This window comes from Pseudomonas sp. URMO17WK12:I7, assembly GCF_003269045.1.
Lineage (GTDB): Bacteria > Pseudomonadota > Gammaproteobacteria > Pseudomonadales > Pseudomonadaceae > Aquipseudomonas > Aquipseudomonas putida_J.
Genome location: NZ_QLTL01000013.1, coordinates 56,277 through 231,306 on the forward strand (window position 1 = coordinate 56,277; position 175,030 = coordinate 231,306).

Below are 175,030 nucleotides of genomic sequence, written 5' to 3' on the forward strand. Positions count from 1 at the left end.
GTCGTTCACCCTGTTCCAGGAGCTGCTCGATTCGATCAAGCGCGACACCATCCGCGTGCTGTCGCACGTTCAGGTGCGCCGCGAAGACCCAGCCGAAGAAGAAGCCCGTCTGCGCCGCGAAGCCGAGGAACTGGCCAGCCGCATGCAGTTCCAGCATGCCCCGGCACCAGGCCTTGAAAGCGAGCAGCTGAGCGAGGAGGGCGCCGAAGTGGCCGTGGCCGCTGCCCCGGTGCGCAACGACCAGAAGCTTGGCCGCAACGAACCGTGCTGGTGTGGTTCGGGCAAGAAATTCAAGCATTGCCACGGGCAGATCGAGTGATCTGACCTGCATGGGGCCGCCTTGCGGCCCTATCGCGACACAAGGCCGCTCCCACAGGGACAGCGCACAGCCTAACGCTGCGCAGTCCTATGTGGGAGCGGCCTTGTGTCGCGAAAGGGCCGCGAAGCGGCCCCGCTTTTTGACATCAACCGAATTTTTCTAGGAGCGCTCTAATGGCTGTTGGTCTTGGTCCTTTGCCCACCCTGCACCCGGTTCCGGGTTTTGAACTCGGCATCGCTTCTGCCGGCATCAAGCGCCCCGGGCGCAAGGATGTGGTGGTCATGCGCTGCGCCGAAGGTTCCAGCGTGGCTGGCGTGTTCACCCTCAACGCCTTTTGCGCCGCGCCGGTGATCCTGTCCAAGCAGCGCGTGCAAGGCACTGTGCGCTACCTGCTGACCAACACCGGCAATGCCAACGCCGGTACCGGCGCGCCAGGCCTGGCCGCCGCCGAGCGCACCTGCGCCAAGCTGGCCGAACTGACCGGTGTTCCGGCCGAGTCGGTACTGCCGTTCTCCACCGGTGTGATCGGTGAGCCACTGCCGGTCGAGAAGATCGAAGGCGCGCTGCAGGCCGCCCTGGACAACCTGTCGGAAAACCACTGGGCTGAAGCCGCCACCGGCATCATGACCACCGATACCCTGCCAAAAGGCGCCAGCCGTCAGTTCCAGCACGATGGCGTGACCGTCACCGTGACCGGTATCAGCAAAGGCGCCGGCATGATTCGCCCGAACATGGCCACGATGCTCGGCTACATTGCCACCGACGCCAAGGTCGCCCCGGCGGTGCTCAAGGACCTGATGCTCGACGGCGCCAACAAGTCGTTCAACCGCATCACCATCGACGGCGACACCTCGACCAACGACTGCTGCATGCTGATCGCCACCGGCAAGGCCAATTTGCCGGAAGTGACCGAAGCCAGTGGTGCGCTGTTCGAAGCGCTGAAGAAGGCCGTATTCGAAGTGTGCATGGAAGTGGCCCAGGCCATCGTCCGTGACGGCGAAGGCGCCACCAAGTTCGTCACCGTTCAGGTCAACGGGGGTGGCAACCACCAGGAGTGCCTGGATGTCGGTTACGCCGTGGCCCATTCGCCGCTGATCAAGACCGCGCTGTTCGCCTCCGACCCGAACTGGGGCCGCATTCTGGCTGCTGTGGGCCGTGCAGGTGTGCCGGAGCTGGATGTCAGCCTGATCGACGTGTACCTGGACAGCGTGTGCATCGCCAGCCAGGGCGGCCGCAGCCCGAGCTACACCGAAGCGCAGGGTTCGGCAGTGATGGCGCAGGAAGAGATCACCATCCGTATCGAGCTTGGTCGTGGCCAGTGCAGCGAAACCATCTGGACCACGGACCTGTCCCACGAATACGTGAAGATCAACGCCGAATACCGCACCTGATTCAAAGGGGTGCCGCCTTGCGGCCCATCGCGGATAAATCCGCTCCTACAACGGTTTTGTGGTCCTTGTAGGGGCGGACTTATCCGCGATGGGCCGTAAGGCAGCCCCGATATTCCTAATACATGGAGCCGAACCATGAGCTATCAACTGATCATCGGCGACAAGCTGTATTCCTCCTGGTCACTGCGTGGCGCCCTGGCCCTAGAGCTGGCCGGCGTGCCTTACGAAGAAACGCTGATCAGGCTGAACCAGCCCGACACCCGCAGGCGCATCCTCGCATTCTCCTCCACCGGCAAGGTGCCGCTGCTCAAGACCGAGCATGGGGTGATCGCCGATTCCCTGGCCATTGCCGAATACCTCAACGAACGCCACCCCGAGGCCCAGCTGTGGCCGGCCGACGTGGCCGCCCGTGCCCATGCCCGTTCGGCCTGCGCGCAGATGCACAGTGGCTTCTTCGCCCTGCGCGGTGCCATGCCGTTCGACCTGTCCCGTGACCAGGCGCTGGAAAGCATGCCGTTGGAAGTGCAGGTAGACATCGACCGCATCGTCGCGTTGTGGTCCGAGTGCCGCCTGCTGGCCAAGGACTCTGGCCCGTTCCTGTTCGGCAAGCCGACCCTGGCCGATGCCTTCTTCGCCCCGGTGGCGGTGCGCCTGCGTACCTACCGCGTGGAAGTGCCTGCAGAGGCCGCCACCTATATCGAGACCATTTACCAGTGGCCGGCCTTCAAGGCCTGGCAGCAAGCTGGCCTGGCGGAGCGTGAAGGTTGAAACGGATACAGGTTGTAGCCGCGGTGATCCGCGGTGGTGACGGGCGCATTCTGATTGCCCGCCGCGCTGATACGCAGCACCAGGGTGGCCTTTGGGAATTCCCCGGTGGCAAGGTGGAAGAGGGTGAAGGCGTCGAAGCGGCACTGGCCCGTGAGCTGCGCGAAGAACTGGGCATTGAAGTGACTGCTTCACGCGCACTGATCAAGGTCAGCCACGACTACCCGGACAAGCAGGTGCTGCTGGACGTTCGCGAGGTCGATGCGTTCACCGGTGAGCCCCACGGTGCCGAAGGCCAGCCACTGGCCTGGGTAGCGCCGCGTGACCTGGCGCAATACGAATTCCCTGAGGCCAACAAGCCGATCGTGGCGGCCGCGCGCTTGCCGGATCAGTACTTGATCACGCCGGATGGCCTGGAAGTGCCGGAGATGCTCAAGGGTATCCAGAAGGCCGTAGCCAGTGGTATCCGCCTGATCCAGCTGCGCGCCCCCGACATGTACGACCCCAAGTACCGCGATGTGGCGGTGGACGCGGTGGGGCTGTGCGCCGGCAAGGCGCAGTTGATGCTCAAGGGGCCGCTGGAGTGGCTGGGGGACTTCCCGTCCGCCGGTTGGCACCTGACCGCTGCGCAGCTGCGCAAATATGCAGCCAAAGGCCGCCCGTTCCCCAAGGAGCGTTGGCTGGCAGCGTCGTGCCACAGTGCCGAAGAGTTGGCCTTGGCCGAGCAGATGGGCGTGGACTTCGTCACCCTGTCGCCGGTGCAGGCGACCCAGACCCATCCCGAGGCGGAGCCGCTGGGGTGGGACGAGGCGCAGCGGCTGATCGCGGGCTTCACTCAACCGGTGTTCCTGTTGGGTGGCGTGGGGCCGGGTGAGCGGGAGAAGGCCTGGGAGGCCGGTGCCCAAGGTGTTGCCGGGATACGCGCGTTCTGGCCTGAGGCCTGAGTAGTTGGGGCCGCTTTGCGGCCCATTCGCGACGCAAGGCCGCTCCTACAGGAGATCGCGTTCCGTTGTAGGAGCGGCCTTGCCGGGGCGCCGGACCGGTCGGAATGGGCTGCAAAGCAGCCCCGGCAATATCAGCCTTCAGGTTTGAGTGCAGGCTGCCACAAGACCTCCGCAACCCCCTGCCGCCGCCCGATGATCCGCGCCGCCACGAACAGCAGATCCGATAGCCGGTTGATATACGCCAACCCCACCCCCTCCAACGGCTCCAGCGCATTCAACTGCTGGCAGCGCCGCTCCGCACTGCGCGCCAGGCTACGGCACACATGGGCCTGCGCCACCAGCGCCGAGCCACTGGGCAGGATGAAGTTCTTCAACGGCCCCAGCTCTTCGTTCCACACATCGATCGCCCCTTCCAGCCGCTCTACCTCGGCTTGGTTCAAGGCCTGATAGCTGGGCATCGCCAACTCGCCGCCAAGGTCGAACAAACGATGCTGGCAAGGCGCCAGAACGTTGCTCACTTCATCCAGCCCCAGCTCGGCCAGGCCGGCCAGCAACAGCCCGAGCTGGCTGTTGAGGCTGTCCACTTCACCGATCGCTTCGACCCGCGGGTGGTCCTTGGGCACCCGCCGCCCGTCGCCGAGGCCGGTTTCGCCCTTGTCGCCAGTGCGGGTGTAGATCTTCGACAGGCGATAGCCCATGTCATGCCTCCGTGTGGGTTGCCAGCGCCGCTGGCGGCTGGGCGAGGGGCAGGCGCAGGGTGAAGCAGGTGCCCTGGCCGGGCGTGGACTGCACTTCCATCTGCCCCTTATGGTTGTTGGTGATGATGAAGTATGAAACCGACAGCCCGAGCCCGGTGCCCTGGCCGATTTCCTTGGTGGTGAAGAACGGCTCGAAAGTGCGTTTGCGCACGGTTTCGGGCATGCCGACGCCGTTGTCCTCGACCTGGATCTCCGCCCAAGGTGGGTTGAGCCTGGTGCGCAAGGTGATACGCCCAGGCTCGCTCGGCTGCGGGCGCTGGTGAATGGCCTGGGCGGCGTTTTTCAGCAGGTTCAGCAGTACCTGCTCCAGTTCGTTGGCAGTGCAGGGCACCGGCCCCAGGTTGGGGTCGAACTGGCGGACGATGGCCTGCCCCTTGAAGTCGAAGCCGATGGTCAGGTCGAAGTCGTTACTGGCGATTTCCACGGCCTGGTCGATCAGCGCCGGCAGCTCGCACGGTGCCAGCTGGCGGTTGCTGCGGCGGCTGAAACTGAGCATGTGGGTGACGATCTTCGCCGCACGGGCGCCAGCCTGCTGAATGCCGTCGAGCAGTTGCGGCACTTCGCGGTTCTCCAGGTAGCGGTTGACGCTGGCCAGGTCGATGCCCAGCTCGTCGGCCTGTTCCTGGTTGCGCGGCAGCTCCGGCGACAGGCGCCGGCGGATGTTCTGCACGTTGTGCAGGATCGCGCCCAGCGGGTTGTTGATTTCGTGGGCCATACCGGCCGCCAGGCCTCCCACCGAGAGCATCTTCTCCGACTGCACCATCATCTCTTCCAGCGACAGGCGCTGGGTGATGTCGTCGATACGGATGACCACGCCGCGGCCGCCACCGCCCATCAGCGGGTAGAAGGTCAGGGCGTAGTGGCGCAGGTCCTCGTCCTTGGGCCAGGTGACCCGCTCGATCTTTGCCACCCGGTGCTTTTCAACGCTTTCCTTGAGCTGCGGGAGGAACGGCTTGAGCGGCTCGAAGGCGATGAAGATCGGCTGGTTCAGCGCTTCGTCCAGCGGTGTGCCGGAGAGCACCGTGGCCTCATGGTTCCATTGGGTGACGTAGAGCTGCTCATCGAGGGCAATCAGTGCCGAGGGCATGGAGTCGATGATGCTGTTCAGGTAGTTCTGGAAACCGGTGAGCTTCTTTTCGATCTTGCTGCGTACCTGGACTTCCAGCTCCAGCTTGCGATTGGTGTGGCGGGTTTCTTCGGCCAGGCCCTGGGCCTGATCGTAGGCCGTCTGAAATTCGTCGCGGGCGCGCTTGAGCTGGTGCTCGCGGGCTTCAATGCGCGAAAGCATGGTGTTGAAGGCTTCGGCGAGGCTGCCGATCTCGTCGTCGTTGCCACGGGTGGCGCGCAAGGCATAGCTTTCCTCGCGGGTGACCTGGCGGCTGAGTTCTTCGAGCTGGTTGATTGGCTGGGTGATCAGGCGCTTGATCTGCCGGGCGATGACCATCCACAGCAGGATGCTGAACACGAGAATTGCCAGGCTGGCGCTGAGCGTACCGGTGTAGAACGCCGTGGGCAGTTCGCTGCTGGCCACCAGCAGCAGGTGCGCCGGTGGGCTGGCATCGCGGGGGATGCGGATCAGCTGGGTGCTGCGGAATTCCATCAAGCGCCAGCCGTCGATGTTGCGGTAGCGCTTGGGCAGGGCCAGTGGCTCGCCGTGCTGCAGCTGGGCCAGCATGCTGCCGTCGCCGCCATAGATGGCGGCGGCGCGCAGCGGGGTATAGCTGTTCAGCTCCTTGAGCAGGGCGGTGGCTGTTTCGGTCGAATCGCCAGCACGGGCCGACAGTTGCGGGTTGGCCACCAGCTTGCCGATGGTCTGCAACGCCTGCGGCGCCATGCTCTCCTGGGTGATCCAGTAGGCGGCGCTGATGAAGGTCAGGTTGGCCACCAGCAGGATGGTCACCAGCAGTACCAGCAGGGCCGCCAGCAGTTTCTGCCCGACCGGGAGGTTTTCCAGGCGTTGGCGCAGGCTCATGGGTAAGGCAATGTCCGTATTGGGTTGAGGTCAGGCGCTGGGCAAGCCACGCGCTCGCAGGTTATCGACCAGCCGGTGGTGCAGGTGTTCCAGTTGAGGCAGCAGCATGCCGTGGCGTTCGGCCACCCGGCAGGCGTGGCCCAGCAGGTAGTGCACCTCGGTACGCCGGCCAGCACGCACGTCCTGGTACATGGAAGAGTAGTTGGCGGCAGTGGCCAGGATCACCCGTTGCACTTCTTCATCCAGATCGGTGGCTGCTTCGGGCTGACCGCAGCGGCGCAGCAGCTCGGCCAGTTCCGTGCTCAGCGCCTCGACCTCGCCCAAGTGCCCGAGCAGCCCGCCGTTCTGGCAGTCGTGGAGTACGGTCAGCGGGTTGATGGCGCAGTTCAGCGCCAGCTTGCGCCACAGGCGGGTGAGGATGTCGACGGTCCATTCGCCCGGAATGCCGGCGTCGCTCAGGTCAGCGAACCATTCGGGGGTGGCGGGGTTGGCGGGGTCTCCCAGCCAGTTGAAACCATGGCCGGCGAAACGCACCCGCCAGTCGTCCTCGCGGAACGCGCCTTCGGTACTGGAGGCAAAGATGCAGCGGGCGAGGGGGACCTGGTCGGCGACTTCGTCCTGGCTGCCGAGGCCGTTCTGCAACAGCACGATTTCTGCGCCATCGGCCAGGCGCGGTGCCAGGCGAGCGATGGCGGGGGCCGCATCGTAGGCCTTGCAGGCCACCAGCAGGCGATGAATGGGGCCGCCGGATTCGGCCGTTTCGGCCGGGATGGCGTAGAGGCTGGCCTGGTCCTGCTCGACCAAGGTCAGGCCGCCGGCCAGCTGGTAGGCCTGCAGGCGCTGCACATCACGCAGGATCAGGCGTACCGCCTTGCCGGCGCGAGCCAGGCGGCAGGCCCAGAGGCTGCCGAGGCTACCGGCGCCGAGAATATGCCAGGTGCTGCTCATCTGCGTTTCGCAACCCGTTATAATGAGCCCGCATTTTAACCCTCTAACACCGACACGCTCCATGTTCAGACTGAGCGTGCTTTTATTTTATGGAGAATACCCATGCCTTCGTTCGACGTGGTATCGGAACTGGACAAGCACGAAGTGCAGAATGCGGTCGACAATGCCATCAAGGACCTCGACCGCCGCTATGACCTCAAGGGCAAAGGCAGCTTCGAGTTCAAGGACAAGGAGCAGACCGTGGTGCTGACCGCCGAGGAAGAGTTCCAGCTCGAAGCCATGCTGGAAATCCTGCGCCTGGCGCTGGTCAAGCGCAAGATCGACGTAAAGTGCCTGGAAACCAAAGACCCGTACGCCTCGGGCAAGGAAAAGAAACAGGAAGCCAAGTTCCGCGAAGGCATCGACAAGGACCTGGCCAAGAAGATCGTCGCCACCATCAAGGACGGCAAGCTCAAGGTCCAGGCCGCCATCCAGGGCGAGCAGGTACGTGTCACCGGCAAGAAGCGTGACGACCTGCAGGAAGCCATTGCCTTGCTGCGCACCAAGGAATTTGAAATGCCGCTGCAGTTCAACAACTTCCGCGACTGATCGCAGGGTTGTCCGGAACCCCGATGGCCTAATGATGTCCATGGGGGTTCATGGCCGCTGAATAGCTTGCGGCCTGCTTTATTGTGCACGTGCCGTTCGGCATCAGGAGATGAACATGGATTTGAACGCTGAAGTCGATCAGCTGGTCCGCCAATCCCAGACCTGGCTCCCCTTGATCATGGAGTACGGCAGCCGCCTGCTGCTGGCACTGCTGACCCTGGCGGTCGGCTGGTGGATCATCAACAAGGTCAGCGCCCGCCTGGGCAAGCTGGTAGGCCTGCGCAACGCCGACCTGGCACTGCAAGGCTTCATCAGCACCTTGTCGAACATCGTGCTGAAGGTGCTGCTGTTCGTCAGCGTGGCGTCGATGATCGGCATCGAGACCACCTCGTTCGTCGCAGCCATCGGTGCCGCTGGCCTGGCCATCGGCCTGGCCTTGCAGGGTAGCCTGGCGAACTTCGCCGGTGGCGTGCTGATCCTGATGTTCCGCCCGTTCCGCATTGGCGACTGGATCGAAGCGCAAGGCGTGTCAGGTACCGTCGACAGCATCCAGATCTTCCACACCGTGCTGCGTACCGGTGACAACAAGACGGTAATCATGCCTAACGGTGCCCTGTCCAACGGCATCATCACCAACACCAACCGCCAGCCGACGCGCAAGGTGGTATTCGACGTGGGCGTGGACTACGAGGCCGATCTGCAGCAGGCACGCCAGGTGCTGCTGGAGCTGGCGAAGGACCCACGCGTGCTGCCCGACCCGGCGCCGCAGGCTGTGGTTTCGACCTTGGGCGATAGCTCGATCACCGTGTCGCTGCGCCTGTGGACCAAGACCTCCGACTACTGGGACGTGATGTTCATGCTGAACGAGCACGCCCGTGATCGCTTGCGCGACCAAGGGATCGACATTCCGTTTCCGCAGCGGGTGATCCGCGTGGTGCAGGAGACTGCAGCGCAGTAACCTGATGTGAAGACCGGGGCCGCAAAGCGGCCCCGATTTTTTCTGACCTTACACTTGTTCACAGCAATTCCCCGCTATTTCTGGCATATAGCCTGACTCTTCCTGCCTGCACCCGATACGCCATCATGAAACCACTGCTCTACATCACTCCTCTTCGGGCCCTGCTGTTCGGCCTGACCCTGGCCCTGTTCGAGCTGCTCACCTACCTGGCCAGCGACGCCGTGATGCCAGCCATGCCGGTGGTGGTCGAGCACCTGAACGCCAGCCCGGAATACATCCCCCATGCGCTCAACCTGTACCTGCTCGGTGGCGTGGTGCTGCAATGGCTGATCGGCCCGCTGGCCGACCGCTATGGCCGCCGCCCGTTGCTGCTGGCCGGCTGCGCATTCTTTGGCGTTGCCTGCCTGGCCACCTACTGGGTGCAGGATATCGGCCTGTTCAACCTGCTGCGTCTGCTGCAGGGCATTGGCCTGGGCTTTGTGGTAACCGTCAGCTACCCGGCGCTGAACGAGTCGTTCAGCGAAGCGGACGCGGTGCGCATGATGGCGTTGCTGGCCAATATTGCCTTGCTGTCGCCGCTGCTCGGGCCGCTGGTCGGTACGCTCATGCTGCAGTGGCTGGACTGGCGCTGGCTGTTCGTGGCCTTCGCCTTTGGTGCTGTGTTGTGCTGGCTGCTGCTGCATCGCTTGATGCCGGAAACCCTTGGTGTGGAGCGCCGCGACGGCTCGCGCCTGCCATTCACGCCTATTCAGCTGCTGCCACTGCTCGCCGGTTACGGCCAGTTGCTGGCCAATCGCAAGTTCGTCGCTGGCAGTGCCGCGCTGGGCTTGGTGGGCCTGCCGCTGATCGGCTGGATCGGCCTGTCGCCGGTGCTGCTCATCCACGATGAGGGGCTGAGCACGATGGAATATGCACTGTGGCAGTTGCCGGTGTTCGGTGGGTTGATCCTGGGTAACCTGATCATCAACCGCATCGCCGACCGTTACCCGCTGCCGGCTCTGGTGCGCGGTGCGCTGGGGCCGTATCTGGCCGGGCTGTGCCTGATGGTGCTGGCGACCTGGTGCTGGCCGACGGTGACCAGCGTGGTCGCGGGCATGTCGCTGTATGCACTGGGGCTGGGGGTGGCCAATGCGGTGCTGTACCGCATGACGCTGTTTGCCAGCGAGCAGAGCAAGGGGCTGGTGTCGGCGATGCTGGGGATGATCACCATTGCCTTGCTCGGGTTGGGTGGCGCGGTGTTGGCGATGATCGGCGCAGGGGCGAGCCTGCTGCACTTTGCCCTGGCGGCAGGTGTGGCAGGGGCTTTGGCACTGTGGCCATTGTGGTTTGTCGTGGGTGGGCGGCCCGGCGAAGGGGCTGTCGCTCAATAATCTTCATTGCCTGCACTGGCCTGTTCGCGGGTAAACCCGCTCCCACAGGGTTCTCGCGTGCCTTGATGGCAGTGGTTTACCTGTAGGAGCGGGTTTACCCGCGAACAGGCCAGTGCAGGCTGAAGAGAGCTATCAGGGCTGCTCGGCCGCCGAGTTATCCACCGGCACCTGCTTTCCCCGGCTCACTTCCTGGCGCCAGTGCAGCGCGATCAGGATCAGCGTAGGCACGCCGAGCAGCGCAGTGATCAGGAAGAAGTCGTGATAGCCGTACTTCTCCACCATCACCCCTGAATAGCCGCCTATCAGGCGCGGCAGCAGCAGCATGATCGAGCTGAGCAGCGCATATTGCGTGGCCGAGAACTTCAGGTTGGTCAGGCTCGACAGGTAGGCGACGAATGCCGAGGTGGCCAGGCCGGAGCTGAAGTTGTCCAGCGAAATGGTCACCACCAGCATTTCCAGGTTCGGCCCCATATCGGCCAGCATCAGGAACAGGATATTGGTGGCCGCGGAGGCTGCGCCGCCGATGAACAGGATCGGCAGAATGCCGAAACGCACGATCAGCAAACCACCGACGCCGGCACCGACCAGGGTCATGATCAGGCCGAAGACCTTGCTGACACTGGCGATCTGGTCTTTGGTGAAGCCCATGTCGATGTAGAACACGTTGGCCATCACACCCATGACCGTGTCGGACATGCGATAGGTCGCGATCAAGCCGAGCAGCAACAGGGCCTGCCAACGGTAACGGGCGATGAAGTCGTGCACCGGTGTGAGTACCGGGGCCAGTCCACGACGACCCAGGCTCGACAGGCAAGCCCAGGTAAGCAGCACGTAGAGGATCAGGCGCAGGAAGGCACGGTCTTCGAGCAGCAGGTCGAGTGGCGTCGCATCGCCGGAAATGACGCTCGACCAGCCGGTGTTGAACATCTGGGTAAAGCTGGCCGGTACCGACACCAGCAGGATGATCAGCACGAATACCGAGGCCATCTGGTGCATCAGGCCATAGCGCGCAGCCGACAGCTGGGTGCGCATCGGTACTGCAGGTTCACGCATCACCAGGGTGGTGAACAGTGCCGGCAGCATCATCACGCCAAACAGCACGTAGGTACCGGCCCAGGCTTTGTGCAGGTAGCTGAAGCCGGTGGAACCGAACCATTCGGCGAAGAACAGTGCGCCGGCGGTGGCGAGCAGGGCGGCAACCCGGTAACCGGCCATGTAGCTGGCGGCGAGGGCTGCCTGGCGCTGATCGTCAGCGATCTCCAGGCGATAGGCATCGACCGCGATGTCCTGGGTGGCCGAGGCGAATGCCACCAGCACTGCCAGGGCAATCAGCCAGGAAAGGTGTTGTTGCGGGTCGCACAAGCTCATGCCGACCAGGCCGACCACCACCAGCGCCTGCGACAGCAACAGCCACGAACGCCGACGGCCCAGGCCGCCAAGCAGCGGCAGGCGCCATTGGTCGAGCAGTGGCGACCAGACCCATTTGAAGGCATAGGCCAGGCCGATCAGGCTGGCGTAGCCAATGGTTTCGCGGGCCACGCCCGCTTCGCGCAGCCACACCGACAGGGTCGAAAACACCAGCATGTAGGGCAGACCGGCAGCAAAGCCGAGCAGCAGAAGTACCAAGGTTGACGGGCTGGCATAGGCAGCGAGCGCAGCGCGCCAGGTTTTACGGGGCATGGGCCAACATCTGCCTCAAATTTGCGAAAACAAAGCGCGCACTCTAACCGCTGTGCTCCATCGGGCGCCAGCCATGGCGCATCATATCCACACGATTATTGGTCACATTCACGCCTTCTGCGCGCAGTCTGGCTCGCTGTTCATCGCCAGACGGCGTGCGCTGCGCGAGGCTCAGTCGCCCGCTTGCGCCCAATACGCGGTGCCAGGGCAGGCGGCTATCGGCGGGCAACTGGCCCAAGGTGCGCCCGACCCAGCGAGCCGCCTTCCCGAGCCCTGCCAGCTCGGCGAGCTGGCCATAGCTGACCACCTTGCCTTCAGGTACTTGGCCAAGCACCGAATACAGCGCCGTTCGTCGGCCCTCAGGCGACGCCAACGTGTGCTCATATCCCTCAGACATCAGGGCAGCCTTGGCCTGGAATGAAACCGGACGAATGGTCACGGCAAATGAGTGTTGAACTCAACGGCATACTCCTGGGTCTGTCCTTGCTCTGGTCGTCGGTATCTGGATAATGCCCGGCTTTTTTCGTCAAATCGAACCTGTAGCGCGCTTATGTATTCTAGATCCTTGCTTTGCCTGTTGACCGCTTCCCTGTGCGCCGCCCCGGCGTTCGCCGACACCGTGTGGATGAAGAACGGTGACCGCCTGTCCGGGAAGATCAAGGTATTCGACGGTGGCAAGCTGCTGCTCGAAACGCCCTATGGCGGCTCTATTGCTCTGGACTGGAAGCAGGTCAAGACGCTGGAAAGCGACCAGGAGATGCTGGTCAAGCAGGATGCCTACAACGGCGAAAGGGCCAAGTCTCTCAAGGCGGCCGAGCCCGGCAAGGTGACCCTTGCCAATGGCGATGCGCCCAGGACGGTCGACCTGGCCAGTGTCCAGCAGATCATGAAGCCCAAGCCGCTGGTCGAGGACTTCGTCTGGAAGGGTAACGTCGATGTGGCGTTGGACTACAAGCGTGCCGAGAATGATACCGATGACTATGACGTCGGCTTCAAGACTACCGCCCGCCATGGTCGCTGGCGCCACAACGCTGAAGGCGAGTACAACCGCGAGACCAAGGACGACGTCACCACCACCGATAACTGGAGTGCCGAATACGCGCTCGACCGCTTCATCACCGAGAAGTGGTTCTGGCAGGGACGCATGGAATACAAGCGTGACCATGTCGAAGACCTGGCCCGTCAGCGTACGGTCGGTACCGGCCCTGGCTACCAGTTCTGGGACGACGAGCTCGGAGCCTTCTCGCTGGGTTCGTTGATCAACCGTACCGACTTCGAATACCAGGACGGCGCCAAGGACAACTTCTACTCCGCGGCGGTCAAGTGGGACTACACCCGCTACCTGATCGGCAAGAACGTTCAGCTGTTCACCAATGGCGAGTTCGCCAAGCCGCTGGGCGGTGTGGCCGACTACTCGCTGGATGCCGAGGTGGGGCTGCGCTACAAGGTCACCGAGTGGGCCTCGCTCAACCTCAAGGCGGAGAAGGACATCATTACCGGTACGCGAGAAAGCGACCTGGACAAGACCCGCTACACCGCTGGATTCGGTGTGACCTGGTAGATCGCCGGGGCCGCGGGGCGGCCCCCATTGGCACTGGATGTGATAATGCTTATCTTGTCACTCATTCAGCCCGCACCCAGGAGCCGCCCTTCGTGAGTAACAACGCCATCCGCCCCGCCCGGGAACTGCTGCTCAAGGAATACCGCGGCGTGCTCTCGACCCATTCCAAGTCCATGCCGGGCTTCCCGTTCGGCTCGGTGGTGCCTTACTGCCTGGATGCCGAGGGCAATCCGCTGATCCTTATCAGTCGCATCGCCCAGCACACCCACAACCTGCTCAAGGACCCCAAGTGCTCGCTGCTGGTGGGTGAGCGTGAGGCCGAGGACGTGCAGGCGGTAGGCCGCCTGACGGTCATGGCCCAAGCGCACAAGCTGGTCGATGAGGCCGCCATCGAAGCGGCGGCCGAGCGCTACTACCGCTATTTCCCCGATGCCGCCAACTACCACAAGGCCCACGATTTCGACTTCTGGGCCCTGCAGCCGGTGCGTCATCGCTACATCGGCGGCTTCGGTGCCATTCACTGGCTCGACCAGGTGACCCTGGCCAACCCGTTCGCGGGCAAGGCAGAGGCGAGCATGATCGAGCACATGAACAGCGACCATGCCAATGCCATCGCCCATTACGTCGAGCTGAGCGACCTGCCGCGCAGCGTAGCGGCGCAGATGGTCGGCATCGACAGCGAAGGCATGCACCTGCGCATCGGCCAAGGTATCCACTGGTTGGCGTTCCCTGCTCCTTGCAACACGCCGACACAAGTCCGAGAAGCCTTGGTTTTGCTGGCGCGCGCTGACCAATGGCCAGTTGCGACTGAAGTCGAGGCTTGAAAAGCCGAGCGTTCGCATCCATCTGTAGGTCTTACTGGAAGGGTTTCTTCCGACGAGGAATGCTTTGATGCGTGCTTTTCTATTGCTGTTTCTGTTGTTCCCAGTGCTGGAGCTGTTCGTATTCGTCAAGGTCAGTGCGGCCATCGGTTTCTTTCCGGCGCTGCTGCTGATCATCGCCGGCTCTGCCCTGGGGGTGCTGGTGATGCGCGTGGCGGGTCTCGCCACTGCCCTGCGTGCACGTGAAAGCCTGCAGCGTGGCGAACTGCCCGCCGAGGACATGTTCCAGGGCCTGATGCTGGCCGTAGGCGGTGGTCTGCTGCTGCTGCCAGGCTTCATCAGCGACGTGCTGGGCCTGCTGTGCCTGCTGCCGTTCACCCGCCACCTGGCGGCCCGCAAGATGCGCGAGCGTGCCGAAGCCCAGGCCATGCGCCAGCGCGCGTTCCAGGACGACCCATTCCAGGCACAGCCGCGTGATGGCGGCCATCGCCCGAACGTGATCGAAGGCGAGTACGAGCGCCGCGACAAATAGGCAAACCCATAATCCCCCGGGGCCGCACAAGCGGCCCCGGTGTTTTTCAAGTGTCTGAAAATTTTTGCATCTCAAGCCTTGTAATTGAATATGGCGGCCTCATGTATGTGGTCACCGTAAGGTTCTGGTGGTAACACCAGTCATGACACAGGTGGTTTGCTCTTTGCGGACCACCCCCGGCAACGCCGGATTGCATTAACCCGCCGGTTTCGATACCGGCCGACAAAAACCACTATTTGGGAGAGATCGACAATGAAGCTTCGTCCTCTGCATGACCGTGTAGTCATCCGTCGCAGCGAAGAAGAATCGAAAACCGCTGGCGGTATCGTCCTGCCGGGTTCGGCCGCAGAAAAACCAAACCGCGGCGAAGTCGTTGCTGTTGGCACCGGTCGCGTCCTGGAAAACGGCGAAGTACGTGCGCTGGCCGTCAAAGTCGGTGACAAAGTGGTATTCGGCCCTTACTCGGGCAGCAACACCGTGAAAGTCGATGGCGAAGACCTGCTGGTCATGGCCGAGAACGAAATCCTCGCCGTCATCGAAGGCTGATTTTCACCCGACTTCCCGTTACTCCAAAGAATTCCAAGGATTAAACGATCATGGCTGCTAAAGACGTAAAATTCGGCGATTCCGCTCGTAAGAAAATGCTGGTTGGTGTCAACGTTCTGGCTGACGCGGTAAAAGCGACCCTCGGCCCGAAAGGCCGTAACGTAGTGCTTGCCAAGAGCTTCGGCGCTCCGACCATCACCAAGGACGGCGTTTCCGTCGCCAAAGAAATCGAGCTGAAAGACGCTTTCGAAAACATGGGCGCCCAGCTGGTCAAGGAAGTTGCTTCCAAGGCCAACGACGCTGCCGGTGACGGCACCACCACCGCTACCGTTCTGGCTCAGGCCATCGTCAACGAAGGCCTGAAAGCCGTCGCTGCCGGCATGAACCCGATGGACCTGAAGCGCGGCATCGACAAGGCCACCGCCGCCGTTGTCGCCGAGCTGAAGAACCTGTCCAAGCCATGCGCCGACTCCAAGGCCATCGCCCAGGTAGGTACCATCTCCGCCAACTCCGACAACTCCATCGGTGAAATCATCGCCGAAGCCATGGAAAAAGTCGGTAAAGAAGGCGTGATCACCGTTGAAGAAGGCTCGGGCCTGGAAAACGAACTGTCCGTCGTAGAAGGCATGCAGTTCGACCGCGGCTACCTGTCGCCGTACTTCATCAACAAGCCGGACACCATGGTTGCCGAGCTGGAAAGCCCGCTGCTGCTGCTGGTCGACAAGAAGATCTCCAACATCCGTGAGCTGCTGCCAGTTCTGGAAGCCGTTGCCAAGGCCGGCCGCCCACTGCTGATCGTTGCTGAGGACGTTGAAGGCGAAGCCCTGGCTACCCTGGTAGTGAACAACATGCGCGGCATCGTCAAGGTTGCTGCGGTCAAGGCTCCGGGCTTCGGTGATCGCCGCAAGGCCATGCTGCAGGACATCGCTGTCCTGACCGGCGGCCAGGTCATCTCCGAAGAAATCGGCCTGACCCTGGAAACCACCACCCTGGAGCACCTGGGTAACGCCAAGCGCGTCATCCTGTCCAAGGAAAACACCACCATCATCGATGGTGCTGGCGTTGACGCCGACATCGAAGCACGCGTCAAGCAGATCCGTGCCCAGATCGAAGAGACTTCCTCCGACTACGACCGTGAGAAGCTGCAAGAGCGTCTGGCCAAGCTGGCAGGCGGTGTTGCCGTGATCAAGGTCGGTGCCGGCACCGAAGTTGAAATGAAAGAGAAGAAAGCCCGCGTTGAAGACGCCCTGCACGCTACCCGTGCAGCCGTTGAAGAAGGCGTGGTGCCTGGCGGTGGTGTAGCCCTGGTTCGCGCCCTGGCTGCCATCGTTGAACTCAAAGGCGACAACGAAGACCAGAACGTCGGTATCGCCCTGCTGCGTCGCGCTGTAGAAGCTCCGCTGCGCCAGATCACTGCCAACGCCGGCGACGAGCCAAGCGTTGTTGCTGACAAGGTCAAGCAAGGTTCGGGCAACTACGGCTACAACGCCGCTACCGGCGAATACGGCGACATGATCGAGATGGGTATCCTCGACCCAGCCAAGGTCACCCGTTCGGCTCTGCAAGCCGCAGCTTCGATCGGCGGTCTGATGATCACCACCGAAGCCATGGTTGCCGACCTGCCAGAAGACAAGCCAGCTGCTGGCATGCCTGACATGGGCGGCATGGGTGGCATGGGCGGCATGATGTAAGCCAGCCTTACCCCCTGCACCAAGAAAAAGCCCCGCCTAGTGCGGGGCTTTTTCGTTTTCCTGTGCCGGCCACCGGGGCTGCGAAGCAGCCCCTCTGTCAGGCAACGCCATGTTCCACAGCTGGCGCCTCAGCCATGCCCCTGCGATACAGCACCAGGTAATACGACCCCAGGCCGATCAACCAGCAGAACACCGCCGTCCACACGTTATGCGACAGGAAGTGCGCGCCCTGCAGCATCCGCCCCAGCCCCAGCGCCGAGCCGGCCACCAGGGCCACCCCGAACGCCACCCGCGCCAGCTTCGGGCGGCGGTCGCGCAGCATGAAGAACAGGCCGAACAGGCAGAAACCGGTGGCGGCATGCCCACCCGGCCAGCACAGCCCCGGCTTGTCGGTTGCCGGCCGGTGTTCCAGCAGCTTGCTGTAGGTTTCCTTGCCGCCAAACTGGGTCAGGCTCCACGGGCATTGCACCTGGGTCACCTTCTTCAGCGGCGTGACGAATGCCGTCGACAGGCCCAATGCCAAGACCAGGCAACCCAGCTCACGACGCCAGCTGAACAGAGGCTTCCAGACGAAGCTCGAGGCGAACGCGCCTAGCGAGATCAGCCCCAGCAGGATCACGCCTTGCTTGACCCGGTCATGCATGACCGTTTCCAGCAGGTAACTGTGACGGCCGATGAACTGCCCAGCGGCGGGGTCGAAGAACAGGTTGGCGACGTCCATGTCGACCGAGGTCAGCTCCAGCAGGAGCAGGGCCGCGGCAATAGCCATTGGTATGCCCAGGTACAGCCAGAGATTGATCGGACGCGGACGAGTGCGGTGTTGCATGACGACTCCAGGGGGTAAAAAGACCGGGCATTGTCGTGCGCCCGCTATCCTCTGTCCGTGAAGGATCAGTGAAAAAACTGTCAAGTTCGCTGAATTTGCCCCGGGGCTGGCACAGTACCGGCTATGGCCTTAAGCTGCGCCTGCCGCGCACCTCAGCGAAGCGCCGCACAGGAGAACCCGATGCGTATTCTATTGGTTGAAGACAACCGCGATATTCTTGCCAACCTTGCCGATTACCTGGGCATGAAAGGCTACACCGTCGACTGTGCCCAGGACGGCCTTTCAGGCCTGCATCTGGCCGCCACCGAGCACTACGACCTGATCGTGCTCGACATCATGCTGCCCGGTATCGATGGCTATACCCTGTGCAAGCGCCTGCGCGAGGATGCCCGCCGAGACACCCCGGTGATCATGCTGACGGCCCGCGACCAGCTGGACGATCGTTTGCAGGGCTTCCGCTCCGGTGCCGACGATTACCTGCTCAAACCCTTTGCCCTGTCCGAGCTGGCCGCGCGCATCGAAGCGGTGCTGCGCCGGGCCCAGGGTGGCGGGCGTCGAACCTTGCAGGTCGCGGACTTGAGCTATGACCTCGATACGCTCGAAGTGACCCGCCAGGGCCGCCTGCTCAAACTCAACCCGGTCGGCCTCAAGCTGCTTGCCGTGTTGATGCAGAAGAGCCCGCACGTGCTGCGCCGCGAGGTGCTGGAAGAAGCCCTGTGGGGCGATGACTGCCCGGACAGCGACAGCCTGCGCAGCCATGTGCACCAACTGCGCCAGGTCATCGATAAACCGTTCGAAAAACCCCTGCTGCATACCGTCCATGGCGTCGGCTATCGCCTCGCCGAGGGCCGCGATGGAGTTTAAGCAAAGCCTTGCCCAGCGCATCATCATCGCCTTTGCCTTGATGAGCGCGCTGGTGGCCGGCGCCTTCGCCTTCGGTATCGTGGCCACCGTGCACCTGGTCGAGGAGCGCCTGATTTCATCGGTGCTCGGCGGCGACCTGCAGCGGTTGCTGCGCATGGACAGCGTCAGCGACTGGAGCCACCGGCCACGGCCTGACCAGCTGTTCTATTTCAGTGGCGGGCGCGATGATTTCGAGCTGCCCAAGGACCTGCGTCACCTCGATGCCGGCTTCCACGAGGTGTTTCGCGACCAGCTGTCCTACCACGCAATGGTCGAGATCGTTGATGGTCGCCGCTATGTATTGCTGCAGGACCAGAGTGATTTCGAAGAGCGCGAGCGCGTGCTGTTCGCCGTCGTGGTGGTGGGTTTCGTGCTCAGCCTGGTGCTGGCGGTGGTGCTTGGCTGGCTGCTGGCGCGCAGGGTGATGGCACCGGTCATCCGCCTGGCGCGACAGGTTCGCCATCGTGATCAGCTGCTTGGCCTGGCGCCGCCGCTGGCACCGGACTATGCGGCCGATGAAGTCGGCCAGCTGGCAGTGGCGTTCGACGATACCCTGGGCCGGCTACGCGATGCGCTGACCCGCGAGCGTTTATTCACCAGTGATGTCAGCCATGAGCTGCGCACGCCGCTGATGGTGCTGGCCACCTCGTGCGAATTGCTGATGGAAAACCCCAATCTGGATACGCGAGCGCGCAGCCAGGTGGAACGCATCGCCCGAGCCACGGAAGAGATGCGCGAGCTGGTCAAGACCTTCCTGATGCTCGCCCGTGCCCAGCGTGACCAGGGTGCTGTGGCATCCCAGGCAACCTTGCGCGAAGTCGCCGACGACCTGACCGGGGTTTGGCGCGATACCATCGAGCAGAAGGGCCTGGCGCTCCATTACGATGGCCAGGTCAGTGCAGGCCCATTGCTGTACAACGCCACGTTCCTGCAATCGGTGATGGGCAACTTGCTGCGCAATGCCGCCCATTACACCGATAGCGGTTACATTCGCCTGAGCCTGGAGCCCAACGGCTTCAGTGTCGAGGACAGTGGCGTGGGTATCCCGGAGGAGCAGCGCGAGGCGATGTTCCAGCCGTTCGTGCGCGGCGAGGAGCGGCGCGGCGAAGGCCTGGGTCTGGGCCTGTCGCTGGTGCAGCGTATCTGCGATGACCAAGGCTGGCGGGTGACGCTGACCTCGACGGCACCCCATGGCTGCCGTTTCCAGGTAGACCTGAGCCAAAGCGCGGAAAAGACCGATCCCACGCAGTAATAAGATGAAACATTCCTGCAGGTTGATGACACTATTTTCACATTGGCATGACCTGTTTCCAACGATTCGTTACCTAAGGTAAGCGCATTGGAAACAGGAGCCATGCGATGCGCAGTCCGATCAAACTCGAATTTTCCGAGAAGTACGACCAGCAACATGCCAAGGAGTACTTCCTCAAGCACCAGGACGGACTGGCTCGGCGCCTGTCCCACCAGCGTGACGAGCAACTGGCCCGTCGTGCCTTGGCGCTGGCCGGAGAACCGGGCCTGGTTCTTGACCTGCCATGTGGCGCGGGCCGTTTCTGGCCGCTGCTGGCGGAAAAGCCTAACCGGGTGATCATCGGTGCCGACAATTCTGAGGCGATGATCCAGACGGCCTGTGCCGCACAACCGCCAGAGGTGGTGGCGCGGGTACGCCCTTTGCAAACATCGGCATTTGCGATTGACTTGCCGGACAACTCGGTCGACAGCATCTTCTGCATGCGGCTGTTTCACCACATTGGCGAGGCGGCTCACCGCAAGACCATTCTTGACGAATTTCAAAGAGTTAGCCGTGACAGTGTAATCCTGTCATTGTGGGTGGATGGTAACTTCAAGGCCTGGCGCCGCCAGAAGCTCGAGCAGAAGCGTAGTGCCAAGGCCGAGCAGGGCAGCTACCAGAACCGTTTCGTGTTACCGGCAGAAACGGTTGAGGCAGAATTCAAGGCCGCCGGCTTCAGAATCCAGGAACACCTCGACTTCCTGCCGTTCTATGCCATGTGGCGGGTATATGTATTGCGTAAGGGGTAGTGTTTGATGGCTGTAGCCCAAAATGGGGAGTCGCGGTTCGATTATTACTGGCGCCAGCAGGGCGAATGGGTCGAGGAACCCAACCAGCGGCGCGGTGGTGAGAGTGGTGTACAACGGCTGAACGATGGCAACGGCAAGGTGCTGTATGCCAAGCGTCAAGTCGGCCATATCTATCGCAGCCTGCTGCACCCGTTTGGCAGGCCGACCGTGTTGCGCGAACTCGATGCACTGAACAGCTTCGAGCAACTGGGTGTGCGCGTGCCGCGCATCGTGTTTTGTGGTGCCGAGCGTGATCCCGAGCACCAGTGGCGCGCGCTGCTGGTCAGCGAGGCGCTGGACGGTTTCGTCGAGCTCGACACGTGGCACGCCGAAGGTGCGCGCGAGCGCTATCCTCAAGTAGTGCATGAACGCATGCTCAAGGACCTGGCCGACAACCTGGCGCGCATGCACCTGGGTCATTGGCAGCATGGCTGCCTGTACGGCAAGCACGTCTTCATCAAGGTTATCGGCGAGGGTGAGCAGGCCCGCGTCGAGGTAGCACTCCTGGACCTGGAAAAGTGCCGACGACGCATCAGCTGTCAGCGAGCTGCGGGTAACGACCTGCGTCAGCTGCGCCGCCACTCGTCGCTAAATGACACGGAATGGCAAACGCTGCTCTATTTTTACCAGATGGCGTTTGGCAGCGCTGTCAAAGGGTTAGGGCAATGAAACTAGAAATCGCTCGAGCTTTGTTCCTGGTGGCTGGGTTGGCTGTGACCACGGCGGCGGTAGCTGCCTGGGAAGAGCCGCGGCCTGTGGTATTCAGCAAGGCAGACCAGTGCGCGGCGCCGCGCGTGGTCAAGGCACAGCAGAGCCCGTCCGAACCGGACCAGGACCTGCTGTTGTTCCTATTCGGAATGCGCCAGGGGCTGCGGCCGTTTGGCTGATACCGTTCGAGCAAGACAAAGGCCTCGCAATCGCGAGGCCTTTGTTTTTGATTTAGAAACATGCGCGGACTCTTGTAGGAGCGGCCTTGTGTCGCGATAGGGCTGCGAAGCAGCCCCAGATTTACGCCTGTCGCGGAAACTGCTGGGGCTGCTTCGCAGCCCTATCGCGACACAAGGCCGCTCCTACAGGGATCGCGGTCATGCAGTTACCGGCTGCTGGGCAGCTGACTTGTGCGCCAGCAAGGTGTAGATGCAAGGCAGCACAAACAGGGTGAACAAGGTACCGATCGACATCCCGGTGGCGATCACCGTACCGATATCGAACCGGCTCACCGCACCAGCGCCGGTGGCCAGGATCAGCGGTACCATGCCGAACACCATCGCCGCCGTGGTCATCAGCACCGGCCGCAAGCGAATGGCGGCAGCTTGCTCGATGGCTTCCCGAATGCTCAGGCCCTTTTCCTCACGCAACTGGTTGGCGAACTCGACGATCAGGATGCCGTGCTTGCTGATCAGGCCGATCAGCGTCACCAGCCCCACCTGGGTGTAAATGTTCATGCTGGAAATGCCCAGGAACAGCGGTAGCAGCGCCCCACAGATCGACAGCGGCACCGTCACCAGAATCACCAGCGGGTCGCGGAAACTCTCGAACTGCGCGGCCAGCACGAGGAAGATGATCGCCAGGGCGAGACCGAAGGTTACCCACAGGGCACTGCCTTCCTGCACGTACTGCCGCGCTGTCCCGGCATAGTCGAAGGAGAAACCCTCCGGTGCCTCTTCCCGGGCGATGTCGCGCACCGTTTGCAACGCCTCGCCGATACTGACTATCGGCACACCTTGGATGATCGCCGAGTTCAGTTGCTGGAACTGGTTGAGCTGACGGGGGCGGGCGCGGTCACTGAGGGTGATCAGTGTCGACAAGGGCAGCAGCTGCCCTTGCTCGTTCTTCACGTAGTAGTTGTTCAGCCAGCCGGCGTTGTCCCGATAAGGCCGCTCGACCTGGGCGATCACCTTGTAGCTGCGGCCTTCGAGGGTAAAACGGTTGATTTCCGCCTCGCCCAGCAGAGTGGCCAGGGTGCTCCCCAGCGTATCCATGGAGACACCCATTTGCGCCGCCTTGGCCCGGTCTATGTCGACCACCACCTCGGGTTTGTCGAACGCCAGGTCGATATCGAGGAAGGCGAAATTGCCCGATTGCTGGGCCCGTTGCTTGACCCGCTGGGCGACTTCCAGCAGGGCAGGGTAGTCACCGGCTGTATTGATCACGAACTGGAACGGCAGGCCCTCACCAGTACCCGGCAGCGACGGCAGGTTGAACCCGAAGATCTGCAGCCCGCCAATCTGCTCCAGCTTGGCCTGCACCAGCGGCAGCAACTCCATCTGTGTGCGGTTGCGTTCGTTCCAGGGCCTGAGCAGGAAACCGCCGATGCCGCTCTGCACGCCGTTGAAGCCGTTGATCTGGAACGACGAGTAGTACTCGGGGAAGGCCTTGAACAGCGGCGTGAACTGATCGGTGTAGGCGTTCAGGTAGTCGAGGTTGGCCGGTTGCGGCGAGCTGCTGATCATGAAGATCACGCCCTGGTCCTCGTTGGGCGCCAGCTCGTTCTGGGTGAACTTGAGCAGCACCGGGATCAGGCACAGGATGATCACGGCAAACACCAGCACTACCGGGCGGCTGTCGAGGGTCGCGTGCAGCAGGCGCTGGTAGCGCACCTTGAGGCCTTCGAACAGCACATCGAGACGATGGGCCAGGCCGCTGGTGTTCTGCTCCTGGCGTAACAGCAGGGCGCACATCATCGGCGACAAGGTCAGGGCGACGATGCCAGAGATGACCACCGCGCCGGCCAGGGTCAGGGCGAACTCCTTGAACAGCGCACCCGTGAGCCCGGTGAGGAAGCCGATGGGGGCATAGACCGCCGCCAGGGTGATGGTCATCGATACCACCGGCATGGCGATTTCCCGCGCGCCCTCCAGGGCAGCATCGAAGGGCGACTTGCCTTCCTCCATGTGCCGGTGAATGTTCTCCACCACCACGATGGCATCGTCCACCACCAGGCCGATGGCCAGCACCATCGCCAGCAGCGTCAGCAGGTTCAGCGAGTAGCCCATCATCTGCATGAAGAACAGCACGCCGATCATCGAAAGCGGAATGGTCACCACCGGGATCAGCACCGAGCGCAGGGCGCCGAGGAACAGGAACACCACCACGATGACGATCAGCACCGCTTCGCCGAGGGTCTTGATCACTTCGTCGATGGAGGCCTGGATGAACAGCGTGGCGTCGTAGGCGATCGATACCTTCAGCGCCGACGGCAGCTGGTTTTCAAGCTCCGGCATGATGCGCCGCACTTCCTTGATCACGTCCAGCGGGTTGGCTGCCGGGGTGGCCTTGATGCCGATGTAGACCGACGGCGTGCCATCGAACGAACTCACCGTGTCGTAGTTCTCCGCGCCCATCTCCACACGCGCCACGTCGCCCAGCAGTACCCGGCTGTCACCGGACACCTTGAGCGGCAGCGCGGCAAAGGCTTCGGCCGATTTCAGCTCGGTACTGGCATTGATGCTGGTGACCACGTATTCGCCCTTCACCTCACCGGCTGCGGAGAGGAAGTTGTAGCGGCGCACGGCATTGGTCACGTCGGTTGCCGACAGGCCGAAACCCGCCAGCTTCACCGGGTCGATCCAGATGCGCATGGCGAACACCTGGTTGCCGAGGATTTGTGCCTCGGCCATGCCCGGCAGGGTCGCAAGCTTGGGCTGGATCACCCGTGACAGGTAGTCGGTGATCTGCGGGTTGCTCATCTCCTTGCTGTAGAAGCTGATATACATCAGCGCCGAGGCGTCGGCGGCTTCCTTGCTAAGCACCGGGTCTTCGGCGTTCTGCGGCAGCTGGTTGCGCACCTCGTTGGCCTTGGCCAGCAGTTCGGTAAACAGGCGGTCGCTGTCGGCGCCAATGCGTGCGTAGATGGAAATCACCGAGAAGTTCTGCCGGCTGACCGAGGTCATGTAGTCGATGCCTTCGGCGCTGGCCAGGCTCTGCTGCAGTGGCTGGGTGATATAACCCTGGATCGTCTCGGCGTTGGCCCCGGGGTAGGCGGTGGTCACCGTGATCAGGGCGTTTTCCATTTTCGGGTACTGGCGGATCTGCAGTTTGTTCCAGGCCTGGAAGCCAAGCAGCAGGATCAGCAGGCTGACCACGCTGGCCAGTACCGGGCGGCGAATGAACGGGTCGGTGAACGCCATGCCTGCCTCCTGCTCAGTCGGTGCGCGGGGCGCCCTGTTCGGGCTTGAGCGCGCTGTCCTGGCCAATGCGGATGGCCGCGCCTGGGGTCAGCTTGAGCTGCCCGGCAGTGACCACCTGTTCGCCGGCCTTGAGGCCCTTGCTGACCACCACCACGCCATCGCGGCGCTCGCCGGTCTGCACCGATCGCTGTTCGGCGCTGAGCTGTGGCTGGCCCTGGTCGTCGTTCTCCGGGTTGCCGTCCTTGTCCTTCTTTGGCGTGGCGACGTACACAGAGTTGCCGTACAGGGTGTAGGTGATGGCGCTTTCCGGGACGACCACCTGGGGCTGTGGGTCGGGTAGCAGGATCAGCAGGTTGGCGAACATGCCGGGTAGCAGCTTGCCGTCCGGGTTGGCCAGGGACGCGCGCACCAGCAGGTTACGGGTGTTTTCATCGACCTTGGGGTTGATCGCGCTGAGGCTGGCCGGGAACGTCTGGCCCGGGTAGGCCGCCACCTGCACCAGCACCTGCTGGCCCAGGCTCAGGTGCGGCAACGCCTGCTCCGGTACGTTGAAGTCGACGTACAGGCTGGACAGGTCTTGCAGGGTAGCAATCACCGTACCGGCGGCCAGGTACTGGCCGATGTCCACCTGGCGAATGCCGATGGTGCCACTGAACGGCGCGTTGATGCCCTTCTTGATCTTCTGCGCCTTGAGTTGCTCGACCACCGCCTGGTTACGCCGGTACTGGGACGCCAGGCGATCGAACTCGCCGCGGGAGATAGCGGCATCACCGACCAGCTGGCTGCCGCGGCCGAAGTCTACCTTGGCCAGCCCCAGGTCGGCCTGGGCGGTGCCGAGCAAGGCGGTTTCCTGGTCGTCATTGAGCTGCAGCAGCGGTTGCCCGGCCTTGACCTTCTGCCCGGAGTCGAAGTACAGGGCCTTGACGATGCCTTCCACTTCCAGGCTCAGCTCTACGCCCTGCAAGGCCTTCAGGCTGCCTACGGCAGGCAGGCGCTGCTGCCACAGGCGCTGTTCGGCCGGGGCTGCGGCAACAGTGATGGGCGGCCGGGGCGCGGAGAACATCTGGATCTGTTGGTAGATCGAGAAGCCTTTGTAGCCCCCCAGGGCCAGCACGATCAGCAGAACGACGGCCAACATGATGAGCATGCGGCGGCGTAGCATAGGTCCGGTTCCTTGGATGTGTGGTTGTTATGCGTTTTGACACGACAACGGGCGATCCTGCCCACGTGCGTATGAGGGAAGTATTGCAGAAGGGGAGGGGATTGCCTGTGCCGGCCTCTTCGCGGGTAAACCCGCTCCTGCAGGTTCGGTGTATTCCCTGGGAATGTGAGTTACCTGTAGGAGCGGCTTTAGCCGCGAAGAGGCCAGTGCAGGCAGCAGAAGATTCAGACCAGGTGCAGGTGGTTGTCCCAGAAGCCGGAAGGCAGGTCCATCGGCTGCCCGACCAGTTCAGCCTTGCGGCAGTTGTAGAAGCGACAACGGCCCTGACCGGAAGTCACGACGAACCCATCCTTGACCGCGCCGACTCCGGCGCAATCGGGCATCGGTGCATCGAGCTTCACCGCACCGCTGTCCAGGTCCCAGACGAACAGGCGGTTGGCCCGCGGCGCCGTCAGGGCCACCAGGCGCAGGTCGCTGTGGATGGCGACGCTCGCGGTGTACTGTGCCATCGACTGCAGCTGGCGCTCAGGCACCGGGAAGGCCTTGAACGGCTCGCCCGGGCGCTTGATCGCCAGCAGCTCGGCGGTCTCGTCGGCAGCGCCCATGAACTGCTGGCAGGCAGCGATGGTGCCATCGTCGCCCACCGCCAGGTGGCGCACACTGTTCATCTGCTGGGCCAGGGTTTCCTTGCTCAGCAGTGTGCCGTCGCGCTGCATCAGCACCAGGCTCGGTTCCATGGCATCGAGGTTCATCTCGACCCGGCTCTCGGCCTCGGTGCGGATGCCACCGTTGGCCACGATCAGGGTTTCGCCATCCGGCAGCCAGGCCACTTCATGGGGGCCGATGCCGTGGGTAGGGATCTCGCCGCTGTGCACCAGGCGCTCACCCTCGAAGCGGTACACGCCGAGCACGCCACGCCCAGGGTCGCGCGTGTCGTTCTCGGTGGCATACAGCCATTCGCCACCCTTGTGAATCACCGCATGGCCATAGAAGTGCCGGTTCGGTTGCGAGGTGACGGTCTGCAGCAGGCGCCCGTCGCGCAGGTCGACCAGGTAGCTTTCGGTACCGGGGCGGCGGGCGACGAACAGGGCGATCGGCAGCTCGGGGTGGTTGATGATGGCATGGCAACGTTGGGCGACTTGGGTGCTGAACACCTGGGTGCCGTCCAGGCGGAACCCGACCGCATAGTGCTTGCCGTCGCCATCGTCACGCGCCGACAGCAGCAAAGGTTCGCTGCCTTTGCTGCGGAACAGGCTCCAGCCGCCCAGGGTCAGGGCGCTGAGCAATACGCTACCGAGTTTGAGGGCCTGGCGTCGCAGCATGATCAGTCACCGTCGTTGGCATTGAAGCCCAGCTGGATGTTCAGCGCCTTGGCCAGGTCACCTTCGTGCAGGCGGTGGACGGCGTTGAGGGCATCGTAGATCTGGTTGAGGGTCTGCTGCCCGGCGTCGTCGGCCAGCAGCTCGCCGAGGGTCTTCTGGTTGTCGGCCAGCAATTTGAGCGCCGTAGCGTAGGCGTCGTCGATCTTCTGCGCCAGGGCTTTCTGATCGCCGGGCAGCAGGCCGCGCAGGCCCTGGTTGTCGATCCCGACCCACACCGTCTGGGCGGCCTTGAGGGTGGCTTCCAGGCTCTTGAGCGAGGAGTGGCTGCGCCAGGCTTCGGCTTGCAGCGGCTGTGGGATGCCCTTGCTCTGGCGGCCCATTGGCGCACCCAGCTTCTTCTTCAGGGTATCCAGGGCGGTGACCTGGGAGCGCAGCAGGTCGGCGATCGCCTCGTGGGAATCGGCGTAGCGCTGGTTGGGGAACTTGGTCATCTGCGACAGCATGCCGTCGGTGCTGTTCCAGCTCTTGAGGATGTCCTCGGCCAGGACCTTCTGGTGCTCGCCGATGGCGACCAGCAGCGGGCAGTAGCGGGCTTTCTGCTCGGCGGTGGCAACGTCCGGCTTGCTGTCGAAGAGGATGTACTCGTAGGCCGACAGGCCGCGAACCACGACGCTCGCCTTGCCCAGGGCGGCGGCATCGACCGGCTTGTCGCCGTTGACCAGTTGCTCGACCTGGCGGCCGACCAGGTTCTTCTTGTCGGGCCAGAACTGCACCTGCCAGGCGCGGTTGCCTTCGGCCAGCGGGCCGACCAGCAGCGGCTGCAGTTCCGCCCAGGCTTTTTGCGCATTGAGGAAGTCGGCGCGTGCGGTGTCCAGGCTTTCCTTGCCTTCACAGTAGGCCAGGGCGCTGACGGCCAGCTGGCGGTCGGCTTCGACCCAGCGGCTGTAGGTCGGCAGGATCACCTGTTTGGCGATGGCGGCGGAAGTCACTGCCTGCGGGTCCTGCGGCGAGCAGGCACCCAGGGCGAGTGCGGCGAGGCTGGTGAACAACAGTTTGGGTCGGAACATGCCCGGCTCCTTGCGCGTTTTAAAGTGAGTTCAGGAAGGCCAGCAACGCGGCGCGCTGCTCGGCATTGAAGGTCAAAACATGGTCGCGTGCCGGCTGGGCTTCGCCGCCATGCCAGAGCACGGCTTCGAGCAGGTTGCGGGCGCGGCCGTCGTGCAGATATTGGGTGTGGCCACTGACCGCTTCGGTCAGGCCGATGCCCCACAACGGCGGGGTACGCCAGTCCTGGCCGTTGGCGGCGAATTCGGTGCGCTCGTCGGCCAGGCCCGGGCCCATGTCGTGCAGCAGCAGGTCGCTGTAGGGGCGGATCACCTGGTTGGCCAGTTCCGCTTCGGCGGCGTTGGCGGCGGTGGTGAACTGCGGCACATGGCAGGCCTGGCATCCGGCCTGGAAGAACAGGTTCTTGCCGGCCAGCACCTGCGGTGCGTTGACGTCACGACGGGCAGGCACGCCGAGGTTGCGGGTGTAGAAGGTGACCAGGCGCAGGATGTTGTCGCTGACTTCCTTCTCGTCGCCTTCACCGTCGCCATTGGGCGCGGCCAGGCAATCGACCTGGGCCGGGGTGCAGTCGTCCTTTGGTTGCAAGGTGCTGGTCAGGCCCATGTCACCGTTGAAGGCGTGCACGTTCTGCTGATTGACGTTGGGCTGCCCGGCCTTCCAGCCGAAGCGGCCAATCACGGTCTTGCCCTGTGCGTCGTCCCAGACCCGGTTGGCGCGGCCGCGGATCCCGTCGTGGTTGCGGTCGTCCGGGTCTTCGTTGGCCAGGATGGCGTCCTCGGGGATGGCTTCGAGCAGGCCGAGGCCGATCATTGGCGGGGCCACCCGTGCCGAGAAGCGCGTGTCGGGGTGCATCGGGCCGTAGCCAAGCTGGGTGATCTGCAGGGTCGGGCGGCGCAGTTCGACCGAGTGGCCGTCCTTGAAGCTGACGGTCTGGGTGGTGTAGCTCACCCGCACCTTGCCTTCCGGCGCCACGCCGGGGATGGCCATGTCTTGCAACTGGGTGCCGTAGACGGGTTCGGGGACCACGCCCAGGCGCTCGATCTCCTTGGCCAGGTAAGGCTGGTCGGGGATCGACAGGCGTACCAGCATGCCCACGGCATTGCTGTCGCCGGGCTCCGGCGGGTGCCCACGGCCGTCACGCACGTGGCAGTTCTGGCAGGCCGTGGTGTTGAACAACGGGCCCAGGCCGTCGCGCGCGGTGGTGGTGGACGGGGCGATTACCCAAGGGCTGCGGAAGAAGCTGTTACCCACGGCGAAGTCCAGACGGCGCTCGGCCGAAAGGTTGGCCGAGGGCAGGGAAAACGCCTTGCGGTCGTCGCGCTGAACCGTTGCCTGGCCACCAGACAGCGCTTCGCCGGGCTCGGCCTGGGTGAAGCGCGGGGCGTCGTCACAGGCGGCAAGGGCGAGGGCTAGCAGCAGAGGGGAGAGTCGGGACAGCGACGAGGACATGCAAAATCCTGGGCGTGGACGAAAAACCGGCGTGCAAGCTTAGCAGGACGGCGTTGTTTGAATAAGAGCAATTTGCAATTACCCGGGTGAAAAGGATGTGAAATGCCAGCATTTTCATGAACCTGTATCGGCCTCTTCGCGGGCAAGCCCGCTCCCACGGGGACCCCACAGTCTTCAGGTACAGCGCAGTTCCTGTAGGAGCGGTTTTAGCCGCGAAGAGGCCGGCACAAAAAAGGCGGCCCGAAGGCCGCCTCTTGGTGAACCGCAACTGCTGATCAGAATTCGTGATCGGCGGTGTCCGGGTTCAGGTTGGCAATACCCAGCTTGCCTGCAGCCTGCTCGATCGAACCGGTCTGCTTGACCAGCGAGGCGATGGCATCGCGCACGATCTGGTTGCCGGCAGCGTTGTCGGCGGCGATCAGCTGGTCGTAGTGCTCGCCCTTCAGCGCGTGGTCGACCATTACCTGGATCTTCGCTTCGGTGGCTTCGAGGTCGGCCTTGAGGGTAGCGTCGGCTGCCGGGTCGGCCTTGGCCACCAGCGAGGACAGGCTCGGGCCGGTCATCTTGGTACCGTCGGTGCGGGTGTACTCGCCCAGGTAGACGTTGCGGATGCCCTTGGCGTCGTAGAAGTGTGAGTAGTGGGTGTTGTCGCTGAAGCAGTCCTGCTCGTCTTCCGGCGAGTTGGCTTCCAGCGAAACCTTCATGCGCTCACCGGCCAGTTCGCCCAGCGACAGGCTGCCCATGCCGAACAGCATCTTGCGCAGGCCATCGGCCACAGGCTCTGCTTCAAGCGTGGCGCGGTAGTTGTCGGCGACGTTCGGCGCCCAGTTGCCGACCATCTCTTCGAGGTCCTTGACCAGCAGCTCGGTGACCGCCTTCAGGTAGGCACGACGACGGTCGTTGTGGCCGCCAGTGGCGCCTTTGCCTTCCAGGTAGTCGGACGCCGGGCGGGCACCGGCGCCTGGGCCGGTGCCGTTGAGGTCCTGGCCCCAGAGCAGGAATTCGATGGCGTGGTAGCCGGTGGCGACGTTGGCTTCGGAACCTGCCAGTTCGTTCAGGCTGGCCAGCTTCTCAGGGGTGATGTCCTTGACGTCGACCTTCTCTTCGCCGACCTGGATCTCGGTGTTGGCGATGATGTTGGCGCTGGCCGCCGGGTTGCCCAGGGCATGCTCGTAGCTCTTGTCGACGTAGTCGATCAGGCCTTCGTCCAGCGGCCAGGCATTCACCTGGCCTTCCCAGTCGTCGATGATGGTGTTGCCGAAGCGGAACGCCTCGCTCTGCAGGTACGGAACGCGCGCGGCGGCCCAGGCCTCTTTGGCGGCCTTCAGGGTTTCGTCGTTGGGCTTGGCGAGGAACGCGTCGACGGCGGTCTGCAGGGTCTTGGCGGTGCTCAGCGAGTCGCTGTACACGGCGTAGACCATTTCAGCGTAATGCTTGACCACAGCTTTGCCGGCCGCTTCGTCGAAAGCCCCGGGCGCCGCAGCGGTGGTGCTGGCAGCAGCAGGTGCCTGAGCTTGCGGAGCGGCGGCCTTTTCATCCTTGCCTTCGCCGCAGCCGGCGAGAGCGATGGCGATGGCCAGCAGACTGGCGGAGGCCAGAGGCATTCGAATCATTGTGGGTTTCCTGCGTCGTGTGGTTGGACCATGGGGTTGGGCCGTGCGCCGTGGCACGCGAAACGGCAACATCATGCGAAAGATTTGCATTTGCTGTAAAGGGGCGGGCGCGCAATTCATGTAAATGCGCGTCACGGCCTGTAATCGCAGGGGCAGGCGTTACAGCGCGGAGACCTGATTGCGCTGCGCCTGTTTGAGGAAACTGGTCAGCTCGCGCGCCGACAGCGGCTTGCTGTAGTGGTAGCCCTGACCCTCATGGCAACCCTGGGCAATGATGTAGGTTTCCTGCTCGGCGGTTTCCACGCCTTCGGCGATGACCTGCATCCCCAAGCTCTTGCCCAGCTGAATGATGGCGCGAACGATGGTGGCGTCGTCATCGTCGTCGAGCAGGTCCTGGACGAAGCTCTTGTCGATCTTGATCTTGTCCAGCGGCAGCGACTTCAGGTAGCTGAGCGACGAGTAACCGGTGCCGAAGTCGTCGATGGCAATCATCGCTCCGGAGCGGCGCAGGCTCAGCAGGTGCTGGGCAGCGGTGCTGATGTCTTCCATCAGGCCGGTCTCGGTCACTTCCAGCTCCAGGCTGCGCGGTGGCAGGCGGTAGGCCTGCAGCAGGTTGTTGACCACCCGTGGCAGCTCGTTGTGGTGCAGCTGCACGGTGGACAGGTTGACCGCCATGCGCAGTTCGCTGAAGCCCATGTCGTGCCATTCGCGCAGTTGCCGGCAGGCCTGGTCAAGTACCCATTCGCCAATGCTGATGATGCTGCCGTTCTGCTCAGCAAGCGGGATGAACTGGTCGGGCGGGACCATGCCCAGCTGCGGGTGCTGCCAGCGCAGCAGGGCCTCGACGCCGACCACGCGGTGGTCGCGGTAGCTGATCTGCGGCTGGTAGACCAGGTACAGCTGGTTGCGCGGCAGGGCTTCGCGCAGGTCCTTTTCCAGCTCGCGGCGGCGGCGCATTTCGCTGTCGACGCTGGCGATATAGAACTGGTAGCGGTTGCGCGAGCGGGCCTTGGCCAGGGTCATGGTCTGCTCGGCTTTTTGCAGCAGCTTCTCGGTGCTGTCACCGTCCTCGGGGAACAGGGTGATGCCGATGGTGGCACGCAGGCGAATCTGCTGGTGGTCGAGGCCGAATGGCAGCTCCAGGTCGTCAAGGATGCTCTGGGCCAGCTCCGCGGCCTCATAGGGCTGCTCGATATTGGCCTGGACCAGGGCGAACTGGTCGCCACCCAGGCGCGCCAAGGCACCCAGGCGGCCACTGTGGGCGCGCAGGCGGTCGGCCAGGGCCAGCAGCAGCTGGTCGCCGGTCTGGTAGCTGAACTGCTCGTTGATGCCCTTGAAGTCGTCCAGGCCTACGCACAGCACGGCCACGCGATGCTGCAGGCGGCCGGCGTCGGCGAGAATCTTGTCGAGCTGCTCCTGCAGTTGCTGGCGGTTGGGCAAGCCGGTGAGGAAGTCGTATTGGGCCATGCGCTGCAGGCTGTTCTCGGCTTCGTGGCGCAGGTGGGTATTGCGCTCGATCGAGGCCAGCAGCTGGTTCGCGGTGTTGACCCAGATGCCCAGCTCGTTTTTCTCGTGGCCCTTGAGCAGCGGGATCTGGTGCTGGCTGGGGCGATCAGGGTTGATCTGGGTAAGGTGTTCGATGATCTTCGACAGCGGCTTGGTCAGCAACCAGTGGTAGACCAGGTACAGCACCAGGCCCATGGCCAGGGCGCGCAGCACCCCGGAAATGAAGATGATCACCGCATTGACCAGGAAGTCTTCGCCATAGGACGAGGTATCGAGGGTGATGCTCAGGTCGCCGTAATACTCACTGTACGGTCCGCGGCCGACCAGTTGGGTGGTGTAGGTGCGTTCCCGGCCGAGGATCAGGTCGGTCAGCCAGCGCATCGACATGTCCTGCAGCGGGCGGGACTTTTCTGCCAGCATGGTTTCGTTGGGGTGGCCGATCGAGGCCATGCGCACCGATTCGTCCTGGAACAGGCCTTCCATGACCTGCATGCCCATTTCCCGGTCGAGGCTGTACACCGCCTGGGTGGAGGGGTCACGGAACATGTCGAGAATGCGTTGGGCGTCGTTGTTGACCGCCTGGCGGGTCTTGTAGGTGTCGTAGACGATTTGCGCGCAACTGAGGACGACGCCGACCGCCAGCGCCGAAAGGAGCACGACCCTGAGCAACTTGACCGATAAGCTGTTCCGCAATTCCAGCTTCAATGGGGTTTCCTTAATCCATGCGCATGGCATCATTTTGCCATTAACGTTGGCAATACACTATCGGCCGACCTTGGGTAGTGTATCGGTTGCCCGACCCTGCAACTTGAGCGCGCGCCATCAAACTTCCAGACGTTTGATGTTAGCGCGCTATGCGCGCTGATCAAGACCCTGCGGGAAAACTGTCAGGCACAAAAAAGCCCGGCACAGGGCCGGGCTTTTCGTTCAGGGCTGAGTGACTCAGGCCTTGAAGGTGTTGCCTTCGAACTGCTCGGCAACGAACTTCCAGTTCACCAGGTTCCAGAACGCCTCGACGTACTTCGGACGCAGGTTGCGGTAGTCGATGTAGTAGGCGTGTTCCCAGACGTCGCAGGTCAGCAGCGGGGTGTCGCCGCTGGTCAGCGGGCAGCCGGCGCCGATGGTGCTGGCCAGAGCCAGGGAACCGTCAGCTTTCTTCACCAGCCAGCCCCAGCCGGAACCGAAGGTGCCAACCGAAGTCTTGGTGAACTCTTCCTTGAACTTGTCGAAGGAACCGAAAGCGGCGTTGATGGCGTCAGCCAGGGCACCGGTCGGCTGGCCACCGGCGTTTGGTGCCAGGCAGTTCCAGTAGAAGGTGTGGTTCCAGACTTGAGCGGCGTTGTTGAAGATGCCGCCCGAAGAGCTCTTGACGATCTCTTCCAGGGTCTTGCCTTCGAATTCGGTGCCTGGGACCAGGTTGTTCAGGTTCACGACATAGGTGTTGTGGTGCTTGTCGTGGTGAAACTCCAGGGTTTCCTTGGAGATGTGCGGCTGCAGGGCATCGTGGGCGTATGGCAGCGGCGGCAATTCAAAAGCCATGGTGGATCTCCTGATTCAGGTCTGTTTGCGGTTTGCGCAAGGCCGATCACGGGCGGCCCGATGTACGTCGGCGAGTTTGTACTCTTTGCGACGCAAGGGCTGGATCATAGCACCGGGCCCGGCGCATAACCACGCAACAAAGATAGGGAATAGAGGTTCCAGAGCGGTTGGCGGCCGCCGACCGGCGGTGTTTGTCTGGGGGCCTGCCTTGATGCTTGTGTTGCCTTTGAGATCGAGCGCCGCCCGCGCGGCGCATCGCGGATGAATCCGCTCCTACATCTGTTTCGGGCCAGTCTGTCCTGCGCCATATGGGCTGCCCGCCTTGCCACCCACCTCGAAATTGTAGGGAAAAAACAAGGCTGACAAAGGTGATCTCACAGGCGGAACTGGCCCGAAACAGATGTAGGAGCGGATTCATCCGCGATGCGCCGCGCGGGCGGCGCTCGATCTCACAGGCGCTGTAAATGTTGTGACAAGCCCCAGGTCAGTTGAAGATCAACTGCGCCGCCACCGCGAACATCATCACCGCCACCATCAGGTCGAGCATCCGCCAGGTCGCTGGCCGTGCCAGCCACGGTGCCAGCCACGCAGCACCGATCGCCAAGGTCGAGAACCACAGCAGCGAGGCGCTGGCCGCCCCAGCCACGTAGGCGCCTGGAGCCGTCTGCTGGGCACCGAGCGAGCCGATCAGCAGCACCGTGTCGAGATACACATGCGGGTTGAGCAGGGTGACCGCCAGTGCGCTCAGCAATACTGCCCGGCGCGAACGCATGCCCTGGCCTTCCTGCTGCTGCAGGCTCTGCTTGGAAAACGCGCTGCGCAGCGCCTTGGCGCCATACCAGATGAGGAAAACCGCGCCGCCCCAGCGGGCTATGGCCAGCAGCGTCGGGTTGTGCGCCAGCACCGTGGCCAGGCCGAACACCCCGGCTGCCACCAGGATGGCGTCGCAGACGATGCACAGCGCAGCCACCGGCAAGTGGTGCTCGCGGCGCAGGCTCTGGGCGAGGACGAAGGCGTTTTGTGCACCGATGGCCATGATCAGGCCGAAGGCCACCAGCATGCCGTTGAGATAGCTTTGCCACATGGCGCGTGCTCCAGGAATGAACTGCCGTAAAAGATGCTGGCCATTGTGGCAATCAGCGCTGTATAAGAAAAACAAATAGCGCTGATCCGTCATTAGGAAAATCGATGTTCGACTACAAGCTGCTGGCTGCCCTCGCGGCGGTGATCGAGCAAGGCGGTTTCGAGCGTGCTGCACAGGTGCTGGGGCTTTCGCAGTCGGCCATTTCGCAGCGCATCAAGCTGCTCGAAGCGCGGGTTGGCCAGCCGGTACTGGTGCGTGCCACGCCGCCGAGCCCGACCGAGGTCGGCCGCCAGTTGCTCAACCATGTGCAGCAGGTACGCCTTCTTGAGCGCGACCTGCAGCGCCAGGTGCCAGCGCTGGACGAAGAAGGCATGCCCGAGCGCCTGCGTATCGCCCTCAATGCTGACAGCCTGGCGACCTGGTGGGCCGGCGCGGTAGGGGTGTTCTGCGCTGAGCATCAGTTGCTCACCGATCTGGTGGTAGAAGACCAGGAAGTCGGCCTCAAGCGCATGCGCGCCGGTGAAGTGGCAGCCTGCCTGTGTGGCAGCGAGCGGCCAGTGGCCGGGGCGCGCAGCTTGCCGCTGGGGGCGATGCGCTATCGAGCGCTGGCCAGCCCAGGGTTCATGGCGCGCTATTTCCCGCAGGGGTTCGAGGCGCAGCGCCTGGCGCGCACGCCGGCCATTGTCTATGGGCCGGACGATTTCCTGCAGCACCGTTACTTGGCGTCGCTGGGGATTCAGGACGGTTTCCTGCACCACCTGTGCCCTTCGTCCGAAGGTTTTCTGCGCATGACCGAGGCCGGTCTGGGCTGGGGCCTGGTGCCCGAACTGCAGGCCCGTGAACAGTTGGCGAATGGCCAGTTGGTGGAAATCTGCAGCGATACCCCCATCGATGTGCCCTTGTACTGGCATCATTGGCGCAACGGCGGGCACCTGCTCGCGCAACTGACCGAACATCTGCGGCATACGGCACAGCACTGGCTGGTGCCGTTGTAGCGGCGGCTGGCGTCTGTTGCATCTGAAATCAAGGCGGAGTCATACATGCAAATTCTGGTCACCGGCGCGAGCGGCTTCATTGGCGGGCGCTTCGCGCGCTTTGCCCTTGAACAGGGCCTGGCTGTGCGGGTCAGCGGCCGGCGTGCCGAAGGCGTGGAGCACCTGGTCAAGCGAGGCGCACAGTTCATTCCTGGCGACCTGGGTGACCCTGAACTGGCCCGTCGCCTTTGCCAGGGGGTCGAGGCCGTGGTGCATTGCGCGGGCGCCGTGGGTAGCTGGGGGCGTTACCAGGACTTCCACCAGGGCAACGTGGTGGTCACGGAAAATGTCGTCGAAGGCTGCCTCAAGGAGCATGTGCGGCGGCTGGTGCACCTGTCGTCGCCGTCGATCTATTTCAATGGCCGCTCGCGCCTGGGGATCCGTGAAGATCAGGTGCCGCGCCGCTTCCACGATCACTATGCGCAGACCAAACACATCGCTGAACAGAAAGTGTTCGGTGCCCAGGAGTTCGGCCTGGAAGTGCTTGCGCTGCGCCCACGTTTCGTCACCGGGGCCGGGGATGCGAGCATTTTCCCGCGCTTGATGCAGATGCAGCGCAAGGGCCGTGTGGCCATCATCGGCAACGGCCTGAACAAGGTCGACTTTACCAGCGTGCACAACCTCAACGAGGCACTGCTCAGCGCGTTGTTCGCCGAAGACCGCGCGCTTGGCCAGGCTTACAACATCAGCAACGGCCAGCCGCTGCCGCTGTGGGACGTGGTCAACTACGTGATGCGCCAGATGCAGCTGCCGCAGGTTACCCGCTACCGTTCATATGGCCTGGCCTACAGCCTTGCCGCCCTTAACGAAGCCGCCTGCATGCTCTGGCCCGGGCGCCCGCAGCCGACATTGTCGCGCCTGGGCATGCAGGTGATGAGCCGTGATTTCACCCTGGATATCAGCCGCGCCCGCCAATACCTGGATTACCAGCCCAAGGTCAGCCTGTGGACCGCGCTGGATGAATTCTGCGCCTGGTGGAAGCATCAACCGCTGGGGCAGTGAACCAGATCTGCAGATGATGGTCATCAGTGCGCCGTGCGAGCGGTTTATACTCATGTCTCTTTGCTACCACCGCGGTTGATGCCACCTATGCGTAACGATGCCCACGATGATTTTGATGACGTGCCCACCTTGCGGGCAGGTACCCCCGATGACGACGAGCTGCTGCCCGCGCACGTCTCGCGCAGCCGCAAGAAGGCGGCAAGGCCAGCCAGCAGCGGGGCACTGTGGGCGTTGCTGGGGGCATCGTTCATCGCCTTGGCGGGGCTGGGCTGGTGGAGCTTCCAGCAGATCTCGCTGATGGAGCAGCAACTGGTGGCCACCCAGGAAAGCTTTGCGCGGATCAGCGAAGAAGCTGCCGGGCGTTTGCAGGCAATCAGCGGCAAGGTTGATGCCAGCGAGACGTCGAGTACCACGGGCAGCGAAGCACTGAAGCTGCAGATCCGTCAGTTGCAGGCCAGCCTGGCCGAGCAGGGCAAGCAGCAGCAAGGCGTGGCGGGGCAGGCCGGGGACCTGGGCAAGCGTCTGGAACAGGTGCTGGCAGATACCCGTGAGCAGCAGAAGGCAGTGACCGAGTTGCAGACCCAGCTGCAGGCGCAACTGAAGGCCGTGAATGCAGAGCTGACGGCGCTGAAGGCGGGGCAGGTCGATGGCGGCAAGCTCGATGGCCAGCTGAAGACCCTGAACGATGAAGTGGCTGCGCTGAAGAAGCAGGGTAATCAGAAAGCTGCTGTCGAAAGCCTGGAGCAGGATGTGCTGGTGCTCAAGACCCAGATGGAAAACCGCTCAGCGTCGTCGAGCGGGGCGACGGTGCAGGAATTCGATGCGTTCCGCGGGCAGACCACGCGTAACCTCAATACCCTGCAGAGCCAGATTCAGAACCTGCAGCAGCAGATCAATTCCCGGCCTTGAGGCCGCAGGGGAGGGTTTCGCCCTCTTTTCGCGACACAAGGCCGCTCCTACAAAGGATCGCGTCTTTCCTGTAGGAGCGACCTTGTGTCGCGATGGGCCGCAAAGCGACCCCGGCGATCTCGATTACAGGCGCGGATAGTCGATGTACCCCACCGGCCCCTTGCCATAGAAGGTCTCCGGATGCGCCTCGTTCAACGGCGCATCGGCCGCCAGCCGCGCCGGCAGGTCCGGGTTGGCAATAAATGGCACACCAAACGCCACCGCATCCGCCTTGCCCGCCGCCAATGCCGCATTGGCAGTGGCCTTGTCAAAGCGCTCGTTGACGATATACGGCCCACCAAATGCCGCCTTGATCTGCGGGCCGATGCTGTCGTCGGCTTCCTTCTCCCGCGAGCAGATGAAGGCAATGCCGCGCTTGCCCAGCTCACGTGCCACATAGGTGAAGGTTTCGGCTCGGTCTGCATCGCCCATGTCATGGGCATCGGCGCGCGGCGCCAGGTGCACGCCGACGCGGCCAGCGCCCCACACTTCGATGGCGGCATCGGTCACTTCCAGCAGCAGCCGCGCACGGTTTTCCAGCGAGCCGCCGTAACGGTCGCTGCGCTGGTTGGTGCTGCTCTGCAGGAACTGGTCGAGCAGGTAACCGTTGGCGCCGTGGATCTCCACGCCGTCGAAGCCAGCGGCCTTGGCGTTCTCGGCACCGCTGCGGTAAGCCTCGACGATGTCGGCGATTTCTTCGGTTTCCAGTGCGCGCGGGGTCGGGTAGTCGCTCAGCGGGCGTACCAAACTGACGTGGCCCTTGGCCTGGATGGCGCTGGGCGCCACCGGCAGCTCGCCATTGAGGTAGCTGGGGTGGGAAATACGGCCAACGTGCCACAGTTGCAGGAAAATACGCCCGCCAGCGCCATGCACGGCCTGGGTGACGTTGTGCCAGCCACGCACCTGCTGGTCGTTCCAGATGCCTGGGGTGTCGGGGTAGCCGACACCCATGGCGCTGACCGATGTCGCCTCGCTGAGGATCAGGCCGGCACTGGCACGTTGCACGTAGTACTCGGCCATCAACGCATTGGGCACGCGGCCTTCATCGGCGCGGCAGCGGGTCAGCGGGGCCATGATGATACGGTTGGGCAATTGCACATCGCCCAGTTGGATCGGATCGAAAAGCGTGGTCATAACGGTTACCTGCCTTGTCAAAGCGCTTGGCGCAGTTGGTCGAGGAACGCCTCGATGGTGGCTTCGTTGCGTTTGAAGAAGTGCCACTGGCCGACCTTCTGGCTGCTGATCAGACCGGCCCGCTGCAAAGTGGCCAGGTGGGCCGACACGGTCGACTGCGACAGCCCGCAGCGTTGGTCGATCTGCCCGGCACAGACACCGTTTTCGGTGCTGTGGTACTGGTCGGGGAAATGCGTTGCCGGGTCTTTCAGCCAGCTGAGGATTTCTCGCCTGACCGGGTGGGCCAGTGCTTTTATGATTTCGTCGAGATCGAGTGGCATGGGGTTATGGCTCGTGCTGTAGCGGTATATCGCGATAGGGCGAAACGTACATCGGTATTTCGCGATATACAAATATGAAGAGGTTCTGAGCTGAGCGCGAATCGCTATATCGCGTTATAACGATATACGGGGTGGCGGTGCTAGACTGCGCTCATGAACTACCTCGCACACCTGCACCTGGGCGGCCCGGCGCCGCAACAACTGCTTGGCAGCCTGTATGGCGACTTCGTCAAAGGCTCGCTGGAGGGCCGCTTCCCGCCTGCGCTGGAAGCGGCGATCCGGCTGCATCGGCATATCGACAGCTACACCGACCGTCATCCCCTGGTACTGGCGGCGCTGGCGCGTTTCCCGCGGGAGCGGCGACGCTTTGCCGGGATCGTCCTGGATGTGTTTTTCGACCATTGCCTGGCGCGGCATTGGGGCGATTACGCCGAGCAGCCACTGGTGCAGTTCACCGGGGATTTTTATCAGGTGCTGCTGGCCGAACCCGAGCTGCCGGGGCGGCTGGCGCGGATTGCGCCATTCATGGCGGCGGATGACTGGCTGGGGGCGTATGGCGATTTTGCCACGCTGGAGCAGGTGTTCAATGGCATTGCCCGGCGCTTGTCGCGGCCGGAAGGGATGGTCGGGGTGATGGCCGAGCTGGAGCGGCTGTATGAGCCGTTGCTGGCGGATTTTCGCGAGTTCTATCCGCAGCTGCAGGCGTTTGCGGCGGTGGGCCGGGGGAGGGGTTTGACGAGGGGGGGTCAGCACCTCTGAGATCGAGCGCCGCCCGCGCGGCGCATCGCGGATAAATCCGCTCCTACATTTGTTGCAACGTGCCGAACCTGCCAGGCCACGGTCGCCTGCCTCGCGCACGACTTGAGCCTTGCAAACAAAGCTGACAACCATGGCCTCACAGGCATGGCCACGTTGCAACAAATGTAGGAGCGGATTTATCCGCGATGCGCCGCGCGGGCGGCGCTCGATCTCACAAGCACCACAACTTTCAAGACACACTCATGCAGCACGTGCCTGACGGACCACCGCCACTTCCTCCACCCCGAACAGCGCCATGTGAATCGCCTGTTGCGCCTGAAACGCCAGCGCCGCTCGTTCCTTCTCGACACTGCCAATCGGCTTCAACAAGTGGATGCACACCTCACCCCGGGGCTCGGCAAACAGTCGCATCAGGTGCGAAACCAGGTCATCGTCGCCTATGAACGGTGCAATCGGGTCCGCTTCGCCATTGCGCAGGTACTGGATGGCCACCGGCTGCACTGCCACGCCCTGGTCGATGGCACCGGCCAGCAGGCGGCCGTGGAAGGTGCGCAGCTGACGACCGTCGGTGGTGGTGCCTTCGGGGAAGATCAGCAGCGGCCGGGCTTGGCCCAGCTGCTCGCTGATCTGCGCGCGCAGGCGCTGGCCATCACCACCACCGCGGCGAATGAACAACGTGCCGGCCTTTTCTGCCAGCCAGCCGGCCACCGGCCAGTGGCGAACTTCGGCCTTGGACAGGAACGACAGCGGCAGCAACATGCCGAGCAGGGGAATGTCGGTCCAGGAAACGTGGTTGCTGACCCACAGCATTGGCTGTTGTGGCCGCTCGCCGATCACCCGTACCTCGAAGGGCAGGGCGCCGACCAGGCGCTTCATGAACCAGCACGACCAGCGCTGGCGAAGCTCGATCGATGCCTTGATGCCCAGGCGCTCGCCCACGGCGATGACGCCAGCCATGAGCATGCCGAGCACCAGCACCAGCAGCAGCCGCGAGAGGCGGGCGAGCACCCGCACGCCCGGCATCAGACCGCTGCCTTGAAGTGGCGGGCGTAGCGCGGACAAAGGTCGTCACGCTTGAGCAGGATGAACACATCGGCCACCTGGAAGTCCTCGTCCCAGCACGGCTCGCCGCAGATCTTTGCGCCCAGGCGCATGTAGGCCTTGAGCAGCGGCGGCATTTCGGCGATGACGTTGTTCGGCAGGGCCAGGCTGGGCAACGGGTTCTTCGGTTCGGCGCGCAGGTGCTCGGTGCACAGGTAGCGCTCGCGAAGGCGCTGCATGACCGCGTGGGCCTGCACGCCGCCGTCCTGCATGGGGATGCTGGCGCAGCCCATCAGGTAGCTGTAGCGGCCTTCGTTGAGCACTTCGGCCAGCTCGCCCCAGAGCACGGCGATGGTGCCGCCGTTGCGGTAGTCGGGGGCGACGCAGGTGCGGCCCAGTTCGAGTATTGGGCCCTGCAGTTGCAGCAGGCCGTGCAGGCTGAATTCTTCTTCACTGTAGAAGCGCCCCAGGCTGCTGGCGGCCTGGTGGTCGAGCAGGCGGGTGGTAGCTACCAGTTCGCCGGTGCTCAGGTCGCGCACGCCGATGTGGCGGCAGTGTACGTCGTAGTCATCCATGTCCAGGCCCAGTTCGGCGCCTTTGAGCTTGGCCTTGAATTCTGCGCTGAACACTTTGTAGCGCAGGGCCTGGGCTTCCTGTAGGGCCGTGGCGCCGACCAGGCGTTCGGCTTGCAGACGGCGTTCAGTGCTGTTGTCGCCAGAGTGAGCGATCCGAGTCATTACGAGTCTCCATAAGCCAGCCATGAAGGGTTGCGGCCGGTCGGCTTTGTTGTGCAAAGTCAGCCTAGGTAGGCGCGGTGTCACCCCTGTGAATCTTTGGTGATGCTTGCATGACACCCCCCAGAACAGCCCCTTGAAGGAGCGCCCGATGGCCTGGTTGCAACGACTCAACGACCCCCTCCGCCAGCCTTTGGCCGGCACCTTGGGCGAGACCTATGCCGCGCAGCTCGAGCGCCTTGGCCCGGTTGCCCCGTTCGAACTGGCGGTGCTGGGCGGCCGCGCCATGGCCACGCCCGGTCTGGCGTTTCTCATCGGTTACCAGGCCGCCTTGCGCGTGCTCTGGCCCAGTGCACCCGCCAGCCTCGGCGCGCTGTGCGCCACCGAGCGGCGTAGCGTGCGCCCGGCGGACATGCATACCCGGCTGGTCGGTTTGCGCCTGAATGGCAACAAGGACTTCGTCACCGCCGGCCTCGACGCAGAATGGTTATTGGTGGCCGCGCGCAGCGAAGCGTTGGGTGAAACACCACGGCTGAACCTGGCGGTGGTCTACCCGGGGGAGGCAGGGGTGACGCTGGAAGCATTGCCGACCCTGCCGCTGATGCCCGAGGTGGGGCATGGCCGATTGCACTTGCAGGATGCGGCCTGCGAGCTGCTCGCGGGCGATGGTTGGGATGCCTACGTCAAACCGTTCCGCTCGCTGGAGGACCTCTACGTGCTCGCGTCGCTGACCGCCTGGTTGTATGGGGTGGGGCAGGAGTGCGACTGGCCGCAGGAGCTGCGCCTGCGTTTGCTGGGGCTGTTGGCGGGGTGTGCCGAGGGTAGTCGGCAATGCGCTGACAGCGTCGGTTGTCACCTGTTGCTGGGGGGGCTGTTCTCGCAGTTTCAGGAGCTGCGTGGGGCGATCGACAAGGCGCTGCTGGCGGGGCCGGAGCAGTGGGCGCAGCTGTGGCAGCGGGATCAGGGGGTGCTGGCACTGGCCACTGCGGCGCGGGAAAAGAGGTTGGCCAAGGCTTGGCTGGCAGCAGGGTTGTCATGAAGGCCTGAGAGACTGTGGGATCATTTAGATCCTGGGCTGCACAGCAGCCCCAACAAGGCCTTCCAATGATAAAGACCCTGTTGGCAATCATCGGCCTCACCATCATGCCCGCCTGGGCCGAAGTCTGGCCCGAGCCTGACTGGCCAATCGACAGTGCTGCCATCGATTGGCAAGCCGTCGACGCGTACGCCTTCCCCGAACGCAGCGCCAGTGAACGCAGCGGCATCCGCAGCGACGCTTTGCTGATCATCCGCGATGGTCGCATCCTCCACGAACGCTATAGCGCTCCCACCACCGCAAATACTGCCCACCTGACCTGGTCGGTCAGCAAGAGCGTCCTGGCCACCGTGCTGGGCGTTGCGCAGGGGCAAGGGCGCTTCCAGTTGCAGGACCCCGCGGCGCGCTATTACCCGCCCATGCAGGCCCATCCCGACGTGCGCCTGGCTGACTTGCTGCATTGGGCCAGCGGCCTGGACTGGCAGGAAGACTATGAATACGCGCCATTGAAGTCCTCGGTGGTGGCGATGCTCTATACCCGCGGGCGCAACGACATGGCGGCCTACACCGCAGCTCGAACGCGCAGCGAAAACCCTGGCCAGCGTTTTCTCTACTCCAGCGGGGACAGCAACGTGTTGGCTGCAGCGCTGCGCGGCATGCTCGACGCCAGTGGCTATGCCGACTACCCCTGGCAGGCATTGTTCACCCCGCTGGGCATCGACAGCGCGGTCTGGGAGCGTGATGGCGCGGGCACCTTTGTCGGCTCGTCCTACCTCTATCTCAGTGCCCGCGACCTGGCGCGCATCGGCTTGCTGATGCAGCGCGATGGCCGCTGGCAGGGACGCCAGTTGCTGCCCGCGAGCTGGGTTGCTTTCAACCGAACGCTGTTTACCCAGGCTGCTGCCATCCCCGGCGAAGCCAACCCGGGTGGCCATTGGTGGCTCAATCTGCCATTACCAGGTAGCCCGGTGCCCTGGCCCGATGCCCCGACGGATACCTACGCCGCGCTCGGCCACTGGGGCCAGGCGCTGTATATCGTGCCGTCGCAGAAACTGCTGATCGTGCGCTACGCCGATGACCGCGACGGCAGCTACAGCCACAACGAAATGCTGAAGCGGGTGCTGGCGGCGCTGGCCAAGGAGGGCGCATGAAGCGCGTGCTGGTGCTGCTGACCGTCGCCTCTCTCGGCTGGGCCTGGCTGGAGCGCCAGGCGTTGGCGGACTTCCCCGGTATCCTTTCGGCCTATTCGGCCAAGGAGTACTGCTCGTGCCGCTTCGTCATGGGCTTCGATGAGGCCTATTGCCGGGGGTATGTGAAGCAGTGGTTACCCCTGAGCCGGCTGGAGGAACACAGCCCGCAACGGCGGGTCAGCGCCGAGGGCCTGGGCCAGCGCAACGAGGCGGCCTGGCAGGGTGCGCAGGCAGGCTGCCGCTTGCTGCCATGAAGGCGGGCGGGTAAGGTTGGCGGTCAAGTTTCACGAGACCTGTCATGTTCAAGCTGCCCCGTCTTCTGCCTGCCCTGCTGCTGGCTTTGTGCCTGCCCGCCCACGCCAACTGGCACCTTGATGGCGAGTCGTCACGCCTGTCCTTCGTCACCGGCAAAAACGGCGATACCGCCGAGGTGCATCGCTTTTTGGTGTTGCACGGCAACGTCGACCGCAACGGTAGGGCCGCGCTGAGTATCGAGATGGACTCGGTAAGCAGCGGCATCCCGCTGCGTGACGAGCAGATGCGCGACAACCTGTTCGAGGTGGGGCGCTTCGCCGAGGCGAGCGTCAAGGCGCAGATCGACCTGCGGCCAATCAACGACCTGGCCGATGGCGCGCAGATCGAACTGCGCCTGCCGCTGACCGTTACCCTGCATGGCCAGTCGCACAGCTACAACGCGCTGCTGCTGGCGACCCGCCTGGATCAGCGGCGCTTCCAGGTGGTGACCCTCGAACCGCTGGTGCTGCGGGCTTCGGACTTTGGCCTGCTGCCCGGGTTGGAAAGCCTGCGCAAGTTCGCCAAGCTGAAATCCATCAACCCTTCGGTACCGGTCAATGCGGTGCTGATCTTCAACGCCCGCTGACATGTCGGGGCCGGTCTTCCCCTGGCGGGATGGCAATGAGTTCGAACTGCTGATCGATGGGCCCGAATTCTTTCCGCGCATGATTCAGGCGATCGTGCGCGCCGAATTCCAGGTCGACCTGGAGTTGTACCTGGTCGAGGCTGGTGCCTGTGCCGAGGCGGTGGTCGAGGCGCTGGAGCAGGCTGCGCGGCGCGGCGTGCGGGTGCGTTGCCTGTTCGATGACTATGGCTCGCTGGCGTTTACCGCGGCGTTGCGCCAGCGCCTGGTGGAGGCCGGGGTGTACTTGCGCTGGTACAACCGCCTGCGCTGGAAGCGTGGTTTGCGCAACCTGTATCGCGACCATCGCAAGCTGTTGCTGGTGGACGAGCGCTGGGCCGTGGTGGGAGGCACGGGCGTCACCGACGAGTTCTGGACGCCTGGTGAGGCGACCAGCGCCTGGCACGAGGTGATGGTGCAGTTGCAAGGGCCCGTGGTGAACGACTGGCAGTTGCTGTTCGACCGCCAGTGGCAAGCCAACAACCGCCGCACCGCCTGGCGCCCGGCCGAGGGCTTTGGCCTGCCGCGCTTGCCCAAGGTACCGGCGCAAGGCCAGGGCATGGGCCGGGTGGCCTACGCCGACGCCCGCCAGCATCAGGACATCCTGCATTCGCTGGTGCGGGCGATCAACAGCGGCAAGCAGCGGGTGTGGCTGGCCACGCCGTACTTCCTGCCAACCTGGAGCGTGCGCCGGTCGTTGCGCCGGGCTGCCGGCAAAGGCGTCGACGTGCGCTTGCTGCTGACCGGGCCGCGCACCGACCACCCTTCGGTGCGCTATGCCGGGCACCGCTACTACCCCCGATTGCTACGTGCCGGGGTGCGTATCTACGAGTATCAGCCGTGTTTCCTGCACCTGAAGATGGTGCTGATCGACGACTGGGTCAGTGTCGGTTCGTGCAATTTCGATCACTGGAACCTGCGCTTCAATCTGGAGGCCAACATCGAGGCACTCGACCCGCCGTTGACGGCCGCCGTGCAGGCCAGCTTCGAGCGTGATTTTGCCTTGAGCCAGGTGGTCGACCTTGACCACTGGCATGCCCGGCCGCTGTGGCGTCGGGTCAAGCAGCGCGTGTGGGGCTGGCTGGACCGGCTGGTGGTCAACTTCCTCGACCGGCGCGACTGAGAGCGGCTATCGTGCAGTGACTGTCCCTTGGCAAGCGAAGGAGTGGGTGCGATGACGGCGAAAAAAATTCTCATGCTGGTTGGCGACTACGTCGAAGATTACGAGGCCATGGTGCCGTTTCAGGCACTGAGCATGGTCGGCCACACGGTTCACGCGGTGTGCCCGGAGAAGGTCGCCGGGCAGACCGTACGCACGGCCATTCATGATTTCGAGGGTGAGCAGACCTACAGCGAAAAGCCAGGGCACAATTTTGCCCTGAACTACGATTTCGTGCGGGTGCGGCCCGAGGGGTACGACGCGTTGCTGATCCCCGGGGGCCGTGCGCCGGAGTACCTGCGCCTGGATGAGCGGGTACTGGAGCTGGTGCGGGCATTCAACCAGGCCGGCAAGCCGATCGCGGCGGTGTGCCATGGCGCGCAGTTGCTGGCAGCGGCGGGTGTGCTGGAAGGGCGTGAGTGCAGTGCGTATCCGGCCTGTGCGCCAGAGGTGCGCCTGGCCGGTGGCACGTTCATCGATATCGCGGTGGACCAGGCGCATGTGAATGGCAACCTGGTAACCGCGCCAGCCTGGCCGGCGCACCCGGCCTGGCTGGCGGCCTTCCTGAAAGTGCTGGGGACCCGTATCACCTGATTAACGTGGCTTTTGTAGGAGCGGCCTTGGGTCGCGAATGGGCCGCAACGCGGCCCCAGGGCTTAGCATCAATGCGAAGATCGCTGGGGCCGCGTTGCGGCCCTTTCGCGACATAGGGGCCGCTCCTACAGGGCTGCGACGCTCAACCGACCTGCTCGACCCAGTCATTGAGGTTGTAGTAGTTGGTGACCCGGGCAATCTTGCCGCAGTGAATGTAGAAGAATGCCCCCGCCGGCAGCACATAGGTCTGCCCTTTGGCCGCCGGCAATCCTTCGTCGTCGGCCAGGTATTGGCCATGCACGGTGAACTCCGCCGCCGCCCGGCTGCCGTCGGCATTCTGCATCACCACGATGTCGGCCAGGCGCTCGCGGTAGCAACGGTTCATCTTGTCCATGAAGGCGGCAAATTTCGCTTTGCCCATGTGCCGCTCGCCCTGGTTGATGTCGTGGATCACGTCTTCACTGAGCAGTGCCAGGAACGCTGGCATGTCGCCGGCGTTGAAGGCTGCGTAGTAAGCATTTACCAGTTCGGTAGCGGTCATGGAACAATACCTGTCGTGTAGGGAAAAGGCGGTGTGTTGGCTTGGATGATAGGGTTTCCCCTCAAGCCCGGCTTAGCCGAGCGCGTCATCCACCTCGACAAAACGACCGCCAAGCATGGAAATACGCCTGTTGCACGGCGCCGCTATCGCGCCTTACATCGATGACCTCGCTCGCCTGCGCCTGACCGTGTTTCGCGAGTTTCCCTACCTCTACGACGGTACTGCGGAGTACGAGGCAGACTACCTGGCCAGCTACACCCGCTCCGGGCGCAGCCTGGTGGTGCTGGCGATTGACGACGGCGAGGTGGTGGGTGCTTCGACCGGCCTGCCGCTGGTAGATGTGGCCCCGGAGTTCCAGCAGCCGTTTCTGGCGCTGGGGCGCGACCCGGCCAGCGTCTACTACTTCGCTGAATCGCTGGTACTGCCGGCCTACCGTGGCCGTGGGCTGGGCGTGCGCTTTTTCATAGAACGCGAGTCTTATGCCCACAAACTGGCCGAATTCGACTTCTGCGCGTTCTGTGCCGTGGAGCGCCCAGGTGTGCATCCGCGCCGGCCTGCGGACTACAAGCCGCTGCACGGGTTCTGGCGCAACCGCGGCTTCCTGCATGACCCCTCCCTGCGTACCCGCTACGCCTGGCGCGACCTGGACGAGGCGCAAAGCTCGGAAAAGATCATGTCGTTCTGGACCAAGGAGCTGCCGATTTGATCCGCCTCGCGGCCTGCCAGTACGCCATCGAGCTGCATGAAACCTGGGATGCCTATGCCGACCACTTGCAGGTCTTGTGTGCCGAGGCCGTAGAGGCGGGCGCCCAGCTGCTGTTGCTGCCCGAATACGCCGGCCTGGTGCTCAGCGGCCAGTTGCCGGCCGAACAGCGTGGCGACCTCAAGGCTTCGATCGCCGGCATTCAGCCGCTGATCGAGCCCTGGTTGGCGTTGTGCGAAGGGATTGCCCGGCGCTGGGGCATCTACCTGCAGCCGGGCAGCCTGCCAGTGCTCGACCTCGATGGGCAGTACCGCAACCGTGCCTGGCTGTTCGGCCCCAAGGGCATGCTCGGCTATCAGGACAAACTGATCATGACCCGCTTCGAGCGGGAGCAGTGGGGCATTGCCGCAGGTGATGGGCTGCAGGTGTTCGACACCGATCTTGGCCGCCTGGGCATCCTGATCTGCTATGACAATGAGTTCCCAATGCTGGCGCGGCGCCTGGCCGAGGGGGGTGCCGACCTGATTCTGGCGCCGAGCTGCACCGACACTGAAGCGGGTTACCATCGGGTGCGCATTGGCGCGCAGGCACGAGCGCTGGAGAACCAGATAGCCGTGTTGCAGAGCCCGACAGCCGGCGTGGCAGCGTGGTCGCCGGCACTGGACGAGAACATCGGCCGGGCTGGGCTGTTCGTGCCGCCAGATCACGGCATGCCGGGGGACGGGGTGGTTGCGCTGAGTGAGGCGTTGAGCCCGGTGAGCAGCCAGTGGCTGGTGTGTGAAGTGGATCTTGAGGAAGTGAGGCGGGTGAGGCAGGAAGGGCAGGTGTTTACCCGCAGGGACTGGCCGGAGCAGTTCGAGAGAATCCTGTGAGGGCGGTGGCGCCTGCTTCGCGGACGAGCACGCTCCCCCAGGTTTCGCATAGCCCTCAAGCTTGCGCGATATCTGTGGGAGCGGGCTTGCCCGCGAAGCAGGCGCCGCATTTACATCAGGTTTACTTCACTTCGACTGCCAGGCTCTCGGCAATCTTGCTCTGCCACAGGGCAGGGCCAGTGATGTGCACCGACTCACCGTTGCTGTCGACAGCGACGGTCACCGGCATGTCCTTGACCTCGAACTCGTAGATCGCTTCCATGCCCAGCTCGGCGAAGGCCAGGACCTTCGACTTGCGGATGGCCTGGGCCACCAGGTAGGCAGCGCCACCTACGGCCATCAGGTACACGGCCTTGTTGTCCTTGATCGCTTCGATGGCGGTCGGGCCACGCTCGGACTTGCCGATCATGCCCAGCAGGCCGGTCTGCTCGAGGATCTGGCGGGTGAACTTGTCCATGCGGGTGGCAGTGGTCGGGCCGGCTGGGCCTACCACTTCGTCACCGACCGGGTCGACCGGGCCGACGTAGTAGATGAAGCGGCCTTTGAGGTCGACCGGCAGTTCTTCACCGCGGTTGAGCATCTCGACCATGCGCTTGTGCGCAGCGTCGCGGCCGGTGAGCATCTTGCCGTTGAGCAGGATGGTCTCGCCCGGCTTCCAGCTGGCGACTTCTTCCGGGGTGATGTCGTCGAGGTTGACGCGACGGGCGCTCGGACCAGCTTCCCAGACGATTTCCGGGTAGGCGTCCAGCGACGGCGCTTCCAGCTCGGCCGGGCCGTTGCCGTCGAGCACGAAGTGGGCGTGACGGGTGGCGGCGCAGTTCGGGATCATGCACACCGGCAGCGAGGCGGCGTGAGTCGGGTAGTCCATGATCTTGACGTCGAGCACGGTGGTCAGGCCACCCAGGCCCTGGGCGCCGATGCCCAGCTGGTTGACCTTGTCGAACAGCTCCAGGCGGATCTCTTCGAGGCGGTTCTGCGGGCCACGGGCTTTCAGTTCGTGGATGTCGATGGACTCCATCAACACTTCCTTGGCCATTACCGCAGCCTTCTCGGCAGTACCACCGATGCCGATGCCGAGCATGCCAGGCGGGCACCAGCCAGCGCCCATGGTCGGGACGGTCTTCAGTACCCAGTCGACGATCGAGTCGGACGGGTTGAGCATGGCCATCTTCGACTTGTTCTCCGAGCCGCCGCCTTTGGCTGCGACGTCGACTTCGACCTTGTCGCCCGGGACGATGGAGTAGTGGATGACGGCCGGGGTGTTGTCCTTGGTGTTCTTGCGGGCACCGGCCGGGTCGGCCAGGATCGAGGCGCGCAGGACGTTTTCAGGCAGGTTGTAGGCGCGACGCACACCTTCGTTGATCATGTCGTCGACGCTCATGGTGGCGCCGTCCCAGCGCACGTCCATGCCCACGCGGATGAACACGGTGACGATACCAGTGTCCTGGCAGATCGGGCGGTGGCCGGTGGCGCACATGCGCGAGTTGATCAGGATCTGGGCGATCGAGTCGCGTGCGGCAGGCGACTCTTCACGCAGGTAGGCTTCGTGCATCGCCTGGATGAAATCGACGGGGTGGTAGTACGAGATGAATTGCAGGGCGTCGGCGACGCTCTGAATCAGGTCGTCTTGCTTGATCACGGTCATGCAGCGCGCTCCTCTTAAAGACGGGAACATTCAAAAAGACGCTCGACGGTGCCGACCAGCGTGTCGAAGCGCCTTGCAAGGCGCGCCGGCAGGCTGGCCGACGCAAAAGGGCGCGGCAGTATAGCGCGCCTCACCGCGCGAAACACCTGCGCGTGGTCTGGACCATGGTCGGCAGGTAGCAGGCATCCTTTTTGCTGCCAATGCGCGCTTGGCATACAGTGACCCGGTGCTCGATGGAGAAAGACTTACCATGCCTGAACTTTGCGTGGGCGCGCGCCGCTGGACGGTGCCGGCTGGCAGCAACCTGCTCGATGCCCTGAACGAGGCAGGGCTGAATGTGCCCTACAGCTGCCGTGCGGGCAGTTGCCACGCCTGCCTGGTGCATTGCCTGGCAGGTCAGCCGGCTGATGCCTTGCCCGAGGCCCTGGCGCTGGACAAGCATGCCCTGGGCTGGCGCCTGGCCTGCCAGTGCCGGGTGGTCGAGGACCTGCGCGTGGCGGTATTCGACCCGCAGCAGGACGGGGTGCCGACGCGGGTATGTGCAGTGGACACGTTCGGCGATGTGCTGCGCGTACGGCTGCGACCGGAGCGGGCGTTGCGTTATCAGGCGGGGCAGCATGTGGTGCTGTGGAGCGGTGCTGTGGCAAGGCCCTACTCGATTGCCAGCCTGCCGGGCGAAGAAGACTTTCTTGAGTTTCATATCGACTGCCAGCGGCCGGGTGCCTTCTGCGACAAGGCCCGGGGGCTGCAGGTGGGCGACCAGTTGCGCCTTGGTGAGTTCAGGGGGGGGGCGCTGCATTACGACCCGGACTGGCACGCACGGCCGCTCTGGCTATTGGCGGCGGGCACCGGGTTGGCGCCGTTGTGGGGCATCTTGCGCGAAGCATTGCGCCAGGGGCATCAAGGGGAGATTCGGGTGGTGCATGTGGCGCGGGACAGCGTTGCGCACTATCTGGCGGAGCCATTGCTGCGGCTGGAAGGTGTGAAGGTGGAGCTGGTATTGGCAGAGCAGATGGATGAAGCGCTGGTGGGGTTGCGGCCTTCATCGCGGCAAACGGTGGCGTTGGTGTGCGGGGCGCCTGGGAGTGTCGAGCGGTTTGCCCGGCGGTTGTTCATTGCCGGGGTGCCGCGGGGGCAGGTGTTTACTGATGTGTTCTTGGAACATGCCTGAAGTATTTTAGTGAAAGTGCTGGCCCTTTCGCGGGCAAGCCCGCTCCCACAGGTACCGCATAAGCCTCAAGGCGGGTGCAGAACTGTGGGAGCGGGCTTGCCCGCGAATGGGGCCGCCAAGCGGCCCCCTTGGGAGCGGCAGATCAGCCGACCAGTGGATCACCGACGTGCAGGATCTTCATGCCGTTGGTGCCGCCGATGGTGTGGTAGCTGTCACCCTTGGTCAGGATCACCCAGTCACCTTGCTCCACCAGGCCGCGCTTGAGCAGCTCGTCGACGGCCGCCTGGCTGACCTTGTCGGCCGGCAGCGAAGCCGGGTCGAAGGCAATCGGGTAGACGCCGCGGAACATGTTGGCCCGTGCCTGGGTGGCGCGGTGCGGCGACAGTGCGAAGATCGGCACGTGCGAGCGAAGGCGCGACATGATCAGCGGGGTGTAGCCACTTTCGGTCAGGGCGATGATCGCTTTCACGCCTGGGAAGTGGTTGGCGGTGTACATGGCCGCCAGGGCGATGCTTTCGTCGCAACGCTCGAAGGTGGTGTGCAGGCGGTGGCTGGACTTCTGGCTGGTCGGGTGCTTCTCGGCGCCCAGGCAGATACGGGCCATGGCCTGTACGGCTTCGATCGGGTAGGAGCCCGCGGCGCTTTCGGCCGACAGCATCACCGCATCGGTGTTGTCCAGCACGGCGTTGGCCACGTCGGACACTTCGGCGCGGGTCGGCATCGGGTTCTGGATCATCGACTCCATCATCTGGGTCGCGACGATCACTGCCTTGTTGTTGCGGCGGGCGTGCTGGATGATCTTTTTCTGGATGGCGATCAGCTCGGCGTCGCCGATTTCCACACCCAGGTCGCCACGGGCAACCATCACCGCGTCCGAGGCTGCGATCAGTTTGTCCAGGGTCTCGTCGTCAGCTACGGCCTCGGCACGTTCGATCTTGGCCACCAGCCAGGCGCTGCCGCCGGCTTCGTCACGCAGTTTGCGCGCGTATTCCATGTCGCTGGCGTCACGCGGGAAGGAGACGGCCAGGTAGTCCAGGTCCATTTCCGCGGCCAGCTTGATGTCGGCCTTGTCTTTTTCGGTCAGGGCCGGTGCGGTCAGGCCGCCACCTTTACGGTTGATGCCTTTGTGGTCCGACAGCGGGCCACCGATGATCACCACGCAGTGCAGGGCGTCTGCGGTGGCGGTCTCGACGCGCATGACCACACGGCCGTCGTCGAGCAGCAGTTCGTCACCGACGCCGCAGTCCTTGACCAGGTCGGGATAGTCGATACCGACGATGTCCTGGTTGCCTTCGGTCAGCGGGTGGGCGGTGGAGAAGGTGAACTTGTCACCGATCTTCAGTTCGATGCGCTTGTTGGCGAACTTGGCGATGCGGATCTTCGGACCCTGCAGGTCACCCAGCAGTGCGACATGGCGGCCGTTCTTGGCGGCGATGTCACGGATCAGGCGGGCGCGCGCCTTGTGCTCGTCCGGAGTGCCGTGGGAGAAGTTCAGGCGTGCCACGTCCAGGCCGGCAAGGATCAGCTGTTCGATCACTTCCGGCGAGTTGCTGGCGGGGCCAAGGGTGGCGACGATTTTGGTACGGCGGATGCTCATGCACAGACTCCTATAGTGAAGCGCAGCGAAAGGCTACTCCTCAATTGCGCTGTAGTCATTGTTCCGTTGCACTACCTGCGACCATCGCAGGGTGGCATTTGAACGGGCGGGGGTATCCTTGCAAAAGGCTGTGAAGATTTGCCGGCAATGGCCGATACACTGGCATCAAAGGAGATACCCCATGCGCGCCCTGATCGTAATTGCCCTGGCGGCCAGCACCGTCGGCTGCACCCGCTGGTCCATGGACCACCACCTGAACAACGCCTACCGTGCCTATGACCGTGGCGATTGTTCGAAGGTCATGCTGGAGTTGTCGCAGGTCGACCGCACCAGCCGTGCGCGGCCGTTCATCCACCCGGAAGTGTCGTTGCTGCGTGGCCAGTGCCTGGAGCGTGACAGGCTTTATGTGGATGCTGCGCAGACCTACGAGTACCTGATCCAGCAGTACCCAGGCAATGAATACGCCTATCGGGCCAAGGCGCGCCTGGAAACCTTGCAGAAGCTCGGGCACTACCGGGGTACAGAGGCGGCGGTGGTCAACCCGGTGAATACCCCCACTTGGCGTTAACACCAAGGTGTCTTTAATTTCACGGGATTTGCCTGTCACGCTGCGCTAATCTGTAACTCAGTTGTTACAACAACCGCCAGTACCTAGCATTCCTGGCACCTGGTACGGGATTGCACTTTCGATCATGTTCAACCAGCGCCATATCGAACGCCATCAGCTGCCTTGTGTGCTCAAGGTCTACAACCGCTTTACCGATCAGCCGATCGGTCAGCTGGGCAATGCCTCCGAAGACGGGATCATGTTGATCAGCTCGCTGCCGGTGCTGGTCGGCCCGGACTTCGAGCTGCAATTGCGTCTGCCGCTGGCCGGTGGCGGGTATCAGTTCATCAACCTGACCGCCAGTTGCCTGTGGTGCCGCGAAGACCAGACCCCGGGCCACTACGATTCCGGTTTCATGTTGCTGCAGGCGCCGCGCGAATACGAAGAATTCGTCCGCTCGCTGCGCGACTATTTCAGTTTCCGCCCCGCCAACGCTTCCGCCTGAGCCTGGCTCCGCTAAAATCGGGTCGACCTTGAAACAGGACGACCCCGTGACTACCAGCATCTTCTGGCACGACTACGAAACCACTGGCATCAACCCGCGCTGCGACCGGCCGCTGCAGGTCGCTGGTGTGCGCACCGATCTCGACCTCAACGAGATCGAAGACCCGATCAGCCTTTACTGCCACCCCTCGGACGATATTCTGCCGCACCCGGCCGCCTGCCTGGTCACCGGCATCACCCCCGAGCAACTTGCTCACCAGGGCCTGTGCGAAGCCGAGTTCATGACCCGGGTCCACCAGCAGCTGGCGCGCCCCGGCACATGCGGTGCCGGCTACAACACCCTGCGCTTCGACGACGAAGTGACCCGATACAGCCTCTACCGTAACTTCTTCGACCCCTACGCCCGCGAATGGCAGGGTGGCAACAGCCGCTGGGACCTGATCGACGTGGTGCGCACCGCTTACGCCTTGCGCCCGGAAGGCATCGTCTGGCCGCAGCAGGATGGCCGCACCAGCCTGCGTCTGGAGTTGCTCAGCAAGGCCAATGGCATCGACCATGGGCATGCTCATGAAGCGCTTTCCGACGTACGGGCCACGATCGCTTTGGCGCGCCTGATAAGGCAGAAGCAGCCCAAGTTGTACGAGTGGCTGTTCCAGTTGCGCAGCAAGCACAAAGTGATGGAGCAGATTCGTCTATTGCAGCCGTTGGTGCATATATCCGGGCGGTTTTCTTCGTCGCGTAATTATCTGGGTGTGGTCTTGCCATTGGCCTGGCACCCGCGTAATCGCAATGCACTGATTGTGTGCGACCTGCATCAGGAAACCCTACCGTTAATAAGGGAAAGTGCCGAGGTACTGCGCGAGCGTTTGTACACGCGGCATGAGGAATTATCGGAAGGACAATTACCCGTCCCGCTCAAGTTGGTGCAGATCAATCGCTGCCCGGTAGTCGCTCCGCTCTCGGTATTGCGCCCTGCGGATCAGCAACGGCTGGGCATCGATCTGAAAGTGATTCAAACACGCGCTGAAGAGTTGGCTAATCAACAGCCGGCCTGGCAAGACAAGCTAGCGCATATCTACGGCAAGGAGGATTTCGCTGCGGTTGAAGACCCGGAACAACAGTTGTATGACGGTTTCATCGGTGACCGCGACCGCCGCCTGTGCGAGCAAGTTCGCACGCTGGACCCTGCCCAGTTAGGGCACGGCCACTGGATGTTCGATGATCCGCGCCTGCCGGAGTTGTTGTTCCGTTATCGCGCCCGGAACTTCCCTGAAACCTTGAACAGTGAAGAGCGCCAGCGCTGGTATGGTTTCTGCCAGCAGCGTCTGAGCGACCCGCAGTGGGGGGCACCCAATACGCTGGGTGATTTCGAGCAGGCCAGGCGGGGGGCCTGGGCCAATGCTGACGAGGCTGGGCGGCGGGTGTTGGACGCCTGGGAGGTGCATGCCCGCAACTTGCGTGAGCAGTTTGCTATCAGCCTTTGACAGAGCAAACAAAAACGCCGGCAGCAGGCCGGCGTTTTTGTTTGTATATGCAGCGCGAGGCTGTGGACAATCAGTCCAGCAGAGTCGCCCAGCTTTCAACCACATCGCCACCCCATTTGGCTTTCCATTCTTTCAGGGTCTTGTGGTTGCCGCCTTTGGTTTCGATGACTTCACCGTTGTGCGGGTTTTTGTATTGCTTGACCTTGCGCGCACGCTTGGTGGCGACAGGTTTCGCTGCACCGCGCGGGGCTTTGCTCAGTTTCGATTCTGGGTCGAGCAGGGCGATGACGTCGCGCAGCGACTTGGAGTATTCACCCATCAGCGTACGCAGTTTGCCTTCGAACTCCAGTTCTTTCTTCAGCTTGTCATCCTGAGACAGGTTGGCCAGGCGGGCCTGAAGTTCCTTGATGGCTTCTTCGGTAGCGCGGTACTCGTTGATCAGGGACATGGAGTGTTCCTTAATGCGTGTTCAGAAATGTGTAGGTCAATAATAGACAGGCGATACTCTCAAGTAAACATATTATTCGGGCGTTAACTGTTATTAACGCTGTGACAAAATATCTCAAGATTAAGAAAAATTTACATATGCCCTGCAATTGGCCCTGATTGTCATCAGGCTGTAGTCAGCCAAGCTCGCACGTAGCCTTTGCGGGCATGGCGCTACCGGCGGGCGCAATGATTACTGCGTTTTTCTGGTCGGGCCGCTAGAATGAGCGCCTTTGCGAAGTTCTGGAGTCTTAATTCATGCGCACCTATCGTCTGGTGATCGCCTGCCCCGACCGTGTTGGCATCGTGGCGAAAGTCAGTAATTTCCTGGCCTTGTACAATGGCTGGATCAACGAAGCCAGCCACCACTCCGATGAGCAGAGCGGCTGGTTCTTCATGCGCCATGAAATCCGTGCAGAATCGCTGCCATTTGGTATCGAGGCGTTCCGCGAAGCCTTCGCGCCTATCGCCGAAGAGTTCTCCATGACCTGGCGTATCACCGACTCGGCGCAGAAGAAGCGCGTGGTGCTGATGGCCAGCCGCGAATCACACTGCCTGGCCGACCTGCTGCACCGCTGGCACACCGATGAGCTGGATTGCGAGATCCCTTGTGTGATTTCCAACCACAACGACCTGCGCAGCATGGTCGAGTGGCACGGCATTCCGTTCTTCCACGTTCCGGTCGACCCCAAGGACAAGGCCCCGGCTTTTGCCGAAGTGTCGCGCCTGGTACAGGAGCACGCGGCTGACGTGGTGGTGCTGGCGCGCTACATGCAGATCCTGCCGCCGCAGCTGTGCCAGGACTATGCCGAGAAGGTCATCAACATCCACCACAGCTTCCTGCCGTCGTTCGTCGGTGCCAAGCCGTACCACCAGGCCGCCCTGCGAGGTGTGAAGCTGATCGGTGCGACCTGCCACTATGTGACTGAAGAGCTGGATGCCGGCCCCATCATCGAGCAGGACGTGGTGCGCGTGAGCCACGCCGACAGCATCGAAGACATGGTCCGCTTCGGCCGTGACGTCGAGAAGATGGTGCTGGCCCGCGGCCTGCGCTATCACCTGGAAGACCGCGTGCTGGTGCATGGCAACAAGACCGTGGTGTTCGACTGATCCATGTATGGGGCTGCTTTGCAGCCCTTTCGCTACACAAGGCCGCTCCTACAGGAAATCGCCTTCTGCTGTAGGAGCGGCCTTGTGTCGCGAAAGGGGCGCAAAGCGCCCCCGACAATCGGGAGCGATACAGCAATGGCAAGTTCACGTAACAAACCCACTGCCTCACCCCCGCCCACCCTCGGCGAAGGCTGCCTGGCCCGCTACGACCCCGAAGCCCTGGGCGACGAAGACGGCACCGACTTCCCGGATGCCGCCGAGCTCTGGCGCCAGCTCAACCCGCCTGACGCCGCCAGCGCTCCAGCAGCGGACGCGCCAGCAGGCAGACAAACACCGGCCCACCCGCCAGCAGATAAAAGTAGTAAGTGATCGCTCGCCAGATCAGGATCGCGGCTGCGGCCGTCGAACTGCCAACCAGCGGAGTCAGCAGACTTGCCGAGGTCAACTCGGCGGCACCAGCGCCACCGGGCAGCAGGCTGAATTGCCCGGCGCTGAGCGACAGCATCTGCACCAGAAAGCTCGGGATCCACGACAGTTCCACCCCCAGACCTTGCAGCACCAGGTAAAGCACGCTGTAGCGCAGGCTCCAGTGCAAGCAGGTGAGGGCGAACACCATTGCCAAGGTTCGCTTGGGCAACTGCCAGGTCTGCGCCAGGGCGTCGATGAAATGCAGAACCTTGCGTGCCCAGCGGCGCCTGCGTTTGCCAGGCATCCCCAACCGCTGCAGCACCCTCCCGTTGAAGCGCATCAGTGCACGCCGGTAACGCAGCAGCAGCACGATCGTGGCCAGGGCGGCGCACAGCAGCAGCGCGCTGCCCAGCAGCATGCTTTGCTGGCTGCGTCCAAGGCTGTGGAACAGCGCATAACCGGCAATTGCCAGCATCGCGCAGAAGAAGAACAGCAGGTCGTTCAACTGATCCATGGCAAACACCGCACCGCTGCGGGCCGGCCCGATGCGGTCACGGGCGAGCAAGGCCATGAGGGTGACCGGCCCGCCGCTGCCTCCAGGGGTGGTGCAGATGGCGAACTCGGTTGCCATTACCACGCCCAGGCTACGTACATGGCCAAGCTGCGCAGCTTGCTGGCCCAGTAGCAAGCGCAGGCGAATGGCATTGATCACCCAGCACAGCAGGATCATGCCCAGCAGGGCCAGCAACAGCCTGGTATCGAAGGCCATCAGCCTGGGCATCAGCTCGTTGCCGCCCAACAGTGTTGGCACCAGCAGGGCGCCTACCAACGCCAGGGCCAGCCAGCCGACGCGGTTCATGCGATCACCTGGCGCTCCAGCCAGGTCGACTTGGTCAACGGCTCACGGCCTTGCAGCAGCAGGTTGTCGAGGGTGCGCAGCCAGTAGTTGCGCGACGAGCTGTGGCGCATGTCGACCGGGTGGAGGCCCAGGCGCAGGGTTTCGGCTGTGCGCAAGCGCCGACACTGCCAGTCGCAGACCACCCTCGACAGCCCACGGCGCCAGGCGCTGCGTGCGCTCCATACCAGGCCTGGCGCTTCATAGGCGGTGAAGTCAGGTAAACGATAAAGGTGCTGGGGCGTGCTGGTGTAGCGCAGCGGCAACTGGCTCAGCGCCTGTCGAGTGCCTTGGCTCATCAGCCAGGCCGGGGCGACGAAACCGGCCACCGGCCAGCCTTGCCGATCGAACACGGCCAGACCTTGTTCCAGGCGCTGCAGGGCTTGCGCCTGATCGAGGGCGTAGAACTCGCCTTCGTGGGTGTAGATACGCCGCATGAAGTATTCGCCGAGGTTGCGCGGTGGGGGGCCATCGTCGGCGTGGTAGAGGCCGTGCAGCGCCAGTTCGTCCCCCCGTGCCAGGCGCCGTTCGAGCAGGCGGCAGAAGGTCGGTGAGCGGGTCAACGGGTTGCGATGGTGGAAATCCGGCACCACCAGCCAGGTCATTGGCACATTGCCCATCTCGTCCACGGCCTGCACGAACGGCTGGTAGTCAGGCCAGGTTTCGGGCGCGATATCGTGCAGCACCAGCATCAGGCTGCCCGAGGCACTGCCGGGCTCATCCATGGGCGCGCACCTGCGGTTGGTGGCCGAGCACGGACTGGTAGTGTTGCAGCAGGCCAGCCACCACGTTGTCCCATGAATAGTGTTGCTCCACGTGCTGGCGGGCCTGGGCGCCGAGCTTGCGCACCCCGGCCTCGAACGCTTCGCGCACGGCCAGTGCCATGGCTTGGCCATCGTTGGCCCGGCACAGCCGCCCGCACTGTTCGTTGACGATTTCGCCAAATGCCCCGGCGCGTACGGCGACCACCGGGGTGGCGCTGGCCATGGCCTCGAGGATGACCAGGCCGAAAGTCTCCTGGTCGCCGGCGTGCACCAGCAGGTCGGCGCTGGCGACCAGGCGTGCGACCTCCTGCGGTGGGCGGAACTGGTCGATGACGCTGACGTTCTCGGGCACATTGGCGGGCATGTTCGAGCCGACCAGCAACAGGTGGTAGGGGCGCCCCAGGTGTTGCATGCATTCGAGCAGCACCGGCAGGTTCTTCTCGCGTGAACCGCGCCCGGCGTAGATGAGCAGGCGGCTGGTATCGGCTATACCCAGCTGGGCCCGCAGCTGCGGGTCGCGATGGTCGGGGTGGAAGGTGTTCAGGTCGACACCCAGGCGCTGCACGTGCACGTCACGCACGCCAAGCCGGCGCAGCTTGTCGGCCATCACCAGGCTCGGCGCCAGTACCCGGTCGAAATTGCCATACAGCTTGCTGACATAGGCCTCGACATTGGGCGTGAACCAGTTGCCCATACGGTTGCTCACCAGCAGCGGCAGGTCGGAATGGTAGAAACCGATCACCGGCACGTCGAGCTGGCGCCGGGCTTCCAGTGCGGCCCAGGCAGTGAGGTACGGGTCGCCGACTTCGATCAGGTCGGGCTTGAGCCGGCGCAGCACATTGCACCACGGCGCCAGGCGTACCGGGAAACGGTAGCCTTTGCCGAACGGCAAGGGCGGTGCGGGGACCTGGTAGATGCCATCGGCATCGCTGGCGCTGGCGCCGGGGATCAGGAGGCTGTGGTGTACGCCCGGAAGGGCGTCGAGGCGGTGGTGTTTGGCATCCAGATACGTCCGCACGCCGCCGCTGGCCGGGGCGTAGAACATGGTGATGTCGGCGATGTGCACGATCAGCATCCCTCCGGGATCGTCTTCGGGTCTGTCATCTGGTAATGACGCGCCTAAAAGTTGACCTTCCTGAAGGATAGTTTGTTCGATCGGGGTTGGGCGTGAGTGCAGTGCTGGATTCTTCGCGGCTAAAGCCGCTCCCAGAGCGATCACCTCGGCCTGGAGGGCAAGGGAGATCCTGTGGGAGCGGCTTTAGCCGCGAAGCAGGCGACGCGGTTTGACGGTCAGATGCGGAAGCTGCCGACCAGGTGTTTCAGGCGGGTGGCTTGCTGCTCAAGGTCCGAGCAGGCGCGCAGGGTGGCCTGCAGGTTCTCGACGCCTTCCTGGTTGAGCATGTTGATCTCGTTGATGTCCATGTTGATCGAGTCGACCACCGCGGTCTGCTCTTCAGTGGCGGTGGCCACCGACTGGTTCATGCCGTCGATCTCGCCGATGCGCACGGTCACGCTGTCCAGGCGTTCGCCGGCCTGGTTGGCAATCTGCATGCTGTCCTGGCTGTGGCGCTGGCTCTGGCCCATGGTGTCGACCGACTCGCGGGCACCGACCTGCAGCTCTTCGATCATGGTCTGCACCTGCTGTGCCGACTCCTGGGTGCGGTGCGCCAGGTTGCGTACCTCGTCGGCGACCACGGCAAAACCACGCCCTGCTTCACCGGCGCGCGCCGCTTCGATCGCTGCGTTGAGCGCCAGCAGGTTGGTCTGCTGGGAAATGCTGGTGATCACTTCGAGGATTTGGCCGATGTTCACGGTCTTGCTGTTGAGCGTCTCGATGTGCGCGCTCGAGGTGACGATCAGGTCGGACAGGCGGTTCATCGCTGCGATGTTGCGCTCTACCACCTGCTGGCCTTCTTCGGCCAGCAGGCGCGCGGAACTGGCGTGCTGAGAGGCCTGGGCGGCATTGCCGGCGATTTCCTGGGCGGCGGCGCCCAGTTCGTTGATGGCTGCGGCGACGCTGTTGGTGCGGTTGGACTGCTCGTCGGAATTGGCCATGGACGAATTCGAGGCGCTGATGACGCGCAGGGCCACTTCATTGACCTGCTCGGTCGCCGACGAGACTTCACGAATCGAACCGTGGATACGTTCGACGAAGCGGTTGAAGGCTTTGCCGAGGATGCCAAATTCATCGTGATTGTGGATGTTCAGGCGTTTGGTGAGGTCGCCTTCACCTTCGGCGATGTCCTCCATGGCGCGGGTCATGGTGTGCAGTGGCTGCATCAGCACGCGGATTAGCAGGCCGAGCAAGCCAATGATGATCACCACGGCCACCAATGTGGCGATCACTGCCGAGGTGCGGAAGGTGCTGAGCATGGCAAAGGCCTTGTCCTTGTCTACCGACAGGCCGATGTACCAGTTGGCCGATGGCAGGCCCTTGATCGGGGTGAAGGTCAGCAGGCGGGGCTGGCCATTGGCGTCGACTTCGGTCAGCTCACCGGACAGTTTCGGCGTGTGCTGCGGGAACAGGTCCGACAGCGACTTCATCACCAGCTCCTTGTCCGGGTGGACCAGGATCTTGCCCTGGTCGTTGACCAGGAACGCATAACCCATGCCGCCGAAGTTCAGCGAATTGATGATCTGCACCAGGCCATCGAGGGCAAGGTCGCCACCGACCACGCCGACGCTGCCGGAAACCTTGCTGAGGATGCCGATGACCATCTTGTTGGTGGTCAGGTCGATGTAGGGTTCGGTGAGAATCGCACCTTGGGCATTCATGCCGTCCTTGTACCAGGGGCGGGTGCGCGGGTCGTAGCCCTCGGGCATCTTGGCGTCCGGGCGCACGCTGAAACCACCATCGACCTTGCCCAGGTAAACAGTGAGGAAGCTCGAGATCAGGGCATTCTGGCCCATCAGTGTTTCGGCATTGGACGGTTGCTGGGCAATGTTCTGCGCCAGGTTTTCCACCAGCTTGATACGGCCATCGAACAGGTTGCGGATGTTGGTCGAAGTGGATTCGCCCATTTCAGCCAGATAATTCTCCAGATTCTCGCGGATCGCATTACGCTGGAGGTAATCGTTGTAAAGGGTGAACAGGCTGAAGGCGAGTATCACGATCAATGATGCAGCCAAAAGGATCTTGTGGCTGAAACGCAGGTTTTTGTTCATGGCGTAATCGGTTCCGCTAAGGTTTTTATCGGGCGTTCGCACGGTATCGCTGCAAACAGTGCACCATCCCGAAAAGTCCTTTTTCGGTTGCTCCTGTCTATTAAGGCGAATATCACCCAAAGGTATCGGCCGAATTAAGCTAAAGCTTGAGCGGGGGAATAAAGAGATGTCGGAAACTTCGACCATAGTTGTAGGCGCTGACCCGAGCGGTCAGCCAGTGCAGCAAGCCATGCGCCTGGCCAATCGCCACGGCCTGGTCGCCGGGGCTACCGGTACTGGCAAGACCGTGACTCTGCAGCACCTGGCGGAAGTGTTCAGCGATGCCGGCGTGGCGGTGTTCGCCGCAGATGTCAAAGGCGACCTGTGTGGCCTGGGGGCGGCAGGCGCGCCACAAGGCAAGGTGGCTGAGCGAATCGCTGGCATGCCTTGGCTGGGGCATGTGCCACGGGCCTATCCGGTGTCGCTCTGGGAGGTGGCCGGGCAGCTTGGCCACCCTTTGCGCACAACCCTCAGCGAAATGGGCCCGTTATTGCTCGGTAATCTGCTGGAGTTGACCGACAGTCAGCAGGCAGCGCTGTATGCGGCGTTCAAGGTGGCGGATCGTGAAGGCTTGCTGCTGCTCGACCTGAAAGACCTCAAGGCCTTGTTGGCGCATCTGAAGGACAACCCGCAGCTGCTCGGCGAAGACAGCGCATTGATGACCACTGGCTCGACCCAGGCCTTGCTGCGCCGGCTGGCAACCCTGGAGCAGCAAGGTGCCGAGGCGTTGTTTGGTGAACCGGCGCTGCAACTGGAAGATCTGCTGCGGCCAGATGCCGATGGCCGTGGGCGCATTCACCTGCTTGATGCCAGCCGGCTGGTGCATGAAGCGCCGAAGGTTTACGCCACCTTCCTGCTATGGCTACTGGCTGAACTGTTCGAGCAGCTGCCGGAGCGCGGTGATGCCGACAAGCCTGTGCTGGCGCTGTTTTTCGATGAGGCGCACCTGTTGTTCAACGGCACGCCGAAAGCGTTGCAGGACCGGCTGGAGCAGGTGGTGCGGCTGATTCGTTCCAAGGGGGTTGGGGTGTATTTCGTCACCCAATCGCCGAGCGATCTGCCCGATAGCGTCCTGGCCCAGTTGGGTTTGCGCATTCAGCATGGCCTGCGTGCCTTTACCGCCAAAGAACAGAAGTCGCTCAAGGCTGTGGCTGATGGCTTCCGCCCCAACCCGGCGTTCGACAGCCTTGCGGTGTTGACCGAGCTGGGGATTGGCGAGGCGCTGGTCGGCACTTTGGAAGAGAAGGGGACGCCGGCGATGGTCCAACGGGTACTGATCGCGCCACCGCAATCGCGGATCGGCCCATTGAGTGCGGCCGAACGCAGTGCATTGATCGCGGCTTCACCTCTGCTGGGGCGGTACGACAAGGCGATCGACCGGGAGTCGGCGTATGAAATGCTGACCCAGCGTAAAGGTGAGCCAGTGGAGCCGGCGCCAGTGCCGAAGGCGGATGAAGAGAGTTTCGCTGACAAGGCGGGCGATTTTTTGCAGAGCGCGGCGGGGCAGGCGATCAAGTCGGCGGTGCGCCAGGCGGCCAATCAGTTTGGGAGGCAACTGGTGCGAGGGTTGATGGGGTCGTTGCTGGGCGGCAAGAAAAAGTGATTGGCATGGCTGTGCGGTCTTTGTAGGAGCGGCCTTGCGTCGCGAAAGGGCCGCAAAGCGGCCCCGACAATCTGTGCTGTTGCATAAATCCCGGGGCCGCTACGCAGCCCTTTCCGACCGGTCCGGCGCCCCGGCAAGGCCGCTCCTGCAGCGCACGCGTCACGGCAGGAATGATGGCCACGAAAAAGGCGCCCTGGGGCGCCTTTTTCAGTGCAGCGCAATCGCTCAGGCCAGTGCCTTGGATGCGAGCCAGAACAGGCCGGCCGCCAGGCCCATCGAGGCCGGCAGGGTCAGAACCCAAGCCAGCAGGATGGTTTTCACGGTGCCGCCTTGCAGGCCGCTCTTGTTGGCGACCATGGTGCCGGCAACGCCGGACGACAGCACATGGGTGGTCGACACCGGCAGGGCGAACACGTTGGCCATGCCGATGGCACAGGCCGCGGTGATTTGTGCCGACATGCCCTGGGCATAGGTCATGCCCTGCTTGCCGATCTTCTCGCCGACGGTCAGTACCACACGCTTCCAGCCCACCATGGTGCCCAGGCCCAAGGCCAGGGCAACGGCCACGATCACCCAGAACGGGGCGTATTCGGTGGTGGCGGTCAGGTCCTTGCGCAGTTTCTCGAGGTCGGCCTTTTCACGGGCTTCCAGGCCAGGCAGCTTGCCTACCTTCTTCGCGGTGTCATCCAGGCACAGCAGGTAGCGGCGCACTTCAACACGCTTTTCGGCATCCAGCGCGTGGTAGTCAGTCACCCCTTGCAGCGAGGACTGCAGGGCGGCGATGGTCGGTTCGGTTTGCTGCGGGTTGCAGCTGAACTGCTCAGGCAGGTCGGTCGACTTGGCCTTGCCCAGTGCCAGGAACTCGCCGAGGGTGGCGGCGTTGCGCTGGTAGAACTGGCTCATGTGCAAGGTGGCGTCGCGGGTGCGCTCGATCTGGTAGGTGGTGCTGTTCAGGTCGAGAACGAACTTGGCCGGGACGATACCGATCAGCACCAGCATGATCAGGCCGATGCCTTTCTGGCCATCGTTGGAACCGTGCACGAAGCTCACGCCCATGGCCGAAATCACCAGTACCAGGCGGTTCCAGAACGGCGGGTGTTTCTTGTCGTCGAGTTTGCGGCGTTGTTCCGGCGTCTTGTGCATCTTCGACAGCGGGCGCCACCACTTCAGGCCGATCAGCACCAGCGCGGCGACAGCGAAGCCGGCGATCGGCGAGACCACAAGCGACATGGCGATGTCGATCGCCTTCTGCCAGTTGACGCCATCGCCCAGCGGGATGTCGTTGATCAGGGCGTTGGCCAGGCCCACGCCGAGGATCGAGCCGATCAGGGTGTGCGAGCTGGAAGCGGGGATGCCGAAGTACCAGGTTCCGAGGTTCCAGGTGATGGCGGCGGCCAGCAACGAGAAGACCATGGCCAGGCCATGCCCGGTATTCACATTGATCAGCAGTTCGACCGGCAGCAGGTGCACGATGGCGTAGGCCACCCCGACACCGCCGAGCAGAACGCCGAGGAAGTTGAACACCCCGGAGAAGAACACGGCCAGGTGTGGTGGCATGGCTTTGGTATAGATGACGGTGGCTACCGCGTTCGCGGTGTCATGAAAGCCATTGATGAACTCGAATGCGAGCACGAAGGTCAGGGCGAGCAGCAGGCTCACCAATACCCAGGCATCCAGTCCGCTGAATAAATCGATCATGAAGGTTGTCTGGCGGTCATAGGGGGGCGGGATTATGCCAGAAAACCTTGGCAATCGATGCACCCACAGCTGACCGATGGCAGCATTGTGAGCGTCCTCTCAGCCAGGAAGATGAAGTGATCTGGCAGAAAAAGTTCCGTAAAAAAGCCTGAAATTTACGAAAAATCGTCAAATCTCTGAAAAAATCTCGGCGTCATATCGCTTCAAACGAGTGTATGAAATTTGTGTAATTCCATTTCATCCTCGGCCTTTCGGTAAAGATCCTCCGCGTCGTGGGCGCCAGGCCCGCGACGTGATGGCGGTACAGAAGGCAACTCAGGGCTGCTCGCTGCGCAGTTCCTTTTCCATCTTTTCCAGTTCCTGGCTGAATGCCTGGTCCTGAACGGTTGCACGTTTGCGCCAGGGTTTGCGTTCTGGCTCTGGTTGTGCGGCATAGGTGGTGACTTCACCACCGTAAACTTCCTTGTAACGTTCTGCCTGGCGCTCGAGTTCCGCGCGCAGTTCATCTTTCGTCACAGTAATACCTGAATAAGTAGTAATGGCTGGTGTTGTGCGCAGGTGCAAGTTGCCCATGCACATGACGTGCTGGTTGGCGGATGAAAGCCGGGCCAGTGTTCCATTGCCGGAGTGTCGATCCGGGCCAGCGGAATCGATTATAGCAATCGGTAAATCGCCAAAGCGGGTTATTTATGCAACGGCGTACAAAGTTTCCAGGCCAGCGGCGGCCTGTACACACTTTGAGCACGCAGTGCCTGCAATAGTTCGCTGGGGTTACGCCGCAAATTAGAAATAAAACGGCCCCGCACGAGGCGAGGCCGTTGCCTGGGGACTTCTACGGTGGGTACCTGACCAGTCTCTCCAAAGAAGCCACATGTGGCAGGAGAAAGGTATAAGTAAATTTGTCGGCGGTCAATTGCGATTATCGGCCGTTCGTTCGATAATCGCACGAGCCAGCGATTTTTTTGAGGTGAGCGATGAGTGACGAAACCACGGCCAACGAATCTGCCAATCCAGAGGCGTCCCGCCCGAGCGCACCTGCGCTGGCGCCTCCGATCGTGGCTTCACCGGCCAAGCGCATCCAGGCATTTACCGGTGACCCGGACTTCATGACCTCCCTGGCGCGTGGCCTGGCAGTGATCCAGGCCTTCCAGGAGCGCAAGCGCCACCTGACCATCGCGCAGATCAGCCACCGCACCGAGATTCCCCGGGCCGCCGTGCGCCGCTGCCTGCATACACTGATCAAGCTTGGTTACGCCACCACCGATGGGCGTACCTATTCGCTGTTGCCGAAAGTGCTGACCCTGGGCCATGCCTATCTGTCGTCAACGCCTCTAGCGGTGTCGGCCCAGCCCTATCTGGACCGCATCAGCGACCAGTTGCACGAAGCTGCCAACATGGCCACTCTCGAGGGCGATGACATCCTTTATATAGCCCGTTCGGCCACGGTGGAGCGGCTGATATCGGTCGACCTGTCGGTCGGTGGGCGGTTGCCGGCCTATTGCACATCCATGGGGCGCATCCTGCTGGCGGCGATGGACGACACCAGCTTGCGCGAATACCTCGACCGTGCCGACCTCAAGGCTCGGACCAGCCGTACCCTGAATGACCCCGAGTCGTTGTTCGCCTGCATCCAGCAAGTGCGGGAGCAGGGCTGGTGTGTGGTTGACCAGGAGCTGGAGCAGGGGCTGCGGTCGATCGCGGTGCCTATCTATGATGCGTCCGGGCAGGTGTTGGCGGCGCTGAACGTGAGCACCCATGTCGGGCGGGTGACGCGTAGCGAACTGGAGCAGCGCTTCCTGCCGATCCTGCTGGCGGCCAGCCGCGACCTTTGCCATCAATTGTTCGGTTGACGGTGTGAACGACACTGTTTCCTGTTCGATAAACGCACAGTGTCGCTCCGGGTGAATTGCGCCACCCTCAATCGCTGATTAATGTCTCTCGCAACGGTCGGCACTGCCGACCGATACAAGAAAAACATAAGAGGCGCATCCCATGACCACTGTCACTCGACTGCTACGGCCGCACCCGTTTGCAGTGCCGTTGTATCCAGGCTGATTCAGGCCGCACTTCATCGATATTCAAGCCCTGTACTGTTGACTCAAGTGCAGTGGCGCGACCGTGCTCCCTTTCTGGATAACAACAATGAACCAACCACATTCTGTCGGGAACAATCTCGACGTCCAGTCGTTCATCAATGAACAACCGCTGTCGCGCTATCAGTGGCGCGTGGTGATCCTCTGTTTTCTGATCGTCTTCCTCGATGGCCTCGATACCGCGGCCATGGGCTTCATCGCGCCTGCCTTGTCGCAGGAGTGGGGCATCGACCGCGCCAGCCTCGGCCCGGTGATGAGTGCCGCGTTGATCGGCATGGTATTCGGGGCCTTGGGCTCCGGGCCGCTGGCCGACCGTTTCGGGCGCAAGGGCGTGCTGGTCGGTGCGGTGCTTGTGTTCGGTGGTTTCAGCCTGGCTTCGGCCTATGCCGGCAACGTCGATCAGTTGCTGGTGCTGCGCTTTCTGACTGGCCTGGGTTTAGGGGCCGGTATGCCCAATGCCACCACGCTGCTGTCCGAATACACCCCTGAGCGCCTCAAGTCGCTGCTGGTGACCAGCATGTTCTGCGGCTTCAACCTCGGCATGGCCGGTGGCGGTTTCATCTCTGCGAAGATGATCCCGGCTTACGGCTGGCACAGCCTGCTGGTGATCGGTGGCGTGTTGCCGCTGCTGCTGGCCGTGGTGCTGATGGTCTGGCTGCCAGAGTCGGCGCGCTTCCTGGTGGTGCGCAACCGGGGTAACGACAAGGTGCGCAAGACCCTGGCGCCGATCGCGCCGGCAGTGGTGGCGCAGGCGGCAAGCTTCAGCGTGCCAGAGCAGAAGGCCGTGGCTGCACGCAACGTGTTTGCGGTGATCTTCTCCGGGACTTACGGCCTGGGCACGGTATTGCTGTGGCTGACCTACTTCATGGGCCTGGTTATCGTCTATCTGCTGACCAGCTGGTTGCCAACGCTGATGCGCGACAGTGGCGCAAGCATGGAGCAGGCAGCCTTCATTGGTGCGCTGTTCCAGTTTGGCGGTGTACTCAGCGCGGTGGCGGTAGGTTGGGCCATGGACCGCTTCAATCCGCACAAGGTCATCGGCATCTTCTACTTGCTGGCCGGGGTGTTTGCCTACGCCGTGGGCCAGAGCCTGGGCAACATCACCGTACTTGCCACTTTGGTGCTGGTCGCCGGCATGTGCGTGAACGGCGCACAGTCGGCCATGCCGTCGCTGGCCGCGCGTTTCTACCCGACCCAAGCGCGCGCCACAGGCGTATCGTGGATGCTGGGTATCGGCCGCTTCGGCGCCATCCTCGGGGCCTGGAGCGGCGCGACGCTGCTGGGCTTGGGCTGGAATTTCGAGCAGGTATTGACCGCACTCTTGGTGCCGGCGGCGTTGGCGACGGTGGGCGTGATCGTCAAAGGGCTGGTGAGCCACGCCGACGCGACCTGACAAGCGTGGGGCTGCGCAGCAGCCCCAGAGCCGAAGGCGGGTGTAACATTTTGTTCGATAATCGCACGAATAGTCGATTATCGAATTGTAAGCCACCCCTCTGTCTCCTTAATCTGGGCTCAACGTAGCACCCCTGGCAGGAGAAGCCTGATGCGTGAAGTATTTATCTGTGACGCCATCCGCACCCCGATCGGCCGCTTCGGCGGCTCCCTGGCAGGCGTGCGGGCCGACGACCTGGCGGCCGTGCCGCTGAAGGCGCTGATCGAACGTAATCCGTCGGTTCAGTGGGACCAGCTGGACGAAGTGTTTTTCGGCTGCGCCAACCAGGCCGGTGAAGACAACCGCAACGTCGCACGCATGGCCCTGCTGCTGGCCGGGCTGCCGGAGAGCATCCCGGGCGTGACCCTGAACCGCCTGTGCGCTTCGGGCATGGACGCTATCGGCACTGCCTTCCGCGCGATTGCCAGTGGCGAGATGGAGTTTGTGATTGCCGGCGGCGTCGAGTCGATGTCCCGTGCACCGTTCGTCATGGGCAAGGCCGAAAGCGGTTACTCGCGCAACATGAAGCTCGAAGACACCACCATCGGCTGGCGTTTCATCAACCCGTTGATGAAGAGCCAGTACGGCGTCGACGCCATGCCGGAAACTGCCGACAACGTGGCTGACGACTACAAGGTTTCCCGCGCTGACCAGGACGCTTTCGCCCTGCGCAGCCAGCAGAAGGCCGCTGCCGCCCAGGCTGCCGGTTTCTTCGCCGAAGAGATCGTGCCGGTGCGCATCGCGCACAAGAAGGGCGAAACCGTCGTCGAGCGTGACGAGCACCTGCGCCCAGAGACCACGCTGGAAGCGCTGACCAAGCTCAAGCCAGTCAACGGCCCGGACAAGACGGTTACCGCTGGCAACGCCTCGGGTGTCAACGACGGCGCTGCGGCATTGATCCTGGCTTCGGCCGAAGCGGTGAAGAAGCATGGCCTGACTCCACGTGCTCGCGTACTGGGCATGGCCAGCGCCGGTGTTGCCCCGCGTGTCATGGGCATCGGCCCGGTGCCAGCGGTGCGCAAGCTCACCGAGCGCCTGGGTGTGGCAGTGAACGATTTCGACGTCATCGAGCTTAACGAAGCCTTCGCCAGCCAAGGCTTGGCGGTGCTGCGTGAGCTGGGTGTGGCCGACGATGCGCCGCAGGTGAACCCTAACGGTGGCGCAATCGCCCTGGGCCACCCGCTGGGCATGAGCGGTGCGCGCCTGGTGCTGACGGCGCTTCACCAGCTGGAGAAGAGCGGTGGCCGCAAGGGCCTGGCAACCATGTGTGTGGGTGTTGGCCAAGGTCTGGCGTTGGCGATCGAGCGGGTTTGATCGGTTTCGGCCTCTTCGCGGGTGAACCCGCTCCCACAGGGGGAACCACGCCTCCCTTTGTGGGAGCGGGCTCACCCGCGAAGAGGTCGGCACTTACGACACAAGGCCAATTGCCAGCCCGCAAGCGGAACGAGTGTGTTACTAGGTATGTCTAGACTTACCTAGGACCCTCCAGGAGTAAACCGTCATGACCTCAAGCTATTACACCGGTGAGGAGCGCAGCAAGCGCATCTTCGCTATCGTCGGTGCCTCTTCGGGCAACTTGGTGGAATGGTTCGACTTCTACGTCTATGCCTTCAGCGCGATCTACTTCGCGGCCTCTTTCTTCCCCTCCGACGACCCCACCGTGCAGTTGCTCAACACGGCCGGTGTATTTGCTGCAGGCTTCCTGATGCGCCCGATCGGTGGCTGGATCTTCGGCCGCCTGGCCGACCGCCACGGCCGCAAGAATTCCCTGATGATCTCGGTGCTGATGATGTGCTTCGGCTCCTTGATGATCGCCTGCCTGCCGACCTATTCGAGCATTGGTGCCTGGGCTCCGGCGCTGCTGTTGCTCGCGCGGCTGATCCAGGGCCTGTCGGTGGGGGGTGAATATGGCACCACCGCGACCTACATGAGTGAAGTGGCCCTGCGCGGCCAGCGCGGCTTCTACGCGTCGTTCCAGTATGTGACCCTGATCGGCGGCCAGTTGCTGGCAGTGCTGGTGGTGGTGATCATGCAGCAACTGCTGAGCGAGGAAGAGCTGCGCGCCTGGGGCTGGCGCATTCCGTTTGTGGTCGGTGCCATCGCGGCGCTGATCTCGCTGATGCTGCGCCGCTCGCTGCACGAGACCAGCAGCGCCGAAACCCGCAAGGACAAGGACGCCGGCACCATCAAGGGGCTGTTCCGCAACCACACCGCAGCATTCATCACCGTGCTTGGCTACACGGCCGGTGGCTCGCTGATCTTCTACACCTTCACCACCTACATGCAGAAGTACCTGGTCAACACGGCCGGCATGCATGCGAAGACCGCCAGTTACGTGATGACCGGGGCGCTGTTCCTGTACATGGTGATGCAGCCGTTCTTCGGCATGCTTTCCGACCGCATCGGCCGTCGCAACTCGATGCTGCTGTTCGGTGCGCTGGGCACCCTCTGCACGGTACCGCTGCTGATGGCGCTTAAGACCGTGAGCAACCCATTCATGGCCTTCGTGCTGATTACCCTGGCCCTGTGCATCGTCAGTTTCTACACCTCGATCAGTGGCCTGGTGAAAGCCGAGATGTTCCCGCCGCAGGTCCGTGCGCTGGGCGTGGGCCTGGCTTACGCGGTGGCTAACGCGGCGTTTGGTGGGTCGGCCGAGTACGTGGCCCTGGGCCTGAAGAGCATGGGCATGGAAAACACCTTCTACTGGTACGTGACGGCCATGATGGCAATCGCCTTCCTGTTCAGCCTGCGCCTGCCGAAGCAGGCGGAATACCTGCACCATGATGATTAAGGACGTTGCATGAGCAACCAACTGTTCGACGCCTACTTCACTGCCCCGGCCATGCGCGAAGTGTTCTCCGACCGTGGCCGCCTGCAGGGCATGCTCGACTTCGAAGCCGCGCTGGCCCGTGCTGAGGCCGCGGCCGGCCTGGTGCCACACACTGCCGTGGCGGCTATCGAGGCAGCCTGCCAGGCTGAACGCTACGACGTGCGCGCCCTGGCCGATGCCATTGCCACCGCTGGCAACTCGGCGATCCCGCTGGTCAAGGCGCTGGGCAAGGTGATCGCCAGTGGTGTGCCCGAAGCCGAGCGCTACGTGCACTTGGGCGCCACCAGCCAGGATGCGATGGATACCGGGCTGGTGCTGCAGTTGCGTGATGCATTGGCGCTGATCGAAACCGACCTCGGCAAGCTGGCCGACACCCTGGCCCGCCAGGCCCTGCAGCATGCCGATACGCCCCTGGTTGGGCGTACCTGGCTGCAGCATGCCACCCCAGTAACCCTGGGCATGAAGCTGGCAGGTGTGCTCGGTGCCTTGACGCGCCACCGCCAGCGCCTGCAGGAACTGCGCCCGCGCCTGTTGGTGCTGCAGTTCGGCGGAGCCTCCGGCAGCCTGGCGGCGCTGGGAAGCAAAGCCATACCGGTTGCTGAGGGCCTGGCCGAACAACTCAAGCTGACCTTGCCTGAGCAGCCGTGGCATACCCAGCGTGACCGCCTGGTGGAGTTCGCTTCGGTGCTGGGCCTGATAGCCGGCAGCCTGGGCAAGTTCGGCCGCGATGTCAGCCTGCTGATGCAGACAGAAGCCGGTGAGGTGTTCGAGCCTTCCGCGCCAGGCAAGGGTGGTTCATCGACCATGCCGCACAAGCGCAACCCGGTCGGTGCTGCGGTGCTGATCGGCGCCGCCACCCGCGTGCCGGGGCTGCTGTCGACACTGTTTGCGGCCATGCCCCAGGAGCACGAGCGCAGCCTCGGCCTGTGGCATGCCGAATGGGAAACCTTGCCAGACATCTGCTGCCTTGTCTCTGGCGCCCTGCGCCAGGCCCAGGTGATCGCCGAAGGCATGGAGGTGGATGCCGAGCGCATGCGCCGCAACCTAGACCTGACCCAGGGCCTGGTGCTGGCCGAAGCGGTGAGTATCGTGCTCGCCCAGCGCCTGGGCCGAGACCGTGCCCACCACTTGCTGGAGCAGTGCTGCCAGCGTGCCGTGGCCGAACAGCGCCACCTGCGCGCCGTACTGGGTGACGAGCCGCAGGTCAGTGACGAACTGAGCGCCGAAGAACTCGACCGCCTGCTCGACCCTGCCCATTATCTTGGCCAGGCCCGCGTCTGGGTGGCGCGCGCCGTGGCTGAACATCAACGTTTGACTGCCTGAAGGAGATCGCTGTGGCGCACTTGCAACTGGCCGATGGCGTACTGAACTACCAACTCGATGGCCCGGCCGATGCTCCGGTGCTGGTTCTGTCCAACTCGCTGGGTACCGACCTAGGCATGTGGGACAGCCAGATTCCGCTGTGGAGCGAACATTTCCGCGTGCTGCGCTACGACACTCGTGGCCACGGTGCTTCGCTGGTCAGTGAAGGCCCGTACAGCATCGAACAACTGGGCCAGGATGTACTGGCGCTGCTTGACGCCCTGGACATCCAGCACGCGCACTTCGTCGGCCTGTCCATGGGCGGCCTGATCGGCCAGTGGCTGGGCATCAATGCCGGCGCGCGCCTGCACAGCCTGACCCTGTGCAACACCGCCGCCAAGATCGCCAACGACGAGGTGTGGAACACCCGTATCGACACCGTGCTCAAAGGCGGCCAGCAAGCCATGGTCAACCTGCGCGATGCCTCCATCGCCCGCTGGTTCACCCCAGCATTTGCCGAGCAACAGCCGCAAGAGGCCCAGCGCATCTGCCAGATGTTGGCGCAGACCCGTCCCGAGGGCTATGCCGCCAACTGCGCGGCCGTGCGTGACGCCGACTTCCGCGAGCAACTGGGCCGCATCCAGGTAGCGACGCTGATCGTCGCCGGTAGCGAAGATGTGGTCACCACACCGGAGCATGGCCGTTTCATGCAGGCCGGTATCATCGGTGCCACTTACGCCGAGTTCCCGGCGGCGCACCTGTCCAACGTCGAGATTGGCGAGCCGTTCAGCCGCCGCGTGCTCGACTTCCTGCTGGCTCGCTGAGGACTTGGCCATGGATGAGAAACAACGTTACGACGCCGGCATGCAGGTTCGCCGCGCTGTGCTGGGCGATGCCCATGTGGACCGCAGCCTGGAGAAGCTCAACGACTTCAACGGCGAGTTCCAGGAAATGATCACCCGGCACGCCTGGGGCGACATCTGGACCCGCCCCGGCCTGCCACGGCACACCCGCAGCCTGATCACCATTGCCATGCTGATCGGCATGAACCGCAACGATGAACTGAAGCTGCACCTGCGCGCGGCGGCTAACAACGGCGTGACCCGCGACGAGATCAAGGAAGTGCTGATGCAGAGCGCGATCTACTGCGGCATTCCGGCGGCCAATGCCACTTTCCACATGGCCGAGTCCGTGTGGGATGAGCTCGGGGTTGAATCGAGGTCCTGAGCCTGCTCATGCCCTGTAGGAGCGCCCCGGCAAGGCCGCTCCTACAATGCGCGAACGGCCACAGGGCCGGCATTGGCTTCCACAGCCCGCTTCAACTCAGGGCACAGGCCCAGCATGAACGCCGCTTCAGCGACCACGAACAGCGGGCCGATGATCAGCCCGCTGATGTCGTCGACGAACGCCGGCTTGCGGCCCTCGTAATGATGCCCGACGAACTGGATGATCCAGCCCACCACGAACGCACCCAGCCCGGCGCTGAGCCACAGGCTGGTCGACTGCGTGGCCAGTGCCTGGCCAATCCACAGGCACAACCCCAGCAGCAGGCCCATGACCAGGCCGAAGCGCAGGTCCAGGCGCAGGTAGAACCGCACTGCAGCGGCTGCGGCGAGCAGGGCGGGGGATAGCCAGATGCCGGCCACGTCCCAGCCGGGGCGCGACAGCAGCACAGTGACGGCCACCACGATCAGCGGAATACCGACAAAGTGGGTGGCGATGTTGCGTGGGTCGCGGTGGTAGTTGGCGTATTGGCTCAGGTGTTCGACGAGGTTTTTCATTGTTGTTCCTCCCTGGGTGGCCTGTTCAGCTTTGTGTCGCCTGCGCCGGCCCTTTCGCGGGTAAACCCGCTCCCACAGGTACAGCGCCTGTCTCAAGAGCAGCGGTGATCCTGTGGGAGCGGGTTTACCCGCGAAAGGGCCGGGACAGGCTACCGATATAGCTGAGGATAGCCCGCAGCGACCACCATCATCAGTTCAGCGAATGGCAGCAGCGCGCATTGGCGCATCCAGCCCCACCAAGGTCTCGATCATCGCCCGTGCCGCCGGGGACAGCCGGTAACCGCTGCGGCTGACCACGCCACACCTCACGCTCAGGACTTCCAGCGCCGGCGGCAGGTTGCGCCAGTGCAGGCGCACCAGGCGCCCGGCGGCGAGATCGTCAGCCACGGCTTCTTCGCTGGCAGTGCCCACGGCATCGCTGGCCAGCACCACACTGCGCAACACCGCCAGGTGCTCGGTCTGCAGGTGCGGGATGAAATCGCTGCGCCCGCTGAGGTTGGCCAGCCGCTTGCGCACACCGGGGGCGAGCAGGGCACTGGCCAGGGGATAGGTGAACAGGTCGTTGGTCGACAGGCTGTCCTTGGCCAGCAGCGGGTGGCCGGGGCGACAGAAGAACAGCCCGGGGCGCGGGGTGAGCGGTTCGGTATGGAAGTTGGGGTCCGCTTCGAACGGGCGGATGTCGTCGACGAAGAACTCGATCTGCTCCCGACGCAAGGCCTGGCCCAGTCGTTCGGCGTTGTCCACCAAGAGCGCCGTGCGGATGCCTGGGTGGCTGGCGATGAAATGCTGCAGTGCTTGTGGCACCAGGCGCACGGCCAGGGCTGGTCCGCTGCCGAAATGCAGTTCGCCAGCGTCGAGCTTGGTCATCTGCAGCACTTCGTTGCTCAGTTGGTTGGCACCCTGTACCAGGCGTCGGGCATGTTGCAGTACCACCTGGCCCTCGGGGGTGGGGGGCAGGGCTTTGCTGGCGCGGTCGACCAAGGGGCAGCCGAAGGTTTGCTCAAGGCTCTGGATGGCCCGGCTGAAGGCAGGTTGAGTGATGCCCATGGCTTCGGCGGCGCGGACGAAACTGCGGTATTCGGTAAGGGCGATGAAGTAGCGCAGTTGGCGAAGGTCCATGTCGAGGCTCTGCGGCGGAAACAGGGCTCGATTTAAGCTGTTACTTCATATGTCGTCAAAGAAGGTTTGTGGATGTGTTTATTTCTTTTGGTTATTTAACAAGGCATCTGGCCTCTTCGCGGCTAAAGCCGCTCCTACAGGTGTGCCGGAGAGCCTGTAGGAGCGGCTTTAGCCGCGAAGAGGCCAGTCGATTTAGAGGAGATTCAGTGGGTAGCTCACGATCAACCGGTTTTCATCAAAAGCGTTGGTGCTGAAATCCCGGCGCATCGTGGAATTGCGCCACTTCACCGACAGGTCCTTGAAGGTGCCCGACTGGATCACATAGGCCAGCTCGCTCTCCCGCGCCCATTCCTTGCCGTCGGTCACGCCGCCGGCGGTGACATTGTCGCCCTTGATGTAGCGGTTCATCAGGGTCAGACCGGGGATGCCGACGGTGACGAAGTTGAAGTCGTGGCGTACCTGCCAGGAGCGCTCCTTGGCATTGTCGAAGCTTGAGTTGTAGCTGTCGTTGGCCAGGGTGCCGCCGCTGGTGCCGTTGACCCGCAGCCACGCGTTGTCACCGCTGACCTTCTGCAGGCCGACGTAGAAGGTGTTGCCCTTGTAGCGCGCCGACAGCATTGCCGAAGCCGTGCGGTTGTCCAGCTGGCCTGCGCGTTCCGCGCCATCTTCCTTGCCCCAGAAGTAGCCCAGGTTGGCGCCCAGGGTCCATTCGCCCAGCGGCTGGCTGTGCATCAGGTTCAGGTATTGCTGGCGGTAGATGTCCTTGAGCTGGGCGTCCCACAGGCCGATCATGGTGCGCTTGTCGTTGAAGGTGTATTCACCGCCGCCGAAATTGAAGCGGTCCGAAGTGAAGGCCGCGCGGCCGTTTAGCGACATGTCTTCCATGCTGGCATCGTTGCGCGGGCTGTTGCCGCGGAACTGGCCGGCGTACAGGGTCAGCCCTTCGATTTCCTTCGAAGTGACCTGGCCACCACGGAAGGTCTGCGGCAGCGAGCGGCCGTCGTCCGAGCGCAAAATCGGCAGTACCGGCATCCATTCGCCGACTTTCAGTTCGGTCTCGGACAGCTTGGCTTTCAATGCCACACCCAGGCGGCCAAAGTCGTCAGCCGGGCGGCCGTCGTCATGCACCGGTAGTAACTGGGTGTTGGTGGTGCCTTTACCGCCATCGAGCTTGACCGAATACAGGCCCAGCACGTCCACGCCGAAGCCGACGGTCCCTTGGGTGAAACCGGAGCGGGCATCGAGGATGAAGCTCTGGGTCCATTCTTCGCCCTTGCCCTGCGGGTAGGCCGGGTCGACAAAGTTGCGGTTGATATAGAAGTTGCGCAGGTTGAGGCTGGCCTTGGCGTCCTCTATGAACCCGCCATTGTCGGCGGCGCATACAGGCAGGGCGCAGGAAATGGCCAACAGGCCGGGCAGCAGCTGGCGTGCGGGTTGCGAAGTGCTCATCTGTCGTGGATCTCTTGTTTTTATGGGCGAGCCGCTGCTCGGCAGGATGCGGCCTGCTGGCGCGGGTCTTTTGATCAACTTGTGCAGCGTTGCGTGGGAGATGGTGCGGGGCCGGGCGAGGGTGAGGCAATTCGCCGCAAACGGAATTGGGCGATAATCGAACGCTATGTTCCGGTTGGTTAATTTTGCCTAACAAAAAGCCCAGCGCGAGGCTGGGCTTGATGTTGTTGCCGATTAATCAGCTTTTCGGTGTGTCTACCGAGGCTTGCTGATTGGCTTGGCCAGTCTGCTCGTACCAGCCACCGCCGAGCGCCTTGTACAGGTTGACCTCGCTGGTCAGCTGCGAGAGGCGGTCGGTGATCAGCGACTGCTGCGACGAGTACAGGTTGCGCTGGGCATCGAGGAAGGTCAGGTTGCTGTCGATACCGATGCGGTAGCGGCGCTCGGCCAGGCGGTAGTAGTCCTTGTTCGCCTGCACAAGGTCGCGTTGCGCTTGCAGCTGCTCTTCGAAGGTCTTGCGCGCCGCGAGGCCATCGGAGACTTCCTGGAATGCGGTCTGGATGGTCTTTTCGTACTTGGCGACGTTGATGTCCTTCTGGATCTTCGAGTAGTCCAGGCTGGCCTTCAGGCTGCCGGCGTTGAAGATCGGCAGGTTGATCTGCGGCTGGAACAGCCAGGTGCCCTGGCCGCCCGCGAACAGGTGACCCATGTCGGGGCTCAGGCTGCCGGCATTGGCGGTCAGGCTGATGCTCGGGAAGAACGCTGCACGGGCCGCGCCGATGTTGGCGTTGGCGGCCTTGAGCAGGTGCTCGGCTTCCTGGATGTCCGGGCGCCGCTGAAGGATATCGGACGGCAGGCCGGCTGGCACTTCGGCCAGCTGGTCGGCATTGAGCTCCAGCGGCTTGGCCAGGTCGGCCGGAATGCCGGTGCCCAGCAGCACGGTCAGGCTGTTGACGTCCTGGGCGAGCAGGCGCTGGTACTGCGAGTACTTGACCCGTGCACCTTCCACGGCGGTACGCGACTGGCTGACGTCGAGCGCTGAAGCCACACCGACTTCATTGCTGCGGCGGGTCAGGTTGTAGCTTTCCTCGTAGGTCTTGAGCGTCTCTTCAGTCAGCTTGAACAGGGCTTGGTCGGCCTGCCAGGTGTAGTAGGCGTTCGCCACGCTGGCCACCAGGGCGATCTGCGTGGAGCGGCGCGCCTGCTCGCTGGACAGGTAGGTTTCCAGGGCCTGCTCGGTCAGGCTGCGTACGCGGCCGAACAGGTCCAGTTCATAGGCACTGACGCCCAGGGTGGCCGAATACTGGCTGGTGATGCCTGACTCGCCGGTTTGCGACATGTTCGCTGGCACGCGCTGGCGGCTGCCGCTGCCGGTGGCCGAAACTGCCGGGAACAGGTCGGCACGCTGGATGCGGTACTGGGCACGGTAGGCGTCGATGTTCAACGCTGCCACACGCAGGTCGCGGTTGTTGACCAGCGAGGTCTGGATCAGCTGCTGCAGTGCCGGGTCGTGGAAGAACTGGCGCCAGCCCTGTTCGGCAGCGGCGACGTCGGCCGACTGGGTGGGCGAGTACGCAGGGCCTTGCGGCCACTGCGCAGCCACCGGCGATTCCGGGGTCTGGTAGTCAGGGATCAGCGAGCAGCCGCCGAGAATGAAAGCGGTTACCGCCAGGGACAACAAAGACTTGGTCATTGCCCAGCCTCATAACGTGGAGTTTCAGGGGAGTCGTGTTTTTCCGGCTCTTTGCTGCCGAACAGCGACGACACTGCGACGAAGAATAGCGGTACCCAGAAGATTGCCAGGATGGTTGCACTGATCATGCCGCCGATCACGCCGGTGCCGATGGCGTGCTGGCTGCCCGCGCCGGCGCCGCTGGCGATGGTCAACGGTACCACGCCGAGGATGAACGCCAGCGAGGTCATGATGATCGGGCGCAGACGCATGCGGCACGCTTCGATGGCCGAGTCATAAAGGCTGCGGCCCTGCTCGTGCAGTTCCTTGGCGAATTCGACGATCAGGATCGCGTTCTTCGCCGCCAGGCCGATGGTGGTCAACAGGCCGACCAGGAAGTACACGTCGTTGGACAACCCGCGCAGGCTGGTGGCGATCAGCGCACCGATGATACCCAGTGGGACTACCAGTACGACGGCGATCGGGATCGACCAGCTCTCGTACAAGGCTGCCAGGCAGAGGAACACGAACAGTACCGAGAGGGCGAACAGCGCCGGCATTTGCGAGCCGGAGAGTTTTTCCTCGTAGGACATGCCGGTCCAGGAGAAGCCGACACCGCTTGGCAGTTCGCCGGCGATACGCTCGACTTCGGCCATGGCCTCACCGGTACTGTAGCCCGGCGCTGGCGCACCCAGGATTTCCATCGCCTCGACGCCGTTGTAGCGCGACAGTTTCGGCGAGCCGTAGGTCCATTCGCCCTTGGCGAAGGAGGAGAACGGCACCATCTCGCCCGCGCCGTTGCGCACGTACCACTTCTGCAGGTCTTCCGGGCTCATCCGCGAGTTGGGTTCACCCTGGATGTACACCTTCTTGACCCGGCCACGGTCGATGAAGTCGTTGACGTAGCTGGCACCCAAGGCAATCGACAGGGTGTTGTTGATGTCGGCGATGGTCACGCCCAGGGCGCTGGCACGTTCGTCATCAATGGTCAGCTGGTATTGCGGTTCATCGTTCAGGCCGTTCGGGCGCACGGCGCTGAGGATCTTGCTCTGCGCGGCCTTGGCCAGGAACTGGTTGCGTGCTTCCATCAGCTTGGCGTGGCCGACACCGCCGCGGTCCTGCAGGAACACGTCGAAGCCGGTGGCGTTACCCAGTTCGAGTACCGCAGGCGGGGCAAAGGCGAACACCATCGCGTCACGGAACGTGAAGAAGTGCTGCTGGGCACGCTGGGCCAGGGCGAACACGCTGTTTTCCTTGGCGCGTTCATCCCAGGGCTTGAGCATGATGAACGCCATGCCCGAACTCTGCCCGCGACCGGCGAAGTTGAAACCGTTGACGGTGAACACCGACGCTACGGTGTCGGATTCTTCCTTGAGCAGGTACTCACGCATCTGGTCAACCACCACCTGGGTGCGCTCGGCACTGGAACCGGCCGGCGTTTGTACCTGGGCGAACAGTACACCCTGGTCTTCTTCAGGCAGGAACGCAGTAGGGATGCGGGCGAACAGCCAGATCATGCCGACCACGATCAGCGCATAGGCCAACAGGAATGGAACCTTGTTGCGCAGGATTGCGCCAACGCTACGCTCGTAACCATTGACGCTGCGGTCGAAGTTGCGGTTGAACCAGCCGAAGAAGCCACCTTTGGCGGTGTGGTGCTCGCCTTTCTTCAGCGGCTTGAGCATGGTTGCACACAGGGCCGGGGTGAAGATCAGCGCCACCAGTACCGAAAGGCCCATGGCCGAAACGATGGTGATGGAGAACTGCCGGTAGATCACGCCGGTGGAACCACCAAAGAACGCCATGGGCAGCAGTACCGCCGACAGCACCAGGGCGATACCCACCAGGGCACCCTGGATCTGTTCCATCGAGCGCTTGGTCGCCTCTTTGGGCGGCAGGCCCTCTTCGGACATCACCCGCTCGACGTTCTCCACCACGACGATGGCGTCGTCCACCAGCAAGCCGATGGCCAGGACCATGGCGAACATGGTCAGGGTGTTGATGCTGAAGCCCGCAGCGGCAAGGATACCGAAGGTACCCAGCAACACCACCGGGACGGTCATGGTGGTGATGATGGTGGCGCGGAAGTTCTGCAGGAACAGGTACATCACCAGGAACACCAGGACCACGGCTTCGATCAAGGTGTGGATCACACCGCTGATCGATTCGGTGACCACCGGGGTGGTGTCATACGGGAATACCGCTTTCACCCCGGGCGGGAAGAACGGTTCCAGGTCGGAAATGGTCTTGCGCAGGGCCTTGGCAGTGTCCAGGGCGTTGGCACCAGTGGCCAGTTTTACCGCAAGGCCGGAAGCCGGCTTGCCGTTGAACTGGGCGCTCACCGCGTAGTTTTCGCCGCCCAGGCCGACCTGGGCAACATCACCCAGACGCACCTGCGAACCGTCGGTGTTGACCTTGAGCAGGATCTTCTCGAACTGCTCGGCGGTCTGCAGACGGGTCTTGCCGATGATGGTGGCGTTCAGCTGGGTGCCAGGCATGGCGGGCAAGCCGCCGAGCTGGCCGGAGGACACCTGCACGTTCTGCGCGGCAACGGCGGTCTTGACGTCGACCGGGGTCAGCTGGAATTTGTTCAGCTTGGCCGGATCGAGCCAGATACGCATGGCGTACTGCGCACCGAACACCTGGAAGTCACCCACACCGGCAGTCCGCGAAATCGGGTCCTGCATGTTCGAGACGATGTAGTTGGCCAGGTCGTCCTTGGTCATGCTGCCGTCTTCGGACACCAGGCCGATCACCAGCAGGAAGTTCTTCACGGCCTTGGTGACGCGGATACCTTGCTGCTGCACTTCCTGCGGCAGCAGCGGGGTGGCCAGGTTCAGCTTGTTCTGCACCTGGACCTGGGCGGTGTCAGGGTTGGTGCCCTGCTCGAAGGTAGCGGTAATGGTCATGCTGCCGTCGGAGTTACTTTCCGACGACACATAACGCAGGTTGTCGATACCGTTGAGCTGCTGCTCGATGACCTGCACCACGGTGTCCTGCACGGTCTGCGCCGAGGCGCCCGGGTAGGTCACGGCGATGGCGATGGCCGGCGGCGCGATGCTCGGGTACTGGTTGATCGGCAGCTTCAGGATCGACAAGGCGCCGACCAGCATGATCACCAAGGCAATCACCCAGGCGAAGATCGGGCGATCGATAAAGAACTTCGACATGGTTTACTCCGCTTTGGCGTCTGCTTTGGCCGCGTTGGCCTGATCAGGGCTGCCTGGCTTCTTGACGTTGGTGGCGTCGCTGACCTTGACCTCGACCCCAGGGCGTACGTACTGCAGGCCTTCGGTGATCAGGCGGTCGCCCGGGTTCAAGCCTTCCTCGATCAGCCAGTCGCTGCCCAGGGTACGGCTGGCCTTGAGCTGGCGCAGTTCGACCTTGTTCTCCTGGTTGACCACCAGCGCGGTGGGCGCGCCCTTGAGGTCGCGGGTCACGCCTTGTTGCGGCGCCAGGATGGCATTGGCGTTGACCCCGGCCTTGAGCCGCGCATGCACGAACATGCCAGGCAGCAGGGTGTGATCGGGGTTGGGGAAGAGCGCGCGCAGGGTCACGGAGCCGGTGGTCTCGTCGACCGACACTTCGGAGAACTCCAGGCGCCCGTCCTGCTTGAACAGGCTGCCGTCTTCCAGCACCAGCTGCACCGAAGCGGCGTTGTCGCCGGCCTTCTGCAACTGGCCGCTTTCCAGGTCACGGCGCAGCTTGAGCAGCTCGGCAGTGGACTGGGTGACGTCGACGTAGATCGGGTCGAGCTGCTGGATGGTGGCCATGGCGTTGGTCTGGCCATTGCTCACCAGGGCGCCTTCGGTAAACGAGGAGCGGCCAATACGGCCGCTGATCGGGGCGAGGACCTTGGTGTAACGCAAATCGATTTGCGCGCTTTTCAGCGAAGCTTCGGCCTGCAATCGTTTGGCACTGGCGTCGTCGTATTCCTGTTTCGAGACCGCCTGTTCGTTGACCAGCTGCTTGTAGCGCTCGGCCAGCGACTTGGTCGCCTGCAGGTTGGCCTGGGCGTTGGCCAGGGTGGCTTCGTACACGGCTGGGTCGATCTGGTACAGCTGCTGGCCTTCCTTGACCTCGCTGCCTTCCTTGAACAGGCGCTTGAGGATGATGCCATTGACCTGCGGGCGCACTTCGGCGACGCGGAAGGCGCTGGTGCGCCCTGGCAGTTCCGAGGTCAGGGTGAAGGATTGCGGCTGAATGGTCACGACGCCGACCTGAGGAGCCTGCGCTGCGGGCGCGGCTTCTTCTTTCTTACAGCCACTTAGCAGGGTTGCCAGGGCGACGGCGGAAACCAGAGCGGTAACGGCTGGCTTGAATTGCATGAGGATCCTCGGGTCGCAAGAGCAGGGAGACGCTCAAGAGTAATGGAAGAGTCTTGTCAGAAAAAAACTATCCGGTGGATAAATAGCTTACTAACGAATATACTTACATTCACGGTTGTTTGTAAATACCGCTGGGTAGTACTTGGCTACTACCACAGCCCTTGATTAGCCCATCCGGGAGGCACCCTGCAGAGGTGACCCCGGCGATTCTCCCCGGCTGCGCAGCGCAGCGGGCCCAGATGAGGTTGCACTGCCATGGTCCGTCGAACCAAAGAAGAAGCCCAGGAGACTCGCGCCCAGATCATCGAGGCCGCGGAAAAGGCCTTCTACAAGCGCGGGGTTGCGCGAACCACACTGGCTGACATCGCCGAGCTGGCGGGCGTTACCCGGGGGGCCATCTACTGGCACTTCAGCAACAAGGCGGAACTGGTGCAGGCCCTGCTCGACAGCTTGCATGAAACCCATGACCACCTGGCGCGGGCCAGTGAAAGCGAAGACGAACTGGACCCGCTCGGCTGCATGCGCAAGCTTTTGCTGCAGGTGCTCAACGAGCTGGTGCTGGACGCCCGTACCCGGCGTATCAATGAAATCCTGCATCACAAGTGCGAGTTCACCGATGACATGTGTGAAATTCGCCAGCAGCGCCAAGGTGCGGTGCTGGATTGCCATGTGGGCATCAAGCTGGCCTTCGCCAATGCCGTGCGCCGCGGCCAGCTACCTGCGGATTTGGATATAGACCGAGCGGCCGTGGCTCTGTTCGCCTATGTCGATGGCCTGATCGGGCGCTGGTTGCTGCTGCCGGACAGTTTCGATCTGCGGCGCGATGCTGAAAAATGGGTCGACACAGGGCTGGATATGCTGCGCTTGAGCCCAGCGCTACGCAAATGACACTTTGTTAAGGATTGTGAGGAAGTGTTTTCCTTGTGTATTAAGCGAGCATTAATACCTTTCGGCAATCGAGCTTAGTGGAAGCTCCACAGCTTTCAACGGCCGCGCAGTTGCCGGTCTGGCAATGCCAGGGCCGCCAACAGCCCCAGCAGCGCAATCCCCGCACTGCCCAGCAGCAAGAGGCGGAACGTTTCCAGCAGCCGCATCTGCGTGGCTGGGTCTGCCTCGCCAGCCTTGAGGCTCCCCAACAGCGGGTTGCCCAGCAACTCGAAACCACCCTGTTGCAGCAGCGCCAGCAGCAGGCTGGACATGCATGCCACACCCATGGCCCCACCTAGCGAGCGGAACAGGTTGGTGGTGCTGGTGGCCACGCCGATGTCCTTGCTTTCCACTGCGCTCTGCGTACCCACCAGCGAGGTCGGGAACTGCAGGCCACAGGCGATACCCGTCAGCAGCATGAACACGGCACTGAGCAAACCTGACTGCGGTGGGGTGATGGCCATGGCGAAGATCGCCACGGGCATCAGTACGGCGCCTGCCAGAATCTGTGGTTTGAAGCGCCCGGTGAGGCTGGTCATGCGCCCGCCGGTGAAGGCGCCGATGGGCAGGCCCATGGCCAGCGGCAGCAGGTGCAGCGCGGCGCTGTCGGCACCGGCGCCCGTGATGCCCTGGTAGCGTAGGGGCATCAACATGGTCAGTGAGATCGACTGGAAGCTGGCGAAGAAGATTACCCCCCAGCACAGCACGGCAACCCGGTTGCCAAACAGGCCCATGGGTAGCAGCGGTTCCTGGCAGCGCCGCTCATGGCCGACGAACAAGCTCAGGCCAAGCAATGCGCAGGCGAACAGTGCCAGCACGGCGGCTGAGCGCCACGCATGGCCCTGGCCGACCAGGGTAATGCCCAGCAGCAAACTGCCCAGGCCGAGGATCATCAGTATCGCGCCGAGGTAATCGACCCGGGCCTGGCGACGTTGCACCGGCATGCCGGCCAAGGCGCGGCGGATCGCCCACAGTGCAACCAGGCCCAGCGGCAGGTTGATCCAGAATACCCAACGCCAGGACAGGTACTCGGTCAGCCAGCCGCCGAGCACTGGCCCGGCCACGCTGGCCACGGCGTACATGCTGCTGAAGTAGCCCTGGTAACGGCCACGTTCGCGCGGCGGTACGAAGTCGCCGATGATTGCCTGGCTCACCGACACCATGCCGCCGGCACCGATACCTTGCAGCACGCGCGCCATGACCAGTTGCTGCATGTCCTGGGCCATGGCACAGGCGATCGAGGCCAGGGTGAACAGGCTGATGCCGGTGAGGATCATGCGCCGGCGGCCATACAGGTCGCCAAGCTTGCCGTAGATCGGCACCGCCACGGTCATCGCCACCATGTAGCCGGAAATCACCCAGGCCAGCAGGCCGACGTCGTTGAACTGGGCCGAGATGGCCGGCAGGGAAACCGCGACGATGGTCTGGTCGAGGGCGCCAAGGAAGATCGCCAGCATCAGGGCGGTCAACACGTTGCGCAGGACGGTCGGGGGCAGGGCGGCGGTCACGGGGGGTACCTTGTCTGGGAGGTGACGCGAATAGCGCAATTGTAACCCGAGTTAGGTAGCTTCCTATGTACTATCTGCATCGCCTATGCAAGATCGGCATTGGCGCATTCATTCAGAGCTGCATGGCCGCGTGATATCGTGAGTCTGCCACAGAGGCTGAAAGCCGCGGCCCGCACCAGCTTGGTGCAGCATTTTGCCGCAGGCCTGCACGCCGCTGTCTCCCACACCTTTTATTCCTCTGCCTGCATATCGAGCATGACCGCCCAGATGGCGACGGTTGGAACAGGTCAGGTAGACCCGATTCAGGGGTCGGTAGCACCGTTCAATTTCTACCTATATAAGCGGAGTGATCATGCCCAAGGCTTCCCATCAAGATCTGCGTTTTGCCTTCCGCGAGCTGCTCGCTTCAGGTTCCTGCTATCACACCGCCTCCGTGTTTGACCCGATGTCGGCACGCATCGCTGCCGACCTGGGCTTCGAAGTCGGCATCCTCGGCGGTTCGGTGGCTTCGTTGCAGGTGCTGGCCGCACCCGACTTCGCCCTGATCACCTTGAGTGAGTTCGTCGAGCAGGCCACCCGAATTGGCCGCGTGGCGCAACTGCCGGTACTCGCCGATGCCGACCACGGTTATGGCAACGCACTCAATGTCATGCGCACGGTCATCGAACTGGAGCGCGCCGGCGTGGCTGCACTGACCATCGAGGACACGCTGTTGCCCGCCCAGTTCGGGCGTAAGTCCACCGACCTGATCTCGGTGGAGGAGGGCGTTGGCAAGATCCGCGCGGCCCTGGAAGCGCGCGTCGACTCGTCGCTGTCGATCATCGCCCGGACCAACGCCGGCGTACTCACCACCGAGGAAATCATCGTTCGCACCCAGAGCTACCAGAAGGCCGGTGCCGACGGTATCTGCATGGTCGGGGTGAAGGATTTCGAGCAGCTGGAGCAGATTGCCGAGCACCTGACCGTGCCGCTGATGCTGGTGACCTACGCCAACCCGAACCTGCGTGACGATGAACGCCTCGCTCGGCTGGGCGTGCGTATCGTGGTCGATGGCCATGCCGCCTACTTTGCCGCGATCAAGGCCACCTATGACTGCCTGCGCCTGCAGCGCGGCCAGCAGAACAAGTCCGAGAACCTCAGCGCCACCGAACTCTCGCACACCTATACCCAGCCAGAGGACTACATCCGCTGGGCCAAGGAGTACATGAGCGTCGAGGAGTGATCGGCGCGGCGCCGCTTCACTAACGAACGGCGCTCAAGGTTGCGGTGTGGGGCACGCAGTGTTCCTGCTCGCAACGGTTGGCCGCACTGGGCTGGCTGCGAAGCAGCTCGGCGCGCCAGCAGGCCGAGCCGTACAGCGCCGCGACCGCGGTCAGGGCCATGACCATGGCGACTCTTCTGGACGTAATGCCCATGGTGCTCACCTCCTGTTAATCGCGACAGGTGACACCTCTAAGCATAGTCAATACAGATCGCGGTCCCACTCCGGTTCGTCCTTGAACCGCTGCACGAGAAAATCCAGCATGCTGCGCAAGGTCGCCGGCATATGCTTGCGCGAGGTGTATACCGCGTTCAGGTTCAGCGCCCGTGGCCGCGCCTCAGGCAGCAGGCGCAGCAGGGCGCCACTGCGCAGGGCCGTGGCTGCCTGGTAGGTCGGCAACATGGCGATGCCGGCGCCTGCCAGCGTTGCATTCTGCAGTGTCATGACCTCGTTGGCGCTGATGTTGCCTCGCACCGGCACGGCGATCTGCTGGCCGTCTACCTCGAAATGCCAAAGGCTGTGGCCGAAATAGGCATGGGTCAGGCAGTTGTGCTGGCTCAGTTCCTCGACCCGTTGCGGTGTGCCGTGCTCGCGCAGGTAGGCGGGCGTTGCGCAGATCACCGAGCGGCACACGGTCAGGCGCCTGGCGATCAGGTTCGGGTCCAGATCGTTGCTGGTGCGGATCGCAAGGTCGATGCGCTCATCTACCAGGTTGACCGTGCGATCGAGCATCTGCAGTTCAACGTTCACGCCTGGGTAGCGCCGTACATAATCGGCTACCGCACTCACCAGCTGCGCTTGGCCAAACGACGTACTGACACTGATGCGCAGGGCACCCTTTGGCGCATCTTCCGGTTGCTGCACGGCGGCCTGCAGGTCGCCGGCCAAGTCCAGCAACTGGCGGCAGCGGGGCAGGGTTTCCTGGCCGGCGGCTGTCAGGCTCAGCTTGCGTGTGGTGCGCTGCATCAACCGTGCACCGACCCAGTCCTCCAGTTCAGCCAGGTAACGCGATACTACAGGCCGCGACAGTTGCAGGTGGTCTGCCGCTGCAGACTGGCTGCCCAGGTCGACGACGGTGACGAAAACGCGCATGGCGTTGAGACGGTCCATGATTTGCCCGATTTCAGAAACAAACTATGTCTGAGCATCGCATTTTTTGTCATGGATCGGGCAACTAAGCTGTTGTGCATTCGTTGTTCAACTGCTGGAGAATCTACCCATGAGCAAGATCGCAATCATTGGTGCCACCGGCCGTGCCGGCAGCCAATTGCTGGAAGAAGCCCTGCGCCGCGGGCACAGTGTCGTGGCCATCGCCCGCGACCCCTCGAAGCTTCAGGGGCGCGATGGTGTCACCACCCAAGCGCTGGATGCCAAGGACAGTGCGGCCCTGCAGCAGGCGCTTGCAGGTGTCGACGCGGTATTGAGTGCAGCGCATTTCTCGACCATCGAACCCCACGCCGTCATCGAGCCTGTCAAGCGTGCCGGGGTCAAGCGCCTGCTGGTAGTGGGCGGTGCGGGCAGCCTGCTGCTGCCTTCCGGGCATCGCGTGATCGACAGCCCGGACTTCCCCGAAGCCTACAAGGCTGAGGCCACTGCGGGTGTGCGTTTTCTCGACGTGCTGCGTCAGGAGCCGACGCTGGACTGGACCTTTCTGTCGCCGTCGGCGGAGTTTGTCGAAGGTGAGCGCAGCGGGCACTACACGCTGGGCAAGGACCACCTGCTGATCGGTGCGGATGGCAAAAGCTGGATCACCTTTGCCGACTTTGCCATTGCCATGCTTGATGAACTTGAGAAACCAGCGCATTCGCGGCAGCGTTTCACCGTCGGTTACTGAGCCGCCTGCGCTTTTCTGTAGGAGCGCCCCGGCAAGGCCGCTCCTACCTTCGAGAATTGGCGCGATCTTCAAGCCAATCCAGCAACTCCACCAGCCCCGGCGGCAGGCTCTTGGCCTGGCTCACCAGGTAATACCCTTTGCCGGTTTGCACCTTCAGTGCAAATGGCATGCACAGCCGCCCACCGCGCAAGTCATCAGCGATCAACGCCCAATCACCAATCGCCACCCCGGTTCCCTGGGAGGCCATTGCCATCGCCATGTCCAGGGTTTCGAAATGCTGCTTTGGCCCTTGTGCCTCCAGTACTACGCCTGCTGCTTGAAGCCACAGTCGCCAGTCATGCTCATCCCGTGACGGGTGCAACAGCATATGGCGCGCCAGGTCCTGGAGCTGTTGCAGCGCAACCGGCCCATTCAACAGCGAAGGCGCGCACACCGGCGTCAGCTGCTCGTCGAACAGCTTGCGCACCCGCAGCCCATGGTTGGGCACATCGCCATAGACGACGGCGGCATCGAACCCTTCACGGCGAAAGTCCACCCCATGCTGCACTGTGGTGGTCAGCTCTACTGGCACATCGGGCCGCAGCGCCTGCCACTCCATCAGCCGCGGCAGCAGCCAGCGCATCACGCAGGTCGGTGCCTTGAGCTGCAAGGTGGCGCTGCGCCCGCCCACTTCGCGCACGCCTTGTTCGATAAGGCCGAAGATCTGCTGTACCCGTGGCAGCCAGTCCTGGCCCTCGCGGGTCAGGCTCAGGCCGCGGGCCTGGCGCTGGAACAAGGCGTAGCCCAGGTGCTCTTCGAGCCCGGCGATCTGCCGGCTCACGGCACCCTGCGTGATGTGTAGCTGCTGCGCGGCGCGGGTGAAATTGCAGTGCTGCGCGGTGACCAGAAATGTGTGCAGCGCGGGCAGGGGCGGTAGGCGTTTCATTGTGCTGAGCCATGATTACAGGACATGGCTAGTATGTGTTTTTTTGCATTGTGGCGGTAGCGGTGCCTTGGGTCCAATGGGGGGCAGATTCCAACACGTTTATCTCAAACAAAATCCTAGGTGAAACCCGATGGCAACCTGCGGCGAAGTGCTGGTCAAACTCCTTGAAGGCTATGGCGTGGACCATGTCTTCGGCATTCCCGGCGTACATACCGTGGAGCTCTACCGTGGCCTGGCGGGCTCGTCGATCCGCCACATCACCCCGCGCCACGAGCAGGGCGCCGGGTTCATGGCTGATGGCTACGCGCGTACCCGGGGCAAGCCAGGCGTGTGCTTCATCATCACCGGCCCGGGGATGACCAACATCACCACCGCCATGGGCCAGGCCTATGCCGATTCGATCCCGATGCTGGTGATCTCCAGCGTGCAGTCGCGCGACCAACTGGGTGGTGGCCGCGGCAAGCTGCACGAGCTGCCCAACCAGGCAGCGCTGGTGTCGGGCGTGGCGGCGTTCTCGCAGACGCTGATGAGCGCTGATGACCTGCCACAGGTGCTGGCGCGCGCCTTTGCCGTGTTTGACGGCGCCCGCCCGCGCCCGGTGCATATCGAGATCCCGTTGGATGTGCTGGTCGAGCCTGCCGACCACCTGCTGCCTGGCCGCCCTGTGCGCAGTGCCCGCGCGGGCGCCGCACCCCAGGCAGTGGCCGCCATGGCCGAGCGCCTGGCCAAGGCCCGTCGGCCACTGATGCTGGCCGGTGGTGGTGCGCTGGCTGCGGGGGCGCCGCTGGCGCTGCTGGCCGAGCATTTGCAGGCACCGGTGGCACTGACTATCAATGCCAAAGGCCTGCTCCCGGCCAGCCACCCTTTGCAGATCGGATCGACCCAATCGCTGGTTGCCACCCGTGAGCTGGTAGAAGAGGCCGACGTGGTGCTGGCGATAGGCACCGAACTGGCCGAGACCGACTATGACGTGACCTTCAAGGGTGGCTTCAAGATCCCGGGCAGCTTGCTGCGCATCGACATCGACCCGGACCAGACCGTGCGCAACTATCTGCCGGAGCTGGCGCTGGTGGCCGATGCCGAGCTTGCCGCCCAGGCCGTGCTCGAGGCTTTGCGGCAGCTGCCAACACCGGTGCCTGCCGAGGGTTGGGGCGTTGCCCGCGCGCAGCGTTTGCGCGAGTCGTTGGCGGCGAGTTGGGACCAGCCGACGCTGAGCCAGACCCGCTTGCTGACAGGCATCCTGGAGCGGTTGCCCAATGCCATCCTGGTCGGTGATTCGACGCAGCCGGTGTACACCGGCAACCTGACCCTGGACATGCAGGCGCCACGCCGTTGGTTCAACGCTTCAACCGGTTACGGCACCTTGGGTTATGCGTTGCCCGCAGCGATGGGTGCCTGGTTGGGCTGCGCCGAAAACACCAGCGAGCGAGTACCTGCGGTCTGCCTGATTGGCGATGGTGGCATGCAGTTCACCCTGCCGGAACTGGCCAGCGCGGTTGAGGCCCAGGTGCCGTTGATCGTATTGCTGTGGAATAACCAAGGCTACGAGGAGATCAAGAAGTACATGGTCAACCGGGCCATCGAGCCGGTCGGCGTGGATATTCATACCCCGGACTTCATCGGCGTGGCGCGGGCGTTGGGCGCCGATGCCGAGCATGTGGCCGATGTCGAGCAACTGCAGGCTGCGCTGGGAAGGGCGGTGGAGCGCAAGGGGCCGACGCTGATCCAGGTTGACCAGAACCAGTGGCAGGCAGCAGTCGCGGGCTGATTTCAACCTGCGCTGGCACGCAACCTCGCCACATCCCGAATCGGCGGAGCACCATACAGCCGGCTGTACTCGCGGCTGAACTGCGACGGGCTTTCGTATCCCACCCGATAGCCCGCCACCGCCGCTTCCAGGCCATCGTTGAGCATCAGCCGCCGCGCCTCCTGCAGGCGCAGTTGTTTCTGGTACTGCAGCGGGCTCATGGACGTCACGGCCTTGAAGCGGTGATGCAAGGTCGAGGTGCTGAGGTTGACCTCGCGGGCCAGGTCTTCGATGCGCAGCGGTTGCTGGAAGTTCTGGTTGAGCCAGGTGATGGCCTGGCACACCCGATGGGTCTGGCTATTGGCCAGGGCGATTTCGTACAGGCGATAGCCCTGCGGCCCACGCAGCAGGCGGTACAGAATCTCGCGACGAATCAGCGGCGCCAGCATGCCGATGTCGCGCGGTGAATCCAGCAAGCGGACCAGCCTCAGCAGCGCGTCGAGCAGCTGCGGATCGGTGCGCTCCACATACAGGCCGCGGCCAGAGGGCAGGTTGGGCACCAGCATTGGCCCGCTCTCTGCGATCAGTTGGCTGATTTCGGCGGGGTCGAGGTCCATGCGGATGCCCAGGCTTGGGTTCTGCGGGCTGGCGTCCAGCTTCACGCCACTCAGTGGCAAGGTCACCGATACCACCATGTAGTGCAACGGGTCGTACGCGTATTGCTCGTCGCCGAGGAAGAGGCTTTTGCTGCCTTGCGCCAAGATGCACAAAGCAGGTTGGGCCAGGGTCGGTACCGAACGAACGTTCTCGGTGTAGCGCACCAGATACAGGTCGTCGATGGCCGAGGCTGGGCCATAAGGCTCGCCGGCGTGCTTGCGAATCAGCTCGGCCAGTTCCTGGCGTTGCACTTCCAGAGTCGGGTCGATGGACGGGGCGGTGGTCATGATGGCTTTCCTCTGCTGACCGACGCAGCATAGGTTTGGGCAATGGCGGGCGCTAGTCGAAAGCTGCACGTCGATTGCCTGATCCTGCACCGCTGCAGGATCAGGCAATCGGTGAGCAGTAATGGCCTAACGCGCCTCGCGCGCCGGCCCCTAACCTTGGCAGCCTGGTTTTTCCGCCCGCCTGCTTCAAGGAGATCGTGCTATGACCCTACGACAACCGGTCACCCATCTGGCATTCATCCGTGCCAGCAGCGGTCGTTCCGCAGAGCTCGGCGCCCGCCTGCGCGACCTGCTGGAGCCGTCCTTGCGCTCCCCGGGCTGCCTCAGCTTCACCGTGCAGCGCTCCCAGGCCGACGCTGACCTGTGGCTGCTTAGCGGCAGCTGGCAGGATCAGCAGGCAATGAGTGGCTACTTTGCTTCGCCCACGCTCGATGTGTTCGGCGAGCTGGTCCAGGCGCAGGTCGTCAGCAGCCTCGACTTGCATACCTTCGATTGAAACACGGTTAGAATGCCGCCCCTCGATCAACAGGCGGATGGCAACATGGCACGTAGAGTATTCCCGCATTTCGAAGCGGTTTCGGCGATGGTCCCGGTGGAAGGCGGTGGCTATAACGCCGCCATCGCGGTCAAGGCCCTGGGCATGGGCGGTGCACCGCGCTTTCACAAGGTACTCGACGAGCAGGTGTTCAAAAGCGCCATGGCGGCCGACGAGGCCGCGTGCGCCGAGCTCGCTCGCCTGCAGGGCGTGGGCGAGGAAGGCGAACTGATCTGGTGATCAGGCCTGTGGGCGAGCCATCTTGAACAGGTTGCCCAACTCGAAGTAATCCGCCGGGCCACCGCCACGCAAGATCGGTTCGGCGGCAGCGGTATCGTAGATACCGTTCTTGAGCAGGTGCTCGGCAATGTGCACCGCCACCACTTCACCCAGAATCAGCCAGCTCGGTACCAATGCCTGGTCGGCGCGCTTGAGCTGGACGATCTGGCTCACCTTGCACTCGAAAGCTACCGGCGTTTCGCCCACGCGTGGCACCTTGACGATAGACGATGGCACCGCAGTCAGGCCGCTCAGTTCGAACTCGTTGACATCGGCGGCAACGGCCGCGCAGCTCTGGTTCATCTGCTCGGCCAGCGGGCGGGTAGCCAGGTTCCAGACGAATTCGCCGGTCTGCTCGATGTTGTTCAGGCTGTCTTTGCGCCCGACGCTGCAGAAACCGATGATCGGTGGAATGTAATTGAAGGCGTTGAAGAAGCTGTACGGCGCGAGGTTAAGCTGGCCGTCCTGGCTCTGCGAGGAGATCCAGCCGATCGGGCGAGGGCCGACGATTGCGTTGAACGGGTCGTGGGGCAGGCCGTGGCCTTTGGCGGGTTCGTAGTAGTACATCTGCCAGTATCCTGGGAACGAAGTGCCTAGTGTGCCAAGCCTTTGTCCGCCTGGGAATGATCAAGCCCGGCCAAGGCCGGGCTGGTAGCACGCAACAGGGATCAGCTGATGCGGTGGGCGTTGGTGCGGTCGAAGCCATCTTCGGCGAAGCGTTGTGCGCCAGTGTGGTCGAAGCCATCTTCGGCGAAGCGTTGGCCGCCAGTGCGGTCGAAGCCGTCTTCGGCGAAGCGTTGGGCGCCAGTGTGGTCGAAACCGTCTTCAGCGAAGCGTTGTGCGCCAGTGTGATCGAAACCGTCTTCGGCATAGCTGGCCGATTGAGCCTGGGCGGCGGTGAAGGTGTGGGCGTTGGTACGGTCGAAACCATCTTCGGCGAATGCGCCAGCGGCAAAAACCGACAGGGCCAGGGTGAGGATCAGTTTGCTTTTCATGGTCGTTGCTCCTTTGGGTGCGAGAGGTTGTTTGTTTCTATGGGTGTAATGCTACGCCGATTAATTTGATTGAAAGGCGCAAAAAATAGCGTCTAAAAATCGAATTAATAGATGTGTGTGGCCGCAAGCGATGTCAATAAAAGGCTGCGTATGCCTTATTTGATGGGGTTCAAAATCCAGGGCGAGTGCAATGCTTCGCCAGCCATTGCAGATTGAAGGGGGGTGATTAATCGGAGGTTAAGAACTAAAAACCTTAATTTGTAACAGCGTATGAACGCTTTTTTCATATATCGCCAACCGATTTTTCAGGCCCCGCTCAGCACCATCGCCACACCTATTTCCGGAGCGGCGAACAATGAACAAACTTCCGCAAATCACCTTGGCCTTCTGGGTCATGAAGATCTGCGCCACCACCCTTGGCGAAACCGCCGGTGATCTGCTGTCGATGACCCTCAACGTTGGCTATGCGGTCAGCTCGCTGCTGCTGATCAGCGTGTTCCTGGTGACCTTGTTCGGTCAGCTGTATTCACGGCGCTATCACCCGATGCTGTACTGGCTGGTGATCCTCTCGACCAGCACGGCCGGCACCACCATGTCCGACTTCATGGACCGCACCCTGGGGTTGGGTTATGCCTCGGGCTCTGCAATCCTCATTGGTATCCTGTTGCTGACCTTCCTGGTCTGGCGCCTGAGTGGCAACCCGCTCGACGTCACCCGCATCAAGAACCGCACCGGTGAAATCTTCTACTGGGTGGCCATCCTGTTCTCCAACACCCTGGGTACCGCGTTGGGTGACTACCTGGCGGATGACTCGGGCCTGGGCTTTGCCGGTGGTGCATTGCTGGTCGGCAGCGCCATCGCCCTGGTGGTGCTGGCGCGCTACTGGACGCGCATCCCGGGTGTGGTGCTGTTCTGGGTAGCCTTCGTGCTGACCCGCCCGTTTGGCGCCACCCTTGGCGACGTCCTGACCAAACCGCACGAGAAGGGTGGCCTGGACTTCGGCACCATCGGCTCTTCCGCTGTGCTGGGTAGCGTACTGCTGGTGCTGGTGCTGATGGCGAGCTGGTACCAGCGCCGTGAGCCGCGTCAGGTAATGGAGATGTCCTGAAGCAAAAAGGGCGCCCTTGAACGGGCGCCCTTTTTCAATGCGGTATCACAATCAGTCCGTTGTAATCCGCGAATGTTGCTTGGTGTCTTTCATGGTCGCATACACCAGCAGCGAGCAGGCGATGCACGCCGTGACGTACCAGTAGAAGCCGCTTTCCATGCCGGCGCTCTTGAACCACAGGGCCACGTACTCGGCGGTGCCGCCGAAGATCGACACGGTCAGTGCGTACGGCAGGCCGACGCCCAGGGCGCGGATTTCGGTAGGGAACAGCTCGGCCTTCACCACGGCGTTGATCGAGGTATAGCCGCTGACGATGATCAGCGCCGCCATGATCAGGAAGAACGCGCCCCACCAGGTCTGGATGGTATGCAGGGTGCTGAGGATCGGCACGGTAAACAGGGTGCCGAGCACGCCGAAAGCGATCAGGATCGGGCGACGGCCGATCTTGTCGGACAGGCCACCAATCACTGGCTGCAGGCACATGAACAGGAACAGCGTGGCCGCCGAGATGGTGGTCGAGTCGCTGATGCTCATACCCACGGTATTGACCAGGTACTTCTGCATGTAGGTGGTGTAGGTGTAGAAGGCCAGGGTGCCGCCCATGGTCAGGCCAACCACGGTCATCAGTTCCTTGGGGTGGCGCATGAGGGTGCGCATCAGGCTTTCCTTGGCCTTTTCCTTCTTGGTGAAGGAGGCGGTTTCTTCCATGCCACGGCGCAGGTACAGGGCGACTACCGCGCACAGCGCGCCAATCACGAAGGGTACGCGCCAGCCCCAGGCATACAGCTGCTCGGTGGTCAGGGTCTGCTGCAGGATGATCAGTACTGCCAGGGCGATGAGCTGGCCGGAAATCAGTGTCACGTACTGGAAGCTGGAGAAGAAACCACGGCGGTCCTTGCTGGCCATCTCGCTCAGGTAGGTGGCCGAGGTGCCGTACTCGCCGCCCACAGACAAACCCTGCATCAGGCGTGCAATGACCAGCAGGACCGGCGCCGCGACGCCGATGGTTTCATAGCCCGGAGTCAGGGCGATCACCAGGGAGCCGGCGCACATCAGCAGCACCGAAGCCATCAGTGCGGCCTTGCGGCCCTTGCGGTCGGCGTACAGGCCCATCAGCCAGCCACCGATCGGGCGCATCAGGAAGCCCACGGCGAAGATCGCGGCGGTGTTGAGCAGTTGTGCAGTGGAGTCGCCGGCGGGGAAGAATGCCTTGGCGAAGTACAGCGAGAATGCGGCGTAGACGTACCAGTCGTACCATTCGACCATGTTGCCGATGGAGCCACTGAAGATCGACTTGAGGCGGCTGGCGGTGGTTTTTTCAGCGGCGGGCGCGGCGGCCGCCCCGGCTGGCAGGGAGGTGGCGTTATCCATCAGGGATACCTTCTCGTTGTTTTTGTGGAGCGCGCCTAAGCGCAGCTTGCCAAGGCAATTGCAGAAGGTGTGCCAAATGGGTGCATGGAGATCCAAATGGGGGCGCTTCGAGGGCGGACGGCCCTCCAGATGCCGCGTCCTACCTGAGCCGGTAGAATTCTTTGCGGGCGTGGGCCTGCCCGTGAAGGGCTGCAAATCCAACCCCGCGACCAGATAGAAATAAGCGGATATCCGCCTATTGAAATCAGTTAATAAGCGGATTTCCGCCTACTGTCGCGAGACAAAGTCCTCACGTACCAAGCCATGCCGCTGCATCTTTTCGTTCAACGTGCGCCGAGGCAACTGCAAGGCTTCCATCACTGCTTTGATCTCCCCGCCATGCTGACGCAACGCCGCCCGCAAGCACTGGGCCTCGAAGGCCTCCATCTGCTCGACCAGCGATTGCTCCGGTGGGACCGTCTCGATGTCCGGCGAGCCCAGCCCCAACGCATGCCGTTCCGCCGCATTGGCCAGCTCCCGCACATTGCCCGGCCAGTCATGCGACAGCAACTGCGCCAGTTGCGCGCCGGCCAGCGGTGGCGCCGCGCGCCCCAGCCTGGAGGCGGCTGCACGGGCGAAATGCTCGAACAGCAGCGGGATGTCTTCCCGCCGGTCACGCAACGGCGCCAGGCGCAGTTCCGCCACGTTCAGGCGATAGGCCAGGTCCTCGCGAAACCGCCCGGCGCGGGCCTCTTCGAGCAGGTCAGGCTTGGTTGCGGCAATGATTCGCAGGTCGACGCTGATGCTCTGGTTGGCCCCCAGCCGCTCCAGCTTCTGCTCCTGGATTACCCGCAGCAGCTTGGCCTGCTGGGCCAATGGCATGCTCTCGATTTCGTCGAGGAATACCGTACCGCCATTGGCATACTCCAGTTTGCCGATGCGTTTGCCCTGGGCGCCGGTGAATGCACCGCTTTCGTGACCAAACAGTTCGGCTTCGAACAGCGATTCGGGGATGGCCGCGCAGTTGAGTGCAACGAAGGGTTTGTCGGCACGTGGGCCGAAGTCGTGCAGGCAACGCGCCACGCGCTCCTTGCCGCTGCCGGTTTCGCCGCGTATCAGCACATTGACCGGCAGGCTGGCCAGATCCAGCACTTGCCGGCGTAGCTGCTGCAAGCCTTGCGACATGCCCAGCAGGGTCATTTCCAGGCGCGACTTGAGGTCGGCCTGCTCATGCAGGCGACGGTTCTCCAGAACCAGCTGGCGTTTTTCCAGGGCGCGGCGCAGGCTGCCCAGCAGGTGCTGGGGGGTAAAGGGCTTTTCGAGAAAATCGTAGGCGCCGTTGCGCATCGCTTCGACCGCCATCGGCACATCGCCATGGCCGGTCAGCAGGATCACCGGCAGGTCCGGGTCATCCGCCTGCAGGCGTTCGAGCAGTTGCAGGCCACCCATGCCCGGCATGCGGACGTCGCTGATGATCACCCCGGCAAAGTGCGCGGGCAGGTGGGCCAGGCAGTCTTCTGCGCGGGCGAACAGCTGCACGCTGAAGCCAGACAGGCTCAGCCATTGCTCGACCGCAGTGCGGATGCTGGCTTCATCATCGACGACGATCACCGAATTCAACATACAGGCTCCAGGTCACGGGGCAGTGTCAGGCTCAACCGGGCGCCGCCCGGCAGGTTCTCGGCGTGCAACTGGCCGCCGGCTTCGACGATGATGCCATAGGAAATTGCCAGGCCCAGGCCCAGGCCTTCACCCACCGGCTTGGTGGTGAAGAACGGGTCGAATACTCTCGCCAGGTCCGCTTCAGCAATGCCGCCGCCGGAATCCAGCACGCTCAGGCGCCATTGCTCGTGGTCCGGTTCGATACGGACTTCCAGGCGCTTGTAACGTTTGTCGGCCATGGCATCGAGCGCGTTGCGCAGCAGATTGATCAATACCTGTTCGAGGCGGATTGCATCGCCCCGGACCCAGGCCGGGCGTGCCAGGTAAAGGGCTACCTCGACTTCCTCACTGCGAATGCGGGTGTCCAGCAGGTGCAGGGCCTGGTCCACCACGTTGGCCAGGTCGAGGCGTTCGCGCAGGCCTACCGGGCTGTTGCGGGCAAAGGTCTTGAGGTGGCTGGTCAGCGCGGCCATGCGCGTGAGCATCTGTTCAAGCGGTTCAAGGGCCCTGCGCGCATCGTCGTAGCGGCCGTGGTCGAGCAGCAGCCGGAGGGTCTCCAGCTGCATGCGCTGGGTGGTCAGCGGCTGGTTGATTTCGTGGGCCAAGGCTGCGGACATTTGCCCCAGCGCGGCCAATTTGGCTGACTGCACCAGGCCTTCCTGGGCGGTGCGCAGCTCGCGGGTGCGTTCTTCGACCTGGCGCTTGAGCGCTTCGCGGCTACGCTGGCGCAGGCGGGCCAGGCGCAGGCGCTGGCTGACGAACAGCGCGGCGAACACCAGGCTCAGCCACACGGCGGCCGCGCCCAGGGCAGCATTGCGGCCAGCGGCTTCGACCTGTGGTGTGCGCAGCAGGTGCAAGGTCCAGTTCTCACCTTCCAGCGGCAGGCTTTCCCAGAGGTATTCGGCGGAGCCATCGGGGCCCTGCACGCGGCTCAAGTGGCTGTTGTCGGCGAAGCGGGTCAGCACCTGATGCTGAAGCGGCACCAATGGCTGCTTGTCGTACTGGCGGGTTTCGCCGAGCTCGGCGCGATCAGCGCCGCTCAGCGGTTTGAGTTCGCGGTATCGCCAGCCATCCTGGTTGGCGATGAAGGTAATGCCGCGGGCGTCACTGACCAGCAGGATGTCGCTGCCCTGGCGCCATTCGCGCTCGAGTTCCGGGAACTCCAGCTTGACCACCATGGCGCCGAGGAAACGCCCCTGTTCGTCGCTGACTGCACTGGACAGGAAGTAGCCCGGCACGCCACTGGTCACGCCCACCGCGTAGAAGCGGCCGCTGCCCTGGCTGCGGGTCTGTTTGAAGTAGGGGCGAAAGCCGTAGTTGGAGCCCACATAAGTGGTCGGCAGGCGCCAGTTGCTGGCGGCCACGGCCAGCCCGGTGCGGTCGAGCAGCTCCAGGGTGGAAGAGTTGGCGGCACCATTGATGCGTTCGAGTTTGAGGTTGAGCGCCTGCTGCACCTGCTCGCTGACAGGCCCGCGCAGGGCCTCGATCAGCTCTGGGTCCAGCGCCAGCACAGCGGGCAGGGCGCGGTAGCGGTCGATCAGGGTGTGCAAGGCGTTGGCGTACAGCACAAGCTGCTGGCTGGCGCGGCGGGCGTCGTCTTCCATTGCCTGGCGTTTGGCCTGCTGCATGGCCCAGCCAGCGCTGAGGGCGGTGCCAAGCACGATCAGCAGGGTGAACAGCCCCAGACGCAGGGCGCGAAAGGAAAAGGGCATGGGGCGGATCCAGCTAAAGGGATATCGGGTCTGGACCATTGACGGGCAAGCCCGCTCCCACAAGTGGTGTGCAATACCTGTGGGAGCGGGCTTGCCCGCGAAAGGGCCAGTGCAGGCAACAAACCGCTAGAGCAGTTCGAAGCTCTGCTGTTGCACCGCCTCGGAATCCAGCCCGATCTGGACATTGAACTCGCCAGGCTCGGCCACCCGCTGCAACTGACCATTGTAGAACGTCAGGTCGTCCTCGCTGATGCGGAAGGTCAGGGTCCGCGACTCACCAGCCTTGAGCATCAGTTTCTGGAAGTTCTTCAGCGCCTTGACCGGGCGGCTCATCGACGCCGACACATCCTGCAGGTAGAGCTGCACCACAGTCTCGCCCTCAAGCTTGCCAGTGTTCTTCACCGTCACCTTGGCTTCCAGGGTGTCGCCACGCTTGAGGTTCTTGTTCGACAGGGTCAGGCCCGACAGCTCGAAGCTGCTGTAGCTCAGGCCATAGCCGAACGGGTACAGCGGGCCGTTGGGCTCTTCGAAGTACTGTGAGGTGTAGTTACCCGGCTTGCCTGGGGTGAACGGCCGGCCGATGCGCGTATGGTTGTAGTACATCGGGATCTGCCCGACCGAACGCGGGAAGGTGATGGCCAGCTTGCCCGACGGGTTGTAGTCGCCGAACAGCACGTCGGCAATCGCGTTGCCGCCTTCGGTGCCGGAGAACCAGGTTTCGAGGATGGCATCTGCCTGGTCACGCTCCCAGCTGATCGACAGCGGGCGGCCGTTCATCAGGACCAGCACCAGCGGCTTGCCGGTGGCCTTCAGGGCCTTGATCAGCTCGCGCTGGCTGGCCGGGATTTCCAGGGTGGTGCGGCTCGACGACTCGTGGGACATGCCACGCGACTCACCGACCACGGCCACCACCACATCGGACTGCTTGGCAGCCTTGACCGCCTCATCGATCAACAACGCCGCAGGGCGGGGGTCATCGACGATTTCCGGGGCATCGAAGTTGAGGAAGTTCAGGTAGTCGAGGATCGCCTTGTCGCCAGTGACATTGGAGCCTTTGGCATACACCAGCTTGGCCTTGCCCTCGACAGCGCGGCGCAGGCCTTCGCGCACGGTTACCGAGTGCATCGGCTTACCGTCGGCGGCCCAGCTGCCCATCATGTCGATCGGGGCATCCGCCAATGGGCCGACCAGGGCAATGGTGCCGGCTTTTTTCAGCGGCAGGGTCTGGTTGCGGTTTTCCAACAGCACCAGGCTGCGGCGCGCCACGTCACGGGCGGCGTCGCGGTGCAGGCGGTTGTCGGCGTAGTAGTCTTTCAGGTCGGTTTCGGCCTTGCCGATGCGCACGTACGGGTCCTTGAACAGGCCCATGTCGTACTTGGCGCCGAGTACCTCGCGTACTGCCTGGTTCAGCTCGTGCTCGGTCACTTCGCCGGACTTCAGCAACCCTGGCAGCTCTTCACCGTACAGGGTGTCGTTCATGCTCATGTCGATGCCGGCCTTGATCGCCAGCTTGGCGGCTTCGCGGCCGTCGCGGGCAACACCGTGGCGGATCAGCTCCTGGATGGCGCCGTGGTCGCTGATGGTCACGCCCTTGAAGCCCCACTCCTTGCGCAGCAGGTCGTTCATCAGCCAGGTGTTGGAGGTGGCTGGCACGCCGTTGATCGAGTTGAGCGCCACCATCACCCCGCCAGCACCGGCGTCGAGCGCGGCGCGGTAAGGCGGCAGGTAATCGTTGTACATTTTCGGCAGGCTCATATCGACTGTGTTGTAGTCGCGCCCGCCTTCCACCGCGCCATACAGGGCGAAGTGCTTGACGATGGCCATGATGCTGTCGGGGTTGGCCGGGCTGCTGCCCTGGAACGAGCGGACCATGACCTGGCCAATCTTCGAGGTCAGGTAGGTGTCTTCGCCGAAGCCTTCACTGGTGCGGCCCCAGCGTGGGTCGCGGGCGATGTCGACCATCGGCGCGAAGGTCATGTCCAGCGCGTCTGCCGAGGCTTCGATGGCCGAGGTGCGGCCGACCTTGGCGATGGCGTCCATGTCCCAGCTGGCGGCCAGGCCCAGGCCGATCGGGAAGATGGTGCGTTCGCCGTGGATGGTGTCGTAGGCAAAGAACATCGGGATCTTCAGGCGGCTGCGCATGGCGGCATCCTGCATTGGCCGGTTCTCGGGGGCGGTGCGCGAGTTGAATGTGCCGCCAATGCGCCCGGCGGCGATTTCTTCGCGGATCTTGTCGCGGGGCATTTCCGGACCGATGCTGATCAGGCGCAGTTGGCCGATCTTTTCGGCTTCGGTCATCTGGCTGATCAGATGGTCGATGAAAGCCTGCTTGTCCTGCAGGGGCGGTGCGGTAGGGGCGGCAAGGGCCGCCTGACTGGCAAGGCCCATGGCCAGGCCCAGCAAAGACAGTTTCATCATCAATTCCATTGTCGAGGCGTGTGCCGTATTCACAGTGATACGCGCGTGGCCGAAGTTTTCAGGCGGCTATTGTTGTACGATTCGCCGGTAATTCATCCAGCGGCGGATTATGCCTGAATATGTCGGCCGCGGAGGAAGACCCGTATGCCGGGAAAACAACTATAAAAACGCTGACGAGACCGAAGGCATGACTCCCCTCGACGAATACCAACGCCGCCAGGTGGCCGAGGCCATCGCTCGCGTGGAACGGCGCACCGATGCGCAGCTGGTGACCGTGCTGGCGCGCCGCGCCGATGACTACGCTTACCTGCCACTGTTCTGGGCCGCCATACTGGCGCTGGCCGCGCCTGGCCTGCTGCAGTGGTTGCTGGGGTGGCCAGGAGTGCGTGGGCTGCTGATTGCCAACGTATTGCTGTTCATCGGCCTGTGCCTGTTGCTTCGCAGCCCGCGCGTGGCCGCCTGGCTGATCCCGAGCGCCTTGCGCCGCTGGCGTGCTTCGAGCCTGGCGCGTCAGCAGTTTCGCGAACAGAACCTGCAGGGCACGGAGGGTGCCACCGGCGTGCTGATCTTTGTCGCCGAGGCTGAGCGGCATGTGGAAATCCTTGTCGACCAAGGCATCGATCAGCATTTCGATGCCAAGGCACGCGCCGTAATGGTTGCGCGTTTCACCGAACAGGTCCGTCAAGGGCGGACCTTGCAGGGCTTCGTCGATTGCATAGAGGCGTGCGGCGAGCTGCTAGGCGAGCACGTGCCTCGCACCCATGCTCGCAACGAACTGCCCAACCGTCTGGTGATTCTCGACTGAACCAGCTGTTGCAGGGTGTAGAATGCGCGGCATTGCGCAACGCGCCCCCTGCTTCCGAGGCACCTGTTTTCCATGTCCGCCAGTACTTCCGCTTCCCCTGCGCCGGATGCGCGCGCCCAGTTTCTCGACCTGCTGGGTGCTGCCCTGCACGGCAACACCTTGGTCAAGCTGGTGCTGGCGCGCCATGTTGGTGCCGACCAGACCTTGCAGCGCATCATCGCCAAGCCGCTGCTGGTGAAGGGGCAGGCCCAGCTGTCGCTGGTCTACCGCCACCAGACCCGCGACATCACTCGCAACCTGCCGCTGGACCAGGCCCAGGCGCTGGTGGCCGAGCTGCTGCCGGAGAGCTTCCGCAATGCCCACCTGTTCGACGCCGAAGGCGAAGTGCAGCTGACCTTCAGCAAGAAGGGCAAGCCGATGCTCCAGCGCCACGGCGCGCAGGCGCCACGCGAGGCGGTTGCCAATACCGGCCATGACCGCGAGAAAAAACGCTACCTGGAGCTGACGCGGCCGTTCCTGCGTGACCTGGGGGTGACCGATGCCCAGGGTGCGCTGATCCCGTCGATGTCGCGCAAGTGGAAGCAGATCAACAAATTCATCGAAGTCTTCGATCACGCCCTGGCCAATGCCCCGGTGCCAGCGGAGCAACCGCTGCGTGTGGCCGACTTTGGTTCCGGCAAGGGCTATCTGACGTTTGCCATGCACGACTACCTGCGCAACACCCTGGCCCGCGAGGCACAGGTGACCGGGGTTGAGCTGCGCCAGGACATGGTCGACCTGTGCAACGCCGCCGCTCAGCGCCTGGAGCATTCCGGCCTGGAATTCCAGTGCGGCGATGTGCGCAGCGTGGTACCCGAGGCCATCGAGGTGATGATCGCCCTGCATGCCTGCGACATCGCCACCGACTACGCCATCCACACCGGCATCCGCTGCAGCGCAGCGATCATCATGTGCTCACCGTGTTGCCACAAACAGATCCGCCCGCAATTGCACAGCCCAGGGCTGCTGCAGCCGATGCTGCAGTACGGGCTGCACCTGGGGCAGCAGGCCGAGATGCTTACCGACAGCCTGCGCGCGCTGTATCTGGAAGCCTGTGGGTATGAGACCAAGGTGTTCGAGTTCATCTCCCTGGAGCACACCAACAAGAACAAGATGATTCTTGCGGTGAAGCGCCGGCAGGTGGGAGATAACGCGGCATTGCTGGAGAAGATCGGGCAGCTCAAGGCGTTTTACGGAGTGCAGGAGCATTGCCTGGAGACGTTGTTGCGGGCGGACAAGCTGATCTGATTGCAGCAAGATGAGATGCATTGGAGCACCTGTCCTGTATTCCTGTCCCCCGACTTGGCGGGGCTGACTGACGTAGCTGAAATCATCGGTGTTTCACGGCAAAACATGCGCACGTTGATGCTTTCGCATATGTACAGTTTGCCGAGACCAAACCATGAGAGCAGTACATCGCGTTCGCATCTTTCGTTCTGATGTGGCTGCAGGTGCGGGGGCGTTACGCTATTGGTCAGGACATTGTAGAACTGGCCCGGGTTGCAATGAGTCAATGTGTCCCGCGCGCATCAGCGCATTTTGGGTTGAGCGGCTAACGCGTATCGAGCCCGTCATCTAGCGACGCGCTGACGGCACCTCGATCGCCAACCCCTCAAGCCCCAACGGGTGCGTGCTGGCATCGAAGAAGTGCAGTGCCGTGCCCGTCATGTCCCCGAACCGCTCGACAAAATGCTGCTTCTGGTTCAGCACCGACGCTTCGCTCAACGGCCGGATGGCAATCGACAGATGCGCCGGCCGCGCCTGGCGTATGGCTTCGACCAGATGCTGGTCAGTGCTGTCCAGATGCTGCCCGAACAGGCACATGCCTTGGCTTTCCTGTGCCAGTTGCCCCAACCCCCAGGCCAGGTAGTCCGAGTTGCGGATGGCGCGCAGTTTCTCGTCGCTGCGCTCTTCGTTGACGAACAATGGCACCTCACCGGGAATGTTCACGGCAAAGCCGTCCAGCAACTCGGCGCTTTCGGCGCTGCGCTGGCGGGTGCTGCCGTCGGGCAGCTTGAGCAGGTGCAGGCCACCGTGCAGGTGGAGTACGCGGGTGCCTTCGCTACGGGTGCGGCGTACGTCGAAGAAACCTTGCTCGTCGAACAGTGCGGCAAAGCCCTGCGGGTCCTGTTGCAGGGCCCAGGGCAGTATCAGGTCGTAGTTGCTGGTGTAGACAGTGCGGTACTCACGCAGGGCCTGGTTGATCGACGCCAGGGTGGCGGCGGGCATCAGCGGCCAGGGCAGGTGCAGGGTGCGGATGGCGTGGATCAGGCCTTCCTTGATCGAGTAGTAGCGGTTCAACGGCGCGGTGGAGTTGATGGCCAGGGCGGCATTGGCGCGCACTGTGTGGTTGAGGGTGCTCAACACCGGCTCGAACAGCTCGGTTCCCAGCGACTTGAACAGGGCCTGGTCGCTGATCGCCAGGCCTTTCTTGCGCCCGGCGCGCTGGGCCTCTTCGTACAGCGAGAAGTAGCCGAACGGTTTCCACAGCGCGCGACTGGCGCCGTTGCCCAGCAGCAATGCGTTGCAGGGATGGCGCTGGTTGAGGTCTGGCCAAGAGGCGAGGCTGGCGTCGTGAGCTGGCATGTGCGATCCGTTCGGTGGTGCGGGAAACGGCGTGGACTTTAGCATGTCATGCAAGGTGTGCGAGGGTTGCTGTTTACATTGCCGTCTTGTCTTGCCTGCGCCGGCCTCTTCGCGGGTAAACCCGCTCCTACAGGATTACCACTTGCTTCAGGGCGGTGCGGTAGCGGTGGGAGCAACTGCCTTCTTGTGGAAGCTGGCCTTGCCAGCGATGGGGCGCGTAGCGCCCCAAGCCCGACTCTGTCAGGCATCGCAGCGGCATCCGGGCAGGATTTCGCCCAGTCGGGCGAGCAGGACAAAGCCGCTTTCTATGCTCGCCAGCAGCCCAAGGACAGGGAGGCGTTCCTGCGCTGGCTCGACTATGCAAAGCAGGCGGGCGCCATTGGCACGGGCCCGTCAGCCACGCGCATTCACTTGGGTGAGCGGCGTTACAGCGACCTGATCCAGCCGTGGATGAACCAGGCCAATCACGAACGCGGACTGTTGGTTCACGTCTGTACCCTCGATGACAGAGTCGATTTCGACAAGGCCATGAAGTCCGGTGTCGACGGGATATTTACTAGTCGGGCGGGAGAACTGTTGCGTTTCCAGCAGCGACCAGTGAAACGCTCCGAACCCGAACAGCTGGAAGCCTTGGGTTACTGATTATCCTGGCTTGCCAGTGGCTTCTGTTCGGCCACAGGTTCCTTGCGACGCCTGTTCCGCCAGACCCGATAAGCCCGTATCCCCGCCCGCACCGAGCCGAACAGCAATTTGTCTTCCATCTCCCGTGCCATCCCCGAGCGCACCAGCATGCGCAGGAAGGTGCCGCGGGCGCGGGCGATGGCGAAGTGGATACCCTGTGCGCAGAGGGTGTCGCGCACTTCGCGCAGGGCGGCGATGCCGCTGACGTCGATGCTGGTGACCGCTTCCGCATCGAACAGTACCGCCTGGGGCTGGGCCTGGCTCTGTACAGCTTCGAGCAGGCGCATCTTGAAGTAGTCGGCGTTGAAGAACAGGATCGCGTCGTCGAAACGGTACACCACCAGGCCTGGCACGGTGCGAGCGTCCTTGTTCTTGCGGATGTCGACCTGGCCTTCGGTACCCGGCAGCCAGCCGAGCACGGCATCGGTGGGTTGGTAGATGGTGTAGAGCAGGCGCAGGATCGCCAGGGTCACGGCAAACACGATGCCCGGCAGCACGCCCAGACCGAGCACGCCGACCGTGGTCAGCAGGCACAGCCAGAACTCGAAGCGGCTCAGGCGCCTGATGCTGCCCAGCGACTTGATGTCGATCAGGCCCCAGCCGGCCATCAGCAGCACTGCACCCAGCACCGCCTGCGGGATCCACGCCATTGGTGCGGTGAAGAACAACAGAATCAGGGCTATGACCAATGCCGCGATGATGCCGACCAGCTGGCTCTTGCCTCCGACCATGTCATTGACCGCCGTGCGTGAGTCGGCGCCGCTGATGGCAAAGCCCTGGGAAATGCCGGCAGCCAGGTTGCTAACACCCAGGGCGACGAACTCATGGTTGGCGTTGATCGCATAGCCGTGCCGTGCGGCGAAACTGCGGGCGGTAAGCATGGCACTGCAGAAACTCACGGTGGCGATACCCAGGGCATCGCGCAGCAGGCTCTTGGTTTCATCCAGGTTGCTGTGCGGCCAGGCAAGCTTGGGGATGCCGGACGGCACCGGCCCGAGAATGGCGACGCCGAAACGGTCCAGGCCGAGCAGGCCGGCGAGCAGGGTGAAGACTGCTACGGTCACCAGGGCCGCTGGCAGGCGAGGGTAGCGGCGCGGCAGCCAGATCAGCAGCGCCAGCCCGGCCAGGCCAATGGCCAGGGTCAACCAGTGGATCTCGTTCAGGCGCTGGAAGAAATTCACCACGCTGAGGATGAACCCGTCACCCTCGATCTTGAACCCCACCACCTTGGACAGTTGCCCGGCAATCAGGCTAAGGCCGATGCCGTTCAGGTAGCCGATCAGGATCGGGCGCGAGAAGAAGCTGGCGATGAAGCCGGCGCGTGCCAGGCCGGCGACAATCAGCATCACCCCGACCAGCACGGTGACGATCACCGACAGCTCGGCGATGCGATGCGGGTCGCCCATGGCCAGCGGCGCCACGGCACCGGCGATCATCGCGCAGGTTGCTGCATCCGGGCCGACCATCAGCTGGCGCGAGCTGCCGATCAGGGCATAGACCATCATGGGCAGCACGCACGCGTACAGGCCGTATTGCGGCGGCAGGCCGACGATCTGGGCATAGGCGATGGCGATGGGGATCTGGATTGCTGCCACCGAAAGCCCTGCCTGCAGGTCGGCATGGAACCATTCGCGGCGGTAATGCAGCAGGTTGGCAAGGCCGGGGAGCCAGCGGGAGAGAAACATACGCCGTCCTTTCGAAATGTTTCACGATTCATGAAGCATAAGCGCCCCAAGCCGTTTCGCTTGCAAGCGAATTAAAGCGAAAGACGCTGAATGCGGCCATGGCCCCGGTCAATGAAAGGAGCAGAAACGAAAAAAGGAGCCCTGGGCTCCTTTTGACAGCGATGACGTTGCTGGAACGCCATGCGGGGAATGCAATGTGTGGAGCGGGTAGAGGGAATCGAACCCTCAACTAAAGCTTGGGAAGCTTTCGTTTTACCACTAAACTATACCCGCGTCTGTGCTGGACTTTTTACCAGAACCCTCCCTGAAATAGAAGCCCACGTTATAAAAAAGCTTGTCGGCGACCCATAACCTGCGGGTGTGGCTACAGGACGCCGATGCGCTCAGATGGCCAATGCATGCTGCCCCTGGGTGTATGAGTTAGCGCGTTGACGGGACTCGCGCACGGTCGGCTTGAGGAAGCCAAGCATGACGTTGCGGGTGTCTTCACAGGCTGACTTGTTTTCCATGTCGAGGAAGTGGCCAGCGTCGCGGATCACGCTGAACTGGCTGTTGCCTACGTGCTTGCCGAACTCACGTGCATCTTCGACAGTGGTGTATTCGTCGCGTTCGCCGTTGATGAACAGCACCGGAATATCGATGTTGCGCGCACCATTCAATGCCCGTTGCAAGTCACGCTGCAGCACTTCGTTGATGTGGAAGTGCATCTGCGCATACTCGTGGCTGTCCAGGCTGCTGACATGACGGTAGTTGAAGCGCTTGAACAGTGATGGCAAGTGCTTGCCGATGGTGTCGTTGACCAGGTTGCCGACCTGGTAGCGATCGCAGGCGGCCAGGTACTGGCAGCCACGCTCCAGGTAGTCGCGCATCGGCTCGTTGATCACCGGCGAGAACGAACTGACCACTGCCTTCTTCACCTGCCGCGGCTGGTGCGCCAGCGCCAGCAAGGTGCAGGCACCGCCCCAGGAGAAGGACATGACGTGGTCGCACTGGAAGCGCTCGATCAGCTCGAGGAGGATATGCGCCTCGTCTTCCTTGCTGATGAGCCGTTCCTGACGGTTGTGCGGCTTGGACTTGCCGGCATACGGCTGGTCGTACAGCACAACGTTGAATTGCGGGTGCAGGTTACGCACCGTCTGGGCGAACGAGGCCGTGGTGGCCAGCGAACCATTGATCAGGATGATCGTCTTCTCGGCCGCATCCGCGCGATAGAACTCCGTGTAAACCCGATACTGACCTTGGATATCAAGTACAGCGATTTCTGGCCTCATGTCATCGACTCCTGGCGCAAAAAGGGTAATCGCGTCACCTAGGGTGCACGTTCTTTATGACAGGTAGGCATTTGCCTGGAATAAATCGGGGGGCCCTGTGTCGATCCTTCGCACACGTGTCGACGATATTGTTCTGGCGGGCAAATTGCCGTGCCCCAACGCATCAAGGCTTTGGGTGGCCGGCAAAAAGTGTCATGATCTGCGGGCGTGACTGGCTGGTCACTCGCGGACTGACGAGTTAGGAGTCAAGCAGCGGGTCGGAGATCCCGCAAGTGCCGTTTGCGCAAATTTGTGACTTGGGGCGCTCAGCGGTCGTATGCCTGTATCACGGCATTCACACCGAGGCGATTTCTTCTGCCGTCAGGTCCCTGAATTCCCCGGGTTGCAGGCATGGATCGAGGCTGATCGAACCCATGCTTTCGCGATGCAGGGCGACCACCTTGTTGTCGAAATGGCCGAACATGCGTTTGACCTGGTGATAGCGCCCTTCGACGATTGCCAGCCGCGCCTGATGCGGGCCGAGGATGTCGAGCCGGGCGGGCTGGGTGGTCAGGTCTTCGAAGGCGAAATAAAAGCCTTCGTGGAACTTGGCGACATAGTGCGCGCCGATCTCGTCTTCGGTTTCCACAAGGTAGTGCTTGGGCAACTTGGTGGTCGGCTGGGTCAGGCGCCGCGACCACTGGCCGTCGTTGGTGAGGATCATCAGGCCAGTGGTATTGAAGTCCAGGCGCCCGGCGATGTGCAGGTCGTCGCGCAATGCGCCTGGCAGCAAGTCGAGCACGGTGCGGTGCTGCGGGTCTTGCGTGGCACTGACGCAACCGGTGGGTTTGTGCAGCATCAGGTAGCGGGCGGGGCGGCCAACCTGCAGCAGTTGATCGTCGACTTCGACGCGGCTGAACTCTCGAACCTCTGCTTTAGGGTCGTTGACCACTTCGCCGTTAAGGCGCACACGGCGCTGCACCAGCAGCAGTCGCACTTGCTGACGGTTGTAGCACGGCAGGTTGGCGAGGAAACGATCGAGGCGCATGGCAGAGAGCAAGCAGAAAGGGGAGGCAGTTTAGCGGTTTTTCACCTTAGCGAGTTGCCGGCTACTTCGCGGGCAAGCCCCCGTCCACAGTATGCTGCTCTGCAGCTAAAAGCTGGTCTTGCACAGCCGCGCAGCGCGGGCACAGGCACGCCTTGTTGCGCAGTTCGGCAGGCAGGGCCTGGAGCACGGCGGGGTCGATGTTCACGCTGTAGCACCAACAGGCCAGGGTGGCACTGCGTGGGTCGGCCAGGCTGCACTGGTTGAGGGCGCCACAGGCGGGGCAGTGCTGGGTGTCATTCATGTTCGGGTCCGGGTGTTTCACTGCAGACGCGGTTGCGGCCGGCCTGCTTGGCACGATAGAGCGCACGGTCGGCGCGGGTCAGCAGGGCGTGCAGGGTGTCGCCAGGCTGCAGGGCGCTGAGGCCGATACTGGTGGTCAGGCGCAAAGGTTGATCTTCGTAGTTGAAGGTCAGTTGCTCGGTGCGACGGCGGATCTTTTCCGCCACTTCGATGGCCTGCCGACCTTCGGCTTCACGCAGCAGCACGATGAACTCCTCACCGCCCCAGCGGCAGAGTATATCCGACTGCCGCAGGCTGCCCTCCAGCACGTTGGCGAACTGGCGCAGCACTTCGTCGCCTGCCAGATGGCCATGGGTATCGTTGAGCACCTTGAAATGATCGAGGTCGATCAGCAAGGCGACCAGTGCTGCGCAATCGCGCTGAGCCTCCTGCAGAGCCTGGGCGGCCAGCAGGTCGAAGCTGCGCCGGTTGGGCAGGCCGGTAAGGCTGTCGAGGGTCGCCAGCGCCTCGGTGCTGGCCTGGTGGCGCCTGAGCATGCCATTTAACAGTGACAGCACCACCAGGGTGATCATCGCGCAGATCGCCAGGTTCAGGTACAGCGAGTGACGGATGCGGTCGAGGGCGCCGGTCTCGCGTTTGTCGACCAGCAGGTACCAGCCCAGTTCCGGCAGTTGCCGCACGTTGAGGAAGTGGCTGTGGCCTTGGCCGTCCTTGTACTCATGGCTGCCCTCGGTCGGGGTCGGGCGCTGCGCCAGCAAATCGCTGAGGTCGGTATTGTCGGTCAAAGGCTGGCCGACCTTCAGGCCGTGGGGGCCACCCTCCGATCCGGTCAGAATGACCTTGCCCTTGGCGTCGGTGAAGAACACCGAGCGCTGGTAGCGGCGCTGATAGGTGTCGATCAGCTTGATCACCGCGTCCACGCTGAGGCCAACCCCGGCGGCGCCGATGAAGCGCTGCTGGAAGTCCAGCACCCGGTAGTTGATGAACACCGTCAGGCTGTCCTGGTTGGCCATGTCCAGGTCGACGTTGATCTCATACGGCGCTTTCATCTCGCGCAGCCGGAAGTACCAGGCATCACGCCAGGTGTTCGGTACCACGCGTTTGAGCACGCCCTTGGCCTGGTAGTAGGTGAGGCTGCGGTCGGAGACGAAAAATGATGTGAATGTGTCCTGCTTGCCCATCACCTCGCCGAGGAAGCGGGTGATGCGTTGGGTGTCCTGTTCACCCGCCAGCACCCAGTCGCGCAGAAAGGTGTCCTGGGCCATCATCGAGGCGATCAGCACCGGGCGGATCAGGTCTTTCTGGATCTCCGAATAGACGGTGTCGGAGGTCAGCGGCAGTTCGGTATTGACGATGCCGTCACGGATCGTACTGCGCGAGGCGAAGTAGCTGATCAGCGATGTGGCAAGGAAGCCGCAGGCCAGCAACAGCAGCAGGGCAAGGATCAGCGAGCGCTGTGAAAACAGGGCGGAGCGTGAAGGCATGATCTTCCCGTGATGTGTGCCAAGGCGCTCATTCTAGTGAGATGACAGGCAAATGACTGCATCTTTTTCAGGGTTATTTCGACCTGTATCAATTTATTGCTGAAATGGCACTGCACCTCGGCGCAGTTGTCTTATTCATTGTCGATGAACACTTTTTCGTCGACGCTCGCCAGCGCCGCTGTTCGGGCACCTTAGCGGTCCAGGAGGCCGCCATGTCCTATCGAATTCTGTTGATCGCCCTGTTGGGTCTGATGACGTCCGCCTGCGCCCCCTACTACGAGGGGGGCGGTTATTCCCGTTCTGAATACTATTCGACCGACCGCTACGTTACGCCGGGCTACTACGGCTATGACCGCTACTATGTGACGCCGCAGCCGCGTTACTACTACCAGCCGGCGCCTCGTTACTACCGCCCGGCACCCGCACCTTACTACCGGCCCAATCCACAGCCGGGCATGAACCAGTGGCACGGCAACCCGCGTTACGACTATGGCAATCGTCAGCGCAATAACTATGGTCGTGACCGCGACCGCAATGACTATCGCAATGGCAGCCAGCGCTACCAGCATGATCGCTGGCACTCCAACAACCGCGGGGACAACGACCGTCGGCCGGACGGTCGGCGCGGAGGGGACCACAACTGGCAGCACTGAAGGCGTCATGACTCCAGGTCGGCCAACGGATGCCGGCCTTCCCACACCTTGGCGAAATGCGCCTCGACCACGGCTGCTGGCACTTGCGCCACATCCGGCCAGTGCCAGCGCGGCTGGTTGTCTTTGTCCAGCAGGCGGGCGCGTACACCTTCACTGAATTCAGGGTGCCGGCAGCAATTGAGGCTCATGCTGTATTCCATCTGGAACACCTGGGCCAGTGACAAGTGCCGGGCACGCCGGATCTGCTCCCAGACCAGGTGCGCTGTCAGCGGGCAACCTTCATGCAGGCGTTGGCCAGCTGCGGCCAGCAGTGGATCAGCGTGATGCTTGAGGCCTTCAAGTGCCCGCCAGGCCGCAGCCGGGTCGGCCACATCAAGCAGTTGGTCGATCACCTGGCGCCGCGGCAACCACTGCGCTGTAGGCAGCTCGGCCCAGGCGCGATGCTGTTCGGCCTTGAGCAGGCTGTTCAACTGCAGGTTGGTCTGTTCCTGCCAGTTCAGTTGCAACAGCTCTTCGATCAACGCCTCTTGCTGTTCTTCCCCGAAAAACCGATCCGCCAAGTCCAGGTCAAGTGCATCACGGGCATTGATCGGTGCCCCGGTCAGCCCGAGGAACAAGCCGAGCTTGCCGGGCAGGCGTGCGAGAAACCAGCTGGCGCCCACGTCCGGATAAAGGCCGATGCTGATTTCCGGCATGGCCAGGCGGCTACTTGGCGTGACGATGCGTACCCCGGCGCCTTGCAGCAGCCCCATGCCGCCGCCCAGCACATGCCCATGGCCCCAGCACAGCAACGGCTTGGGGTAGGTGTGCAAGAGGTAATCGAGGCGGTATTCGGCAGCAAAGAAGGTGGCGGCCAGCGGTGGCACGTTGCCAGGGTGGGCAAGGCAGGCCTGGGCCAGTGCCCGCACATCGCCGCCGGCGCAGAAGGCCTTGGCACCGTTGCCGCGCAACAGTACGCAGACCACCCCTGGGTCTCTGGCCCAGCTGTGCAGGTGTTCGCCGAGCACTTCGATCATCGGCAGGTTGAGGGCATTGAGCGCCTTGGGGGCATCGAGCGTGGCGATGCCGATTCGGGCGCCATCGACGCCGGTGAGTACCTCGCAATGAATGGTCATGGACTACCTCGCGCAAGTCATCCCCCAAGTATGGCCCGCATGGCCGATCATGCCGGTCGTCGGTCGGATCGATTGACAAGGGCAGGTGGCTTACCTAGTGTCGCGCCATTGTTTACGGATGGCCCCATGACTGAAGACGATCGCATCAAACTCGAACCCGGCTGGAAGGCTGCATTGCGCGCCGAGTTCGACCAGCCTTACATGCATCAGTTGCGTGAGTTCCTGCGCCAGGAGTACGCGGCCGGGAAGGAAATCTACCCGCCGGGGCCGCTGATCTTCAATGCGCTCAATTCCACACCGCTGGAGCAGGTCAAGGTGGTGATCCTCGGCCAGGACCCGTACCACGGCCCGGGCCAGGCCCATGGCCTTTGCTTCTCGGTGCAGCCAGGCGTGCCGACGCCACCGTCGCTGGTCAATATCTACAAAGAGTTGCAGCGCGACCTCAACATCCCGATCGCCAGCCACGGTTACCTGCAAAGCTGGGCCGAGCAGGGCGTGCTGCTGCTCAACACGACCATGACGGTCGAGCGCGCCAATGCCGCTTCACATGCGAAGAAGGGGTGGGAGTTCTTTACCGACCGGATCATCCAGGTGGTCAGCGAGCAGTGCCCGAACGTGGTGTTCCTGCTGTGGGGGGCGCACGCCCAGAGCAAGCAGAAGCTGATCGATGGTACCAAGCACCTGGTGCTCAAGTCGGTGCACCCGTCGCCGCTGTCGGCGTATCGCGGGTTCCTGGGTTGCGGGCACTTCAGCCGCACCAACAGCTTCCTCGAACAGCGTGGCATGGCGCCCATCAACTGGGCATTGCCACCACTGTGAGACCGGTAGGGGCTGCCTGGCAGCCCCTATTCCTGAGCCTTGGCCCAATACCTGAACAATGGCTCCGCCAGAAACAGCACCAGGATCAACCGCACCACTTGCAGTGCCGTCACCAGTGGCACCGACAGTTGAAGGGTTTCGGCCGTAAGGCTCATCTCGGCGATGCCGCCAGGCATCATCCCCAGCGTCAGCGAACGCAGGTCCAGCTCGGTCATCACGCTCAACCCCCACGCAGCACTGCCGGCAATCGCCATGCACAGCGCCGTGGCCAGCAGCGTGCGCCCGAGAAATGACGGCGCGCGGCGGAAGAACGCGCGGTTGAAATGGCAGGCCAGGCCGCTGCCGATCAGCCATTGGCCGATCTGGCTGGCACCGTTGGGCAAGGTGATTTGCAGGTGGCCTGCCAGGCTCACCGAGGCGGCCACCAGCAACGGCCCGAACAGCCAAGGATTAGGCTGGCGCAAGCGCTGCCAGATTAACCCCACTGCCACACCCAGCGGCACGATCAGTGCCAGCCAGCTCCAGCTGACGCTGCCATTGTGATTCAGCGGTACCCCGTCACCGAGCAGGAACTTGAACATTGCCGGTACGCACAGCACCACGGCCAGCACGCGCAGGCTCTGCGCTGCGGCCACCTGGCTGAGTACCGCGCCGTTGCGTGCGCCAAGGTTGACCATCTCGCCCGAGCCACCGGGCATGCTGGCGAAGAATGCCGTGGCACGGTCTTCACCGGTGCGTCGCAGCAGCCACACACCGATCACGCTGGAAAGCGTGGTGAACAGCGCGCCGAAGCAGATCAGCGCGAAGTGGCTGGCAACCTGCTCGATCACCGCCGGGGTGAAGTGCAGGCCGATACCGATACCGATGATGCATTGCCCGCATTTGCGGCCATTGGGTATTTCCGACAGCTGCCAGGGCGTCAGGCAGCGCACCATGATGATCGACAGCAACGCGCCGACCATCCAGGGCAAAGGCCAGCCGACCTTGCTGGCGGCGAAACCGCCAGCAAGGCCGACCAGCCCGGTCGCGACAAACAGTGGCAGTGGCCGATCAGGCATCGGCCATGGCCCGACGCTGCAGGCTGCGCTTGCGCCAGATACGCAGCAGCGGCAGGGTCAGCATGCAGAACACCAGCACCCACACGCCCATGCTGATCGGGCTCGACCAGAGGATGCCCAGTTCACCGTTGGAAATCGACAGCGCCCGGCGCAGGTTCTGCTCCATCAGCCCGCCGAGGATGAAGCCGAGCAGGATTGGCGACAGTGGGAAGTCCAGCTTGCGCAGGATGTAACCCATGATGCCGATGCCGACCATCAGGAACAGGTCGAAGGTGGTGGCATGCACGGCGTAGACACCGATCGCGGTGATGATCGCGATCACCGGCACCAGCGCCCAGTTCGGTACGGCCAGGATGCGGGTGAAGATGCGGATCATCGGGATGTTCAGGATCACCAGCATGATGTTGGCGATGAACAGCGAGGCGATCAGGCCCCAGACGATGTCTGGCTGCTGTTCGAACAGCAGTGGGCCCGGGGTGATGTTGTACAGGGTCAGCGCGCCGATCATCACCGCCGTGGTGCCCGAACCGGGTACGCCAAGCGTCAGCATCGGCACCAGGGCGCCACAGCAGGAAGCACCGATGGCGGTTTCCGGGGCCGCCAGGCCGCGGGCGTCACCTTTGCCGAACTTACCCTTTTCGCCGGCGATGCGCTTTTCGGTCATGTAGGCCACGGCGCTGGCCAGGGTCGCGCCGGCACCTGGCAGTACGCCCATGATGAAGCCCAGCAGGCCGCAGCGAATGTTGACCACGAATACCGACGCTGCTTCCTTGAGGTTGAACAGCATGCGCCCGGTGGCCTTGACCGCTTCGTGGCCATGGTGGGTTTTCTCCAGCAACAGCAGGATTTCGCTGACAGAGAACAGGCCCAGTACCAGCACCACGAACTGGATGCCATCGGCCAGGTGCACGCTATCGCCGGTGAAGCGGTACACGCCGCTGTTGGCATCGATACCGACAGCCGACAGGAACAGGCCGATCAATGCGGCGATGAAGGTTTTAAGTGGCTTGTCACCGGCCATGCCGCCGAGGGCGACGATGGCGAACACCATCAGCACGAAGTATTCCGCCGGGCCGAAGGCAATCGCCCATTTCGCCAGCAGCGGAGCGAACAGCACCATGCCGCAGGTGGCGATGAACGCGCCGATGAACGAGCTCCACGCCGACAGCGACAGGGCCACGCCGGCCAGGCCCTGGCGGGCCATCGGGTAACCGTCGAGGGTGGTCATCACGGTCGAGGCTTCGCCCGGGATGTTCAGCAGGATCGAGCTGATCCGGCCGCCGTATTCGCAGCCCAGGTACACCGCAGCCAGCAGGATCAGCGCCGACTCCGGCGGCAGGCCGAGGGCGAAGGCGATCGGAATCAGCAGGGCCACGCCGTTGATCGGGCCCAGGCCCGGCAGCAGGCCGACCACGGTGCCGATCAGCGTGCCCGACAGGGCAGTGACCAGGTTGTAAGGGGACAGGGCGACGCCGAAGCCCTGGCCCAGGTAGCTCAAGGTATCCATGTGTCAGTTCTCCAGTACGCTCAGCAGGCCAAGGGGCAGGGGTACGTCCATGACGCGGTCGAACAGCCAGTAGAGCAGCACGCTCATGCCCACCACCACGAGGGTGCTGTGCCGCCAGCGGCCGCCATACAGACGGGCCATGGGGATGCCGACCAGGATGGCGCTGAGAATGAACCCCAAGGCTTCGAATGTGCCGGCGAAGACGATCAGCAGGCCGACGCAAGCGGCGATCTTGATCAAGCTTTCGCGGTCGAGCTCCGGCTCGTCGTCCTTGCGCACGATGGGCGTGGGGCGGATGGCCAGGTACAGCAGGCCCAGGCTCATCAGGCCGAGCATCAGCAACGGGTAGGCACGCGGCCCCACCGGTTCGTAGGAAAATGCGGCCTGATAGGGCCAGGCCATCACGGCCAGGGCGGCGCACACCGCCAGCAGGGCCAGGGCGAAGATGCGTTGCAGGATCATGAAGGAATCCTCGTTGTATACGGCACGACGCGGACCCTTTGTAGGAGCGGCCTTGTGTCGCGAAAGGGGCGCGCAGCGGCCCAGGATTTCAGTCGCGCTGCACATGTTGCCGGGGCTGCTGCGCAGCCCTTTCGCGACACAAGGCCGCTCCTACAAAGAGCGATTGGCTAGGGGCTTACTGAATCAGGCCGAATTCCTTGGCCAGTGCCTTGTAGTCAGCCACCTGCTTCTTCACATAGCCGTCCAGCTCCGCGCCGGTCATGGCGAACGGGAACAGCTCGCGCTGGTCACGCAGCTTGGCGAAGTCTTCCGAGGCCAGCATCTTGTCGAACGATTCTTTCCACCAGGCGTAGTCTTCGTCGCTCACCTTCGGCCCGAGGTAGAAACCGCGCACCACCGGCCAGACGATGTCGTAGCCCTGCTCCTTGGCGGTGGGGATGTCTTTCATTTCCGGCTCGTCCAGGCGGTTCGGCGAGAACACCGCGAGGATGCGCATGTTGCCGCTCTGGATGTGCGGCATGGAGTCGGAGATGTCGGTGGAACCGACCTGGATGTGCCCGCCCAGCAACGCGGTGGCGATCTCGCCGCCGCCTTCCAGGGCCACGTAGCGCAGGTCACGCGGGTTGATGCCGGCGGCCTTGGCGATCAGCGCGGTCTGCATCCAGTCCTGGCTGCCGACGGTGCCGCCGGAGCCGATCACGACTTTGCTCGGGTCCTTCTTCAGTGCCGCGACCAGGTCGTCGAGGGTCTTGTAGGGCGAGTCACTCTTCACCGCGATGGCGCCGTAGCTGGTGCCGACCGCAGCCAGCCACTTCACCGCGTTCTCGTCGAAGCGGCCGAACTTGCCTTGGGCCAGGTTCAGCAGCGAACCGCTGGACCAGGCTACCAGGGTGCCGGCATCGGCCGGACGCTGGGCGACCACGGCGTTGTACGCCACGGCGCCGACACCGCCTGGCATGTAGGTCACGCGCATCGGCTTGCTGAGGATCTTCTCCTGCACCAGGGCGCTTTGCACCAGTTTGCAGGTCAGGTCGAAGCCACCGCCGGGCGAGGCGGGGGCGATGCATTCAGGGCGTTTCGGTTCGGCAGCGAGGGCGTTGCCGGCCAGCAGCAGGCAGCCGGTGGCGAGGACGAGGCGGCGCAGTGAAAAGGTCATCGAATGTCTCCGTGAGCGTTGTTGTTATGGGTTACCGCATTGGGTTACCACAGCGCGACGCTGTAGCTCACCAGCAACCGCACTTCGTCCGCGTCGCGGGCGAAGTTGGAGCGGAAGGTGGCGTTGCGCAGGCGCACGGCGACGTTCTTCAACGGGCCGCTTTGTACCACGTACTTCAGTTCGGTGTTGCGTTCCCACTCCTTGCCCTCGCCACCGGCGGCGCGGCTGACGTTGTCGCCATTGATGTAGCGGGTCATGAAGGTCAGGCCGGGGACGCCGAGGGCGGCGAAGTTGTAGTCGTAGCGTGCTTGCCACGAGCGTTCGTCGGCTCCGGCGAAGTCGTTGATCTGGACGAAGTTGACCAGGTACGGGTCGGCGCCATCGATGTAGGGGAATGCACTGTCGCCCGACAGTTGCTGCCAGGCGGCGCTGACCTTGTGCCCGCCCAGGCTGTAGCTGAGCATCGTGTTGAAGGTGGTGTTGTCGATCCGCCCGGCCTTGGCCGCGCCGGCATCGTCGCTGATCGCAAGGCGCACGTCGGCGCCGAAGGTGCCCGGGCCCCACGGTTGGGTGGCGAGCATGCCGATGAAGTGCTGGCGGTAGATGTCGTCGAGCTGGGCGAAGTGGTAGCTGCCGGTGATGCGGTCGGTGAACGTGTAGTCCAGGCCGGCCAGGTCGAGGTTGTCGGCGCTGAAGGTGCCACCGAAGCGGCCGTTCTTGTTGTTGAGGGCCAGGTCTTCCCAGTTGGTGTCGTTACGGTCCTTGGCCTTGTCCAGGCGCCCGCCGTTGAAGGTAAGGCCCTTGATTTCCTGGGAGGTCAGCAGGCCGCCCTCGAAGGTTTGCGGCAGGATGCGGCCGTCGTTGGGCTGCAAGGTCGGAAGTTCTGGGATCAGGGTGCCGATCTTCAGTTCGGTCTTCGACACTTTCACCTTGCCGGTCAGGCCGAGCTTGGAATACTCGTCGGCGGCCTTGCCGTCATCGTGCGTCGGCAGCAGGCCGGTGTCGGTGCGGTCGGGGCTGGAGTCGAGCTTGATGCCCAGCATGCCCAGCGCATCCAGGCCGAAACCCACCGGGCCATCGGTGTAGCCGGACTCGAAGTTGAGCATGAAACCCTGGGCCCATTCGTCGCGCTTGGATTGTTGCGCACTGGTGCCGTCGCGGAAGTCGCGGTTGAAGTACATGTTGCGGGTTTCGAAGGTGGCCGTGCTGTCTTCGAAGAAGGCGGCCTGGCTCAGCGGGGCAACACCGGCAAGTGCAAGGGCGCAGGCGATGGCAGAAGGGCGTGCGGACAGGGAACGGCGAGGCGCGAACGCCTGAGGCTGCGATGACAGCATCGGGATGACTCCGTTTTTTTGTTCTTATTCGTTGCACCTTGCTGGTGCTTTTTTCGGCGCGTGGAGCGACCGTGGTGCGATGCTAGGAAATGAACCTTTCGCTAACCTTTCAGCGAGAAAGGTTTGTTACAAGGGGCTTCACAGGCTTGATGACGGCGGTACACTCCGCGCCACCGCCCCACCCGAGCAGGGAGAATCCGATGCGTGTGCTGCTGGTCGAAGACCATCTGCAACTGGCCGAAAGCGTGGCCCAGGCCCTGAAAAGCCAAGGGCTGACCGTAGATGTGTTGCATGACGGCGTGGCTGCCGACCTGGCCCTGGCCAGCGAGGAATATGCCGTCGCCGTGCTCGATGTGGGCCTGCCGCGCATGGACGGCTTCGAGGTGCTGGCGCGCCTGCGCGGCCGGGGCAAGACCCTGCCGGTGCTGATGCTCACGGCACGCAGCGATGTGAAGGACCGCGTGCATGGCCTGAACCTTGGCGCCGACGATTATCTGGCCAAGCCTTTCGAGCTCACCGAACTGGAAGCACGGGTAAAGGCCCTGCTCAGGCGCAGCGTGCTCGGTGGCGAACGCCAGCAGCGTTGCGGGCCGCTGGTCTACGACCTGGACACCCGTCGCTTCAGTCTCGGCGAGAACAACCTGACCCTGACCTCGCGCGAACAGAGCGTGCTCGAGGCCTTGATCGCCCGCCCCGGTCGGGTGATGAGCAAGGAACAGCTGGCCGCCCAGGTTTTCGGCCTGGATGAAGAAGCCAGCCCCGACGCCATCGAAATCTACATCCACCGCTTGCGCAAGAAGCTCGATGCCTATCCGGTCGCCATCGTCACTTTCCGCGGCCTGGGTTACCTGCTCGAGCACCGTGATGCGTGATAACGGCAGCTTGCGCGGGCGGCTGCTGGGCAACCTGGCGCTGTTGCTGGTGGTGTTGATGCTGGCCAGCGGCCTGAGTGCCTACTGGAATGGTCGCGAAGCCGCCGATACCGCCTACGACCGCACCTTGCTGGCTTCGGCGCGGACCATCGCCGCCGGGCTGTCGCAGCGGGATGGCAGCCTCAGTGCCGATGTGCCCTACGTGGCGCTGGACACCTTCGCCTACGACAGCGCCGGGCGTATCTACTACCAGGTGCTGGACATCAATCAGAAGCTGATTTCCGGCTACGAGCACCTGCCACCACCGCCCCCCGGCACACCGCGCACCGACGACTATCCGGCACTGGCGCGCTTCTACGACGCCACCTACCTCGGCCAGGATGTGCGTGTGGTCAGCCTGCTGAAGGCAGTGAGCGAGCCGAACATGAACGGCATGGCGGAAATCCGCGTGGCCGAGACCGAAGAGGCGCGGGTGCGCATGGCCCGCGGGCTGATGGCCGACACCTTGCTGCGCCTGGGCATGCTGGCGCTGGGCGCGCTGGTGATGGTGTGGTTTGCGGTGAGCGCGGCGTTGCGCCCGCTGGAGCGCCTGCGCACGGCGGTTGAGGAGCGTCAGCCGGATGATTTGCGGGCGCTGCCCGTGGTGCAGGTGCAGCGCGAGCTGAGCCCACTGGTGCGTGCCTTGAACCACTTCACCGAGCGTTTGCGCGGGCAGTTCGAGCGCCAGGCGCAGTTCATCGCCGAGGCTGCCCACGAACTGCGCACGCCGCTGGCGGCGCTGAAGGCGCGGGTCGAGCTGGGGTTGCGATCGCAGCAGCCTGAAGAGTGGCGGCAGACTCTGGAGTCGGCCGCACAGGGTACCGACCGCCTGACGCATCTGGCCAATCAGTTGTTGTCGCTGGCGCGGGTTGAAAACGGTGCCCGGGCGATTGCCGAAGGCGGTGCCCAGCGCCTGGACCTGAGCCAGCTGGCCCGTGAACTGGGCATGGCCATGGCGCCGTTGGCGTACAACCGGGGCGTAGCCTTGGCGCTGGAGGCCGAGGCGCCAGTGTGGTTGAAAGGCGAGCCGACGTTGCTAAACGAGCTGCTCAGCAACCTGGTGGACAATGCGCTGGCGCACACTCCGGCGGGCGGCAACGTGATTCTGCGGGTGTTGGCGCCGGCGGTGCTGGAGGTCGAAGACGATGGACCCGGGATTCCCGAAGATGAGCGCGAACGTGTGTTCGAGCGTTTCTATCGGCGGGGAGTGCAGGGCAGCGGGCTGGGCTTGGCCATTGTCGGTGAGATCTGCAGGGCGCACCTGGCGCAGATCAGCCTGCATGATGGTGAAAAGGGCGGGTTGAAGGTGAGGGTGAGTTTCATCGCCGACTGATCTTTATCCTGCACGGGCCTCTTCGCGGGTAAACCCGCTCCCACAGAGACACCGCAGGCCATAGGCGTGCGCTGTACCTGTGGGAGCGGTTTACCCGCGAAGAGGCCCGTGCAGGCAGCAAAAGTCAGCGCAACATGCTCCGAGCTTCCAGCAACTCGGCAATCTCCAGTTCCGTCCCGTACGGCAATCCAAGGTGCCGATAGGCCGGCAGTGCCGGCAAGGGTCGGCTGCGCCCGCGCTGGCTAAGGCACTTGGCGATCTGTACCACATCGATGTAATCGACCTTGTCGGTGCGCCGGTCCAGGTCTTGCACCTGGCTTGGCAGGTTGACCAATTGCTCGGGAAACTCCCACGAAGACAGAATCTTGTCTCCCAGCACCGGCTGGATCTGCTCGATCACATAGTGCAGGCAGACCGGGTCGGAAAGCAGCTCGTTGTGCTCTTCGGCGTAGATCAGCACCGGCAGCGCGCCGATCTGGTTGACCAGCCCGCCGAGGGTCGCCTGGTCAGGTTTCAGCTGCGTGAAGCGGCGGCACAGTTCATAACTGATACCTGCCACTTCAAGGCTGTTCGACCAGATATCCCGTAGCTTCTGCTCAACCGCAGACGAGCGGGCATGGAAGATCTGTTCGATCACCAGGCCGATGGCCAGGTTGCAGCTGTAGTTGATGCCCAGGCGCGTGATGGCCGTGTGCAAGTCGGTGACTTCGACCGCTGCGCGCAACAGCGGGCTGTTGACCACCTTGATCAGGCGCGCCGACAGGGCAGCGTCGCGCCCGATCACCTTGCTCAGAGCGGCAACGCTGATTTCACTGTCTTCAGCCGCCTCGCGAATGCTCAGGGCAACCTCGGGCAGGGTTGGCAGGACCAGGTCATCGTTGTCGATGGCAGCCAGCAACTGCGCTTGAACCATCTCGGCCAGCTTGTTCATGAACGTCTCAACGGCAAGGGTGGTGCACTGTTCAGCGCTGGATTTCCCGGTCGCGGTCCAGCTCGTACGGCAGGGTCAGTACCTGCAGGCGCGGGCCTTCCAGGCTGCCCAGGTGCAGGTTGTCGTCCTCTACCGATTCAGCGCTCAGCACTGCCAGCAGCTCGCAACCCTGGCCGGTGCTCGCGGCGATTACCACCTCGCCAACCGACGAGCCGTGGGTCGGCGAGAAGATTTCCGTACCGGGTGCCGGAATACCCTGCTGCTCGAGCGCCAGGCGGTACTGGCGGCGCTTGAGCTTGCCCAGGTACTGCATGCGCGCGACGATTTCCTGGCCGGTGTAGCAGCCCTTCTTGAAGCTCACGCCATCGACAGCCTGCAGGTTGATCATCTGCGGGATGAACAGCTCACGGGTCGGGCCCATGACCTGGCCGATACCGGCGCGCACCTGCCCAAGCATCCAGTCGTTGAGGTTGCCTTCCGGCAACGTGGCTGCCAGCTGTTGGCGAACGCTGCCGGCCTGATCTGCCGGTACCCAGAGCTCCACGCGGCCTGCGCTGACGGCAATGGCGATCAGGCCATCATGGCGTACGGTGCTCCCTGCTGCAGCCGGAACCTCCAGCCCCAATGCCTGCCGCGCGGCGGCGCCACCTTGCAGGCCGAAGCGTGCCCAGGCCTCGCTCTCGTCAGTGAGCGTGGCCTTGGAAAACACGGCGTACTTCTTCAGGTCGGCCAGTTGCAGCTCCAGCAGCTCGCTGGCCATGGCCAGCAGGTAGCCATTGCCCTCGGGCAGGATGCGGAAGCTGGACTGCATGCGCCCCTTGACCATGCAGCGGGCGCCGAGGCTGGCGTGCTCGGGGCTGAGGTAGTTGATGTTGCAGGTCAGCTGGCCCTGCAGGAACTTGCCGGCGTCGGAGCCGCGGACGGCGAGGATGCCCTCGTGGGACAGGGGGCTGAAGAAAGCGGAATCGGCCATGGGTCATCGCGGTGGCTAAAGACTGGCGGCCATCATAGAACGCCAGTAACAAAATAGGTAGGTGACTAGACCAACGCCCTGTGCCGCTTCGTTCACTGCGCGGTATACTGCGCGACCATTCGAGGAGGGCCCCATGGTCGAACAAACTGAACTCAACCGGCTTTTCTGGCACAGCCGCCGCGGCATGCTGGAACTGGACGTACTGCTGGTGCCATTCACCCAGGAGGTCTACCCGACCCTGAGCGAAGCCGACCGCGAACTTTATGTCCGCCTGTTGAGCTGTGAAGACCAGGACATGTTCGGCTGGTTCATGGAGCGTACCGAGTCGGAAGACCCGGAGCTGCAGCGCATGGTCCGCATCATTCTGGACCGTGTCCAGCCCAAGTGAGTTTTTCGAGTGCCGTTGGCAGGGCTCGCGCCTGTTGCTGGCGGCCTACCTGGGTTGCCAGGTGCTGGCGCTACTGGTCTTGTGGCTGAGCGCGCTGCCCTGGTGGCTTGGCCTTTGTGTTCTTTGCGCTTGTATTGCCCACGCCTGCTGGGCCATTCCCCGCCGCATTCTGCTGACTGACGCCCATGCCGTTACCGGCCTGCGCCGTGACCCTTCGGGCTGGCGCGTGTTCAACCGGGCGCAAGGCTGGCAGCCGGTTCGTTTGTGCCGCGACAGTGTGGCGCTGCCGGGGTTGGTGGTGTTGCGGTTCGTCAGGGCAGGGCACTGGCTTGGCGAGAGCCAGTGCATACCTCGAGATGCCCTGGGGCCTGACCTGCACCGGCGTTTGCGGGTGAGGCTGAAGTACAGCCGGCGCCGGTTCGACAGCTGTATCAAATCGGGCTGAGGATGGTGTCCTTGGCCTCGGGCAGCATCCCTGGGTAATCCAGCGTGTAATGCAGCCCGCGGCTCTCCTTGCGCTGCATTGCCGAACGGATCATCAGCTCCGCCACCTGGGCCAGGTTGCGCAGTTCGATCAGGTCGCGGCTGACCTTGTAGTTGCTGTAGAACTCGTCGATCTCGTCGAGCAGCAGGCGAACGCGGTGTTCGGCGCGCTGCAGGCGTTTGCTGGTGCGCACGATACCCACGTAGTCCCACATGAAGCGCCGCAGCTCGTCCCAGTTGTGCGCGATGATCACGTCTTCGTCCGAGTCGGTCACCTGGCTGGCATCCCAGCAGGGCAGGGCCCGGGGCATGGTGATCTGGTCCAGGTGCGCTTCGATGTCCGCTGCTGCGGCGCGGCCATAGACAAAGCACTCCAGCAGTGAGTTGCTGGCCATGCGGTTGGCGCCATGCAAGCCGGTGAAACTGGTTTCGCCGATAGCGTACAGGCCGGGTACATCGGTATGGCCGCGGTCGTCGACCATCACACCGCCACAGGTGTAATGCGCCGCCGGAACCACCGGGATCGGCTGGCGAGTGATGTCGATGCCAAAAGCCAGGCAACGCTCGTAGACGGTCGGGAAATGGCTCTTGATGAAGTCGGCCGGCTTGTGAGTGATGTCCAGGTAGACACAATCGACGCCCAGACGCTTCATTTCATGGTCGATGGCGCGGGCGACGATGTCGCGAGGGGCCAGCTCTTCTCGCGGGTCGAAGCGCGGCATGAAGCGCTCGCCATTGGGCAGGCGCAATAACGCACCTTCGCCACGCAAGGCCTCGGTGACCAGGAAGCTCTTGGCCTGCGGGTGATACAGGCAGGTCGGGTGGAACTGGTTGAATTCCAGGTTGGCTACCCGGCAGCCTGCGCGCCAGGCCATGGCGATGCCATCACCGCAGGCGCCGTCGGGGTTGCTGGTATAGAGGTACACCTTGGCCGCGCCGCCGGTGGCCAGCACGGTGAAGCGTGCGCCGAAGGTATCGACTTGGCCACTGTTACGGTTCAGTACATAGGCACCCAGGCAACGATCCCCCGCCAGGCCCAGGCGGCGTTCGGTGATCAGGTCGACCGCCACGCGCTGCTCCAGCAACTCGATGTTCGGGCGCTTGCGGGCTTGTTCCAGCAAGGTGGTGAAAATCGCCGCACCGGTGGCGTCGGCAGCATGGATGATGCGCCGGTGGCTGTGGCCACCCTCGCGGGTGAGGTGAAATTCGAAACCGCCATCATCGACGCTGTAGTGTTCATCGCGGGTAAAAGGTACGCCTTGCTCGATGAGCCATTCGATGGCTTCACGGCTGTGCTCGACGGTAAAGCGCACCGCCTCTTCGTGGCACAGGCCGCCACCGGCATTGAGGGTGTCCTCGACATGCGACTGCACGGTGTCGGTATTGTCCAGCACGGCTGCGACCCCACCTTGGGCCCAGAAGGTCGAACCGTTGGCCAGGTCGCCCTTGCTCAGCACGGCAATGCGCAAGTGGCCAGGAAGGTTAAGTGCCAGGCTCAGACCGGCTGCGCCGCTGCCGATCACCAGGACATCATGTTGGAATTGTTGGCTCATGTCGGGACACTAGTAATCTTTGGAAAGGGCGCGGCACAATAGTCACGTGCAGATGGCAATGTGAAACTATCGTGATTGCTGGCCGGGTTGCCTTTATAGCAGCCTGCGGCAGCCAATTTCCATGCCAGTTGGGACGTTGCGTCAATCTTTGCGGGAACTTTCCGACACGGCCGGAAATCCTATGAAGGCTGTCCGCACGCCACAATTTGCCGCGGCGACGCGGGGCGGCAGCTCTATCCGGGCTGACACCTGCGTATTCGAAACCTGATTATCGACGCAGCGGGCCGTGACCGCGCCGCGTCTTTCGTGCGAGCCGACCAAGGGCCGCAGGAAACTTGCTTGGAGGGGAGAACTTTTGCGCAAAGCCCGAGTCTATGGTTGCAAGCCCGAACAAAGGCTGTTGCCACGCTCCTTCGAGTTCACTGAGGAGTGTTCATGCTAACCCAGGAAGAGGATCAGCAGCTTGTCGAGCGTGTGCAACGCGGGGACAGGCGAGCGTTCGATCTGTTGGTGCTGAAGTATCAGCACAAGATTCTAGGGTTGATCGTGCGGTTCGTTCACGACACCCACGAGGCCCAGGATGTGGCGCAGGAAGCCTTTATCAAGGCCTACCGTGCGCTTGGCAATTTTCGCGGTGACAGTGCGTTTTATACGTGGCTGTACCGCATCGCCATCAACACGGCGAAGAACTACCTGGTGTCCCGTGGAAGACGGCCACCAGACAGTGATGTGAGCTCCGAGGATGCGGAGTTTTACGACGGCGATCATGGTCTCAAGGATCTCGAGTCCCCAGAGCGCTCGTTGTTGCGGGATGAAATCGAAGGCACTGTCCATCGCACCATCCAGCAACTGCCCGAAGATCTGCGCACGGCTTTGACCCTGCGTGAATTTGACGGATTGAGTTACGAAGACATTGCCAGCGTCATGCAATGTCCGGTGGGTACCGTGCGCTCTCGAATCTTCCGCGCTCGGGAGGCCATAGACAAAGCCCTGCAGCCGTTGTTGCAGGAAACCTGAGACAGCGGCGACAGCCAAGAGAGGAACCGCCATGAGTCGTGAAGCTTTGCAGGAATCGCTGTCCGCGGTGATGGATAACGAAGCGGACGAACTGGAATTGCGTCGGGTGTTGAATGCCGTCGACGATGCCGAAACCCGTGCCACCTGGTCGCGTTACCAGGTAGCCCGCGCAGCGATGCACAAGGAACTGCTGCTGCCCAAACTGGATATCGCCTCGGCGGTCTCCGCCGCGCTGGCTGATGAAGCCGTGCCGGCCAAGGTCAAGCAGGGCCCGTGGCGCAGCATTGGCCGCCTGGCCGTCGCTGCCTCGGTCACCGTAGCGGTGCTGGCTGGTGTGCGTATGTACAACCAGGACGAAATCACCGGTGCCGAGCTGGCTGCCCAGCAGCCTGCACAACAAGGCCTGAGCATGCCACAAAGTCAGGGGCCGGCGGTTTTGGCAGGCTATAGTGAAAGCAGTGAGCAACCGACCGGGCCGATGGCCAACGGCGTGCTGCAGAACCAGGCCGGCTGGGATCAGCGTCTGCCAGGTTACCTGCGCCAGCACGCGCAGGAATCCGCGCTCAAGGGCACTGAAACCGCCCTGCCGTATGCCCGCGCCGCCAGCCTGGAAAACCGCTAAGTAAGGAGGATCATGCGCGCGCTACCTCTCCTGTCGCTGCTGATAGGCAGCTGCATGACGGTGCCAGCGTTGGCGGCCAACTCATCGCCTGAGGCGAACGAATGGCTGAACAAGCTGGCACAGGCCGAGCAAAAGCAAAGTTACCAGGGCTCCTTCGTCTACGAACGTAACGGCAGCTTCTCTTCCCACGATATCTGGCATCGCGTTCAGGACGGCAAGGTCAGCGAGCGGCTTTTGCAGCTCGATGGTGCCGCCCAGGAAATCGTGCGCGTGGATGGCAAGGTGCAGTGCGTGAGTGGTGCCCTGGCAGGTGGGGCTGATGGGGTCACCAACCCGCCTGACGCCGCGCAGCGCTCGCTCGATCCCCTCAAACTGATGAGCTGGTACGACCTGAGCGTGGCGGGCAGGTCACGGGTCGCTGACCGCGACGCCGTGATTGTCACGCTGACGCCCCGCGACCAGCATCGCTACGCTTTCGAACTCCATCTGGACCGCCGCACCGGCCTGCCACTGCGTTCATTGATGCTCAATGACAAGGGGCAGTTGCTCGAGCGCTTCCAGATGACCCGTCTGGATACCGACCACCTGCCCAGTGATCATGACCTGCAAGCCAGTTCCGCCTGCAAGCCGATCGAGCGTGCGGCCAGCAGCGCAAGTGAGGCCGTTGCCGGTTGGCGTTCAGACTGGCTGCCGCCCGGGTTTGAACTGATCAACAGTACGGTGCGGCGTGACCCTGAGCGCAACAGTTCGATCAGCAGCCTGATGTATGACGATGGCCTGGCACGTTTCTCGGTGTTCCTCGAGCCCGTGAAGGATGATGCCGGTGCCGATGTGCGTACCCAGCTTGGCCCGACGTCGGCCGTTTCGCGCCGGCTGAACACGCCCAAGGGCAAGGTGCAGGTCACCGTGGTCGGCGAGATTCCGCTGGGTACGGCAGAACGTGTCGCGTTGTCGATGCGGCCTCAGGACGCCCAGGCGCGCCAGTAATGGCGCGCTCTTGCGGGCCGGCTCAAGGGCAATGCACAGTCGATCGGGCATGCGGCTGAAATGAAATTAAAGCATTGTCATTTGCAATCCTTCGGCAAATTTTCTATAGGTCAGGCTTCTAGGAGTCTGGCCTTTCCTGCTTTGGGCAGGGCTATTTCCAACTACCGCTCGTTGTGACGGGAGCCGTATGTCAATACCACGCTTGAAATCCTACCTAACGATGTTCGCCGCCGTGCTGATGCTCGGCCAGGTGCTCAGCGCCCAGGCCGAGGAAGCCCTGCCGGACTTCACTACCCTGGTCGAGCAGGCCTCGCCTGCGGTCGTCAACATCAGTACCAAGCAGAAGCTGCCAGACCGCGTCGCCGCTGGGCAGATGCCGGACCTTGAAGGCCTGCCACCGATGTTCCGCGAATTCTTCGAACGCAACATGCCGCAGCAGCCCCGTTCGCCACGTGGTGATCGCCAGCGCGAGGCCATGTCGCTGGGTTCGGGCTTCATCATTTCCAGCGATGGCTATGTACTGACCAACAACCACGTGGTTGCCGATGCCGACGAGATCATTGTCCGCCTGTCGGATCGCAGTGAGTTGCAGGCCAAGCTGATCGGCACCGACCCGCGCACCGACGTGGCCCTGCTGAAGGTCGAGGGCAAGAACCTGCCGACCGTCAAGCTGGGTGATTCCGAGAAGCTCAAGGTCGGTGAATGGGTGTTGGCCATCGGCTCGCCGTTCGGCTTCGACCATTCGGTGACCAAAGGTATCGTCAGTGCCAAGGGTCGGACCCTGCCAAACGACACCTATGTACCGTTCATCCAGACCGACGTGGCCATCAACCCGGGTAACTCCGGCGGCCCGCTGTTCAACATGAAGGGCGAAGTTGTCGGTATCAACTCGCAGATCTTCACCCGTTCCGGCGGCTTCATGGGCCTGTCCTTCGCCATCCCGATCGACGTGGCCATCGATGTGTCCAACCAGCTGAAGAAGGACGGCAAGGTCAGCCGCGGCTGGCTGGGCGTGGTGATTCAGGAGGTCAACAAGGACCTGGCTGAATCGTTCGGTCTCGACAAGCCGGCTGGCGCCCTGGTGGCGCAGGTGCTGGAAAACGGTCCGGCAGCCAAAGGTGGCCTGCAGGTGGGTGACGTGATCCTGAGCATGAACGGCCAACCGATCGTCATGTCGGCTGACCTGCCACATCTGGTCGGCAGCCTGAAGGACGGCGAGAAGGCCAAGCTCGAGATCATCCGCAACGGCAAGCGCCAGACCCTGGACGTCGCCGTTGGCCCGATGCCGGATGACGATGCCGACATCGCTGCAGGCAGCGGCGCTGAAGGCGGCGCCGAGCGCAACAGCAACCGCTTGGGTGTGTCGGTCTCGGACCTCACCGCCGAGCAGAAGAAAACCCTGGAGCTGAAGGGCGGTGTGGTCATCAAGGAAGTCCAGGATGGCCCGGCTGCGATGATCGGGCTGCGCCCGGGTGACGTCATCAGCCACCTGAACAACCAGGCGGTCGTTTCGGCCAAGCAGTTCACCGAAATCGCCAAGGACCTGCCGAAGAACCGTTCGGTGTCGATGCGCGTGCTGCGTCAGGGCCGTGCCAGCTTCATCACCTTCAAACTCGCTGAATAAGCGGGCTCAAGGGTAGGAAAGGGCAGCTTCGGCTGCCCTTTTTCATGAAAGTTCACAATTGCGGATGCAAATGCTGTGTACAGTCCGATAGAGGAATCTCCCATAACCCACCGGCTTAAGGTACAATTCCCGGCTATTTTTCGGCGGGCGTCCGGCTCGCAGCCTTTTCCGAGTGTTGACCCGTGAGTGATTTGAGTCATATCCGCAATTTCTCCATCATCGCCCACATCGACCATGGCAAGTCGACGCTGGCCGACCGTTTCATTCAAATGTGCGGTGGCCTGTCGGCGCGCGAAATGGAAGCCCAGGTACTGGACTCCATGGACCTGGAGCGCGAACGCGGTATCACCATCAAGGCCCACAGCGTCACGCTCAACTACAAGGCGCAGGACGGCAAGGTCTACCAGCTGAACTTCATCGACACCCCCGGCCACGTCGACTTCACCTACGAAGTCTCGCGCTCGCTGGCGGCCTGTGAAGGTGCGCTGCTGGTGGTAGACGCCGGCCAGGGCGTCGAAGCCCAGTCCGTGGCCAACTGCTACACCGCCATCGAGCAGGGCCTGGAGGTCATGCCGGTCCTCAACAAGATGGACCTGCCGCAGGCCGACCCGGACCGCGTCAAGGACGAGATCGAGAAGATCATCGGCATCGACGCCACCGACGCCGTGGCCTGCAGTGCCAAGAGCGGCATGGGCGTGGACGAGGTGCTCGAGCGCCTGGTACAGACCATCCCCGCGCCGGAAGGCGATATCGAAGCGCCGCTGCAGGCGTTGATCATCGACTCCTGGTTCGACAACTACCTGGGCGTTGTCTCGCTGGTGCGTGTGCGCCACGGCCGCGTCAAGAAAGGCGACAAGATCCTGGTCAAGTCCACCGGCAAGGTGCACCTGGTCGACAGCGTCGGTGTGTTCACCCCGAAGCACACCCAGACCGCTGACCTGAAGGCCGGCGAAGTAGGCTTCATCATCGGCAGCATCAAGGACATTCACGGTGCGCCGGTGGGTGACACCCTGACCCTGTCCACCACCCCCGAAGTCGAAGTGCTGCCAGGCTTCAAGAAGATTCAGCCGCAGGTCTACGCCGGCCTGTTCCCGGTCAGCTCCGACGACTTCGAGGACTTCCGCGACGCCCTGCAGAAGCTGACCCTCAACGACTCGTCGCTGCAATACATGCCGGAAAGCTCTGACGCCCTGGGCTTCGGCTTCCGTTGCGGCTTCCTCGGCATGCTGCACATGGAGATCATCCAGGAGCGCCTGGAGCGTGAATACGACCTGGACCTGATCACCACCGCGCCAAGCGTGATCTACGAGCTCGAACTCAAGACCGGTGAGACCATCGTCGTCGATAACCCGTCGAAGCTGCCGGATGTTTCGGCCGTGGCAGATTTCCGCGAGCCGATCGTTACCGCGACCATTCTGGTGCCGCAGGAGCATCTGGGTAACGTCATCACCCTGTGCATCGAGAAGCGTGGCGTGCAGCGCGACATGCAGTTCCTCGGCAGCCAGGTGCAGGTGCGCTATGACATGCCGATGAACGAAGTGGTACTGGACTTCTTCGACCGCCTGAAGTCCACCAGCCGCGGCTATGCTTCGCTGGACTATCATTTCGATCGCTACCAGTCGGCCAACCTGGTCAAGCTGGATGTACTGATCAACGGCGACAAGGTCGATGCCCTGGCATTGATCGTGCACCGCGACAACGCGGCTTACAAAGGCCGTGCGTTGACCGAGAAGATGAAGGAGCTGATCCCTCGGCAGATGTTCGACGTGGCGATCCAGGCAGCCATTGGCGGCCAGATCATTGCGCGGACGACCGTCAAGGCACTCAGAAAGAACGTACTGGCCAAGTGCTACGGTGGTGACGTCAGCCGTAAGAAGAAACTGCTGGAGAAGCAGAAGGCCGGTAAGAAACGCATGAAGCAGGTGGGCAACGTGGAGATTCCACAGGAAGCCTTCCTCGCCGTGCTCAGGTTGGATAGCTAGGTCCTATGTCGCTAAATTTCCCGCTGTTGCTAGTCATCGCCGTCTTCGTCTGCGGTCTGCTGGGCTTGATCGATCTGCTGTTCCTGGCTCCGCGCCGGCGGGCAGCGATCGCCACCTACCAGGGCAGCGTCACCCAGCCAGAAATGGCGGTGGTCGAGCGCCTGAGCAAGGAGCCGCTGCTGGTCGAGTACGGTAAGTCGTTCTTCCCGGTGCTGTTCATCGTGCTGGTACTGCGCTCGTTCCTGGTCGAGCCGTTCCAGATCCCTTCGGGGTCGATGAAGCCGACCCTGGAAGTAGGCGATTTCATCCTGGTGAACAAGTTCTCCTACGGCATTCGTCTGCCGGTGATCGACAAGAAAGTCATCGAGGTCGGTGACCCGCAACGCGGCGATGTCATGGTGTTCCGCTACCCAAGCGACCCGAACGTCAACTACATCAAGCGCGTGGTCGGCTTGCCGGGCGACAAGATCAGCTACACCAGCGACAAGCGTCTGTTCGTCAACGGCCAGCCGATCGCCGAGCAACTGGTCGGCGCCGAGCCAGGTACCTTGGGCAGCGCCGAGCTGTACAAGGAAAAACTCGGCGAAGCCGAGCACCTGATCCGCAAGGAGATGACCCGTTATCGCATGCCGCCGGACCAGCAATGGACCGTGCCGGCCGGCCATTACTTCATGATGGGCGACAACCGCGACAACTCCAACGACAGCCGTTACTGGGATGACCCGAAAATCCCGAAAGCGCTGCACGGCATGGTTCCGGACCGGAACATCGTCGGCAAGGCCTTCGCGGTATGGATGAGCTGGCCAGAGCCAAAACTCAGCCACTTGCCCAACCTGTCGCGGGTCGGCCTGATCCATTGATACCCTTCGGCGCTGTCCTGCAGACAGCGCCGAATGCATTTCTGACATAGGCTGTGTTCTCAGGGATCGAGAGATTCGTCGAACACCGCGACGGACCACAGCCAAACAGTCTTTCAGGATGTTGATTTGAACAACGCGTTGAACAACCAACGGGTGGCTGCATGAGTGCTTCCCTTGCCCGTCTCGAGCGCAAGCTCGGCTACACCTTCAAGAACCAGGAGCAGATGCTGCTGGCCCTGACTCACCGCAGCTACGCCGGGCGCAACAACGAGCGCCTGGAGTTCCTCGGTGACGCCATTCTCAACTTCGTCGCCGGCGAGGCGCTGTTCGAGCGCTTCCCGCAGGCCCGCGAAGGCCAGCTGTCGCGCCTGCGCGCCCGCCTGGTCAAGGGCGAGACCCTGGCCCGGCTGGCCCGTGGTTTCGACCTGGGCGATTACCTGCGCCTGGGCTCGGGTGAGCTCAAGAGCGGTGGCTTCCGCCGTGAATCGATCCTCGCCGACGCCCTGGAGGCGCTGATCGGGGCAATCTATCTGGACGCGGACATGCAGACCGCGCGCGAGCGTGTCCTCGCCTGGCTGACCGACGAGTTCGAAGGCCTGACCCTGGTCGACACCAACAAGGACCCGAAAACCCGCCTGCAGGAGTTCCTGCAATCGCGCAGCTGCGAGTTGCCGCGTTACGAGGTGGTCGACATCCAGGGCGAACCGCACTGCCGTACCTTCTTCGTCGAATGCGAAGTGGTGCTGCTGAACAACAAGAGCCGTGGCCAGGGCGTCAGCCGGCGTATCGCCGAGCAAGTCGCCGCCGCTGCTGCATTGATCGCCCTGGGCGTGGAGAATGGCAATGACTGATAACAATCCGACCCGCTGCGGTTACGTGGCCATCGTCGGCCGCCCGAACGTGGGCAAGTCGACCCTGCTCAACCACATCCTCGGCCAGAAGCTGGCAATCACCTCGCGCAAGCCGCAGACCACCCGCCACAACATGCTCGGCATCAAGACCGAGGGGGATGTGCAGGCGATCTACGTGGACACCCCGGGCATGCACAAGGCCAACGACAAGGCCTTGAACCGCTACATGAACCGCAACGCCTCGGCGGCCCTGAAGGACGTCGACGTGGTGATCTTCGTGGTCGACCGCACCAAATGGACCGACGAGGACCAACTGGTGCTCGAGCGGGTGCAGTACGTGACCGGCCCGCTTATCATTGCGGTCAACAAGACCGACCGCATGGAAGAGAAGGCCGAGTTGATCCCGCACCTGCAGTGGTTGCAGGAGCAGCTGCCGAACGCTGAGGTGATGCCGATTTCCGCGCAGCAGGGCCACAACCTGGAAGCGCTGGAAGCCCAGATCGCCAAGCACCTGCCGGAAAACGATCACTTCTTCCCGGAAGACCAGATCACCGACCGCAGCAGCCGCTTCCTCGCCGCCGAACTGGTGCGCGAGAAGATCATGCGCCAGCTGGGGGCAGAGCTGCCGTACCAGATCACCGTGGAAATCGAAGAGTTCAAGCAGCAGGGCCACGTGCTGCACATCCATGCACTGATCCTGGTCGAGCGTGATGGCCAGAAGAAGATCATCATTGGTGACAAGGGCGAGCGTATCAAACGCATTGGCTCTGAAGCGCGCAAGGACATGGAGGTGCTGTTCGACTCCAAGGTCATGCTCAACCTCTGGGTCAAGGTCAAAGGCGGCTGGTCCGACGACGAACGCGCCCTGCGTTCGCTGGGCTACGGCGACCTCTAAGCCGCTGCGCGCACTCCTGTAGGAGTGGCCTTGTGTCGCGAAAGGGGCGCGTAGCGGGCCCCAAGATCTCGATTGGCACACAGATTTGGGGCTGCTGCGCAGCCCTTTCGCGAAAGGCCGCTCCTGTAGAGGTCGCGTCAAGCCCGGGCTCAGATATCGTAAATGGACCAACCCACCCCCCAGCCGGCCTATGTCCTGCACAGCCGCGCCTACAAGGAAACCAGTGCACTGGTGGATTTCTTCACGCCGCAGGGGCGCGTGCGTGCGGTGCTGCGCCGTGCACGCGGCAAGGGTGGCAGCCTGGTGCGGCCGTTCGTACCGCTGGAAGTGGAACTGTTCGGCAAGGGCGAGCTGAAGAACGTCAGGCGCCTGGACACCGTCGGCATCGCCGCCTGGCTCAATGGTGACGCGCTGTTCAGCGGCCTCTACCTCAACGAACTGCTGATGCGCCTGCTGCCCGCCGAGGCGCCGCAGCCGGAGCTGTTCGAGCAGTACGCCCTGACCCTGCAGGCATTGGCCGAGGGCAGGCCGCTGGAGCCGCTGCTGCGCTCATTCGAATGGCGGCTGCTGGAAGACCTGGGCTACACCTTTTCGCTCAGCCACGATATCAACGACGACCCGGTCGAAGCCGACGGCCTGTACCGCCTGCGGGTCGATGCCGGCCTGGAGCGCGTGTACCTGGCCCAGCCTGGCCTGTTCAATGGCACCGAGCTGCTGGCCCTGGCCCAGGCCGACTGGGACGCACCAGGCGCCTTGCTGGCGGCCAAGCGCCTGATGCGCCAGGCATTGGCGGTGCACTTGGGGCCAAAACCGCTGGTAAGCCGGGAACTGTTTCGCAAGCGCTGAGCACGTCGTATGCTGTGTGGCTCAAACTTCAGGAGAGCCTTTCGTGACTCACAGCAACCGCATGCTTCTTGGCGTCAACATCGACCACGTAGCGACCCTGCGCCAGGCCCGCGGCACCCGCTACCCGGACCCGGTCAAGGCTGCACTGGATGCCGAGGAAGCAGGCGCCGATGGCATCACCGTGCACCTGCGTGAAGATCGCCGGCACATCCAGGAGCGCGACGTGGTGCTGCTCAAGGACGTGCTGCAGACGCGCATGAATTTCGAAATGGGCGTCACCGAAGAGATGATGGCCTTTGCCGAGAAAATCCGCCCGGCGCATATCTGCCTGGTCCCCGAGACCCGCCAGGAGCTGACCACCGAGGGTGGCCTGGATGTGGCAGGCCAGGAAGCACGGATCAAGGCGGCGGTCGAGCGCTTGTCGCGTACCGGTGCTGAAGTGTCGCTGTTCATCGATGCCGACGAGCGGCAGATCGAGGCTTCGCGCCGTGTCGGTGCGCCGGCCATCGAGTTGCACACCGGGCGTTATGCCGATGCCGAAACGCCGACCGAAGTGGCCGAGGAGCTGCAACGCATCGTCGATGGCGTGGCGTTTGGCGTGGGCCAGGGGTTGATCGTCAATGCTGGCCATGGCCTGCATTACCACAACGTCGAGGCGGTGGCCGCGATCAAGGGCATCAATGAGCTGAACATCGGCCATGCGCTGGTTGCGCATGCCTTGTTCGTCGGCTTCAAGGCCGCTGTGGCCGAGATGAAGGCGTTGATCGTCGCGGCTTCGCGCTGATCCGTCGGTTGCTTGTACCGGCCCCTTCGCGGGTGAACCCGCTCCCACAGGGACAGCACTGCCCCAAGGTAATGTGCAGCACCTGTGGCAGCGGGTTCACCCGTGAAGAGGCCGGTGCAGGCAACGCTTCACTCTGCTTGAAACACCAGTGTGAAGCGAGTCGGCCCTGAAGGGCTGCTGCTTACCTCGACTCGCCCTCCATGCAGCTGCATGATCGATTTCACGATCGCCAACCCCAAGCCCGTCCCGCCCTCCAGCCGCGAACGCCCCGACCCCACGCGGTAGAAGCGCTCGAACAACTGCGGCCAGTGTTCTTCGGCAATGCCCGGCCCCTGATTCTCCACCCATATCAATACCTCGCTGGCCTGGCGCTCTATGCCCAGCTTCACCGCCTGTCCGTCTGGTCCGTGACGAATGGCATTGCTCAGCAAATTCGACAGCGCCCGCTGGAACATCAGGCGGTCTGCCAGCGCCGTACCCCAGCCCTGCAGGCGCAGTTCGATATGCTTCAACTCGGCACTGAAGGCAAACAGCTCGCTCACCTGCGCCGCTTCGTCCGCCAACGCCAGCGGCTTGAGCGCCACTTGTGCCTGCGGCTGGCTGACCTGAGCGAGGAACAGCATGTCGTTGATGATGCGGTTGAGCCGGGTCAGCTCCTCGATGCTGTCTTCCAGCACCTCCCGGTAGTTCTCGCTGTCACGCTCGCGGGCCAGGGTGACCTGGGCCTTGCCCATCAGGTTGCTCAGCGGCGTGCGCAGTTCGTGGGCCAGGTCGTCAGAGAACTGCGACAGCTGGCGTACACCTTGATCCAGGCGGTCGAGCATCACATTGATGCTGCGCGCCAGCTCTGCCAGTTCCAGGGGCAGCCCAAGGGCGGGCAGGCGGTGTTGCAGATCCTGGGCAGAGACCTGCCCGGCAATGCGGCGGAAGTGGCGCAGTGGCTTCAAGCCTCGTTGCATCAGCCACCAGGCGCCAGCGCCGATCAGCAGCAACAGCAGTGGCAGGGCCAGCAGGGTCGAGTGCAGGTAGGCCTGAAGCAGGGCGTGGTCATCGGCCCGGTTGAGCGACATCATCACCCGCACCGGGGTGTCGTCGCGCAGGCGCATCTGGCGGGTGACGGTGAGGATCTGGCTGCCGCTGCTGTCACGCCATTCGTGGTAGTTCAGGCGTGCATCGGTGTGCAATTCACCGACACGGGATTCAAGCGCAGGGCCAAGGCTGAGCAGGTGCGGGTGGCGGCCCTCGAGGGCCAGTACGCTGAGGCTGAGGTTGTCGTGGCCCATCACCAGGTCGAGCAACGGATGAGCACGGCTGCCAAGGTCCTCGCTGCGCAAGTCGACTCGCAGGTTGTGTTCCACCTGCAACATCTTGCGCGCCAGGTCCTTGCGGGCGCGGCTGTCCAGTTCGTGGTCGAGGGCGAACACTGCGAGGCAGGCGAGCAGCAGCACCAGGGCGGCGCCCATCAGGGTCACACTCAGGCCCAGGCGTAGCGACAGGCTGGCGTGCTTCACACCCGGGCCTCGAGGACATAACCAACGCCGCGCAGGGTATGGATCAGCTTGTCGTCGAACGGATCGTCGATCTTTGCCCGTAGCCGGCGAATCGAGACTTCGACCACATTGGTGTCGCAATCGAAGTTCATGTCCCACACCAGCGAGATGATCTGCGTGCGCGATAGCACTTCGCCGCTCTGGCGCATCAGCAGGTGCAACAGGGCGAACTCTTTGGCGGTCAGGTCGATACGTTTGCCGGCGCGGTAGGCGCGGTGGCGGCCGGGGTCCAGCTCAAGGTCGGCGACGCGCAGGGTGCTCGGTTGCAGTTGCTGGTCGTTACGGCGCAGCAGGCTGCGAATGCGGGCCAGCAATTCGGGGAACTCGAACGGTTTGAGCAGATAATCGTCAGCGCCCAGATCCAGGCCTTTGACGCGGTCTGCCAGGCGACCATGGGCAGTGAGCATCATGATGCGCGTGGCCGCTTCGGCGCGCAGGCGCTGCAGCACCGTCCAGCCGTCAAGTTCGGGCAGGTTGACGTCGAGGATGATCAGGTCGTAGGGCTGCTGGCGTGCCAGGTGCAGGCCGTCGGTGCCGGTGTGGGCGCAGTCGACCACATAGCCGTTTTCGCGCAGGCCTTGTTGCAGGTAGTCGGCGGTACGCAGTTCGTCCTCGATGATCAGTAGGCGCATGGGCGGGCTCGGTGTGCTGGAAAGGGCGGGATTCTCAAGCCTGGAGGGGCTTCAGGGTCAAGCCGCAGGATGTTACGGCATGCTAATGGCCCATCGGCGTAGATAACGGATTTGTAATCCCGGTGTTATCTGGCGGTTGGCCAAGGCTACCTTGCAAGACTGTAATGCGCGCCTCACCTTGGCGTTAGCTACCCTTGGATACGCTTGCCCTGTCTGATCGGTTATCAACGAGGCAAGCACGATGAACCTGACCAAATACCTGCTGCTGGCGACCCTTGCCCTGGGCAGCGCCAGCGTTTACGCCGAAGGCGGCGCCGAACGTTCCAAGGCGTTCTGGCAAGCGTTCCGCCAGGACCAGGAGCGCCTGCATGGCGACAAGCAACAGGCCATCGCCGAGCGCGAGCGCAAGGCACAGGAAAAGGCCCGCGAGGTGGCCAAGGACTGAGTGAGCAACAGCAGCTGTGCCAGCACTGCTCCCTGGCACAGCTGTGATTCAGGCGTCCATGTGGACGCCTTTTTATTTGCGCGCCAGCAGCGTGGCGCGGCGCGGGGCCGGTAGGCCTTCGATGGTCTTGCTGTGGTCGTTCGGGTCGAGGAAATCGCCCAGCGACTGATAGCGCATCCATTCGGTGCTGCGCTGTTCCTCGACGCTGGTGACACTCACGTCCACGCAGCGCACATCAGTGAAACCGGCGCGGCGCAACCAGCGCTCCAGGGCCGGTACCGACGGCAGGTACCAGACGTTGCGCATCTGCGCGTAGCGGTCTTCGGGCACCAGCACCTGGTTTTCGTCGCCTTCGATCACCAGGGTTTCCAGCACCAGTTCGCCGCCTTTGACCAGGCAGTCCTTGAGCGCCAGCAAGTGCTCGATGGGCGAGCGGCGGTGGTAGAACACACCCATGGAGAACACTGTGTCGAAGCCTTCGAGGTTGGCCGGCAGCTCTTCCAGGGCGAACGGCAAGTGCCAGGCGGGCAGCTCGGGCAAATACTGCTGCACGGCTTGGAACTGGCAGAAGAACAGCCAGTTGGGGTCAACGCCGATGACCATGTCGGCGCCGGCACCCAGCATGCGCCACTGGTAGTAACCGTTGCCGCAGCCGACATCGAGCACGCGCTTGCCCTTGAGGTCCAGGTGCGGGCCGACCCGTGACCACTTCCAGTCCGAGCGCCATTCGGTGTCGACATGCACACCGAACAGGTCGAACGGCCCCTTGCGCCAGGGCGACAGGCCCATCAGCGCCTGGTGCACCTGCGCACGGGTGGCGTCATCGCAGTCGCAATCCAGGCGCAGGCCGTCGGCCAGGTCGATAACGCTCGGCTGCAGGGCCGGCAGCGCGTCCAGCGCGCCGCGCCAGCGGTCGAGGTCGCCATGGCCTTTTTCGAGCTTGGCTTCCAGTTGAGCTTGCAGGCCCTGGGACCAGGCAGCCAGGGGAGTGCCCGCCAGGCGGCGGACGAGGGGGGACAGATCGATCATGGCAAGGCTATCAGCGAGGCGAAGTTAAGGCATTGGAACCACGGCACCACCTTGGAGAAGCCGGCTGCGCGCAGGCGTTCTTCATGGGCTTCCAGGGTGTCGGGCTTCATCACGTTCTCAATGGCGCTGCGCTTCTGGGCGATTTCCAGTTCGCTGTAGCCATTGGCCCGCTTGAAGTCCAGGTGCAGTTCGTTGAGCAGGTTCTGCTCGTCGTCATCGGCGAAACGCAGTTTTTCCGAGAGGATCAGCGCGCCGCCGGGCAGTAGTGCCTGGCGGATCCGGCCGAGCAGCGCCAGGCGCTGTTCCGGTGCGATGAATTGCAGCGTGAAGTTCATCGCCACCACCGAGGCCGGTTCGAAGGGCAGGGTGAGGATGTCGGCGTCCAGTACTTCGACCGGCAGCAGTTCCTGGAACATCGAATCCTGGGCGGTGAGGTACTGGCGGCAACGTTCGACCATGGCCGCGGAATTGTCTACCGCGATTACCCGGCAGCCGTCGCTGCGCACATGGCGGCGCAGCGATTGGGTCACGGCCCCCAGGGAGGCCCCGAGATCGTATAGCGCAGTGTTTGGCTGGGCGAAGCGCGCAGCCAGCACGCCGAGGTTCTCGACGATGGTCGGGTAACCGGGCACCGAGCGCTTGATCATGTCCGGGAACACGCGCACCACGTCTTCGTTGAACACGAAGTCGGGGACTTGCTCCAGGGGTTGGGCGAAAAGGCGGTCGGGTTGTTTGCTCACGGTGAATCCAGGCGGCTGGCGATATGCAGGGCCGGCATTCTAGCCAAACCGCAGCGCGGATGCATGGTTCGCTGACCAGCGCTGTGCGTTCAGTCGACGCGGATGGCGCAATCGAAGGTCTGTACCGGGCGTACTTCCGGGGCCCACGGTTGCTGGTAAACCAGCATCAGGTGGCCTTCACCGGCGGCACGGGCCTGGTAGCGCCAGGTCGAGATGCCTGAGCTGCCGACGATACCGGCGTCTTCGGGGGCACTGTAGACCTCGGGGCCCAGGCTTTGCAGCACGTTGGATGCCGGGTTCTGCACCAGCCAGCGGTAACCGGTGGTGGGGTTGCTGGGCAGGGTCAGGGTGAGGCTCTGGCCGACCTGCAGGCGCTTGGGGCATTCGCTTTCGGCGTCCAGTTCGACGGTTTGTTTCGGCTGCTGGGCGCAGGCGGCGAGCAGGGCGAAGCTCAGGGGAACGAGCAGACGAGGGGCAGTCATGGTGGCTCCAGAGGCTGACGATGGCCTGAGGATAACCGATGACTCGGTCCTGTGGGAGCGGCCTTGTGTCGCGAAAGGGCTGCCTAGCAGCCCCGACAATTAATGCACCGGTGCTGAAATCCCGGGGCCGCTTTGCGGCCCTTTCGCGACACAGGGCCGCTCCTGCAACAAGCGAGGCGGTGGGTCAGAACAAGACTTTGGCGACGTCCGTGAAGCGCTTGGCGAAATGCACGGTCATGCCTTCGCGCAGGTAGTCCGGCAGTTCCTCGAAATCACCCCGGTTGGGTTCGGGCAGGATCAGCTCGAAAATCTTCTGGCGCCGCGCCGCGATCACTTTTTCGCGCACGCCGCCAATCGGCAGCACCTGGCCGGTGAGGGTCAGCTCGCCGGTCATGGCGACGCCTTTCTTCGGCGCCTGGTCGCGGGCCAGCGAAAGCAGCGCGCTGGCCATGGTGATACCGGCACTTGGGCCATCCTTTGGCGTGGCGCCTTCAGGTACGTGCAGGTGAATGAACGCCTCATTGAAGAAGCCCGGGTCGCCGCCAAACTGCTTGAGGTTGGAACTGACGTAGCTGTAGGCGATTTCGGCGGACTCCTTCATCACATCGCCGAGCTTGCCGGTGAGCTTGAAGCCGCGGTTCAGGGTATGGATGCGCGTCGCCTCGATCGGCAAGGTCGCGCCGCCCATGCTGGTCCAGGCAAGGCCTGTTATCACCCCTTTGCCAGCCAATACCTGCTCGCTGCGGAACACCGGCATGCCCAGGGCAGCCTCCAGATCCTTGTTGCCGATCTTGATCTTGGCATCCGGGGCTTCCAGCAACCTCACCACGGCCTTGCGCACCAGTTTGCCCAGCTGTTTCTCCAGCTGGCGCACGCCGGCTTCACGGGCATAGCCGTCGATTACCGTGCGCAGGGCGCTGTCGCTGATGCTCAGGCTGGTCTTGGCCACGCCGGCCTTTTCCAGCTGCTTGGGCCACAGGTGGCGCTTGGCGATGGCCAGCTTCTCTTCAGTGATGTAGCCAGACAGGCGGATCACTTCCATACGGTCGAGCAGCGGCCCTGGGATTGAGTCCAGGGTGTTGGCGGTGCACACGAACAGCACCTTGGACAGGTCCAGGCGCAGGTCCAGGTAGTGGTCGAGGAAGTCGACGTTCTGCTCCGGGTCGAGCGTTTCCAGCAGCGCCGAGGCCGGGTCGCCCTGGTAGCTCTGGCCCATCTTGTCGATCTCGTCGAGCATGATCACCGGGTTCATCACCTCGACCTCTTTCAGCGCCTGCACCAGCTTGCCTGGTTGGGCGCCGATGTAGGTGCGACGGTGGCCCTTGATCTCTGCCTCGTCGCGCATGCCACCCACGCTGAAGCGGTAGAACGGCCGGCCCAGGGATTCGGCGATCGACTTGCCGATGCTGGTCTTGCCCACCCCTGGCGGGCCCACCAGCAGCACGATCGAGCCGCTGATTTCGCCCTTCCAGGCGCCGACCGCGAGGAATTCGAGGATACGCTCCTTGATGTCGTCCAGCCCCGCGTGATGCTGGTCGAGCACCTTGCGCGCGTGCTTGAGGTCGAGCTTGTCCTTGCCGTACTGGCCCCAGGGCAGGGCGGTGGCCCATTCCAGGTAATTACGGGTGACCGCGTATTCGGGCGAGCCCGTCTCGAGAATGGCCAGCTTGCCCATTTCTTCGTCGATGCGTTTTTTCGCCTGGTCGGGCAGGGTCTTGCCGGCAAGGCGCTGCTCGAACTGTTCGAGGTCGGCGCTGCGATCGTCCTTGGTCAGGCCCAGCTCCTGCTGGATGACCTTGAGCTGCTCCTTGAGGAAGAACTCGCGCTGGTGTTCGCCGATCTGCCGATTCACTTCGGCGGAGATCTCGTTCTGCAGGCGCGCAACTTCGACCTCCTTGCGCAGCATCGGCAAGACCTTCTCCATGCGCTTGAGCATGGGCACGCAGTCGAGCACCTCTTGCAACTGGTTGCCGGTGGCAGAGGTGAGCGCGGCAGCAAAGTCGGTGAGCGGTGACGGGTCGTTGGGGCTGAAGCGGTTGAGGTAGTTCTTCAGCTCTTCGCTATACAGCGGGTTGAGCGGCAGCAGCTCTTTGATCGCGTTGATCAGCGCCATGCCGTAGGCCTTGACCTCGTCGGTCGGCTCGGCCGGCTGGCGCGGGTACTCGACCTCGACCAGGTACGGCGGGCGATGGTGCTTGAGCCAGGTGCGGATGCGCACCCGGGTCAGGCCTTGGGCGACGAACTGCAACTTGCCGTTTTCACGGCTGGCGTGGTGCACCTTGACCAGGGTGCCGTACTCCGGCAGCGCCGAGGTGTCGAAGTGGCGGTGGTCCTCCGGCGGGGTGTCCATGAAGAACAGTGCCAGCGAGTGGTGCTCGGTCTTGGCCACCAGGTCGAGGGTTTCGGCCCAAGGTTCTTCATTGACGATCACCGGCAGCACCTGCGCGGGGAAGAACGGGCGGTTGTGGATCGGGATCACATAGACCTTGTCCGGCAGCTGCTGGCCGGGCAGGGCGAGGGCGTGGCCGGTTTCGGCCTGGGTGTCGGGCTGTTCGACTGCGCTGTGTTCTTCGGGTTGTTCCGGGAAATCCTGCTGGTCGCTCATGGGGCACCTGCGTGAATGACTATGGTGCTTAGATGGGGCGCGGGGGGATGGGTTTCAATGGTAGACGAAGGGCGCAGAGGGACGGTTTCATCTTTGCCAGCGTATGCCGGCCTTGCTTGAGCAGGCGCGGCCTTGCGTCGCGAGAGGGCCGCAAGGCCGCGCTATTTCTGCAATGCTGCTGAAATCCTGGGGCCGCCTTGCGGCCCTTTCGCGACACAAGGCCGCGCCTACAATGACCGCGTGTGCTGGTTGAGCCCCTGAACGGGGCTCGATGGCGTTACTGGGCCAATTTGTAAGCGATGATGTAATCGCCCATTTTCGTGCCCAGGGAGCCATGGCCGCCAGCAACGATCAGCACGTACTGCTTGCCGTCCTTGCCGGTATAGGTCATCGGCGTGGCTTGGCCACCTGCAGGCAAGCGGGCTTTCCACAGTTCCTTGCCGTTGTTCACGTCGTAGGCACGCAGGTACTGGTCCAGGGTACCGCTGAGGAAGCCGACGCCGCCCGCGGTGACGATCGAACCGCCCATGCTCGGTACGCCCACCGGCATGCCGATCGGCACCGGGGTGCTGTCACGGGTGGTGCCGTTCTTGCGCTTCCACACAACCTTGTTGGTGAACAGGTCGATGGCTGCAACATAGCCCCAGGCTGGCGCCTGGCAGGGGATGCCGATCGGTGACATGAACGGGTGCATGGTCACCGCGTACGGCGCGCCGGTGTTCGGCTGCACACCGCTGGTTTCGCTTTCGCGTTTGCTGCCGGCGGCCACCTGCTCGCGTGGCACCATCTTCGACACGAAGGCCATGTAGTTGGGCGAGGTGAACAGCAGCTGGCGCACCGGGTCGACCGACACGCTGCCCCAGTTGAACACACCGACGTTGCCAGGGTAGACCAGGCTGCCCTGTTCGGATGGCGGGGTGTACTGGCCTTCGTAGCGCAGCTCGCGGAACTGGATGCGGCACAGCATCTGGTCGAACGGCGTGGCGCCCCACATGGCCTGTTCGGTCAGCTCAGGGCCAAGCAGGTTGAGGTCGGAGCGGGCCTGGGTCGGCGCGGTATGGTCACCCTTGACCGCGCCCTGCGGGACCGGGATCTCGCGGATCGGCACGATCGGTGTGCCGTCACGGCGGTCAAGCACATACAGGCTGCCCTGCTTGGTCGGCACGATGATCGCCGGCTTGATGTCGTCCTTGGTCTTCAGGTGCACCAGGGTTGGCTGGCTGCCGACGTCCATGTCCCACAGGTCGTGGTGGGTGAACTGGTAGTTCCAGCGCGCCTTGCCGGTGGCCAGGTCCAGTGCGACCACGCCAGCGCTGTACTTCTCGGCGCCCGGTGTGCGGTTGGCACCCCATTGGTCAGGCGTCTGGTTGCCCAGTGGCAGGTAGACCATGCCCAGGTCTTCGTCGACGCTGGCCAGCGACCACATGTTGGCCGAGTTGCGGCTGTACGTCTTGCCGGGGGCCAGCGGCTTGGTGTCGTCCGGGTTGTTGCTGTCCCAGTTCCACACCAGTCGGCCGTCGTGCACGTCGTAGGCGCGGATCACGCCGGACGGTTCGTTGGTCGACTCGTTGTCGGTGACATGGCCGCCGATGATCACCAGGCTGCGGGTGATCGCCACCGGCGAGGTGGAGTAGTAGCCGCCAGCGGTGAACGGGCCGATGCCGGTGGTCAGGTCGATGGCGCCCTGGTTGGCGAAGCCTTCGCAGACCTTGCCGTTGTCGGCGTTGATGGCGATCAGGCGCGCGTCGGCGGTTGGCAGGTAGAGGCGGCGCGGGCAGGCCTGGGCCACGGCCTGGCCGGCATCGGACACCTTCGGCGCCGGGCTGCCGTCACGGCTGACGTAGCTGTTCTCGTCGTAGTACGAGACGCCACGGCAGGTCATGTGGGCGAAGCCCTTGAAGGTACCGACCGGGGTCTTGATCTGCGGGTCGTAACGCCAGATCTCGGCGCCGGTGTCCGGGTCCAGGGCCAGCACCTTACTGTGGGCGGTGCAGGCGTAGAGCATGCCGTTGGCCTTCAGCGGGGTGTTTTCGTTGGTCAGCTCGACCGGGTCGTTGTCGGTCGGCAGGTCGCCGGTGCGGATGCGCCAGGCTTCTTCCAGGCGGTAGGCGTTCTGCGGGGTGATCTGGCGAAGCGGCGAATAGCGGTCGCCGTGCTCGGTACGGCCATAGGCCTGCCAGTCGCCATCGGGCATGGCCGGTGCGGCGCTGCCCATTTCGCTGTTGTCGCGGCCGAGTTCGCCGAACACTTCACCCGGGTGGGTAAATTGGCTGCCCAGGGCGCAGGCCCCCGACGCCAGTACGGCGACGCTCAGCAGCGCGGTATTGGCCTTGGATGCGGGGCCGGTCAGCGGGCGACGGGCCCACGGCAGCAGCAGCACAACGCCGATGGCGAACCAGATGGCCAGGCGTGGCACCAGTTGCCACCAGTCCAGGCCCACTTCGAGCATGGCCCACACGGTGCTGCCCAGCAGCACCAGGCCATACAGGCCCAGGGCGATGCGGCGCTTGGCCAGCAGCAGGGCGCCCGACAGGGCAAAGCCGATACCGGCAATCAGGTAGTACAGCGATCCGCCCAGCTGGCTCAGCTTGATGCCGCCGGCCAACAGGGCCAGGCCCATCAGCAACAGCAGCACGCCCATCAGGCGCGGTAGCCAGCGGGTTCCTTGGTTGGCACCGTCAGTGCTCATCGTAGGTTCTCCGTTATGTGAAGGTGGTCAGTGTGAAGGTGGTCAGAAAGTGCTTTGAATCTTCAGGCCGCCGATCAGCGCGCTGTCGACCTGCGACACCCCGCCCGGATGGCGGATGTACTGCAGGTTCGGGCGCACCGTGAGCCAGTCGGCCAGGTGAATGCCGTAATAGAGTTCGGCGCTGTACTCGGTGTCTTGCACCGGCAGGTAGCCTGGGTTGTCGTAGTCGTCGAGGCCGGCCACCTGATTGGCCAGGCGGGCGTTCTTGCGGTAACCCGGGTTGGCGTGCACGCGGGCGACGGCGAAGCCGATGTCGTCCTTGGCGCGGGCGTCGAAGGGGCCTTTGTAAACGAGTCCAGCTTGAACATAGTTGTCGATGACATTGGTTTTCTTGTCGTGCACCGTGGCGTTGGCGAACAGGCTCAGGCCGCGCGACTGGTCGGATGCCAGCGAGGTGACCTGCTGCTGGGCCCCGAGCCACAAGCCGTGCTTGCTAGAACTGCTGCGGTAGGCGGCGCCACTGAGGGCGGCCGGCTGGCCGTTGCTGTCCTTGAGAACATCCTGTGCCTTGGCATTACTGTAGTAGTAGCCGGCGCGATATTCCCCTTTCAGGCCATTCAGGCGTGGGCTCCATACCAGTTCGACTGGCATTACCGCGCCTTGGGTACCGCTGCCGCTGAGCTTGAAGCCGTTGCCCGATTCGAGGTTGGACGGGTTCTGCTCATACACGCCGACCTGGGCGTACAGCTCTGGGTTGAGGTTGTAGCGCACGCGCATGGCCCACTGGCTGACTGGCCAGTTGTACCAGATGCCGCCGACCCAGTTGCCCACCTGCGAGCCGCAGAAGGCCAGGTTCTGGAAGTCGCAGGGGAAGCTGTTGAAGTCCTCGCCTTCGCCAAAGCGGCCGACTTTCACGTCCAGGGCGCCGTCGAAGTATTTCTGCTTGATCCACATTTGCGTCAACCGCCAGGTTTCGCCACGGCCCCAGACTTCCTGGGCCGAGGTGAAGCCGCCCACCCGCGGGTCGTTGATGCGGTCGTTGCTGATGTTGTCGCCGTGGCGTTCGGTGATGGTCAGCTGCAGCTCGGTGTCGTTCCAGCCGAGGATCTTCTCCAGGTCCAGGTGGCTGCCGAAGGTGAACTGGTCGCTGTAGCGCGCAGTGCGGTCGTGGTCGTAGCCGCCGTGCAGGTTGCTGCCCATCTCGCCGGTGTAGCCGAGGGTGAAGTCGTAGCCTTTTTCCAGCAGCTCGCTGCGGGTGCCGCCCCAGTCGCCGAACATCCATGGGGAGTCCTTGGCGAACGCTTCGCTGGCGTTGGCAATGACGGGTAAGCCTGCGGCAATGGCGATGAAAGCCAGGCCGGTGTAGCGGGTTTTGGGCAGTTGGAACATGAGATAGCGCTATCTTCTGATTATTGAGAAAACGGCAAGCACACCGAGGAGCGGGCTCTTCGATGGAAATGACAATTGGGAATGCAGGGTGAAGCGATTCAGCTTGCGGCGAGGAGGATATAGGGGAAGTTGTAAGAAAAAAAGACAAATTGTCGCAGTTGATTGTTGCTGATCTGGCAACAATGTGGGCCTTTTCGCGGGCAAGCCCGCTCTCGCAAGGTACTGAGCTTTACCTGTGGGAGCGGGCTTGCCCGCGAAGAGGCAGATGCCAATCAGAAGGTGGTACGTACCCCGACCTCCACGCTACGCCCCGGTGCCGGTGCTATGTCGCGCAGAATTGAACTGGCATAGCGCACGGTCTGATCGGTCAGGTTCTCGCCGCGCACGAAGGCCAGCCACTGGCTCTGGCCGATATCGAAGCGGTAGCCGACGCTCGCGCCCAGCGTGGTGTAGCCAGAGGTGCTGGTCTCATTCTCAGGCTTGCGATGCTGCGAAGCGGCATGTTGCACATCGACCCGCGCCTGCCAACGATCCAGTTCCCACACCAGGCCGCTGTTCAAGCGCAGCGGGGAAATGCGCGGCAACGGCTCGCCGCTGTCGAGGTTCTTGGCCCGGGTGTAGTCACCAGACAGCTCCAGGGCGAAGTTGCCATAGCGATTCTCCAGCAGCTTCCAGCGGTCCTGCGCCTCGATGCCATAGAAGCGCGCACGCACGCCCTGGTACTGGTACTCGGGGAAGCCTCCGTCGTCATGATCGTGGTCGTGATCTTCACCATCATGGTCGTGGTCATGGCCTTCACGCAGGTTACCGGTGCCGATCAGGCCGATGTAATTGCGGAAGTGGCTGTAGAACAGCCCGACGCTGCCTTTGTGGGTGCCATTGTCGAAGCGCAGGGCCAGGTCTGCAGAAATCGCCTTTTCCTTGTTCAGGCTGGCATCACCGACTTCGAATGCGCCGGTGGCCACGTGGGCGCCGTTGGCGTAGAGCTCATAGAACGTCGGGGCACGCTCGGTATAGCCGAGGTTGGCTGCCAGCGACCAGATGGGGTCGAGCTGGTACACCGCGCCCGAAGACAGGCTGAAAGCGTTGAAGCTGCTGGCACTTTCGGCATCGGTGAAGTTTTCGTTGCCCTTGGCGTCGGGGTCGACGCGGGTGTGCTCCATTCGTGCACCAAGGCTCAGGTTCAGGCGCTCGGTGGCCTGCCACTGCTCGAGCATGAACAGCGCCAGGCTGTCGGTGTCGGTGTGCGGGACGAAGGCTTCCTCGCCCAGCGCCGAGAACTCGTTGCGGCTGACCTGTGCGCCAATCACGCCTTCTACTGGCCCGAGTGGCTGATGACGGGCTTCGATGCGTGCTTCGTAGCCCTTGTTCTTGAAGGTGGTGTGTACCTCGCCTTCTTCGATCTCGCTGTGCTCGTAGTCGGTGTAGCCGGCATCGACCTTGACCGAGCTGAACGGGCCGTCCAGGTCACGCAGTTCCGAGGCAAAGGCGTAGTGGTCCTGTTTCATGTCCAGACGCACGCCGGATTCGGCCACCGAGCCGTAGTTGCTGTCGTAGCGGCTGTAGGACAGGCCGGCATAGCCATGCTCCCAGTGGTAGGAACCGCCGATCGCGCCACCGTCCTGGCGGCCGTCGCTGTTTTCCAGGCGGTGGCGGCTGCCTGGCGCGTCGGGGTCACGAACCTTGGAGCTCTGCGCGTAACCGGGAATGCGCAGGTCGTTGAACTGGCGGCTGTTGGCGTCCAGGTGCAGGGCGAAGGTGCCGTCACCGGCTTCCAGCTTGCCAGCACTGCTGCGGGTGGTGTCGGCGCCGCCGTAGCGCAGTTCGCCGGCACCGTGGATGCCCTCGATCGGCGAGTCGGGGATGCGGTTGTCGAACGTGTTGATCACCCCGCCGATGGCATTACCCCCGTAGAGCAGGGCGGCCGGGCCGCGGACGATTTCCACGCGCTCGACCGTGACCGGGTCCAGCGGTACCGCGTGGTCGTAGGACAGCGACGAGGCATCCAGAGCACCCACGCCATTGCGCAGGATGCGGATACGGTCGCCATCCAGGCCGCGAATAACCGGGCGGCTGGCACCTGGGCCGAACCAGGTGGAAGACACACCGGGTTGCTTGTTAAGGGTTTCACCGAGGCTGCCGTGCTGCTGTTGCAGCAGGTCGTCACCGTCGAGCACGGTACTGGGCGCAGCCAGTTGACGGTTACCCAGCGGGTTGGCAGTGACGACCTGGGGTTCCAGTTCCACGGCTTGGCCGGGTGATGAAGCGAGCCACAGGGCGACAGCGAGGGGGGAGAGGCGCAGAGGGATGTGCAGCATGGGGATGGGGCGTTCCTTGGCAGATGCTTTGTGTTGTTACAATATAACATAACTATTTCAGCACAGAGGTTTTACGCCTGGCCAGCGGTTTTTCCGCAGGCAACACGGATCCCACCTGCCACTACACTCGTGTAAGGTGCGCATCTTTCCTACGGAGCACTGGCATGAGCACGGCCCAACACAACGCGCTGCACGGCAAGACCCTCGAACAGATCCTCACCGAGCTGGTGGCGCACTACCAATGGCAGGGCCTGGCCGAACGCGTTGATGTGCGCTGCTTCAAGAGCAACCCGAGCATCAAGTCGAGCCTGACCTTTTTGCGCAAGACGCCCTGGGCGCGGGAGAAGGTCGAGCAGTTGTACGTGAAGCTGCAGCGCAAGGCCTGACATGCCACGGCGCCCCTGGCTGACGTCGATGGCGTTGCTTGGCTGGTTCGGCCTCACCGTGCAGGTCTACCTGGTGCTGCTGGCGCGCTGGCAGGAGCAGGCCAGCCTGATCGGCGGGCTGATCAATGTGTTCGGTTACTTCACGGTGCTGACCAATACCCTGGTGGCGACGGTAGTCAGTTACGCAGCCTTTGGCCGGGAGTCAGCTGCCAGGCGCTTCTTTCTGTCGCCATCGGTGAGTTCTGCCGTGGCGGCCAGCATCGTGCTGGTGGCGCTGGCTTACAGTGTGCTGCTGCGCCACCTGTGGCAGCCCGAAGGCTGGCAATGGCTGGCGGATGAGCTGTTGCACGATGTGATGCCACTGCTGTTCGTTTTGTACTGGTGGTTCGAGGTGCCCAAGGGCAGCCTGCGGCTCCGGCACCTGGCAGTGTGGGCATTGTATCCGGCGGTGTATTTCGCCTATGCGCTGTGGCGGGGGAGTGAGATCGGGGCGTATGCCTACCCGTTCATCGATGTGGCGAGCCTGGGGTATGGGCAGGTGATGCTGAATGCGTTGGGGGTGCTGGCGGGATTCTGGGGGATTGGCCTGGTATTGCTGGGGCTGGATCGGTGGCGAGCAGCGCAGCACTTTGTGTAGCCTGCACCGGCCTCTTCGCGGGCAAGCCCGCGAAGAGGGCAGGAATAACCAATCACTCGTCGTCTGCGGTCCCGTCGGCTCGCCAGTATGCGGCGGCCTTCAGGGCATCTTCCGCCACGCCTTTCTCCAGCAGCAGTGCCTTGGCCTGCCGGGTCAGCGACTTCTCCAGCGCGACCCAGCTGTACAGCCTGCCTTCGGGCAGATTCAGCCCCTTCAGCAGCGCCAGCATGTCCTCATCCCGCTTGATCCAGATGACCTCCACCTGCGCCGCGCTCGGCAGCGGCTGGCGCTCATGTTCATCCTCGATCTGGATCACCGCCAACACCTGACGCCCTGCTGGCAGTTCTTCGAGGCGCCGGCCAATTGCCGGGATCGCCGTCTCGTCACCCACCAGCAGGTAACTGTCGAACATATCCGGCACCACCATCGACGCCCGTGGCCCGGCAATGTTCAGGACCTGCCCTGGCGCAGCCTGTGCCGCCCAGGTCGACGCGGGGCCGTCGCCGTGCAGCACGAAGTCGATGTCCAGCTCGTTGGCCACCAGGTCAATACGCCGCGGCGTGTACTCGCGCATGGTCGGCCGGGCACCGCCGTCACGCCCCAGGTTACGGGCATCGATGGCCTGCTGCTGCTCGGCATTCTCGGCGAACAGCAGCTTGATGTGGTCGTCACTGCCCAGGCTGGTGAAGCCCTGCAGCTCGTCGCCGCCGAGGGTGATACGGCGCATGCGCGGGGTCAGGTCGGTGACACGTAGCACCTGCAGGCGACGTTGGCGGATTTCGTGGTTGACGCGGTGAATGGTGTTACTCATGGGGATTCTCCCTGACTGGATCGGCCGGCCCGGAGGCAATGGCCTTGGCAGTGTCGTTGAGCAGGTTGCGCACCCGTTCGATTTCTTCCGGCGTCCAGCGGCCACTGTGCATGTGCAGGGCATGGCGCAGGTTGCCGACGGCTTCGTGGATTTCTGGCGGGCGGTCGTGGCCACGCAGGGCGCGCTTGCTGACCTCGATGCGCATGCGCACACCGTCAAGGGCGACGGCCTGGTCGGCCAGGGCGTCATGGCCGGCCGCGGTGATGGTGTACAGGCGTTTGCTGCCGCGCACCTGGCCGCTGATCAGCTCGGCTTCTTCGAGGAAGTTGAGGGTGGGGTAGATGACGCCGGGGCTTGGTGTATAGCTGCCGTCGAACAGGTTCTCGATCTGGCGGATCAGGTCGTAGCCGTGGCCTGGTTGCTCGGCCAGCATCGACAGCATCAGCAGCTTTAGGTCGCCGGGGGCGAAAACCCGCGGGCCACGCTCACCACGTGCGGGGCGACGCTCGAGAGGATCATGTGCGCAGTGGTCACGCATGAAGAGGCTCCTTGTGTTTCGATATATCGCAAGATATTACTCAAGATATATCTAAACACAAGCCGCTAAATGCCGATGATTATCATCTACGTTTTAGATGAGTCGCTGCCATGCATGGCGATCTGCGGCGGCTTGCACTCGTTCGGGTTGCCCGGCTGCAAGTACGGCATCAGGATCGGCGCCATGCCCTTGAGCACCTGCACCGGCAGCGCCGAGGTGAACTTGAACGCTTCCGCCGAGCGCCCGGGGACGAAGGCCGTCAGGGTGCCGAAGTGGTTGTCGCCGAGGAAGAACACGAAAGTGGCGGTGCGGTTCAGGGAGCGCGAACCGATCAGGCGGCCGCCAGCGCCGAAGCTTTCGATACGGTTGTCACCGGTACCGGTCTTGCCGCCCATCACCAGTGGCGTGCCGTCATTGAGCTTGAAGCTGCCGGAGATGCGCCGCGCGGTACCGGCATCGACCACCTGCGACATGGCGCCTTTCAGCGCCCGCGCCACTTCCACTGGCAGAATCCGCACACCACGGTCCGGGTCGCTGACCAGCTTGGTCTCGTAGGGCGTGTTGGCGGCGAAGTGAAGGGTGTCGATGCGCAGCGTGGGCAGGCGCACGCCATCGTTCTGGATGATGCCGACCAGTTCCGAAAGGGCGGCCGGGCGGTCGCCGGAGCTGCCGATGGCAGTGGCCAGCGAGGGCACCAGGTGGTCGAACGGGTAACCGACGCGTTTCCAGCGTTGGTGGATATCGAGGAACGCCTCGATCTCGACCATGGTGCGGATGCGGCTATCACGCGCACCCTGGTGCCGGCTCTTGAACAGCCAGCTGTAGACTTCCTGGCGCTCGAAATGGCTGGCGTTGACCATTTCCGTGAGCGTGGAGCTCGGGTGCTTCAACAGGTAGCCCAGCAGCCACAGGTCCAGCGGGTGGACCTTGGCGATGTAGCCCTGGTCAGGCAGGTCGTACTTGCCGGGGCCGTAGGCTTCGTACATCTCCGCCAGCTTGCCGTCGGTGAGTTTGCCCAGGGCGATCTTGTCGTCCTTGCTGTGGGCGCGGACGAAGGCGTTGAAGGTTTCCTGGCCGGCTTCCGGGAACAAGTAGCGGTGCACTGCAGCCAGGCGCTGCGGGGTGGCGCGCATGCTGTCGAGGAAGGTGTCCAGGCGCTGTTGGGAGGTCTTGCGCTGGTATTTCTTCCAGAAGCGCATCAGGTAGCTGGTGCCTTCCTTGTCGGCGAAGCGCGCCAGGTATTCCTGGCGGCGCGGGTCGGAGTCGTCCTTGAGCAGCGGCACGCGGTTGAACGGCTGCTGGTAGGTGACGTAACGCACCAGGTCACGCATCAGGCGGATGAATGGCAGGTTGATCGATTCGCGCAGGGCATCCTTGAGGGTCGGGTTGCGGTTGTTGTCTTCCTTGCGGAAGTTGTTGAACACGTGCATGCCGCCGCCGGTGAAGAAGGCTTCGCCGGTGTTGGCCGAGTACTTGCGTTCCAGCGCTGCATCAAGCATGGCGTCCAGGCTCTGGTTCTTGCTGTTCTGCGCCAGCCACTCCAGCGACCACTGGGTGATGCGGTCGAGTTCGGCGACTTCGACTTTCTTCAGCTCGGCAGCGGGTTTGCCGGCGTACTTGTCGTGCAGTTCGGCGATGATCTCCAGATAAGTCGTCAGTACCCGCAGCTTGGCGGTCGAGCCCAGTTCCAGCTTGCTGCCTTCGTTGATGTCGAAGGGCTGGTTGGTGCTGTCGGTCTGTACCCGTACCCGCGAGCCATCGGCGGTGCGCTCGAACAAGGTGAAGCTGTAGCTCACCTGATCGGTGGTCTTGGAGGTGAGCAGGCGTTCGCCGATCAGGCCCATCTGCGCAGCAAATTCTGGGTCGGCAAGGTTTTTCAGGTACTGGCTGACCTGCAACTGCAGGTCGGCCTGCAGGGTGCTGGTGGCTGACACGTCAAGGCGGTCAAGGTCGTACAGCGGGCGGTTGAGCATGGCTGCGAGGCGGTTGCGTGCCAGGCTGATGCCCTTGTTGGTGATGATCGGCACGATGGTCGGTTGTGCCACCCAGTCGCGGTACACCGCCTTGCTGGCCAGCGCCGCATCGGCCAGCGGTTGGTCGATGATCTTGCTGGCTGCCAGCACGCGAATGTGCGAATCGGTGAGCTCGGCCAGTTCGACGCGGCCTTTGGACAGGTAATGCGAAGGGCGACGCTGGGCGATCATCAGCGACAGCACCTGGCGCAGCGCCAGGCCGCGCGCGGCCATGCCCTCAGGGTCAGTGGCAGTCGAGGTCAGCGCCTGGTTGACCTGGTCGAAATCGGCGCCGTACCACACCCGCAAGCCTTCGGCCATGCCATGCACTTCGCCATGCCCGGGCACTGCCGACAGCGGCACGCTGTTGAGGTAATCACGCACGATGCGGTGGCGCGCTTCGCTGGTGTCAGGGCCGCCCTGGTAGGCACGCACGCTGGCCGAGATCATCTGGCGGATCTTCTCGGCACCATTGACGGTCAGGCCATCTGGTGAGTGGCGGTATTTCTCCAGCTGGGTGGCAAGGGTGCTGCCACCGGCAGACTGGCCGGGCAGGGCCAGGTACTTGGCGACCTGGCTGTAGGCGGCCTTGGCAAAGCGCGGCCAGTCGACGGCCGGGTTGTTTTTCACGTCCTTGCTATCGAGCAGGTCGCGGTTTTCGATGAACAACAGGCTGTTGACCATCACCGGCGGGATGGAGGCGAAATCTGGGTACAGGTGCTGCGGGTAGTTGTACTGGTACAGCGTGTCGCCGCGGCAGTCGGTGATCGACAGGCCGGCCTGGATCTTCTCGATGTAGGGGGCGAACAGCCCGTGCTCGACATAGCTCATCAAGGCCGGGGAGAACTGCACCTGTTCGCTGATCAGGTAGTCGCGTTTCAGCAGGCGCGGCAGGAACTCGCCCAGCCCGCTGTAGCCCAGGCGCTTGTCGAACGGCCCGTCGCCCGGATAGACGATCGCATCGCTCGGCCCTGGCTGCAGCGAATAGGTAAGGGTAGTGGCCAGCTTGCTGAATTCACGCGACTGCAGGTTGGAAGTGCGGAACTCGTCGTAGGCGGCGAAACCGATGGCAACCAGTGCGACCAGCAGGATCAGGAAAATCAGCCGCCACCAGAGCCTGCGCTGACGGGGGGGCTGCGGTTGTGGCGTCTTGGCCGGCGGTGCTTCAGGTGCTTCCGTTCTGGTTGGTTCCGATTGCCACAGTGCGCCCATAGTCTTCTATCCGGCCAGGTGTTTTCGTCTTGCTTGTCTGAAGCTTAGACGTTGACGGGAGCAGGTGAAAAAATTGTAGGAAGTCGAGAAAAGTGGCGTAGGGCTATGCGGCTTTGGTGTGGGTTTATTCCTGCATTGATGTTGTTAGGGTGACATTGGAGTCGGGGTGACGCAGCAGCAGGCCGAAAAACTCGCTGAATTTCCCTGTTTATACAGCGAAAACCCCTGTAACGGACTTCCTATACTGCTCGGCCCTTCGCCCTGCCGACCGCTCTGGACCGGCACACGGGCCGGCCCACAAGGCCAGCCTGGCAAGCCAACGCCACGCCTATCGGCATGGTCGGCGCTGCACGAAGGTCAAATCCAATAACAAAATGAGGTTGTATTGCTATGCCAGTCGGCAACCATCCTGCCCCTGCCGAGCCCGTCGAGGGCGGCCCGCTCAAGCGCGAGCTGGGCGAACGGCACATCCGTCTGATGGCGCTGGGCGCCTGTATCGGCGTCGGTCTTTTCCTCGGTTCGGCCAAAGCCATCGAAATGGCCGGCCCCGCGATCATGCTGTCCTACATCATTGGTGGCCTGGCGATTCTGGTGATCATGCGTGCCCTCGGCGAGATGGCCGTGCACAACCCGGTCGCCGGCTCGTTCAGCCGCTATGCCCAGGATTACCTTGGCCCGCTGGCGGGCTTCCTCACTGGCTGGAACTACTGGTTCCTGTGGCTGGTGACCTGCGTCGCGGAAATTACCGCCGTGGCCATCTACATGGGCATCTGGTTCCCCGACGTACCCCGCTGGATCTGGGCCCTGGCGGCACTGGGCAGCATGGGCGCGGTCAACCTGGCAACCGTGAAGGCGTTTGGCGAATTCGAATTCTGGTTCGCCCTGATCAAGATCGTCACCATCATCGCCATGGTGATCGGTGGCATCGGCGTGATCGCGTTCGGCTTCGGCAATGATGGCATCGCCCTGGGTATCTCCAACCTCTGGAGCAACGGCGGTTTCATGCCCAATGGCGTGACTGGCGTGCTGATGTCGCTGCAGATGGTGATGTTCGCTTACCTGGGCGTGGAAATGATCGGCCTCACCGCCGGTGAAGCACGCAACCCACAGAAAACCATCCCCCAGGCCATCGGCTCGGTGTTCTGGCGCATTCTGCTGTTCTACGTCGGCGCGTTGTTCGTGATCCTGTCGATCTACCCGTGGGACGGCATTGGCAGCCAGGGCAGCCCGTTCGTCATGACCTTCGAGCGTCTGGGCATCAAGACGGCCGCAGGCATCATCAACTTCGTGGTGATTACCGCTGCGCTGTCGTCGTGCAACGGCGGCATCTTCAGCACCGGGCGCATGCTCTACAGCCTGGCGCAGAATGGCCAGGCACCGGCCGCCTTTGCCCGCACCTCAAAAAACGGCGTGCCGCGCAATGCACTGCTGCTGTCGATCGGGGCGCTGCTGCTGGGCGTGCTGGCCAACTACCTGGTGCCGGAGAAGGTGTTCGTCTGGGTAACCTCGATTGCCACCTTCGGTGCAATCTGGACCTGGGTGATGATCCTGCTGGCACAGATCAAGTTCCGCGCCGGCTTGTCGAGCGTCGAACAGAAGGCGCTGAAATACCGCATGTGGCTGTGGCCACTGAGCTCCTACCTGGCCCTGGCCTTCCTGGTGCTGGTGGTGGGCCTGATGGCGTACTTCGAGGATACCCGTGTGGCGCTGTACATCGGCCCGGCATTCCTGGTGTTGCTGACGGTGCTGTATTACGCGTTGCGCCTGGCGCCGCGGCAGGAGCCCGCCACGCTGAACAGCGTCGCCTGACACGGATAGCCCCGGGTATCAGCCGGGGCTTTTCATTCCATGGGGTCATGGCTGGGTCGCATTTGTTGGCGAGAGCCGGTTCATGCCCTGGGCGAGGATTGTCAGGCTGATGCCCAGCAAGGCAATGTCCTTGATCAGGAAACTGCCGAAGTCATTGAGCCAAGGGAAGCCGCCCGAGCCAGCTTCCCAGACGGGCACCGTGAAGACAGTCGACAGCGTCGTGATGAACGTCAGGGTGCACATGGCGCCGCCCGCAATGGCGGCTCTGGCGGACCAGCGCGAAGCGAGGATGAGCAGGGCGGCGAGGATTTCGAACACGCCCAGGAAGTAGGAAGCACCGGCCTCGCCGAACACGGCATGCAGCCAAGCCAGCCAGGGGGTATTGCCGATCAGCGGCACCAGCGCCTTCACCTCGATCTCGGTGAACTTCAGCATTCCGATCATCAACATGGGCAGGGCAACACCGAGCATCGCGGTGTTACTGCCGATGACCTGTAATTGGCAGGGCGTTGGCGCGTATGAGCGGGTAATGGGCTGATGCGTCGCAGGCATGATATGGGCTCCTTTGAGAATGTGCCCAGTATTGGCAGCAGCGTTGATGCTTCGCCATGCGACGCTACCAATCGAACTTGTGGGAGCATTCCCAACCTGCCGCCATCACCGTCAAAAGGCTCGAACACGCATGCGGTGCAGAATGCTGGCATTTCTCAAAGGTCTGATCGTGGGCATCTTCAAACCACCGTTCACGTGGTCATAGTTGCTGCGCTGCAGGTGGCGGGCAATTAGCAGGCTCCCAGCAACCTGGTGGCGTTCCCCCGGCGATCAGCAAAGGTGATTGTTGGGCACTGCTGTTCGCAATGCCCGATTATGTGGGCTGGCAGCAACTGAGCCGTTCAGGCGGCCTGCGGCTCGAAGCTGTCGGCCCGGGCCATCTGCCACATGCGCGAATAGAACTGACCGTTCACCTCGCCAGTGAGTAACTCGCCCGGCTTGAGGAACACATGCATCTGCGAGAACAGCTTGATCTCGGTGGCCGACACGCGCCGTACCAAGTGCTTGGCCTCTAGTTGCGCCGGATGCTCCAGGCCTGCCGCCGCCAGCATTTCGGCCAGCGCACGCAAGGTGTTGTGGTGGAAGTTCAGCACCCGCTGAGCCTTGTCCGGCACCACCAGGGCGCGCTGGCGTAGCGGGTCTTGCGTGGCCACGCCGGTCGGGCACTTGTTGGTGTGGCAGCTCTGCGACTGGATGCAGCCGATGGCGAACATGAAGCCGCGCGCCGAGTTGGCCCAGTCGGCGCCGATGGCCAGTACGCTGGCGATGTCGAAGGCGCTGACGATCTTGCCGCTGGCACCGAGCTTGATCTTGTCGCGCAGGTTCAGGCCGACCAGGGTGTTGTGCACGAACAGCAGCCCTTCGCGCAGCGGCACGCCGATGTGGTCGGTGAACTCCACTGGCGCGGCACCGGTGCCGCCCTCCTTGCCGTCGACGACGATGAAGTCCGGCAGGATGCCGGTTTCCAGCATGGCCTTGGCGATACCCATGAATTCCCACGGGTGGCCCAGGCAGAACTTGAAGCCCACCGGTTTGCCGCCGGACAGCTCACGCAACTGGGCAATGAAATGCATCATCTCGATCGGCGTGGAGAAGGCGCTGTGGCGCGATGGCGAGATGCAGTCTTCGCCCATCATCACGCCGCGGGTTTCGGCGATCTCCTGGGTCACCTTGTGCTTGGGCAGGATGCCGCCGTGGCCGGGCTTGGCACCCTGGCTCATCTTGATCTCGATCATTCGCACCTGTGGGGTGCGGGCCTGGGCGGCGAAGCGTTCGGGGTCGAAACGGCCATCGGCGGTGCGGCAGCCGAAGTAGCCGCTGCCCAGTTCCCAGACCAGATCGCCGCCGTTTTCTCGGTGGTAGGGGCTGATGCTGCCTTCGCCGGTGTCGTGGTGGAAGTTACCCAGCTTGGCGCCTTTGTTCAAAGCGCGAATGGCGTTGGCGCTGAGCGAGCCGAAGCTCATGGCCGAGATGTTGAAGATCGACGCCGAGTACGGCTGGCTGCACTGCGGGCCGCCGACGATGACCCGGAAGCTTGCAGGGTCGGTCAGTGGCGCCGGGCGCATGGAGTGGCCGATGAACTCGAACCCTGACTCATAGACGTCAATCAGGGTGCCGAAGGGCTTGTCCGAGGCTTCGTTCTTGGCCCGGGCATACACCAACGAGCGTTGGGCGCGGGAGAAGGGCAGGGCATCACTGTCGGCTTCCAGCAGGTATTGGCGGATTTCCGGGCGAATGCCCTCGACCAGGTAGCGGATGTTGCCGAGGATCGGGTAGTTGCGGCGCACTGCATGGCGTTGCTGCAGCAGGTCGAACAGCCCGATCAGGCTGAGCACGCCGGTGGTCAGGGTGAATGGCCACAGCCATTCGTGGTGGAGGTACGGCAGGCTCGCCAGGGTGAACAGTACACAGGCGGCGAAGAAGGCATAGCGGCTGAGAAGTGACAGGCTCATACAGGATCCTTGCGATGGCGCGGTCAGGCTCAGGGCCTGGGGCAAACCCCGACCATAGCCAAGTTGTGTGGCAGTGCAAATCAAAATCGGGGTAGCGAAAATCATTCTCGCCTGGGAGTGTTCGCCGATAAGATTCCGGTGCGCGGGAGATCAAGCGCCGCCCGCGCGGCGCATCGCGGATGAATCCGCGCCTACAGTTTGTTGCAACGCGCCGAACCTGTAACGCCATGCTCACCTGCCTTGGCGCATGTCTTGAGTCTTGCAAACCGGCTGACAACCATGGCCTCACAGGCATGGCCACGTTGCAACAAACTGTAGGCGCGGATTCATCCGCGATGCGCCGCGCGGGCGGCGCTCGATTTCACAGGCGCTAAAAGCCTGTCGGCGAACGCAGCAGTCTCTCCTTCCAGCTCGCTTGCTCCCGCGCCGAACCCTCCACCAGATAGCTATATCGCCCAGCCACGCGCACCGCCACGGGCACGCCATCGCGGTACAGCAGCCGGTTGCCACCAACGGCAGGCACTTTTGCCCCGGGCAGCAGCGACCCGATCAAGTTCAGCGGGTCGCTTGCGCTCACCACGACCAGCACCTGGTCCAAGGCTCGCCGCCGCACTTGCCTCAGCAAGCCGACCGCCTCCGGCAAGGCGAACTGCTCCCCTGCCAACCCGGCAATGAAACGCCCGCCACGAATCTCGCCGCGGGCCTCCAGTCGGTGATAGCAGCGCAGCAGTTCACGCCAGGGCGGCAATACATCGCTTTCCCGTTCCAGCAGCCGCCAGCAGATCACCCCATAGCGCCGTAGCAGGGCGCGGGCGATGTGCTCGGTGCGCTGGCCCTGGTCGACGCTGGCGCTGCCCCTGCGCAGCAACGCCCAGCGCCCGGCATGGGCCATGCTGCTGGACAGCGGCGGGTGACCGCGGCGGCTATTGCGCGGTGTGCGCTTCGCCGCCGGGGTGATCAGGCTGCGCAGGCCGGCGAAACTGTCGGCGCCCACCAGCCCGGCGCCGACCAGTTCCTGCAATGCCGTCTCCAACTCGCTAGGCAACAAGTGTGCTTCGACGGTCAGTTCGTCGAAGAACAATGCACCCTGCGTTTGCAGTGCCTCAAGCACGCGTTGCGCTCGCCCGCCTAGGGCTTCCCGGGCTGGCTCGGGGGCGAGGCTGCGCCACTGGCCCATGTGCTCGCGTGGCAACAGCACCAGGGGGGTGCTCGACAAGGTATTGCTTGCTACCGTTGCTGCCAGCCGGCTCCAGGCAAATTGCCCGCTGCGGCAGGCATCATCCAGCCAGTGCGGGCTGTAGTCCTTGATGCGTGCGGGCAGCAGTTCCGCTTCCCAGGCGCCGGCGGCACTGGGAAAACCCTGCAATTGGCCCAGCACTTGCGCTACCGCCTCTGGGCCACGCAGGCGCTCATCTGGGGCCAGGTGCTGCCAGTCGAACAGAAAACGCATGAAATCCTGCAGGCTGACCGGTTCGATTTCCCGGCGCAGGCGTTTTACCGTGTAGCGATGGATGCGTGCCAGCAGGTGACGTTCACACCATTGCAGGTCTGCTGCCCCTGGGCTGAAGTGGCCGCGCAACACATAACCTTCGGCTTCCAGGCGGGCCAGCGCCTGTTCGACCTGCACTGCAGGTTTGCCCAGTGGCGCGGCGATCTGTGCCACGCTCAACGGGCCATGGCCGCTCAGGCGGGCGCGCAGTAGTTCACTCAGTGCGCTGTCAGGGTCGATGGGTTGGTCGAAGCCGGGCAGTACTCCCAACGCCGGCTCCAGGCGCGCTGCGGGATACAGCATTTGCAGCAGGTTCAGGCGCTCGCGCGCCAGCCAGAGTTTCTCATCTATAAAACGCAGAGCACGCCCAGCTTTTGCCAGCTGGCGCAGCAGCAGGTCCCAGCTGGCGTTGGCCTGGACTTCATCATGGCTGACGGCACCCAGGCTCATCAGCGCCTCGTGCATTTCATCGGCATTGCCCGGCTGCGGCCATGCTTCGGCCTGTACGGCGGCAATCGCATCGGCATCCAGAGCGCCCATGTCATCGCCGCTGTGTACTTCGTTCCAGCGCCGGTTGAGCACTGCCTGGGTACGCCGCTCTTCCAGGGGGGCGTCATCGAGGAACGCGTATGGCCTGGCGTTGAGGATGGCCGAGGCCAGTGGTGAAGGCGCTGGCAGATCGCAGCACAACAGGCGCACCTGGCCGCTTTCCATACGCCGTAGCAGGGCCAGCCAACCTTCGCTGTCCATGGCCTCGTGCAGGCAGTCATCGAGCGTTTGCTCGACCAGCGGGTGATCGGGGACCTGCCGTTCGCCGACGATGTTCTCCAGGCAGGCGATCTGGTCAGGGAATACGGCGGCAATCAGGTCCTCGCTCTTCATGCGCTGGATTTGCGGTGCCACCTTGCGCCCGCCGATGAAACGCGGCAGGGCCATGGCCACGCCTGCGTTCCACCGCCAGCGCACGCCGAACAGCGGCGCATCGAGCAGGGCCTGGATGAGGATCTGTTCGGCGTTGCGGCTGTTGAGGTAGCGCCAGACCTCATCCAGCTCGAAACTGTGGCTGGTCGACAGTGACAGCACGATGGCATCTTCGCTGGCCGCAGCCTGCAACTCGAAATTGAAAGTGCGGCAGAAGCGCTTGCGCAGTGCCAGGCCCCAGGCGCGGTTGATGCGGCTGCCATAGGGCGAATGGATGATCAGCTGGGTACCGCCGGACTCGTCGAAGAAGCGCTCCATCACCAACGTCTGCTGTGAGGGCAGGGCGCCCAACACTTCGCGGGTGCGGCCCAGGTAATCGAGTAACTGGCTGGCGCTGGCTTCGCTCAATTCAAACGTGTCCTGCAGCCACGGCAGCACTGCTGAAGGGTTCCCCTCATTCAACCCAAGCTTTTCGTCGATGCGCGCCTGCAGGCGCGCGACAGCCGCGGACAGTTCATCGCTGCGCCCTGGTGCTTCGCCAAGCCAGAACGGAATGGTCGGCGGCAGGCCCTGAGCGTCTTCGACCCGCACCCGGCCGGCCTCGACCCGCAGAATGCGGTAAGACGCGTTGCCCAGCTGGAAGATATCGCCAGCGATACTCTCCACGGCGAAGTCTTCGTTGACGCTGCCGATGTTGAGCGCCTGCGGTTCGAGCAGCACGGCATAATCGGCGGTTTCGGGGATGGTGCCGCCGCTGGTCAGCGCGGTCAGCTGGCTGCCCCGGCGCCCCCGCAACGTGCCGCTGACCGCATCGCGATGCAGGTAGGCGCTGCGCACGCCCTGGCGGCCGTTGTAGCCTTCGGCGAGCATGCGCAGCAATGCCTGGTAATGCTCAGGGTCGAGGGCGGCATAAGGCGTGGCCTGGCGCAGGCAGTCGAACAATGCCTGCTCTTGCCAGGCCTGGTTGCTGGCTTCGGCAACGATCTGCTGGGCCAGTACATCCAGGGGGGCCTTGGCGATGTGCAGTTCGTCGAGTTCACCAAGGCGGATGCAGTCGAGCAAGGCGACGCATTCGATCAGGTCGTCTCGCGAAGTCGCGAACAGTCGCCCCTTGGGGATGCCATCGACCTGGTGCCCGGAGCGCCCGACACGTTGCAGGAAGGCGGCGATCGAGCCGGGCGATTCGATCTGGCAGACGAGCTCGACATCGCCGATGTCGATGCCCAGTTCCAGCGAAGCAGTGGCCACCAGCACCTGCAACTGGCCGCTTTTCAAGCGCTGTTCGGCATCCAGGCGCAGTTCCTTGGCCAGGCTGCCATGGTGCGCGGCCACTGCCTCCTTGCCCAGACGGTCACTGAGATGGCGGGTAATGCGTTCGGCCAGGCGTCGAGTGTTGACGAACACCAGCGTGGTGCGATGCTCCCGGGCCAAGGCGGCGAGGCGGTCGTAGACCAGCCCCCAGACATCCGTGGCCATGACCGCGCCGAGTGGCACCGGGGGCACTTCGATGGCGAGGTCGCGCTGGCGCGCATGGCCAACATCGATGATCGCGCACGGGCGCTGCTGGCCGACCAGGAACTGCGCCACGCGCTCCACCGGACGTTGGGTGGCGGACAGGCCGATGCGTCGCAGCGGCCGCCCGCACAAGGCCTGCAAGCGCTCAAGGGTCAGCGCCAGATGAGCGCCACGCTTATTGCCGGCCAGGGCGTGGATCTCGTCGACGATAACCGTGTGCACGCTGGCCAAGCCCTCGCGGCCGGAAGCCGAGCCCATCAGCACGTACAGCGATTCGGGGGTGGTCACCAGAATATGCGGTGCCCGCTTGCGCATTGCCGCACGCTCTTTCTGCGGGGTATCGCCAGTGCGCACGGCAGTGGTGATACGCGGTGCTTTCAGGCCTTGGTCTTCAACGGCTTTGCTGATGCCTTCAAGCGGGGCCTGCAAGTTCAGACGGATGTCATTGGACAGCGCCTTGAGCGGCGACACATAGACCACCTGGGTGTGTGCAGGCAGTTCTCCGTCATGCTCCAGGCCCTCGCGGAACAGTTCGTCGAGCACGGCGAGAAAGGCGCTCAAGGTCTTCCCCGAACCGGTCGGCGCGGCGAGCAGTAGCGACTGCCCTGCATGGATCAGCGGCCAGGCACGGGCCTGGGCGTCGGTGACCGTTGCAAAGTGGCGGGAAAACCAGGTGCCGACGGCCGGGTGGAACAGCTCGAGCACCGGGTGCTGGTGGGCTGGCAGGTTCATGTGTTGGTTATGGCGGGTGAACGGCGGGTTGGCAAGGGGCCGTTCGTCGTTGATCTTCTGTAGACTGTGCCATTTTCCAGCGAGCACACCCATGCCCAACATCATCCGCATCGCCGCAGCCCTGCTGATCGACCCGCAAGGCCGCACTCTGCTGGTGCGCAAGCGCGGCACCCAGGCTTTCATGCAACCGGGTGGCAAGATCGATGCGGGTGAGTCGCCGGTTCAGGCGCTGGTGCGTGAACTGCACGAAGAGCTGGGGTTGCAGATTGACCCGGAGCGGGCGGTGCACCTGGGCCAGTTCAGCGCGCCGGCCGCTAACGAGCCGGGCTTCCAGGTGCAGGCCGAACTGTTCCGCGTCGACAGCGCCGAGGCCGTAGCCCCGGCGGCGGAAATCGAAGAAGTGCGGTGGCTGGCCGCCGATCAGGCTGTAACGCTGGAGCTGGCGCCGCTGACCCGCGACCTGATCTTGCCTTTGTACCGCCAGGCCGTCAGCGTACCGCGCTGACGCCGTCGAGGGTGGCGAACGAGGTGTCCTTGGCCGTCAGCAGGAAGTCACGCATGTAAGGCGCATCGAGCATGTCGGTTCGCACGGCGGCATACAGCGTGGCGAACAGGCCTTTTTCGCCCAGTCGCTTGCCTTTCACATAGCCGCGCGCGCTGTACTCGTGCAGTGCCCAGTGCGGCATGCCGCAGACGCCGCGGCCGCTGGCGACCAGCTGCATCATCATCACGGTCAGCTCTGACGTGCGCACGGCGGCCGGCTCGATGTCGGCCGGCTCCAGGAAACGGGTGAAGATGTCCAGGCGGTCCCGCTCCACCGGGTAGGTGATCAGGGTCTGGTCGAGCAGGTCCTGGGGCACAATGTACGGCTTGCCGGCCAGCGGATGCTGGTTGGCCACGGCGAGCATGGCTTCGTAGGTGAACAGCGGCACATAGGTGATACCGGCCAGGTCCAGCGGGTCGGAGGTCACCACCAGGTCGAGGTCGCCACGGGCCAGCGCCGGCAAGGGGGCGAAAGCGAAGCCCGAAGCCAGGTCCAGCTCCACTTCCGGCCAGGCATCGCGGAACTGGTCGATGGTTGGCATCAGCCATTGGAAGCAGCTGTGGCATTCGATGGCCATATGCAGACGCCCGGCGGTGCCGCCAGCCAGCCGGGCAATGTCGCGTTCGGCGCCGCGCAGCAGCGGTAGGGTGGCATCGGCCAGCTGCAGCAGGCGCAGCCCGGCGCTGGTGAAGCGAATTGGCTTTGTCTTGCGCACGAACAGTGGCAGGCCCAGGCGCTCTTCGAGCTCTTTGAACTGGTGTGACAGCGCCGACTGGGTCAGGTGCAGGCGCTCGGCGGCCTCTACCAGGCTGTCAGCTTCGCGCAAGGCATGAAGGGTTTTCAGGTGACGGATTTCGAGCACAACGACTTCCCATGAGGAATATTGAAGATGGCGGATTTGTCGTTGAGTTTGGCTCAAGTTGGAATGGCTGTCGATGAGGGTTTTCGTGCGGCGGCACCTGGGCGGAGAAATCCGCGCCCAGGTGTGATGCTAAAGGCGGGCTAAGTGCGTGATGGCGATCTGGCGCGATATTGGTCCACGCCAGACCGCATCATGCTCAGGCTGACCCTGTTGCCATTGCTGGCCGCGATAACGGTCTTCGGCACGTTTGAGGTGCGCTGCGCTGAATTGCTCGAAGGGGGTGTCCAGGCCCCGGTAGTGAAAGTGGATGTACCACAACACGGGGGTGCCGTTGGCACGGGCATCCAGCACCTCGTACTCTTGCAGATAGTCACGTTCCTTGAGCCTCTGCCGATTGCCAGCACGGCGTAATTCGACCTGCTGTTGTTCTATCAGGTAACTCAGCTGTGCCTCATTGGGTTGAGCACTTTGCTTGACCTGTTCGATGCGCATTGTCCTGCCCTCGTTGCGCAGCGTGAGGGCCTCGGCGCGCAGGCGTGCCGGCTCGGGAGCGGCAGGTTGTAACTGCTGCAATCGGTTGGCGTAACGCTCAAGGTCCTCGGCCTTGATGGTCATCATGTGTTCAACGTCCACGGGCAACATGCCTTGGCTCTGGTAACGCTGAACCTGCTGGCGGTAGGCGGGTAGATTGGACAAAGATTGGTTGGCCACTTGCTTGAGGTCTTGCAGTTCATGGGGCCGTGCGCGTCGGTTAGCGGGTATCTGGCGCCAGCGCTCACCGTCTGCCGAGAAGCGGTCGAGCACAGTGCCGTCATCCCTGTGAACGACAATTTGCGCAGGCCGGGTCGCAGTTGCGGGCTGATAATCCCCGACATGCCAATGGCCTTCTGTGTCGAGAAACAATCTTGGACTGCGCGAGCTCCCACCAGCGATCCGATCCCGCGGCAAGCGCCTGAGTTTCGTGTCCGATATCGAGATCAGCGCATCCAGATTGTCGTAAAGCCGCTTGAGATAGGTTTCGTCGAAAAGAGCCGGCAAACTTGCATGGGTGCTTTGCAGGCGTCGCTTGTACTGCTCATGGGCGGTACGTGCCTGCTCGTAGATGGCCCGCCTTTGCTGGGCATTGACCGGCACCTCCCGCAGGTCGGTCACCGTATTACGGATGCGGTGAATGCTTTCTTCGAACTCGCCCAGTCGCTCTAGAAGGTATTCGGCCAACACCGTTGCATTGTCATGGCGCAGGGCTGCCGGTATCAGGTGAAGGGTGTCGTAGAATGCCTTGAAGTCTTTGTTCAGGTGCTGCTGGTACCTCTCATAGGATGCCTGCAGCCGCGGGTCGCCTTCGGCCCTTTGGATCCAGGTGTCGAGCTCATCCATTTGCTTGAACAACTGATCCCGCTCCTGAAGGTGCGCAATGGCTTTGTGTCGCCATTGCTTCAACAGAGGCAATTGGTCGGCCAAGTCCTCTATCGACAACGTCGCTGCACGCACCTGCGCCATTTCTATTAGGCGGCCGCTTCCGCGTACTGCCCGCAGTTCTATCACGTTGAGCAAGCGCTCGCAGATCAGTTTGGCCGAACGGGCTTTTTGCCTTTTCGGCGTTATTTGATCTCTGCGTGCACTGAACTTCAAAAGTTCATCCCAGGACTGATGGCTCTGCTTGGCCAGCCTGATGTCGTCAAGGAAACTTGCTTCCAGTTGAGAAGAAGGGGCTGAACGTTGCGCCAGTGCGTTACTGCGGTTTATCGAACGGATCAAGTCTGATTCATCTGCAATGGCCTTCGAGGACAGCCGCTGCTGCTGACGATAGCGCTGATCGACCAGGAAGCGTGGCAGTTGGTCGCGAATTGCAGCTGGCCAGTAAGGCTCAAGTTGATCGGCCAGCCGCCCGATGATTTGTCCACCCCCTGCGCCGCCACCCAGCAGGTGAACGCCATAGAGATTGAAGTGAGTGTCCCATTGGCCATCCTGCGATAATGCTATGGCGCGCTTCCATGTCTTGGTTGTAGAGCCCTTCAGGCGCCAGGTATGAGCAGTTGAATCCCACTCGACCTGATATGGCTGGTGTTCGATCAGCACAAAGTCGCCCTCGACGTGCCGGTAAACACCTCGGTAACGCCCGTGCGTGCCAGGGGAGATACCGTCCAGAGTGATTGCCTGAGGATATTCATACCCGGCAAAACGCCTGGCGCGTTGATGAGGGTGAGCAGCCACTTGCAGGCTTTGCGGCGTGGCCCTGCTAAGAGCACGCAGCTGGCGCTGGCGCGTCAGCTGACGCACGGTGAGCAGATTGACACCCACGCCAGTCGCGAGATCCATCGCCGCGTCGATGACCGCCAGCAAGACATCGTTGAGGGCTTCGAGCCCTTCGATAATCTTGTTCTGGGTAAAGGCGTTGACCGCTCTGGCTGCGGATTCGAAAAGGTCATAGACCCCGATCGCCGTACCAAGAAAGGGTACCAGGCCCAGCACGATCTTCAGGTAGCTAAAGATCATGCTGCTCTGATGGGTGAAGTTTTCCAGCCACACGTCGTCATTGGAGCGTGTCGTGGCCCGGTGAGCCCTGATCACTCGACCCATCTGCGCTTTTAGCAGATGCTCGGGAAGGGAGGTGGTCGCAGGCCAGGCGCTGCCAATGCCAATTATGCCCGAGAACCCGTGTACATGAGCTTGGCGTATACGGCTGCTATGCGCGAGTGGGTCGCCGAGCAATGCTCGGCCGGCGAGGTAGTTGATCTCACCCTCCTGTTTGCTTCGATCATAGAGGCTCAGCCTGGCTGCCTCCAGGCTTTGGTATTGAGCGAGAGCGGTGGTCGGATGTTCGGGCAGATACAACAGTGTGATTCCAGAAGTACGGTCTTCGATGAACGTGATGCCTGAAAGGGTAACCGGGCGATCTTCGGTATCCGGTCCGCCTGCGGTCAGAGTCGCGGGAAGTAGCTGAATGTCGTGCCCTTGAGCCTGATAGGCAGTGCTGGAACTTGCGGCTATCGCGACCTCCAGGATCGCGAGGCCTTGCGCGTTCAGCGTGCCTTGTCCATGAAGCAACAGGCCCTGCATCCGTAGCATCAATGCGTAAGGTGCAGTCAGGCAGTCGCGGCGGAATTCGGCAACGAAGGGGCTGTCCGCCAAGCCTTGATAAGCGTTGAGGATCTGTTCTTCGTATGCCTTTGCAAGGTCGAGCTCCTGGGCCAGCATCTCCAGGTAAGGTCGAGTGATGCCAGCCGTCATGATGTCGGCCAGTGAGGTGTCGTTCGTCGCCAGTTGCAGTTCCAAGTGATTCAGCCGCCTGCCCATGGTTTCGTCGATGTTTTCCAGCAGCAGCGTTTCAAGGCTCAGTGTTTCTCGTTCATTGCTGGGCCGGTAGACTTTCCGGGGCACTGTCCCTGGGGTTCCCCCGGTAACGATGTCCGTCACCAGGTCGACGCTGCGGGGCACATTCAGGCCGATATAACTGTTGTCATACCCGGGGAAGTCTTGTTTCAGGCGTTGCCTGATGAGGGGGCGGCAGAATGCATGGCAGTCCGCCAGGTCTTTACGCAACAGCGCTTCAGATTGCCTTACTGCATCGATGTATTCAGGGACGATACGGCTAAGTGCCTGACAAGTAGCGAGTGGCAGTCTGCTCAACCGGGTCGAGCTTGCGGCGGCCAGGCTCACCACTTGATCCTGCTGTTGTACAAGTTTCATTGCCACTTCACGCGCAGCATGGCGAGGAATCTGCAGACGTTGTTCGAGCACTTCCTTGAGGCGTGGCAATTGGGTGGCCAGAGTATCCAGGCCTTGATCATTCTGTATCTGCTGCTTTTCTGCGCGCACGCCTGTCAGCATGGCGTTGAGCACCTGTGCAAGGACATTACCTTTGATTTGCCTTAGCTCGACAGACTGGTGCTCAGCAGTCGCACCGAGACAGGTTGCAAGCGCCAGGCGGTTTTCGCAGAGCAACAGCCCGCCGTGCCTACCAGGCCAGTACAGCAGCAGCGGGCCGTCGGCGCTAGCGGCCAAGGTCGCAGGGTCGGTGATCAGCAGGACTTGGCGCAGTGATTGTTCACCTGCGTCGTCAGCGAATTCGACATGGATTTTCTGTTTTAGCAGTGGATAGGCGGCGACAACATCGCTGTCTGCTTCGGAAAAGTTCTCGCCTTGGTCCAGCATGCGCTCAATAGCGTTCAACTGCGCCGCAGTAATCTGCCCCAACAGCCGCTGAACCTGTGCATGAGTCCGCAGGCTTTGGCGATGGGCGTCAATCAACGTGGGGCTGATTGGAGGCGAGGCGGCACCTGAGTGCCAGTGGGGTGACTGCAACAGTGCATCGATTGCTTGCCTGGCGTGTTCGCCTTGTACTTGCAGGTCAGTTTCAAGCTGCTCCAGCTGCTTGGCGTCGGTATCGCTCAAGCCTTCTATCAACTTCATCTGGGCGTCGATCTGACGAGAGCCTGCGAGGTTCGAAATATCATGACTCAGGCTGCCCATGTCGAACAGTGACGACGGCGCTTGAGCATCTCTGGTTTCCGGCAACGGGTAGGTCGTGTCGGTGAAGAATACCTGCGGGTAATCCAGCGTTTCTTCAGGCTCCTTAAGCGTAGCTTCGAGCAGGTCATCGAGTAGAACACCAAGGCCATCCGCCACATCGTCCAGCGGGCGATAGCGGAATGCTTCCGTGGTCGGTGGTAGATGACGCTCAAGGTCAATACGCGTGGCATGGCTGCTGAAGGCTGCTGCACGCCCAGGCAGATAAAGCACCTGGGCTTGTTCGCCTTCGATGCTGAAGACCAAGGCACCAAGGCTGCCGGCGAGTGATTCGATCAGCGCCTGCTTGCCATCGATCTTCTTCCATTCGGGGTCTTCAAGCACGGCTGTGACAGGGCGGAACTGTGTTTCGGTCAGTTCGTTGGCGGCCAGTGACAGACGCGCTGCCGCTTCAAAATGTTGCACGTACTGGGCCCGGGCATGGTGCTGGCGACTTGACCCGGTGCCTGGGGCACGTCCTTGCCAATAGGCAGTCCACAGCTGGTGTGTGACGCCACGTCTTGGCGCAGCTCTGAGCAGTTCATGGAACGTTTCTCGCGCGTGTTTGCAGCGGTTCATGGCTTCAAGCGTCGAGCGGGTAAGTGGTAGGTGACGTGCGGGAATGAGCGGTGTGAGGATCACGGTGGGCAGAGTAGCGGTCATTGGATTTTCCAGGATGCAATGCGGTTAGCGGCATCGCTATTAAAGAAATCAACCTGAATCCGCGTGGGGTAGATAACTAGTACACTGACCGCTCGGCTGCATTCATCAAACTGTCACTGAACTGTGGCAGCGCGCCCGAACTAAATTCATCAGACTCGCGTTCTACTGGGGATCTGCATTCTGGTGTTTCTTTCATGCGGGCTTTTCTGCTGTTTTTCTTTCTTGTGTTCGGCGCTTCGGCAAGCTTCGCCGATACGCGCTGCGACCCCCATGTGCCGGTACAACGTGCCGAAATCGGTGAACTGAGCCTGGTCTATCAGAGCGTCGGCACGCCTCGTGACCCAGCCTTGCTGCTGGTCATGGGCCTGGGCGGGCAGCTCATCCACTGGCCGGACGACGTCGTCGAGGCGTTGTGCCGCCAGGGCTTCAGGGTCATCCGCTATGACAATCGCGATGTCGGCCTGTCACGCTGGAACCAGCTGCCGCCGTCGGCCAACCTCACCGTCGAGCTGTTGCGCTACAAGCTGGGCCTGCCTGTCGCCGCGCCGTATACCCTGACCGACATGGCGAACGATGGCCTGAAACTGATGGATGCGCTAGGCATTCGCCAATTCCATGTGCTGGGCGTGAGCATGGGCGGGATGATCGCCCAGCACCTGGCGGCCATGGCCCCTGAGCGGGTTCGCAGCCTGACACTTGTGATGTCCAGCTCGGGCGCGGCAGGGCTGCCGGCGCCGGACCCGGCGCTGGTGCAGTTGCTGGCGCGGCGCAGTGCACCAAACCGCGAGGTGGCCATCGAGCAGCAGGCTGACCTGCTGGCGGCGTTGGGCAGCCCGCAGGTACACGATGACCGGGCCGTGCTCCTGCAGCAGGCGGCGGTGGCGTACGACCGGGCGTTCAACCCTGATGGCGCGAAGCGTCAGATCATGGCGATCCTGGCTGAGCCGAGCAGGGTGCAGTTGCTGAATGGGTTGCGGGTGCCGACGCTGGTGGTGCATGGCACGGCTGATCCGCTATTGCCGGTGATGCACGGCGTGCACTTGGCGGCGCATATCCAGGGGAGCCAGTTGCGCTTGATCCCAGGGTTGGCGCACCGCTTCCAGGAGCCGTTCAAGGTGCCCTTGCTGGCGGCGGTACTGCCTTACCTGCAATC

The 175,030-nt window shown here is 63.1% G+C and carries 151 protein-coding genes, 1 tRNA gene and 2 pseudogenes (1 of these 154 running past the window's edge); 74 read left to right on the forward strand and 80 right to left on the reverse strand.

Annotated features, from left to right (window positions below):
* From secA to H040_RS18780, 4 genes are all read left to right on the forward strand, one after another.
* A protein-coding gene (gene secA, locus H040_RS18765) for a preprotein translocase subunit SecA (protein ID WP_027917988.1) crosses the window boundary here: on the forward strand, positions 1–319 show its 3' end. Its footprint begins 2,417 nt before the window's first position; only the last 319 of its 2,736 coding nucleotides appear in the window; the start codon falls outside the window, past its left edge; it ends in the stop codon at positions 317–319.
* Positions 320–492: 173 nt separating this feature from the next.
* The gene (gene argJ, locus H040_RS18770) at positions 493–1,710 is read left to right on the forward strand and encodes a bifunctional glutamate N-acetyltransferase/amino-acid acetyltransferase ArgJ (RefSeq protein ID WP_027917987.1); all 1,218 of its coding nucleotides are present in this window, start codon (positions 493–495) and stop codon (positions 1,708–1,710) included.
* A 135-nt stretch (positions 1,711–1,845) separates the two neighbouring features.
* The gene (locus tag H040_RS18775; protein ID WP_027917986.1) at positions 1,846–2,478 is read left to right on the forward strand and encodes a glutathione S-transferase family protein; all 633 of its coding nucleotides are present in this window, start codon (positions 1,846–1,848) and stop codon (positions 2,476–2,478) included.
* The gene (locus H040_RS18780) at positions 2,475–3,419 is read left to right on the forward strand and encodes a Nudix family hydrolase (protein WP_027917985.1); all 945 of its coding nucleotides are present in this window, start codon (positions 2,475–2,477) and stop codon (positions 3,417–3,419) included. The genes H040_RS18775 and H040_RS18780 overlap by 4 nt, the downstream gene beginning before the upstream one ends.
* A 131-nt stretch (positions 3,420–3,550) precedes the next feature.
* On the opposite strand, the gene H040_RS18785 is transcribed toward H040_RS18780, so the two are convergent.
* The 3 genes from H040_RS18785 to H040_RS18795 are packed head-to-tail and all read right to left on the reverse strand — an operon-like array spanning position 3,551 to position 7,097.
* A complete protein-coding gene (locus H040_RS18785) occupies positions 3,551–4,117 on the reverse strand; it encodes a cob(I)yrinic acid a,c-diamide adenosyltransferase (RefSeq protein WP_027917984.1) in 567 nt (188 codons plus the stop codon).
* A 1-nt stretch (position 4,118) separates the two neighbouring features.
* Positions 4,119–6,149 carry a sensor histidine kinase gene (locus tag H040_RS18790; protein ID WP_027917983.1) on the reverse strand — a complete coding sequence of 677 codons (2,031 nt, stop codon included), beginning with the start codon at positions 6,147–6,149 and terminating at the stop codon, positions 4,119–4,121.
* 30 nt (positions 6,150–6,179) lie between these two features.
* Entirely contained in the window at positions 6,180–7,097 is a 918-nt protein-coding gene (locus H040_RS18795; protein ID WP_027917982.1) for a putative 2-dehydropantoate 2-reductase, read from the reverse strand.
* 102 nt (positions 7,098–7,199) lie between these two features.
* On the opposite strand from H040_RS18795, the gene H040_RS18800 reads away from it, so the two are divergent.
* From H040_RS18800 to H040_RS18810, 3 genes are all read left to right on the forward strand, one after another.
* On the forward strand, positions 7,200–7,685 hold the full coding sequence (locus H040_RS18800) for a YajQ family cyclic di-GMP-binding protein (protein ID WP_027917981.1): 486 nt from the start codon (positions 7,200–7,202) through the stop codon (positions 7,683–7,685).
* Between the two features lie 115 nt (positions 7,686–7,800).
* Positions 7,801–8,643, forward strand: a complete 843-nt coding sequence (locus H040_RS18805; RefSeq protein WP_027917980.1) for a mechanosensitive ion channel family protein — start codon at positions 7,801–7,803, stop codon at positions 8,641–8,643.
* A 125-nt stretch (positions 8,644–8,768) separates the two neighbouring features.
* Positions 8,769–10,013 carry an MFS transporter gene (locus tag H040_RS18810; RefSeq protein WP_027917979.1) on the forward strand — a complete coding sequence of 415 codons (1,245 nt, stop codon included), beginning with the start codon at positions 8,769–8,771 and terminating at the stop codon, positions 10,011–10,013.
* Positions 10,014–10,145: 132 nt separating this feature from the next.
* Here the strand turns inward: H040_RS18810 and H040_RS18815 are convergent, their stop codons facing one another.
* Both H040_RS18815 and H040_RS18820 read right to left on the reverse strand, forming a co-directional pair.
* Positions 10,146–11,693 (reverse strand): AmpG family muropeptide MFS transporter, encoded by a 1,548-nt coding sequence (locus H040_RS18815; protein ID WP_027917978.1) that lies wholly within the window; start codon positions 11,691–11,693, stop codon positions 10,146–10,148.
* Positions 11,694–11,736: 43 nt separating this feature from the next.
* Positions 11,737–12,090 carry an MGMT family protein gene (locus H040_RS18820; protein ID WP_027917977.1) on the reverse strand — a complete coding sequence of 118 codons (354 nt, stop codon included), beginning with the start codon at positions 12,088–12,090 and terminating at the stop codon, positions 11,737–11,739.
* Positions 12,091–12,243: 153 nt separating this feature from the next.
* On the opposite strand from H040_RS18820, the gene H040_RS18825 reads away from it, so the two are divergent.
* The 5 genes from H040_RS18825 (at position 12,244) to groL (ending at position 16,844) form a co-directional block, all read left to right on the forward strand.
* Positions 12,244–13,254 (forward strand): DUF481 domain-containing protein, encoded by a 1,011-nt coding sequence (locus tag H040_RS18825; protein ID WP_027917976.1) that lies wholly within the window; start codon positions 12,244–12,246, stop codon positions 13,252–13,254.
* Between the two features lie 92 nt (positions 13,255–13,346).
* On the forward strand, positions 13,347–14,078 hold the full coding sequence (locus H040_RS18830) for a HugZ family pyridoxamine 5'-phosphate oxidase (protein ID WP_027917975.1): 732 nt from the start codon (positions 13,347–13,349) through the stop codon (positions 14,076–14,078).
* A gap of 67 nt (positions 14,079–14,145) precedes the next feature.
* The gene (locus H040_RS18835; RefSeq protein WP_027917974.1) at positions 14,146–14,607 is read left to right on the forward strand and encodes an FxsA family protein; all 462 of its coding nucleotides are present in this window, start codon (positions 14,146–14,148) and stop codon (positions 14,605–14,607) included.
* A gap of 252 nt (positions 14,608–14,859) precedes the next feature.
* Complete coding sequence (locus H040_RS18840; RefSeq protein ID WP_009684394.1) at positions 14,860–15,153, forward strand: co-chaperone GroES; 294 nt, start codon at positions 14,860–14,862, stop codon at positions 15,151–15,153.
* 50 nt (positions 15,154–15,203) lie between these two features.
* Positions 15,204–16,844, forward strand: a complete 1,641-nt coding sequence (gene groL / locus H040_RS18845) for a chaperonin GroEL (protein WP_027917973.1) — start codon at positions 15,204–15,206, stop codon at positions 16,842–16,844.
* 97 nt (positions 16,845–16,941) lie between these two features.
* Here groL and H040_RS18850 read toward each other — a convergent pair whose 3' ends face one another.
* Positions 16,942–17,670 (reverse strand): phosphatase PAP2 family protein, encoded by a 729-nt coding sequence (locus H040_RS18850; RefSeq protein ID WP_027917972.1) that lies wholly within the window; start codon positions 17,668–17,670, stop codon positions 16,942–16,944.
* Positions 17,671–17,850: 180 nt separating this feature from the next.
* On the opposite strand from H040_RS18850, the gene colR reads away from it, so the two are divergent.
* The 5 genes from colR to H040_RS18875 all read left to right on the forward strand — a co-directional run bounded on the left by colR (position 17,851) and on the right by H040_RS18875 (position 21,539).
* A complete protein-coding gene (colR, locus tag H040_RS18855) occupies positions 17,851–18,534 on the forward strand; it encodes a two-component system response regulator ColR (protein WP_003255215.1) in 684 nt (227 codons plus the stop codon).
* Entirely contained in the window at positions 18,524–19,825 is a 1,302-nt protein-coding gene (locus H040_RS18860) for a sensor histidine kinase (RefSeq protein WP_027917971.1), read from the forward strand. Before colR ends, H040_RS18860 begins: the two co-directional genes overlap by 11 nt.
* A 107-nt stretch (positions 19,826–19,932) precedes the next feature.
* Positions 19,933–20,613 (forward strand): class I SAM-dependent methyltransferase, encoded by a 681-nt coding sequence (locus H040_RS18865; RefSeq protein WP_027917970.1) that lies wholly within the window; start codon positions 19,933–19,935, stop codon positions 20,611–20,613.
* Between the two features lie 6 nt (positions 20,614–20,619).
* Complete coding sequence (locus H040_RS18870; protein WP_027917969.1) at positions 20,620–21,321, forward strand: lipopolysaccharide kinase InaA family protein; 702 nt, start codon at positions 20,620–20,622, stop codon at positions 21,319–21,321.
* A complete protein-coding gene (locus H040_RS18875; RefSeq protein ID WP_027917968.1) occupies positions 21,318–21,539 on the forward strand; it encodes a hypothetical protein in 222 nt (73 codons plus the stop codon). The genes H040_RS18870 and H040_RS18875 overlap by 4 nt, the downstream gene beginning before the upstream one ends.
* 198 nt (positions 21,540–21,737) lie before the next feature.
* Here H040_RS18875 and H040_RS18880 read toward each other — a convergent pair whose 3' ends face one another.
* The 9 genes from H040_RS18880 to H040_RS18920 form a co-directional block, all read right to left on the reverse strand.
* A complete protein-coding gene (locus tag H040_RS18880) occupies positions 21,738–24,782 on the reverse strand; it encodes a multidrug efflux RND transporter permease subunit (protein ID WP_027917967.1) in 3,045 nt (1,014 codons plus the stop codon).
* A 13-nt stretch (positions 24,783–24,795) separates the two neighbouring features.
* Positions 24,796–25,944: an efflux RND transporter periplasmic adaptor subunit gene (locus H040_RS18885; RefSeq protein ID WP_027917966.1), complete on the reverse strand. Its 1,149-nt coding sequence runs from the start codon at positions 25,942–25,944 to the stop codon at positions 24,796–24,798.
* A 224-nt stretch (positions 25,945–26,168) separates the two neighbouring features.
* Positions 26,169–27,266: a DUF1513 domain-containing protein gene (locus H040_RS18890; protein WP_027917965.1), complete on the reverse strand. Its 1,098-nt coding sequence runs from the start codon at positions 27,264–27,266 to the stop codon at positions 26,169–26,171.
* A 2-nt stretch (positions 27,267–27,268) separates the two neighbouring features.
* Positions 27,269–28,333 carry an imelysin family protein gene (locus H040_RS18895; protein WP_027917964.1) on the reverse strand — a complete coding sequence of 355 codons (1,065 nt, stop codon included), beginning with the start codon at positions 28,331–28,333 and terminating at the stop codon, positions 27,269–27,271.
* A 19-nt stretch (positions 28,334–28,352) separates the two neighbouring features.
* Entirely contained in the window at positions 28,353–29,780 is a 1,428-nt protein-coding gene (locus H040_RS18900) for a di-heme oxidoreductase family protein (protein WP_027917963.1), read from the reverse strand.
* A gap of 275 nt (positions 29,781–30,055) precedes the next feature.
* Positions 30,056–31,393, reverse strand: a complete 1,338-nt coding sequence (locus tag H040_RS18905) for an imelysin family protein (RefSeq protein ID WP_027917962.1) — start codon at positions 31,391–31,393, stop codon at positions 30,056–30,058.
* Positions 31,394–31,552: 159 nt separating this feature from the next.
* Positions 31,553–33,604: a putative bifunctional diguanylate cyclase/phosphodiesterase gene (locus tag H040_RS18910; protein WP_027917961.1), complete on the reverse strand. Its 2,052-nt coding sequence runs from the start codon at positions 33,602–33,604 to the stop codon at positions 31,553–31,555.
* 237 nt (positions 33,605–33,841) lie between these two features.
* Positions 33,842–34,438, reverse strand: coding sequence for a superoxide dismutase (locus H040_RS18915; protein WP_027917960.1), 597 nt, complete (start codon positions 34,436–34,438; stop codon positions 33,842–33,844).
* Positions 34,439–34,922: 484 nt separating this feature from the next.
* Complete coding sequence (locus H040_RS18920) at positions 34,923–35,522, reverse strand: LysE/ArgO family amino acid transporter (RefSeq protein WP_027917959.1); 600 nt, start codon at positions 35,520–35,522, stop codon at positions 34,923–34,925.
* Positions 35,523–35,626: 104 nt separating this feature from the next.
* Between H040_RS18920 and H040_RS18925 the strand changes: the two genes are divergently transcribed.
* The 3 genes from H040_RS18925 to H040_RS18935 all read left to right on the forward strand — a co-directional run bounded on the left by H040_RS18925 (position 35,627) and on the right by H040_RS18935 (position 38,467).
* Positions 35,627–36,517, forward strand: a complete 891-nt coding sequence (locus tag H040_RS18925) for a LysR family transcriptional regulator ArgP (RefSeq protein WP_027917958.1) — start codon at positions 35,627–35,629, stop codon at positions 36,515–36,517.
* A gap of 45 nt (positions 36,518–36,562) precedes the next feature.
* Positions 36,563–37,558, forward strand: a complete 996-nt coding sequence (locus H040_RS18930; protein WP_027917957.1) for an NAD-dependent epimerase/dehydratase family protein — start codon at positions 36,563–36,565, stop codon at positions 37,556–37,558.
* A gap of 87 nt (positions 37,559–37,645) precedes the next feature.
* Entirely contained in the window at positions 37,646–38,467 is an 822-nt protein-coding gene (locus H040_RS18935; protein WP_027917956.1) for an ATPase, read from the forward strand.
* A gap of 123 nt (positions 38,468–38,590) precedes the next feature.
* Here H040_RS18935 and H040_RS18940 read toward each other — a convergent pair whose 3' ends face one another.
* Positions 38,591–39,640: an alkene reductase gene (locus H040_RS18940; RefSeq protein ID WP_027917955.1), complete on the reverse strand. Its 1,050-nt coding sequence runs from the start codon at positions 39,638–39,640 to the stop codon at positions 38,591–38,593.
* Positions 39,641–39,657: 17 nt separating this feature from the next.
* Positions 39,658–39,960: an ArsR/SmtB family transcription factor gene (locus H040_RS18945; RefSeq protein ID WP_027917954.1), complete on the reverse strand. Its 303-nt coding sequence runs from the start codon at positions 39,958–39,960 to the stop codon at positions 39,658–39,660.
* Positions 39,961–40,113: 153 nt separating this feature from the next.
* Here H040_RS18945 and H040_RS18950 point away from each other — a divergent pair, with 153 nt between their 5' ends.
* A complete protein-coding gene (locus H040_RS18950; RefSeq protein WP_050437192.1) occupies positions 40,114–40,719 on the forward strand; it encodes an acyl carrier protein phosphodiesterase in 606 nt (201 codons plus the stop codon).
* A 240-nt stretch (positions 40,720–40,959) separates the two neighbouring features.
* Here the strand turns inward: H040_RS18950 and H040_RS18955 are convergent, their stop codons facing one another.
* Together H040_RS18955 and olsB are read right to left on the reverse strand one after the other, a co-directional pair.
* Positions 40,960–41,742, reverse strand: a complete 783-nt coding sequence (locus H040_RS18955; RefSeq protein WP_027917953.1) for a lysophospholipid acyltransferase family protein — start codon at positions 41,740–41,742, stop codon at positions 40,960–40,962.
* Complete coding sequence (olsB, locus tag H040_RS18960) at positions 41,742–42,497, reverse strand: L-ornithine N(alpha)-acyltransferase (RefSeq protein ID WP_027917952.1); 756 nt, start codon at positions 42,495–42,497, stop codon at positions 41,742–41,744. Before olsB ends, H040_RS18955 begins: the two co-directional genes overlap by 1 nt.
* A gap of 148 nt (positions 42,498–42,645) precedes the next feature.
* Here olsB and H040_RS18965 point away from each other — a divergent pair, with 148 nt between their 5' ends.
* The 6 genes from H040_RS18965 (at position 42,646) to H040_RS18990 (ending at position 47,389) form a co-directional block, all read left to right on the forward strand.
* Entirely contained in the window at positions 42,646–43,533 is an 888-nt protein-coding gene (locus H040_RS18965; protein WP_027917951.1) for an acyl-CoA dehydrogenase, read from the forward strand.
* A gap of 65 nt (positions 43,534–43,598) precedes the next feature.
* Positions 43,599–44,681, forward strand: coding sequence for a serine hydrolase domain-containing protein (locus H040_RS18970; RefSeq protein WP_033696061.1), 1,083 nt, complete (start codon positions 43,599–43,601; stop codon positions 44,679–44,681).
* Positions 44,678–44,974 carry a hypothetical protein gene (locus H040_RS18975; protein WP_027917949.1) on the forward strand — a complete coding sequence of 99 codons (297 nt, stop codon included), beginning with the start codon at positions 44,678–44,680 and terminating at the stop codon, positions 44,972–44,974. Before H040_RS18970 ends, H040_RS18975 begins: the two co-directional genes overlap by 4 nt.
* A 44-nt stretch (positions 44,975–45,018) precedes the next feature.
* The gene (locus tag H040_RS18980) at positions 45,019–45,600 is read left to right on the forward strand and encodes a YceI family protein (RefSeq protein WP_027917948.1); all 582 of its coding nucleotides are present in this window, start codon (positions 45,019–45,021) and stop codon (positions 45,598–45,600) included.
* 1 nt (position 45,601) lies between these two features.
* Positions 45,602–46,759, forward strand: a complete 1,158-nt coding sequence (locus H040_RS18985) for a phospholipase D-like domain-containing protein (RefSeq protein WP_027917947.1) — start codon at positions 45,602–45,604, stop codon at positions 46,757–46,759.
* A 51-nt stretch (positions 46,760–46,810) separates the two neighbouring features.
* The gene (locus H040_RS18990; protein WP_027917946.1) at positions 46,811–47,389 is read left to right on the forward strand and encodes a DJ-1/PfpI family protein; all 579 of its coding nucleotides are present in this window, start codon (positions 46,811–46,813) and stop codon (positions 47,387–47,389) included.
* 142 nt (positions 47,390–47,531) lie between these two features.
* Here H040_RS18990 and H040_RS18995 read toward each other — a convergent pair whose 3' ends face one another.
* Positions 47,532–47,930, reverse strand: coding sequence for a nuclear transport factor 2 family protein (locus H040_RS18995; protein WP_027917945.1), 399 nt, complete (start codon positions 47,928–47,930; stop codon positions 47,532–47,534).
* Between the two features lie 115 nt (positions 47,931–48,045).
* Between H040_RS18995 and H040_RS19000 the strand changes: the two genes are divergently transcribed.
* Both H040_RS19000 and H040_RS19005 read left to right on the forward strand, forming a co-directional pair.
* The gene (locus H040_RS19000; protein WP_027917944.1) at positions 48,046–48,636 is read left to right on the forward strand and encodes a GNAT family N-acetyltransferase; all 591 of its coding nucleotides are present in this window, start codon (positions 48,046–48,048) and stop codon (positions 48,634–48,636) included.
* The gene (locus H040_RS19005) at positions 48,633–49,505 is read left to right on the forward strand and encodes a carbon-nitrogen hydrolase family protein (protein WP_027917943.1); all 873 of its coding nucleotides are present in this window, start codon (positions 48,633–48,635) and stop codon (positions 49,503–49,505) included. Before H040_RS19000 ends, H040_RS19005 begins: the two co-directional genes overlap by 4 nt.
* A 121-nt stretch (positions 49,506–49,626) precedes the next feature.
* Here H040_RS19005 and H040_RS19010 read toward each other — a convergent pair whose 3' ends face one another.
* Positions 49,627–51,150 carry a fumarate hydratase gene (locus H040_RS19010; RefSeq protein ID WP_027917942.1) on the reverse strand — a complete coding sequence of 508 codons (1,524 nt, stop codon included), beginning with the start codon at positions 51,148–51,150 and terminating at the stop codon, positions 49,627–49,629.
* A 250-nt stretch (positions 51,151–51,400) separates the two neighbouring features.
* Between H040_RS19010 and H040_RS19015 the strand changes: the two genes are divergently transcribed.
* The gene (locus H040_RS19015; protein ID WP_027917941.1) at positions 51,401–52,321 is read left to right on the forward strand and encodes an iron-sulfur-binding ferredoxin reductase; all 921 of its coding nucleotides are present in this window, start codon (positions 51,401–51,403) and stop codon (positions 52,319–52,321) included.
* 142 nt (positions 52,322–52,463) lie between these two features.
* On the opposite strand, the gene pyk is transcribed toward H040_RS19015, so the two are convergent.
* Positions 52,464–53,918, reverse strand: a complete 1,455-nt coding sequence (gene pyk / locus H040_RS19020; protein WP_016713620.1) for a pyruvate kinase — start codon at positions 53,916–53,918, stop codon at positions 52,464–52,466.
* Positions 53,919–54,099: 181 nt separating this feature from the next.
* On the opposite strand from pyk, the gene H040_RS19025 reads away from it, so the two are divergent.
* The 3 genes from H040_RS19025 (at position 54,100) to sbcB (ending at position 56,453) form a co-directional block, all read left to right on the forward strand.
* On the forward strand, positions 54,100–54,486 hold the full coding sequence (locus tag H040_RS19025) for a hypothetical protein (protein WP_027917940.1): 387 nt from the start codon (positions 54,100–54,102) through the stop codon (positions 54,484–54,486).
* Positions 54,487–54,610: 124 nt separating this feature from the next.
* Positions 54,611–54,970: a PilZ domain-containing protein gene (locus H040_RS19030; protein ID WP_027917939.1), complete on the forward strand. Its 360-nt coding sequence runs from the start codon at positions 54,611–54,613 to the stop codon at positions 54,968–54,970.
* 46 nt (positions 54,971–55,016) lie between these two features.
* On the forward strand, positions 55,017–56,453 hold the full coding sequence (gene sbcB, locus H040_RS19035; RefSeq protein WP_027917938.1) for an exodeoxyribonuclease I: 1,437 nt from the start codon (positions 55,017–55,019) through the stop codon (positions 56,451–56,453).
* 70 nt (positions 56,454–56,523) lie between these two features.
* On the opposite strand, the gene mvaT is transcribed toward sbcB, so the two are convergent.
* Complete coding sequence (gene mvaT / locus H040_RS19040) at positions 56,524–56,901, reverse strand: histone-like nucleoid-structuring protein MvaT (protein ID WP_027917937.1); 378 nt, start codon at positions 56,899–56,901, stop codon at positions 56,524–56,526.
* A 296-nt stretch (positions 56,902–57,197) separates the two neighbouring features.
* Between mvaT and purU the strand changes: the two genes are divergently transcribed.
* On the forward strand, positions 57,198–58,049 hold the full coding sequence (purU, locus tag H040_RS19045) for a formyltetrahydrofolate deformylase (RefSeq protein ID WP_023378897.1): 852 nt from the start codon (positions 57,198–57,200) through the stop codon (positions 58,047–58,049).
* 274 nt (positions 58,050–58,323) lie between these two features.
* On the opposite strand, the gene H040_RS19055 is transcribed toward purU, so the two are convergent.
* The 5 genes and pseudogenes from H040_RS19055 to H040_RS28180 all read right to left on the reverse strand — a co-directional run.
* A complete protein-coding gene (locus H040_RS19055; protein WP_027917936.1) occupies positions 58,324–59,316 on the reverse strand; it encodes a lysylphosphatidylglycerol synthase transmembrane domain-containing protein in 993 nt (330 codons plus the stop codon).
* A complete protein-coding gene (locus H040_RS19060; RefSeq protein ID WP_027917935.1) occupies positions 59,313–60,077 on the reverse strand; it encodes a DUF2334 domain-containing protein in 765 nt (254 codons plus the stop codon). The genes H040_RS19055 and H040_RS19060 overlap by 4 nt, the downstream gene beginning before the upstream one ends.
* Positions 60,070–61,191 carry a glycosyltransferase family 4 protein gene (locus H040_RS19065; protein ID WP_027917934.1) on the reverse strand — a complete coding sequence of 374 codons (1,122 nt, stop codon included), beginning with the start codon at positions 61,189–61,191 and terminating at the stop codon, positions 60,070–60,072. Before H040_RS19065 ends, H040_RS19060 begins: the two co-directional genes overlap by 8 nt.
* 215 nt (positions 61,192–61,406) lie before the next feature.
* On the reverse strand, positions 61,407–62,171 hold the full coding sequence (locus H040_RS28175; RefSeq protein ID WP_371856889.1) for a methyl-accepting chemotaxis protein: 765 nt from the start codon (positions 62,169–62,171) through the stop codon (positions 61,407–61,409).
* A gap of 93 nt (positions 62,172–62,264) precedes the next feature.
* Positions 62,265–63,467: pseudogene (locus tag H040_RS28180) on the reverse strand (cache domain-containing protein); the annotation flags it as partial.
* Here H040_RS28180 and H040_RS19075 point away from each other — a divergent pair.
* Positions 63,448–64,923, forward strand: a complete 1,476-nt coding sequence (locus tag H040_RS19075) for a helicase HerA-like domain-containing protein (protein ID WP_027917932.1) — start codon at positions 63,448–63,450, stop codon at positions 64,921–64,923. The pseudogene H040_RS28180 and the gene H040_RS19075 sit on opposite strands and share 20 nt — an antisense overlap.
* Positions 64,924–65,148: 225 nt before the next feature.
* Here the strand turns inward: H040_RS19075 and H040_RS19080 are convergent, their stop codons facing one another.
* Positions 65,149–66,621, reverse strand: coding sequence for an inorganic phosphate transporter (locus H040_RS19080; protein WP_027917931.1), 1,473 nt, complete (start codon positions 66,619–66,621; stop codon positions 65,149–65,151).
* 315 nt (positions 66,622–66,936) lie between these two features.
* The gene (locus tag H040_RS19085; RefSeq protein WP_027917930.1) at positions 66,937–67,137 is read right to left on the reverse strand and encodes a hypothetical protein; all 201 of its coding nucleotides are present in this window, start codon (positions 67,135–67,137) and stop codon (positions 66,937–66,939) included.
* Positions 67,138–67,595: 458 nt separating this feature from the next.
* Between H040_RS19085 and pcaR the strand changes: the two genes are divergently transcribed.
* From pcaR to pcaC, 7 genes are all read left to right on the forward strand, one after another.
* Positions 67,596–68,471: a pca regulon transcriptional regulator PcaR gene (gene pcaR / locus H040_RS19095; RefSeq protein ID WP_027917929.1), complete on the forward strand. Its 876-nt coding sequence runs from the start codon at positions 67,596–67,598 to the stop codon at positions 68,469–68,471.
* Positions 68,472–68,763: 292 nt separating this feature from the next.
* Complete coding sequence (locus H040_RS19100) at positions 68,764–70,107, forward strand: MFS transporter (RefSeq protein ID WP_027917928.1); 1,344 nt, start codon at positions 68,764–68,766, stop codon at positions 70,105–70,107.
* A 147-nt stretch (positions 70,108–70,254) separates the two neighbouring features.
* Positions 70,255–71,460, forward strand: a complete 1,206-nt coding sequence (pcaF, locus tag H040_RS19105) for a 3-oxoadipyl-CoA thiolase (protein WP_177326684.1) — start codon at positions 70,255–70,257, stop codon at positions 71,458–71,460.
* A gap of 187 nt (positions 71,461–71,647) precedes the next feature.
* Positions 71,648–72,937 (forward strand): MFS family transporter, encoded by a 1,290-nt coding sequence (locus H040_RS19110; RefSeq protein ID WP_027917926.1) that lies wholly within the window; start codon positions 71,648–71,650, stop codon positions 72,935–72,937.
* A gap of 9 nt (positions 72,938–72,946) precedes the next feature.
* A complete protein-coding gene (locus H040_RS19115; RefSeq protein WP_027917925.1) occupies positions 72,947–74,299 on the forward strand; it encodes a 3-carboxy-cis,cis-muconate cycloisomerase in 1,353 nt (450 codons plus the stop codon).
* An 11-nt stretch (positions 74,300–74,310) separates the two neighbouring features.
* Positions 74,311–75,102: a 3-oxoadipate enol-lactonase gene (gene pcaD / locus H040_RS19120; protein ID WP_027917924.1), complete on the forward strand. Its 792-nt coding sequence runs from the start codon at positions 74,311–74,313 to the stop codon at positions 75,100–75,102.
* A gap of 10 nt (positions 75,103–75,112) precedes the next feature.
* Positions 75,113–75,505 (forward strand): 4-carboxymuconolactone decarboxylase, encoded by a 393-nt coding sequence (gene pcaC, locus H040_RS19125; RefSeq protein ID WP_012273983.1) that lies wholly within the window; start codon positions 75,113–75,115, stop codon positions 75,503–75,505.
* 41 nt (positions 75,506–75,546) lie between these two features.
* Here the strand turns inward: pcaC and H040_RS19130 are convergent, their stop codons facing one another.
* The 6 genes from H040_RS19130 to ttgA all read right to left on the reverse strand — a co-directional run bounded on the left by H040_RS19130 (position 75,547) and on the right by ttgA (position 84,627).
* A complete protein-coding gene (locus H040_RS19130; RefSeq protein ID WP_027917923.1) occupies positions 75,547–76,059 on the reverse strand; it encodes an Mpo1 family 2-hydroxy fatty acid dioxygenase in 513 nt (170 codons plus the stop codon).
* A 195-nt stretch (positions 76,060–76,254) separates the two neighbouring features.
* A complete protein-coding gene (locus H040_RS19135) occupies positions 76,255–77,178 on the reverse strand; it encodes a LysR family transcriptional regulator (RefSeq protein WP_027917922.1) in 924 nt (307 codons plus the stop codon).
* 192 nt (positions 77,179–77,370) lie between these two features.
* Positions 77,371–78,627, reverse strand: a complete 1,257-nt coding sequence (locus H040_RS19140) for an OprD family porin (RefSeq protein ID WP_027917921.1) — start codon at positions 78,625–78,627, stop codon at positions 77,371–77,373.
* Positions 78,628–78,865: 238 nt separating this feature from the next.
* Positions 78,866–80,320, reverse strand: coding sequence for an AdeC/AdeK/OprM family multidrug efflux complex outer membrane factor (locus H040_RS19145; protein WP_027917920.1), 1,455 nt, complete (start codon positions 80,318–80,320; stop codon positions 78,866–78,868).
* Positions 80,317–83,469 (reverse strand): multidrug efflux RND transporter permease subunit TtgB, encoded by a 3,153-nt coding sequence (gene ttgB / locus H040_RS19150; protein WP_027917919.1) that lies wholly within the window; start codon positions 83,467–83,469, stop codon positions 80,317–80,319. Before ttgB ends, H040_RS19145 begins: the two co-directional genes overlap by 4 nt.
* 3 nt (positions 83,470–83,472) lie before the next feature.
* The gene (ttgA, locus tag H040_RS19155; protein ID WP_027917918.1) at positions 83,473–84,627 is read right to left on the reverse strand and encodes a toluene efflux RND transporter periplasmic adaptor subunit TtgA; all 1,155 of its coding nucleotides are present in this window, start codon (positions 84,625–84,627) and stop codon (positions 83,473–83,475) included.
* 255 nt (positions 84,628–84,882) lie between these two features.
* On the opposite strand from ttgA, the gene H040_RS19160 reads away from it, so the two are divergent.
* Positions 84,883–85,515, forward strand: coding sequence for a TetR family transcriptional regulator (locus H040_RS19160; RefSeq protein WP_027917917.1), 633 nt, complete (start codon positions 84,883–84,885; stop codon positions 85,513–85,515).
* A 95-nt stretch (positions 85,516–85,610) separates the two neighbouring features.
* Here the strand turns inward: H040_RS19160 and H040_RS19165 are convergent, their stop codons facing one another.
* A complete protein-coding gene (locus tag H040_RS19165) occupies positions 85,611–87,062 on the reverse strand; it encodes an MDR family MFS transporter (protein ID WP_027917916.1) in 1,452 nt (483 codons plus the stop codon).
* A gap of 352 nt (positions 87,063–87,414) precedes the next feature.
* Between H040_RS19165 and H040_RS19170 the strand changes: the two genes are divergently transcribed.
* Positions 87,415–88,284 carry an isocitrate lyase/PEP mutase family protein gene (locus H040_RS19170; RefSeq protein ID WP_027917915.1) on the forward strand — a complete coding sequence of 290 codons (870 nt, stop codon included), beginning with the start codon at positions 87,415–87,417 and terminating at the stop codon, positions 88,282–88,284.
* 19 nt (positions 88,285–88,303) lie between these two features.
* On the opposite strand, the gene H040_RS27510 is transcribed toward H040_RS19170, so the two are convergent.
* Positions 88,304–88,477, reverse strand: a complete 174-nt coding sequence (locus H040_RS27510; protein WP_177326683.1) for a hypothetical protein — start codon at positions 88,475–88,477, stop codon at positions 88,304–88,306.
* A 47-nt stretch (positions 88,478–88,524) separates the two neighbouring features.
* Positions 88,525–89,433 (reverse strand): LysR family transcriptional regulator, encoded by a 909-nt coding sequence (locus H040_RS19175; protein WP_027917914.1) that lies wholly within the window; start codon positions 89,431–89,433, stop codon positions 88,525–88,527.
* A 109-nt stretch (positions 89,434–89,542) separates the two neighbouring features.
* On the opposite strand from H040_RS19175, the gene H040_RS19180 reads away from it, so the two are divergent.
* The gene (locus H040_RS19180) at positions 89,543–90,157 is read left to right on the forward strand and encodes an NAD(P)-dependent oxidoreductase (RefSeq protein WP_027917913.1); all 615 of its coding nucleotides are present in this window, start codon (positions 89,543–89,545) and stop codon (positions 90,155–90,157) included.
* A 43-nt stretch (positions 90,158–90,200) separates the two neighbouring features.
* Here the strand turns inward: H040_RS19180 and H040_RS19185 are convergent, their stop codons facing one another.
* Positions 90,201–91,082 (reverse strand): LysR substrate-binding domain-containing protein, encoded by an 882-nt coding sequence (locus H040_RS19185; RefSeq protein ID WP_027917912.1) that lies wholly within the window; start codon positions 91,080–91,082, stop codon positions 90,201–90,203.
* 130 nt (positions 91,083–91,212) lie between these two features.
* On the opposite strand from H040_RS19185, the gene H040_RS19190 reads away from it, so the two are divergent.
* Complete coding sequence (locus tag H040_RS19190; protein ID WP_027917911.1) at positions 91,213–92,850, forward strand: 5-guanidino-2-oxopentanoate decarboxylase; 1,638 nt, start codon at positions 91,213–91,215, stop codon at positions 92,848–92,850.
* A 2-nt stretch (positions 92,851–92,852) separates the two neighbouring features.
* On the opposite strand, the gene H040_RS19195 is transcribed toward H040_RS19190, so the two are convergent.
* Positions 92,853–93,773 carry an AraC family transcriptional regulator gene (locus H040_RS19195; protein WP_027917910.1) on the reverse strand — a complete coding sequence of 307 codons (921 nt, stop codon included), beginning with the start codon at positions 93,771–93,773 and terminating at the stop codon, positions 92,853–92,855.
* Between the two features lie 202 nt (positions 93,774–93,975).
* Between H040_RS19195 and H040_RS19200 the strand changes: the two genes are divergently transcribed.
* Positions 93,976–94,269, forward strand: coding sequence for a putative quinol monooxygenase (locus tag H040_RS19200; RefSeq protein WP_027917909.1), 294 nt, complete (start codon positions 93,976–93,978; stop codon positions 94,267–94,269).
* Positions 94,270–94,281: 12 nt separating this feature from the next.
* Positions 94,282–94,548, forward strand: a complete 267-nt coding sequence (locus H040_RS19205) for a hypothetical protein (RefSeq protein WP_027917908.1) — start codon at positions 94,282–94,284, stop codon at positions 94,546–94,548.
* Here H040_RS19205 and H040_RS19210 read toward each other — a convergent pair whose 3' ends face one another.
* Entirely contained in the window at positions 94,549–95,154 is a 606-nt protein-coding gene (locus H040_RS19210) for a flavin reductase family protein (RefSeq protein ID WP_027917907.1), read from the reverse strand.
* 101 nt (positions 95,155–95,255) lie between these two features.
* Positions 95,256–95,582 (reverse strand): hypothetical protein, encoded by a 327-nt coding sequence (locus H040_RS19215; protein ID WP_027917906.1) that lies wholly within the window; start codon positions 95,580–95,582, stop codon positions 95,256–95,258.
* A gap of 355 nt (positions 95,583–95,937) precedes the next feature.
* On the opposite strand from H040_RS19215, the gene H040_RS19220 reads away from it, so the two are divergent.
* Positions 95,938–96,690, forward strand: a complete 753-nt coding sequence (locus H040_RS19220; protein ID WP_027917905.1) for a COG4705 family protein — start codon at positions 95,938–95,940, stop codon at positions 96,688–96,690.
* A gap of 51 nt (positions 96,691–96,741) precedes the next feature.
* On the opposite strand, the gene H040_RS19225 is transcribed toward H040_RS19220, so the two are convergent.
* The 4 genes from H040_RS19225 to bglX all read right to left on the reverse strand — a co-directional run bounded on the left by H040_RS19225 (position 96,742) and on the right by bglX (position 103,832).
* Complete coding sequence (locus tag H040_RS19225; RefSeq protein WP_027917904.1) at positions 96,742–98,061, reverse strand: MFS transporter; 1,320 nt, start codon at positions 98,059–98,061, stop codon at positions 96,742–96,744.
* A 267-nt stretch (positions 98,062–98,328) separates the two neighbouring features.
* Entirely contained in the window at positions 98,329–99,663 is a 1,335-nt protein-coding gene (locus H040_RS19230; protein WP_027917903.1) for a sigma-54-dependent transcriptional regulator, read from the reverse strand.
* A complete protein-coding gene (locus tag H040_RS19235) occupies positions 99,657–101,414 on the reverse strand; it encodes an ATP-binding protein (protein ID WP_027917902.1) in 1,758 nt (585 codons plus the stop codon). Before H040_RS19235 ends, H040_RS19230 begins: the two co-directional genes overlap by 7 nt.
* Before the next feature lie 126 nt (positions 101,415–101,540).
* Positions 101,541–103,832, reverse strand: a complete 2,292-nt coding sequence (gene bglX / locus H040_RS19240) for a beta-glucosidase BglX (RefSeq protein ID WP_027917901.1) — start codon at positions 103,830–103,832, stop codon at positions 101,541–101,543.
* Positions 103,833–104,019: 187 nt separating this feature from the next.
* Here bglX and H040_RS19245 point away from each other — a divergent pair, with 187 nt between their 5' ends.
* Positions 104,020–104,637, forward strand: coding sequence for a TPM domain-containing protein (locus tag H040_RS19245; RefSeq protein WP_027917900.1), 618 nt, complete (start codon positions 104,020–104,022; stop codon positions 104,635–104,637).
* 72 nt (positions 104,638–104,709) lie between these two features.
* Entirely contained in the window at positions 104,710–105,924 is a 1,215-nt protein-coding gene (locus H040_RS19250) for a class I SAM-dependent methyltransferase (protein WP_027917899.1), read from the forward strand.
* Positions 105,925–106,251: 327 nt separating this feature from the next.
* Here the strand turns inward: H040_RS19250 and H040_RS19255 are convergent, their stop codons facing one another.
* Complete coding sequence (locus tag H040_RS19255) at positions 106,252–107,262, reverse strand: DUF4917 family protein (protein WP_027917898.1); 1,011 nt, start codon at positions 107,260–107,262, stop codon at positions 106,252–106,254.
* 270 nt (positions 107,263–107,532) lie between these two features.
* Here H040_RS19255 and H040_RS19260 point away from each other — a divergent pair.
* Positions 107,533–107,904, forward strand: a pseudogene (locus H040_RS19260) (glycerophosphodiester phosphodiesterase); the annotation flags it as partial.
* On the opposite strand, the gene H040_RS19265 reads toward H040_RS19260, so the two are convergent.
* The 6 genes from H040_RS19265 to H040_RS19290 form a co-directional block, all read right to left on the reverse strand.
* Positions 107,898–109,628, reverse strand: coding sequence for a SulP family inorganic anion transporter (locus H040_RS19265; RefSeq protein ID WP_027917896.1), 1,731 nt, complete (start codon positions 109,626–109,628; stop codon positions 107,898–107,900). The pseudogene H040_RS19260 and the gene H040_RS19265 sit on opposite strands and share 7 nt — an antisense overlap.
* A 199-nt stretch (positions 109,629–109,827) precedes the next feature.
* Positions 109,828–109,901, reverse strand: a tRNA-Gly gene (locus H040_RS19270).
* Positions 109,902–110,011: 110 nt separating this feature from the next.
* A complete protein-coding gene (locus tag H040_RS19275) occupies positions 110,012–110,899 on the reverse strand; it encodes an alpha/beta fold hydrolase (RefSeq protein WP_027917895.1) in 888 nt (295 codons plus the stop codon).
* Positions 110,900–111,233: 334 nt separating this feature from the next.
* Complete coding sequence (locus H040_RS19280) at positions 111,234–111,926, reverse strand: pseudouridine synthase (RefSeq protein ID WP_027917894.1); 693 nt, start codon at positions 111,924–111,926, stop codon at positions 111,234–111,236.
* 61 nt (positions 111,927–111,987) lie between these two features.
* Complete coding sequence (locus tag H040_RS19285; RefSeq protein WP_033696056.1) at positions 111,988–112,227, reverse strand: cysteine-rich CWC family protein; 240 nt, start codon at positions 112,225–112,227, stop codon at positions 111,988–111,990.
* Positions 112,220–113,710, reverse strand: a complete 1,491-nt coding sequence (locus H040_RS19290) for a sensor domain-containing diguanylate cyclase (RefSeq protein WP_027917893.1) — start codon at positions 113,708–113,710, stop codon at positions 112,220–112,222. Before H040_RS19290 ends, H040_RS19285 begins: the two co-directional genes overlap by 8 nt.
* A gap of 212 nt (positions 113,711–113,922) precedes the next feature.
* On the opposite strand from H040_RS19290, the gene H040_RS19295 reads away from it, so the two are divergent.
* Positions 113,923–114,363 carry a hypothetical protein gene (locus tag H040_RS19295; RefSeq protein ID WP_027917892.1) on the forward strand — a complete coding sequence of 147 codons (441 nt, stop codon included), beginning with the start codon at positions 113,923–113,925 and terminating at the stop codon, positions 114,361–114,363.
* Between the two features lie 5 nt (positions 114,364–114,368).
* On the opposite strand, the gene H040_RS19300 is transcribed toward H040_RS19295, so the two are convergent.
* The gene (locus H040_RS19300; RefSeq protein WP_027917891.1) at positions 114,369–115,478 is read right to left on the reverse strand and encodes an enoyl-CoA hydratase/isomerase family protein; all 1,110 of its coding nucleotides are present in this window, start codon (positions 115,476–115,478) and stop codon (positions 114,369–114,371) included.
* A gap of 126 nt (positions 115,479–115,604) precedes the next feature.
* Here H040_RS19300 and ung point away from each other — a divergent pair, with 126 nt between their 5' ends.
* A complete protein-coding gene (gene ung, locus H040_RS19305; protein WP_027917890.1) occupies positions 115,605–116,297 on the forward strand; it encodes a uracil-DNA glycosylase in 693 nt (230 codons plus the stop codon).
* Between the two features lie 26 nt (positions 116,298–116,323).
* On the opposite strand, the gene H040_RS19310 is transcribed toward ung, so the two are convergent.
* The 5 genes from H040_RS19310 to H040_RS19330 all read right to left on the reverse strand — a co-directional run bounded on the left by H040_RS19310 (position 116,324) and on the right by H040_RS19330 (position 121,814).
* Positions 116,324–117,355 carry an AbrB family transcriptional regulator gene (locus H040_RS19310; protein WP_027917889.1) on the reverse strand — a complete coding sequence of 344 codons (1,032 nt, stop codon included), beginning with the start codon at positions 117,353–117,355 and terminating at the stop codon, positions 116,324–116,326.
* The gene (locus tag H040_RS19315) at positions 117,348–118,862 is read right to left on the reverse strand and encodes a tripartite tricarboxylate transporter permease (protein ID WP_027917888.1); all 1,515 of its coding nucleotides are present in this window, start codon (positions 118,860–118,862) and stop codon (positions 117,348–117,350) included. Before H040_RS19315 ends, H040_RS19310 begins: the two co-directional genes overlap by 8 nt.
* 3 nt (positions 118,863–118,865) lie before the next feature.
* Complete coding sequence (locus tag H040_RS19320; protein ID WP_027917887.1) at positions 118,866–119,324, reverse strand: tripartite tricarboxylate transporter TctB family protein; 459 nt, start codon at positions 119,322–119,324, stop codon at positions 118,866–118,868.
* A gap of 175 nt (positions 119,325–119,499) precedes the next feature.
* Positions 119,500–120,480: a Bug family tripartite tricarboxylate transporter substrate binding protein gene (locus tag H040_RS19325; RefSeq protein ID WP_027917886.1), complete on the reverse strand. Its 981-nt coding sequence runs from the start codon at positions 120,478–120,480 to the stop codon at positions 119,500–119,502.
* A gap of 44 nt (positions 120,481–120,524) precedes the next feature.
* The gene (locus H040_RS19330) at positions 120,525–121,814 is read right to left on the reverse strand and encodes an OprD family porin (protein ID WP_027917885.1); all 1,290 of its coding nucleotides are present in this window, start codon (positions 121,812–121,814) and stop codon (positions 120,525–120,527) included.
* Positions 121,815–122,014: 200 nt separating this feature from the next.
* Here H040_RS19330 and H040_RS19335 point away from each other — a divergent pair, with 200 nt between their 5' ends.
* Positions 122,015–122,686: a response regulator gene (locus tag H040_RS19335; RefSeq protein WP_027917884.1), complete on the forward strand. Its 672-nt coding sequence runs from the start codon at positions 122,015–122,017 to the stop codon at positions 122,684–122,686.
* Positions 122,679–124,058, forward strand: a complete 1,380-nt coding sequence (locus H040_RS19340) for a sensor histidine kinase (protein WP_027917883.1) — start codon at positions 122,679–122,681, stop codon at positions 124,056–124,058. The genes H040_RS19335 and H040_RS19340 overlap by 8 nt, the downstream gene beginning before the upstream one ends.
* Before the next feature lie 124 nt (positions 124,059–124,182).
* Here the strand turns inward: H040_RS19340 and H040_RS19345 are convergent, their stop codons facing one another.
* The gene (locus H040_RS19345) at positions 124,183–124,989 is read right to left on the reverse strand and encodes an HDOD domain-containing protein (protein ID WP_027917882.1); all 807 of its coding nucleotides are present in this window, start codon (positions 124,987–124,989) and stop codon (positions 124,183–124,185) included.
* A gap of 31 nt (positions 124,990–125,020) precedes the next feature.
* Positions 125,021–125,962 carry a CAF17-like 4Fe-4S cluster assembly/insertion protein YgfZ gene (gene ygfZ / locus H040_RS19350; protein WP_027917881.1) on the reverse strand — a complete coding sequence of 314 codons (942 nt, stop codon included), beginning with the start codon at positions 125,960–125,962 and terminating at the stop codon, positions 125,021–125,023.
* A 133-nt stretch (positions 125,963–126,095) separates the two neighbouring features.
* Between ygfZ and H040_RS19355 the strand changes: the two genes are divergently transcribed.
* Together H040_RS19355 and H040_RS19360 are read left to right on the forward strand one after the other, a co-directional pair.
* A complete protein-coding gene (locus tag H040_RS19355) occupies positions 126,096–126,350 on the forward strand; it encodes an FAD assembly factor SdhE (protein WP_008094993.1) in 255 nt (84 codons plus the stop codon).
* Entirely contained in the window at positions 126,334–126,795 is a 462-nt protein-coding gene (locus tag H040_RS19360) for a protein YgfX (RefSeq protein WP_027917880.1), read from the forward strand. Before H040_RS19355 ends, H040_RS19360 begins: the two co-directional genes overlap by 17 nt.
* Here the strand turns inward: H040_RS19360 and nadB are convergent.
* Complete coding sequence (gene nadB, locus H040_RS19365) at positions 126,782–128,386, reverse strand: L-aspartate oxidase (protein WP_027917879.1); 1,605 nt, start codon at positions 128,384–128,386, stop codon at positions 126,782–126,784. The two genes, H040_RS19360 and nadB, sit on opposite strands and share 14 nt — an antisense overlap.
* A 435-nt stretch (positions 128,387–128,821) precedes the next feature.
* Here nadB and rpoE point away from each other — a divergent pair, with 435 nt between their 5' ends.
* The 10 genes from rpoE (at position 128,822) to pdxJ (ending at position 138,854) form a co-directional block, all read left to right on the forward strand.
* Positions 128,822–129,403 (forward strand): RNA polymerase sigma factor RpoE, encoded by a 582-nt coding sequence (gene rpoE, locus H040_RS19370; protein WP_003252049.1) that lies wholly within the window; start codon positions 128,822–128,824, stop codon positions 129,401–129,403.
* A 31-nt stretch (positions 129,404–129,434) separates the two neighbouring features.
* Positions 129,435–130,025, forward strand: coding sequence for a sigma-E factor negative regulatory protein (locus tag H040_RS19375; RefSeq protein WP_027917878.1), 591 nt, complete (start codon positions 129,435–129,437; stop codon positions 130,023–130,025).
* A gap of 12 nt (positions 130,026–130,037) precedes the next feature.
* A complete protein-coding gene (locus H040_RS19380; protein WP_027917877.1) occupies positions 130,038–131,012 on the forward strand; it encodes a MucB/RseB C-terminal domain-containing protein in 975 nt (324 codons plus the stop codon).
* A 220-nt stretch (positions 131,013–131,232) separates the two neighbouring features.
* Positions 131,233–132,636 carry a DegQ family serine endoprotease gene (locus H040_RS19385; protein ID WP_371260236.1) on the forward strand — a complete coding sequence of 468 codons (1,404 nt, stop codon included), beginning with the start codon at positions 131,233–131,235 and terminating at the stop codon, positions 132,634–132,636.
* A 182-nt stretch (positions 132,637–132,818) separates the two neighbouring features.
* Positions 132,819–134,618: a translation elongation factor 4 gene (lepA, locus tag H040_RS19390; RefSeq protein ID WP_027917875.1), complete on the forward strand. Its 1,800-nt coding sequence runs from the start codon at positions 132,819–132,821 to the stop codon at positions 134,616–134,618.
* 5 nt (positions 134,619–134,623) lie between these two features.
* On the forward strand, positions 134,624–135,478 hold the full coding sequence (gene lepB, locus H040_RS19395) for a signal peptidase I (RefSeq protein WP_027917874.1): 855 nt from the start codon (positions 134,624–134,626) through the stop codon (positions 135,476–135,478).
* Between the two features lie 161 nt (positions 135,479–135,639).
* A complete protein-coding gene (gene rnc, locus H040_RS19400; protein WP_027917873.1) occupies positions 135,640–136,329 on the forward strand; it encodes a ribonuclease III in 690 nt (229 codons plus the stop codon).
* The gene (gene era / locus H040_RS19405) at positions 136,322–137,224 is read left to right on the forward strand and encodes a GTPase Era (RefSeq protein WP_016498176.1); all 903 of its coding nucleotides are present in this window, start codon (positions 136,322–136,324) and stop codon (positions 137,222–137,224) included. The genes rnc and era overlap by 8 nt, the downstream gene beginning before the upstream one ends.
* Positions 137,225–137,386: 162 nt before the next feature.
* Positions 137,387–138,070: a DNA repair protein RecO gene (gene recO / locus H040_RS19410; RefSeq protein WP_027917872.1), complete on the forward strand. Its 684-nt coding sequence runs from the start codon at positions 137,387–137,389 to the stop codon at positions 138,068–138,070.
* A gap of 61 nt (positions 138,071–138,131) precedes the next feature.
* Positions 138,132–138,854, forward strand: a complete 723-nt coding sequence (gene pdxJ / locus H040_RS19415) for a pyridoxine 5'-phosphate synthase (protein ID WP_152954894.1) — start codon at positions 138,132–138,134, stop codon at positions 138,852–138,854.
* A gap of 128 nt (positions 138,855–138,982) precedes the next feature.
* Here the strand turns inward: pdxJ and H040_RS19420 are convergent, their stop codons facing one another.
* Both H040_RS19420 and H040_RS19425 read right to left on the reverse strand, forming a co-directional pair.
* Positions 138,983–140,365 carry a heavy metal sensor histidine kinase gene (locus H040_RS19420; protein ID WP_027917870.1) on the reverse strand — a complete coding sequence of 461 codons (1,383 nt, stop codon included), beginning with the start codon at positions 140,363–140,365 and terminating at the stop codon, positions 138,983–138,985.
* On the reverse strand, positions 140,362–141,036 hold the full coding sequence (locus tag H040_RS19425) for a heavy metal response regulator transcription factor (RefSeq protein WP_027917869.1): 675 nt from the start codon (positions 141,034–141,036) through the stop codon (positions 140,362–140,364). The genes H040_RS19420 and H040_RS19425 overlap by 4 nt, the downstream gene beginning before the upstream one ends.
* Before the next feature lie 241 nt (positions 141,037–141,277).
* Here H040_RS19425 and H040_RS19430 point away from each other — a divergent pair, with 241 nt between their 5' ends.
* The gene (locus H040_RS19430) at positions 141,278–141,481 is read left to right on the forward strand and encodes a hypothetical protein (RefSeq protein WP_027917868.1); all 204 of its coding nucleotides are present in this window, start codon (positions 141,278–141,280) and stop codon (positions 141,479–141,481) included.
* A gap of 72 nt (positions 141,482–141,553) precedes the next feature.
* Here H040_RS19430 and cmoB read toward each other — a convergent pair whose 3' ends face one another.
* The 7 genes from cmoB to H040_RS19475 form a co-directional block, all read right to left on the reverse strand.
* Entirely contained in the window at positions 141,554–142,510 is a 957-nt protein-coding gene (gene cmoB / locus H040_RS19435; RefSeq protein ID WP_027917867.1) for a tRNA 5-methoxyuridine(34)/uridine 5-oxyacetic acid(34) synthase CmoB, read from the reverse strand.
* Entirely contained in the window at positions 142,507–143,250 is a 744-nt protein-coding gene (cmoA, locus tag H040_RS19440) for a carboxy-S-adenosyl-L-methionine synthase CmoA (RefSeq protein WP_027917866.1), read from the reverse strand. Before cmoA ends, cmoB begins: the two co-directional genes overlap by 4 nt.
* A gap of 89 nt (positions 143,251–143,339) precedes the next feature.
* Complete coding sequence (locus tag H040_RS19445; RefSeq protein ID WP_027917865.1) at positions 143,340–143,732, reverse strand: protease inhibitor I42 family protein; 393 nt, start codon at positions 143,730–143,732, stop codon at positions 143,340–143,342.
* Between the two features lie 184 nt (positions 143,733–143,916).
* Positions 143,917–146,337 (reverse strand): endopeptidase La, encoded by a 2,421-nt coding sequence (gene lon, locus H040_RS19455; protein WP_027917864.1) that lies wholly within the window; start codon positions 146,335–146,337, stop codon positions 143,917–143,919.
* 277 nt (positions 146,338–146,614) lie between these two features.
* Entirely contained in the window at positions 146,615–149,026 is a 2,412-nt protein-coding gene (locus H040_RS19465) for a glucose/quinate/shikimate family membrane-bound PQQ-dependent dehydrogenase (protein ID WP_027917863.1), read from the reverse strand.
* Between the two features lie 42 nt (positions 149,027–149,068).
* Positions 149,069–150,415: a carbohydrate porin gene (locus H040_RS19470; protein ID WP_027917862.1), complete on the reverse strand. Its 1,347-nt coding sequence runs from the start codon at positions 150,413–150,415 to the stop codon at positions 149,069–149,071.
* 272 nt (positions 150,416–150,687) lie between these two features.
* Entirely contained in the window at positions 150,688–152,733 is a 2,046-nt protein-coding gene (locus tag H040_RS19475; RefSeq protein WP_027917861.1) for a TonB-dependent receptor, read from the reverse strand.
* A 164-nt stretch (positions 152,734–152,897) separates the two neighbouring features.
* Between H040_RS19475 and H040_RS19480 the strand changes: the two genes are divergently transcribed.
* Positions 152,898–153,119, forward strand: a complete 222-nt coding sequence (locus tag H040_RS19480; RefSeq protein WP_027917860.1) for a VF530 family DNA-binding protein — start codon at positions 152,898–152,900, stop codon at positions 153,117–153,119.
* 1 nt (position 153,120) lies between these two features.
* Positions 153,121–153,756 (forward strand): Pr6Pr family membrane protein, encoded by a 636-nt coding sequence (locus tag H040_RS19485; RefSeq protein ID WP_027917859.1) that lies wholly within the window; start codon positions 153,121–153,123, stop codon positions 153,754–153,756.
* Positions 153,757–153,808: 52 nt separating this feature from the next.
* On the opposite strand, the gene H040_RS19490 is transcribed toward H040_RS19485, so the two are convergent.
* From H040_RS19490 to H040_RS19500, 3 genes are all read right to left on the reverse strand, one after another.
* Positions 153,809–154,567: a siderophore-interacting protein gene (locus H040_RS19490; protein ID WP_027917858.1), complete on the reverse strand. Its 759-nt coding sequence runs from the start codon at positions 154,565–154,567 to the stop codon at positions 153,809–153,811.
* Positions 154,560–155,105, reverse strand: a complete 546-nt coding sequence (locus H040_RS19495) for a PadR family transcriptional regulator (protein ID WP_027917857.1) — start codon at positions 155,103–155,105, stop codon at positions 154,560–154,562. The genes H040_RS19490 and H040_RS19495 overlap by 8 nt, the downstream gene beginning before the upstream one ends.
* Positions 155,106–155,191: 86 nt before the next feature.
* Positions 155,192–158,329: a transglycosylase domain-containing protein gene (locus tag H040_RS19500; protein WP_027917856.1), complete on the reverse strand. Its 3,138-nt coding sequence runs from the start codon at positions 158,327–158,329 to the stop codon at positions 155,192–155,194.
* A 390-nt stretch (positions 158,330–158,719) separates the two neighbouring features.
* Here H040_RS19500 and H040_RS19505 point away from each other — a divergent pair, with 390 nt between their 5' ends.
* Positions 158,720–160,138, forward strand: a complete 1,419-nt coding sequence (locus H040_RS19505; RefSeq protein ID WP_027917855.1) for an amino acid permease — start codon at positions 158,720–158,722, stop codon at positions 160,136–160,138.
* A 45-nt stretch (positions 160,139–160,183) separates the two neighbouring features.
* Here H040_RS19505 and H040_RS19510 read toward each other — a convergent pair whose 3' ends face one another.
* From H040_RS19510 to H040_RS19520, 3 genes are all read right to left on the reverse strand, one after another.
* Positions 160,184–160,690: a YkgB family protein gene (locus H040_RS19510; RefSeq protein ID WP_050437191.1), complete on the reverse strand. Its 507-nt coding sequence runs from the start codon at positions 160,688–160,690 to the stop codon at positions 160,184–160,186.
* Positions 160,691–161,031: 341 nt separating this feature from the next.
* Positions 161,032–162,642: an FMN-binding glutamate synthase family protein gene (locus tag H040_RS19515; RefSeq protein WP_027917854.1), complete on the reverse strand. Its 1,611-nt coding sequence runs from the start codon at positions 162,640–162,642 to the stop codon at positions 161,032–161,034.
* Between the two features lie 370 nt (positions 162,643–163,012).
* Entirely contained in the window at positions 163,013–167,299 is a 4,287-nt protein-coding gene (locus H040_RS19520) for a DEAD/DEAH box helicase (protein ID WP_027917853.1), read from the reverse strand.
* A 91-nt stretch (positions 167,300–167,390) separates the two neighbouring features.
* Between H040_RS19520 and H040_RS19525 the strand changes: the two genes are divergently transcribed.
* Positions 167,391–167,804, forward strand: a complete 414-nt coding sequence (locus tag H040_RS19525; protein WP_027917852.1) for an NUDIX hydrolase — start codon at positions 167,391–167,393, stop codon at positions 167,802–167,804.
* Here H040_RS19525 and metR read toward each other — a convergent pair.
* Complete coding sequence (gene metR / locus H040_RS19530; protein ID WP_027917851.1) at positions 167,788–168,705, reverse strand: transcriptional regulator MetR; 918 nt, start codon at positions 168,703–168,705, stop codon at positions 167,788–167,790. The two genes, H040_RS19525 and metR, sit on opposite strands and share 17 nt — an antisense overlap.
* 129 nt (positions 168,706–168,834) lie before the next feature.
* A complete protein-coding gene (locus H040_RS19535) occupies positions 168,835–173,877 on the reverse strand; it encodes a dermonecrotic toxin domain-containing protein (RefSeq protein ID WP_027917850.1) in 5,043 nt (1,680 codons plus the stop codon).
* A gap of 194 nt (positions 173,878–174,071) precedes the next feature.
* Between H040_RS19535 and H040_RS19540 the strand changes: the two genes are divergently transcribed.
* The coding region (locus tag H040_RS19540) for an alpha/beta fold hydrolase (protein WP_112312884.1) at positions 174,072–175,030 on the forward strand (959 nt) is incomplete at its 3' end.

Coding starts and splice junctions, on each gene's coding strand:
- H040_RS19300 (WP_027917891.1), bottom strand. CDS start 115,478: ATGACCATTCATTGCGAGGTACTCACCGGCGTCGATGGCGCCCGAATC.
- olsB (WP_027917952.1), bottom strand. CDS start 42,497: ATGACTCGGATCGCTCACTCTGGCGACAACAGCACTGAACGCCGTCTG.
- H040_RS18970 (WP_033696061.1), top strand. CDS start 43,599: ATGATAAAGACCCTGTTGGCAATCATCGGCCTCACCATCATGCCCGCC.
- H040_RS19175 (WP_027917914.1), bottom strand. CDS start 89,433: ATGGACCGTCTCAACGCCATGCGCGTTTTCGTCACCGTCGTCGACCTG.
- H040_RS19330 (WP_027917885.1), bottom strand. CDS start 121,814: ATGCTGTCATCGCAGCCTCAGGCGTTCGCGCCTCGCCGTTCCCTGTCC.
- recO (WP_027917872.1), top strand. CDS start 137,387: ATGGACCAACCCACCCCCCAGCCGGCCTATGTCCTGCACAGCCGCGCC.
- H040_RS18915 (WP_027917960.1), bottom strand. CDS start 34,438: ATGGCTTTTGAATTGCCGCCGCTGCCATACGCCCACGATGCCCTGCAG.
- H040_RS18870 (WP_027917969.1), top strand. CDS start 20,620: ATGGCTGTAGCCCAAAATGGGGAGTCGCGGTTCGATTATTACTGGCGC.
- nadB (WP_027917879.1), bottom strand. CDS start 128,386: ATGAGCCAACAATTCCAACATGATGTCCTGGTGATCGGCAGCGGCGCA.
- H040_RS18820 (WP_027917977.1), bottom strand. CDS start 12,090: ATGTCTGAGGGATATGAGCACACGTTGGCGTCGCCTGAGGGCCGACGA.
- H040_RS19485 (WP_027917859.1), top strand. CDS start 153,121: ATGCCACGGCGCCCCTGGCTGACGTCGATGGCGTTGCTTGGCTGGTTC.
- ttgA (WP_027917918.1), bottom strand. CDS start 84,627: ATGCAATTCAAGCCAGCCGTTACCGCTCTGGTTTCCGCCGTCGCCCTG.
- H040_RS18985 (WP_027917947.1), top strand. CDS start 45,602: ATGTCGGGGCCGGTCTTCCCCTGGCGGGATGGCAATGAGTTCGAACTG.
- H040_RS19190 (WP_027917911.1), top strand. CDS start 91,213: ATGGCAACCTGCGGCGAAGTGCTGGTCAAACTCCTTGAAGGCTATGGC.
- H040_RS19110 (WP_027917926.1), top strand. CDS start 71,648: ATGACCTCAAGCTATTACACCGGTGAGGAGCGCAGCAAGCGCATCTTC.
- H040_RS19180 (WP_027917913.1), top strand. CDS start 89,543: ATGAGCAAGATCGCAATCATTGGTGCCACCGGCCGTGCCGGCAGCCAA.
- H040_RS19430 (WP_027917868.1), top strand. CDS start 141,278: ATGAACCTGACCAAATACCTGCTGCTGGCGACCCTTGCCCTGGGCAGC.
- mvaT (WP_027917937.1), bottom strand. CDS start 56,901: ATGTCCCTGATCAACGAGTACCGCGCTACCGAAGAAGCCATCAAGGAA.
- H040_RS18865 (WP_027917970.1), top strand. CDS start 19,933: ATGCGCAGTCCGATCAAACTCGAATTTTCCGAGAAGTACGACCAGCAA.
- H040_RS19010 (WP_027917942.1), bottom strand. CDS start 51,150: ATGACCGTGATCAAGCAAGACGACCTGATTCAGAGCGTCGCCGACGCC.
- H040_RS18840 (WP_009684394.1), top strand. CDS start 14,860: ATGAAGCTTCGTCCTCTGCATGACCGTGTAGTCATCCGTCGCAGCGAA.
- H040_RS18895 (WP_027917964.1), bottom strand. CDS start 28,333: ATGTTCCGACCCAAACTGTTGTTCACCAGCCTCGCCGCACTCGCCCTG.
- H040_RS19185 (WP_027917912.1), bottom strand. CDS start 91,082: ATGAAACGCCTACCGCCCCTGCCCGCGCTGCACACATTTCTGGTCACC.
- H040_RS18920 (WP_027917959.1), bottom strand. CDS start 35,522: ATGTGGCAAAGCTATCTCAACGGCATGCTGGTGGCCTTCGGCCTGATC.
- H040_RS18930 (WP_027917957.1), top strand. CDS start 36,563: ATGCAAATTCTGGTCACCGGCGCGAGCGGCTTCATTGGCGGGCGCTTC.
- era (WP_016498176.1), top strand. CDS start 136,322: ATGACTGATAACAATCCGACCCGCTGCGGTTACGTGGCCATCGTCGGC.
- cmoB (WP_027917867.1), bottom strand. CDS start 142,510: ATGATCGATCTGTCCCCCCTCGTCCGCCGCCTGGCGGGCACTCCCCTG.
- H040_RS19195 (WP_027917910.1), bottom strand. CDS start 93,773: ATGACCACCGCCCCGTCCATCGACCCGACTCTGGAAGTGCAACGCCAG.
- H040_RS19515 (WP_027917854.1), bottom strand. CDS start 162,642: ATGAGCCTGTCACTTCTCAGCCGCTATGCCTTCTTCGCCGCCTGTGTA.
- H040_RS19315 (WP_027917888.1), bottom strand. CDS start 118,862: ATGGATACCTTGAGCTACCTGGGCCAGGGCTTCGGCGTCGCCCTGTCC.
- pdxJ (WP_152954894.1), top strand. CDS start 138,132: ATGCTTCTTGGCGTCAACATCGACCACGTAGCGACCCTGCGCCAGGCC.
- H040_RS19030 (WP_027917939.1), top strand. CDS start 54,611: ATGTTCAACCAGCGCCATATCGAACGCCATCAGCTGCCTTGTGTGCTC.
- H040_RS18955 (WP_027917953.1), bottom strand. CDS start 41,742: ATGCCGGGCGTGCGGGTGCTCGCCCGCCTCTCGCGGCTGCTGCTGGTG.
- ung (WP_027917890.1), top strand. CDS start 115,605: ATGACTGAAGACGATCGCATCAAACTCGAACCCGGCTGGAAGGCTGCA.
- H040_RS19280 (WP_027917894.1), bottom strand. CDS start 111,926: ATGCGCCTCGATCGTTTCCTCGCCAACCTGCCGTGCTACAACCGTCAG.
- H040_RS19345 (WP_027917882.1), bottom strand. CDS start 124,989: ATGAACAAGCTGGCCGAGATGGTTCAAGCGCAGTTGCTGGCTGCCATC.
- H040_RS19065 (WP_027917934.1), bottom strand. CDS start 61,191: ATGCTGATCGTGCACATCGCCGACATCACCATGTTCTACGCCCCGGCC.
- H040_RS19465 (WP_027917863.1), bottom strand. CDS start 149,026: ATGAGCACTGACGGTGCCAACCAAGGAACCCGCTGGCTACCGCGCCTG.
- H040_RS19265 (WP_027917896.1), bottom strand. CDS start 109,628: ATGTTTCTCTCCCGCTGGCTCCCCGGCCTTGCCAACCTGCTGCATTAC.
- H040_RS19245 (WP_027917900.1), top strand. CDS start 104,020: ATGACTCCCCTCGACGAATACCAACGCCGCCAGGTGGCCGAGGCCATC.
- H040_RS18905 (WP_027917962.1), bottom strand. CDS start 31,393: ATGATTCGAATGCCTCTGGCCTCCGCCAGTCTGCTGGCCATCGCCATC.
- H040_RS18950 (WP_050437192.1), top strand. CDS start 40,114: ATGAACTACCTCGCACACCTGCACCTGGGCGGCCCGGCGCCGCAACAA.
- H040_RS18875 (WP_027917968.1), top strand. CDS start 21,318: ATGAAACTAGAAATCGCTCGAGCTTTGTTCCTGGTGGCTGGGTTGGCT.
- H040_RS19490 (WP_027917858.1), bottom strand. CDS start 154,567: ATGAGTAACACCATTCACCGCGTCAACCACGAAATCCGCCAACGTCGC.
- H040_RS19375 (WP_027917878.1), top strand. CDS start 129,435: ATGAGTCGTGAAGCTTTGCAGGAATCGCTGTCCGCGGTGATGGATAAC.
- H040_RS19115 (WP_027917925.1), top strand. CDS start 72,947: ATGAGCAACCAACTGTTCGACGCCTACTTCACTGCCCCGGCCATGCGC.
- bglX (WP_027917901.1), bottom strand. CDS start 103,832: ATGATGAAACTGTCTTTGCTGGGCCTGGCCATGGGCCTTGCCAGTCAG.
- H040_RS19100 (WP_027917928.1), top strand. CDS start 68,764: ATGAACCAACCACATTCTGTCGGGAACAATCTCGACGTCCAGTCGTTC.
- H040_RS19310 (WP_027917889.1), bottom strand. CDS start 117,355: ATGCCTGATCGGCCACTGCCACTGTTTGTCGCGACCGGGCTGGTCGGC.
- H040_RS18825 (WP_027917976.1), top strand. CDS start 12,244: ATGTATTCTAGATCCTTGCTTTGCCTGTTGACCGCTTCCCTGTGCGCC.
- H040_RS18795 (WP_027917982.1), bottom strand. CDS start 7,097: ATGAGCAGCACCTGGCATATTCTCGGCGCCGGTAGCCTCGGCAGCCTC.
- H040_RS19225 (WP_027917904.1), bottom strand. CDS start 98,061: ATGGATAACGCCACCTCCCTGCCAGCCGGGGCGGCCGCCGCGCCCGCC.
- H040_RS19015 (WP_027917941.1), top strand. CDS start 51,401: ATGCCTGAACTTTGCGTGGGCGCGCGCCGCTGGACGGTGCCGGCTGGC.
- H040_RS18835 (WP_027917974.1), top strand. CDS start 14,146: ATGCGTGCTTTTCTATTGCTGTTTCTGTTGTTCCCAGTGCTGGAGCTG.
- H040_RS19080 (WP_027917931.1), bottom strand. CDS start 66,621: ATGATCGATTTATTCAGCGGACTGGATGCCTGGGTATTGGTGAGCCTG.
- H040_RS19480 (WP_027917860.1), top strand. CDS start 152,898: ATGAGCACGGCCCAACACAACGCGCTGCACGGCAAGACCCTCGAACAG.
- H040_RS18790 (WP_027917983.1), bottom strand. CDS start 6,149: ATGAGCCTGCGCCAACGCCTGGAAAACCTCCCGGTCGGGCAGAAACTG.
- H040_RS18810 (WP_027917979.1), top strand. CDS start 8,769: ATGAAACCACTGCTCTACATCACTCCTCTTCGGGCCCTGCTGTTCGGC.
- H040_RS19145 (WP_027917920.1), bottom strand. CDS start 80,320: ATGACCAAGTCTTTGTTGTCCCTGGCGGTAACCGCTTTCATTCTCGGC.
- ygfZ (WP_027917881.1), bottom strand. CDS start 125,962: ATGGCCGATTCCGCTTTCTTCAGCCCCCTGTCCCACGAGGGCATCCTC.
- pcaR (WP_027917929.1), top strand. CDS start 67,596: ATGAGTGACGAAACCACGGCCAACGAATCTGCCAATCCAGAGGCGTCC.
- pcaC (WP_012273983.1), top strand. CDS start 75,113: ATGGATGAGAAACAACGTTACGACGCCGGCATGCAGGTTCGCCGCGCT.
- H040_RS19250 (WP_027917899.1), top strand. CDS start 104,710: ATGTCCGCCAGTACTTCCGCTTCCCCTGCGCCGGATGCGCGCGCCCAG.
- H040_RS19205 (WP_027917908.1), top strand. CDS start 94,282: ATGCCGCCCCTCGATCAACAGGCGGATGGCAACATGGCACGTAGAGTA.
- rnc (WP_027917873.1), top strand. CDS start 135,640: ATGAGTGCTTCCCTTGCCCGTCTCGAGCGCAAGCTCGGCTACACCTTC.
- H040_RS19210 (WP_027917907.1), bottom strand. CDS start 95,154: ATGTACTACTACGAACCCGCCAAAGGCCACGGCCTGCCCCACGACCCG.
- pyk (WP_016713620.1), bottom strand. CDS start 53,918: ATGAGCATCCGCCGTACCAAAATCGTCGCCACCCTTGGCCCCGCCAGC.
- H040_RS19160 (WP_027917917.1), top strand. CDS start 84,883: ATGGTCCGTCGAACCAAAGAAGAAGCCCAGGAGACTCGCGCCCAGATC.
- H040_RS18995 (WP_027917945.1), bottom strand. CDS start 47,930: ATGACCGCTACCGAACTGGTAAATGCTTACTACGCAGCCTTCAACGCC.
- H040_RS19295 (WP_027917892.1), top strand. CDS start 113,923: ATGTCCTATCGAATTCTGTTGATCGCCCTGTTGGGTCTGATGACGTCC.
- H040_RS18940 (WP_027917955.1), bottom strand. CDS start 39,640: ATGACCACGCTTTTCGATCCGATCCAACTGGGCGATGTGCAATTGCCC.
- H040_RS19230 (WP_027917903.1), bottom strand. CDS start 99,663: ATGTTGAATTCGGTGATCGTCGTCGATGATGAAGCCAGCATCCGCACT.
- H040_RS19510 (WP_050437191.1), bottom strand. CDS start 160,690: ATGCCTGCGACGCATCAGCCCATTACCCGCTCATACGCGCCAACGCCC.
- H040_RS18800 (WP_027917981.1), top strand. CDS start 7,200: ATGCCTTCGTTCGACGTGGTATCGGAACTGGACAAGCACGAAGTGCAG.
- H040_RS19505 (WP_027917855.1), top strand. CDS start 158,720: ATGCCAGTCGGCAACCATCCTGCCCCTGCCGAGCCCGTCGAGGGCGGC.
- H040_RS19520 (WP_027917853.1), bottom strand. CDS start 167,299: ATGAACCTGCCAGCCCACCAGCACCCGGTGCTCGAGCTGTTCCACCCG.
- H040_RS18815 (WP_027917978.1), bottom strand. CDS start 11,693: ATGCCCCGTAAAACCTGGCGCGCTGCGCTCGCTGCCTATGCCAGCCCG.
- rpoE (WP_003252049.1), top strand. CDS start 128,822: ATGCTAACCCAGGAAGAGGATCAGCAGCTTGTCGAGCGTGTGCAACGC.
- H040_RS18980 (WP_027917948.1), top strand. CDS start 45,019: ATGTTCAAGCTGCCCCGTCTTCTGCCTGCCCTGCTGCTGGCTTTGTGC.
- ttgB (WP_027917919.1), bottom strand. CDS start 83,469: ATGTCGAAGTTCTTTATCGATCGCCCGATCTTCGCCTGGGTGATTGCC.
- H040_RS19475 (WP_027917861.1), bottom strand. CDS start 152,733: ATGCTGCACATCCCTCTGCGCCTCTCCCCCCTCGCTGTCGCCCTGTGG.
- H040_RS19060 (WP_027917935.1), bottom strand. CDS start 60,077: ATGGATGAGCCCGGCAGTGCCTCGGGCAGCCTGATGCTGGTGCTGCAC.
- H040_RS18805 (WP_027917980.1), top strand. CDS start 7,801: ATGGATTTGAACGCTGAAGTCGATCAGCTGGTCCGCCAATCCCAGACC.
- colR (WP_003255215.1), top strand. CDS start 17,851: ATGCGTATTCTATTGGTTGAAGACAACCGCGATATTCTTGCCAACCTT.
- H040_RS19140 (WP_027917921.1), bottom strand. CDS start 78,627: ATGAGCACTTCGCAACCCGCACGCCAGCTGCTGCCCGGCCTGTTGGCC.
- H040_RS19445 (WP_027917865.1), bottom strand. CDS start 143,732: ATGACTGCCCCTCGTCTGCTCGTTCCCCTGAGCTTCGCCCTGCTCGCC.
- H040_RS18965 (WP_027917951.1), top strand. CDS start 42,646: ATGGCCTGGTTGCAACGACTCAACGACCCCCTCCGCCAGCCTTTGGCC.
- H040_RS19285 (WP_033696056.1), bottom strand. CDS start 112,227: ATGAATGACACCCAGCACTGCCCCGCCTGTGGCGCCCTCAACCAGTGC.
- H040_RS18775 (WP_027917986.1), top strand. CDS start 1,846: ATGAGCTATCAACTGATCATCGGCGACAAGCTGTATTCCTCCTGGTCA.
- H040_RS19495 (WP_027917857.1), bottom strand. CDS start 155,105: ATGCGTGACCACTGCGCACATGATCCTCTCGAGCGTCGCCCCGCACGT.
- H040_RS19325 (WP_027917886.1), bottom strand. CDS start 120,480: ATGACCTTTTCACTGCGCCGCCTCGTCCTCGCCACCGGCTGCCTGCTG.
- H040_RS19470 (WP_027917862.1), bottom strand. CDS start 150,415: ATGTTCCAACTGCCCAAAACCCGCTACACCGGCCTGGCTTTCATCGCC.
- H040_RS18945 (WP_027917954.1), bottom strand. CDS start 39,960: ATGCCACTCGATCTCGACGAAATCATAAAAGCACTGGCCCACCCGGTC.
- H040_RS19200 (WP_027917909.1), top strand. CDS start 93,976: ATGACCCTACGACAACCGGTCACCCATCTGGCATTCATCCGTGCCAGC.
- H040_RS19380 (WP_027917877.1), top strand. CDS start 130,038: ATGCGCGCGCTACCTCTCCTGTCGCTGCTGATAGGCAGCTGCATGACG.
- H040_RS19535 (WP_027917850.1), bottom strand. CDS start 173,877: ATGACCGCTACTCTGCCCACCGTGATCCTCACACCGCTCATTCCCGCA.
- H040_RS27510 (WP_177326683.1), bottom strand. CDS start 88,477: ATGGGCATTACGTCCAGAAGAGTCGCCATGGTCATGGCCCTGACCGCG.
- H040_RS19000 (WP_027917944.1), top strand. CDS start 48,046: ATGGAAATACGCCTGTTGCACGGCGCCGCTATCGCGCCTTACATCGAT.
- H040_RS18975 (WP_027917949.1), top strand. CDS start 44,678: ATGAAGCGCGTGCTGGTGCTGCTGACCGTCGCCTCTCTCGGCTGGGCC.
- H040_RS19340 (WP_027917883.1), top strand. CDS start 122,679: ATGCGTGATAACGGCAGCTTGCGCGGGCGGCTGCTGGGCAACCTGGCG.
- H040_RS18885 (WP_027917966.1), bottom strand. CDS start 25,944: ATGCTACGCCGCCGCATGCTCATCATGTTGGCCGTCGTTCTGCTGATC.
- H040_RS19215 (WP_027917906.1), bottom strand. CDS start 95,582: ATGAAAAGCAAACTGATCCTCACCCTGGCCCTGTCGGTTTTTGCCGCT.
- H040_RS28175 (WP_371856889.1), bottom strand. CDS start 62,171: ATGGCCAATTCCGACGAGCAGTCCAACCGCACCAACAGCGTCGCCGCA.
- H040_RS19290 (WP_027917893.1), bottom strand. CDS start 113,710: ATGCCTTCACGCTCCGCCCTGTTTTCACAGCGCTCGCTGATCCTTGCC.
- H040_RS19320 (WP_027917887.1), bottom strand. CDS start 119,324: ATGATCCTGCAACGCATCTTCGCCCTGGCCCTGCTGGCGGTGTGCGCC.
- H040_RS18900 (WP_027917963.1), bottom strand. CDS start 29,780: ATGTCCTCGTCGCTGTCCCGACTCTCCCCTCTGCTGCTAGCCCTCGCC.
- H040_RS19525 (WP_027917852.1), top strand. CDS start 167,391: ATGCCCAACATCATCCGCATCGCCGCAGCCCTGCTGATCGACCCGCAA.
- H040_RS18990 (WP_027917946.1), top strand. CDS start 46,811: ATGACGGCGAAAAAAATTCTCATGCTGGTTGGCGACTACGTCGAAGAT.
- H040_RS19235 (WP_027917902.1), bottom strand. CDS start 101,414: ATGCCCTTTTCCTTTCGCGCCCTGCGTCTGGGGCTGTTCACCCTGCTG.
- H040_RS19385 (WP_371260236.1), top strand. CDS start 131,233: ATGTTCGCCGCCGTGCTGATGCTCGGCCAGGTGCTCAGCGCCCAGGCC.
- argJ (WP_027917987.1), top strand. CDS start 493: ATGGCTGTTGGTCTTGGTCCTTTGCCCACCCTGCACCCGGTTCCGGGT.
- H040_RS19425 (WP_027917869.1), bottom strand. CDS start 141,036: ATGCGCCTACTGATCATCGAGGACGAACTGCGTACCGCCGACTACCTG.
- H040_RS19055 (WP_027917936.1), bottom strand. CDS start 59,316: ATGAACCGCGTCGGCTGGCTGGCCCTGGCGTTGGTAGGCGCCCTGCTG.
- H040_RS18935 (WP_027917956.1), top strand. CDS start 37,646: ATGCGTAACGATGCCCACGATGATTTTGATGACGTGCCCACCTTGCGG.
- H040_RS19135 (WP_027917922.1), bottom strand. CDS start 77,178: ATGGACCTTCGCCAACTGCGCTACTTCATCGCCCTTACCGAATACCGC.
- H040_RS18860 (WP_027917971.1), top strand. CDS start 18,524: ATGGAGTTTAAGCAAAGCCTTGCCCAGCGCATCATCATCGCCTTTGCC.
- H040_RS19255 (WP_027917898.1), bottom strand. CDS start 107,262: ATGCCAGCTCACGACGCCAGCCTCGCCTCTTGGCCAGACCTCAACCAG.
- H040_RS19025 (WP_027917940.1), top strand. CDS start 54,100: ATGCGCGCCCTGATCGTAATTGCCCTGGCGGCCAGCACCGTCGGCTGC.
- H040_RS19355 (WP_008094993.1), top strand. CDS start 126,096: ATGGTCGAACAAACTGAACTCAACCGGCTTTTCTGGCACAGCCGCCGC.
- H040_RS18925 (WP_027917958.1), top strand. CDS start 35,627: ATGTTCGACTACAAGCTGCTGGCTGCCCTCGCGGCGGTGATCGAGCAA.
- lon (WP_027917864.1), bottom strand. CDS start 146,337: ATGAGCGACCAGCAGGATTTCCCGGAACAACCCGAAGAACACAGCGCA.
- H040_RS18880 (WP_027917967.1), bottom strand. CDS start 24,782: ATGGCGTTCACCGACCCGTTCATTCGCCGCCCGGTACTGGCCAGCGTG.
- H040_RS19170 (WP_027917915.1), top strand. CDS start 87,415: ATGCCCAAGGCTTCCCATCAAGATCTGCGTTTTGCCTTCCGCGAGCTG.
- H040_RS18890 (WP_027917965.1), bottom strand. CDS start 27,266: ATGCTGCGACGCCAGGCCCTCAAACTCGGTAGCGTATTGCTCAGCGCC.
- H040_RS19220 (WP_027917905.1), top strand. CDS start 95,938: ATGAACAAACTTCCGCAAATCACCTTGGCCTTCTGGGTCATGAAGATC.
- H040_RS19130 (WP_027917923.1), bottom strand. CDS start 76,059: ATGAAAAACCTCGTCGAACACCTGAGCCAATACGCCAACTACCACCGC.
- groL (WP_027917973.1), top strand. CDS start 15,204: ATGGCTGCTAAAGACGTAAAATTCGGCGATTCCGCTCGTAAGAAAATG.
- H040_RS19335 (WP_027917884.1), top strand. CDS start 122,015: ATGCGTGTGCTGCTGGTCGAAGACCATCTGCAACTGGCCGAAAGCGTG.
- H040_RS18785 (WP_027917984.1), bottom strand. CDS start 4,117: ATGGGCTATCGCCTGTCGAAGATCTACACCCGCACTGGCGACAAGGGC.
- H040_RS19275 (WP_027917895.1), bottom strand. CDS start 110,899: ATGAGGCCAGAAATCGCTGTACTTGATATCCAAGGTCAGTATCGGGTT.
- H040_RS19075 (WP_027917932.1), top strand. CDS start 63,448: ATGTCGGAAACTTCGACCATAGTTGTAGGCGCTGACCCGAGCGGTCAG.
- lepB (WP_027917874.1), top strand. CDS start 134,624: ATGTCGCTAAATTTCCCGCTGTTGCTAGTCATCGCCGTCTTCGTCTGC.
- H040_RS19500 (WP_027917856.1), bottom strand. CDS start 158,329: ATGGGCGCACTGTGGCAATCGGAACCAACCAGAACGGAAGCACCTGAA.
- purU (WP_023378897.1), top strand. CDS start 57,198: ATGCGCACCTATCGTCTGGTGATCGCCTGCCCCGACCGTGTTGGCATC.
- H040_RS18850 (WP_027917972.1), bottom strand. CDS start 17,670: ATGCAACACCGCACTCGTCCGCGTCCGATCAATCTCTGGCTGTACCTG.